This is a genomic window from Pseudomonas sp. ZT5P21, from assembly GCF_054897785.1.
On the sequence record NZ_CM142705.1, the window covers coordinates 1 to 230,686 of the forward strand.

209 protein-coding genes and 5 pseudogenes (1 of these 214 cut by a window edge) are annotated in these 230,686 nt (G+C 58.5%); 84 read left to right on the forward strand and 130 right to left on the reverse strand.

Annotation, left to right across the window (positions count from 1 at the left end):
• Positions 1–2,010 carry a DNA helicase Rep gene (gene rep / locus ACYZT9_RS00005; RefSeq protein ID WP_462008010.1) on the forward strand — a complete coding sequence of 670 codons (2,010 nt, stop codon included), beginning with the start codon at positions 1–3 and terminating at the stop codon, positions 2,008–2,010.
• A 70-nt stretch (positions 2,011–2,080) separates the two neighbouring features.
• Positions 2,081–2,653: a xanthine phosphoribosyltransferase gene (locus ACYZT9_RS00010; protein WP_109626693.1), complete on the forward strand. Its 573-nt coding sequence runs from the start codon at positions 2,081–2,083 to the stop codon at positions 2,651–2,653.
• 130 nt (positions 2,654–2,783) lie between these two features.
• Here ACYZT9_RS00010 and ACYZT9_RS00015 read toward each other — a convergent pair.
• From ACYZT9_RS00015 to dadA, 10 genes and pseudogenes are all read right to left on the reverse strand, one after another.
• Positions 2,784–3,110 (reverse strand): annotated as a pseudogene (locus ACYZT9_RS00015) (acetyl-CoA hydrolase); the annotation flags it as partial.
• A gap of 90 nt (positions 3,111–3,200) precedes the next feature.
• A complete protein-coding gene (locus ACYZT9_RS00020; protein ID WP_462008011.1) occupies positions 3,201–3,584 on the reverse strand; it encodes a DUF6124 family protein in 384 nt (127 codons plus the stop codon).
• Positions 3,585–3,963: 379 nt separating this feature from the next.
• Positions 3,964–4,650, reverse strand: a complete 687-nt coding sequence (locus tag ACYZT9_RS00025; RefSeq protein ID WP_462008012.1) for a DUF2931 family protein — start codon at positions 4,648–4,650, stop codon at positions 3,964–3,966.
• A complete protein-coding gene (gene tssI / locus ACYZT9_RS00030; RefSeq protein ID WP_462008013.1) occupies positions 4,643–8,068 on the reverse strand; it encodes a type VI secretion system tip protein TssI/VgrG in 3,426 nt (1,141 codons plus the stop codon). The genes ACYZT9_RS00025 and tssI overlap by 8 nt, the downstream gene beginning before the upstream one ends.
• 289 nt (positions 8,069–8,357) lie before the next feature.
• Positions 8,358–10,280 (reverse strand): acetyl-CoA hydrolase/transferase C-terminal domain-containing protein, encoded by a 1,923-nt coding sequence (locus tag ACYZT9_RS00035; protein ID WP_462008014.1) that lies wholly within the window; start codon positions 10,278–10,280, stop codon positions 8,358–8,360.
• 221 nt (positions 10,281–10,501) lie between these two features.
• On the reverse strand, positions 10,502–10,915 hold the full coding sequence (locus ACYZT9_RS00040; protein WP_462010288.1) for a c-type cytochrome: 414 nt from the start codon (positions 10,913–10,915) through the stop codon (positions 10,502–10,504).
• 182 nt (positions 10,916–11,097) lie between these two features.
• Positions 11,098–11,646, reverse strand: coding sequence for a cupin domain-containing protein (locus tag ACYZT9_RS00045; RefSeq protein WP_007947433.1), 549 nt, complete (start codon positions 11,644–11,646; stop codon positions 11,098–11,100).
• 126 nt (positions 11,647–11,772) lie between these two features.
• Entirely contained in the window at positions 11,773–12,846 is a 1,074-nt protein-coding gene (gene alr, locus ACYZT9_RS00050) for an alanine racemase (RefSeq protein ID WP_462008015.1), read from the reverse strand.
• 96 nt (positions 12,847–12,942) lie between these two features.
• Positions 12,943–13,296, reverse strand: a complete 354-nt coding sequence (locus ACYZT9_RS00055; RefSeq protein WP_462008016.1) for a RidA family protein — start codon at positions 13,294–13,296, stop codon at positions 12,943–12,945.
• The gene (dadA, locus tag ACYZT9_RS00060; RefSeq protein ID WP_462008017.1) at positions 13,268–14,572 is read right to left on the reverse strand and encodes a D-amino acid dehydrogenase; all 1,305 of its coding nucleotides are present in this window, start codon (positions 14,570–14,572) and stop codon (positions 13,268–13,270) included. Before dadA ends, ACYZT9_RS00055 begins: the two co-directional genes overlap by 29 nt.
• Positions 14,573–14,727: 155 nt before the next feature.
• Here dadA and ACYZT9_RS00065 point away from each other — a divergent pair, with 155 nt between their 5' ends.
• Positions 14,728–15,216 (forward strand): Lrp/AsnC ligand binding domain-containing protein, encoded by a 489-nt coding sequence (locus ACYZT9_RS00065; protein WP_003177284.1) that lies wholly within the window; start codon positions 14,728–14,730, stop codon positions 15,214–15,216.
• A 118-nt stretch (positions 15,217–15,334) separates the two neighbouring features.
• Here the strand turns inward: ACYZT9_RS00065 and ACYZT9_RS00070 are convergent, their stop codons facing one another.
• Entirely contained in the window at positions 15,335–15,688 is a 354-nt protein-coding gene (locus ACYZT9_RS00070; protein ID WP_007894729.1) for a YkgJ family cysteine cluster protein, read from the reverse strand.
• Between the two features lie 147 nt (positions 15,689–15,835).
• Between ACYZT9_RS00070 and ACYZT9_RS00075 the strand changes: the two genes are divergently transcribed.
• Positions 15,836–17,128: an NAD(P)/FAD-dependent oxidoreductase gene (locus tag ACYZT9_RS00075; protein ID WP_462008018.1), complete on the forward strand. Its 1,293-nt coding sequence runs from the start codon at positions 15,836–15,838 to the stop codon at positions 17,126–17,128.
• A gap of 115 nt (positions 17,129–17,243) precedes the next feature.
• On the opposite strand, the gene ACYZT9_RS00080 is transcribed toward ACYZT9_RS00075, so the two are convergent.
• Positions 17,244–17,489: a DUF1127 domain-containing protein gene (locus tag ACYZT9_RS00080; RefSeq protein ID WP_462008019.1), complete on the reverse strand. Its 246-nt coding sequence runs from the start codon at positions 17,487–17,489 to the stop codon at positions 17,244–17,246.
• A 179-nt stretch (positions 17,490–17,668) separates the two neighbouring features.
• Between ACYZT9_RS00080 and ACYZT9_RS00085 the strand changes: the two genes are divergently transcribed.
• Together ACYZT9_RS00085 and ACYZT9_RS00090 are read left to right on the forward strand one after the other, a co-directional pair.
• Positions 17,669–19,102, forward strand: coding sequence for an aminotransferase-like domain-containing protein (locus ACYZT9_RS00085; RefSeq protein WP_462008020.1), 1,434 nt, complete (start codon positions 17,669–17,671; stop codon positions 19,100–19,102).
• Positions 19,103–19,160: 58 nt separating this feature from the next.
• Positions 19,161–20,723, forward strand: coding sequence for a phospholipase D family protein (locus tag ACYZT9_RS00090; RefSeq protein WP_462008021.1), 1,563 nt, complete (start codon positions 19,161–19,163; stop codon positions 20,721–20,723).
• A 55-nt stretch (positions 20,724–20,778) separates the two neighbouring features.
• Here the strand turns inward: ACYZT9_RS00090 and ACYZT9_RS00095 are convergent, their stop codons facing one another.
• Positions 20,779–21,924: an MFS transporter gene (locus ACYZT9_RS00095; RefSeq protein WP_462008022.1), complete on the reverse strand. Its 1,146-nt coding sequence runs from the start codon at positions 21,922–21,924 to the stop codon at positions 20,779–20,781.
• Positions 21,925–22,082: 158 nt separating this feature from the next.
• A complete protein-coding gene (locus ACYZT9_RS00100) occupies positions 22,083–23,576 on the reverse strand; it encodes an aldehyde dehydrogenase (protein ID WP_462008023.1) in 1,494 nt (497 codons plus the stop codon).
• 248 nt (positions 23,577–23,824) lie between these two features.
• On the opposite strand from ACYZT9_RS00100, the gene ACYZT9_RS00105 reads away from it, so the two are divergent.
• The gene (locus ACYZT9_RS00105) at positions 23,825–24,187 is read left to right on the forward strand and encodes a cupin domain-containing protein (protein ID WP_462008024.1); all 363 of its coding nucleotides are present in this window, start codon (positions 23,825–23,827) and stop codon (positions 24,185–24,187) included.
• Between the two features lie 182 nt (positions 24,188–24,369).
• Here ACYZT9_RS00105 and rpmG read toward each other — a convergent pair whose 3' ends face one another.
• Both rpmG and rpmB read right to left on the reverse strand, forming a co-directional pair.
• Positions 24,370–24,525 carry a 50S ribosomal protein L33 gene (gene rpmG, locus ACYZT9_RS00110; protein WP_007894709.1) on the reverse strand — a complete coding sequence of 52 codons (156 nt, stop codon included), beginning with the start codon at positions 24,523–24,525 and terminating at the stop codon, positions 24,370–24,372.
• 11 nt (positions 24,526–24,536) lie between these two features.
• Entirely contained in the window at positions 24,537–24,770 is a 234-nt protein-coding gene (gene rpmB / locus ACYZT9_RS00115; RefSeq protein WP_007894701.1) for a 50S ribosomal protein L28, read from the reverse strand.
• A 447-nt stretch (positions 24,771–25,217) separates the two neighbouring features.
• On the opposite strand from rpmB, the gene ACYZT9_RS00120 reads away from it, so the two are divergent.
• Complete coding sequence (locus tag ACYZT9_RS00120) at positions 25,218–26,804, forward strand: ABC transporter substrate-binding protein (protein WP_462008025.1); 1,587 nt, start codon at positions 25,218–25,220, stop codon at positions 26,802–26,804.
• 140 nt (positions 26,805–26,944) lie between these two features.
• Here the strand turns inward: ACYZT9_RS00120 and radC are convergent, their stop codons facing one another.
• Positions 26,945–27,619, reverse strand: a complete 675-nt coding sequence (radC, locus tag ACYZT9_RS00125) for a RadC family protein (protein WP_462008026.1) — start codon at positions 27,617–27,619, stop codon at positions 26,945–26,947.
• Positions 27,620–27,755: 136 nt separating this feature from the next.
• Between radC and coaBC the strand changes: the two genes are divergently transcribed.
• From coaBC to argB, 4 genes and pseudogenes are all read left to right on the forward strand, one after another.
• Positions 27,756–28,964, forward strand: a complete 1,209-nt coding sequence (gene coaBC / locus ACYZT9_RS00130) for a bifunctional phosphopantothenoylcysteine decarboxylase/phosphopantothenate--cysteine ligase CoaBC (protein ID WP_462008027.1) — start codon at positions 27,756–27,758, stop codon at positions 28,962–28,964.
• A gap of 5 nt (positions 28,965–28,969) precedes the next feature.
• The gene (gene dut / locus ACYZT9_RS00135) at positions 28,970–29,425 is read left to right on the forward strand and encodes a dUTP diphosphatase (RefSeq protein ID WP_462008028.1); all 456 of its coding nucleotides are present in this window, start codon (positions 28,970–28,972) and stop codon (positions 29,423–29,425) included.
• 253 nt (positions 29,426–29,678) lie between these two features.
• A pseudogene (locus ACYZT9_RS00140) lies at positions 29,679–31,082 on the forward strand (phosphomannomutase/phosphoglucomutase); the annotation flags it as partial.
• Positions 31,083–31,107: 25 nt separating this feature from the next.
• On the forward strand, positions 31,108–32,013 hold the full coding sequence (gene argB, locus ACYZT9_RS00145; protein ID WP_008007602.1) for an acetylglutamate kinase: 906 nt from the start codon (positions 31,108–31,110) through the stop codon (positions 32,011–32,013).
• 178 nt (positions 32,014–32,191) lie between these two features.
• Here argB and pyrE read toward each other — a convergent pair whose 3' ends face one another.
• Positions 32,192–32,836: an orotate phosphoribosyltransferase gene (gene pyrE / locus ACYZT9_RS00150; RefSeq protein WP_150638147.1), complete on the reverse strand. Its 645-nt coding sequence runs from the start codon at positions 32,834–32,836 to the stop codon at positions 32,192–32,194.
• 82 nt (positions 32,837–32,918) lie between these two features.
• Here pyrE and ACYZT9_RS00155 point away from each other — a divergent pair, with 82 nt between their 5' ends.
• Entirely contained in the window at positions 32,919–33,698 is a 780-nt protein-coding gene (locus ACYZT9_RS00155) for an exodeoxyribonuclease III (protein ID WP_008030595.1), read from the forward strand.
• A 105-nt stretch (positions 33,699–33,803) separates the two neighbouring features.
• Here the strand turns inward: ACYZT9_RS00155 and gltS are convergent, their stop codons facing one another.
• From gltS to rph, 3 genes are all read right to left on the reverse strand, one after another.
• A complete protein-coding gene (gene gltS, locus ACYZT9_RS00160) occupies positions 33,804–35,009 on the reverse strand; it encodes a sodium/glutamate symporter (protein ID WP_462008029.1) in 1,206 nt (401 codons plus the stop codon).
• 430 nt (positions 35,010–35,439) lie between these two features.
• Positions 35,440–35,808, reverse strand: a complete 369-nt coding sequence (locus ACYZT9_RS00165) for a DUF4870 domain-containing protein (protein WP_462008030.1) — start codon at positions 35,806–35,808, stop codon at positions 35,440–35,442.
• Between the two features lie 29 nt (positions 35,809–35,837).
• Positions 35,838–36,560 carry a ribonuclease PH gene (rph, locus tag ACYZT9_RS00170; RefSeq protein WP_008030600.1) on the reverse strand — a complete coding sequence of 241 codons (723 nt, stop codon included), beginning with the start codon at positions 36,558–36,560 and terminating at the stop codon, positions 35,838–35,840.
• A gap of 279 nt (positions 36,561–36,839) precedes the next feature.
• On the opposite strand from rph, the gene ACYZT9_RS00175 reads away from it, so the two are divergent.
• From ACYZT9_RS00175 to ACYZT9_RS00200, 6 genes are all read left to right on the forward strand, one after another.
• Positions 36,840–37,703 carry a YicC/YloC family endoribonuclease gene (locus ACYZT9_RS00175; RefSeq protein ID WP_462008031.1) on the forward strand — a complete coding sequence of 288 codons (864 nt, stop codon included), beginning with the start codon at positions 36,840–36,842 and terminating at the stop codon, positions 37,701–37,703.
• Positions 37,704–37,715: 12 nt separating this feature from the next.
• Positions 37,716–38,336 carry a guanylate kinase gene (gene gmk, locus ACYZT9_RS00180; protein ID WP_462008032.1) on the forward strand — a complete coding sequence of 207 codons (621 nt, stop codon included), beginning with the start codon at positions 37,716–37,718 and terminating at the stop codon, positions 38,334–38,336.
• Positions 38,337–38,503: 167 nt separating this feature from the next.
• Complete coding sequence (gene rpoZ, locus ACYZT9_RS00185) at positions 38,504–38,767, forward strand: DNA-directed RNA polymerase subunit omega (protein ID WP_003177259.1); 264 nt, start codon at positions 38,504–38,506, stop codon at positions 38,765–38,767.
• A gap of 57 nt (positions 38,768–38,824) precedes the next feature.
• On the forward strand, positions 38,825–40,930 hold the full coding sequence (gene spoT / locus ACYZT9_RS00190; protein WP_462008033.1) for a bifunctional GTP diphosphokinase/guanosine-3',5'-bis pyrophosphate 3'-pyrophosphohydrolase: 2,106 nt from the start codon (positions 38,825–38,827) through the stop codon (positions 40,928–40,930).
• Positions 40,931–40,954: 24 nt separating this feature from the next.
• Positions 40,955–41,335, forward strand: coding sequence for a RidA family protein (locus tag ACYZT9_RS00195; protein WP_003229509.1), 381 nt, complete (start codon positions 40,955–40,957; stop codon positions 41,333–41,335).
• A 56-nt stretch (positions 41,336–41,391) separates the two neighbouring features.
• Positions 41,392–42,132, forward strand: coding sequence for a hypothetical protein (locus ACYZT9_RS00200; RefSeq protein ID WP_462008034.1), 741 nt, complete (start codon positions 41,392–41,394; stop codon positions 42,130–42,132).
• Positions 42,133–42,273: 141 nt separating this feature from the next.
• Here the strand turns inward: ACYZT9_RS00200 and ACYZT9_RS00205 are convergent, their stop codons facing one another.
• Entirely contained in the window at positions 42,274–43,134 is an 861-nt protein-coding gene (locus ACYZT9_RS00205; RefSeq protein ID WP_462008035.1) for an SDR family oxidoreductase, read from the reverse strand.
• A gap of 188 nt (positions 43,135–43,322) precedes the next feature.
• Here ACYZT9_RS00205 and exbB point away from each other — a divergent pair, with 188 nt between their 5' ends.
• The 6 genes from exbB (at position 43,323) to ACYZT9_RS00235 (ending at position 50,267) form a co-directional block, all read left to right on the forward strand.
• Complete coding sequence (gene exbB, locus ACYZT9_RS00210) at positions 43,323–44,315, forward strand: tonB-system energizer ExbB (protein ID WP_462008036.1); 993 nt, start codon at positions 43,323–43,325, stop codon at positions 44,313–44,315.
• Positions 44,316–44,321: 6 nt separating this feature from the next.
• Positions 44,322–44,750: a TonB system transport protein ExbD gene (gene exbD, locus ACYZT9_RS00215; RefSeq protein ID WP_462008037.1), complete on the forward strand. Its 429-nt coding sequence runs from the start codon at positions 44,322–44,324 to the stop codon at positions 44,748–44,750.
• Complete coding sequence (locus ACYZT9_RS00220; RefSeq protein WP_462008038.1) at positions 44,747–45,496, forward strand: energy transducer TonB family protein; 750 nt, start codon at positions 44,747–44,749, stop codon at positions 45,494–45,496. The genes exbD and ACYZT9_RS00220 overlap by 4 nt, the downstream gene beginning before the upstream one ends.
• Positions 45,497–45,773: 277 nt before the next feature.
• Positions 45,774–46,703 (forward strand): LysR substrate-binding domain-containing protein, encoded by a 930-nt coding sequence (locus tag ACYZT9_RS00225; RefSeq protein WP_462008039.1) that lies wholly within the window; start codon positions 45,774–45,776, stop codon positions 46,701–46,703.
• A 9-nt stretch (positions 46,704–46,712) separates the two neighbouring features.
• Positions 46,713–48,788 carry an ATP-dependent DNA helicase RecG gene (recG, locus tag ACYZT9_RS00230; RefSeq protein ID WP_462008040.1) on the forward strand — a complete coding sequence of 692 codons (2,076 nt, stop codon included), beginning with the start codon at positions 46,713–46,715 and terminating at the stop codon, positions 48,786–48,788.
• A gap of 78 nt (positions 48,789–48,866) precedes the next feature.
• Complete coding sequence (locus tag ACYZT9_RS00235) at positions 48,867–50,267, forward strand: aminoacyl-tRNA deacylase and HDOD domain-containing protein (protein ID WP_462008041.1); 1,401 nt, start codon at positions 48,867–48,869, stop codon at positions 50,265–50,267.
• A gap of 269 nt (positions 50,268–50,536) precedes the next feature.
• Here ACYZT9_RS00235 and ACYZT9_RS00240 read toward each other — a convergent pair whose 3' ends face one another.
• A complete protein-coding gene (locus ACYZT9_RS00240; RefSeq protein ID WP_462010289.1) occupies positions 50,537–50,887 on the reverse strand; it encodes a hypothetical protein in 351 nt (116 codons plus the stop codon).
• On the opposite strand from ACYZT9_RS00240, the gene ACYZT9_RS00245 reads away from it, so the two are divergent.
• Positions 50,783–51,004, forward strand: coding sequence for a hypothetical protein (locus ACYZT9_RS00245; protein ID WP_462010290.1), 222 nt, complete (start codon positions 50,783–50,785; stop codon positions 51,002–51,004). The genes ACYZT9_RS00240 and ACYZT9_RS00245 overlap by 105 nt on opposite strands.
• Before the next feature lie 132 nt (positions 51,005–51,136).
• On the opposite strand, the gene ACYZT9_RS00250 is transcribed toward ACYZT9_RS00245, so the two are convergent.
• The gene (locus tag ACYZT9_RS00250; RefSeq protein ID WP_462008042.1) at positions 51,137–51,520 is read right to left on the reverse strand and encodes a helicase; all 384 of its coding nucleotides are present in this window, start codon (positions 51,518–51,520) and stop codon (positions 51,137–51,139) included.
• A gap of 502 nt (positions 51,521–52,022) precedes the next feature.
• Here ACYZT9_RS00250 and ACYZT9_RS00255 point away from each other — a divergent pair.
• Positions 52,023–52,445, forward strand: a complete 423-nt coding sequence (locus tag ACYZT9_RS00255) for a DUF6124 family protein (protein ID WP_462008043.1) — start codon at positions 52,023–52,025, stop codon at positions 52,443–52,445.
• 60 nt (positions 52,446–52,505) lie between these two features.
• On the opposite strand, the gene ACYZT9_RS00260 is transcribed toward ACYZT9_RS00255, so the two are convergent.
• The 29 genes from ACYZT9_RS00260 to tssA form a co-directional block, all read right to left on the reverse strand.
• The gene (locus ACYZT9_RS00260; protein WP_462008044.1) at positions 52,506–52,946 is read right to left on the reverse strand and encodes a hypothetical protein; all 441 of its coding nucleotides are present in this window, start codon (positions 52,944–52,946) and stop codon (positions 52,506–52,508) included.
• 4 nt (positions 52,947–52,950) lie between these two features.
• A complete protein-coding gene (locus tag ACYZT9_RS00265) occupies positions 52,951–54,189 on the reverse strand; it encodes a lysozyme inhibitor LprI family protein (RefSeq protein WP_462008045.1) in 1,239 nt (412 codons plus the stop codon).
• Positions 54,190–54,377: 188 nt separating this feature from the next.
• On the reverse strand, positions 54,378–54,788 hold the full coding sequence (locus ACYZT9_RS00270) for a hypothetical protein (protein ID WP_462008046.1): 411 nt from the start codon (positions 54,786–54,788) through the stop codon (positions 54,378–54,380).
• Positions 54,789–54,957: 169 nt separating this feature from the next.
• Positions 54,958–55,353, reverse strand: coding sequence for a lysozyme inhibitor LprI family protein (locus ACYZT9_RS00275; RefSeq protein WP_462008047.1), 396 nt, complete (start codon positions 55,351–55,353; stop codon positions 54,958–54,960).
• Positions 55,354–55,362: 9 nt separating this feature from the next.
• A complete protein-coding gene (locus tag ACYZT9_RS00280; RefSeq protein ID WP_462008048.1) occupies positions 55,363–58,056 on the reverse strand; it encodes a peptidoglycan DD-metalloendopeptidase family protein in 2,694 nt (897 codons plus the stop codon).
• A 23-nt stretch (positions 58,057–58,079) separates the two neighbouring features.
• Positions 58,080–58,517 carry a hypothetical protein gene (locus ACYZT9_RS00285; protein ID WP_462008049.1) on the reverse strand — a complete coding sequence of 146 codons (438 nt, stop codon included), beginning with the start codon at positions 58,515–58,517 and terminating at the stop codon, positions 58,080–58,082.
• A 28-nt stretch (positions 58,518–58,545) separates the two neighbouring features.
• Entirely contained in the window at positions 58,546–60,582 is a 2,037-nt protein-coding gene (locus ACYZT9_RS00290; RefSeq protein WP_462008050.1) for a type VI secretion system Vgr family protein, read from the reverse strand.
• A 28-nt stretch (positions 60,583–60,610) separates the two neighbouring features.
• Positions 60,611–61,612 (reverse strand): serine/threonine-protein kinase, encoded by a 1,002-nt coding sequence (locus ACYZT9_RS00295; RefSeq protein ID WP_462008051.1) that lies wholly within the window; start codon positions 61,610–61,612, stop codon positions 60,611–60,613.
• Positions 61,609–62,337, reverse strand: coding sequence for a PP2C family protein-serine/threonine phosphatase (locus ACYZT9_RS00300; RefSeq protein WP_462008052.1), 729 nt, complete (start codon positions 62,335–62,337; stop codon positions 61,609–61,611). The genes ACYZT9_RS00295 and ACYZT9_RS00300 overlap by 4 nt, the downstream gene beginning before the upstream one ends.
• Positions 62,337–65,876 (reverse strand): type VI secretion system membrane subunit TssM, encoded by a 3,540-nt coding sequence (tssM, locus tag ACYZT9_RS00305; RefSeq protein ID WP_462008053.1) that lies wholly within the window; start codon positions 65,874–65,876, stop codon positions 62,337–62,339. Before tssM ends, ACYZT9_RS00300 begins: the two co-directional genes overlap by 1 nt.
• Positions 65,877–65,890: 14 nt before the next feature.
• Positions 65,891–66,766, reverse strand: a complete 876-nt coding sequence (icmH, locus tag ACYZT9_RS00310) for a type IVB secretion system protein IcmH/DotU (RefSeq protein ID WP_462008054.1) — start codon at positions 66,764–66,766, stop codon at positions 65,891–65,893.
• Between the two features lie 5 nt (positions 66,767–66,771).
• A complete protein-coding gene (gene tssK, locus ACYZT9_RS00315) occupies positions 66,772–68,103 on the reverse strand; it encodes a type VI secretion system baseplate subunit TssK (protein ID WP_462008055.1) in 1,332 nt (443 codons plus the stop codon).
• 2 nt (positions 68,104–68,105) lie between these two features.
• Positions 68,106–68,606: a type VI secretion system lipoprotein TssJ gene (gene tssJ, locus ACYZT9_RS00320; RefSeq protein WP_462008056.1), complete on the reverse strand. Its 501-nt coding sequence runs from the start codon at positions 68,604–68,606 to the stop codon at positions 68,106–68,108.
• Positions 68,607–68,611: 5 nt separating this feature from the next.
• Positions 68,612–69,808, reverse strand: coding sequence for a type VI secretion system-associated FHA domain protein TagH (gene tagH, locus ACYZT9_RS00325; RefSeq protein ID WP_462008057.1), 1,197 nt, complete (start codon positions 69,806–69,808; stop codon positions 68,612–68,614).
• Between the two features lie 17 nt (positions 69,809–69,825).
• Positions 69,826–69,966, reverse strand: a complete 141-nt coding sequence (locus ACYZT9_RS00330; protein WP_008150087.1) for a hypothetical protein — start codon at positions 69,964–69,966, stop codon at positions 69,826–69,828.
• 312 nt (positions 69,967–70,278) lie between these two features.
• A complete protein-coding gene (locus ACYZT9_RS00335; RefSeq protein ID WP_462008058.1) occupies positions 70,279–71,796 on the reverse strand; it encodes a sigma-54 interaction domain-containing protein in 1,518 nt (505 codons plus the stop codon).
• Positions 71,797–71,806: 10 nt separating this feature from the next.
• Positions 71,807–74,455: a type VI secretion system ATPase TssH gene (tssH, locus tag ACYZT9_RS00340; RefSeq protein WP_462008059.1), complete on the reverse strand. Its 2,649-nt coding sequence runs from the start codon at positions 74,453–74,455 to the stop codon at positions 71,807–71,809.
• Between the two features lie 13 nt (positions 74,456–74,468).
• Positions 74,469–75,476, reverse strand: coding sequence for a type VI secretion system baseplate subunit TssG (gene tssG, locus ACYZT9_RS00345; RefSeq protein WP_462008060.1), 1,008 nt, complete (start codon positions 75,474–75,476; stop codon positions 74,469–74,471).
• Positions 75,440–77,227 (reverse strand): type VI secretion system baseplate subunit TssF, encoded by a 1,788-nt coding sequence (gene tssF, locus ACYZT9_RS00350; RefSeq protein WP_462008062.1) that lies wholly within the window; start codon positions 77,225–77,227, stop codon positions 75,440–75,442. The genes tssG and tssF overlap by 37 nt, the downstream gene beginning before the upstream one ends.
• A 24-nt stretch (positions 77,228–77,251) precedes the next feature.
• Positions 77,252–77,728 carry a hypothetical protein gene (locus tag ACYZT9_RS00355; RefSeq protein ID WP_462008063.1) on the reverse strand — a complete coding sequence of 159 codons (477 nt, stop codon included), beginning with the start codon at positions 77,726–77,728 and terminating at the stop codon, positions 77,252–77,254.
• On the reverse strand, positions 77,725–78,147 hold the full coding sequence (locus tag ACYZT9_RS00360; protein ID WP_462008064.1) for a hypothetical protein: 423 nt from the start codon (positions 78,145–78,147) through the stop codon (positions 77,725–77,727). The genes ACYZT9_RS00355 and ACYZT9_RS00360 overlap by 4 nt, the downstream gene beginning before the upstream one ends.
• Before the next feature lie 13 nt (positions 78,148–78,160).
• Positions 78,161–78,598: a hypothetical protein gene (locus tag ACYZT9_RS00365; protein ID WP_462008065.1), complete on the reverse strand. Its 438-nt coding sequence runs from the start codon at positions 78,596–78,598 to the stop codon at positions 78,161–78,163.
• On the reverse strand, positions 78,598–79,023 hold the full coding sequence (locus ACYZT9_RS00370; RefSeq protein ID WP_462008066.1) for a hypothetical protein: 426 nt from the start codon (positions 79,021–79,023) through the stop codon (positions 78,598–78,600). The genes ACYZT9_RS00365 and ACYZT9_RS00370 overlap by 1 nt, the downstream gene beginning before the upstream one ends.
• Positions 79,024–79,956 (reverse strand): DUF6402 family protein, encoded by a 933-nt coding sequence (locus tag ACYZT9_RS00375; RefSeq protein WP_462008067.1) that lies wholly within the window; start codon positions 79,954–79,956, stop codon positions 79,024–79,026.
• Positions 79,957–80,022: 66 nt separating this feature from the next.
• Positions 80,023–80,547: a PAAR domain-containing protein gene (locus ACYZT9_RS00380; protein WP_462008068.1), complete on the reverse strand. Its 525-nt coding sequence runs from the start codon at positions 80,545–80,547 to the stop codon at positions 80,023–80,025.
• Positions 80,548–80,557: 10 nt separating this feature from the next.
• Positions 80,558–80,965 (reverse strand): type VI secretion system baseplate subunit TssE, encoded by a 408-nt coding sequence (gene tssE / locus ACYZT9_RS00385; protein WP_462008069.1) that lies wholly within the window; start codon positions 80,963–80,965, stop codon positions 80,558–80,560.
• Between the two features lie 13 nt (positions 80,966–80,978).
• Positions 80,979–82,454 (reverse strand): type VI secretion system contractile sheath large subunit, encoded by a 1,476-nt coding sequence (tssC, locus tag ACYZT9_RS00390; RefSeq protein WP_462008070.1) that lies wholly within the window; start codon positions 82,452–82,454, stop codon positions 80,979–80,981.
• Between the two features lie 25 nt (positions 82,455–82,479).
• The gene (gene tssB, locus ACYZT9_RS00395) at positions 82,480–82,983 is read right to left on the reverse strand and encodes a type VI secretion system contractile sheath small subunit (RefSeq protein WP_169372441.1); all 504 of its coding nucleotides are present in this window, start codon (positions 82,981–82,983) and stop codon (positions 82,480–82,482) included.
• A 32-nt stretch (positions 82,984–83,015) separates the two neighbouring features.
• Positions 83,016–84,572, reverse strand: coding sequence for a type VI secretion system protein TssA (gene tssA / locus ACYZT9_RS00400; RefSeq protein ID WP_462008071.1), 1,557 nt, complete (start codon positions 84,570–84,572; stop codon positions 83,016–83,018).
• Positions 84,573–85,354: 782 nt separating this feature from the next.
• On the opposite strand from tssA, the gene ACYZT9_RS00405 reads away from it, so the two are divergent.
• The 9 genes and pseudogenes from ACYZT9_RS00405 (at position 85,355) to ACYZT9_RS00445 (ending at position 94,617) form a co-directional block, all read left to right on the forward strand.
• Positions 85,355–86,233, forward strand: coding sequence for a hypothetical protein (locus tag ACYZT9_RS00405; protein ID WP_462008072.1), 879 nt, complete (start codon positions 85,355–85,357; stop codon positions 86,231–86,233).
• 178 nt (positions 86,234–86,411) lie between these two features.
• Positions 86,412–88,438 (forward strand): annotated as a pseudogene (locus tag ACYZT9_RS00410) (type VI secretion system Vgr family protein).
• The gene (locus ACYZT9_RS00415; protein WP_462008073.1) at positions 88,435–89,283 is read left to right on the forward strand and encodes a DUF4123 domain-containing protein; all 849 of its coding nucleotides are present in this window, start codon (positions 88,435–88,437) and stop codon (positions 89,281–89,283) included. The pseudogene ACYZT9_RS00410 and the gene ACYZT9_RS00415 overlap by 4 nt, the downstream one beginning before the upstream one ends.
• Entirely contained in the window at positions 89,280–90,077 is a 798-nt protein-coding gene (locus tag ACYZT9_RS00420) for a hypothetical protein (RefSeq protein WP_462008074.1), read from the forward strand. Before ACYZT9_RS00415 ends, ACYZT9_RS00420 begins: the two co-directional genes overlap by 4 nt.
• Positions 90,078–90,118: 41 nt before the next feature.
• A complete protein-coding gene (locus ACYZT9_RS00425; RefSeq protein ID WP_462010291.1) occupies positions 90,119–90,910 on the forward strand; it encodes a hypothetical protein in 792 nt (263 codons plus the stop codon).
• Positions 90,907–92,124 (forward strand): alpha/beta hydrolase family protein, encoded by a 1,218-nt coding sequence (locus ACYZT9_RS00430; RefSeq protein WP_462008075.1) that lies wholly within the window; start codon positions 90,907–90,909, stop codon positions 92,122–92,124. Before ACYZT9_RS00425 ends, ACYZT9_RS00430 begins: the two co-directional genes overlap by 4 nt.
• Positions 92,125–92,139: 15 nt before the next feature.
• Entirely contained in the window at positions 92,140–93,189 is a 1,050-nt protein-coding gene (locus ACYZT9_RS00435; RefSeq protein WP_462008076.1) for a lipase family protein, read from the forward strand.
• A 401-nt stretch (positions 93,190–93,590) separates the two neighbouring features.
• The gene (locus tag ACYZT9_RS00440; RefSeq protein ID WP_462008077.1) at positions 93,591–93,986 is read left to right on the forward strand and encodes a DUF6124 family protein; all 396 of its coding nucleotides are present in this window, start codon (positions 93,591–93,593) and stop codon (positions 93,984–93,986) included.
• A 265-nt stretch (positions 93,987–94,251) separates the two neighbouring features.
• Positions 94,252–94,617: a DUF2388 domain-containing protein gene (locus ACYZT9_RS00445; protein WP_462008078.1), complete on the forward strand. Its 366-nt coding sequence runs from the start codon at positions 94,252–94,254 to the stop codon at positions 94,615–94,617.
• Between the two features lie 330 nt (positions 94,618–94,947).
• Here ACYZT9_RS00445 and ACYZT9_RS00450 read toward each other — a convergent pair whose 3' ends face one another.
• The 3 genes from ACYZT9_RS00450 to ACYZT9_RS00460 form a co-directional block, all read right to left on the reverse strand.
• Positions 94,948–95,223 carry an HU family DNA-binding protein gene (locus ACYZT9_RS00450; RefSeq protein WP_003213368.1) on the reverse strand — a complete coding sequence of 92 codons (276 nt, stop codon included), beginning with the start codon at positions 95,221–95,223 and terminating at the stop codon, positions 94,948–94,950.
• 191 nt (positions 95,224–95,414) lie between these two features.
• A complete protein-coding gene (locus ACYZT9_RS00455) occupies positions 95,415–96,563 on the reverse strand; it encodes an NAD(P)/FAD-dependent oxidoreductase (RefSeq protein WP_462008079.1) in 1,149 nt (382 codons plus the stop codon).
• A gap of 20 nt (positions 96,564–96,583) precedes the next feature.
• Entirely contained in the window at positions 96,584–96,751 is a 168-nt protein-coding gene (locus ACYZT9_RS00460) for a rubredoxin (protein ID WP_347802562.1), read from the reverse strand.
• Between the two features lie 201 nt (positions 96,752–96,952).
• Here ACYZT9_RS00460 and ACYZT9_RS00465 point away from each other — a divergent pair, with 201 nt between their 5' ends.
• Positions 96,953–97,504: a chorismate--pyruvate lyase family protein gene (locus ACYZT9_RS00465; protein WP_462008080.1), complete on the forward strand. Its 552-nt coding sequence runs from the start codon at positions 96,953–96,955 to the stop codon at positions 97,502–97,504.
• A complete protein-coding gene (ubiA, locus tag ACYZT9_RS00470; protein WP_462008081.1) occupies positions 97,504–98,394 on the forward strand; it encodes a 4-hydroxybenzoate octaprenyltransferase in 891 nt (296 codons plus the stop codon). The genes ACYZT9_RS00465 and ubiA overlap by 1 nt, the downstream gene beginning before the upstream one ends.
• 129 nt (positions 98,395–98,523) lie before the next feature.
• On the opposite strand, the gene ACYZT9_RS00475 is transcribed toward ubiA, so the two are convergent.
• Positions 98,524–98,916, reverse strand: coding sequence for a COG4315 family predicted lipoprotein (locus tag ACYZT9_RS00475; protein WP_462008082.1), 393 nt, complete (start codon positions 98,914–98,916; stop codon positions 98,524–98,526).
• A gap of 153 nt (positions 98,917–99,069) precedes the next feature.
• Between ACYZT9_RS00475 and phoB the strand changes: the two genes are divergently transcribed.
• The 3 genes from phoB to ACYZT9_RS00490 all read left to right on the forward strand — a co-directional run bounded on the left by phoB (position 99,070) and on the right by ACYZT9_RS00490 (position 102,591).
• Complete coding sequence (phoB, locus tag ACYZT9_RS00480; RefSeq protein WP_007896474.1) at positions 99,070–99,759, forward strand: phosphate regulon transcriptional regulator PhoB; 690 nt, start codon at positions 99,070–99,072, stop codon at positions 99,757–99,759.
• 81 nt (positions 99,760–99,840) lie between these two features.
• Positions 99,841–101,127 carry a phosphate regulon sensor histidine kinase PhoR gene (gene phoR / locus ACYZT9_RS00485; RefSeq protein ID WP_462010292.1) on the forward strand — a complete coding sequence of 429 codons (1,287 nt, stop codon included), beginning with the start codon at positions 99,841–99,843 and terminating at the stop codon, positions 101,125–101,127.
• Positions 101,128–101,250: 123 nt separating this feature from the next.
• Complete coding sequence (locus ACYZT9_RS00490) at positions 101,251–102,591, forward strand: hemolysin family protein (RefSeq protein WP_462008083.1); 1,341 nt, start codon at positions 101,251–101,253, stop codon at positions 102,589–102,591.
• 197 nt (positions 102,592–102,788) lie between these two features.
• Here ACYZT9_RS00490 and ACYZT9_RS00495 read toward each other — a convergent pair whose 3' ends face one another.
• From ACYZT9_RS00495 to ACYZT9_RS00530, 8 genes are all read right to left on the reverse strand, one after another.
• Positions 102,789–103,685, reverse strand: a complete 897-nt coding sequence (locus tag ACYZT9_RS00495; protein ID WP_462008084.1) for a peptidoglycan DD-metalloendopeptidase family protein — start codon at positions 103,683–103,685, stop codon at positions 102,789–102,791.
• A 209-nt stretch (positions 103,686–103,894) separates the two neighbouring features.
• Entirely contained in the window at positions 103,895–104,851 is a 957-nt protein-coding gene (locus tag ACYZT9_RS00500; RefSeq protein WP_462008085.1) for a response regulator, read from the reverse strand.
• A gap of 167 nt (positions 104,852–105,018) precedes the next feature.
• On the reverse strand, positions 105,019–105,780 hold the full coding sequence (gene phoU, locus ACYZT9_RS00505) for a phosphate signaling complex protein PhoU (protein WP_462008086.1): 762 nt from the start codon (positions 105,778–105,780) through the stop codon (positions 105,019–105,021).
• 71 nt (positions 105,781–105,851) lie between these two features.
• Positions 105,852–106,685: a phosphate ABC transporter ATP-binding protein PstB gene (gene pstB / locus ACYZT9_RS00510; RefSeq protein ID WP_462008087.1), complete on the reverse strand. Its 834-nt coding sequence runs from the start codon at positions 106,683–106,685 to the stop codon at positions 105,852–105,854.
• 190 nt (positions 106,686–106,875) lie between these two features.
• The gene (gene pstA / locus ACYZT9_RS00515) at positions 106,876–108,546 is read right to left on the reverse strand and encodes a phosphate ABC transporter permease PstA (RefSeq protein WP_462008088.1); all 1,671 of its coding nucleotides are present in this window, start codon (positions 108,544–108,546) and stop codon (positions 106,876–106,878) included.
• Positions 108,547–108,561: 15 nt separating this feature from the next.
• Entirely contained in the window at positions 108,562–110,595 is a 2,034-nt protein-coding gene (locus ACYZT9_RS00520) for an ABC transporter permease subunit (protein WP_462010293.1), read from the reverse strand.
• A gap of 409 nt (positions 110,596–111,004) precedes the next feature.
• Positions 111,005–112,003, reverse strand: coding sequence for a phosphate ABC transporter substrate-binding protein PstS family protein (locus ACYZT9_RS00525; protein WP_462008089.1), 999 nt, complete (start codon positions 112,001–112,003; stop codon positions 111,005–111,007).
• A gap of 232 nt (positions 112,004–112,235) precedes the next feature.
• Entirely contained in the window at positions 112,236–113,534 is a 1,299-nt protein-coding gene (locus tag ACYZT9_RS00530; protein WP_462008090.1) for an MFS transporter, read from the reverse strand.
• A gap of 362 nt (positions 113,535–113,896) precedes the next feature.
• Here ACYZT9_RS00530 and ACYZT9_RS00535 point away from each other — a divergent pair, with 362 nt between their 5' ends.
• Positions 113,897–114,301 (forward strand): acyl-CoA thioesterase, encoded by a 405-nt coding sequence (locus ACYZT9_RS00535; protein ID WP_007896491.1) that lies wholly within the window; start codon positions 113,897–113,899, stop codon positions 114,299–114,301.
• A 57-nt stretch (positions 114,302–114,358) separates the two neighbouring features.
• Positions 114,359–115,258, forward strand: a complete 900-nt coding sequence (locus ACYZT9_RS00540) for a D-hexose-6-phosphate mutarotase (RefSeq protein ID WP_462008091.1) — start codon at positions 114,359–114,361, stop codon at positions 115,256–115,258.
• Between the two features lie 115 nt (positions 115,259–115,373).
• Here the strand turns inward: ACYZT9_RS00540 and ACYZT9_RS00545 are convergent, their stop codons facing one another.
• The 5 genes from ACYZT9_RS00545 to ACYZT9_RS00565 form a co-directional block, all read right to left on the reverse strand.
• A complete protein-coding gene (locus ACYZT9_RS00545) occupies positions 115,374–115,910 on the reverse strand; it encodes a DUF3299 domain-containing protein (RefSeq protein WP_462008092.1) in 537 nt (178 codons plus the stop codon).
• An 88-nt stretch (positions 115,911–115,998) separates the two neighbouring features.
• Complete coding sequence (locus ACYZT9_RS00550) at positions 115,999–116,244, reverse strand: GlsB/YeaQ/YmgE family stress response membrane protein (protein ID WP_084317707.1); 246 nt, start codon at positions 116,242–116,244, stop codon at positions 115,999–116,001.
• Between the two features lie 111 nt (positions 116,245–116,355).
• Positions 116,356–117,438 (reverse strand): 5-(carboxyamino)imidazole ribonucleotide synthase, encoded by a 1,083-nt coding sequence (locus ACYZT9_RS00555; RefSeq protein WP_462008093.1) that lies wholly within the window; start codon positions 117,436–117,438, stop codon positions 116,356–116,358.
• Positions 117,439–117,449: 11 nt separating this feature from the next.
• The gene (purE, locus tag ACYZT9_RS00560) at positions 117,450–117,941 is read right to left on the reverse strand and encodes a 5-(carboxyamino)imidazole ribonucleotide mutase (RefSeq protein WP_090326730.1); all 492 of its coding nucleotides are present in this window, start codon (positions 117,939–117,941) and stop codon (positions 117,450–117,452) included.
• A 333-nt stretch (positions 117,942–118,274) separates the two neighbouring features.
• Positions 118,275–119,192, reverse strand: coding sequence for a LysR substrate-binding domain-containing protein (locus ACYZT9_RS00565; protein WP_462008094.1), 918 nt, complete (start codon positions 119,190–119,192; stop codon positions 118,275–118,277).
• 180 nt (positions 119,193–119,372) lie between these two features.
• Between ACYZT9_RS00565 and aspA the strand changes: the two genes are divergently transcribed.
• From aspA to ACYZT9_RS00600, 7 genes are all read left to right on the forward strand, one after another.
• Positions 119,373–120,797 (forward strand): aspartate ammonia-lyase, encoded by a 1,425-nt coding sequence (aspA, locus tag ACYZT9_RS00570; RefSeq protein WP_214379912.1) that lies wholly within the window; start codon positions 119,373–119,375, stop codon positions 120,795–120,797.
• Positions 120,798–121,289: 492 nt separating this feature from the next.
• Positions 121,290–122,741 carry an alanine/glycine:cation symporter family protein gene (locus tag ACYZT9_RS00575; protein WP_462008095.1) on the forward strand — a complete coding sequence of 484 codons (1,452 nt, stop codon included), beginning with the start codon at positions 121,290–121,292 and terminating at the stop codon, positions 122,739–122,741.
• Between the two features lie 164 nt (positions 122,742–122,905).
• Positions 122,906–123,910: an asparaginase gene (locus ACYZT9_RS00580; protein WP_462008096.1), complete on the forward strand. Its 1,005-nt coding sequence runs from the start codon at positions 122,906–122,908 to the stop codon at positions 123,908–123,910.
• Positions 123,911–123,984: 74 nt separating this feature from the next.
• Positions 123,985–124,977, forward strand: a complete 993-nt coding sequence (locus tag ACYZT9_RS00585) for an AraC family transcriptional regulator (RefSeq protein ID WP_462008097.1) — start codon at positions 123,985–123,987, stop codon at positions 124,975–124,977.
• A 206-nt stretch (positions 124,978–125,183) separates the two neighbouring features.
• Positions 125,184–126,215 (forward strand): histone deacetylase family protein, encoded by a 1,032-nt coding sequence (locus tag ACYZT9_RS00590; RefSeq protein ID WP_462008098.1) that lies wholly within the window; start codon positions 125,184–125,186, stop codon positions 126,213–126,215.
• Between the two features lie 129 nt (positions 126,216–126,344).
• Entirely contained in the window at positions 126,345–126,467 is a 123-nt protein-coding gene (locus tag ACYZT9_RS00595; RefSeq protein WP_462008099.1) for a hypothetical protein, read from the forward strand.
• 123 nt (positions 126,468–126,590) lie between these two features.
• Positions 126,591–126,905: a hypothetical protein gene (locus ACYZT9_RS00600; RefSeq protein ID WP_462008100.1), complete on the forward strand. Its 315-nt coding sequence runs from the start codon at positions 126,591–126,593 to the stop codon at positions 126,903–126,905.
• Positions 126,906–126,916: 11 nt separating this feature from the next.
• On the opposite strand, the gene pdxR is transcribed toward ACYZT9_RS00600, so the two are convergent.
• Positions 126,917–128,467, reverse strand: coding sequence for a MocR-like pyridoxine biosynthesis transcription factor PdxR (pdxR, locus tag ACYZT9_RS00605; protein ID WP_462008101.1), 1,551 nt, complete (start codon positions 128,465–128,467; stop codon positions 126,917–126,919).
• Between the two features lie 90 nt (positions 128,468–128,557).
• Between pdxR and ACYZT9_RS00610 the strand changes: the two genes are divergently transcribed.
• From ACYZT9_RS00610 to ACYZT9_RS00620, 3 genes are read left to right on the forward strand one after another with little or no spacing between them, the layout of a single operon-like run.
• Positions 128,558–129,181, forward strand: coding sequence for an FMN-binding negative transcriptional regulator (locus ACYZT9_RS00610; protein WP_462008102.1), 624 nt, complete (start codon positions 128,558–128,560; stop codon positions 129,179–129,181).
• 10 nt (positions 129,182–129,191) lie between these two features.
• Positions 129,192–129,638 carry a GNAT family N-acetyltransferase gene (locus ACYZT9_RS00615; protein WP_462008103.1) on the forward strand — a complete coding sequence of 149 codons (447 nt, stop codon included), beginning with the start codon at positions 129,192–129,194 and terminating at the stop codon, positions 129,636–129,638.
• A gap of 17 nt (positions 129,639–129,655) precedes the next feature.
• Positions 129,656–130,327, forward strand: coding sequence for a GNAT family N-acetyltransferase (locus ACYZT9_RS00620; RefSeq protein WP_462008104.1), 672 nt, complete (start codon positions 129,656–129,658; stop codon positions 130,325–130,327).
• A 105-nt stretch (positions 130,328–130,432) separates the two neighbouring features.
• On the opposite strand, the gene ACYZT9_RS00625 is transcribed toward ACYZT9_RS00620, so the two are convergent.
• Positions 130,433–131,332 (reverse strand): homocysteine S-methyltransferase family protein, encoded by a 900-nt coding sequence (locus tag ACYZT9_RS00625; RefSeq protein ID WP_462008105.1) that lies wholly within the window; start codon positions 131,330–131,332, stop codon positions 130,433–130,435.
• A gap of 112 nt (positions 131,333–131,444) precedes the next feature.
• On the opposite strand from ACYZT9_RS00625, the gene ACYZT9_RS00630 reads away from it, so the two are divergent.
• From ACYZT9_RS00630 to ACYZT9_RS00640, 3 genes are all read left to right on the forward strand, one after another.
• Entirely contained in the window at positions 131,445–132,266 is an 822-nt protein-coding gene (locus tag ACYZT9_RS00630) for an ABC transporter substrate-binding protein (protein ID WP_462008106.1), read from the forward strand.
• Positions 132,263–133,099 (forward strand): amino acid ABC transporter permease, encoded by an 837-nt coding sequence (locus ACYZT9_RS00635; protein ID WP_462008107.1) that lies wholly within the window; start codon positions 132,263–132,265, stop codon positions 133,097–133,099. The genes ACYZT9_RS00630 and ACYZT9_RS00635 overlap by 4 nt, the downstream gene beginning before the upstream one ends.
• A 310-nt stretch (positions 133,100–133,409) precedes the next feature.
• Entirely contained in the window at positions 133,410–135,455 is a 2,046-nt protein-coding gene (locus ACYZT9_RS00640; protein ID WP_462010294.1) for an autotransporter outer membrane beta-barrel domain-containing protein, read from the forward strand.
• Positions 135,456–135,661: 206 nt separating this feature from the next.
• On the opposite strand, the gene oadA is transcribed toward ACYZT9_RS00640, so the two are convergent.
• Positions 135,662–137,485, reverse strand: coding sequence for a sodium-extruding oxaloacetate decarboxylase subunit alpha (gene oadA, locus ACYZT9_RS00645; protein WP_462008108.1), 1,824 nt, complete (start codon positions 137,483–137,485; stop codon positions 135,662–135,664).
• Positions 137,486–137,496: 11 nt separating this feature from the next.
• On the reverse strand, positions 137,497–138,912 hold the full coding sequence (locus tag ACYZT9_RS00650; RefSeq protein ID WP_462008109.1) for an acetyl-CoA carboxylase biotin carboxylase subunit: 1,416 nt from the start codon (positions 138,910–138,912) through the stop codon (positions 137,497–137,499).
• A gap of 190 nt (positions 138,913–139,102) precedes the next feature.
• Between ACYZT9_RS00650 and ACYZT9_RS00655 the strand changes: the two genes are divergently transcribed.
• Positions 139,103–140,065 carry a LysR family transcriptional regulator gene (locus ACYZT9_RS00655; RefSeq protein WP_461982826.1) on the forward strand — a complete coding sequence of 321 codons (963 nt, stop codon included), beginning with the start codon at positions 139,103–139,105 and terminating at the stop codon, positions 140,063–140,065.
• Here ACYZT9_RS00655 and ACYZT9_RS00660 read toward each other — a convergent pair.
• Together ACYZT9_RS00660 and hexR are read right to left on the reverse strand one after the other, a co-directional pair.
• Positions 140,007–140,216, reverse strand: coding sequence for a PA3496 family putative envelope integrity protein (locus ACYZT9_RS00660; RefSeq protein WP_462008110.1), 210 nt, complete (start codon positions 140,214–140,216; stop codon positions 140,007–140,009). The two genes, ACYZT9_RS00655 and ACYZT9_RS00660, sit on opposite strands and share 59 nt — an antisense overlap.
• 254 nt (positions 140,217–140,470) lie before the next feature.
• Positions 140,471–141,337, reverse strand: coding sequence for a transcriptional regulator HexR (hexR, locus tag ACYZT9_RS00665; RefSeq protein WP_008156648.1), 867 nt, complete (start codon positions 141,335–141,337; stop codon positions 140,471–140,473).
• 352 nt (positions 141,338–141,689) lie between these two features.
• On the opposite strand from hexR, the gene ACYZT9_RS00670 reads away from it, so the two are divergent.
• Complete coding sequence (locus ACYZT9_RS00670; RefSeq protein WP_462008111.1) at positions 141,690–142,004, forward strand: hypothetical protein; 315 nt, start codon at positions 141,690–141,692, stop codon at positions 142,002–142,004.
• Positions 142,005–142,074: 70 nt separating this feature from the next.
• On the opposite strand, the gene ACYZT9_RS00675 is transcribed toward ACYZT9_RS00670, so the two are convergent.
• A complete protein-coding gene (locus tag ACYZT9_RS00675) occupies positions 142,075–144,942 on the reverse strand; it encodes an EAL domain-containing protein (protein ID WP_462010295.1) in 2,868 nt (955 codons plus the stop codon).
• 258 nt (positions 144,943–145,200) lie between these two features.
• Here ACYZT9_RS00675 and uvrD point away from each other — a divergent pair, with 258 nt between their 5' ends.
• The 3 genes from uvrD to ACYZT9_RS00690 all read left to right on the forward strand — a co-directional run bounded on the left by uvrD (position 145,201) and on the right by ACYZT9_RS00690 (position 149,089).
• Complete coding sequence (uvrD, locus tag ACYZT9_RS00680; RefSeq protein ID WP_462008112.1) at positions 145,201–147,384, forward strand: DNA helicase II; 2,184 nt, start codon at positions 145,201–145,203, stop codon at positions 147,382–147,384.
• Positions 147,385–147,673: 289 nt separating this feature from the next.
• Complete coding sequence (locus tag ACYZT9_RS00685) at positions 147,674–148,546, forward strand: Tim44 domain-containing protein (protein WP_462008113.1); 873 nt, start codon at positions 147,674–147,676, stop codon at positions 148,544–148,546.
• A 135-nt stretch (positions 148,547–148,681) separates the two neighbouring features.
• Positions 148,682–149,089, forward strand: coding sequence for an SMI1/KNR4 family protein (locus tag ACYZT9_RS00690; RefSeq protein ID WP_077430996.1), 408 nt, complete (start codon positions 148,682–148,684; stop codon positions 149,087–149,089).
• Positions 149,090–149,111: 22 nt separating this feature from the next.
• On the opposite strand, the gene ACYZT9_RS00695 is transcribed toward ACYZT9_RS00690, so the two are convergent.
• Positions 149,112–150,875, reverse strand: coding sequence for a cation:proton antiporter (locus tag ACYZT9_RS00695; protein ID WP_462008114.1), 1,764 nt, complete (start codon positions 150,873–150,875; stop codon positions 149,112–149,114).
• A gap of 283 nt (positions 150,876–151,158) precedes the next feature.
• Here ACYZT9_RS00695 and ACYZT9_RS00700 point away from each other — a divergent pair, with 283 nt between their 5' ends.
• On the forward strand, positions 151,159–151,641 hold the full coding sequence (locus tag ACYZT9_RS00700; protein ID WP_010465381.1) for an acyl-CoA thioesterase: 483 nt from the start codon (positions 151,159–151,161) through the stop codon (positions 151,639–151,641).
• Positions 151,642–151,710: 69 nt separating this feature from the next.
• Here the strand turns inward: ACYZT9_RS00700 and pdxY are convergent, their stop codons facing one another.
• The gene (gene pdxY, locus ACYZT9_RS00705; RefSeq protein WP_462008115.1) at positions 151,711–152,583 is read right to left on the reverse strand and encodes a pyridoxal kinase PdxY; all 873 of its coding nucleotides are present in this window, start codon (positions 152,581–152,583) and stop codon (positions 151,711–151,713) included.
• Between the two features lie 118 nt (positions 152,584–152,701).
• Between pdxY and ACYZT9_RS00710 the strand changes: the two genes are divergently transcribed.
• The gene (locus ACYZT9_RS00710) at positions 152,702–153,115 is read left to right on the forward strand and encodes a DUF3301 domain-containing protein (protein WP_462008116.1); all 414 of its coding nucleotides are present in this window, start codon (positions 152,702–152,704) and stop codon (positions 153,113–153,115) included.
• On the opposite strand, the gene ACYZT9_RS00715 is transcribed toward ACYZT9_RS00710, so the two are convergent.
• Positions 153,112–154,077, reverse strand: coding sequence for a CobW family GTP-binding protein (locus ACYZT9_RS00715; RefSeq protein WP_462008117.1), 966 nt, complete (start codon positions 154,075–154,077; stop codon positions 153,112–153,114). The two genes, ACYZT9_RS00710 and ACYZT9_RS00715, sit on opposite strands and share 4 nt — an antisense overlap.
• A gap of 26 nt (positions 154,078–154,103) precedes the next feature.
• Here ACYZT9_RS00715 and ACYZT9_RS00720 point away from each other — a divergent pair, with 26 nt between their 5' ends.
• Positions 154,104–154,460, forward strand: a complete 357-nt coding sequence (locus ACYZT9_RS00720; protein WP_462008118.1) for an NADH:ubiquinone oxidoreductase — start codon at positions 154,104–154,106, stop codon at positions 154,458–154,460.
• 4 nt (positions 154,461–154,464) lie between these two features.
• Here ACYZT9_RS00720 and ACYZT9_RS00725 read toward each other — a convergent pair whose 3' ends face one another.
• Entirely contained in the window at positions 154,465–155,115 is a 651-nt protein-coding gene (locus tag ACYZT9_RS00725; RefSeq protein WP_462008119.1) for a DUF1826 domain-containing protein, read from the reverse strand.
• Positions 155,115–156,323, reverse strand: coding sequence for a zinc metallochaperone GTPase ZigA (zigA, locus tag ACYZT9_RS00730; protein ID WP_462008120.1), 1,209 nt, complete (start codon positions 156,321–156,323; stop codon positions 155,115–155,117). Before zigA ends, ACYZT9_RS00725 begins: the two co-directional genes overlap by 1 nt.
• Positions 156,324–156,442: 119 nt before the next feature.
• Between zigA and folE2 the strand changes: the two are divergent.
• Together folE2 and ACYZT9_RS00740 are read left to right on the forward strand one after the other, a co-directional pair.
• Positions 156,443–157,340: pseudogene (gene folE2 / locus ACYZT9_RS00735) on the forward strand (GTP cyclohydrolase FolE2).
• Positions 157,341–157,737: 397 nt separating this feature from the next.
• Positions 157,738–158,628 (forward strand): His/Gly/Thr/Pro-type tRNA ligase C-terminal domain-containing protein, encoded by an 891-nt coding sequence (locus tag ACYZT9_RS00740; RefSeq protein ID WP_462008121.1) that lies wholly within the window; start codon positions 157,738–157,740, stop codon positions 158,626–158,628.
• A 92-nt stretch (positions 158,629–158,720) separates the two neighbouring features.
• Here the strand turns inward: ACYZT9_RS00740 and ACYZT9_RS00745 are convergent, their stop codons facing one another.
• Entirely contained in the window at positions 158,721–159,242 is a 522-nt protein-coding gene (locus ACYZT9_RS00745; RefSeq protein ID WP_462008122.1) for a DUF3617 domain-containing protein, read from the reverse strand.
• A 132-nt stretch (positions 159,243–159,374) separates the two neighbouring features.
• Here ACYZT9_RS00745 and cls point away from each other — a divergent pair, with 132 nt between their 5' ends.
• On the forward strand, positions 159,375–160,814 hold the full coding sequence (gene cls / locus ACYZT9_RS00750; RefSeq protein WP_462008123.1) for a cardiolipin synthase: 1,440 nt from the start codon (positions 159,375–159,377) through the stop codon (positions 160,812–160,814).
• Here cls and cfaB read toward each other — a convergent pair.
• The 5 genes from cfaB to hflK (ACYZT9_RS00775) form a co-directional block, all read right to left on the reverse strand.
• Positions 160,811–161,995, reverse strand: a complete 1,185-nt coding sequence (gene cfaB, locus ACYZT9_RS00755) for a C17 cyclopropane fatty acid synthase CfaB (RefSeq protein ID WP_462008124.1) — start codon at positions 161,993–161,995, stop codon at positions 160,811–160,813. The genes cls and cfaB overlap by 4 nt on opposite strands.
• Positions 161,996–162,185: 190 nt before the next feature.
• The gene (locus ACYZT9_RS00760; protein ID WP_462008125.1) at positions 162,186–164,096 is read right to left on the reverse strand and encodes a cation-translocating P-type ATPase; all 1,911 of its coding nucleotides are present in this window, start codon (positions 164,094–164,096) and stop codon (positions 162,186–162,188) included.
• Entirely contained in the window at positions 164,093–165,151 is a 1,059-nt protein-coding gene (hflK, locus tag ACYZT9_RS00765) for a protease modulator HflK (protein ID WP_462008126.1), read from the reverse strand. The genes ACYZT9_RS00760 and hflK (ACYZT9_RS00765) overlap by 4 nt, the downstream gene beginning before the upstream one ends.
• Positions 165,148–166,182: a protease modulator HflC gene (gene hflC, locus ACYZT9_RS00770; RefSeq protein WP_462008127.1), complete on the reverse strand. Its 1,035-nt coding sequence runs from the start codon at positions 166,180–166,182 to the stop codon at positions 165,148–165,150. Before hflC ends, hflK (ACYZT9_RS00765) begins: the two co-directional genes overlap by 4 nt.
• On the reverse strand, positions 166,179–168,137 hold the full coding sequence (hflK, locus tag ACYZT9_RS00775) for a protease modulator HflK (protein WP_462008128.1): 1,959 nt from the start codon (positions 168,135–168,137) through the stop codon (positions 166,179–166,181). Before hflK (ACYZT9_RS00775) ends, hflC begins: the two co-directional genes overlap by 4 nt.
• 209 nt (positions 168,138–168,346) lie before the next feature.
• On the opposite strand from hflK (ACYZT9_RS00775), the gene lpdA reads away from it, so the two are divergent.
• Positions 168,347–169,747 (forward strand): dihydrolipoyl dehydrogenase, encoded by a 1,401-nt coding sequence (gene lpdA, locus ACYZT9_RS00780; RefSeq protein ID WP_462008129.1) that lies wholly within the window; start codon positions 168,347–168,349, stop codon positions 169,745–169,747.
• Positions 169,748–169,899: 152 nt separating this feature from the next.
• Here lpdA and ACYZT9_RS00785 read toward each other — a convergent pair whose 3' ends face one another.
• Positions 169,900–170,373 (reverse strand): Lrp/AsnC family transcriptional regulator, encoded by a 474-nt coding sequence (locus ACYZT9_RS00785; RefSeq protein ID WP_008027506.1) that lies wholly within the window; start codon positions 170,371–170,373, stop codon positions 169,900–169,902.
• Between the two features lie 143 nt (positions 170,374–170,516).
• Between ACYZT9_RS00785 and ACYZT9_RS00790 the strand changes: the two genes are divergently transcribed.
• The gene (locus ACYZT9_RS00790) at positions 170,517–171,146 is read left to right on the forward strand and encodes a LysE family translocator (RefSeq protein WP_462008130.1); all 630 of its coding nucleotides are present in this window, start codon (positions 170,517–170,519) and stop codon (positions 171,144–171,146) included.
• Here ACYZT9_RS00790 and ACYZT9_RS00795 read toward each other — a convergent pair whose 3' ends face one another.
• The 5 genes from ACYZT9_RS00795 to ACYZT9_RS00815 form a co-directional block, all read right to left on the reverse strand.
• Entirely contained in the window at positions 171,147–173,270 is a 2,124-nt protein-coding gene (locus ACYZT9_RS00795) for a hypothetical protein (RefSeq protein ID WP_462008131.1), read from the reverse strand. It abuts the gene before it with no gap.
• Positions 173,257–174,453: a DUF3142 domain-containing protein gene (locus ACYZT9_RS00800; RefSeq protein ID WP_462008132.1), complete on the reverse strand. Its 1,197-nt coding sequence runs from the start codon at positions 174,451–174,453 to the stop codon at positions 173,257–173,259. The genes ACYZT9_RS00795 and ACYZT9_RS00800 overlap by 14 nt, the downstream gene beginning before the upstream one ends.
• A 42-nt stretch (positions 174,454–174,495) precedes the next feature.
• Positions 174,496–176,526: a pyridoxamine 5'-phosphate oxidase family protein gene (locus ACYZT9_RS00805; RefSeq protein WP_462008133.1), complete on the reverse strand. Its 2,031-nt coding sequence runs from the start codon at positions 176,524–176,526 to the stop codon at positions 174,496–174,498.
• A gap of 62 nt (positions 176,527–176,588) precedes the next feature.
• A complete protein-coding gene (locus ACYZT9_RS00810; protein WP_462008134.1) occupies positions 176,589–177,215 on the reverse strand; it encodes a glutathione S-transferase family protein in 627 nt (208 codons plus the stop codon).
• Positions 177,216–177,345: 130 nt separating this feature from the next.
• Positions 177,346–178,248: a LysR family transcriptional regulator gene (locus ACYZT9_RS00815; RefSeq protein ID WP_462008135.1), complete on the reverse strand. Its 903-nt coding sequence runs from the start codon at positions 178,246–178,248 to the stop codon at positions 177,346–177,348.
• Positions 178,249–178,358: 110 nt separating this feature from the next.
• Here ACYZT9_RS00815 and ppk2 point away from each other — a divergent pair, with 110 nt between their 5' ends.
• A complete protein-coding gene (gene ppk2, locus ACYZT9_RS00820; RefSeq protein ID WP_462008136.1) occupies positions 178,359–179,180 on the forward strand; it encodes a polyphosphate kinase 2 in 822 nt (273 codons plus the stop codon).
• Positions 179,181–179,249: 69 nt separating this feature from the next.
• Here the strand turns inward: ppk2 and glmS are convergent, their stop codons facing one another.
• From glmS to rpmH, 21 genes are all read right to left on the reverse strand, one after another.
• Complete coding sequence (gene glmS / locus ACYZT9_RS00825) at positions 179,250–181,082, reverse strand: glutamine--fructose-6-phosphate transaminase (isomerizing) (protein ID WP_462008137.1); 1,833 nt, start codon at positions 181,080–181,082, stop codon at positions 179,250–179,252.
• A gap of 1 nt (position 181,083) precedes the next feature.
• On the reverse strand, positions 181,084–181,863 hold the full coding sequence (locus tag ACYZT9_RS00830) for a DeoR/GlpR family DNA-binding transcription regulator (protein ID WP_462010296.1): 780 nt from the start codon (positions 181,861–181,863) through the stop codon (positions 181,084–181,086).
• A 208-nt stretch (positions 181,864–182,071) separates the two neighbouring features.
• Positions 182,072–183,439 (reverse strand): bifunctional UDP-N-acetylglucosamine diphosphorylase/glucosamine-1-phosphate N-acetyltransferase GlmU, encoded by a 1,368-nt coding sequence (gene glmU, locus ACYZT9_RS00835; RefSeq protein WP_462008138.1) that lies wholly within the window; start codon positions 183,437–183,439, stop codon positions 182,072–182,074.
• Positions 183,440–183,555: 116 nt separating this feature from the next.
• Entirely contained in the window at positions 183,556–183,981 is a 426-nt protein-coding gene (locus tag ACYZT9_RS00840; RefSeq protein WP_007969909.1) for a F0F1 ATP synthase subunit epsilon, read from the reverse strand.
• Between the two features lie 45 nt (positions 183,982–184,026).
• Positions 184,027–185,406 (reverse strand): F0F1 ATP synthase subunit beta, encoded by a 1,380-nt coding sequence (gene atpD, locus ACYZT9_RS00845; RefSeq protein ID WP_007903035.1) that lies wholly within the window; start codon positions 185,404–185,406, stop codon positions 184,027–184,029.
• A gap of 27 nt (positions 185,407–185,433) precedes the next feature.
• Positions 185,434–186,294 (reverse strand): F0F1 ATP synthase subunit gamma, encoded by an 861-nt coding sequence (gene atpG, locus ACYZT9_RS00850; RefSeq protein WP_027926213.1) that lies wholly within the window; start codon positions 186,292–186,294, stop codon positions 185,434–185,436.
• Between the two features lie 50 nt (positions 186,295–186,344).
• Positions 186,345–187,889: a F0F1 ATP synthase subunit alpha gene (atpA, locus tag ACYZT9_RS00855; RefSeq protein ID WP_008007884.1), complete on the reverse strand. Its 1,545-nt coding sequence runs from the start codon at positions 187,887–187,889 to the stop codon at positions 186,345–186,347.
• A gap of 21 nt (positions 187,890–187,910) precedes the next feature.
• Complete coding sequence (locus tag ACYZT9_RS00860; RefSeq protein ID WP_054594854.1) at positions 187,911–188,447, reverse strand: F0F1 ATP synthase subunit delta; 537 nt, start codon at positions 188,445–188,447, stop codon at positions 187,911–187,913.
• A 12-nt stretch (positions 188,448–188,459) separates the two neighbouring features.
• A complete protein-coding gene (locus ACYZT9_RS00865) occupies positions 188,460–188,930 on the reverse strand; it encodes a F0F1 ATP synthase subunit B (protein WP_008027535.1) in 471 nt (156 codons plus the stop codon).
• 56 nt (positions 188,931–188,986) lie between these two features.
• Positions 188,987–189,244, reverse strand: a complete 258-nt coding sequence (gene atpE, locus ACYZT9_RS00870; RefSeq protein WP_002555987.1) for a F0F1 ATP synthase subunit C — start codon at positions 189,242–189,244, stop codon at positions 188,987–188,989.
• A 133-nt stretch (positions 189,245–189,377) separates the two neighbouring features.
• On the reverse strand, positions 189,378–190,247 hold the full coding sequence (gene atpB / locus ACYZT9_RS00875; RefSeq protein WP_010465471.1) for a F0F1 ATP synthase subunit A: 870 nt from the start codon (positions 190,245–190,247) through the stop codon (positions 189,378–189,380).
• Positions 190,248–190,263: 16 nt separating this feature from the next.
• A complete protein-coding gene (locus tag ACYZT9_RS00880; protein WP_010465473.1) occupies positions 190,264–190,671 on the reverse strand; it encodes a F0F1 ATP synthase subunit I in 408 nt (135 codons plus the stop codon).
• Positions 190,672–190,819: 148 nt separating this feature from the next.
• On the reverse strand, positions 190,820–191,692 hold the full coding sequence (locus tag ACYZT9_RS00885; protein ID WP_008027541.1) for a ParB/RepB/Spo0J family partition protein: 873 nt from the start codon (positions 191,690–191,692) through the stop codon (positions 190,820–190,822).
• 9 nt (positions 191,693–191,701) lie between these two features.
• Positions 191,702–192,499 (reverse strand): ParA family protein, encoded by a 798-nt coding sequence (locus ACYZT9_RS00890; protein WP_461952557.1) that lies wholly within the window; start codon positions 192,497–192,499, stop codon positions 191,702–191,704.
• Between the two features lie 18 nt (positions 192,500–192,517).
• Positions 192,518–193,162: a 16S rRNA (guanine(527)-N(7))-methyltransferase RsmG gene (rsmG, locus tag ACYZT9_RS00895; RefSeq protein WP_462008139.1), complete on the reverse strand. Its 645-nt coding sequence runs from the start codon at positions 193,160–193,162 to the stop codon at positions 192,518–192,520.
• Positions 193,159–195,051, reverse strand: a complete 1,893-nt coding sequence (mnmG, locus tag ACYZT9_RS00900; RefSeq protein WP_462008140.1) for a tRNA uridine-5-carboxymethylaminomethyl(34) synthesis enzyme MnmG — start codon at positions 195,049–195,051, stop codon at positions 193,159–193,161. Before mnmG ends, rsmG begins: the two co-directional genes overlap by 4 nt.
• A gap of 551 nt (positions 195,052–195,602) precedes the next feature.
• Positions 195,603–196,973, reverse strand: coding sequence for a tRNA uridine-5-carboxymethylaminomethyl(34) synthesis GTPase MnmE (gene mnmE, locus ACYZT9_RS00905; RefSeq protein WP_462008141.1), 1,371 nt, complete (start codon positions 196,971–196,973; stop codon positions 195,603–195,605).
• 79 nt (positions 196,974–197,052) lie between these two features.
• On the reverse strand, positions 197,053–198,741 hold the full coding sequence (gene yidC, locus ACYZT9_RS00910; protein ID WP_462008142.1) for a membrane protein insertase YidC: 1,689 nt from the start codon (positions 198,739–198,741) through the stop codon (positions 197,053–197,055).
• A gap of 2 nt (positions 198,742–198,743) precedes the next feature.
• Positions 198,744–198,989: a membrane protein insertion efficiency factor YidD gene (gene yidD / locus ACYZT9_RS00915; RefSeq protein WP_010207715.1), complete on the reverse strand. Its 246-nt coding sequence runs from the start codon at positions 198,987–198,989 to the stop codon at positions 198,744–198,746.
• Complete coding sequence (gene rnpA, locus ACYZT9_RS00920) at positions 198,982–199,383, reverse strand: ribonuclease P protein component (RefSeq protein ID WP_462010297.1); 402 nt, start codon at positions 199,381–199,383, stop codon at positions 198,982–198,984. The genes yidD and rnpA overlap by 8 nt, the downstream gene beginning before the upstream one ends.
• Before the next feature lie 16 nt (positions 199,384–199,399).
• Positions 199,400–199,534, reverse strand: a complete 135-nt coding sequence (gene rpmH / locus ACYZT9_RS00925; protein WP_003213577.1) for a 50S ribosomal protein L34 — start codon at positions 199,532–199,534, stop codon at positions 199,400–199,402.
• Positions 199,535–200,100: 566 nt separating this feature from the next.
• Here rpmH and dnaA point away from each other — a divergent pair.
• The 5 genes and pseudogenes from dnaA to ACYZT9_RS00950 all read left to right on the forward strand — a co-directional run bounded on the left by dnaA (position 200,101) and on the right by ACYZT9_RS00950 (position 207,077).
• Positions 200,101–201,621, forward strand: a complete 1,521-nt coding sequence (dnaA, locus tag ACYZT9_RS00930) for a chromosomal replication initiator protein DnaA (RefSeq protein WP_462008143.1) — start codon at positions 200,101–200,103, stop codon at positions 201,619–201,621.
• A gap of 39 nt (positions 201,622–201,660) precedes the next feature.
• Positions 201,661–202,764 (forward strand): DNA polymerase III subunit beta, encoded by a 1,104-nt coding sequence (dnaN, locus tag ACYZT9_RS00935; protein ID WP_461952552.1) that lies wholly within the window; start codon positions 201,661–201,663, stop codon positions 202,762–202,764.
• A gap of 20 nt (positions 202,765–202,784) precedes the next feature.
• On the forward strand, positions 202,785–203,888 hold the full coding sequence (gene recF, locus ACYZT9_RS00940; protein WP_007969883.1) for a DNA replication/repair protein RecF: 1,104 nt from the start codon (positions 202,785–202,787) through the stop codon (positions 203,886–203,888).
• Between the two features lie 5 nt (positions 203,889–203,893).
• Entirely contained in the window at positions 203,894–206,311 is a 2,418-nt protein-coding gene (gyrB, locus tag ACYZT9_RS00945) for a DNA topoisomerase (ATP-hydrolyzing) subunit B (protein WP_462008144.1), read from the forward strand.
• A 242-nt stretch (positions 206,312–206,553) separates the two neighbouring features.
• A pseudogene (locus ACYZT9_RS00950) lies at positions 206,554–207,077 on the forward strand (Hcp family type VI secretion system effector).
• A 184-nt stretch (positions 207,078–207,261) separates the two neighbouring features.
• Here ACYZT9_RS00950 and ACYZT9_RS00955 read toward each other — a convergent pair.
• The 4 genes from ACYZT9_RS00955 to glyQ form a co-directional block, all read right to left on the reverse strand.
• Positions 207,262–208,041, reverse strand: a complete 780-nt coding sequence (locus ACYZT9_RS00955) for a lysophospholipid acyltransferase family protein (RefSeq protein WP_462008145.1) — start codon at positions 208,039–208,041, stop codon at positions 207,262–207,264.
• Between the two features lie 82 nt (positions 208,042–208,123).
• A complete protein-coding gene (gene gmhB, locus ACYZT9_RS00960) occupies positions 208,124–208,657 on the reverse strand; it encodes a D-glycero-beta-D-manno-heptose 1,7-bisphosphate 7-phosphatase (RefSeq protein ID WP_462008146.1) in 534 nt (177 codons plus the stop codon).
• A 6-nt stretch (positions 208,658–208,663) separates the two neighbouring features.
• Entirely contained in the window at positions 208,664–210,718 is a 2,055-nt protein-coding gene (glyS, locus tag ACYZT9_RS00965) for a glycine--tRNA ligase subunit beta (RefSeq protein ID WP_462008147.1), read from the reverse strand.
• Positions 210,715–211,668: a glycine--tRNA ligase subunit alpha gene (gene glyQ / locus ACYZT9_RS00970; RefSeq protein WP_003213601.1), complete on the reverse strand. Its 954-nt coding sequence runs from the start codon at positions 211,666–211,668 to the stop codon at positions 210,715–210,717. Before glyQ ends, glyS begins: the two co-directional genes overlap by 4 nt.
• An 81-nt stretch (positions 211,669–211,749) precedes the next feature.
• On the opposite strand from glyQ, the gene tag reads away from it, so the two are divergent.
• The 3 genes from tag (at position 211,750) to ACYZT9_RS00985 (ending at position 213,635) form a co-directional block, all read left to right on the forward strand.
• Positions 211,750–212,307, forward strand: coding sequence for a DNA-3-methyladenine glycosylase I (tag, locus tag ACYZT9_RS00975; RefSeq protein ID WP_462008148.1), 558 nt, complete (start codon positions 211,750–211,752; stop codon positions 212,305–212,307).
• A gap of 40 nt (positions 212,308–212,347) precedes the next feature.
• On the forward strand, positions 212,348–213,235 hold the full coding sequence (locus tag ACYZT9_RS00980; protein WP_462008149.1) for a lysophospholipid acyltransferase: 888 nt from the start codon (positions 212,348–212,350) through the stop codon (positions 213,233–213,235).
• A gap of 160 nt (positions 213,236–213,395) precedes the next feature.
• Complete coding sequence (locus ACYZT9_RS00985; protein ID WP_462008150.1) at positions 213,396–213,635, forward strand: PilZ domain-containing protein; 240 nt, start codon at positions 213,396–213,398, stop codon at positions 213,633–213,635.
• On the opposite strand, the gene ACYZT9_RS00990 is transcribed toward ACYZT9_RS00985, so the two are convergent.
• The 5 genes from ACYZT9_RS00990 to def form a co-directional block, all read right to left on the reverse strand.
• On the reverse strand, positions 213,636–213,950 hold the full coding sequence (locus ACYZT9_RS00990) for a tetratricopeptide repeat protein (protein WP_462008151.1): 315 nt from the start codon (positions 213,948–213,950) through the stop codon (positions 213,636–213,638). It lies immediately after the preceding gene.
• A 179-nt stretch (positions 213,951–214,129) separates the two neighbouring features.
• Positions 214,130–215,503 (reverse strand): Trk system potassium transporter TrkA, encoded by a 1,374-nt coding sequence (trkA, locus tag ACYZT9_RS00995; RefSeq protein WP_462008152.1) that lies wholly within the window; start codon positions 215,501–215,503, stop codon positions 214,130–214,132.
• A gap of 23 nt (positions 215,504–215,526) precedes the next feature.
• Positions 215,527–216,837, reverse strand: a complete 1,311-nt coding sequence (gene rsmB / locus ACYZT9_RS01000; RefSeq protein ID WP_462008153.1) for a 16S rRNA (cytosine(967)-C(5))-methyltransferase RsmB — start codon at positions 216,835–216,837, stop codon at positions 215,527–215,529.
• Positions 216,834–217,793 (reverse strand): methionyl-tRNA formyltransferase, encoded by a 960-nt coding sequence (fmt, locus tag ACYZT9_RS01005; RefSeq protein ID WP_462008154.1) that lies wholly within the window; start codon positions 217,791–217,793, stop codon positions 216,834–216,836. The genes rsmB and fmt overlap by 4 nt, the downstream gene beginning before the upstream one ends.
• An 87-nt stretch (positions 217,794–217,880) precedes the next feature.
• Positions 217,881–218,387 (reverse strand): peptide deformylase, encoded by a 507-nt coding sequence (gene def / locus ACYZT9_RS01010; protein ID WP_461952516.1) that lies wholly within the window; start codon positions 218,385–218,387, stop codon positions 217,881–217,883.
• 169 nt (positions 218,388–218,556) lie between these two features.
• On the opposite strand from def, the gene ACYZT9_RS01015 reads away from it, so the two are divergent.
• The 3 genes from ACYZT9_RS01015 (at position 218,557) to ACYZT9_RS01025 (ending at position 221,374) form a co-directional block, all read left to right on the forward strand.
• Positions 218,557–219,582, forward strand: a complete 1,026-nt coding sequence (locus ACYZT9_RS01015) for a LysM peptidoglycan-binding domain-containing protein (protein ID WP_462008155.1) — start codon at positions 218,557–218,559, stop codon at positions 219,580–219,582.
• Between the two features lie 79 nt (positions 219,583–219,661).
• Positions 219,662–220,762 carry a DNA-processing protein DprA gene (dprA, locus tag ACYZT9_RS01020; RefSeq protein WP_462008156.1) on the forward strand — a complete coding sequence of 367 codons (1,101 nt, stop codon included), beginning with the start codon at positions 219,662–219,664 and terminating at the stop codon, positions 220,760–220,762.
• Positions 220,763–220,816: 54 nt separating this feature from the next.
• Positions 220,817–221,374: an L-threonylcarbamoyladenylate synthase gene (locus ACYZT9_RS01025; RefSeq protein ID WP_462008157.1), complete on the forward strand. Its 558-nt coding sequence runs from the start codon at positions 220,817–220,819 to the stop codon at positions 221,372–221,374.
• 115 nt (positions 221,375–221,489) lie between these two features.
• Here ACYZT9_RS01025 and ACYZT9_RS01030 read toward each other — a convergent pair whose 3' ends face one another.
• Positions 221,490–222,467 (reverse strand): NADPH:quinone reductase, encoded by a 978-nt coding sequence (locus ACYZT9_RS01030; RefSeq protein ID WP_462008158.1) that lies wholly within the window; start codon positions 222,465–222,467, stop codon positions 221,490–221,492.
• A gap of 179 nt (positions 222,468–222,646) precedes the next feature.
• On the opposite strand from ACYZT9_RS01030, the gene hemF reads away from it, so the two are divergent.
• A complete protein-coding gene (hemF, locus tag ACYZT9_RS01035; protein ID WP_462008159.1) occupies positions 222,647–223,561 on the forward strand; it encodes an oxygen-dependent coproporphyrinogen oxidase in 915 nt (304 codons plus the stop codon).
• 13 nt (positions 223,562–223,574) lie between these two features.
• The gene (aroE, locus tag ACYZT9_RS01040) at positions 223,575–224,396 is read left to right on the forward strand and encodes a shikimate dehydrogenase (protein ID WP_462008160.1); all 822 of its coding nucleotides are present in this window, start codon (positions 223,575–223,577) and stop codon (positions 224,394–224,396) included.
• A gap of 97 nt (positions 224,397–224,493) precedes the next feature.
• On the opposite strand, the gene ACYZT9_RS01045 is transcribed toward aroE, so the two are convergent.
• The 3 genes from ACYZT9_RS01045 to betC form a co-directional block, all read right to left on the reverse strand.
• A complete protein-coding gene (locus ACYZT9_RS01045) occupies positions 224,494–226,062 on the reverse strand; it encodes a SulP family inorganic anion transporter (RefSeq protein ID WP_462008161.1) in 1,569 nt (522 codons plus the stop codon).
• A 170-nt stretch (positions 226,063–226,232) separates the two neighbouring features.
• Positions 226,233–227,153, reverse strand: a complete 921-nt coding sequence (gene choX / locus ACYZT9_RS01050) for a choline ABC transporter substrate-binding protein (RefSeq protein WP_462008162.1) — start codon at positions 227,151–227,153, stop codon at positions 226,233–226,235.
• Between the two features lie 16 nt (positions 227,154–227,169).
• Positions 227,170–228,684, reverse strand: a complete 1,515-nt coding sequence (betC, locus tag ACYZT9_RS01055) for a choline-sulfatase (protein WP_462008163.1) — start codon at positions 228,682–228,684, stop codon at positions 227,170–227,172.
• Between the two features lie 114 nt (positions 228,685–228,798).
• On the opposite strand from betC, the gene ACYZT9_RS01060 reads away from it, so the two are divergent.
• On the forward strand, positions 228,799–229,749 hold the full coding sequence (locus ACYZT9_RS01060) for a choline sulfate utilization transcriptional regulator (protein ID WP_462008164.1): 951 nt from the start codon (positions 228,799–228,801) through the stop codon (positions 229,747–229,749).
• Positions 229,750–229,796: 47 nt separating this feature from the next.
• Here the strand turns inward: ACYZT9_RS01060 and ACYZT9_RS01065 are convergent, their stop codons facing one another.
• Entirely contained in the window at positions 229,797–230,462 is a 666-nt protein-coding gene (locus ACYZT9_RS01065; RefSeq protein WP_462008165.1) for an NAD(P)-dependent oxidoreductase, read from the reverse strand.
• A 112-nt stretch (positions 230,463–230,574) separates the two neighbouring features.
• Positions 230,575–230,686: the end of a GFA family protein gene (locus ACYZT9_RS01070; protein WP_462008166.1), read on the reverse strand. It continues 290 nt past the right edge of the window; 112 of the gene's 402 nt are visible here — the last part of the coding sequence; the start codon falls outside the window, past its right edge; its stop codon occupies positions 230,575–230,577.

Here is a 230,686-nt window from a genome sequence, read left to right on the forward strand (position 1 = left end):
ATGTCCCGACTCAATCCCCGGCAGCAAGAAGCCGTGAGCTACGTCGGCGGCCCTCTTTTGGTGCTCGCCGGCGCAGGCTCCGGCAAGACCAGCGTGATCACGCGCAAAATCGCGCACCTGATCCAGAACTGCGGCATTCGCGCCCAGTACATCGTCGCCATGACCTTTACCAACAAGGCCGCGCGCGAGATGAAGGAGCGGGTCGGCACCCTGCTCAAAGGCGGCGAAGGCCGTGGGCTGACGGTGTGCACCTTCCACAACCTGGGCCTGAATATCATCCGCAAGGAACACGTGCGGCTGGGCTACAAACCGGGCTTCTCGATCTTCGACGAAGCCGACGTCAAAGCCTTGATGACCGACATCATGCAGAAGGAATACTCGGGCGACGACGGCGTCGACGAGATCAAGAACATGATCGGCTCGTGGAAAAACGACCTGATCCTGCCACCCGAAGCCCTGGAAAACGCGCGCAACCCCAAGGAACAGACCGCCGCCGTCGTCTACGCCCACTATCAGCGCACGCTCAAGGCGTTCAACGCGGTGGACTTCGACGACCTGATCCTGCTGCCGGTGAAACTGTTCCAGGAACACGCCGACATCCTGGAAAAGTGGCAGAACAAAGTCCGCTACCTGCTGGTGGACGAATACCAGGACACCAACGCCAGCCAGTATCTGCTGGTGAAACTGCTGATCGGCACGCGCAACCAGTTCACCGTGGTGGGCGACGACGACCAGTCGATCTACGCCTGGCGCGGCGCCCGCCCGGAAAACCTGATGCTGCTCAAGGACGACTATCCGTCCCTGAAAGTGGTCATGCTGGAGCAAAACTACCGCTCCACCAGTCGCATCCTGCGTTGCGCCAACGTGCTGATCTCGAACAACCCCCACGAATTCGAAAAGCAGCTGTGGAGCGAGATGGGCCACGGCGACGAGATCCGCGTGATCCGCTGCCGCAACGAAGACGCCGAAGCCGAGCGCGTGGCCGTCGAGTTGCTGACCCTGCATTTGCGTACCGACCGGCCTTACAGCGATTTCGCGATTCTGTATCGCGGTAACTACCAGGCCAAGTTGATCGAGCTGAAGCTGCAGCACCACCAGATTCCGTATCGGTTGTCTGGCGGCAACAGCTTTTTCGGACGTCAGGAAGTGAAAGATCTGATGGCCTACTTCCGCCTGATCGTGAACCCGGACGACGACAACGCCTTCCTGCGGGTGATCAACGTCCCACGCCGGGAGATCGGTTCGACTACCCTGGAAAAGCTTGGCAACTACGCCACCGAACGCAAGATCTCGATGTACGCCGCTACTGACGAAATCGGCCTGGGCGAGCATCTGGACACGCGCTTCACTGATCGTCTGGCGCGCTTCAAGCGTTTCATGGACAAGGTCCGCGAACAGTGCGCCGGCGAAGACCCGATCTCGGCGCTGCGCAGCATGGTCATGGACATCGATTACGAGAACTGGCTGCGCACCAACAGCTCCAGCGACAAGGCTGCCGACTATCGCATGGGTAACGTCTGGTTCCTGATCGAGGCGTTGAAAAACACCCTGGAGAAAGACGAAGAAGGCGAGATGACCGTCGAAGACGCCATCGGCAAACTCGTCCTTCGCGACATGCTGGAACGTCAGCAGGAAGAGGAAGACGGCGCCGAAGGCGTGCAGATGATGACCTTGCACGCGTCCAAGGGCCTGGAATTTCCTTATGTGTTCATCATGGGCATGGAAGAGGAAATCCTCCCGCACCGCTCCAGCATCGAAGCCGACACCATCGAAGAAGAACGCCGCCTGGCTTACGTCGGAATTACCCGCGCGCGTCAGACACTGGCGTTCACCTTCGCGGCCAAGCGTAAGCAATACGGCGAGATCATCGACTGCGCACCTAGCCGCTTCCTCGATGAATTGCCGCCGGATGACCTGGCCTGGGAAGGCAACGACGACACACCGGTTGAAGTCAAAGCCGTTCGCGGCAACACCGCATTGGCGGATATACGCGCAATGTTAAAGCGCTAGAATCGAGCACTTTTCAACCGAACATTTTTTGACAAGCTCGGCGCATATGGCGCCAGTAGAGGAACGCTTCATGGAAGCACTGCACCAGAAAATTCGCGAACAAGGTATCGTGCTTTCCGATCAGGTCCTGAAGGTCGACGCCTTTTTGAACCACCAGATCGACCCGGCCCTGATGAAGCTGATCGGCGACGAGTTCGCTGCGCTGTTCAAAGACTCGGGCATCACCAAGATCGTCACCATCGAAGCCTCGGGCATCGCCCCGGCGATCATGACCGGTCTGAACCTGGGAGTACCGGTGATTTTCGCACGCAAGCACCAATCCCTGACCCTGACTGAAAACCTGCTGTCGGCGACCGTTTATTCGTTCACCAAGCAGACCGAAAGCACCGTAGCGATATCTCCGCGCCACCTGACCAGCAGTGACCGCGTGCTGATCATCGATGACTTCCTGGCCAACGGCAAAGCGTCACAGGCGCTGATCTCGATCATCAAACAGGCCGGCGCTACCGTCGCGGGTTTGGGGATTGTGATCGAGAAGTCATTCCAGGGCGGGCGCGCGGAACTGGATGCGCAGGGTTATCGGGTTGAGTCGCTGGCTCGCGTGCAGTCGCTGAAAGATGGCGTCGTGACGTTTATCGAATAAACCGCAACGCCTCAAACCAATGTGGGAGCGGGCTTGCTCGCGAAATGCGGTGTGTCAGTCAAAGTTGATGTTGACTGTCACACCGCATTTCGCGAGCAAGCCCGCTCCCACAGTTGTTTTGTGTTGGCTGTTATTGCGCGGTGGCCTTGAGGCCGGTGAGCAGTAACCGCTGAAACAGTTCCTCTTTCAATCCCTCCGGATTAGTCAACTGCATCCGCTCCAGATGCTCAGGAAACTCCGAAGCCTCCGGCGCATCCAGCGCCGCCTTGCCCAACTCCAGAATCTCCGTGAGCTTGAACTTGCTCTTCAGCCAATTAAGCGCCCGCAACAAGTCCCGCTCTTGCGCGGTGAAATCACACCCCAGCGGATACTCCGGAAACAGTTGCGGATGCCGCGATTGGATAGCTTGTAAGCGCTCCGGGCTGTTGTCGGTGAACGCGGATCGAGGTGGAAGTTTTCGGCAGTTTCCTCGCATGTGCATTTTCACCGTTGTCAGGCAAAAACCCCGATGGGGGTGACATCCATCGGGGTTTTTCTGAGTTGCGCGTTAGCTGGTCTGGCTTTGTTGCTTGGCGAAGATTGCCGCCATCTCCGGGTCGTCCAGATGATCCAATGCTCGCTCCACCAACAAATGCACCCCGTCGGCCAAGCGGCTCAGCGCCAAGGCTACGGAGCGGCGTGAGCCGTCCACACCGTCGGCGAGATCGGCCGCGATGGCGCTGATGGATAGCAGGTCTTCCGAGGCGTTGGCGAGGAGTGTTTCAGTGTTGATCTTCGGGCAAACGCTGAAGAGATGACCGGGGAGATTTTGTGGATTATGTTCGGTTGGCAGAGGGGAAGGATCGACGACGTGTTCGGCGTCGTCGTTGGGTTTTGTTGAATCGCGAGATCCCGGATCGCTGTCCGGGGGATTGGGTGTGATCTTAACCATTGGCTCTTACCTCTAAAGGTGAGGCCGCAACCCGTTCGCTACTAAACGAAAGGGAGGCAGCTGTGCACAGGTTAGTAGACCGATGAGCCAAGAAATCGGCGCGCCCGAGGGCGCCCTGCGCACAGCCGCCATCGAGTGCAGGAAGAATCCTGACGGATAGAGGCATAGTGCGACTTGGCAGCAACGGGCTACTAAACCCGATCACTGATGGGCAGTGACGGGAATCAAGTTACCGACCGCACCCAAGGCGCACAAGCCGGCGGATTCTGGCGTAGCCGTAGGCAACGACGCAAGGTGTTGTAGCTTTCACGACGTTACCTACAGGTTTTTTAAACAACCGCTCTCGGGCGATGTTTAACCATTGGGATCTTGGCACTCCTTACCAACTTCCATAGGGGATTCCATACTTTTCGACATAGGCTTTGGACTCTTCTGAAAGCGGCCGATGTTTTCCATTGGACGTGCCCCCGTAGGGGCCTTTGGGACTGATTGTGCCTTGGATTCGGGTGACCTCAGTGGACAATAAGCATTGGCCGCCTAGCCATACCTTGGCGATGCCTCCCGGCGCCAAACCCACTATCAACATGTCCCGGTAATCTGTTATCCATTTACCGTCTGCGCGGCAGAAAGTTTTTTCACCCTGGAGCATGGTGTTTCGCGCCGATTCGGGGATCTCGATGTACGCCTCATAAGTTTGCGGTTCCGCCACGGACTGCCAGCGTACGTAGACCAACCGTGGAAGGTTAGAACCCGTTACGGGTCGACCTTTTCCTCTCGGATTTTTAAACCATCCTTTTGCATCACCCTTAAAACGGATGGGTATGCCTTTACTTAGCCCTCGGGGATAGCCGGTCGAGGGAATCCCGCTACCCGCACCTCGAAAAACACGCTCGTTGATATCAATGACATCCGCCGTTTCGATCCAGACCTCCATGTAGTCGGGAGAAAAAAATCTTAGGCTCCAATCCTCATAGGGTAATGATCTGTTATTGCTAAAAGCACATCCGCCTAGCAGTGGGACCAGCAGTACAAAGCCTGATTTAAGCATCCATGGGCGCTTACTCATGGGGATGCACCACGCGTTTATAGTTTTCGGCGGGGCGATCGATAAACACGATGTTCAGGTCGCTGCTGTTCCAGCCTTTGGCAGCATTCCATTTGGCCGATAGATGAATGTAGCGCTGGTAGAGCAACTCCTCCTCGAACACACTCAAGCCCGTGCGGCGAGTGTCGCCTAGCGCATAAGCCATCAGTTTTTCGGCAATCGGTTTTAGCTCTGTCGGTAATGCGTACTTTTGATCCTCTTCGTCAATAAACTGGAACGGGACGTCGTGCCTGGCCCCCAACTCCCGCATGATGCGCAGGTAAATCAAGGCCAAATCGTTGCGCACAATCCGCTTGCTATGGACTGCCGCATAAACATGCTTCGCTTTGAATCTATCGCCCTTGGCGTTGCTGGTAGTCTCTACCGACCAGGTTTTCACTGCCAGTGGCAGCCCATACAGATTGAGCTGGTCCTGAAGACGACCTAGTTCCTGCTGCGCCAAGCGATAGGCGGTTGACTCTGTAGAAGGCATGGACAGTTCCATGTCGCGGCTACAGCGTGGCTTACTCAGCAAAACTCTTTCAGTGATGTCCGGAAGATATCCGCCACCCAAGTCAGAGTGAACGCCGGGCAGCACGATATCCGCAGTCCCGGCGCTGTTGAGTGAGAAATTGTGGCGGCGTTCGTCCCGCGCCACTAAATGCACGATTTTTTTTGCGATATTTGGTGCCAGATACAAGTTGACGCCGGGGTTTATGGCGTCATGGACGTTCAAATCGCCTTCGGAAATATTTGCCACAGCGGCAGCGGTGTCGAAGATGCCGATAAAGTTGATGGAGACATCAATGTCGGCGCGCCAGGCAAAAGTTTCGATGAACAATGATGAATCGGCTGGTAAGAGCGTTGCCAATGGACTCTGCTCTCCCTTCGATACTTCATTGGCAAAGTGCCGTGCGGCAGCGGCGCCGCGACTGAAGCCGAAGATGTCGAACTCGATTGACTCAACTTTACGGTTGGGGTTTGCCAATTCGAATAGTTGTATTTCAGTAAGAATGCTTGCTGGGCTTTGCTTAACTCTTGCCAATACACCGTGTGCACCCACGCCGGTTGCTAGGGAAAAAGGTGAATCCTCTTCACCACCGCTAGTACCGATGCCAGCCAGATAAACGGAGATGAACCCTATGGTTTCGTCATCAGCCAATCGCCGCTCACTGTCATCGGTGTAGAGGTCATAAAGCTTCGCCACATTACTCGTGTCATTCCCATAACTGCTATCCGGCGTATTTCCCTGACCGTCATACCCATGTGCCTGACAAAACCGCTGAATATCCTCGGCCTCCTCCACCAGATTCACATCCCGCGCATAGCACCCGGCAACCATTTCACTGTTGGACCGATTATTCCCGGTGCCATCAAAAAACACGCCAATCCGCAAAGTAATCCCTTCTTCGGCTTCGACCTCTTCTTCTTCCTCCTCCAGTTCGTCTGAGTCTTGGACTTCCGGGGGCGGAGCCTCTTTGGAAACTAACGTGCCCGTGCCATCGCTTAGCAGTACGAACTGAGCAGGCATTTCCGGATTTGGAAAACTGCGTATCTGAATTCCGCTGCTGCTAAAAATTCCTTCCGAAGTAATTGTGACGCTCTGACCTCCGGCTTTCAGCGTAAGAGTTCCGCCCGCACGCAGCTCAATATTTGTACCTGCCTTGATGTGCGTTGCTTCGCCGACTTCGAGAACGAACGTTTCGCCGACTTGCGTATGAGTGTCGCTAGCAACTTGCCGGTATTCATTCGCGTTGAGTTGAACCTTGCTGTCTGCGCCAATAGTTCGATGCTCCTCACCTTCGACCACCGTGAAGCTGTTACCTCTGACGGTTTCCCGTCGATCATTGCCCACCTCAATCCGGCTGTCGTGTCCAACCTTCTGCTCCATATCCCGCTGAGCACGCAAGTGCACCAACTCATCGCCAGCGCGATCGTCCATCGACAGTTCGTTGTAGCCACCCGTGGTGGGGGAGCTGTGGGTACGCAGTACGGTTTTGGTTTTATTTTCGGGCAATGGGTAGGCCGGCGGTGTGACCCTGTTGATGAAGCAGCCGGTGATCAACGGATTATCGGGATTGCCTTCGAGGTAGGTGACGATCACTTCCATCCCGATACGCGGAATGACCACTGTGCCGAAGTTGTTCCCCGCCCAGCTAGACGCTACCCGTAGCCAGCAACTGCTGTTTTCATTGTTGCGTTCAGACCGGTCCCAGTGAAATTTGACTTTCACGCGCCCGTATTCGTCGCAGTAAATCTCTTCGCCAACCGGTCCGGTGACGCGCGCGGTCTGGCAATTCAGCAGGGGTCTTGGTGCCGGCGTCGGTGGCCGATAAAACACATCCCAGGGAATCGCACTGAAGCTGTTGCGGTAGCCCTGAACAAAGCCGTCCTCAGTTTTGGTCGTGTTGGTGGCGAACTCCTGGAGCACCTGAGGTTGCTTGCCGGTGTGAGTGACGCTCAGCAGCAGCCATAGATCGTTGTACGTTTCGTGTGGGGAGTTAGTCAGGCTGAAAAAGTGGCCGCTACGCAGTGTTGGCTGGTCGCTATTGCCTTCCGCCAACTGATAATCGACTCGGTGTCGTTCCAGTGCCTGCCGGGCAAGTTCTTTGCCGCGCTTTTCACTATTTAATAGCAGTGGGTAGCTATAGTCTTCGAGCTTAGGGTCGAACTCAGCAGTAAAGCGACTTTCCAGCAATGCGTTGGGGCGTTTGAGGTCATAGTCACGGCGGGTAACTACGCTGGGGCGGGTTTTGAAACCCATGGAAAACTGGCTGACGACTGGGTACTCAGCCACCATGCCGGCGTCTTGCTGATACGGGGTTTCGCCCAGTTTGGGGAAGTAGGTCTGGTCATCGGTAAACACCAGCATATGGCCTTGCGAAGAGTGCTGGTGATGCCACGTAATGCCGTCCTCCGCGCAGAGCCGCTGGACAAACTCCAAATCATTTTCCCGGTATTGAGTGCAGTATTCGCGCGGGGGACTTGCTTTGACGTGGAAGGTAAATGCATCGGCGTGAATGCCGTGTGTTTTGAGGACCTGAGCGATGATTTGCGGCACGGTCTGATTCTGAAAAATCCGCTGGTCCTGACTGAATTGCAGGTAATACAGTGCCGGCACCAGGCTCACTCGATAGCGGGTCAGGCGTTTGCCAGGATCACTATCGGACACACCGTCGATGTATCCGTGAATACCTTCGCCGTTATGGCCGAATTGCAGAAATGCAGGTTGGTGAAGCAGGCTCTCCAAATCGATATCCGGGTATTCGCTGACCAGATCGACGCTGATTGAATACAACGCGCTGATGGTTTCAGTGCCTTCAAAAGCCAGGACTTTAAAATCGTTGGGAACGTTGGGGATCGTTAGGGTGAATTGAGGGGCGTTGGCGGGTGCGAGCATGCGCTTATCCTTTTGCTTTTTTAGCTCATCCTTGAGCAGAAAGATAAAAAAGGTTACGACGCGCTTATCACGGCGTGAGCGAGTCGCAAGAATCCGAAAAACTATCAGCGCGCGGGAAAGAATGATGTAGGAAGGGGCCGGAAGCTCTGTGCGAAACTTCCTGCGTCACCAAATGTTGCTGTAGACACGAAGCTTGCTCACGATTTGCGTTGGGACAATCAACATTGATGTTGATTGTGAAGCCCTCTTCGCGAGCAAGCTTGGCTCCTACAGGGTTTTGTGTTGGCTGTTACTGCGCGGTGGCCTTGAGGCCGGTGAGCAGTAACCGCTGAAACAGTTCCTCTTTCAATCCCTCCGGATTAGTCAACTGCATCCGCTCCAGATGCTCAGGAAACTCCGAAGCCTCCGGCGCATCCAGCGCCGACTTGCCCAACTCCAGAATCTCCGTGAGCTTGAACTTGCTCTTCAGCCAGTTAAGCGCCCGCAACAAGTCCCGCTCTTGCGCGGTGAAATCACACCCCAGCGGATACTCTGGAAACAGCTGCGGATGCCGCGATTGAATAGCTTGTAAGCGCTCCGGGCTGTTGTCGGCGAAACGCGGATCAAGACGGAAATTCTTCGGCAACTTGCCCACATTCTGCGCCTGCTCAATCAACCCCGGCTGGAATCGCGAATCGCTGATGTTCAGCAACGCTTCGATCACCGCAGCATCGGTCTTGCCGCGCAAATCGGCGATGCCGTACTCGGTGACCACGATGTCCCGCAGATGCCTTGGGATCGTGCAATGGCCGTATTCCCACACGATATTGGAGCTGACCTCTCCACCCGACTCGCGCCAGCTGCGCAACAGCAAAATCGAACGCGCCCCCTCCAGCGCGTGGCCCTGGGCGACAAAGTTGTATTGGCCGCCGACGCCGCTGAGCACTCGCCCGTCTTCAAGTTGATCGGCCACGCCGGCACCGAGCAGCGTCATGGTGAACACCGTGTTAATAAAACGCGCATCGAGGCGCTGCAAGCGTTTGAGTTCTTCCTGACCGTAGAGCTCGTTGATGTAGCTGATGCGGGTCATGTTGAACTCGAGCCGCTTGCTCTGGGGCAACTCACGAAGGCGCTCGTAGAAACTGCGTGGTCCGAGAAAGAAACCGCCGTGCACCGAAATGCCGTCAGTCTGCGCGGCTTCTTCCAGCGTTCCGGCGTTCGCTTGTTGCTGGGTCGGCACATCGGGATAGACCTTGCGCCGCACGATGCCGGCATCAGCCAGCACCAGCAAACCGTTGACGAACATTTCACTGCAACCGTAGAGGCCTTTGGCGAACGGTTCGACGCCGCCTTCGCGGTCGATCAGTTGCGCCCACTGGCTGAGATTCACGTCCGCCAGCAGCGATTTGTAGCCGCTGCTATCCGCCTGCCGCGCCAGCAATGCAGCAGTCAGCGCATCACCCATGGCGCCGATGCCGATCTGCAAGGTGCCACCGTCGCGCACCAGTGTGCTGGCGTGCAAGCCGATGAAATGATCCTGGAAACCCACCGGCATGTTCGGCGTGGAGAACAGCGTGGTGTTGTCTTTCTCGTCGACCAACAGGTCGAACGTGTCGAAACCGATTTCGGCGTCGCCGGGCATGTAGGGCAAGTCGTTATGCACTTGCCCTACGAGCAGGATCTTCTCCCCCGCCGCCCGGCGCTTGGCGATCATCGGAAACAGGTCGAGGGTGATGTCCGGGTTGCAGCTCAGGCTCAGTCGATCCGGGTGATCGGGATGGCTGGCTACCAGTTGCGCGACCAGGTTCAAACCGGCGGCGTTGATGTCCCGCGCGGCATGGCTGTAGTTGCTGCTCACGTAATCCTGCTGCGCGGGTACGCTATGGAGCAGGCTGCCAGGTTGCATGAAGAATTGCTGAACGTGGATGTTGGGCGGCAGGTTGTCTTTGTGCAGGCCCGCGAGGAAGTCCAGTTCCGGGTAATCCCCGAACACCCGATCGATAAAGGGTTCGAGGAAGCGCTTTTGCAAACCGTCACCCAATGCAGGACGGCCGAGGCACAGCGCGGTATAGATCGTCAGTTGCCGTTCGGGCAGTTGCGCAACACGTTGATACAGCGCGTTGACGAAGTGGTTGGGCTTGCCCAGCCCCAGGGGCAAGCCCATGTGGATATGCGCCGGCAACCTTGCCAGCACGTCATCGACCGCCTGTTCGATAGAACACAGCTGCACCATCTGATCCTCCCTTACATTCCGTGAATTGGGTTGGACCGAGCTTGCCGGGTCTTTGCTGCATTGAACAGCCCTTGAAGGAGCCGGCTTGCTGGCGATGAACGTCACGCGGTTTGGCTGGCGAACCGCGTGATCCTTTATCGTCAGCAAGCCGCCTCCTACAGGACGAGACAACAGACACAAAAAAGCCGCTCGAAAGCGGCTTTTTCGCTGAAGATGAAGACTTATTTCAGGCCGGACATCTTCTGGATGGCGCCCTTTAGATCGGCATCAGAGCAATCGGCGCAGGTGCCTTTAGGCGGCATCGCGTTGACGCCGGAGATTGCTTTCGCCAGCAAGCCATCAAGACCGCCTTCTTTCTTGGCGCGGTCGCCCCAGGCTGCCGCATCACCGACTTTCGGCGCGCCCAACAGGCCAGTGCCGTGGCAAGCGTTGCAATGCTTTGCAATCACTGAGTCTGGGGTTTTGGCATCACCGCCACCCGCAGAAGCAGTGACTTCCATCCCCTTGCACTCTTTACCCTGTACACAAACCTGGCCAACTGGCTCAAGTCGTTTGGCAATATCGTCATTGGTCGCAGCTTGAGCGCTGGCAGCCCATAGGGCCAATACGGTTGCTGGTGCAGCCAGCATTTTCATAATTAGATTCACGCGTTCACCCTCAATGGTGGCTAGTCACGCCTACGGCCACGGTTCGCAGGCGGGCGCAAGTATAGCGGTAAGCCCGCCGCACTGAAACAACCCTAAAGTCGAAGGGGTCTTGTTGCGCAGCGGAAAAACCCTTCGGGTGTCGCTGCCGTGCTGGCAGGACGCCTCTTCTCTTAGAAATTCGCCGGCGTGGCTGCGCTGATTAGTCGCGCAGGCGCATCGAACGGATTACGGAAACGGTGAGGCTTGGTACTTTCAAAGTAGTAGCTGTCGCCCGCTTCAAGCACAAAAGTTTCCAGCCCGACCACCAGTTCCAACCGACCTTCCACCAGAATCCCGGTTTCCTCGCCCTCATGGGTGAGCATCTCGTCACCGGTATCGGCGCCAGGCGGGTAGATTTCATTGAGGAAGGCGATGGCGCGGCTCGGGTGGGCCCGGCCGACCAGTTTCATGGTCACGGCACCATCGGAAATATCGATCAGCTCGTTAGCCTTGTAGACGATCTGAGTCGGTTTTTCCTGCAGGATCTCTTCGGAAAAAAACTCGACCATGGACATGGGTATCCCACCCAGTACCTTGCGCAGCGAACTGATCGAGGGGCTGACGCTGTTCTTCTCGATCATCGAAATGGTGCTGTTGGTGACGCCCGCGCGTTTAGCGAGTTCACGCTGCGAAAGACCTTTGAGCTTACGGATGGATTGCAGTCGTTCACCGACGTCCAAGCTTGCGCCTCCAGGATTCAGGTTGTAGGAATATTGAGCGTTATCATGGCGACAGCGTTCAGTATTTACAACACTTTGACCTGAACCCCGTTCGGCGATGCGACTTCCGGTGTGCAGCGTTTTGGCCTAAGCCCCGGAATAGAGCATCGGCACTCGGCGCAGGTTGCAGAAGATCTGGTAAGGAATCGTGTCCGCGGCCGCTGCAACGTCGCTGGCGAGGATGTTTTTACCCCACAACTCCACTGTCGACCCGAGGCCCGCTTGCGGCAAGTCGGTCAAATCCACACAGAGCATGTCCATCGACACCCGGCCGATCAATTGGCTGCGCTGACCGGCGACCAGCACCGGCGTACCGGTCGGCGCCTGACGTGGGTAACCATCGGCGTAACCCATGGCCACCACACCCACGCGCATCGGTTTTTGGGTGATGAACTTGGCGCCGTAGCCGATCGGCTCGCCGGCCGGCAGTTCACGCACGCAAATCACTTTCGATTCCAGCGTCATCACCGGTTGCAGGCGGGACGCTGCGGCGTTGGCTTCTTCGAACGGCGTGGCGCCGTAGAGCATGATGCCCGGGCGAACCCAGTCGCTTGGAATCTGCGGCCAACCGAGCACCGCCGGCGAGTTGCGAAGGCTGATCTCGGCGGACAAACCCTGACGCGCCGCTTCGAACACCGCCACCTGCTCGGCGCTGGCCTGGCTGTGCAGCTCATCGGCGCGGGCGAAGTGGCTCATCAGCACGATCTTCGCGACCTTGCCGCTGGCCAGCAGCCGTTGATAGCCTGCTTGATAATCCTTTGGATGCAGGCCGACCCGGTGCATGCCCGAATCAAGTTTGAGCCAGACCGTGATGGGCTTGCTCAGCGCGGCTTTCTCAATGGCTTCAAGCTGCCACAGCGAATGCACCACGCACCAGAAATCATGCTCGACGATCAGCGCCAGCTCATCGGCTTCGAAAAAGCCTTCCAGCAGCAACACCGGCGCACGAATGCCCGCAGCGCGCAGCGCCAGCGCTTCCTCAATGCACGCCACGGCAAACCCGTCCGCCTCAGCTTCCAGCGCCTGGGCGCAACGCACCGCGCCATGGCCGTAGGCATCGGCTTTGATTACCGCGAGGGCCTTGGCCCCAGTGATTTCACGGGCGATCCGGTAGTTGTGACGCAGGGCTTGAAGGTCGATCAGGGCACGGGCTGGACGCATGGCGGCAGGCTTCTAGGCGGTCATGGGAATAAAAACCGGCGCTGGCTGACGGCGTGAACCGCCAACAGCACCGGGAGAGGGATCTTTCTGAAAGGCTTAAGGCAAAGCGGCGACAACCGACAGCTCCACCAGGATTTCCGGTTCGCATAGCTTCGACTCAACCGTCGCACGGGCCGGGGCGACGCCTTTTGGCAGCCACTTGTCCCACATCGCGTTCATGCCTTCGAAGTGCGCGTCGATGTCTTTCAGGTAAATCGTCACCGACAGCAAATGGTGCTTGTCGGTCCCGGCCAGATCGAGCAAACGCTCGATGTTGACGAGGGTTTCACGGGTCTGCTGTTCAATCCCGGCACTCATGTCGTCGCCGACTTGCCCTGCCAGATACACGGTGCCGTTATGGCTGACGATCTGGCTCATGCGCTCATTGGTGAGCTGGCGCTGGATTGACATGTTTTTCGGACTCCTGTCGTTTGTTGCCGTAACGAGAAATATCGAGGCCTTCGGCGCTGATCTGCGGCGTTTTCTTCGCCATCAGGTCGGCCAGCAAACGACCGGAACCACAGGCCATGGTCCAGCCGAGCGTACCGTGACCGGTGTTCAGGAACAGATTCTTGAACGGCGTGGCGCCAACAATCGGCGTGCCGTCCGGCGTGGTCGGACGCAGACCGGTCCAGAAGCTTGCCTGGGCCAGGTCGCCGCCCTGAGGATAAAGGTCGTTGACGATCATCTCCAGGGTTTCACGCCGACGCGGGTTAAGCGACAGGTCAAAACCGGCTATTTCAGCCATGCCGCCGACGCGGATGCGGTTGTCGAAACGGGTGATTGCGACCTTGTAGGTCTCGTCGAGAATGGTCGAGGTGGGGGCCATCGCCGGGTTAGTGATCGGCACGGTCAGGGAGTAACCTTTGAGCGGATACACCGGGGCGCGGATACCCAGCGGCTTGAGCAACTGCGGCGAGTAGCTGCCGAGGGCCAATACATAGCGATCGGCGGTTTCCAGCTTGCCGTCGATCCACACACCGTTGATGCGATCACCGGCGTAGTCGAGTTTCTGAATGTCTTGGCCGAAACGGAATTCCACGCCCAGTTTGACAGCCATTTCGGCCAGTCGAACGGTGAACATCTGGCAATCGCCAGTCTGATCGTTCGGCAAGCGCAGCGCGCCAGCGAGGATATCGGTGACGTTGGCCAGCGCCGGTTCAACGCGAGCAATGCCAACGCGGTCGAGCAATTCGAACGGTACGCCGGACTCTTTCAACACCGCAATGTCTTTCGCGGCGCCGTCGAGTTGAGCCTGGGTGCGGAACAGTTGCGTAGTACCCAGGCTGCGGCCTTCGTAGGCAATGCCGGTTTCAGCGCGCAACTCGTCAAGGCAGTCGCGGCTGTACTCGGACAGGCGGACCATGCGCTCCTTGTTCACCGCGTAACGGCTGGCGGTGCAGTTGCGCAGCATCTGCGCCATCCACAGGTATTGGTCGATGTCGGCAGTAGCCTTGATCGCCAGGGGTGCGTGGCGCTGCAGCAGCCATTTGATGGCCTTGAGCGGCACACCCGGCGCGGCCCACGGCGAGGCATAACCCGGCGAGACCTGCCCGGCGTTGGCGAAACTGGTCTCCATGGCAGCAGCCGGCTGACGGTCCACCACCACCACTTCGAACCCGGCACGCGCCAGATAATAAGCACTGGTGGTACCGATGACGCCGCTACCCAAGACCATAACGCGCATTTTCATTCCCTCATCGCGGCGTGCCGCTGACGTTTGTTGTTCAGACCGTAGATGTGGGCAGTTTAAAAAAGATTAGCCAGTGCTTTTCACTATATAAGCACTTATATTTGGCGACAATTCTCGGCAAAAACGCTTTTCACGGAGGCGCATCCCCTATGCGTACCAACACCCAGACCAAACGTGAACTGGACAAGATCGACCGCAACATTCTGCGGATCCTGCAAGCGGACGGGCGTATTTCCTTCACGGAGCTTGGGGAAAAGGTCGGGCTCTCAACCACGCCCTGCACCGAACGGGTTCGGCGCCTGGAACGCGAAGGGATCATCATGGGCTACAACGCCCGGCTGAATCCGCAGCACCTCAAGGGTAGTCTGCTGGTGTTTGTCGAGATCAGCCTCGATTACAAATCCGGCGATACTTTCGAAGAGTTCCGACGTGCGGTGCTGAAATTGCCCCATGTGCTGGAGTGCCATTTGGTGTCAGGGGATTTCGATTACCTGGTGAAGGCGCGGATTTCCGAAATGGCTTCATATCGCAAGTTACTGGGCGACATCCTGCTCAAGCTGCCGCATGTGCGCGAATCCAAGAGCTATATCGTCATGGAAGAGGTGAAGGAGAGTTTGAGTTTGCCGATTCCGGATTGAGACTTTGTGGCGCCTGTTCAGTCCCCATCGCGAGCAAGCTCGCTCCCACAAGGACAACGCTGCACCTGTGGGAGCGAGCTTGCTCGCGATTGAGGCGACTAGGTCTACCTAAAGGAACTCAAACAAGTACCTGCCGGGTAGAAGCCATGTACTCATGAATCTGCTTCTCGACCCGCGGATGAATCAGCTCCACCGGCCGCCGCCCATTCGGGCACGGCAAGGTTTTGGTGGTGCCAAATAACCGGCAAATCAGCGGCCGTTCGTCATACACCGTGCAACCGTTCGGCCCGAGGTGCACACAGTTGAGCTCATCCATCGCCGCATCCTGTTCGGCGCGGGTCTTGCGCGGCAGGCGGGACATTTCTTCAGGCGAGGTCGTCACCGGCCCACAGCAGTCATGGCAACCAGGCACGCACTCGAACGAGGGGATCTGCTGTCGCAGCGTGCGAATTTTCTGACTGTTGCAGCTCATCGAAACGGTGACCCCAAGAGGACTGGAGCGCGATTCTGACGCAAAAGTCCCGATCCAGACAGCCACAACCGACCAGTGTTGCCCGTGCCGGAAGGTCCGGCTTATGCTCCGTAAAATTTTCCAGACACAAGCATCAGGATGTCGCGCATGAACGCCCGTGCCCAGCACACCGCTTCCTATTACGCCGCCAGCAGCCTGCCGCAGCCCGATTATCCGCTGTTGAAAGGTGAGTTGTTGGCCGATGTGTGCGTGGTCGGCGGCGGGTTTTCCGGGCTGAACACAGCGCTCGAACTGGCTGAACGCGGCCTCAGCGTGGTGCTGCTCGAAGCGCACAAGATTGGCTGGGGCGCCAGTGGCCGTAATGGTGGGCAACTGATTCGTGGCGTCGGCCATGGTCTCGATCAGTTCACCAACGTGATCGGAGCGGACGGCGTGCGTCAGATGAAACTCATGGGCCTGGAAGCGGTGGAAATCGTCCGACAGCGCGTCGAGCGTTTTCAGATCCCTTGCGACCTGACGTGGGGTTACTGCGATCTCGCCAATAAACCCCGCGACCTGGAAGGCTTCGCCGAAGACGCCGAAGAACTGCGCAGTCTCGGCTACCGTTACGAAACCCGATTGCTGCAAGCCCATGAAATGCACTCGGTGGTAGGTTCCGACCGCTACGTCGGCGGCCTGATCGACATGGGCTCGGGCCATTTGCATCCACTGAACCTGGCGCTGGGCGAAGCCGCCGCCGCGCAGCAATCGGGCGTAAAGCTGTTCGAACAATCGGCCGTGACCCGCATCGATTACGGCCCGGAGGTGAAGGTCCATACGGCTCACGGTTCGGTGCGCGCCAAGACGCTGGTGCTGGGCTGCAATGCCTACCTCAACCAGCTCAACCCGGAACTCAGCGGCAAAGTATTGCCAGCCGGCAGCTACATCATCGCCACCGAACCCTTGAGCGAAGAACTGGCCCACGCGTTGTTGCCGCAGAACATGGCAGTGTGTGATCAACGGGTGGCGCTGGATTACTACCGACTGTCGGCGGATCGACGGCTGCTGTTCGGTGGCGCCTGCCACTATTCAGGTCGCGACCCGAAGGATATCGCCGCGTACATGCGACCGAAGATGCTCCAGGTTTTCCCGCAATTGGCCGGAGTGAAAATCGATTTTCAGTGGGGAGGGATGATCGGCATTGGCGCCAATCGACTACCACAGATCGGGCGGCTCAAGGACCAGCCGAACGTGTATTACGCCCAGGCTTATTCCGGTCACGGCGTGAATGCCACGCATCTGGCGGGCAAGTTGCTGGCCGAGGCGATCAGTGGGCAGCAGAGTGGTGGGTTTGATCTGTTTGCCAAAGTGCCGCACATGACGTTTCCGGGCGGAAAGCATTTGCGTTCGCCGTTGTTGGCGCTGGGGATGTTGTGGCATCGGTTTAAAGAGTTGGTTTGAGAGATTTGTGGCGTCCGTACCGACGCTTTCGCGAGCAAGCCCGCTCCCACATTTGACCGCGTTCCAATGTGGGAGCGGGCTTGCTCGCGAATGGATCTGAAGACCACCACAAGACTCAAATCCGCCAGAAAGGCTTAAGCCCCTCCTCCCGCGCCTGCTCCCGGCTCAATCCAATATCCCTCAATTGCTCCCCCGTCAGCGCCAGCAATGCCTTGCGCGTGTGCAGACGATGCCAGAACAGACCCCAGCGACTCAGGCCGGACGGTGCGTTGCGCATGTCCGCCTCGCGCGCACCGTTTTTTTGCCCTGCCGCCAGTTCCTGACTGCGTAACGTCAGCCGCACATCGCTCAAGCCGTTCATTTTGATTGCTCCTGTTTACTTGGGTATCCAGAGCTTTCATGATGCGTCGATGGCGAAAAGCATTACAGATTCAACTTGTCAGTATTATTTCCATACAGATTTCGCGTTTTAGCCTCTGAATCACAATTTTTGGCCTGATCTGTACTGGTTAACCGAATCACCCACATCGAGACTGCGCCATGACCCTTTACGTCAACCTCGCCGAATTGCTCGGTACGCGGATCGAACAGGGCTTCTATCGTCCCGGTGACCGGCTGCCGTCGGTGCGGGCATTAAGCGTCGAACACGGCGTCAGTCTGAGCACGGTTCAACAAGCTTATCGGGTGCTGGAAGACAGCGGCCTGGCGATGCCGAAACCCAAGTCCGGCTACTTCGTTCCAGTCAGTCGTGACCTGCCGGAGTTGCCGGCGATTGGTCGCCCGGCCCAGCGTCCAGTGGATATTTCGCAGTGGGATCAAGTACTGGAATTGATCCGCGCGGTGCCGCGCAAGGACGTCGTGCAACTGGGCCGTGGCATGCCGGACATCACTACGCCGACCATGAAACCCTTGCTGCGCAACCTCGCGCGCATCAGCCGGCGGCAAGACATGCCCGGTCTGTATTACGACAACATTCATGGCACCCTGGAACTGCGCGAGCAAATCGCCCGCCTGATGCTCGACTCCGGATGCCAGTTGACGGCCAACGACCTGGTGATCACCACCGGCTGCCACGAAGCGCTGTCCACCAGCATTCGCTCCATCTGTGAGCCGGGCGACATCGTCGCCGTGGATTCGCCAAGCTTTCACGGCGCGATGCAAACGCTCAAGGGCTTGAACATGAAGGCCCTGGAAATCCCCACCGACCCGCTGACCGGGATCAGCCTCGATGCATTGGAACTGGCCTTGGAGCAATGGCCGATCAAGGCCATACAGTTGACCCCCAACTGCAACAATCCGCTGGGCTACATCATGCCGGAATCGCGAAAACGCGCGCTGTTGACGCTTGCGCAGCGCTTTGACGTAGCGATCATCGAGGACGATGTGTATGGCGAGCTGGCCTACAACTATCCCCGTCCCCGCACGATCAAATCCTTCGATGAAGACGGCCGTGTCCTGCTGTGCAGTTCATTTTCCAAAACGCTGGCGCCGGGCTTGCGGATCGGTTGGGTTGCACCGGGCCGCTATCTGGAGCGGGTGCTGCACATGAAATACATCAGCACCGGCTCCACGGCGCCGCAACCCCAGATCGCGATTGCCGAATTCCTCAAGGCCGGTCACTTCGAGCCGCATTTGCGGCGGATGCGCACTCAATACCAACGCAATCGCGATGCAATGATCGACTGGGTCACCCGCTATTTTCCGGCGGGCACCCGGGCCAGTCGTCCACAAGGCAGCTTCATGCTCTGGGTCGAACTGCCGGAGGGTTTCGACACCCTGAAACTGAATCGAGCGCTGCACGATCAAGGCGTCCAGATTGCCGTCGGCAGCATCTTTTCCGCCTCGGGCAAATACCGCAATTGCCTGCGCATGAACTACGCTGCAAAAACGACCCCGCAGATCGAAGAAGCGGTGCGCAAGGTCGGCGCCGCGGCAATCAAACTGCTGGCGGAAACCAACACCTTTCCCGACTGACCATTAGCAGAAATTCAGCGTCCATATGTCAACGACTGCCCCAATCGGACGATCCTAAGTGAGAATCAGACTGCCCCTGCTTGCTCTCCTTCTCACCGCGCTCCTGAGCGGTTGCGCCAGTTTCGATGTACAACGGGAGCCCAGTCAGGCGCTGCCTGCCAGCGACTCTGCATTCGGTCGCTCGATCCAGGCCCAGGCGGCGCCTCATGAGGGCCAATCCGGATTTCGCTTGTTGTCCAATAGCAGCGAGGCGTTTACCGCCCGTGCCGAGCTGATCCGCAACGCCCAAAGCAGTCTCGATTTGCAGTACTACATCGTTCACGACGGCATCAGCACGCGGTTGCTGGTGGACGAGTTGCTCAAGGCGGCCGACCGTGGCGTGCGCGTGAGAATCCTGCTCGACGACACCACCAGCGACGACCTCGACTGGATCATCGCCACGCTTGCCGCTCACCCGCACATCCAGATCCGCCTGTTCAACCCGCTGCACCTGGGCCGCGCCACGGGCGTGACGCGCACCATGGGTCGGTTGTTCAATCTGTCGCTGCAACACCGGCGCATGCACAACAAGCTGTGGCTGGCAGACAACAGCGCGGCCATCGTCGGTGGGCGCAATCTAGGAGACGCATATTTCGACGCTGAGCCCAACCTGAACTTCACCGACATCGACATGCTAGGCGTCGGGCCGGTTGCCGAGCAGCTTGGCCACGGCTTCGACCAATACTGGAACAGTGCGTTGAGCAAGCCGATCGAAGAATTTCTGTCGAGCAAACCGACGCAGAAGGACCTGCAAAATACCCGCACGCGACTGGAAGAGTCGCTGGAAGAGACGCGCAAGCAGAATCAAGCGCTGTATCAACAATTGATGACTTACACCACAAATCCGCGCATGGACATCTGGCGCGGGGAACTGATATGGGCCTGGAACCAGGCCTTGTGGGATGCACCCAGCAAGGTCCTGTCAGACGGCGAACCTGACCCGCATTTGCTACTGACCACACAGTTAGCACCTGAGCTCGCCAAGGTCAGCAAAGAGCTGATCATGATGTCAGCCTACTTTGTTCCGGGTCAGCCGGGGCTGGTCTACCTGACCGGTCGAGCGGATGCCGGGGTGTCGGTGAGCTTGTTGACCAATTCACTGGAGGCCACCGACGTACCGGCCGTGCATGGCGGGTACGCACCCTATCGCAGGGCGCTGCTGGAACATGGCGTGAAGTTGTACGAATTGCGCCGCCAGCCAGGCGAGGGCGGTGGCAGTGGACCTGGGTTTTACAGCAAATCGTCCCACAGTTCCGATTCCAGCCTGCACAGCAAGGCGATGATCTTCGACCAGCAGAAATCCTTCATCGGCTCATTCAACTTCGACCCGCGCTCGGTGCTGTGGAACACCGAAGTCGGGGTGCTGGTGGACAGCCCCGAGCTCGCGGCTCATGTGCGCAAAGCGGCCATGGAAGGTATGGCGCCGCCCTTGAGTTATCAGGTGAAACTGGAAAATGAGCGGATCGTCTGGGTGACTGAGGATGACGGCAAAATGCACACGCTGACCAAGGAACCCGGTAGTCTGTGGCGCCGTTTCAATTCCTGGTTCAGCACGGCCGTGGGACTGGAACGAATGCTCTGACAGGCGATAGTCATCCCTGTGGGAGCGGGCTCGTGGCTGTTTTGGCGATTCGGCGTCAAGCAGGCTCGGCCAACGTGCCGAACGCGCCTTGGCGCGACAGCAGAATCACCAACCCCAACGCCCCTGCCGCCATCAACAATGGCAACGCGTGCCCGCTGATCCACTGGCTACCGGCGCCAGCCGCCAACGGTCCGACCAGGCAACCAATGCCCCACAGTTGCGCAATGTGCGCATTGGCTCGCACCAACGCATCGTCGCGATAACGTTCGCCGATCAGAATCAGTGACAAGGTAAACAATCCCCCGGCACTGGCACCAAACAGCACCCACAATGGCCAGATCAGCAACGTGTCGATGAGCAACGGGATCGCCAGGCTCGAGACCAGTAGCACCACCGCACAGCCGGTGAACAGCGTGCGTCGCGACAGACGATCCGCCAGCGCGCCAATCGGCAGTTGCAGCAAGGCATCACCGACCACCACGGTACTGACCATCGCCAAGGCTATCTCAGTCGTGAAACCCTGACGCAAGCAATAGACCGGCAGTAACGTCAGGATCATTGCTTCGAACGCCGCGAACAGCGACACCGCCCAGGCTATCGCCGGCAAACCTCGGCAGAAGCCCCACAAGTCGCTGAAGGTCACGCTGCAGGCTTCGCTGGTCGGTGCGCCGCTGCGGCCCAGCAACAGTAACGGCGCCAGAATGAGCAAACCGACGCCGACCCAGAATCCGTCATCGCGTTCGGTACCCAGAAACCCCAGCAGCAACGGCCCCGCCAACTGACTCAGCGCGTAACTGCTGCCATACAGCGCCACCAGTCGGCCGCGCCATTGTTCGACCACTAGCTGGTTGATCCAGCTTTCGCCGAGGATGAAGACGAGGGTCAGGATCACCCCGATCATCAGGCGCAAAACCAGCCACACCGGATAGCTCGGCAACAGCGCCAGCAAACCGATGGACACCGCACCGGCCCACAGACACAGACGCATCAAATTGGCCGTGCCGAGTTTCGCCGCCAGATGGCTGGAGATCTTCGCCCCCAGCAATACGCCAATCGCTGGCATCGCCGCCATTACGCCAATGGCGAACGAGCCGTAACCCCAACCTTCCAGGCGAAACGACACCAGCGGCATGCTGACGCCCAAGGCCAAGCCAACACTCAAGACGGATGCCAACACGGCGAAATAAGTCGCCCAACGCATGTTCCACGCTCCTGTGGATTGCTATTTTTTACCGACAATACAAAACAAATGTGGGAGCGGGCTTGCTCGCGAAGAGGCCATCACATCCAACATCATCGTTGACTGTTACGGCGCCTTCGCGAGCAAGCCCGCTCCCACAGGGGATCTGCGTTGTGTGATTACAACTTGATCCAGGTCGCCTTCAGCTCGGTGTACTTGTCGAACGCATGCAGCGACTTGTCGCGACCGTTGCCCGACTGCTTGAAGCCACCGAACGGTGCGGTCATGTCGCCGCCATCGTACTGATTGACCCAAACGCTACCGGCACGCAACGCCCGGGCGGTCAGGTGAGCCTTCGAAATGTCCTTGGTCCATACCGCTGCGGCGAGGCCGTACGGGGTGTCGTTGGCAATCGCGATGGCTTCTTCGGCAGTGTCGAAAGCGATGACCGACAATACTGGGCCAAAGATTTCTTCCTGAGCGATTTTCATCGCGTTGCTGACGCCGTCGAAAATCGTTGGCTCAACGTAGGTCCCGCCGGTTTCCTGAAGCGTGCGCTTGCCGCCAGCGACCAGTTTGGCGCCGTCGGCGTGACCGGATTCGATGTAGGACAGCACGGTGTTCATCTGCTGTGTGTCCACCAGCGCGCCGACGTTGGTCGCCGGGTCCAGCGGGTTGCCCGGCTTCCAGGTTTTCAGGGCCTCGATCACCAGCGGCAGGAATGTGTCCTTGATCGAACGCTCGACCAGCAGACGCGAACCGGCGGTGCAGACCTCGCCCTGGTTGAAGGCGATGGCGCCGGCAGCGGCTTCAGCGGCGGCTTGCAGGTCCGGTGCATCGGCAAACACGATGTTCGGGCTTTTGCCGCCGGCCTCGAGCCAGACACGCTTCATGTTCGACTCGCCGGAGTAGATCAGCAGTTGCTTGGCGATCTTGGTCGAACCGGTGAACACCAGGGTGTCGACATCGTTGTGCAGGGCCAGCGCCTTGCCGACGGTGTGACCGTAACCTGGCAGTACGTTCAGCACGCCTTTCGGAATGCCGGCTTCGACAGCCAGCGCAGCGATGCGGATAGCGGTCAGCGGCGATTTTTCGGAGGGCTTGAGGATCACCGAGTTACCCGTGGACAACGCCGGGCCAAGCTTCCAGCAGGCCATCATCAGCGGGAAGTTCCACGGCACGATGGCGCCAACAACGCCGACTGGCTCGCGGGTTACCAGACCCAGTTGATCATGGGGCGTCGCGGCCACTTCATCGTAGATCTTGTCGATGGCTTCACCGCTCCAGCTCAGGGCTTGGGCCGCGCCTGGAACGTCGATGTATAAGGAATCGCTGATCGGCTTGCCCATGTCCAGGGTCTCAAGCAGCGCCAACTCTTCGGCGTGCTGTTTCAGCAGGCTGGCGAAACGAATCATGGTGGCTTTGCGTTTGGTCGGCGCCAGACGCGACCAGACGCCGGAATTGAACGTGGCGCGGGCGTTTTCAACAGCACGCTGGGCGTCGGCGGCGTCACAGCTGGCAATCTTGCCCAGCAGACGGCCATCGACCGGACTGATGCACTCGAAGGTCTCGCTGGAGACGGCATCGGTGTATTCGCCATTGATGTAGGCGCGGCCTTCGATCTTCAGATCGCGAGCCCGTTGTTCCCAATCGGCACGAGTCAGGGTGGTCATTCGAGTGTCCTCCTCTTATTGAATACGAGCGCCCCGCGTTCTTCGCGGACGTCCCCAGAAATTCTGCCCGGCCATCCTGCATTTCGGCCCGAGGCAATCGCCACCCTAAACCAGTGGCCGGGGTTGTTTCAATATATTTGACATAAGGTCGGCAAACGGCCTTGCGGTGTTCAATTTAATAAACATAGACTTTGGGCTTTCCAGCACCTTTCCAGCCACTCGCGCCGCAATTACGGGGGATTACAACAATGAGCATCCAGAACATCGTCGACTTCAGCCAGGCCACTACCGAGCCCGAGCGCTATAGACCGGACCAGGCGAAAGTTCTCAAGGGTGACCCCGAGCAGGCGGTGTACAACCACTACAACAGCCCCTGTGGCCAGCTGAATGCTGGCGTGTGGGAAGGTGCCGTAGGCCAGTGGCTAGTAAACTTCACCGAACATGAATACTGCGAAATCGTTCAGGGCGTTTCAGTGCTGCGCGACAACGACGGCAACAGCAAAACGGTGCGCGCGGGCGATCGCTTCGTGATCCCGGCCGGGTTCCGGGGTACTTGGGAAGTACTGGAGACTTGCCGCAAGATCTATGTGGCGTTTGAACAGAAGGCCTGAAGATTTGTGTTGTCTGGGCCATCGCGAGCAAGCTCGCTCCCACAGGTTTTGTGCTCGCCACCTATCCCTGTGGGAGCGAACTTGCTCGCGATGAGGCCCTGACAGCCAACACAAAACCCTTAGGCAACAAAAAAGGCCCGTATCTCGCGATACGGGCCTTTTTCGTAAGAGGGAAAAATCAATTACTTGATTTTGCCTTCTTTGTAGATCACGTGCTTGCGAACAACCGGATCAAATTTCTTGATCTCGATTTTGTCCGGAGTAGTGCGCTTGTTCTTGTCGGTAGTGTAGAAGTGACCAGTACCGGCGCTCGAGATCAAACGAATCAATTCACGCATGATTATCTCCCTTAGATCTTGCCAGCTTTGCGGATTTCGGCCAGCACGACAGTGATGCCACGCTTGTCGATGATACGCATGCCTTTGGCAGATACGCGCAGACGCACGAAACGTTTCTCTTCTTCAACCCAGAAGCGGTGATGCTGCAGGTTCGGCAGGAAACGACGACGGGTTTTGTTGTTTGCGTGGGAAATGTTATTCCCAGTCACCGGACCCTTACCGGTAACTTGACATACTCTCGACATGCCTCAGCCCTCTAAAACCACATGCCCAACCCGGCATGGGTTGGCCGCTTAATCTCTCAGTCATTTGGCGCCAGGCGCCGCGTTTCTTTAGAGGTCTTACCGGCTACACCTACAAGTGAAGGAACCGGGCCCCTAGAAAAGAGCGCTGCTTTATACCAGAAAGACTAGAGAGCAACAACATTCCGTGTGCACAGACTAGATAAAAATCCCACTTTTCGGCCTCCGGGCGCCTTGGATAAAGGCTATCGTCGATAACGACCGCTCGTCGCAGAGAATCGGCCAACCGGCCAGTTCAGGGTTTTCCTCAGGCAGCACGCACCGAAAACAATCGCACATAGTCCCCTTAAAATGAAAAAGGGGATAGTCATTTGCAAAAGAGCCCACTAGGGTAAGCCTTTTCCAGACTGCACTTGCAGATGGGCCTTCGATCTGTAAAGGAATCCGACCATGCGCCTCGCTGCCCTATCGCTGTTGCTCGCCCCGCTTCTAATGAGCCCGTTGGCCCATGCCGCCGCCCTGAGCGTCTGTACCGAGGCCAGCCCGGAAGGGTTCGACGTCGTGCAATACAATTCGTTGACCACCACTAACGCTTCGGCCGACGTGTTGATGAACCGCTTGGTGGATTTCGACACGGCCAGCGGCAAAGTGGTCGCAGGGCTCGCGGACAGCTGGGAAGTCACCCCCGACGGCCTGACCTATATCTTCAAACTGCACCCGCAGGTGAAATTTCACCGTACGGAATATTTCACCCCGACACGCGACCTGACCGCCGAAGACGTGAAGTTCAGCTTCGATCGCATGCTCGACCCGGCGAACCCTTGGCACAAAGTGGCGCAGAGCGGCTTCCCGCATGCGCAATCGATGCAGTTGCCGGCACTGATCAAGAAAATCGACGCGCTTGACCCGCTGACCGTGCGCTTTACCCTCGACCATCCGGACTCGACCTTCCTCCCGACCCTGAGCATGGGTTTCGCCTCGATCTACTCCGCTGAATACGCGGATAAACTGATCAAGGCCGGCACCCCTGAGAAGCTCAACAGCCAGCCGATCGGCAGCGGTCCGTTTATCTTCACGCGTTTCCAGAAAGATGCCTCGATCCGCTACAAAGCCAACCCGGATTACTTCCGCGGCAAGCCTTCCGTAGACCCGCTGATCTTCGCCATCACGCCGGACGCCAACGTGCGCTTGCAGAAATTGCGTCGCAACGAGTGCCAGATTGCCCTGTCGCCTAAGCCGCTGGACGTACAATCCGCGCTGAAAGAACCGACCCTGAAAGTGGAAAAGACCGACGCGTTCATGACCGCGTTCGTCGCCATCAACAGCCAGCATCCGCCGCTGGACAAGCCGGAAGTGCGTCAGGCAATCAACCTCGCGTTCGACAAGGCCAGCTACGTCAAAGCCGTTTTCGAAGACACCGCCGAGCCCGCCAACGGCCCGTATCCGCCTAACACCTGGAGTTACGCCAAAGGCTTGCCGGGCTACCCGCACGATGTCGAAAAGGCCAAGGCATTGATGGCAAAGGCCGGGCTCAAGGACGGCTTCCAGACGACCATTTGGACCCGTCCTTCCGGCAGCCTGCTGAACCCGAACCCAAGCCTCGGCGCGCAAATGCTTCAGTCGGACCTGGCGGAAATCGGCATTCAGGCCGAGATTCGCGTGATCGAATGGGGCGAAGTGATCCGTCGCGCCAAGGCCGGTGAACACGATCTGCTGTTCATGGGCTGGGCGGGCGACAACGGTGACCCGGACAACTTCCTGACGCCACAATTTTCCTGCGCGGCGGTCAAGTCCGGTACCAACTTCGCCCGCTACTGCAATCAGGATCTCGACAAGCAGATCAGCGCCGGCAAAACCACCGGCGAGCAAGGTGTGCGCACCAAGCTCTATGAACAGGCTCAGGCGCAGATCCAGCAGCAGGCGCTGTGGTTGCCGCTGGCGCACCCGACTGCGTTCGCGCTGATGCGCAAGGACGTCGAGGGGTATTCGGTCAGCCCGTTTGGTCGTCAGGACTATTCGAAGGTCAACCTCAAATAACCGTCTCACACAACCCTGTAGGAGCGAGCTTGCTCGCGAAGAACGTCAACGATGACGCAGCGTGTCTGGTCGCCCCGCGTTGCCTGTTCGTTTTTCGCGAGCAAGCTCGCTCCTACAGGGGGTTCGCATTCGTCCCCACCTCACATCCACCCATACTCCGCCATCGACAGCGGATCGCCGTCGCCGATGATGAAATGGTCTAGCACCCGCACGTCGATCAACTCCAGTGCGTCTTGAAGGCGCTTGGTCAGCATGCGATCGGCCTGACTGGGATTGGTGTTGCCCGAGGGGTGGTTATGGCAGAGGATCAATGCCGCAGCATTGTGAGCAAGGGCGCGCTTGACCACCTGTCTTGGATGAACGCTCGTGCTGTCGATTGAACCGCGAAACAGCGCTTCGAAGGTCAATACTTGATGCTTCGAATCCAGAAACAGGCAGCCAAATACCTCATGCGGCTCGTGCCGGAGCATCGATTTCAGGTAATCACGAACCGCTTGAGGGTTTTCCAGCGCTGGTTTCTGGCGTGCGCGCTCAGCCAGATGTCGCCGGCCCATTTCCAGTACCGCCTGCAACTGAGCAAATTTCGCGGGCCCCAATCCTAATTGCTTGCTGAATGATTGCTGATCGGCCTCCAGTAGCGAACGGAGGCTGCCAAATTCGCTCAACAAGTGCCGCGCCAGATCCACCGCGCTTTTGCCGGTCACCCCGGTGCGTAGAAAAATGGCCAACAGCTCGGCGTCTGAAAGACTCGCCGCCCCCTGCGCCAATAGTTTCTCCCGCGGCCGTTCCGCCGCCGGCCAATCCCGAATACTCATAACACCTCCCTGGTCTGTGGGCGCCGCTGTTCCGTAGCGGTCGCTGTGATATCGTAGCCCATCTTTTTTGCGAGCGATTTCACTCCTGGGGAGGGGGTATCGCCACGCAGTCATCAACGAAATGAAAGGCAGACCTATGCAGCGGCTGTATCGGAAACGCATCGTTCTGGGCGTCGGCGGCGGCATTGCTGCCTACAAGAGCGCCGATCTGGTTCGCCGCCTGATCGACCAGGGTGCCGAAGTGCGCGTGGTCATGACCCGTGGTGGCAGCGAGTTCATCACCCCGCTGACCATGCAGGCCTTGTCCGGGCACCCGGTCCACCTCGACCTGCTGGACCCGGCAGCCGAAGCCGCGATGGGCCATATCGAGCTGGCGAAATGGGCCGACCTGGTGCTGATCGCCCCCGCCACCGCGGACCTGATCGCCCGTCTGGCCCAAGGCATTGCCAATGACCTGCTGACCACCCTCGTACTGGCCACCGACGCCGTGGTTGCCGTTGCCCCGGCGATGAACCAGGCCATGTGGCGCGATCCGGCGACCCAGGCCAACCTGCAACTGCTCGAAAGCCGCCACCTGAAGGTCTTTGGCCCGGCCTCCGGTAGCCAGGCCTGTGGCGACGTCGGTATGGGCCGCATGCTCGAAGCCACCGATCTCGCCCAATGCGCGGCGGACTGCTTCCAGCGTCAGGCGCTGACTGGCAAACACGTACTTATTACCGCCGGCCCGACCCAGGAAAACATCGACCCGGTGCGCTATATCACCAACCACAGCTCCGGAAAAATGGGCTTTGCCCTGGCCGAAGCCGCGGTAGAAGCCGGCGCCCGTGTGACGCTGATCACCGGCCCGGTGCACCTGCCGACCCCGGATCGCGTCACGCGCATCGACGTGGTCAGCGCCCGCGACATGCTCGCCGCTTGCGAAGCCGCGATCCCCTGCGACCTGTTTATCGCCTCCGCAGCGGTCGCGGACTACCGCCCGGAAGTCGTCGCCCCACAGAAACTCAAGAAAGACCCTACGAACGGCGACGGCTTGTTGCTACAGATGGTGCGTAACCCGGACATTCTGGCCACCATCGCCACGCGCCCCGACCGTCCGTTCAGTGTCGGTTTCGCCGCTGAAACCGAACACCTGCTCGATTACGCTGCACGCAAGTTGAAAGACAAGAACCTCGATCTGATCGTCGCCAACGACGTCGCCAACCCGAGTATTGGCTTCAACAGCGAAGAAAACGCCTGCAGCGTGATCGACCGTGAGCTGCACGCCACACTTTTCGCCCAGACCAGCAAGAGCAAGATTGCTCGCCAGCTGATCACTTTTATCGCCGAACGTCTGAACCAGGTTTAATTTACATGCACGCTTTGCAAGCCAAGATCCTCGATCCACGCATTGGTACTGAATTCCCGCTGCCGCAGTACGCCACGCCTGGCTCCGCCGGCCTGGACCTGCGCGCCATGCTGGAAAAAGACACCGTGATCAAACCGGGTGAAACCCTGCTGATCCCCACCGGCCTGTCCGTCTACATCGGCGACCCAGGCCTGGCCGCGCTGATTCTGCCGCGCTCCGGCCTGGGCCATAAGCACGGCATCGTGCTGGGCAACCTGGTCGGTTTGATCGACTCCGATTATCAGGGCCCGCTCATGGTGTCGTGCTGGAACCGTGGTCAGGCCGATTTCAACATCGTGGTGGGCGAACGTTTGGCTCAACTGGTTCTGGTGCCTGTCGTTCAAGCGCACTTCGAGGTGGTTGAAGAATTTGTTGAAACCGAGCGCGGCGCCGGCGGTTTCGGGCATTCAGGCAGCCATTGATCCCGGATTTCCAGGCTGGGCGCCCGGTCCGGCCTGACGTGTTTTCGGCATTTTCAGGATGAAATAGCACAGACGTCATCTGGAAGGTTTACCACTGAAAATCAAGGCGCTGGCCGGCCAAAAACTGGCTAGCGTTAGACATGGCCTTTTCGCACCACGAACTCTCCGCGGAAAACGCCGTCATACCCTTCAGTTTGAGCCAGTCGACGAGTTCTTCGCGGACAGGTACAGCCACTTTCGAGATGGAGCATTCCCACTGATGAACACCCCAGCCCAAATCGCACCCGCGTTCCCCGACAGCATTTTCCGCGCCTACGACATTCGCGGCACGGTCCCGGAATTCCTGAACGCTGAAACCGCTTACTGGCTCGGTCGCGCCATCGGCGCCCAAAGCCTGGCCCAGAACGAACCAAACGTTTCCGTTGGTCGCGACGGTCGCCTGTCCGGCCCGGAACTGGTGGAGCAATTGATAAAAGGTTTGGCTGAAGCCGGTTGCCACGTCAGCGACGTTGGCCTGGTGCCAACGCCTGCGTTGTATTACGCCGCCAACGTACTGGCCGGTAAATCCGGGGTGATGCTCACCGGCAGTCACAACCCGTCGAATTACAACGGCTTCAAGATCGTTATCGCCGGCGATACGTTGGCCAACGAACAGATTCAGGCCCTGCACGACCGCCTCAAGACCAACAACCTGAGCAGCGGCCAGGGCAGCATTACCAAGGTCGACATCCTTGATCGCTACAACACCGAAATCGTCCAGGACATCAAGCTGGCCCGCCGCCTCAAAGTCGTGGTCGACTGCGGCAACGGCGCAGCTGGCGTGATCGCCCCGCAATTGATCGAAGCGCTGAACTGCGACGTCATCCCGCTGTTCTGCGACGTCGATGGCAATTTCCCGAATCACCACCCGGACCCGGGCAAGCCTGAAAACCTTGTGGACCTGATCGCTAAGGTCAAGGAAACCAACGCTGACATCGGTCTGGCTTTCGACGGCGATGGTGACCGCGTTGGCGTGGTGACCAACACCGGCAGCATCGTCTATCCGGACCGCCTGCTGATGCTGTTCGCCCGCGACGTAGTGGCGCGCAACCCGGACGCGGAAATCATCTTCGACGTCAAATGCACCCGCCGCCTCACCCCGCTGATAAAGGAATACGGCGGTCGTCCACTCATGTGGAAGACCGGTCACTCGTTGATCAAAAAGAAAATGAAACAAACCGGCGCGCTGTTGGCCGGCGAAATGAGCGGGCATATCTTCTTCAAGGAGCGCTGGTTCGGTTTCGACGACGGCATTTACAGCGCCGCGCGTCTGCTGGAGATCCTGAGCAAAGAGAAATCCACCGCGGAAGAGCTGTTTGCGACCTTCCCGAACGATATTTCTACGCCGGAAATCAATATCCATGTGACCGAAGAGAGCAAATTCAGCATCATTGATGCACTGCACGACGCTAAGTGGGGCGAAGGCGCTGACCTGACCACCATTGACGGCGTGCGAGTCGACTACGCCAAAGGCTGGGGTCTGGTGCGCGCGTCCAACACCACACCGGTGCTGGTGCTGCGCTTCGAGGCCGATGACGAGGCTGAATTGCAGCGCATCAAGGACGTCTTCCATGTCCAGTTGAAGCGTGTTGCACCTGATCTCCAACTACCGTTCTGATTTAACGATGCACCCGGAGCCCTGAATGACCCTCGAACGCGAAGCCGCCGCCAACACCGCCAAGGTCCTGTCCGAAGCGCTGCCTTACATTCGCCGCTATGTCGGCAAGACGCTGGTGATCAAATACGGCGGTAACGCGATGGAAAGCGAGGAGCTGAAAACCGGCTTCGCCCGTGACATCGTGTTGATGAAAGCCGTCGGGATCAATCCTGTGGTGGTTCATGGCGGCGGCCCGCAAATCGGCGACCTGCTCAAGCGTCTGTCGATCGAGAGCCATTTCATCGATGGCATGCGCGTCACTGACGCGCAGACCATGGACGTGGTGGAAATGGTCCTCGGCGGCCAGGTCAACAAAGACATCGTCAACCTGATCAACCGCCATGGCGGCAGCGCCATCGGCCTGACCGGTAAAGATGCCGAGTTGATTCGTGCGAAGAAGCTCACCGTGACCCGCCAGACGCCGGAGATGACTCAACCGGAAATCATCGACATCGGCCAGGTGGGCGAAGTGGTCGGGATCAACACCGACTTGCTGAACCTGCTGGTCAAAGGCGACTTCATTCCAGTGATCGCGCCTATCGGCGTCGGCGCCAACGGTGAGTCATACAACATCAACGCTGACCTGGTGGCCGGAAAAGTAGCCGAAGCGCTGAAGGCTGAAAAGCTGATGTTACTGACCAACATCGCTGGCCTGATGGACAAGTCGGGGACGGTCCTGACTGGTTTGACCACCCAACAGGTCGATGACCTGATCGCCGACGGCACCATCTATGGCGGCATGCTGCCGAAGATCCGCTGTGCGCTGGAAGCGGTACAGGGCGGCGTGGGCAGCTCGTTGATCATCGACGGCCGAGTGCCGAATGCGATTCTGCTGGAGATCTTTACCGATACCGGTGTGGGTACTTTGATCAGTAATCGCAAGCGTCACTAAGCGATAGCGCATACAAAAAGACCCCGCTCAGCCTGGCTGAGCGGGGTCTTTTTTTGCCTACGATCCCTTGTAGGAGCGAGCTTGCTCGCGATGAACGCCAGAGCACCGCGGGCTCTCAGACATCCCGCGTTATCGTTAACGTTTTTCGCGAGCAAGCTCGCTCCTACAAGGATCGATGTCAGACGCCGAATTGGGCGCGGTAGGCTTCTACGGCTGGCAGATGCTGCTTGAGCTGCGGATCGTCCGCCAGGAATTCCAGCACCTGGTTCAACGAAACAATGCTGATCACCGGAATACCAAAGTCACGCTCCACTTCCTGAATCGCCGACAACTCGCCATTGCCACGCTCCTGGCGGTTCAAGGCGATCAGCACGCCCGCCGCCTTGGCGCCGTCCTGCGAAGCGATAATCTGCATCACTTCGCGAATCGCGGTGCCAGCAGTTATCACGTCGTCGATGATCAGCACATCGCCGGTCAATGGCGCACCGACCAGGCTGCCGCCTTCGCCGTGGGCCTTGGCCTCCTTGCGGTTGAAGCACCATGGCAGATCACGGTTGTGATGTTCAGCCAGGGCCACCGCAGTGGTTGCCGCCAACGGGATGCCTTTGTACGCCGGGCCAAACAATACGTCGAACGAAATACCGCTCTCGACGATGGCTGCCGCGTAGAAACGACCCAGTTGCGCAAGTGCCGAACCGGAGTTGAACAGGCCGGCATTGAAGAAGTAAGGACTGGTGCGCCCGGACTTCAGGGTGAACTCACCGAAGCGCAAAACGCCGCGATCGATGGCAAAACGAATGAAATCGCGCTGATACGCTTGCATGAAAAAAACCCCAAATACCACGGATTTAGCTAATTAGGATGACGCCGTGTATCATACACGCACGCGATTTTTGGGGCCATTTATGCGGATCATCAGTGTGAACGTCAATGGTATTCAGGCTGCAGTGGAGCGAGGTTTGCTCAGTTGGCTGCAAGCACAGAATGCCGACGTCATCTGCCTGCAGGACACCCGCGCCTCCGCCTTTGAACTGGACGATCCAGCCTTCCAACTGGATGGCTACTTCCTTTATGCCTGCGAAGCCGAAGTTCCCGCCCAGGGTGGCGTGGCTTTGTATTCGCGGTTGCAACCGAAGGCAGTCATCAGCGGTCTCGGTTTCGAGACGGCCGACCGCTACGGGCGCTACCTGCAAGCCGATTTCGACAAGGTCAGCATCGCGACCTTGCTGCTCCCTTCGGGGCAGAACGGCGATGAAGACTTGAACCAGAAGTTCAAGCTAATGGACGACTTCGCCCGTTATCTGGATAAACAGCGACGCAAACGTCGCGAGTACATTTACTGTGGCTCGCTGTACGTAGCGCAACAGAAGCTGGATATCAAGAACTGGCGCGACAGCCAGCAATCTCCGGGCTTCCTGGCACCTGAGCGTGCGTGGATGGACGAGATTGTCGGCAACATGGGTTATGTCGATGCCTTGCGCGAAGTCAGCCGTGAAGGCGATCAGTACAGCTGGTGGCCAGACAACGAACAGGCTGAGATGCTTAACCTGGGCTGGCGCTTCGATTACCAGATACTGACTCCGGGCCTGCGTCGCTTCGTACGCAGTGCGCGCCTGCCACGTCAGCCACGGTTCTCGCAGCACGCACCGCTGATCGTGGACTACGACTGGACGCTGACTATCTAGGTTTTCGCTGAACCTGGCATCAGTTGGCCGAAAAAAATGCCCCTATCGCGAGATACGGGCATTTTTTATGCGCCCCTTTCAAGGCTGTAGCCGTCCCGAGAAACTTCAACCAGCAGCGAAAAGCGGCAGCGCGAGGTACAACTTGATCACGATGACATTAATGATGTCGATGAAGAAAGCCCCCACCATTGGCACCACCAGGAACGCTATTTGCGAAGGCCCGTAACGCTGGGTCACCGCTTGCATGTTCGCAATCGCAGTTGGCGTTGCACCCAGTCCGAAACCGCAGTGCCCCGCCGCCAGTACTGCCGCATCGTAGTTACTCCCCATCATTCTGAATGTCACGAAAATAGCAAACAGTGCCATGACCAACGCTTGCGCAGCCAGAATGATAAAGATGGGCAAAGCCAGTGCTGCCAGATCCCACAGTTTGAGCGACATCAGAGCGATCGCCAGAAACAGCGACAGGCTGACATTCCCCAGTACGGAGACTTCACGCTCAAACACCTGATAGAGGCCAAAAGCGGAAAGTCCGTTGCGTAAAACCACACCCACGAACAAGACGCAAACGAACGCCGGCAGCTCAAATGCGGTTCCTTTGAGCAGAACATTCAGGAGAGAACCAACCAGCAAGCTGACCGCAATCAGAGCGAGTGTCTCGATAAACGAAAATGGCGTGATCGAGCGCTCTTTGTTCGGTTGCTCAAAGCCCTTTGGCAGTCGTGGCTTTTCTTGCGTAATTCCGGGCACCTGAACACGCTTGATGAGCAGACGAGCGACCGGCCCCCCAATCAAGCCGCCCAACACCAGGCCAAATGTCGCGGAGGCCATTGCGAGCTCAGAGGCAGAAGCCAGACCATACTTCTCACTGAACACCGTTCCCCACGCAGCGCCTGTACCGTGACCGCCCGCCAAGGTAATGGAGCCTGTCAGCAGACCCATCAAAGGATCGAGTCCCAACGTTTTTGCGAGCGCGATGCCCATGGCATTCTGGACGACCAATAGCGTGGTGACCGCCATTACAAAGATCCCAACTACGCGCCCACCTTTCTTCAGGCTGGCGAAGTCTGCACTCAAGCCGATGGTGGCAAAAAAAGCCAGCATCAAGGGAGTTTGCAGTGAGGTGTCAAATCTGACTTCAATATCAAGTCCCCGCAAAGCCAGGAGAAGCAGAGCAATCACCAGGCCACCTGCGACAGGCTCAGGGATATTGTAACTGCGTAAAAAACCGACTCGTGTAACTAGCCCGCGCCCCAGTAACAGTACTAAAGAGGCGGCCACAAGTGTTCCATAAAAATCGAGCTGAACCATTGGGATTATTCTTTGATATATATTCAGGGGCGAACTTTTTACCTGGACACGCCTCTTGAACATGCTGATCTTCTCAACACTGACTTGCTTTAAATTCAAGGACCTTCAATGGTCTGAATATATCGAAATATTTCTGAAGGAATATTACTTGGGGCAACTTTATCAACCACGAAGTCTCATTGCCAAGCACATAGGCGGTGTTGAAGCGAAGCAGTTGTGACTAGAAGTGTAAGAGCGATAGTGCGCTGCAATACCTGCGGCAACTGGGTATCGCTAATGGTAACTTTTGGGAATCTTGTTTAAAAAAGCAAATGCCCCGATACGTCAGGGCATTGGCTTAAAAGCGTGGTGAACTGCATTGTTCATAGCTATCGCTTCCCAAAGTAGAAGCAAGCCTGCTCGCTCCTGTAAAGGAAGCCCGCGGTGATCGTTATTTGATTAACCGCCAGGTAAACGGATAGCGATACGGGAAACCTTCGTTCGCCTTTACCCCCGCAATGATCGTCAGCACCAGCGCACCAATCGCCACCAGACCCAACAGGAAAAACCCGACGATCACCACCATCAGCAAGAAGCAGATGGCGGAGGCAATGGCGACGGTGATCTGAAAGTTCAGCGCCTCCTTGCCCTGCGCATCCACAAACGGGTCCATCTCACGCTTCATCTGCCACAGAATCAGTGGGCCGATCAGCGTGCCGAACGGAATCCAGATCCCCAGCAAGGCGGACAGGTGACAAAACATCGCCCATTGCCGAACTTCTTTGCTCGGGGCGGGAAGCAACTCTTGCTCGTCACTCATAACGTCCTCCTTGTCTGGAGCGAGTCTGATCAGTCGGCCAGCGCAGCCTTTTGCAGTTCGAAAATCTCGGTCATGCCTTTCTTTGCCAATTCAAGCATGGCGGTCAACTCTTCAGGCTGGAACGGCGCGCCTTCGGCAGTGCCCTGGACTTCGATGAAGCCGCCGGTGCTGGTCATCACCACGTTAAGGTCAGTCTCGGCGGCCGAATCTTCCAGGTAGTCGAGGTCGAGCACAGGCTCGCCCTGATACATGCCAACCGAAACGGCCGCGATCATTTGCTTGAGCGGGTCGCCGCCTTTCAGGCCGCCGCGCTTCTTGATCACTTTCAAGGCGTCGACCAGCGCAACCATGGCGCCGGTGATGGACGCGGTGCGGGTACCGCCGTCCGCCTGGATCACGTCGCAGTCAACGTACAGGGTGACGTCGCCGAGCTTGGACATGTCCAGCGAAGCACGCAGTGAACGACCGATCAGACGCTGGATTTCCAGAGTGCGACCGCCTTGCTTGCCGCGGCTCGCTTCACGCTGGTTACGCTCGCCGGTGGCGCGCGGCAGCATGCCGTACTCGGCCGTCAACCAGCCCTGGCCCTGACCTTTAAGGAAACGCGGTACACCGTTTTCAACGCTGACGGTGCAGATGACTTTGGTATCACCAAACTCGACCAGTACAGATCCCTCGGCGTGTTTGGTGTAGTTGCGGGTAATGCGGATCGAGCGGAGCTGATCGGCAGCGCGACCACTTGGACGTTTCATAGGGAATACCTGTACGGAGGACGGAAAACTGCCGAGCATTATAGAGCCGCGCGCCGAGCCTGGGCACTTCTAAAAAATCCGCCCGACGATTGAAGGCTCTGGCTTGAGCTTAGAACAGGGCTTTACCGACGGCCTGCCGCCCTTTGTCACACCGTGTGTTTGGGCGCATCCGCCCCACTGCGCTACAATCCTGCGCCTTTGCTGCCTGTCGGCTTTAATTCACAGATATCGGGCTCGCGAAACCTTTGGTAACGCAAACCTGAATTTCGAGGTACCTCCATGGTGCACAGCATGACCGCCTTCGCCCGCGTCGAAAAAGCCGGCGCCCAAGGCACCCTGAGCTGGGAACTGCGCTCGGTCAACAGCCGCTACCTGGAACCGCACTTGCGCCTGCCGGAGTCGTTTCGCGACCTCGAAGGCGCGGTCCGCGAAGTGCTGCGTCAAGGCATCTCCCGAGGCAAACTCGAATGCACTCTGCGCTTCACCGAAGAAAACACTGATAAACCCCTGCAAATGGATCGCGAGCGTGCCGCGCAACTGGTTGCCGCCGCCGAGACCATCGCCAGCCTGATCAAGAATCCGGCGGCGCTGAACCCACTGGAAGTCCTGGCCTGGCCTGGCGTACTGGTAGGCGATGCCACCGACCCGCAAGCCTTGAATGCCGAAGCGCTGGCGCTGTTCAACGAAGGCCTCAAAGAACTCAAGGCGGGCCGCGAACGCGAAGGCGCGGAGCTGGCTCGATTGATCAACGATCGCCTGACCTCCATTGAAGAAGACGTGGTGACCTTGCGTGAACTGGTCCCGCAGATGCTTGCCACCCAGCGCCAGAAAGTCCTCGACCGCTTCGCCGACATGAAAGCCGAGATGGACCCACAGCGTCTGGAACAGGAAATGGTCATGCTCGCTCAAAAGAGCGACGTCGCCGAAGAACTGGATCGCCTGAGCACTCACATCATCGAAGTTCGCCGGGTGCTCAAATCCGGCGGCGCTGCCGGCCGGCGCCTCGACTTCCTGATGCAGGAACTCAACCGCGAAGCCAACACACTGGGCTCCAAAGCCTTCGACCCGCGCAGCACCCAAGCAGCGGTCAACCTCAAGGTGTTGATCGAGCAAATGCGCGAACAAGTGCAGAATATTGAGTAAGGCAAACCCGACATGACCCACAGCACCGGCACCCTGTACATCATTTCCGCACCTTCGGGCGCGGGCAAGAGCAGCCTGGTCAAGGCCCTGACCGACGCTGATCCGGAGATCCGCGTCTCGGTTTCCCACACCACCCGAGCGATGCGCCCCGGTGAAGTGAACGGCGTGAACTATCACTTCGTCGAACGCGGCGATTTCGTGAAGATGATCGAGCACGGCGATTTCCTCGAGCGCGCAGAAGTGTTCGGCAACCTCTACGGCACTTCGCAAAGCCACCTGCAGCAGACCCTGGATGAAGGCCACGACCTGATTCTGGAAATCGACTGGCAGGGAGCCGAGCAGGTGCGCAAGCTGATGCCTCAAGCCCGCTCGATCTTCATCCTGCCGCCGTCCCTGCAGGCCTTGCACCAGCGCCTGACCAATCGCGGCCAGGACAGCGACGAGATCATTGACGGCCGGATGCGCGAAGCCGTCAGCGAGATGAGTCACTACGTCGACTATGACTATCTGATCATCAACGACGATTTCTCCCAGGCACTGCGCGATTTGCAGGCGATTTTCCGCGCCAATCAGCTGCATCAGAAGCGTCAACAGCAGCGCAATGGCAAACTTTTGGCTGAATTACTCGGCTAAACAGCTCTTCCCAAAACCGCTGCAAGGGCTTTACATTGGCACTTGCAGCGCGTTGAAGGGCTTGGTCAAAAAATCAGCGCTTCCCTAATCGCTGGTGATTTTTTAAACTGTCGAGTCCGCTCGCCCAACCGGGCAGCGCGCATTTTGCATTCGCTCCGAGGAATACCATGGCCCGCGTAACCGTTGAAGACTGCCTAGAACACGTGGAAAACCGCTTTGAGCTGGTCATGCTCTCTACCAAGCGTGCCCGTCAACTGGCCACCGGCGGCAAAGAGCCCCTGGTTCAGTGGGAAAACGACAAGCCTACCGTTGTAGCCCTGCGTGAAATTGCCGAAGGCCTGATGAGCTACGAGTTCATCGCCAACGCAGAAATCGTCGAAGACGAACCGCTGTTCGCAGCGTTCGAGGACGAGTCCAACGAGGCCGTCTAAGCCTATGCCTGGTCGACGTAGCACGGCGCGGGGTCACAGCGAACGGCAGGAGTCATCATGCCGAGCATAGACGCCCTCGCCGATCGCTTATCGGCCTACCTTGGCAAGGACCAGGTCAATTTGGTCCGCCGAGCGTACTTCTACGCCGAACAAGCCCACGATGGCCAACGCCGCCGTAGCGGTGAGGCGTACGTCACGCATCCTCTTGCCGTGGCGAACATTCTTGCCGATATGCACATGGACCATCAGAGTTTGATGGCTGCGATGCTGCATGATGTGATCGAAGACACCGGTATTGCCAAGGAAGCGCTGCAAGCGCAGTTCGGCGAAACCGTGGCCGAACTGGTCGATGGCGTCAGCAAGCTGACCCAGATGAACTTCGAAACCAAAGCCGAAGCCCAGGCCGAAAACTTCCAGAAAATGGCCATGGCCATGGCGCGCGACATTCGCGTGATCCTGGTCAAACTCGCCGATCGCCTGCACAACATGCGCACGCTGGAAGTCCTGTCCGGTGAAAAGCGGCGGCGAATCGCCAAGGAAACCCTGGAAATCTATGCGCCCATCGCCAATCGGCTGGGCATGCACGCCATCCGCATAGAATTCGAGGACCTCGGCTTCAAGGCGATGCACCCGATGCGTTCCGCACGGATCAACCAGGCGGTCAAACGCGCCCGGGGCAACCGCAAGGAAATCGTCAACAAGATCGAAGAATCCCTCAGCCACTGCCTGGCGATCGATGGCATTCAGGGTGAGGTCAGCGGTCGCCAGAAACACCTCTACGGCATCTACAAGAAAATGCGCGGCAAACGTCGAGCCTTCAACGAGATCATGGACGTCTACGCGTTCCGGATCATCGTCGACAAGGTCGATACCTGCTACCGCGTGCTCGGTGCTGTGCATAACTTGTACAAACCGTTGCCGGGTCGCTTCAAGGATTACATCGCGATCCCCAAAGCCAACGGCTATCAGTCGCTGCACACCACGCTGTTCGGCATGCACGGTGTTCCGATCGAGATCCAGATCCGCACCCGTGAAATGGAAGAGATGGCCAACAACGGCATCGCCGCCCACTGGCTGTACAAATCCAGTGGCGACGAGCAGCCCAAAGGCACTCACGCCCGCGCCCGCCAATGGGTCAAAGGTGTGCTGGAAATGCAGCAACGCGCCGGCAACTCGCTGGAATTCATCGAGAGCGTGAAGATCGACCTGTTCCCGGACGAAGTCTACGTGTTCACGCCCAAAGGCCGGATCATGGAGCTGCCCAAAGGCTCCACGGCGGTCGACTTCGCTTACGCGGTGCATACCGACGTGGGCAATAGCTGCATTGCCTGTCGGATCAATCGTCGTCTCGCGCCGCTGTCCGAACCGCTGCAAAGCGGCTCCACGGTCGAGATCGTCAGCGCTCCCGGCGCGCGACCGAACCCGGCGTGGCTCAACTTCGTGGTCACCGGCAAGGCGCGGACGCATATCCGCCACGCGCTGAAGCTGCAACGTCGGTCCGAGTCCATAAGCCTGGGCGAACGCCTGCTGAACAAGGTCCTCAACGGTTTCGACAGCGCCCTGGACAAAGTCCCGGCCGAACGCGTCAAGGCGATGCTCGCCGAGTACCGCCTCGAACTGATCGAAGACCTGCTCGAAGACATCGGCTTGGGCAATCGCATGGCTTATGTAGTCGCCCGCCGCCTGCTGGGCGAAGGCGAGCAACTGCCAAGCGCGGAAGGCCCGCTGGCGATTCGCGGCACCGAAGGCCTGGTCTTGAGCTACGCCAAATGCTGCACGCCAATCCCGGGCGACCCGATCGTCGGGCACCTGTCGGCGGGCAAAGGCATGGTCGTGCACCTGGACAACTGCCGCAACATCAGCGAAATCCGCCATAACCCGGAAAAATGCATCCAGCTCTCGTGGGCCAAGGATGTCACCGGCGAATTCAACGTCGAGCTGCGTGTGGAGCTTGAACACCAACGCGGCCTTATCGCGCTGCTGGCCAGCAGCGTCAACGCGGCCGACGGCAATATCGAAAAAATCAGCATGGACGAACGCGATGGTCGCATCAGCGTGGTCCAACTGGTGGTCAGCGTGCACGACCGCGTACACCTGGCCCGCGTGATCAAGAAACTGCGCGCACTGACCGGGGTGATTCGCATCACTCGCATGCGCGCGTAAGCCACCTATTACAAGGAGTCATTCATGACCAAGACTGTTATCACCAGCGACAAGGCCCCGGCCGCCATCGGTACTTACTCCCAGGCGATCAAGGCGGGTAACACCGTTTACATGTCGGGGCAGATTCCTCTGGACCCAAAAACCATGGAACTGGTTGAAGGCTTCGAAGCCCAGACCGTCCAGGTGTTCGAAAACCTGAAAGCCGTGGCCGAAGCGGCTGGCGGTTCGTTCAAGGACATCGTCAAACTGAACATCTTCCTCACCGACCTGAGCCACTTCGCTAAGGTCAACGAGATCATGGGCAAGTACTTTGACCAGCCATACCCTGCACGCGCCGCCATCGGTGTAGCCGCCCTGCCAAAGGGTTCGCAGGTTGAAATGGATGCCATCCTGGTCATCGAGTAATGCGTCCGGCGTAACCCTAACAGGCTACGCCGTCTTGTTTTTGAAAGGATTTCACCATGCGCCAAGCGCTAGCTTTTTCGCTGGTCGCCCTTCTCTTGGGCGGTTGTGCCAGCAACCCTGCCGACCGTGATATCAGCGGCACCTGGATCAATCAGGTGGCGATCGATGCCGCATCCAAAGGCGGCCCTCTGCGTGAAGCGCTCCAGGCCTACGGTCCGAACCTGGAATGGGACATCAACACCAAGGCCGGTCAGGCCCGCTACACCAACGGTTTTGAGAATGTCGAAGGCAAGTTGCTGGGCGAAGAGTCTGGCGCCTGGAAAGTCGACATCTATGGCAGTTCCGCCAGCGAACTGAAGCGTGACGGCAAGCAACTGAGCCAGGCCGTCAGTGAAAACGAACCGGAACAGGTCTTCGACCGCGCGTTGATCCCCGTTCCGGACGGCGCACCGATGGGCGCCAGCTTCGAACGCGCGCTTTATTCGGCCTACATGGGCGGTCGCTGGAAAGTTGTCAGCGGCCCCGGCGAAGGCAGCACGGTGCAATTCCAGGCCGACGGCCAGGTGACCGGCCTGCCGGGTGCGGATCGCTATGCACTTTGCCTGGCTGGCGATTGCGCGTCGATGAGCAGTGGCAACGACAACATGTGGTTGCAACAGAACGGCCAGGGCAACACCTGGATCTTTGCGCGCAAGGGCAAGGAGCTGGAGATTCTGCAGGCCGTGAACACCGCGCAGACGGACGAGATGCCTTCGTTCACGCCGGGTGAGCGCAAGTGGTTGCTGGAGAAGCAGTAACCACGGTCTTAAGGCCACTGTAGAGCCAATGTGGGAGCGAGCTTGCTCGCGATGAGGCCCTAACATTCAACATTTATGCTGACTGTCCGGCCGCCATCGCGAGCAAGCTCGCTCCCACAGTTGTTTTGCGGTGCCTGGGAGTTAGCAGCGGCCTTCGAGAATGGCGGCATAACCTTCACGATAGCTTGGGTACTTCGGCGTCCAGCCCAAGGCCTTCGCCCGTGCATTGCTGCATTGCTTGCTGCCGGTCCGCCGAACGCTCGCATCTTCTGCCCATTCCGTCACGCCCAAATACTCGCGCAACCAGCCCACCACTTCGGCCAGCGGCGCAGGCGCGTCGTCGACGCCGATATAAACGTCATCCAGCGCCACACCACGCCGATCCGCCTCCAACAAAAACGCCATCAACCCCGCCGCGTCGTCCGAGTGAATTCGGTTGCCATATAGCGGCGGATCAATCGCCACGCGATAACCGCGGCGAACCTGCGTCAACAACCATTCGCGACCCGGTCCGTAGATGCCGGTCAAACGCACGATGCTCGCCGGGATGCCGCTGTCGAGGGCCACTTGCTCGGCCTCTAGCATCAATCGCCCTGAATAACCGCTGCCCGGCACCGCGGGCGAGGTTTCGTCGACCCACTCACCGTCCTGCTGACCGTAAACGCTACTACTGGAAACGAACAGCAGGCGATTGGGCACCTGCCCGTAGTCGTCCAGCCACTCAAGCACATGCTGCAGACCCTGGACATACGCAGCACGGTAACCGGCTTCATCGTGATTGGTGGCGGCCGCGCAATACACCAGGTAATCCACCGCACCGACCGGCCAGGTTTGCGGACAGTCTTTGTTGAACAAGTCGCCGGCAACACCGATTACCCCCTTGGGCAAACGTGAAACATCACGGCGCAGGCCATGAACCTCCCACCCGGAAGCAAGCAATTGTGTGGCCAGACGACTGCCGACATCACCACAGCCGGCGATCAAAACAGTAGGCGCGGACATCAAAAAACTCCTATCGGAAAGCCCCAGACTAGCGCCGCCAATGGACGAGCGGCTAGCAATGAAGGAAAAAAAGATACTCTATTACTTCTGTTAACAAGAATTACTTGCAATAATGCCCATCACTTTTGTTCTCGGCCTTCGAGGCCTGGAAGAACATTTACCTTCTTTTTTTCTCAGGTCCGGCCAGCATGACACGCAATCAATTCCTCGCTTCGCCAACCAGACGACCTCGCGCCTGGAGCGCGGTGGCCGCACTGCTGCTTACCCTGATGCTCGCACCGATTGCTGTCTTCGCTGATGAAGCCTCGGCACCCGTCGCCCATGAGCCTTTGGCCCAAGCAACACCTGACGTGCCGAGAAATCCTGACGGCAGTGTCGATACTTCGTCCCTGCCTCCGGAAGTACAAAAAGCATTAGCCGAGTTCGGCGAAGCGGCGAAGAAGATGAACCAGTCGCAAGAAGAGGACAACTCGCTGGGCATGGCCCACGACCTGTCGCCATGGGGCATGTACAAGAACGCCGATATTATCGTGAAAATCGTGATGATCGGTCTGGCCATCGCCTCGATCATCACCTGGACCATCTGGATCGCCAAGGGCTTCGAGCTGATGGGCGCCAAGCGCCGTCTGCGGACCGAAATCGTCCACCTGAAGAAAGCCAAAACCCTTAAGGAAGCCAGCGCCTCGGCGACCAAGCCAGGCACCCTTGCCAACCTGCTGGTGCACGACGCGCTGGAAGAAATGCACCTGTCGACCAACAGCCGTGAGAAAGAGGGTATCAAGGAACGTGTTGCCTTCCGCCTGGAGCGTCTGGTTGCAGCCTGCGGTCGCAACATGAGCAGCGGCACCGGCGTACTCGCTACCATCGGCTCCACCGCGCCGTTCGTCGGCCTGTTCGGTACCGTATGGGGCATCATGAACAGCTTCATCGGCATCGCCAAAACCCAGACCACCAACCTCGCCGTCGTCGCTCCCGGCATCGCCGAAGCCCTGCTCGCCACTGCGCTGGGTCTGGTTGCCGCGATTCCAGCCGTTGTGATCTACAACGTCTTCGCCCGTTCCATTGCCGGTTACAAGGCGCAGGTTTCCGATGCTTCGGCAGAAGTCCTGCTGCTGGTCAGCCGCGACCTGGACCACCAGCCTGAGCGCAGCTCGCATCCGCACATGGTGAAAGTGGGGTAATCGGCCATGGGCCTGCATTTGAGAGAAGGCGCAGACGACGATCTGGCCGAGAACCACGAAATCAACGTCACGCCGTTCATCGACGTGATGCTGGTGCTGTTGATCATCTTCATGGTGGCTGCTCCGTTGGCCACCGTGGACATCAAGGTTGACCTGCCTGCCTCGACTGCCAAACCGGCGCCGCGGCCGGAGAAACCGGTGTTTCTCAGCGTGAAAGCGGACCAGCGCCTGTTCCTCGGCGAAGATGAAGTGAAGCCCGACGCACTGGGCGCCACTCTGGACGCCAGGACACAGGGCAAAAAAGACACGACGATCTTTTTCCAGGCTGATAAAGGCGTGGACTACGGTGACCTGATGAGCGTGATGGATAACCTGCGCTCTGCGGGCTACCTGAAGGTGGGTCTGGTCGGACTCGAGACGGCAGTCAAGAAATGATCACGACGCGCCATAAGCTGACGCGTTACAGCGGGAGCCTGGCCCTGGTGCTGGGTGTCCATGCGCTGGCCATTGCGCTGGCACTGAACTGGAAGTCGCGCCCACCGATCGAGCTGCCGCCGCAGGCAATGATGGTCGAGTTGGCACCGGTTCCGGCCCCTCCACCGCCGGCACCGCCGAAGGTGATAACGCCACCACAGCCACCCGCTCCGAAGGAAGAACTGCCGATCCCGAAACTGGCTGAAGCGCCAAACGCCGAGATTGCCGTGCCGAAACCGGTCAAACCCAAGCCGAAACCTCAGCCGCCCAAGCCAGTGGAGAAAAAGCCGGAGCCGCCGAAGGAAAAACCGTCCGAGGAAAAACCGAGCGACGCGCAACCGACCCAGGCACCGACAGAGAAATCCGCACAACCGGCACCGGGCCCATCGCCCGCGCAGCAAGCGGCCAAGGCCAGCTGGCAAAGTGATTTGCTTGCTCACCTGGCCAAGCATAAAGAGTACCCCGACGCTGCACGGATGCGGGGCAAGGTAGGTGTGAACCGTCTGCGCTTCGTGGTGGATGCTGAAGGTAATGTGTTGTCGTTCGAACTGGTGGGCCGCTCCGGCAACGCCGACCTGGACCGGGCCACGCTGAAAATGATCCGTACGGCTCAACCATTACCCAAGCCACCCGCGGAAATGCTGAACAACGGCTCCATCGAAATCGTTGCACCGTTTGTTTATTCGCTGGAAAAACGCCGGCGTTAAGGGAAACGCAGACCCCTTGTAGGAGCCGAGCTTGCTCGCGATGAGGCCCTGACATTCAGCATCAATGTTGACTGTTACATCGTTATCGCGAGCAAGCTCGGCTCCTACAGGTTATGTGGCAGCCACGAGATCTTTTAAGGGCACCGAAAGGTGCCTTTCGCCTATCCGCCAGCGGCAAACCCGCATTGCCCAGTGTCACTCGACACACTCAGTCTGATAACGTGCGTCTATCGATAGCAGCCGGTATGCTTGGCTCGCAACTTCACGGACGTTCGCCATGACTCTTACAGAATTACGCTACATCGTTACCCTCGCCCAAGAGCAGCACTTCGGCCACGCGGCCGAGCGTTGCCACGTCAGTCAGCCGACCCTGTCGGTCGGCGTGAAAAAGCTTGAAGACGAACTCGGTGTGCTGATTTTCGAGCGCAGCAAGAGCGCCGTGCGCCTGACCCCGGTCGGCGAAGGCATCGTGGCTCAGGCACAGAAAGTCCTGGAACAGGCCCAGGGCATTCGGGAACTGGCCCAGGCCGGCAAGAACCAGCTGACCGCCCCACTGAAAGTCGGCGCGATCTACACCGTTGGCCCGTACCTGTTTCCGCACCTGATTCCGCAACTGCACCGGGTCGCCCCGCAGATGCCGTTGTACATCGAAGAAAACTTCACCCACGTGCTGCGCGACAAACTGCGCAACGGCGAGCTGGACGCGATCATCATCGCCCTGCCGTTCAACGAAGCCGACGTCCTGACCCTGCAGCTCTACGACGAGCCCTTCTACGTCCTGATGCCCGCCCAGCATCCGTGGACGCAAAAAGAATCCATCGACGCCGCCCTGCTCAACGACAAGAGCCTGCTACTGCTCGGCGAAGGCCACTGCTTCCGCGATCAAGTGCTGGAAGCCTGCCCGACCCTGACCAAAGGCAACGACGGCGCCAAGCACACCACAGTGGAGTCCAGCTCGCTGGAAACCATTCGTCACATGGTCGCTTCGGGTCTCGGGATTTCGATCCTGCCGCTGTCGGCCGTGGACAGCCATCACTACGCCCCCGGCGTGATCGAAGTGCGCCCACTGACCGCGCCGGTGCCGTTCCGCACCGTGGCCATCGCCTGGCGCGCGAGCTTCCCGCGTCCGAAGGCGATTGAAATCCTCGCCGACTCCATTCGCCTGTGCTCGGTGGCCAAGCCGCCCGTGCCGGTGGTTGCGGCTTAAGTCGCTGTCATGACCGAATTGTCGCAAGTGTCGGTAACGGCACTCAAAGGTGTCGGTGAAGCCATGGCCGAGAAACTGGCCAAGGTCGGCCTGGAGAATCTCCAGGACGTACTGTTTCATCTGCCGCTGCGTTATCAGGACCGCACCCGCGTGGTCCCGATCGGCCATTTGCGACCCGGGCAAGATGCGGTGATCGAAGGCACCGTCAGCGGCGCTGATGTGGTGATGGGCCGCCGCCGCAGCCTGGTCGTGCGCTTGCAGGACGGCACCGGCGGGCTCAGCCTGCGCTTCTATCACTTCAGCAATGCCCAGAAAGAAGGCCTCAAACGTGGCACGCGGATTCGCTGCTACGGCGAAGCGCGGCCCGGTGCGTCGGGGCTGGAGATCTACCACCCGGAGTACCGCGCCATCACCGGCGACGAGCCGCCGCCGGTGGATGAAACCCTGACGCCGGTGTACCCACTCACCGAAGGTTTGACCCAACAACGCCTGCGCCAGTTGTGCATGCAAACCCTGACGATGCTCGGCCCGACCAGCCTGCCGGATTGGCTGCCGACCGAACTGGCGCGGGACTATCAACTCGCTCCGCTGGCCGATGCGATCCGCTACCTGCATCACCCGCCCGCCGACGCCGATGTCGACGAACTCGCCCTCGGTCATCACTGGGCGCAGCACCGTTTGGCTTTCGAAGAACTGCTGACCCACCAACTGTCCCAGCAGCGCCTGCGCGAAAGCATGCGTTCCCTGCGCGCGCCGGCGATGCCGAAAGCCACCCGATTGCCGGCCCAATACCTGGCCAATCTCGGCTTCAATCCGACCGGCGCCCAACAACGCGTCGGCAATGAAATCGCCTACGACCTCAGCCAGCACGAACCGATGCTGCGCTTGATTCAGGGCGACGTCGGCGCCGGTAAAACCGTGGTCGCTGCCCTCGCCGCGCTTCAGGCTTTGGAAGCGGGTTATCAAGTCGCCTTGATGGCGCCCACCGAGATCCTCGCCGAACAGCACTTCATCACCTTCAAGCGCTGGCTCGAACCGCTGGGCATTGAAGTCGCGTGGTTGGCCGGCAAGCTCAAAGGCAAGAACCGCGTGGCCGCGCTGGAACAGATCGCCAGCGGCACACCGATGGTGGTCGGCACTCACGCGCTGTTCCAGGAAGAAGTGCAGTTCAAGAATCTCGCACTGGCAATCATCGACGAACAGCACCGTTTCGGCGTGCAACAGCGGCTGGCGTTACGCCAGAAAGGCGTCGGCGGGCGGATATGTCCGCATCAGTTGATCATGACCGCCACGCCGATTCCACGGACATTGGCGATGAGCGCCTACGCCGACCTCGACACCTCGATCCTCGACGAACTACCGCCCGGCCGAACCCCGGTGAACACGGTGCTGGTCACCGACACCCGGCGCGTCGAAGTCATCGAACGGGTGCGCGGTGCCTGCGCCGAAGGGCGTCAGGCCTATTGGGTGTGTACGCTGATCGAAGAGTCGGAAGAACTGACCTGCCAAGCGGCGGAAACCACTTACGAAGACCTCACCGCCGCCCTCGGCGAGTTGAAGGTCGGGCTGATCCACGGTCGCATGAAGCCTGTTGAAAAAGCCGCCGTGATGGCCGAGTTCAAGGCCGGCAACCTGCAACTGCTGGTCGCCACCACCGTGATCGAAGTCGGCGTCGACGTCCCGAACGCCAGCCTGATGATCATCGAAAACCCCGAGCGCCTCGGCCTCGCGCAGTTGCACCAGTTGCGCGGCCGCGTCGGTCGAGGCAGCGCCGCCAGCCATTGCGTGCTGCTCTACCATCCGCCGCTGTCACAGATCGGCCGTCAGCGTTTGGGCATCATGCGCGAGACCAACGACGGTTTTGTCATCGCCGAAAAAGACCTCGAACTGCGCGGCCCCGGCGAAATGCTCGGCACGCGCCAGACCGGTCTGCTGCAATTCAAAGTCGCCGACCTGATGCGCGACGCCGATCTTCTACCCGCCGTGCGCGACGCCGCCCAGGCATTGCTGGAGCGCTGGCCGGATCACGTCAGCCCGCTGCTCGACCGCTGGCTGCGCCATGGGCAGCAATACGGCCAAGTGTGAGCACCGCCGCAGTTTCTGGACCATCGTCCCAGGCAAGCTGGTTATACTCCTGCAATTGTTTGAATACGGATACAGACCATGACTGAAGCTGCCCTCGTCCCCGAAACCCCGCACGCTCCGTCTGTTATTCGGGTGCTGCTCACCAAACTGGGCATCGCCTGCGAAGAAGTCCTCGACCACCACGGCCTGAACGCCTCGCGCAAAGTGCAGGCAGTTTTGCTCGAAGACGCCGTCGGCGCGCTGATGGTGCTGTTCCCGCAGAGCCAATTGCTCGACCTCAACCGCCTCGCCGAACTGACGGGCCGACGCCTCACCGCCGTGCCCACCGACCGCCTGGAAAAAATGCTCGGCAAACACAGCCTGAGCCTGCTGCCCGGCCTGCCGGCGCTGCCCAGCTCACCATGCCTGTACGAAGAAAGCCTGCTGTGCGAGCCGAAGTTGCTGATCAACTCGGGCGAGCCGGGCGTGCTGCTGGAAATCACCAGCGAAGCCTTTAAAACCATGCTGACCAAGGCCAGCGCCGCCAACTTCGGTGAGAACCTGACCAGCATCCGCCCGAACCTCGACCGCCCCGACGATGACCGCGAGGAAATCACCCAGGCCGTTCAAGCGTTCACCGCGCGACGCATCCAGCAACGCCTGGAAGCCACCATCGAAATTCCGCCGCTGGCCGAGACCGCGCAGAAAATCATCAAACTGCGCGTCGACCCCAACGCCACCATCGACGACATCACCGGCGTCGTCGAAACCGACCCGGCCCTGGCCGCGCAAGTCGTGAGCTGGGCCGCATCGCCGTACTACGCGTCGCCGGGCAAGATTCGTTCAGTGGAAGACGCCATCGTCCGCGTGCTGGGTTTCGACCTGGTGATCAACCTGGCGCTGGGCCTGGCCCTGGGCAAAACCCTGAGCCTGCCCAAGGACCATCCGCAACACACCACGCCGTACTGGCAGCAATCGATTTACACCGCCGCCGTCATCGAAGGCCTGACCCGCGCCATGCCGCGCGCCCAGCGCCCGGAAGCCGGCCTGACCTACCTCGCCGGCCTGCTGCACAACTTCGGCTACTTGCTGCTGGCCCACGTGTTCCCGCCGCACTTCTCGCTGATCTGCCGCCACCTGGAGGTCAACCCGCACCTGTGCCACAGCTACGTCGAGCAACATTTGCTGGGCATTAGTCGTGAACAGATCGGTTCATGGCTGATGCGCTACTGGGACATGCCGGACGAACTGGCCACCGCACTGCGCTTCCAGCACGACCCGAGCTACGACGGCGCTTACGCTGAATATCCAAACCTCGTGTGCCTGTCCGTACGCCTGCTGCGTAGTCGCGGCATCGGTTCCGGCCCGGATGAAGACATCCCCGACGCCCTGCTGGAACGCGTCGGTCTGACGCGCGAAAAAGCCAACGACGTCGTCAGCAAAGTCCTCGAAGCCGAAGTCCTACTGCGCGAACTCGCCTCGCAATTCACTCAGGCCTAAAAGCTTCGCGGGCAAGCCTCGCTCCTACAGGAATCACGAAACCCTGTAGGAGCGAGGCTTGCCCGCGAAGAATCCACCTCGGTCCAACTGAATCATCACACCCCGTGTGGCGAGGGGATTTATCCCCGTTCGGCTGCGCAGCAGTCGCAAACCCAGCCAACACTGCACGCCTGATCCAACCCCGTCTCAGGTGTCAGGACCGCGTCGCAGCCCAACGGGGCGGTGCGACGTTTCGCTAAATCCCCTCGCCAAAGGGTTAATCATCGACCTCAAGCCTTGGCTTTAGCCTTCGCCTTCCGCGGCTTCAAATACTTGGTCAACCCCTGAAACCAGATCACCAACGCCGGGTTGCCCTTGATCTGAATCGACTTGTCCTGAATCCCCGTCTGCTTGTTCTTCGCCTGATCCTCGGCTATCAGCCAGCGAGGACAACAAGCAAGCGCCCAGCTATGATTCGACTGCAAATAGAGGGCGTTCCGATGACCCAAACAGCTGCTGTCAGTGTTGCAAGTCAAATCCGCAAGCTTGCTAAAGATCACAAGGTTACTGCTGATCCTGACGACATGAGCCGTATGGCCGTGAACATTACCCGTTTGGCTGGCGATGTCGTCGAGCTGGATGGCATCGAACAGTTGCTCGTCAACCTCAAGAAAAAAGGTGTTCTGAGCAAGGCTGAGATCCTGGCGCTCCAAGGGCGCTACCTTCAGGAGAGGCGTGCGCAAAAACGTAGCGCATGACTTTTGATCCGTTCAGTGACTTAGAGGCCCGGCCACTAGACGCCCTCGGGCCTCCTGAGTCGGATGACTGAAGAGGCGAGCTTGCTCCGGGCGGCGATCCGACGAAGAATCCTGGCGAACTACCTGAAGGACCTATGCCTTCGACTTGGCCTTCCTCGGCTTCAAATACTTGGTCAACCCCTGAAACCAGATCACCAGCGCCGGGTTGCCCTTGATCTGAATCGACTTGTCCTGAATCCCCGTCATAAACGCCAACTGCTTGTTCTTCGCCTGCATCGTGGCAAAGCCATACGCCGCATCTTTAAACGCAATCGCAAACGCCGGCTCGGCATACACGCCCGACTTACTGGTAATGCGCTGCTCCTTCACAAGGAAATGCCGCGCCACTTTCCCGTCCAGGGTCTGTAGCTGAAACACCAATTCCTTGTCACCCAACTGCTGCTGAAACGCAGGATTAGTCCGACTGGCCTTACCCATCAACAAACCCAGCATCCACAGAAGAAAACGAAATTTCATGCGCACAGCCTCAAAAGGAAAATGAACGGCCGGCGCAGTGTAGCGGCTTCGAGCGATAACGCCACTATTGTGCAGTGTTAGAAGAAGATGCCGTAGTTTTTGACGCTGATGACTACCAAGTCATTGACGAAGTGTTGCTGTTTAAAAGCCGTGCTCTTTTGATCTTTCTACGCTCGGCGCTATCGGAAATTTCCTTCGATACGTGGTGCTGTTCATGAACTAGGCAGGCATAGGCTTCGCCGATAGTCTTTGTTCGTTACTGCAAAAACGGTGACACGGACGTGCAAGTCCGGTACATATCGCCCCACATTCGCCAACCGAACATCGAGCGTATTTCTTGCTCGCTGTAAATGCTTTATGGCGGCTGTGCGTGGGAGGTCCCTTTGGGGTCTGCCGGGTTCCGATATGCCTGGTCTTGCACACCTGCGCACGGCTGCCACCCTTATTCGAATGCAAGCGAAGAGGAGGCGGCGACATCCAAAACACATATCGGGAAACACCAATGATCAAGCCAACTCCGAATCCCCCAGAACACGAAGCCACATCCCCCTACGAATCCTTCGATTCCAAAAAGCTCCATGAAGCCGCCGAACGCGCACTCGACCATCACCTCGGCACACCGCCGGATAAAAAATCCAAACGTCGCAACGGCGACCTCTTCAGCGTCTGCCCCGACATCAACACTGAAACCCTCCTCGCCAACGCCTCGGAAGACCTCTTGTCCATCAGCGCCATCGCCGCCGACCTGGCTGACGGTGTGGAAGGCTCACGCCGCTCCGTAGCCCTGGCACTCAGCCGCATGGCCGACGGGGTGCATTTGCTGGTTGAACGAGCGCTGGATCATCTGGATGAACCGGAATGGCAGCGATTTTTGCCAAGCAACAAAGCCGAGTCAGCTGACCTGGAGCCAGCTTGCTGGCGATGACGGCGAATCAATCGATGTAAAAAAGGGGACTTGGCGTCCCCTTTCTCGATGATCCCTGATTTACCACTGGCAGCCTGTCTCGGGCGGCGAGTCCATATTGCTATCGTGCTCGAATACGTATTTTTTTCCGGATTTGTAGTTCGTATAAAGCATTGCGTAAATCGAAGCGCCCTGGCTGACCATCGCATAATCGCCCGTCATCAGCCCGCCGGACACTTCAACCCATCTAGTCGTGAATTGAGAGGGCCGGTTCGAATCTAACACCTCTTCTTCCGAGTCCTTGTAAACGAGAGAGATAGCCTTCTTCGACTGACTGTACTTGACGCTCGCGCCGATCCATTTGGCGACCGAGTCGTAATAGGTTCTGAACTCAAAATTGATGCTTTTGCCTTCCTGCGAACGAAAGCAATAGACCTCTATCTCGACTTCGCTGTGAGCTGCCATCGGACAGAGGAAAAGCAGAGCTAGAAAAAACGAAGACAAAGATTTCAAACCGGTCATTCCTTTATCGGTTCATGGGTAACTGAAAGCGCATTCGTACAGCGCAATAGGCGAGGTCTTCACGTAACAGACGGAAACTCATGTCGCACTGCGCGTCGGCGTATTGCTTCCAAACTGGATCGTCGAATTCCTCCCCTCCCAGCAGATTCATCGAAGCCTTCAAGCCGCTTTCGCGATTCGGCCCAGCCATCAGCGATGCAGCTTTGTAAAAGCCATCATTCGGCAGCCCTGTCTGTAGATAAATGAGCTCGCCCAACCGGGCATTGGTTGCACGCGCCAAACACGCAAGCTTCTCGATGGGCGCCTCCGCTCCCGGCAAAGCGGACTGATAGATATCCTCGCAATACGTTTCTTTGAAACGCACCCACTTTCTTTGCACATCGGTCAGTTGCTTCTTGTCTGCGGGAGACAAACTGGCCAGTGCTTTTTTGTATTGCTCATTCAACAAGGCATCCACTTTTTCGAGGCTTTGCTGGCCGCAAATAATCAAATCTGGATTGGTGAAACTGTCGGGGTTGCAGGCTTCCTTGGCGCTAGCGGAAACACTTGAAGCAGATGAAGCATTCGCCGCCGGAGGCCTAGCCTTTTCTGATCTGCCGGAAACGCAATTGGACAGGCAGGACACCGTCGGCAGATTCGGATCGTCATTTCCGGCAAATACGTAAGTCGCAACGCCGACACGGGTTCGTGCTGTATACACGGGAACACTTACGGCCAAGGATTTGGAGGGCACGGAGACGGATGGGACTCTCGGCACAACTACCACGTCACCCTCAACATCTCCACACAATGCCTGCATAGCTGATTCGCTGAAAGGCACACCGCTTGGCGGAGTGAATTGTTTGGAGTCAGGTCGGCAGTCGTAACCGTGCCAGAAAGGCCCCGACTGTTTAGAGGTATCTAAGGAGAAGATGTAAATCCTCTGTAGTTCAATTATTCCACCTTCGTATACAAACACCACCCAGCGGCGGGACCGAGCACTGGAAAAACTTTCATTAGCCAGAATGTACTGACTGCCATCCCGATAGAGCTCAAACGAATTCAAAGCGCCAGTCGGCTCCGCCGTGTCGGATAACCTCTTACCGGAACCGGCATCCAACATATAACCATTGCCATCCAGCACCACCGAGCAATTATTCGTGGCACTCCCTTTCTGCGTGCACGACCGCAGGGATTGAAAGATCGGTTCAGCAGCCACAATCGGTGGACATAAGAACATCACCAACAACAAAAATTTATTCAATACTATTTCTTTGTATTGATGCACTGAAATAAAACAGCGAATGCACTTATATACAGCCCAAAAACAATACAACTAACAAACCCTGTCAACCACCATCACACTACCCACACTCAACCAAGGAGGCGGATTTATTTGATGCCTCCCTTAATCAGAGATGGAGACAGCTAAATTAATCTGACGCCTCGCAGTTATTTCCCTGCTTCGGAACAGCTCAGGTCTTTAATTACCGCTGCCGTAACAGGAATGACGCAGCTTCTGCGCTGCTCACCGGTTGGCTGCAGAGGGGTAAGGCTAAGTGTCGAATGAACCCCGTCAGCTTTCACCGAAATATCCTCGAAACCAGCATCAGCAAAGTCCGAACCGAATTTTTTACCTTCAAAGGTACAGAAGTTCGAAGAAGACAGAACTTTCCAGTTTTTCTCAGGGCTAATCACCTGAACATCAAGACAACTATTACCGAATGTTTTTACATACCTGACGACATTATTGCCAACGCGGCCGGCCCCGACTTCGGAGACAGAGACGATATCTGGAATTTCGGCTGCTGCGTGTCCCAGGTAAAAAACACAAAATAATGGTACCAACTTCGAAAATTTCATAAATCACCTAAGATAATCAACACGTCTATTGAACCGATCTTCAGGCACATTGCCCCATTTCGAACGATCGCCTATTACATCTGAAAATGCAGACAAATTATGAAAAGAAAACGGGGACAGATCACCTTTTCAGATAATTATTAGAACGCGACCTGCCCCCCTATTCGCACTACAAATCGGGTAGCGTTTTATCCAGATAGACAGAACGATCCAAACTCATTCGCGCAACACAGTTATTCACAGTAGTAACATAGGCAGGCTGCCCAACTTCAATCTCAAATGCCTCAAGGGCGCAATTCGTATCACGTAGTTTCAACCAAGCACGCTGAGACTCTTTCAACTTTTTCATGAATTCATCGCGCAGAGTAGCGTCAGCTTGGTATTGAGATCCAGCCCTTTTTATCAGTCTCTGATAGCTAACATTAAGGTTAACATCTGCGGACTCTTTCGCCTGCTTTGCGCAGACATCTACTTGTTGACTGGTAGAAATATTAGTGCAATCCGATTGCGTTGCAGCAACTGACAAAGGGATTAAGAGAGCGGCAAAAAGCAATAAATTTCTCATGTATATCTCCTAGCGATTTTTTCTCAAGTAAGCAGCGCGCTTTCGACCTTCTTCGTACTGTCTAATTGTAGGATTATTTTCGATATAGCTTATTAACTGATCAACGTCATCCTTCATCCCTGCCTTCATTGGATTTGCCCCTTTTGTGAATCCTTGGTATACAAAATCCACCAAGATATCTTTAACAATTTGGCTTAATGCATCCCACTCCAAACGCTCTGAAAAAGGAGATGTCCAGTAATTATAATTTGCGACAGCCTTAACAACGTAGCCTGGATAAATCAAATCAAATAGTGCTTCTTGCTGCTCGATTGTTATCGTGCCTATATCGGCGCGATTCTGAGCCACAAAATCTCTCGCGTTTGTGCCCTTAAACTGCCGACCTTTAGATATCTTCGTAGCCTGAGCATCTTCTACCCCAGCAGCGATCATATGGTTGTATATTTCCGTTTCGGATCTAAACCCCATATCATACCCGCGTCCTAAGGTAACGCCTGACAAATCATTCCCTGGCCAGTGTATATGACGACTGAAAAACGGTGAGCCTGGGATGTCATTACCCTCAGCATCGTAGGTAATTTGTCCAGCCTTTGACGACTCTTTGGCTAAAAAATTTCCAATCAATGCGATTGGATGGAAGTGCCAAATATTTCCATCACCAAGACCCTTTTCTTGAATGACTGGATCGTCCCAAAAAACCAGTTTATCAATCCGATCTTTTTCTAGCTTAAGAATCGCCGGAGACCCTTCAAGCATCTGGTTTAGTCGACTCCATTTTGCAGAGTCTGACTTTTCCTTCCACTCAGTGGGATGATAAGCGACTAATCTAGACCAGTGATCTCGAAACTCTGCGTTTTTTAATGCTTCAGGAAAATCCTCCGGCGTCACCTTGTTATCGTGGTTACCAAGTTTATCCAGATCGTCATATAGTTCTTTGAAAAAAGGCGGCATATCATCCGGATCTAAAAACCCGTCAGAATTAGAATTAATTTCCTTTACGACACGAAACCCTAACTTTTCCCAGTCGTGTTGAGTGACTACCTTTGCTTCTGTCTTTTTTATCAATCCGTTAATATCTTGATTGTTTTCCTTAACAGATACTTCATACCACTCAGTCGGATCTTTGTATATCGGCGACTTGCTCAGATCAACACAATGATCCGCTCCCAGGGTCACACTTCCTGTCTCAGGAGCTTTCTTGACCAAAACAGTACCTGAAGGCAGATGAATATATCGTTTTCCTTTTTTTACGCCAGCCGTATTTTTCAGAAAATCGTCGACTTTTGGATCCAGTGTAAAAATCTCCAAATGAACTTGGTGCTTACGGACTACCCCACCGTTAGGACCCGCCAAGACCTCATTGAGGCCAAGGTATCCAATCGTGTCTCCCGCTTTGATCTTCATATTCATTGGAACGACTGCATCAAAACTCGTTGGCGTTATTTCCTGCCATTCGACAACACGATTGGGGCTCACATCCTCTACACAAGCCCAAAAATTAGAAGGTACAGCTGCACTTTGATTTTTAAGTCCAGTAGGTGGATTCGAGGAGCTCGGAATAAATACACACTCGGCCATTCTAAGCAGCTTACCATTCAGCTTTAGCTTAAGGATTTTCGAACTATCGAATTCGATAATACTATTAGTGCTCAAGACCATAGAGCTACCTTTTTTCGTCCCGGCATTGGCTCCATCAGTCAAAGTAGCAGGCGCATTCCGTAGAACTAGCCCATTGCCAGTGACTTTCGCGCGAACCTTACCTTGCCAATACTCGGGCTTCGACCGAGCAATAGTTCCTCCTCCAGGCTCGAGCGGATAGTGCTGAAATGGCAGCAAATGCATGTACAAACTATAGAATGTTAGAGTGTTATTTGTATTAGGAGTTACCTGAGTATTGGACGGAGATTTGTAATCATGTCGTACCAAACAAAAAGAGTTTGAATACTTCAGTACCTCAGAGCCGCTCTCACCCTCAAATGTGGACTTCTCATAGTCTTTGTTCAGACGGTAGGCGACGACCACACCATCAGCCATACAGCGAACTGGCTCATCACTAATGCATTGAGGGGCGCTTGAATTACTTATATGAATTCCCCCATGCCAAAACTTATGATTGCCTAGAAGATAATTGCCCGAAGTTTCACCTTGTAGTGCAGAAAAAACCTCATCCGCATCTTTATACCGTCCGCTGCCCGACTTCCGTATTGGAAACTGAAAATTAAGAAGGCTAAACGCAGCTGATTCAGGTTTTGCTGTGCTCGGAGCAACAGTCTGTTGACCCCACCAAACCTCTGGACTAATAAGGTTGCCGTTTGGATCCTTCATTTGATAGTGAACATGGCGTGGGTATTGGGTTACACCATTCGGCCCTTTCCCCCCCATAGTGCCAATTTCATTACCTGCAGCAACAGTTTCTCCCTGGCTTACAACGTGACTACTCGTATGCAGAATCTCATGACTATTGCCGTCCGCATCTTTGATTTTTATCGTGCCATAATTGCCGCCGGTAAATGTTACGGTTCCGGCTATTGGCGCATAGACTTTTGGATTCTGTAGATTAATACCATTCTGGCCGCCAATATAGTTAAAATCTGTCCCTCCATGAGGGCCACTCGCACGCTGTTCGCCATAAACTCCTGTGATATGAGGTTGGTGACCATCAACTGGAGGCAGAACACGGAGCATCACTTCATTGAAAGACATATAACTTCCTTCTTAATTTTCCATCAAAGCGAGTAGTCTTGAATTTCATCCAAAAACCAACACTCTTCAAACTTAAACACATAGAAAACTTGATAGTCAGTATCTGGCTTCTCTATCTTTACTTTTGCAATACCGTTGACTTCTTCTAAAATTGTCACTTCAACGCCGTCGACGGCTCGTTTCTTTTCCCCAGGAATTACTGGAAAAGTCACCTTTTGCTTATCCAATAGAACTATTTTTTGCTCTGGTTCAGGCTCAGCGTCTACTGTAATTAATTTTTTCAACGGGATATGAGTAAACTCCTGTTGAATGGAAGGATTTTCCAGATAAGCAGATAGAAACTTTGAAAAGACCGTGGATGGACACGAATTTAAATTCGCTCCGCCTGCCATTGCGCAATTTGAAAATATTCCGAACACTGACATGACCAGTGCAAGAGTGAGGCGCCGTTGATATTTCATATATCAGATCCTTTAATCGGATGAGTGATCACTCAGAAAACACAAAAAAAGCCTTCGGTTTAACCTTCTCAGGCGGCGCATTCACCAACGCCTGATCCATCAAACTCCCCGCCTTATCCTTATCCGCAGCCCCCGGCAGCACCGGCGGCTTAATCCCGATCCCCGTCCCCGAGCCCGCCGCCCCGCCGGCATTGATCTTCACAATCGGCCCAACAACCGTCACACCACCGCCATCCAGCTTGATAAAGCTGCCACCACCCAAGATGGTCAGTTCCGACCCCGCCTCGATGACGATCTTGGCGCCCGCCTTCAGGTGTATCTCTTTCCCAACGCTAGTCAGCTGCGCAGTCCCCAACTTCACATGCTGGTTCTGCCCAATCGTCAGGTGATCATCCACCCGCGTTTCAACCTTGCGGTCGGCAATCGTGGTGCGGTGTTCTTCTGCCTTGAACTCGGTGTAGGTGTTTTTCACCACCGTGTCGTGCCGCTCATTGCCGACGCGAATCTTCTGGTCGTGCTCGATGTTTTCATCCCAGTCACGCTGGGCGTGGATGAAAATTTGCTCGGCGCCTTTCTTGTCCTCAATCCGCAGTTCGTTGAACCCGCCACCGCCCGGCGAGCTGAGGGTTTTGAACACTGTGCGGGTTTTGTTCGCCGGCAGGTCGTAGGGAACCTGGTTTTCCTTGTGGTACAGGCAGCCGGTCACCAATGGCTGATCGGGGTCGCCTTCGAGGAAGGTGACGAGGACTTCCATGCCGATGCGCGGGATGACGATGGCGCCGTAGCGGTCGCCGGCCCAGCTCGACGAGACACGCATCCAACAGCTGGTTTTGTCGTCGGCCTGGCCTTCGCGGTCCCAGTGGAATTGCACTTTGATGCGGCCGTATTGGTCGCAGTGGATTTCTTCGCCGGCGGGGCCGGTGACTTTGGCGGTCTGGCTGCCGAGTACGCGGGGTTTGGGATGTTCCAGCGCCGGGCGGTAGAACACGGCCCATGGGGTGGCGAGGAAGCGGTTGCGGTAGCCCTGGTGGAAGTCGTCCTTGTTGTCGGTGGTGTCGCTGGTCACCGACTCTTCGAGCACTTGTGGTTGTTTGCCTTCGTGAACGATTTCGGTGAGCAGCCAGAGGTCGTTCCACTCGGTGCGCGGGTGGTCGGACATTTCCAGGAAGTGGCCGCTGATCAAGCGGGTTTGATCACCGTGACCTTCGGCTTGCTGGTAGTCGGCGCGGTGGCGTTCGAGGGCGCGCTGGCTGAGGAATTTGCCGCGTGCGCGGTCGAGGAAGCGGCCGGGGTAGTCGTAGTCTTCGAGGTCGGGTTCGTCGCTCTGAACATCCGGCTTGTAGGCCGCTTCGAGTTGCAGGCGTGGTTTTTCGAAATCGTAGTCGCGGCGGGTGGTGCGGCTGGTGCGGGTTTCCAGGCGCAGTTTGAAGCCTTTGATCACCGGTTCGTCGGCGACCATGCCGCTGCCTTGCACGTACGCCGTTGGCTGGCCGAGTTTCGGGAACACGGTCTGATCATCACCGAACACCAGCAGGTGGGCCTTTGCGCTGTGTTGGAAGTGGTAGTGAATGCCTTCCTCTTCGCACAGGCGCTGGACGAAGTGCAGGTCGGTTTCGTCGTACTGCACGCAGTAGTCGCGGTCCGGGCACGGCTGGCTGAGCTGGAAGTTGTAGGCGTTGCCTTTGATGCCGTGTTCTTCGAGGATTAGCGCGATGATTTTCGGCGCGGACATCTGCTGGTAGATGCGCTGGTTGGTGCGGTGATGCAGGTATTGCAGGTGCGGCACCAGGGAGATTTTGTAGCGGGTCAGGCGTTTGCCGGCATCGCCTTGGGCGACGCGGTAGATCTGGCCGTGGATGCCGGAACCCTGCGGATCGAACGCCAGGAACGCCTGCTTGTGCAGGAGTTTTTCCAGGTCCAGATCGGGGTTTTCGCTGACCAGTTCAATGTCGAAGCGATACGGCTGAGTGATGCCTTCGGTGCCGGTGAACGACAGCACTTGCAGGTCGCCTGCGTAGTCTTCGACAGTCAGGCTGAAGTGGGTTTCGTTAGCTGAGTTGAACATTGCTTGCTCCCTGTTCGATAGTCATCCGTTACGCCCGAAGTCGCAGACGTTGCAGCAAAGACGAAGTGGCGCCCATGGCGTCACGCAATTGGGCGGCAGTGATCGTTCGATCGGCTGCGTCGAATGCCAGCGCCGTTCGCAGGGCTGGCCAGCAGTGTTTCGGTAGATTGCGTGGGGCGTGCAATTCGCTGTCGAGCCGGGCGTCGCGGGCCTCGTTCGAAGGCAATCGGCGGAACGGGTGTCTGCCGCCCGCCAGTTCGTAGAGCACGCAAGCCACACCGTAGACGTCGGCGCTGGCTGACAGCGGCTGGCCTTCGAGCAGTTCGGGGGCGGCGTAGCCCGGGGTCCAGGCGTTGAAGCGGTCGCGGCTCAGGTGTGGCAAGCCAGGGAGGATGCCCTCCTCGGCCTGGCCCAGACCGAAGTCGAACAGGCGCACGCCTTCTTCGCTAAGCATTACGTTGCTGGGTTTCATGTCGCCGTGCAGCACGCCGCTAGCGTGGGCGTAGGCCAGCGCGTCGAGCAGGGGCAGCGCGATGTCGCGCAGTTCTTGCCACGGTAGGCCAAGGGGCCGCTCGCAGAGCAGTTTGTCCAGGGTTAGCCCACGCATGAGTTCCATGGTGATGAAGGCGCGCTGGCAATCGGTGTCCACTTCAAAGGTGTGCGGTCGTAGCACGTTGTCGTGGCGCAGGCGTCGGGTCAGGGCGAACTCGCTGTAGAGCAAGGCGCTGGCGTCCGGCGACTCGGCAAATTCTTCGCTGAGGATTTTCAGCGCGATGTAAGGGTCGGGATCGCCGAACTGTTCGCTCAGCAAGTCCCGTGCGCGGTAGACCGCGCCCATGCCGCCGGCACCGAGCAGGCGCTCGATGCGGTAACGGCCTGCCAGCACGTCCGGCATCTCACCGACGCTGGCCTTGGTCGGCGCCAGCGCGGGTTCAGCCTTGTGCGACTTGGCGAACGCAAAGTAAGTCAGGTTATTGGCTTCCTCGTCGGTCACCAGCAGGTCGTCGAGCGATGGCATGAGTTGAGTCATTGGCGGATCACCACGGCAGTCAGGTTGTCCCGGGCCGAGCCACGCAGCGCGCCGTCGAACAGACGCTCCAGCGCGACATGCGGCGCTGTCAGGCTCAGGGCGTTGCCCAAGGCATCGCTACTCAGCCCGTTGTACAAACCATCGCTGCACAACAGAAACGCATCGCCGGGGTAAACCTCGAGTTCGAGCACGTCCAGCGTCAGCTGCTCGGCCGCCCCGACCGCACGGGTCAAGGCGTGGGCAGCCGGATGCGCACGGGCGTCTTCGAGGCTCATGTGTTGCTCGTCGATGAGTTGCTGTTGCAGCGAATGATCCTTGGACAGCTGATACAAACGCTGGCCGCGCCACAGGTAGCAACGGCTGTCGCCGGCCCAGATGCAGGCCGCGCGATTACCGTCCACCAGCAACGCCACGACGGTGCTGCCCATGATGCTGTCGTGACGCCCGGCGGTGACGGTCAACTCCTGACCCAAGCGGCGGTTGAGCCAGTGCAAACACTGGCGAATGCCTTTGAGTCGTTCGTCGAAGTCATCCTGCACCGGCAATTCCGCCAGGCTGGCGACGATCAACTGGCTGGCAACGTCGCCACCCTGATGACCGCCCATGCCGTCCGCGACCACCCACAACCCCTGCTGTGGACAGTCGAGAAAAGCATCTTCGTTGCGCGCCCGCACCTTGCCGGCGTCGGTGCGCGCAGCGCTGCGCCAGGGACTGGCAACCAGCATCAGAGCTGCACCGGCATGCGGAAGGTGCGCAGCACGCCCATGTCGAACGGGTTCGGCGTGCGCTGGCTCGACAGCAAGTAGTTGGCGCGCAGGCCACCCACGTCAGCTTTCAGTACCAGCACATCACGACCGCTCAGGTACTCGGTCTGCATCAGGTCGAACAGACGGAACAGCGACCAGGGGCCGGTGTTCTTCTCGATACCGATCGGGCGGCCGGCCATTTTGTCGAGGACCAGGCTGGTGCGACCGCCTTCAGCGTCGGTCGGCCATTTGAACGACACCGGCACGATCGGGCCGTGGCGGTATTCGATGGTCTTGTCGCCGAACTTGAACTCGGAACGGCTGACCGCCGGGTCGAGGGTGTACGGCTCCAGTTTGAACTGCACTTGCGGTTCTGCCGGGTTGATCGAGAAGAAGCTCTGGCGGATCACTTGTGCCGCGGCCATCTGGTCGAGGTAGACCTTGGAGATCGGCATGCTGTGACCGTCGATGCTGCGCAGGCGGTAGTTGCCCGGATCGCCGCTCACGAACGGACGCATGTAGGTCTCAAAGAACCGATCGGCAATGCCCTGCGCCTTGAAGAACTCGCGGAAATCGCTGATCGCGACATCGCTGGTGCTGTGGGCGCTGAACGGATAACGCTTGTTGATCGCCTTGCCGTAGAAGCTGTACAGCTCGCTTTGATAACGCTGGTTCAGGTACTGGTAGGAATCGTTGAGCACCAGACGCCAGGTGTCTTCGGCCAGCACGTTGAACCACACGCTAACCGGACGCGGCAGACGGTTCGAGGCATTGCGCAGGTTGCTCAGCGCATCACGCTGGCCGCTCATGCGGGTCTTGGCCATTTCGAACGCAGCCTGCTCCGGCGCGCTGGCACGGGCGAGGCTCGCCAGTTGCATTTGCTGGTCATTGAGGGCTGTCAGCGCCGGGGTCAAATCAGCGGCCGGGCCGTTGTTGTCGTCCAGCAGACGGTGCAGCGGTTCGAAGCGGCGTTGCAGGGATTTCTTCGCGGTGTCCGGCAGGTTTTTGATCGCGGCCATGTCCGAGGCTTTGTCCGCTGCGGCAGACGCCAGTTTGCCCAGCTTGCCCAACTTGCCTTTCTGCTCGCCCAGTGCCGCAGCGGCATCAGCCGCGCCATCCACCGGATCGGCTTCTGCCGGGAACCGGGTGTTCTCACGCACTTCCACCAGCAGTTGCAGCACCGGCGAGTTCGCCGAAGTCAGGCCCGCCAGTTGCTCGGCACCCTCACTGAAATCGCTGATCGGAGGCAGTGCAACCTGGCTCACGGCTTCGCTCCAGAAGTTGGCGTAGTCGCGGAAGTACAGTTGCTCCAGTTCGACCATCAGGCGACGCAAGTCCATGCCGCTGATACCCGAGCCTTCGCCCAGCACCCAGTTGTCACGCAGGATATCGGTGACCAGTGCGGAGCCCTGGACCGAGAAATACTGCTGGTAACCCTGTTGGGTGTAGAAGCCCGGAATCACGTAATCGGTGCCGACAAACAGCGCACCCTGTGGGCCCAGGTGTTGGCTGAAGCGATACTCCGGCAGGTTGCGGGCCTGCTCGCGCAGCATCCGGTAAACCACGTTGGCCAGCGATTCGCTGCGCAATACCTGACGCGCCTGAGCCACCAGTTGATCATTCAGAGGGTAGATAAACGGCTGCTTGAGCAGACGCTCGAAGTGGGTGTTCAGACCGTTCTGCACCGCGGTGTTGCCGGTGTAACGCTGGGACCAGTCCGTGGCGACCCAATCCTTGAGCCACGCCGTGTCGCGGCGATCTTTCATGTTCAGCATCAGGTACGCACGCAGGCTGTTGAGCAGGCGTTCGCGGTCCTTCATGTTGGCGCGGATCTGCCCTTCCAACAGGGTCGCGACCTTCGGTAACAATTGCGCTTCAAGCTCACGCTCGTAAGCCGCCCTGACCACCGGATTGACGTCTTCGCCCTGGTACAGGCCGCCGCGCTCGTGGTACGACACGTCACCCTTTTTCGGGAAAACCTGAGTCGCCGCGTAGCTGGTATCGAGGGGTTTGAGTACCGCCATGGAATCATCACGCGCGGTCAGGGCCGAGCGTTGCTGCGTCCAGGTTTGTGCGAGATTACGCAGGTTTTCCAGACGCTCGTAGTTGGCCGAGAAACCGCCCGCCCACAGCATGCCGAACAGCGCCAACGCCGCCAGCGCACCGACGTACAACGCACGCTGGCCCCAATGGATGCGGCTGCGTTCGCGCTTGTCCAGACCGGCCAGATCGGCCTCCGGGAAAATCACCCGGCTGAGTAAGTGGTGAATGAACCGCGAACGGCCACTGCGCAAGGTCGGCAGAACACCCGCTTTGACGCCCAGATTGGCACCGATGGCGGCGGCGTCCGGGTCCATTTCCTCAACCAGATGCGGTGCGCTGGTCAGGTAGAAACCGCGCAACTGGCTCACACGCTGGTAACGGTTGCCGGTGAACGCCATGTCGACGAACAGGCACAGGCGCTCGCCGATCTGCCCCAGTTGATGCGGGAAGTCGAGGATGCGGCCACGGCGCTGGGTGTCGCGCTCCTGGTGCATGCGCATGATCACCTGGCTGTTCAGACGACGCAGCAGCTCTTCGAACTCGGCGCGCAGCACGGTCACGTCGGTGCCGCTCTGCTCTTTACGGAAGCTGGTGCCGAGCACCTGATCGCTTTCTTCGCGGGTCAGTTGATCGAAGAACTCGTCGAAACCGAGCAGCTTGTCCGCCTTACTCAGCACCAGATAAATCGGCACATCGACGTGCAGTTTCTGATGCACGTCTTGCAGACGCGCACGCACCTGGCGAGCCAGCGTATCCAGATCCTGCTCGGTATCGCCCAGCAGCATTTCCACCGGAATGGTCACCAGCACGCCGTTCAACGGACGGTTGCGGCGACGCTTGCGCAGCAGGTCGAGCAAGGTGCTCCAGGCACTGCCGTCGACTTCGGCGTCCGGCTGGGTCAGGTAACGCCCGGCGGTGTCGATCAGCACACCGTGGTCGGCGAAATACCAGTCGCAATGACGGGTGCCGAGGGTGTCGCGGGTCAGTTTGCGGTCGATCTTGTTGATCGGAAACTCAAGGCCCGAGAAGTCCAGCAGGCTGGTCTTGCCACTGCCCTGCGGGCCGATCAGCAAGTACCACGGCAAATCGCTGCGCCAGCGCTCGCTGCGACCGCGATAGAGGCTCGAGGTCTTCAGGGTTTTCAACGCATCCTTGAAGCGCACGCGAAGCTCTTTCTGCTCGTCGTCGATCAGCTCTTCACGGCGGATACGGTCCTGACCGTCTTCAGTCTCTTCGACGGCTTTTTTACGCACACCGGCGCGCCAGCTGACGAAGACCATGGTCAGGCCCCAGATCAGAAACAGCACACTGATGGTCAGCAGACGGGAGGTCGAACCTTCCCAGAACTTGTAGTCATCGACCGCCAGCAGCGGCCCGACGAACCACACCAGCAGCGCGACGAACAGCACCAACAGCAAGGTCCAGACCCAGGTCTGGCGCAGGAATACGCCGACTTTCTTGAAAAACTTTTTCATCACACGTCCCTGTTTTACGGCTGCGACTGCGGCTGAACCGTCGCCGGATCAAGCTGTTGATAAGGTTGCAGAACGGTTTCGCGTTGCTCGCCCAAGACCCAGGCGAACCCCGAATACATCACCACCAGGCAGACCACGGTGAACAACACCACCATCCACGCCGGCACGATGCGCACCAGGCTGCGGCGCTGATCGTTCAAGCCTTCCCAATGCGGCGACAGCTCACGTGGCACGTCGCCGCGCAGCTGACGAATCTGCCGATACAAGGCGTCGCGGATGCCTTCGAGCTCGAGCATGCCGCGGGCTTGCACGCGGTACTTGCCTTCGAAGCCCAGCGACAGGCACAGGTACATCAGCTCCAGCATCGGCAGGTGCTTGACCGGGTTTTTCGACAGGCGATCCAGCAGCTGGAAGAACTTCTCGCCACCGAACGTTTCGTTGTGGAAGCTGCTGAGCAGGCTCATCTGCGACCACTCGCTTTCGTTGCCCCACGGCGTGGTCACGACGGCTTCGTCGACCACGGTGCAGAGCACGTAACGCGCAGCCATCACCTGGCTGCTTTCGGCGCCGTTGTGCAGCGCACGCACTTCAAATAGTTTCAACCCGGCCGTCAGGCGCTCGTTGAGCGCGTACAGGTCTTCACGGGTGTCGCTGTGCTTGAGTCGCACCACTTCCGACAGCAGGTCGGAACCGGCGGCCACCAGCGAATTGAGGCTGATGTTGAACGACTCCGCCGGGCGCAGGCGCGCGGCGTAGATCATCCGTTCTTCGAGCTGTTCGAAACGGGGCGGTGCGGCGAAGTCGGTCAGCGGACTTTGCGCCGGGCCGTGGCCCTGGCGGTCGAGCAAGACGGTTTTATCGTCCTGATGGTGTTCCATGTCCTTGATCATGTCGGTCAGTTCCTGATGGCCCAGAATTTCAGTTCAAGCTCGGCGAATTCGCCGGACACGTGGAACGCGAAGCCGCCGGAGCGCTCGAGTTGCGCCAGGTCTTCGGAACTGAGTTCGAGGATGAAATAGGTTTTGTTGGAGTGGAACGCGATCTGCCGCGGGGCCACCGGCAACGGTTTGACCTTGATGCCCGGCAGGTGCAGGTTGACCAGTTGGCGGATGCGCTCCACCGGGCCGACCTTGAGGTGCGCCGGCAAGCGGTGGCGCAGTTCTTCGGAATCGCAGTTGGCACTGGCCGCGAGCACGAACGAGGCCGAGCCCAGCAGTTTGTGGTCGTGCAACGGCGAAACGATGATCCCGTACTGACGCGCTTGCAGCACCAGTTCGATGGCGTGCTGTTCGAGCACCATCGACAGCACCTGACGGATTGCTTCCATCAGTTTGCGGAAACTCGCGCCCTGGTCGCTGTGCTGGTAACGGCTGTCCAGGCGCGGGCGTTTGCTGTCACTGGAAAACGTCGCCAGATCGCCGAGCATGGTCAGCAGCGTGCGGTACAACTCTTCCGGGTGAACCTGTTCCAGACCGAGGTAGTGACGCAGCAGCAACTCGGTGCGGTTGATCAGTTGCAGCATCATGAAGTCGCCGACTTCCGCGCCACCGACCTTGCCGTTGGAGCGGATGCGCTCGGCGATGGTGTCGCCTCGGTGACCGAGCATGCTGATCACTTCTTTCAGGCACGACAGCAGGTAGCTGGAGGAATGCGCCTGAATGTAGGTCGGCACGAAATCCGGATCGAGGCTGATCACGCCGTCGGGCGTGGTGTCGAGCACGTCGCAGATCTTCAGCTTCACGTAGGCCTGATCGCTCTGCTGCTCGCCAAGCAACAGTTTGAAGTCCGGACGACCACAGCTGACCTGGCTGGCGGAATCGTCGCCGGCGTTGGAGTCGGCCACTTCGGCTTCGTACGCGGTGTAGCGCGCCAGCACGTCGGATTGCTCCGGACGGCGTGACTCGATGTGATTGCCCGTGACCAGCGGCAGCGCCAGGTAAATCGGCGTGTTGCCGGTGTTCGGCGGCACGTCCAGCGCCAGCGGTTCGGTGTTGCCACCGAGTTCGAACAGACTGCCGTCGGGCAGAATCCCCGAGGCCTGGCTGACCACCAGTTTGCCCATGTTGAGGAACTGCAAGTCGATGTCCAGATTCAGGAATCCCCAGGTGTAACTGCCCAGCAACTGGGTGCGGGTTTTCATCTGGTGGTCGTAGTAGCGATCGTTGTGCTGGAAGTGCTGCGGACGCAGCAGCATGCCTTCCTGCCAAATGACTTTATGGGAATTCATGATCAGTCATCCGCCTTGGCGAGCGTTTCGTTGCTGTTGCGAATACCGGCCTGGTCGAGGGTCAGGTCAGCCTCGGTGACTTCCACCGGCGTGACTTGCACCGTGTAGCGCCATTTGGTTTCCGGCAGGTCGCGGTAGGCCGCCAGGATTCCGACGTAACGACTGCCCTCTTCCACGCTGAGCTTGAGCTCGATAGTTTCGCCCGGACGCAGCTCAAGTTCTTCGCTGGCCACCAGGTCCGGGGCCAGGGATTCCTTGGCGCGTTCGTAGAGGCTGAAAAAGTCGGCGTTCTCGAACGTCACCGGATGCTTGAGCTCGAACAGGCGCACGACGATCGGCGACGGACGCCCGTTGAGGTCCGGGTTCAGCTGATCGCTGCCGGTCAGCTTCAGGTTGAGCTTGGTGACGTGGGAATACGGCGACAACGACGAGCAACCGGCCAGCAGCGCCAGGGCCGCGAACGCCGTCAGCATCTTGTAAAAAACGGTCGAGCAGCGAGACATGCGCATCATCCTTGGTGGTCGGTGTGAAGGGTGGAAATCAGGCGAATCTGTTCTTCGTAGGCCTGAGCGAAGTCACGGGCCAACAGGCGTTCGCTCCAGTCATCGTCCTGACGCAGGGCCTGGTGATAACGACCGTAAGCTCTCCAGCGACTGCCGGATGTGGCGAGCAACGGTTTGTTGTCGCGCTCGAAACGCAGGGTCAATTGCTGCGGCGAGAAGTGCTCCAGCGTCCCGCGCACGGCGGCGCGGCTGGCGGTCAACAACGCCACCTGATGCGCCTGCAGATCCCGGAACGCGCGCGAGATCGACTGCTCGGCCGGCAATTGGCCCGGCTTGTTCGGCTGCAACAGAATGCCCAGCGCTTCACCGGCATCGACGGCGAATTTCAGTGGGTTCTTTTGCGTGCCTTGCACCGTGGTCTGGGCCAGACGCAGTTCGTTTTTCAGTTCGCTGCGGGTGCGCAGACTCTGCTGCAAACCGCCGACGCTTTGCTTGAGCAAGCGTGCAGCGTTCAGCGCCAATGCTTCGCGAGCGTCGTGGTCGAGGCCTTTGAGGTCCACGCCGAGCGCGGCACCGAAGTGCTCCCAGAAACCTTCGCTTTGACGCTCACGCGCTTTCGGCGCAGGCGCTGGCGCAGGTTCGACCGGGGCGTCGATCAGCTCCGGCACCATCAGGCTTTCCATGTCGATGCGCGCATAGTCGGCGCGCTGACGGGTGTCTTCGATAGTAGTGCTCGGGGAAATCAGTTCGTCGATTTCCGAATACACACGCTCTTGCTGATCGAGGGCGTTCAGCGGGTCCAGGTCGAGAAATGCGTCATCCGGAATGATGCTACCCGCCGCCTGTGGCCGTCCGACTTCGACGTCGAAGGTGGCCGGGTCGCGCACCAGCCGCGCGCGGATCTCGAAATCACCCAGTACGTAGACGCTGCCGTGCTCGATGCGCATCGCTTCGCCCTTGCGCAGGCGTGCGCCGCTTTCGCTGTCCTGAATACCGTTGCTGCTGGTATCGGTCAGGAAAAACGTGCCCCCGCGGTAGCTGATCATCGCGTGATGGTTGGACAGATGACGCTTGCGGTCCGGGATGATCCAGTCGCAATCCTCGCCCCGCCCGATCACGCCACCGGCCTGCTTGAAGGTCTTCTGGCACAGCTCCGTGGGCACGAACTGCTTGGTGTTCAACATTTCGAAAACCAGTTCCATGGTGATACTCCTTGCGGTCACTTGCCGCGATTGACCGCCTGCGGATCACCCAACGGGCGATAGGTGTTGTCGTTGTATTTGTAATTGCCGCTACAGCCGCCGAGGCCGCATAGAACGACGAGGGTCAACAGGACGGCTTGCCAGTGACGAACAGACATCAGAGGGTCTCCAGGGGTAGACAAAGCACAAAGCGCCGGCCCGTTCGGGCGGCGCTGAAATAAGCGGATAAATCTGATTGGAAGGCTCTAAACCAAGCTCTATAACCAATCACAGGGAAATTGGTGATCCACTGTGGCGAGGGGACTTGTCCCCGCTCGGCTGCGCAGCAGTCGTAATCCGGTAACCGCGATTTACCTGAATGAACGGGCAAGCCGGTTTTGGGGTCGCTTCGCAACCCAACGGGGATAAATCCCCTCGCCACAGGAGTTCCACTCACCACAGAAATTCCGGTTGCAGGAATTGGTTTTGGCTCAACCATCGAAGTCACCCAGATTGATATTCAGACGCCCCAGGCGGTACAGCAGCGTGCGGCGCGGCAGGCCGAGTTCGCGGGCGGCGAGGGTCTGGTTGCCGTCGTTTTTGCGCAGGCAATCGAGTAGCAGACTGCGTTCGACCTGCTCCAGGCGTTCGCGCAGGTTCAGGCTGTTGTCTTCCGGCATGGCTTCCATGCGCAGGGAGAAATGCTCGGCCAGCAATTCGCCGCCCTCACACAGCAACACTGCGCGTTCGACCAAGCCTTTGAGTTCGCGCACGTTGCCGGGGAAGGCATAACCGGACAGGTGATCCAGCGCCGCATCGGACCAGCGCACTACGTCGCGCTGCAAAAACGCGCAGGCCTTGTTGGCGAAATGCCGGGCCAGGTCGAGGATGTCGCCTTCGCGCTGACGCAAGGCCGGCAACTCGATGGGGAATTGCGCGAGGCGGTAGTACAAGTCCTCGCGGAAGTTGCCTTCGCTCACCAGCACCGATAAGTCCCGGTGCGTCGCGGCGATGATGCGCACGTCGATCTTGTGGGTGTCGTTGGAGCCCAGCGGACGGATCTCGCCTTCCTGCAACACGCGCAGCAACTTGGCTTGCAGCGACAACGGCATGTCGCCGATTTCATCGAGCAACAGGGTGCCGCCGTTGGCCGCGTCGAACAGCCCGGCGCGGTCGCGGTCAGCGCCAGTGAAGGCGCCTTTGCGGTAGCCGAACAGTTCGCTTTCCAGCAGATTTTCGGGGAACGCCGCGCAGTTCTGCACGATGAAGGCCTGGGAACGGCGCGGGCCGCAGTCATGAATGGCGCGTGCGACCACTTCCTTGCCGGTGCCGGTTTCGCCACGCAGCAGCAAGGTGTACGGGCTGTGCAGGACTTTGCTGATCAGCGAATAGGTCTCGCGCATGGCCTTGCTCTTGCCGATCAGGCCATAACCGCTGGCGCTCGGGACGCTGGGTTTCAGCGGTCGTGCATCACCGGTCGGCTGACGCAGACGTTGCAGCAAATGCAGCTGGCCGAGCACGAACGAACCCAGTTGTCCGAGGGAATCGGCAAAGCCTTGCAGGTCCAGATGTCGGCGACTGGCGCAGAGCAATAAACCTTCCACAGACTTCTGCTGATTGACCAGCGGCACGCACAACAGCGACTGCCACGGTGTGGCCTGTGGTGGCAGGAAGCTGGTTTCGTGCAGGCTTGCGCTGAGTTCGCCGAGGCTCACCACACGGTTCTGACACAGGGCGAATTGCAGCAGTTGTTCACCGTTGTAATCCGCCGGCAGGCTCGCCGACTCACGCGGTTGCAGGATGCCATTGAGGCACTCGGCGTTCATCCCCAGACACGTGTGGGTCGCGTCGAGCAGGTACAACTGCGTCAGCTCGCATCCACTGAGCTCCGCCACCCCGCGCACGAAGTCACCCAGCAGCGCAGCGCCGTCCGCCGCGCGCGACAGGCTGGCGAACTGCGCCAGCAACGATTCGGCATACACCAGCGGCTGCGGCACTTGAGTGAACATCACACCCACCTCAGGCGAACTCGCAGGTCACGCTGGCGCCGCCGTCGAGCGTTGCGTGGACACGCTTGAGGCTTTCCCCGGTGGCCATCGCGTCGAGCAAGCGGTCGGCCACCAGCGGCAGCACGTGCAGGTCGAGCAAGTGATCGATCAGACGCGCGCCGCTGTCGCTTTGGGTGCAGCGTTCGGCCAGGTGATCGACGAGGTCTTGCGAGTACGTGAAATCCAGTTGGCGACGATTAAGGCGCTCACCCAAACGACCGAGTTTGATTTCGATCAACTCGCGCAGCACGGGGCCGCCGACCGGGTAGTAAGGCACTACGCGCATCCGCGCCAGCAGCGCCGGTTTGAAGTGCTTGCTCAGCACCGGGCGAATGGTTTCTTCGAGCACTTCGGCGGTCGGCCTCGCGCCGTTTTCGCAGAGTTCGCTGATGCGGTCGCTGCCCAGGTTTGAAGTCATCAGGATCAGCGTGTTGCGGAAGTCGATCTCGCGACCTTCGCCGTCGTTGGCCACGCCTTTGTCGAAGATTTGGTAGAACAGGTTGAGCACGTCCGGGTCAGCCTTTTCGACTTCATCGAGCAGCACAACGGAGTACGGCTTCTGGCGCACCGCTTCGGTAAGCATGCCGCCCTCGCCGTAACCGACGTAGCCCGGCGGCGCACCGATCAGGCGCGAGACGGTGTGCTTCTCCTGGAACTCGGACATGTTGATGGTGGTGATGAAACGGTCACCGCCGTACAGCAAGTCGGCGAGGGCCAGCGCGGTTTCGGTCTTGCCGACGCCGCTCGGGCCGACCAGCAGGAACACGCCGACTGGCGCATCGGGTTTGTTCAGGCCGGCAGCGGTGGCGCGCATCGAGCGGTCCAGGGCGTGCACGGCTTGTTCCTGACCACGGATGCGCGTGCGCAGGTCGGTGGCGAAACTGGCGACCTTGGCGTTGTGTTCGCGGGCCAGTTGCGCCAGTGGCACACCGGTCCAGGCGCTGATCACTTCGGCGACCAGGCGCGGGCAGACTTCGAAGCTCACCAGGCGCTCTTTGACTTGCAGCTCGGTCAGGGCTTTGTGAGTTTCGTTGAGCCGGGCTTCCAGGTTCTCAATGCTTTGCACTTCATCTGCCGGCAGCGTTTCGATCACGGTGCCTTCGGCGTCTTCTTCCACCGAGGCGGTCGGTTCGACGGCAGCCGCTTCGCGTGCCTTGGCCAGTTGCTGACGCAGGTCCAGCAGGCGTTCGGCCAGTTCTTTCTGTTCGGTCCAGAGGGTTTCCAGCGCAACCCTTTCTTCTTCAGCGGCGACCAGACGATCTTCCAAAGCGTCCAGCGCTTCGTGATCGATCAGCAAACCGGCTTCAGCATCACGGCGCAGGGCCTGACGCTGGCGGCCACCTTCGGCCAGTTCGCCACGCAGACGCTCAAGGCTTTCCGGGGCGGCGGCGAGGCTGATGCGTACGCGGGCGCAGGCGGTGTCGAGGACGTCGACGGCTTTGTCCGGCAGCTGACGACCCGCGAGGTAACGCGCGGACAATTCGGCCGCCGCCACCACCGCGTCATCGCGCAGGTAGATGCCGTGACTCTTCTCGTACACCTGAGCCAAGCCACGAAGGATGGTCACCGCTTCGCTGACGGTTGGTTCATGCAATTGCACCGGTTGGAAACGACGGGCCAGCGCCGGGTCTTTTTCGAAGTACTTCTTGTACTCGGCCCAGGTAGTCGCAGCGATGGTGCGCAGTTCGCCACGGGCCAGTGCCGGTTTGAGCAAGTTGGCCGCGTCGGAGCCTCCGGCATTGCCGCCCGCGCCGATCAGCGTGTGCGCTTCGTCGATGAACAGGATGATCGGTTTCGGCGACGCTTTGACTTCTTCGATCACGCCTTTGAGACGACGTTCGAATTCACCTTTGACGCTGGCGCCGGCCTGCAACAGGCCCATGTCCAGCGACAGCAGTTCTACGCCTTTCAACGCTTGCGGCACTTCGCCGGCGGCGATGCGCGAAGCCAGGCCTTCGACGATCGCGGTTTTACCGACGCCGGCTTCACCGACCACAATCGGGTTGTTCTTGCGACGACGCGCGAGGATGTCGACCATCTGCCGGATTGCGCCATCGCGGCACAGCACCGGGTCGAGCTTGCCGTCGCGGGCCTGTTGGGTCAGGTTGTGGGTGAAGCGCTGCAGAAGCGATTCGCCCGGCACGGCGGGTTTACCAGTGGCCGGTTGTTCCTTCTGCGACAGGGCGAATTCCTTCAGGCGCTCGATGTTCAGTTTGGCCAGCAAAGACTGGTAGCGGCTGCCCGCGTAACGCATCGGGTTGCGCAGCAGCGCGAGGATCAGCGCGGCTTGCTCGACCTGGCTCTGGCCCAGTTCAAGGTTGGCCACCAGCAACGCGTCTTGCAGCCACTGCACCAGTTCCGGGGCGAACACCGGGTTGCGCGAAGCGCTGTGCTCGACCCGTGATTGCAAGGCGGCGCTCAGTTCGCCGGCATCCACTTCCGCGTCTTGCAGCGCGCGTGCGAGCAAGCCTTGCGGGCGCTCCAGCAGGCCCAGCAGCAAGTCTTCGACGAGGATCTTGCTGCCGCCACGGGCGACGCAGCGCTCGGCAGAACTTTCCAGATCACGGCGGGTTTCGGCGTCCAGCGCCTGGATAAGTTGTTGCAGGTCTACGTTGATCATTGGTCATCTGTCCTTAATGAATTTTGCTGCCCAGGGTCACCACGCCGTCCGCTTTTTCGCGGCCCAGCCAACTGGTCCATCCCAGGCGACAAGCGTTCTGCTCACCGATGCGCAGTTCGCGGATTTCTTCCTGGCGCAACACCAGGCGAATGTCGTAATCGAGCGGGTCACGCAGGGTGAACCGCACCAGCGCGCACAACGGCTGATAGCCGAAACCGATCGGCAGGAATTCGTGAAAGCGTTGCCAGTCGAGCTCGCGGATGTGGATGCGAAATTTGCCGCTGCGGTCGCGCACGTGTTCGCCCAGCACCAGGTCTTCGCCGAGCAGGCTGTTGGCGCGGCCCAGACGATTGCGCTGCTCGTCAAGAATTTCCACGCGGCGTTCGATGCACTGCTCGATGGTCAGTTCGGCGTGCTTGAAGTAGTAACGCAGCACCGCTTCGATCAGCGCCGCCGAGTGCGCCCGCAAGCTGAGCAAACCGAGGTACGGCAGCAGGCGTTTCCAGTTCAGTTCCTGGGCCTTGCGGATCTCTTCGCCGCCGAGGCCGATCAACGCGAATAGTTGCGCGGAGAATGGATCGAGCGCGCCGCTCTGGAAGCTTGCGCGGTAGCGGTACTTGCGCCAGATCGGCAGCATCAGCCTTTGCAGGCGATGGTGAAACAGGTCGAGGAAGTGGCGAGTCGGGTTGCCGTCTTCGCTGTCGCCCAGCGCCTGTTCGCCGTAGAACGCCGGCAGCGGCGAACCGGAACCGACCAGGCCGATCAGGTTGAAGCGCAGGCGCGCGCGCATCTGCCCGTGCTCGTGGAAAAACTCCACGCGATCGACGTCACTGCCAGGGAAACCCAGGCTCGGGTTGGCCTGGAATTCCAGCTGGTCGTACAGGTCGTCTTCGCTCAGGTGCGGGTGTGCATCGCGCAGCCGGTCAACCACCAGCAGCACGGCCTGAAACAGCGAGTACTCGCGTATTACCCGGGTCAGCCCGCTTAAAGCAGGGGCTGCAGGCCCATACGTGGTGTCCATTGGTACACCTCTCCCTGTGTGCTTTTTACTCGCAGCTCGTGGTACGAATTGAGACTGGCGTAAAGCGCGAAAAACTCGTTAAGAACCGAAGCGAAAACGAACAGGTCGCCCTCGCCGATATACCCTTCCGGGTCGATGGTCAGCTCGGTGCGCAAACCGCGCACCGGCAGCCCTCGGTGCAGCCGATCGACGTGTTGATGCTTGATCGACTTGAGCCCGCCAAGCAGGCGCTTGCTGACTTTTTCTGCATGCTGGTCGTAGTAGCGCGGCAGGTCGTAGGTTTCGAGAATCACCTTCAACGCATTAACGTCGGCCAGCGACAGATAGTTAAGCGACATGTTGCTGATCAGCTTCCACAGGAAGTCGCGATTCAGCGGCGGCGCATAACTCGGCGTGGCCGGCGTGATGTTGCGGAAACTCAAGAACTCCGGGGTGTCTTCGCAGGCCATGCAGATGTCGCCGAGCTTGAGCTTGCGCGGCAGGTTCTGGTTGGTGCAAATCAGCTCGATCGACAGGGTTTCATGGGCTTCGGTGTGGCGGATGCCGAAGCTCAGGTAGGTGTCGAGGCCGTCGTGTAGCGAAGATGAACGCTGGCGGATGCTGTAATGCGGACGGCTGTTGGGCACGTCGAAACTCGGATCGTGCTCGAAGGATTCGAACGGCACGTATTCCTGATACCCGAGGCCGCCGGGTTTCCAGCCGGTCACAGTCTCAACCGAGAACACACCGCAGTTTTGCAGATCGAATTCAGCGGGCAGCAACAGGTATTCGTCCTGCTTGCCGTCGAGGCGGATCGGCAAGGCGTCGTGCTTGAACAGGTTGACGATGGGCGTGCAGTAGAGCTTCACGTTTTCCAGGGTCGGGCGCATGCGCATGATGCCGCTCTTGCGAATATCGAAGCGCAATTCGAGACCGCGCATTTGCTTCAGCGTGTCTTCCGGTAGCGCTTTGAGCAGGTCCAGACCGTTGATGTCGACGAAGAGAAATTTGTCCTGGAAGGCGAAATATTCCTGCAAGTAGCGATAGCCGCGGAAGGTGTTCAGCGGATACGGGATCAACGCTTCTTCTTCGGCAAACCCTACCGGTTGCACGCGGTCGCCCGGCAACTTGAACGCCATCGGCTGGCCGCTCACGCCATTGATGGGCTTGCCGGCGCCATCCAGCGGAATCAGCTCGATGCCATCGAGGTTGCGCAACAGGCTGAGGTACAACATCTGGCTGATGTAGCGCTCGCCGGCAAAGTGCAGGCGCAGGCGGCTCAACTCCAGCTCACCGAGATGACCGTCAGCGCTCATCTCCAGACGCAGGCTCAACAGCGAACCATCGCCTTTCACCGAGTAGGTCAGCGCGGCCAGATCCAGCGGCAAGACTTCGGTCGGGTAGCAGGTGCGGAAGCGGCAACGCACGTCATCGATCGGCTTACTCTCGACCGGCGTATCGCGCTCGACCATCAACGCCGGGCCCGAACGCTTCAGCGGGTCGAACTGCAAAATGCTGAACGCCGGCAGCGGCCGCATGTAGTTGGGCCACAGCAGGTGCATCAGGGAATGGCTGAGTTCGGGCAATTCATCGTCGAGCTTCTGACGCAGGCGTCCGGTCAGGAACGCAAAGCCCTCCAGCAACCGCTCCACGTCCGGATCCCGCCCGGCTTGCCCGAGGAAAGGCGCCAACGCCGGGCTACGCTCGGCGAATCGACGACCTAACTGGCGAAGTGCGGTGAGTTCGCTTTGGTAGTAGTGGTTAAAGGACACGGGGTACCTTCCTGGTGGTGGATCTCATGAAAAAAACGTCCTGTAGAGCGCGACCGTTAGACCGGCAACTACGTAACCGGCGATGAGCAGGTACGGTAAAAAAGCCAGCCAGCCAAACATCATCGGAAACCCGGCGAAGCTCCCCAAAAACACATGGCCCAATCCATAAATCACCCAAGGGGCGGCGTAAAAAGGGATGAACGTCAGCGGCGCGCGCCACACACTTTTCAAAATTTGCTGTTCGGTTTTTCCGCTCATTACTCGCGTTGCCCACAGGGCAAAGGCGATGTAGGCCGGGATTCCGAATGAGAGGACGTAGATCAACAGCATTTGTTGCAAGTCCAGAACCACCGCGTGTCCGGTGCCCTGCTCGGCCAGTGTCAAAGCCAACATCACCAAGAGCAGAGACCAGAGCGCTGCTTTGAAAATAATTGGATTGGGAACGGTAGGGACTGTCCCCTTTTCGCATTTTGGATTGCGCTCGATACCCGACCTGATCATTGCGTGGCCCTCCCAGGCTGGATCGGCTGGGTACGGCTAGCCGCGTTTCGCAATGCCCAGCGCAACTCGATGACTTGAGTGGCGAGAATTGCCAGCAACGTGACGCAGCCTTGGGCCACACCGTAAAACAAGGCTCTTAACGGATTCTCTGGCAGCATCCAGAGCAAGATGAACCCCACCATCAGAGCCAGGATCACAAGCTTGGCGATGAGGCTCGGAATCAGCGCGGCGACCAGATTCACACCCAGGAAGATGTAGAGCAGCGCGTAACTGGCCATGCCGATCGCAACACCGTGCGATGTGAAACCGCCATTCAGATTCTTGTAAGCATGCACAACCGCGTCATTCAAAAACGCGTAGGCCACACATCCGAGGGCGTGGACAAACAGACACATCGCGAGACGGGCGTAGTTACTCATGCGGGTCTCGTGTTCAGTCTTCAACGTGGACATAGGGAGTGTTACTGATGAACATATTCAGCCAGTGCGACTCCCAAGCGGGCATGGCTATTTCAAAAGTTTTTTTATCATGATCAAAATATAGCCATACCACTCCAACGGTGGTATCGGTCTCGGTAGTTCTCATATCGAGCAGCTGAGTTGAATATAAAGGCGTACGATAAACCTCTTGAGGATTCTCTCTATCTATTACTCTTAAGTAAGCCATTCCACCAAGCGTGAGAATTTTACCAACGGGTACATTTTCTAGAATATAACGACCGGAAGGACTGACCACTGTGACATCGGCAGGATAATTCCGCATTGTGGTAACAACAAAAAACAATAAAATAGCCATGACAACCAGCACAGCAACTGTGCGGCAGACGCCTTTGCGGTGCTTCAAAAAAAATAAACCACCGTACCAAGCCATTACTTGCCACTCCCGTTTAACGGTTGAACTGAGTATGCTGTGTTACTGATAAGGTGGTTCAATCTATACTCTTCCCAATGCTGAGCATAAAAGATGAATTTTTTCTGATCGGTAATAAAATCAACATTAGGTATCCCTATCTTCCCCTTGCTTTCACTGACGCGTATTTCCAACAGCCTCGTCGGATACAACGGACTCCGGTAAATATACTTAGGCGCGTCTTGATCCGTAACTCGAAGATAGGAAAGACTTTCCCCAAAAAAGGAAAAATCAAAAGGTACTCGCTCCACGATGTATTGCCTGGAAGGACTCAACTCAACCACATCTGGACGGCGCTGAGACAGATTATCGACAATAGAATAGAGCGCCAGCAGTCCAACCATCAGGCACGTCAACAAGAATATAAATGCAATTTTCAAACGCATTTATTCTACGACCTTGATCAGAGTGGGCGTTACGCTCTCATACATCATGTCTGAGAACACTGTAAAATCACCGCCTTTTCCAAATTTTTTTCGATACTCGGCAAAATCACTATTTTGAATAAAGTGATAACGTTTGCCGTCAATATCTTTAAATATGGCCTGCACATCTTCGCCGCGCATTGCAGCGGTTCTGGCCATTTCGGCTTTACCGATCGCTGATAGAAAGTTGGAGCCATTACCCGTCACAGGATCTGCTATACCATCATAGTTCCAGTAACCAAGAGGCTGACTAAACCGAGTACCTTCATCACTAAAATCATAACTGTCCTCTATATAGAACCCTATGCGATTCACCAGGAAACTGATTTTTTTGGCAGCGACAATAACTTCGCCCTCAGCAATCACCCTGACATTGAAATTCGCCAGCGCTCCCCTTAGTTCATCAAGCAGAAAAACATTGCTGTTAGGTGTCTGGACTGGAAGCGTATTGGAATAACCAAATTTTTCGGCAGCCCTGGCGCTTCCCGAGAATGTTAACTGGTAGGCCCCGTCTCCCCTGCCCTTGAAATCGCGGAGAATCAACTCTCGAATACGCGGCTGCGCCTTTGGGCTATTCCAAAGCGCTCTCAATTGTTTAATTACTTCGTTTGCTCGCGTAAATTTTATCAGCCAGCTCATTTTGACAATGGAGTCCTCTACATAAGGACCCACTGATTCTTTCTTATGCAGTTTGGTCAGTGCATCCATACCACCATCTTCCGTCGGCCATGGATCTCCTTTAAACCAGAAGTTCATCAGCTTGGCTGCGGTTAGCCAGTTGATTTTTTCCATCGCTCCAGGGATATCCGAGACTCCAAATTCGCGCACAGTCGCCTTCTGCCCGGTCCGATTATTCGCCGGGGTCAACGTTGCGGTCACTGTTGTATTCGCCATCTCAACATCCCTGTCGTTTCTGATTGCCTACCCTGCTACTGACAGGGTGCGAGCTACCGTACATTTTTATGCAATCGCCACTTTTGTTTGCTGCTCAATGATCAGCTCAACTGGCTCGGCAATGTCTGAATGGATCGTCTTAGTCTTGCCATCGGCTCCAGTAACGCCTGTCACCATTTTTCCAGAGGCCGTCTGCAGCGTGTACTCAATACCGGCCAACGGTTTTCCGGTGTCCTGACAATTGATCACAAAGTGCTCGTTGAATGGCCAACTGAGCTCCACCGGCAACGGCGCCACAAACGGCACCGGAGAATGAGAATTCCCGATAATCACTGTCCCGGACCCGGCCGTAACCTTGTTGCCATGAGTCCCAACGGAATCCACCGTCGCCGCCGGTTTGCCGTTAATCAAAACCGTCGTCGCCAACCCGCCCGACATCGCACCACCACACGCCGAGGCATCGCCTTGGCGGGCGGCCGCGAGGCCGTCGAAGAAGACGTCGCCGGAACCGGCGGCGATCGGGTTGGTGCCGTGGCCGGGGAGCGGGCAAGCGGTGGGGTCGGTGACGCGGGCTGCGGGTTTGCCGGACATGCGAATCTCCTTAGGTGACCTTGACTTGACCGCTGCCATCCAGGCGCGCGGCGAAACTGACCTGACGTTTGAAACCATCAACTTCCAGCAAGCCTTCGATGCTGAAGGACAGGCGAAGCTGATCGTGTTCACGCGGCAAGGAAATGACACGCACGTTGCTCAGGCGCGGTTCGTAGGCTTCGATGAAGCTTTCGATGGCCAGGCGGGCCTGACTCAGGGAGTCGTGCAGGCTCAGGCGCATGTCATTGAGATCGGGTAGCCCGTAATCGGACAGCGTTTGCACGCTGCCCGCACGGGTGCTGAGCATCTTGGCCAGATGGGCAGCCACGGACGCCATGGCGGAAACCTCGCGGCTCCAGCCGACGCGTTTGTCCGCGTCGCCACCCAGGCGTTCGAAAAGGCTGCCGTATCCAGTCATGAGTTAGCTCCGCTTACTCTTTGTCCAGCTTGCCAACCAGCGACAGGGTGAAATCGGCACCCATGTACTTGAAGTGCGGGCGCACGTTCAGGCTGACGCGGTACCAGCCAGGCTCACCTTCGACATCGCTGACGATAATCTGGGCTGCACGCAGTGGACGACGACCACGGACTTCGGCGCTCGGGTTTTCCTGGTCGGCGACGTACTGGCGAATCCACTTGTTGAGTTCCAGCTCGAGGTCAGTACGCTCTTTCCACGAACCGAGTTGCTCGCGCTGCAGCACTTTCAAGTAGTGAGCCAGGCGGTTGACGATCATCATGTATGGGAGTTGGGTGCCGAGCTTGTAGTTCAGCTCTGCCGCTTTGCCTTCTGCGCTAATGCCGAAGAACTTCGCTTTCTGCACCGAGCTCGCGGAGAAGAACGCCGCATTGTCGGAGCCTTTGCGCATGGTCAGGGAGATGAAACCTTCCTCGGCCAGTTCGTATTCACGACGGTCGCTGACCAGTACCTCGGTCGGGATCTTGGTTTCGATTTCGCCCATGCTTTCGAAGTGGTGCAACGGCAGGTCTTCAACCGCGCCACCGCTCTGCGGGCCGATGATGTTCGGGCACCAGCGGAATTTGGCGAAGCTGTCGGTCAGCTTGGTGCCGAACGCGTAGGCGGTGTTGCCCCACAGGTAGTGCTCGTGGCTGTTGGCGACGGTCTCTTTGTAGACGAACGATTTGACCGGGTTTTCTTCCGGGTCGTACGGGTTGCGCAGCAGGAAACGCGGCACGGTCAGGCCAACGTAACGGGAGTCTTCCGACTCGCGGAAGCTCTGCCATTTGGCGAATTGCGGGCCTTCGAAGTGATCCTTCAGATCCTTCAGATCCGGCAGGCCGGTGAAGCTTTCCAGGCCGAAGAATTTCGGGCCGGCCGCCGCAATGAACGGCGCGTGGGACATGCAGGCAACGCTGGACACGTACTGCATCAGTTTCACGTCGGGCGAGCTTGGGGACATGAAGTAGTTGGCGATGATCGCGCCCACCGGCTGACCACCGAACTGACCGTATTCAGCGGTGTAGATGTGCTTGTACAGGCCAGCCTGCATCACTTCCGGCGAATCTTCGAAATCGTCCAGCAGGTCTTCTTTGGAGACGTTGAGGATTTCGATCTTGATGTTTTCGCGGAAGTTGGTGCGGTCGACCAGCAACTGCAGACCACGCCACGACGACTCCAGGGATTGGAAGTCCGGGTGGTGGAGGATTTCGTCCATCTGACGGCTGAGCTTGGCATCGATCTCGGCGATCATGCGGTCAACCATGGCTTTCTTGACCGGCTCACCGTTGTTCTGCGGCTTGAGCAGCTCTTCGATGAAGGCCGACACACCGCGCTTGGCGATGTCGTAGGCTTCGTCGTCCGGCGTCAGGCGGGTTTCGGCGATGATGCTGTCGAGAATGCTGTATTCGCCGTTCTCGTTACTCTTTTGCTGCGCTGCACTCTTGCTCATGTTGGCTTCCTTGGCTGATGGAGACTCAGGCGTCCTGGGCGGCGGCGTTCAGGCCCAGCTCACCCAGTACGCGACCGCGGGATTCGTCGTCGGCGAGAACGCCTTCGATGGCTTTGCGGAACGCAGGCGCGTTACCCAGCGGGCCTTTGAGCGCCACCAGCGCGTCGCGCAGTTCCATCAGTTTTTTCAGCTCCGGCACTTGCTCGACCAGCGAGGCCGGGTTGAAGTCCTTCATCGAGTTGACGCGCAGTTTCACGGCCAGTTCTTCAGTGTCGCTTTCTTCCTGAAGACGGTTCGGTACGCTCAGTGTCAGCTCCAGCTCTTGCTTGGCCAGCACCTCGTCGAAGGTCATCTTGTCGATGCTGATCGGCTTGCGATCTTCGACTTTGCGTTCGTCCTTGCGGTGGGTGTAGTCACCGATTGCCAGTAGTTTCAACGGCAGTTCGATCTCTTCCTGGGCACCACCGGTGGCAGGTTTGAAGGTGACGTTGATGCGTTCCTTGGGGGCTACCGAGCCTTCTTTGGCCATGGCTTTTCTCCTTGCGGTTGTGGCCCTGGGGCCTATTCGAGTACCACTTCGAGATCGAGGTGGCACAGCCTGCGATAAATCTCTTCCTTGCGTTCACGTACGGCATGGTTCTGCGGCAACAACTCGCAGCAGCTATGCAGTAAATGCAGCACTTCCAGCGCAAGATCGGGCTCCCAGGCGTTCAGGCCTGAGTCCTGTAATGTTTGGTCGAGGGTTTCGAGTTGGGTCTTGGCCAGTTCGTATTTCTTGGCCATGAAGCACAGCCGCGCGAGGGCGAACTGCCAGAAAAATCGGACGCGCCCGCCCTGGGCACTTTGCAGGCCCTGCTTGAGGATTTGCACGGCGGCCTTGAGGCCGTCCTTGCGCAGAATCGGCAGGACTTCTTCGAGTGCCAGCTCCCAGGCCGGCTGGGTATCGGCGACTTCGACCTTGCGTGGCGCGCTGGCGCTTTGCAGGTGCGGCATGACATTGGCGCTGATCCAGGCGCGAGTCGCCGGATCGGCGAATGGAGCGCCATCATGGAAACGCAACTCGACGATGCCGGGCAGGCGCTGAACCAAAAGCGCGAAGTGGATTTCCACTTCGCGCATCGCCATGTCAGCGTTCAATGCCTCTAGGCATTCCCAGACCATTCGCTGGCCGTCGAACCAGAAAGGCGCCTTCGCCAGGCTTGCCTCCAGTTCCACCAACAGGTCTGCATATTTGGCCTGGTCGTAACGGTCCTGATAGGCCTTGAGCTTGTCCGCCGGCAAGCCGCGCAGAACGGTGACTTGCTCGGCGTTACGCTCGGGGACGGCATCGATGGGCAACCACAGCAACGTGCGATTGAGGCGCAGGGCGCGCAGGTCGGTGGCTTTCTGCTTGAGCCACCAGGCACACAACGGGCGGGCGTTCTCCTGCTGGGCGCGAAGGGCTTTGTGGGCTTCTTTTTCGTTGTCTATTGGTGCGCCGGGGGTGAACAGCTGCGTGGCCGCTTGCTTGACCTGAGCCACGGCGGCACCGACCACACCGGGCTCCGGCTGATTGTCGGCGGCGCGTTGCACCATGTTTTTCAGGCGGCGGGAAATCGGCAACAGCAGCGGTGCATCATCGCCCAAGTGCTCGGTGCAGGCTGCGTCGAGGCCTTCAAGGTGTTCCACCAGACGGCGGAACATCGGCAACTGCTCTTTGATTGCGATGCTTTCAGTCAACACCTGCTCAAGACGCGGCACCAGCCAACTGATCGCAGCGGCGCGGGTGCGGGCCTTGTTCGGGTGGACTTCGGCCCAGTGGCTTTCGCACAGGTAGTGCAGCAAACCGAGGCCGGCGAGCAGGCCTTGAAAGGATTCGCGCTGGTACAGAGCCCAGGTCAGCCACGCGCCAACCCGCAAATCCTTGGATTGGGTGCGTAGCAGGTTTTCGCTGTTTTCACGGATTTTCAGCCAGTCGATCTGACCGCTTTCGTGCATGGACGAGGCTTTGGCCAGCTCGCTTTCCAGTGCTTCATATTCGCTCGAAAAGCGAACATCCTCGCCCGCGAAATTCTCTTTGGAAACAGAGGCTTTTGCGAGGTCGAGGTAATGAGCAGAAAGTTTGCTTGAGTAGGACATCCCTGGCCTTTAGTTTGGATTACGGTCAAACGTCCATTGGGTTGCCAACGGCGTGGGACAGAATCAAAGAGCTGCGAAGAGTCTCATCCAATTGAGATCGTGCTCTTTCAAAGTGGGCGCATCGTACTCACGATGGTGGCCACTAGCAAGCATCTGATTAAACAATAAGACGAAGCGCGTTTATTTACGCTAGGTGATCACCCTATATGTAGCAGGGGTATCCCCTGATAACCGCTTATCTCGCCAGTTTCAGCGTCGTCGGCCGGAAACCGCTGAGATAGAGCCTTGCCCATCGTCCACCGCACTATTCTCGTATTCACTGCCATGCGCTCCCTGAGGTGAACGTGAAGCATGCCAAAAATTCAATGCCATGCATGTAGGAGCCTTCCGAAATGTTATCAGTATCCAGAAATAAGGCGACGAGTGACAACTGCCGACGAGAAAAGTGCCATCACTATGATGGCGCCGCATATATATAAACGGAAGTTCCAGAATGGAACTTTGCGTATCTGCGAAATTTCATACTTGCCTTCAAGATGCGTCCTACATCAACACTTTAGATGCCTTGTTAACGAGCCCGGCATTTTGTCGACACGTCCGGACGCTCCCGTGCTGATGTTCGTTTTCGTTCAGAAACGCAACATTCGGTAGTGCCGGATATTTCGGACACTGCTTCGGGACCCTTCCTACATCGCTAGTTTTTGCCCGTTGCTAGCATTTGCGCCTCGCACTGCACATTGATCGGCCCACTCACTGCTTTCCTCCATGGAAGAAGAAAACCAATGGCTGAAAACTCCCCCCTGCCTGACTTCCACCGTTGCCTGCCCGTCGAGCTGCACGAACAAGCAGACGCCTTCATTCGCTACTTGCGCGAGCTGCCCGACAAATCGACGGTCGAATGCCCGCATTATGGACATCAACAATTCAGAACGGAGGCGCTGACGAACCCGCGCCTTCCCGCTTGCCGCTGTGGAGCGTGCGGAAAAGGCTTTAACTATCCGTCACAAAACCTCTTTCCGGGTTGTGGACATACACAATTGTGGTCCGACTTCGGTCAGTGCCTCTTGGCGGGCTGGTCTACGCCCGTTGCTGCCAATGCGCTGGGCATTTCCTACGGCACCACCTGGCGCTGGATCAAGCCCTGCCGTGCGGTAATGGCTGAAAAGTTTCCCGCCTTACATCAATGGTGGTCTGCGCGACAGGATCGAACCGACCTCACACCGCCGCCGCACATTGCAGTCCAAGCCCGGACGTTCCTGAGTGTCCTGGAGCATTTAATGACGACGCAACAGGCGGTTTGCTCGCAATGTGGCTCGCTCCATATGCAGCACGTCGAGGCGCCGCGCCCTGGCTTTTATTGCTACGGCTGCTCAAAAACGTTGAGCCCGTCGGATGCTACGGAGTTGTCACGCTCGGGACCTCCGGAACAATGGCTGTGTTTTGCTCAAGGGGTGATCAATGGCGAAAGCCTGGCGGATTTGCAACGCCGTACGGCGTTTCGCGAAACAGCCTGCAAGCGCTGGCACGTGCGGTTTATTCAAATGATGGATCAACAGGGGCACGCTGAGTTGATCCAGTGGATTGCCTGGCTGCGCAGTCGCCGGACTAAAGAGCTGCTGGTCAATGGGCGCGCGCGGATAGCGGCGGCGTATCCCAGCTAACATTCGGTTATGCCGGATGTTTCGCACACTTCTCCGAGACCCTTCCTACATCATTCCTCCCCTCGCGCTGCTAGCGTTTCCAGCGCTTGCAACTGGCTCAAGCCAAACATGGCTTGAGCCTCGGAACTTTTTCTCTCTTGGCTCAAGGACGGGCTAAAAAAAGCAAAAGGATAAGCGTATGTTCGCATCGGCGAATGAAGACCTCTTCACGCTCGTCATCCCGGCGGTTCGCAACGATTTTAAAGTGCTGGCGTTTGAAGGCACTGAAGCCATTAGCGCCTTGTACTCAATTCACGTTGATCTGGTCAGTGAGCACTCGGACTTCGATCTGGAGAGCTTGCTCAGCCAGCCTGCATTTCTGAAATTCGGCCTTAACGGCGAAGGTATTCATGGTCGCATCGAAAATGTGGTCGCGGGGGAATCTGGAAAACGTCTGACCCGCTATCACCTGACACTGGTGCCAGCCCTGTACTACTTGCAATTCAGTCACGATCATCGAATTTTCCAGAACCTGACAGTGCCGCAAATCATCAGTCAGGTTCTCAAGAGACATGGCATCCAGCCGGATGTTTTTAATTTCCATGTCAGCACCAGCGTCGAGCGCGAGTTCTGCACTCAATACGGGGAAAGTGACCTCGAGTTCGTCCAGCGCTTGTGCGCCGAAGACGGCATTGCATGGCATCACCAGCATTCGCCTGAAAGTCATTTGCTGGTGTTTACCGACGACCAGGTTTTTTTCCCGACGCTCGGCGCAACCCCCTATCGGCAAGACGCAGGCATGGTCTCCGAGCATCCGTTCGTCAGCCGGTTCGCCATGGGTTTCAGCACCCGTACCAGCACGGTCACACGTCGCGACTATGACCTGAAACGCCCGAGCCTGTTGCTGGAGAGTCGCTTCACCGCCGAGTTCACCCCGAGCTTGAAGACTACCGCTATCCGCTGCTGATGAAGTCTGAGAAACATGGCAAACAGCTCGTCCGCCAAGCACTGGAGCGACACCGCAGCGACTATCAGTTGGTCGAGGGAGCAAGCAATCAGCCGACGCTGCGTAGCGGTTACTTGTTCGACCTGACCGAACACCCGCGCACAACCTGCAACGGCCTGTGGTTGCTGGTGAGCCTTCATCACGAAGGGAAAGAACCGCAATCTCTGGAAGAAGCATTTGTCAGCGACGACCAACCCGCGGACGGTTTCACTCAAGGCTACCGCAACAGCTTCAGCGCCATTCCGTCTGACGTGCTCTTCCGCCCTCCTCTGCGCCCGCGAAAACCTGTGCTGGTCTGCCAGACCGCGCGTGTCACAGGCCCGCCCGGCGAGGAGGTTTTTTGCGACGAGTACGGCCGAGTTCGCGTCGAGCTGCCGTGGGATCGAGCAGAACTCAACAGTGAAAAAAGCAGCTGCTGGCTACGGGTTGCCTCCAGTTGGGCGGGTGAGGGATTTGGGGCAGTGACGATCCCGCGCGTCGGGATGGAAGTGGTCGTGACGTTTCAGGAGGGCGACCCGGATCAACCGTTGATCACCGGATGCGTGGTCAACAAGGTCACGTCCGTCGCTCATCAACTGTCCGAGAACAAAACCAGAACAGTGCTACGCAGCCAAAGCTCACCGCGCAGTGGCGGCTACAACGAATTGTCGATTGAAGACCGCGCCGGGCGGGAAAAAATCTACCTGCGTGCACAACGCGATATCGAGCAACTGATCCTCAACGACAGCCACAGCCTGATCAACAACGACCGCTTCGAGCAGGTGGACAACCACAGCACCAGCCTGATCAAGGGCAAGGAGTTGCACACCACGCAAGGCATGCGCAGCACGGTGATCGGCGGTGATGAGTTGATCACTATCAGCGGCAACAGCAGCACGACGTCCGCTGGTTCGCTGGTGATTCAGGCCGGTCAACAGGCGCATGTCACCGCCACCAACGTGGTGATCGATGCGGGCATGAGCCTGACGCTCCAGGCGGGCGGTCACCACATCGTCATCAATGCAGGCGGGATTTTCAGCAGCGTGCCCATCGTCGAGGGCGGTGCGCCACTGACGGGTGTTCAGCCGCTGCAGGCGCTCCAGGCTCCGGCTCGCACGGCCAATGCCGTCATCGCCAACCCGATGTCCATCGTTGCCAGCGCCCGACAGCAGGCGGCGGACTACTGCCCGCTTTGCGAGGCTTGTCTCGACGGCCAATGCAACATTGGAGAAGTCGCATGAATACGCTTGAACAATGGTTGTTCGATCATTCCCGGTCCGGACGGGAGCTCTATCTGATGCTCGACTCTGACGGTCAGCTCGAGGAGCGCAATGCGTTAACCAAGGAGCTGGGCGCCGATCAGTACCGCAATCTGTATGTGGGCACGGCGGCTAATTCAATGGCGCAAGCAAGCCCTGTTCTTTTTCGGATAGGTACTGTCAAACATCCGGTCATCCAGGCGCTGCTCTCCACGCCGGAGCGTCATTGGGGCTGGCTGGCCAGTGCCGCGCTCACGGACCTGGATGCATTGGTCACTCACTGGCGCGACCGGCTGGTGGTCGGTGAGCGCCCGAATCTGGCGCTGTATCGCTTCCACGATAATCGAGTACTCGGACGTGCCCTCAGCTATCTACAACCGGAGCAGTACGCCGATTATTTGGGGCCGATCGCCAGCGTTTGTTACTGGCACGCTGAGCAATGGACGATCACTGACAACCCTAACCCCGGCGAACACCCGCTGCCGCTCGAACCGGCGTGGCTGAAAACCCCGACGCCGGAAATTGTCTACGCGAACGTGCTATTCGATAACACCCGCCGCTACCTGGTCCGTGAGCACACAGAAGCGCTGGCTGCCCTCGCCGCAGAACGCGATGTGGATGGCTGGTTGTGGGGCTTGATTGAATTGATCTGTTTGTGGGGCTGGCAGCAGCCGGAGCAGGTGCATTTTTTGCTGACGCAGTGCTTGAAGGCGCCGGGGTACTTGCCGCCCAAATCCTGGGAACCAAAGCCCGATGAGGATTCAGCGGCTCATTTTGAGCGGGTGTATCAGCAAGTGTTGTATTGGCAGGGAGATGCGCCGGTATGAGGGATTTACTTCAAAGACTGATCCTCGGCAGTTGCCTTTCCTTGACCGTGGGTTGTTCCGCGCTCGGCAAGTCTGAGAGCTTCACCTTCATTCCGGACTTCCCGCCTGATTTCACCTACGAACTTAAGGCCGTTTACCTTCCCGCCAAAGGGCAGACATGCACGCTCGCGGGAGGGAGAAACGCCCAACTCGGTTTCAATAAAATTGGGATGAAATACGAAACGACTTCTGAGATAGAACTGTACAGGACAGTTGAAAACTGCCCGGTGGCGTTGAACCTCTTAGAGGTCAAAATCATTGGAGTCATCGGCAAAGATAGCAAGCGCAGCTACACCACCTACGAATTCATCTCAATCGCGGTGCGCGATGAGTTGATCAAGAAATACAAGGGTGACTTTAACTCTGAAGGCGAAGGCAGTTTCTCCGGACAGTGTCAATGGTTGTTCCGCACAGTAGGCCCCAATCGCTACATCACAAAAATCCTCGACTGCAGGAAAACCGATGCACAAGGCAATGTCGTAAGCGGTCGTCCTTTTACGGCTTACACGCTGGACCAGCTGCCGGGGAAAACTGTAAAGCTGAAGATCAAGTTAGCGGATGAAGAACTGCCAGGCTGGGGTGACACTTGGGTCAAAGTCCAGGGAGGCTGGAAGCGCTGTATGGGAAAAGGTATTGAAGACCAGCGTGGCTATTGCAATGGAAATTACAAAGATTTCAGCAACTTCAGAATGGTGGATGAACGGATCTGCACCATTTACCCAGGCTGCACGGAAAACAAGGATGAAACCCAATGACGCATCCAAACGCTTGGTATTCGCGAGAAGCTGTCCCGCCCATAAAACGTGTTATTCAAAGCCTGACTCTCTGCAGTTGCCTTTTCTTGACGTTGGGTTGTTCTGTCATCGGCAAGCGAGAAAGCTTTACCTTCGCCCCGGATTTTCCGCCTGACTTTAAGTACGAACTGACGGCCAACTATGTGCCCGCCAAAGGGCAAACGTGCACCGTACCGGGCGGGAAAGGTACTCAGCTCGGGTTCAACAAGGTCTACATGGAATACGAAACGACTTCTGAGATCCCGCTCTACCGAACCGTTAGCGGCTGTCCGCTGGCGTTAAACCGTGTGGAGGTCGAGGTCATGGGCATCTTTGGCCCTGGACGGGGAAACCGCAGTTACGACGATGCCACTATTGCCGTACGCTCAGAGTTGTCGGATCGGAACAAAGGCACGTTCAATGCTGCCGGCGAAAGTCAGTTCTCTGGCGAATGCCAATGGTTTTTCCGCACAGTCGGCCCCAAACGTTACCTCATAAAAATCCTTTACTGCAAAAAGACTGATGCGCAAGGGAACGTCGCGAAAAGTCGTCCCTTCACGGCTTACACGCTCGATCAGTTACCAGGAAAAACAGTGAAACTAAAAATCACGTTGGCCCATGAGGAGGAGCCTTATATGGGCGACACATGGGTGAAGGTGCCTGACGGCTGGAAGCGCTGTATGGGGAAGGGTTTCGAAGACCAACATGCGTTTTGCTACGGCAATCACAAGGATTTCAGCACCTTCCGAATGGTGGATGAGCGGATCTGCACCATTTACCCAGGCTGCACGGAAAACAAGGAGGAAACCCCATGAGCGTCGTAGCTTTGGCTGCAAGTGATATTCCATTTATGAAGGGCAATATCCATGCTTGCCCGTTGCGCGGACATTCGACAAGTTTTCAGCTAGTAGATGAGTTCGGTGATGGCAAGCCTTTCGCCGGTCTGACTTACGAAGTGACGGACTACGAAGATGCCGTTTACACCGGAAAACTGGATGCCACCGGTTCCGCCAAAGTGGAAAACCACTTCTGCGGCCCGGTGTTACTTAAACTAAGTGAGAAGTATCAAGGAGTTAATGATGATTACAGCGAATTAGTTCGCAGGAAGCATTACCCACTCCCCATCACCGAACTACAAGTACGCGCCGAAAAAACCCGCTTTTCTGACAAATCAGGTATGCGCACTCTGGCAAATCCTGCAAAAGATCTCGCTGATCCCAATGCCTATTACCAGGTTGAAGTGAGCGAATTGGTAAAGCACTTAGCGCATCTGCCGCCCCTGGCCGCGCGTAGCAACCCACCCAATATGGCGGTGCACACGCTGTTCCGTCAGCCTGCCAAAACCAGAACGTTTATAACACCGAATGCCAGCGCCCCGGAGGTTGGCCTGAGCGCGGCCAAGCCAAAGGGCGTCGCCCTTCTACCGAACAAACATCATGTGTTGGAAGTACGCCCGATGAGGGCGCTGCGGCCGATGTTGTCGACCAGCAACGAGTTTTGCGCACTCAACCTCTACCAACTGGCACTGATGTCGACGTTGAGTTACACCGATTTTGGTCAAGAGCCGAACACCCAGCCCGTAACCACCGACAGCGTGTCATTTCCATTACGGCCCAGCAGCGGCAACTGGTTCGGTCACGCCTTGCCGCAATTTGAAGAGCTATGGCAAGTCGATGACTCACAGACTGCGAAGTTCTACCCATTGTATGAAGAGGTGCCTTACTCCAAACGTCTGGAAGTAGTGCCGTTCGATCCGCAGTTGTATCCAGAGGTCAACGACCCAGAGTTGGGTGAGGAGCAGGAACACCCGGCGAAGCTGCACTTTCTTGATGACCGCAAACTAGCGGAAAGCTCGGACACTCAGGCCTTTATCAGCCATCACGACGAGTTAATATTGATCAGTGTCAGGGGAACCAGTGAGACGGGACCCGACGCCTGGCTTGATGCGGATGCCCACCAAGTACCCTTCGAGGAAGGGGATGGCAAGGTGCACAACGGTTTTTATCGGGCCGCGAAAGTGGCCTACTAATTTGCTGTGAAGTATTTGGAAAAATTCTACAGCGGACAAAAGCTGGTGATTTGCGGGCACAGTCTTGGCGGTGCGGTGGCGCTGATACTAGCGGAGATGTTGCGACGCGATACCCAATACTCGCCAAACATCGTGCTTTACACCTACGGCGCCCCCCGTGCCGCCGACTCAACCTTTATCGAAGCTGCACAACCGCTGCACCACCACCGCGTCGTCTTCCACAACGACCCCGTACCGAGCGTTCCTTCCACCTGGATGAACACGCCGTCCAACCGCGTTCCGGTATATGCCACCCATGGAGCGGTACTTGCTCTCCACCCGGTGGGTGGTTTGGCTTTCTTCATCGGCGGGATCATCAACTTCACGGGTGACCCCTATGGGCATCACGGCAAGTTACGACACTTCATGCCGGTGGACTTCGGCGATGGACGTCAATCCTCCATTCTCTGGGAACCGGGTTGCAGCACGATCAACGACCATGGCTACGCCGAGGCGCTGCGACAGACCAATGGCTTGCCCAAGCGTGGTTCATTCGTGCGGCAGATAATAGACGGCGGCCATCACTCGATGGTTGGCAGCTACATTCCCGGCTGCTGGGCCACCCTGCGTCGCTGGCAGGAAGCGCAGGAAAAAAGACGTTCGCGGGTGACGTTGACGGAATTCGAACGGGTCAACGCCAATCTGGAAAACGTCAGAGGGCAACTGAGAGCATTGAGCACGAAAATCGAAAGGCAGTCTCGCGCTTATACGAATCCGCAGCGAGATGCCCAAGACATCAGGGATCTTGAAAAAGAAGTCGAAAATCTCCGGATGACCCAGACTCGCCTGGAGGCGCCGCACAAGCACACAGTCACCGTGGCCGATGTTTATGGCAGCCATGCCGACCAGCCCGAGTGGGTGCAAGAAAGCCTGCTACGTTGGAGAGCCCATCCGAAAAATATTGCCCACGATCCACTGGCGATGATTCCGTCACCCCCCGAAGACAATGACGCGGCTATTGCGGCAATGACGGGCGGGCATGCGGTGGGTGCGCCATTTCATTTGGATATTGATTCGATTGTGTAGCGCTTGCCCGAATCAACAAAAGTGCCAGTGTCGCCGCCACTTCAACACCGCTTGACAGATTTTGTTTAAAAGACTTGTAGGTTACTTCCTGAGAGCTACAACACCTTGCGTCGTTGCCTACGGCTACGCCAGAATCCGCCGGCTTGTACGCCTTGGGGCTGGTCGGTAACTTGATTCGTGTCACTGCTCATCAGTGATCGGGTTTAGTCGCCCGGCTAGTCATCTACGGTTGCACAAATGTCATCTAGTCAGGTGTTCGCCTGCACTTGATGGTGGTTGTGCGCATGGCGCCCTCGGGCGCGCCGGGTTTTGGTGGCTTTACCGGTCGACTAACTTGCGCACAGCCGCCTCCCTTTCGTTTAGTCGCGAGATGGTCACGGCCCTACTATAGGAAAGTTACCATGTTCAAGGTCACACCAAACCTGCCAGACGCCGATCCGATCTCCCCATACGAAAGCCCCGACTCAAACAAACTCAACGAAGCCGCCGAGCGCGCTCTCGATCAACCCTTCCCGCCAGCCGAATCGAAATCACCAAAACGCAACGGCCAACTCTTCTGCGTCTGCCCAGGCATCAACACCGAAACACTCCTCTCCAACGCTTCGGAAGATCTACTGTCCATCAGCGCCATCGCAGCCGACCTCGCCGACGATGTGGACGGCTCACGCCGCTCCAAAGCCCTGGCGCTCAGCCGCATGGCAGACGGGGTGCATTTGTTGGTAGAGCGGGCGTTGGATCATCTGGATGAACCGGAAATGGCGGCGATTTTCGCCAAGCAAGAAAACCAGGTCGGATAACTCATCAAGCAGTAAATAACCCTGATGGTGTGTTCCTCCCCATCGGGGTTTTTCTCGTTAGGGTGCCCAGCACACAGCTGCGAGCACAAAAACCAACACAGTTATCTTCCCTGTTTCCGAAACATATGTAGGACGCGTCCGATTGGGCCTCCTTGGTCTTGAACTGCCTCTCTGCCTCGTTACTTTGCACAGGCACACTCAATGTTGAGTGGGTGCGGCACATCGTTCATGGAAGCGCGCCAATAAACAGGGAGTTCAATCAGTCATGGCTAGTCGACACATTAAAAAATGGACCGTGGCATTTGGGTGCTATTGGGTCGCCATGCTTACACTCGTAGCTAGCGCCTCAGTTCGGGCTGAACCAGATATTGGACCCTTTTCACTAACTGGATTTGCGTTGTTCCTCACAACTGTTGGGCCGTTTTATTCGACGTCGAAAGACATCGAGGATGGCTTCTCCAAACATTTCATCCAGGCGGTGAAGGACGATGCCGCCGCTTATATCGCTACCGACGGCGATCTTGATGGACCCGTGCTTGAATCTGCATGGCGCGCGCACTTGGAGCAGCACGCTGATTTTCGGCCAAGCAAGAAAGAGTTTGCCCACATGATTTTAGCGACCTATGGATGAACAACCAAACACGCGGCTTTTTGTGGGAGCGAGCCGGCTCCGGGCGGCGTTCCGACGATGGTGGTTAACGACAACGCTGGAAATCTGATACCCCGCGGTGTTCTCAGATTCATCGCGAGCAAGCTCGCTCCTACAGGGGTGGGCGTTTAATTAGGAATCCAGCTTTACCGTTTACTTGGATCACACTGGATGACCCGGAGATAGGGGCGATTTTCGCCAGGCAGGAAGCCTCCGCGAGCTGATCCGTCACCCACAAAAAATGGGCACCCAACCCGGTTGGCATGCCCATTCTTTATTCCGCTCCCCGTCTACGCGGGATGGGAATACTGATTACGGATTAACGCTGTCTTTCAACGATTTGCCCGGCTTGAACGCGACGGTATTGCTGGCCTTGATTTTGACGGGCTCACCGGTTTGCGGGTTTTTGCCGGTGCGGGCGCCGCGGTGGCGTTGCAGGAAGGTGCCGAAGCCGACCAGCGTCACGCTGTCCTTGCGGTGCAGGGCGCCGGTGATTTCTTCGAGGACGGCGTTGAGAACGCGGTTGGCCTGCTCTTTGGTGAGATCCGCTTTTTCCGCGATGGCGGCAGCGAGTTCTGGTTTACGCATATGTGAAGCCCCTTAGACGGTTTTTTGTTGTTATGTCCGTGCTGTTCTCGTGGAACAGCGCCCAAAGCGCCGCAGGTGCTCTACTCTGCGGCAGACGGGAGTGAGAATGGCACGCACGGAAGAGCCGCGCCAGTCTCGGCGCGACGTTTACAGGGGCAAAAGCGGGGTGATTCCGACAGAACGACTGCTATTTACGCCAGCAGCGGCGGAAGCTCTTTGTTCAGTGCAAGTTTTTCCATCACGGCTGCGCCTGTCAGGGCATAACCGAGGAGTTTTCCGCTGGCATCGCGGCATAAAACCTTAAGGTCAGCGCCCTGCCCTTCGACCGTCCACACGCCCTCCAAACCCCGTGGCGGCGGCGAAACCACCAACGGGCAAACCGGCGTTTTGACGGTGATGGGCATCGCGCCATAGCTCACCGCTGTCGGGTTTCCGGCGAGGGTTTGTGCCAGCGCTCTCGCACAGCTCATCAGGGGCATGACGTACAGCAGATTCAGCCCGTCAACTTCGGCGCAGTCGCCCAAGGCGTAGATATTGGCGTGGGAGGTTTTCAGGTGACGGTCGACCATCACGCCGCGATTGACCTGAACGCCGGCCGCGGCCGCCAAGTCGATGCGCGGGCGCAGGCCAATGGCTGAAACCACGACATCGCACGCGATGACCTGGCCATCGGAAAGGTGCGCTTCCAATCCGTCTTCGAAGCGCTGCAATCGGTTAAGGACTGGCCCCAGGTGAAACCGCGCACCCAGGCTTTCCAGCCCGGCCTGAACCGCAGCGGCCGCCGCCGGGTGCAGCAGCGTTGGCATGACCTGCTCGCACGGTGCAACCAGTTGCACCTCGTAACCGCCGAGAATCAGGTCGTTGGCGAACTCGCAGCCGATCAGGCCGACGCCGAGCATTAACACCCGACGCTTGCCCGCCGCAAAAGCACGAAAGCGTGCGTAGTCTTCAAGGTCGTTGATCGGGAACACCGCGTCCGCCGCATCACCTTCAATGGGCACACGCACGGTTTCGGCGCCCCACGCCAGGATCAGGTCCCGGTAAATTACCGACTCTTCGCCAATCCACAGACGATTGTGGCCCGGGTCGATGCCGCTGATGCGCGTGTGGGTGCGCACTTCGGCCTTCAGTTGTTCGGCCATGGCGCCGGGTTCGGCCATGCTCAGCCCGTCCGCGTCTTTGTTTTTGCCGAAGCCGGTGGAGAGCATCGGCTTGGAGTAGGAGCGCCCGTCATCGGCGGTAATCAGTAGCAGCGGGGTTTCGCCATCGAGCTTGCGAAACTCTCGGGCCAGGTTGTAGCCCGCAAGGCCAGTGCCGACGATCACGACAGGTGCGTTCATTCCCTACTCCTCTAAATGTCTTAGTTGATTTCGATCATTTCGAAATCCATCTTGCCGACGCCGCAGTCCGGGCACAGCCAATCTTCGGGTACGTCCTGCCACAGGGTGCCCGCTGCAATGCCGTCATCCGGCCAGCCGTCGGCTTCGTTATAGATCAGGCCGCAGACCACACATTGCCACTTTTTCATTCAGGTACTTCCTCAGGATTCAGGCTCATTGCTTGCACGAACGGTCGATGATTGCAGCGCTGCCGTCCGGCTCAGGGCGTTTTGTACTGATCGGGCCCGGCAGATGCAAGCCTGTTCAGCGCAATGGCCGGTCGGGTCAATCAAAATCGCCGACCGACATGGTAAGCTCGCCGCCTCATTTGCTGCCAATAATGACTCACTGTGCCGCACTCAAAACCTCCATTCTGGCTAACCCAAAGCCAACTCGCGCCCCTCCCCGACGCTTCTACCCTCGACTGGTTGTTCGACGAAGGTTCGCTGACCCGACGGTTGAGCCGCCTGTCGAATGACGGCTTCAGCGTCACGCCGCTGTTCGAAGGCTGGCAACCGCTGCGCGCGGATGAGTGCGCAGCGCTGGACCTCGCTGAAGGCAGCGAAGGTTGGGTGCGCGAGGTGTATTTGCGCGGCCACGATGAAGCCTGGGTGTTTGCCCGCAGCGTGGCGGCGCGTAGCGCGTTGCAGGGCGACGGTTTGCACATGGACGAGTTGGGCAGCCGTTCGCTGGGCGAATTGCTGTTCTGTGATCAGGCATTTCAGCGGCGCGCCATCGAGGTTTGTCACTATCCTCAGGAATGGCTGCCGCTGGAGTGCCGAACACCGCAATTGTGGGGTCGTCGATCGCGTTTTGACCGTGGCGCCTTGAGCGTGCTGGTGGCCGAGATTTTCCTGCCGACCCTGTGGCTCGCCACCCGCGCCCATCCGGAGAATTGCTGATGTATCAAAGCCTGCTCAAATCCCTGAACCGCTTGAACCCACGGGCCTGGGATTTTGTTCAGCTGACGCGCATGGACAAGCCGATCGGCATTTACCTGCTGCTGTGGCCGACGCTGTGGGCGCTGTGGATCGCTGGCAAAGGTTCGCCGTCGCTGGCCAACGTGATGATTTTTGTCCTCGGCGTGGTGCTGACCCGCGCCGGGGGCTGCGTGATCAACGACTGGGCGGACCGCAAGGTCGATGGCCATGTGAAACGCACCGAGCAGCGTCCATTGGTGAGCGGCAAGATCAGTTCCAAAGAAGCCCTGGTGTTTTTTGCGCTGCTGATGGGCGTGAGTTTCCTGCTGGTGTTGTGCACCAACGCGACGACAGTCTGGCTGTCGTTCGGCGGCTTGGCGCTGGCCTTCACTTACCCTTTCATGAAGCGCTACACCTATTACCCGCAAGTGGTGCTGGGTGCGGCGTTTTCCTGGGGGATGCCGATGGCGTTCACCGCTGAAACCGGTGAATTGCCGGCGGCGGCGTGGTTGCTGTGGATCGCGAATCTGCTGTGGACGGTCGGCTACGACACGTATTACGCGATGACTGATCGCGACGACGACTTGAAAATCGGCGTGAAATCCACGGCGATTCTATTTGGCGAGGCGGACCGGGTGATCATTCTGACCCTGCAAGGGTTGGCATTGGGTTGCTTGTTGCTGGCCGGGTCGAAATTCGAGCTCGGTGGCTGGTACCACCTGGGGTTACTGGCGGCGGCGGGCTGTTTTGCGTGGGAGTTCTGGTATACCCGTGGCAAGGACCGGATGCGCTGCTTCAAGGCGTTTTTGCACAACCATTGGGCGGGTTTGGCGATTTTTGTGGGGATTGTGCTGGATTACGGGTTGAGGTGAGGCGGCTGCCGCCTCCCCCTGTAGGAGCGAGCTTGCTCGCGATGAACTTGAGAGCGACGCGTTTAACCAGACAGACGCGCGTCATCGTTCACGTTTTTCGCGAGCAAGCTCGCTCCTACAGAGGAAGGGTTACATCTTAGGTCCGCTGTTGGTGATGACGTGCCAGACGTCCTTCATTTTGTCGCCGGTCTTTTCTCCCGGTTTCGCGTCCTTCACGAAGTAGTAAAGCGGCTTGCCCTTAAAGGCCCATTGCTGCGTACCGTCGTCACGCTTGACGATGGTCCAGTCACCTTCGGCCTTGGCACCCGCCTCCGCTTCGAACGGCGGCCAGTTTTCCGCGCATTGGCCGGTGCACACCGACTTGCCGCCCGTGTCCTTGTCGAAGGTGTACAGGGTCATGCCCTTATGGTCCGCCATCACACCGTCTTTCATCATCACAGGCTCAGCCGCGAAGGCCATCGATGGCAATGCTAGGGCTGCGGTCAGCATCAGAGCCTTGAAGGAATGCGAGTATTGCTTCATGGAAACCTTCCTTTTGTGGTTGTCAGGATTCGGACTTAGAGCTTAGTTCAGGATCACGACAACCGCCGGGCGACTAAAATACTGTCACACGACTGCAATAATTCCGTTATCTAATGCGGCGCAAGACAGTTAAATGACAAGAGGATTAATGGCATGGTTGGCAGGAGCATTCTGATCGTCGACGACGAAGCGCCCATTCGCGAAATGATCGCCGTGGCGTTGGAAATGGCCGGCTATGACTGCCTGGAGGCTGAAAACTCGCAGCAGGCCCACGCCATCATCGTCGATCGCAAACCGGACCTGATTCTCCTCGACTGGATGCTGCCCGGCACCTCCGGCATCGAACTGGCCCGCCGCCTCAAGCGCGATGAGCTGACCGGTGACATCCCGATCATCATGCTCACCGCCAAGGGTGAAGAGGACAACAAGATCCAGGGCCTGGAAGTCGGTGCCGACGACTACATCACCAAACCCTTTTCCCCACGTGAACTGGTCGCACGCCTGAAGGCTGTGCTGCGCCGTGCCGGGCCCACCGATGGTGAGGCACCGATCGAAGTCGGCGGCCTGCTGCTGGACCCGATCAGCCACCGCGTGACCATCGACGGCAAACCCGCCGAAATGGGCCCGACCGAATACCGCCTGCTGCAATTTTTCATGACCCACCAGGAACGCGCCTACACCCGTGGCCAGTTGCTGGATCAGGTCTGGGGCGGAAATGTATATGTCGAAGAGCGCACCGTCGACGTGCACATCCGTCGTCTGCGTAAAGCCCTCGGCGATGCCTACGAAAATCTGGTACAAACCGTGCGTGGCACTGGTTATCGGTTTTCAACCAAAGCCTGATCCAGCCCTTTCCCGCCCGACAAGCTGACAAGGACGCGCGTTCAAGTGAACCAAAACTGGCATGGCACCCTGATTCGCCACATGCTGCTGCTGGTCACCACCTGCCTGGTGATCGGCCTGATTACCGGCTACTACGGCTGGAGCCTCGCGGCGGGCCTGGGCCTTTATCTGGCCTGGACGCTCAAGCAACTGCTGCGTCTGCATGAATGGCTGCGCCTGCAAAAACCCGAGGAAGCCCCACCCGATGGCTACGGCTTGTGGGGTGAAGTGTTCGACAGCATCTATCATCTGCAACGCCGCGACCAACGGGTGCGCGGCCGTCTGCAAGCGGTGATCGACCGGGTCCAGGAATCCACCGCCGCGCTGAAAGACGCGGTGATCATGCTCGACACCGACGGCAACCTCGAATGGTGGAACCGCGCGGCGGAAACCCTGCTCGGTCTCAAGACGCCGCAGGACAGCGGTCAGCCGGTGACCAACCTGGTTCGCCATCCGCGCTTCAAGGAATACTTCGAGCAGGACAGCTATGCCGAGCCGCTGGAAATCCCCTCGCCGACCAACGACCGAGTGCGTATTCAGCTGTACATCACCCGCTACGGCAACAACGAACACTTGATGCTGGTGCGCGACGTGACGCGCATCCATCAGCTGGAACAGATGCGCAAGGACTTCATCGCCAACGTATCCCATGAACTGCGCACGCCGCTGACCGTGATCTGTGGCTACCTGGAAACCCTGCTCGACAACGTCGAGGAAGTGAACCCCCGCTGGACCCGTGCCTTGCAGCAAATGCAGCAACAAGGCGGGCGCATGCAGACGTTACTCAACGACTTGCTGCTGCTGGCCAAACTGGAAGCCACCGATTACCCGTCGGACAACCAACCCGTGGCCATCGATGGCTTGCTGCAATCGATCAAGAGCGACGCCCAGCAATTGTCCGGGCAAAAAAATCAGCGCATCACACTGGAAGCCGATCCGACGATCCTGCTCAAGGGCAGCGAAGCCGAATTGCGCAGTGCATTCTCCAATCTGGTGTTCAACGCGGTTAAATACACCCCGGCCGAAGGCAATATCCGCATTCGCTGGTGGGCCGATGAGCAAGGCGCGCACCTGAGCGTGCAGGACTCCGGCATTGGCATCGACAGCAAACACCTGCCGCGTTTGACGGAGCGTTTCTACCGTGTCGACTCCAGCCGCAACTCCAACACCGGCGGAACAGGGCTTGGGCTGGCAATCGTCAAACACGTGCTGTTGCGCCACCGCGCACGGATGGAAATCAGCAGCGTGCCAGGCCACGGCAGTACGTTTATCTGCCATTTTGCACCAGCCCAGGTCACCAAATCCCGGATCATCAGCACCGCCGACTGATACCGGCCAGCACTCGCCACTAGTCATTCGCCCGGTCAGCCGCTACATTGGCTGACTTGTGCCTGCCCTTCAGGCACCGCATTAATCCCCTTTTCGAATACACGGAACCCGCAAAACTCCATCATGGACCCTTCCCCTGGCTTGACCCTCGCGACACTTTTCGCCGATTTCGGCATGATTCTTTTTGCTCTGATCCTGGTTTTGCTCAACGGTTTTTTCGTTGCGGCGGAATTTGCCATGGTCAAACTGCGCTCGACCCGGGTCGAGGCAATCGCTGAGAAAAACGGCTGGCGCGGACACATTCTGCGCACCGTGCACAGTCAGCTCGATGCCTACCTGTCGGCGTGCCAATTGGGTATCACCCTCGCCTCCCTGGGCCTCGGCTGGGTCGGCGAACCGGCGTTTGCGCACATTCTCGAGCCGCTGCTGGAAGCCGTCGGTGTGCAATCGCCCGAGGTCATCAGAGGCGTGTCGTTCTTCGCCGCGTTTTTCGTTATTTCGTACCTGCACATCGTGGTCGGCGAACTGGCGCCGAAATCCTGGGCCATTCGCAAGCCCGAGCTGCTGTCGCTGTGGACCGCCGTGCCGCTGTACCTGTTTTACTGGGCGATGTACCCGGCGATTTACCTGCTTAACGCCAGCGCTAACACCATCCTGCGGATTGCCGGCCAGGGTGAACCCGGCCCCCATCACGAGCACCATTACAGCCGCGACGAGCTCAAGCTGATCCTCCACTCCAGTCGCGCCAGCGACCCCAGCGACCAAGATATGCGCGTGCTGGCCTCGGCCGTGGAAATGGGCGAGCTGGAAGTGGTCGACTGGGCCAACTCGCGCGAAGACCTGGTCTACCTCAACAGCACGGCCAAGCTGGAAGAAGTGTTCAGCCTGTTCCGCCGTCACAAGTACAGCCGCTTCCCGGTGTACGACGAGGAAACTGCCAGCTTTATCGGCCTGCTACACATCAAGGACCTGCTGCTGCATATGTCGGTGCTGGAGATGCTGCCGTCCAAGTTCAATCTGACCGAGCTACTGCACCCGCTGGAGCGGGTGACCAGGCACATGCAGCTGTCCAGTCTGCTGGAACAGTTTCGCCAGGGCGGCGCGCACTTCGCATTGGTCGAAGAGGCCGACGGCAAGGTGATCGGCTTCCTGACCATGGAAGACGTGCTGGAAGCCCTGGTTGGCGATATCCAGGACGAACACCACAAGGCCGAGCGCGGGATTCTCGCGTACCAACCGGGCAAGCTGCTGGTGCGAGGTGATACGCCTCTGTTCAAAGTCGAACGCCTGCTGGGCATTGACCTTGACCACGTCGAAGCCGAAACCCTCGCCGGATTGGTCTACGAAACCCTGAAACGGGTGCCGGAAGAGGAAGAAGTGCTGGAAGTCGAAGGCTTGCGGATCATCATCAAGAAGATGAAAGGGCCGAAGATTATTCTGGCCAAGGTGTTGATGCTGGACTGATTGCATCGCGGGCGATGAGCGAGCTCTTGTGGCGAGGGGATTTATCCCCGTTGGGTTGCGAAGCGGCCCCAGCCCTTGCCATTTGTGGACTATCAGTTACACCGTATTGACAGGCTTTGGGACGGCTTCGCCGTCCAACGGGGATAAATCCCCTCGCCACAGATAAATCCCCTCGCCACAGTTGACCTCCATCACCTTCATTGTTTGCCCATCGCAAAGTTGGGCAACGCCCCCACCGGTTGATTGAACTGGTACGGAATCGACACCAGCCCCAACCCGGTATTGCGCTGCACCACGAAATGCAGGTGCGGCCCGCTGCTGTTGCCGGTGTTGCCTGACAACGCCAACGGACTGCCCACTGACACCCGCTGCCCCTCGCGAACGCTCACCGACCCTCGTTTGAGGTGCAGGTACACGCCCATCGTCCCGTCATCGTGCAGCACCCGCACGAAATTGCCCGACGGATCGTTGCCGCGCCCGGTCTGGTCATTCTCGGTTTTCACCACCACCCCGCCTCGCGCCGCAATGATCGGCGTGCCTTCGGGCATCGCAATGTCCATGGCGTAGCGGTTTTTCGCACCGAAGTGGCTGTACTGACCATTGGCGCCCTGACTCAGACGAAACGGGCCACCGCGCCAGGGGAAAGGGTATCGATAGGCCATGGCGGCGCCTGAGGGATCGCCCAAGGAGTATTCAAATTTGGGCGTGTACACGAGCGGCATCTCGGCTTTCGTAGCCGTGAGCAGCGCCAGACGAATGCTGCTGCGCGCCGGCATGACCCGGCGAATCGGTCGGCTCGGCGCACCGCTGACGTTCCGCAGCCCGGCGAAACTCAACTCTATTTCTACTGGCGCATACAGGTCATTGCGCACATAAACGCTGTCTACGACCTGCTTCTTGGTGATGACGAGGTACACCTGACGCTCGAGGTGTTCGACCATGCGATCGCGAAAAGTGAACACTTGGGAGCCCTTCGTGGGGCGGTCACTGTAGGAGACCACGCCATTGGCGTCGGTGGACTTGTAGATCGTCATGGCCCACGCGGAGGTGGAGGCCATGAAAAGACCGCAGAAAAACAGCAGGCGCGCGAGCATGGTCGAAAATTCTGTCGAGTGAGGCCTGGGGATGAGCCTAGCAGCTGCAATGGACCAGGGTAGTCGGCAGATGTTTCAAATGGGCTGTTCAGCGGATGTATGGTGAATTCGAAGGCCTCATCGCGAGCAAGCTCGCTCACACATTGGAATGCATTTCAAATGTGGGAGCGAGCTTGCTCGCGATGGCGGCTTAACAGACGATGCCGAACCTAAGCGCCTGGAACGAAATGCTTCTGCGCCGTACCACGTGCTATCAAACGGGAGATGTAATCCAGTTTCTGCGCGTCCTGGTCGACAAAGCGGAACGTCAGTTGCAGCCATTCGCTGTCGGGTTTCTGTTCGTGGGCGACGATGGCGTGCAGGTAACCGTTCAGGCGGGCGACTTCAGCGTTGTCGCCCTGCTCCAGATCGAGCACGGCGCTGTCGAGCACTTGCGGCAGGGCTTCGCTGCGTTTGACCACCAGCAGCGCTTCCTTGAGGCTCAAGGCCTTGATCACGCATTGCTGAATGCCGTTCGGCAGGCGCAGTTGGCCTTGGCCACGACCGCTGGTTGGCGCGGCGGAGGCCGCTGGTGCTTTGACCGGCGGGCTGTTGAGCAGGCCACGAGATGGCGCAGGAGCCGGGGCGGGTGCAGCGGCGACGGGTTTGGCGAACGGGTTGACCGGGGCTGGCGCCGCTGCTGGCGCAACAACCGCCGCTTTGCCGCCAGTCAACGCGCTCAAGGAATCGTTACCGAACGCCGAGTTCATTTTGGTCGGCGCGCTGTTCATCAAGGTATCGAGCTTGCCAACCTTGTTCAGCGCCTGCTTGACCTTGGTCAGCAGTTGTTCATTGGTGAACGGCTTGCTGACGTAGCCGGATACGCCAGCCTGGATCGCCTGGACGACGTTCTCTTTGTCGCCACGGCTGGTCACCATGACGAAGGGCATGGTCTTGAGGTTGTCCTGCTCGCGGCACCAGGTCAACAGTTCCAGGCCGGACATTTCCGGCATCTCCCAGTCGCACAGCACCAGGTCGAACGCTTCCCGTGCCAGCAAGGCCTGAGCCTTCTTGCCGTTGATTGCGTCTTCAATGCGGATCCCCGGGAAGTAGTTGCGCAGGCATTTCTTCACCAGGTCACGAATGAACGACGCATCGTCCACGACCAATACACTGACCTTACTCATCCATCACCCCTTTAAAAAATCCCGGCAAGCATACCGCTTTGCTGATGGCACATTGCCAAAAACCTTCAGTCACGCCGGGACTTTTCGTTCGCGGGTGCTGCATTCAACTACGTAACCCACAAACAAAAACGCCCGGCCAAAGGGCCGGGCGCTTTACTTGGGCAATCTTACTTATCGTCAACTTCGCCCGGAACATTAGCGGTTTCACCACTTGCGCCTTCAACTTCTTCTTTCATGCGCTTGAGGCCCAGGTGACGCACGTCGGTACCGCGCACCAGGTAAATCACCAACTCCGCAATATTGCGCGCGTGGTCGCCGATGCGCTCCAGCGAACGCAGCACCCAGATAATGCTCAGAACCCGCGAGATAGAGCGTGGGTCTTCCATCATGTAGGTGGCGAGTTCACGCAGGGCGGTCTTGTATTCGCGGTCGATGATCTTGTCGTACTGCGCCACCGACAACGCCAGGTCGGCGTCGAAGCGGGCAAACGCGTCCAGCGCGTCACGCACCATGTTGCGCACCTGGTCACCGATGTGACGCACCTCGACGTAACCGCGCGGCGCTTCACCTTCCTCGCACAGCTGGATGGCGCGGCGGGCGATCTTGGTCGATTCGTCACCAATACGCTCCAGGTCGATCACCGACTTGGAGATGCTGATGATCAGACGCAAGTCAGACGCCGCAGGCTGACGACGGGCCAGAATGCGCAGGCATTCTTCGTCGATGTTGCGTTCCATCTGGTTGATCTGGTCGTCGATCTCGCGAACCTGCTGGGCCAGGCCAGAGTCGGCCTCGATCAGCGCCGTCACCGCGTCGTTGACCTGCTTCTCTACCAGCCCGCCCATGGCCAGGAGGTGGCTGCGCACTTCCTCGAGCTCAGCATTGAACTGCGCGGAAATGTGGTGGGTAAGGCCTTCTTTACTAATCATGTTGGCGTCCTTGGAGCGTCCGGTAAGGTGCGGTGGACCGCAGCGTCAGTTCAGTGAGCAACCACAGCTTCCTAGCCGTAACGACCGGTGATGTAGTCTTCGGTCTGCTTCTTCGCCGGATTGGTGAACAGGGTATCGGTGTCGCCGAATTCCACCAGTTTGCCCATGTACATGAATGCCGTGTAGTCGGAAACGCGCGCGGCCTGTTGCATGTTGTGGGTCACGATGACGATGGTGAACTTCGATTTCAGTTCGTAGATCAGCTCTTCGACTTTCAGCGTCGAGATCGGGTCGAGTGCCGAGCACGGCTCGTCGAGCAGCAGCACTTCCGGTTCCACGGCGATAGTACGTGCGATCACCAGACGTTGCTGCTGACCACCGGACAGGCCCAGTGCCGACTCGTGCAGACGGTCTTTGACTTCGTCCCACAGCGCCGCGCCTTTCAACGCCCACTCGACGGCTTCATCGAGGATGCGTTTTTTGTTGATGCCCTGGATGCGCAGGCCATACACCACGTTTTCGTAGATGGTCTTCGGGAACGGGTTCGGCTTCTGGAACACCATACCCACGCGACGACGCAGCTCGGCGACGTCCTCGCCCTTGCGGTAGATGTTATTGCCGTACAGGTTGATTTCGCCTTCAACGCGGCAGCCGTCAACCAGGTCGTTCATGCGGTTGAAGGTGCGCAGCAGCGTGGACTTGCCGCAGCCGGACGGGCCGATGAAGGCGGTGACGCGCTGCTTCGGAATGTTCAGGCTGACGTCGTACAGCGCTTGTTTGTCGCCGTAGAACAGGTTCAGGCCCGGCACTTCGATGGCCACTGTTTCCTGGGCCAGGCTCAGGCTCTGTTTATCGCGGCCCAGGGCAGACATGTTGATGCCGTGGGTATGTGCTTCGTGCTGCATGGGAGGCTCCCTGTGCTGACAAATTCGGTTCGGAATACCGCTTCACGGTATGCCCAATAAATGTTCGATTGGACGCGGGCTGATGTGGGAGCGGGCTTGCTCGCGAAGAGGCCATCACATTCAGCATCAATGTTGTCTGACCTACCGCCTTCGCGAGCAAGCTCGCTCCCACAAGGTCCGCGCCGACCTATTAACTATCCAGCGCTTTGTATTTCTCGCGCAGGTGGTTCCGGATGTAGACGGCCGACAGGTTCAATGTCGCGATCACCAGTACCAGCAGCAGCGCCGTGGCGTACACCAGCGGGCGCGCGGCTTCGACGTTCGGGCTCTGGAAGCCGACGTCATAAATATGGAAGCCCAGGTGCATGATCTTCTGGTCGAGGTGAAGGTAGGGGTAGTTGCCATCCAGCGGCAGCGACGGCGCCAGTTTCACCACGCCCACCAGCATCAGCGGCGCCACTTCACCGGCGGCGCGTGCCACGGCGAGGATCATGCCGGTCATCATCGCCGGGCTGGCCATCGGCAGCACGATCTTCCAAAGGGTTTCAGCCTTGGTCGCGCCGAGGGCCAACGAGCCTTCACGCACGGTGCGAGGAATCCGCGCCAGGCCTTCTTCGGTGGCCACGATCACCACCGGCACCGCCAGCAGCGCCAGGGTCAGCGAGGCCCAGAGCAGGCCTGGCGTACCGAAGGTCGGTGCCGGCAGTGCTTCAGGGAAGAACAACCGGTCGACCGAGCCGCCCAGCACATAAACGAAGAAGCCCAGACCGAACACGCCGTACACGATGGCCGGAACGCCCGCCAGGTTGTTCACGGCGATGCGGATAATCCGGGTCAACGCGTTTTGCTTGGCGTATTCACGCAGGTAAACCGCAGCCAGTACGCCGAACGGCGTCACGATCATCGCCATGATCAGGGTCATCATCACGGTGCCGAAAATGGCCGGGAAGATCCCGCCTTCGGTGTTCGCTTCACGCGGATCGTCGCTGAGGAATTCCCAGACCTTGCTGAAGTAGAAACCGATCTTGGTCATCGTGCCCATGGCGTTCGGCTGGTAGGCGTGAACCACTTTGCCGATGTCGATGACGACTTCTTTGCCGTTGGCGTCGCGGGCCGTCAGGCTGTCGCGGTTGAACTGCGTGTGAAGGTCGTTCAGGCGTGCTTCGATGTCCTGATAGCGAGCGTTCAGCTCGGCGCGCTCGGATTCCATGTCCGCTTGTGCGGCGGCGTCGAGGGTGCCGGCCAGTTCCAGCTTGCGACTGTGCAGGCGGATGCGTTCGAGGCCGGCGTTGATCGCGCCGATATCGACTTTTTCCAGGGTCTTGAGCTGTGCAGCAAGCTCGTTGACACGAGCGACACGGGCTTGCAACTCAGGCCACGCGGCTTCGCCTTCAGCAATGACTTTGCCTTCCTGTTTGACGTTGACCAGGTAGCCGTAGAAATTGCCCCACTCGCGGCGCTCGATGGCCATCAGCTCAGGCGGCGTCTTCTGGTTGGTCAGCCACTCGCCGACGATCCAGGTGAAGTCGTTGCCGTTCAGGTCACGGTTGCCGACCTTGATCAGCTCGCGGGTCATGAACTCCGGACCCTCGTCGGGCACCGGCAGACCAGCGCTTTTCAGGCGCTCGCGGGGCACTTCTTCTTTCTGCACGATTTCGCCGATAACCAGGTGATTAGCCTGGCCCGGCACGTCGTAGCTGGCGTGAATCAAATCCGCCGGCCAGAAGTGACCCAGACCGCGCACGGCAATCACCGCCAGCAGACCAATGGTCATGATGACCGAAATGGACACCGCGCCACCGCTGATCCAGACGCCGGGGGCGCCGCTCTTGAACCATCCATTCAGGGAGTTCTGTTTCACAGACTTCTACCTTTCTTAAAGCGACGAGTATTTCTTGCGCAGACGCTGACGAATCAGTTCCGCGAGGGTGTTCATGACGAAGGTGAACAACAGCAGCACCAGCGCCGAGAGGAACAGCACACGGTAGTGGCTGCCGCCGACTTCCGATTCGGGCATTTCCACCGCGACGTTGGCGGCCAGCGTCCGCAGACCTTCGAACAGGTTCATTTCCATGACCGGGGTGTTACCGGTGGCCATCAGCACGATCATGGTTTCACCGACCGCACGGCCCATGCCGATCATCAGCGCCGAGAAGATGCCCGGGCTGGCGGTGAGGATCACCACCCGCGTCATGGTCTGCCACGGCGTAGCACCAAGTGCCAGGGAACCGAGGGTCAGGCCGCGTGGCACGCTGAATACGGCGTCTTCGGCGATGGAGTAGATGTTCGGGATTACCGCGAAGCCCATGGCCAGACCGACCACCAGTGCGTTGCGCTGGTCGTAGGTGATGCCCAGGTCGTGGGAGATCCACATGCGCATGTCACCACCGAAGAACCAGGTTTCCATGTACGGGCTCATGTACAGCGAGAGCCAGCCCACGAACAGAATCACCGGAATCAGAATCGCGCTTTCCCAGCCATCCGGCACTCTCAGGCGGATCGACTCAGGCAGGCGACTGAAGACGAAACCAGCCACCAGAATGCCGATCGGCAAGAGCATCAGCAGGCTGAAGATGCCCGGCAAATGCCCTTCTACATAAGGGGCGAGGAACAGACCGGCGAAGAAACCGAGGATCACCGTCGGCATCGCTTCCATCAGCTCGATCACCGGTTTGACCTTGCGGCGCATGCCGGGGGCCATGAAGTACGCGGTGTAGATTGCAGCGGCAACGGCCAGTGGCGCGGCCAGCAGCATGGCGTAGAACGCGGCTTTCAGGGTGCCGAAGGTCAGCGGAGACAAGCTCAGCTTGGGTTCGAAGTCGGTGTTGGCGGCGGTCGATTGCCAGACGTATTTAGGCTCGTCGTAGTTCTCGTACCAGACCTTGTTCCACAGCGCGCTCCATGAAACTTCCGGGTGCGGGTTGTCGAGCAGCAGTGGCTGAACCTTGCCGCCCTGCTCCACGATGATGCGGTTGGCCCGTGGCGACATACCGAAAGTGCCCTGGCCATCGACCACCTGATCCACCAGCAAGGTGCGGTGTGCGGTGCTATGGAACACGCCGAGCTTGCCGGACGCATCGAGGGCGACGAAGCCTTTGCGACGTTCTTCAGCGGAGATTTCAACGATCGGCGTGGTGCCCATCTGGAAGGTGCGGATCTGCTTAAGGCGCTGCTCGCCATCCGGGTCGCGGGCCATGAACCACTGGGCCAGACCACCTTTTGAATCGCCAAGGATCAGCGAGATACCACCCACCAGTTGGGTGCTGGCAGTAATCTCTGCATCGCCGTTTTCGAGCAACTTGTAGCGACCGTTAAGGCTCTTGTCGCGCAGACTGAATACGTCGGCCTGAGCACGACCGTTAATCACATACAGCCACTGCTGACGCGGGTCGACGAAGATGTTCTTCACCGGCTCGGTCATTTGCGGCAGATCGATACGCGTCTGCTCATTGGTGATCTCGCCCGTCATCATGTTCTCTTCGCTGGTCAGCGACAGAACATTGAGTTGCGAACCGGTGGAGCCGACCAGCATCAGGGTCGTGTCGGTGGCGTTGAGGCTGACATGCTCCAGCGCACCGCCCGCCTCGTTCAACGCAACTGGAGTTTCGCCATACGGATATTCGATGGCTGGCGAGATGGTCTTCTTGCCATCCGGGTAGCTGACTTTATAAGTGTGACGGAACACCAGGGCCTGACCGTTAGACAAACCAACCGCCACCAACGGATGACCGGGCTGGTCTTCACCGATGGAGGTCACGGTGGTGCCGGCCGGGATCGGTAGATCGACGCGCTTGAGCTCAGCGCCACTGTCGATGGCGAAAAACAGCGCCTGCCCTTTGTCGGAAACCCGCATGGCGACCTGGTTCTGCTCTTCCAGGGAGATCATCAGCGGCTTGCCGGCGTCTTGCATCCAGGCGGGCGTGATGGCTTCCTTGGCGGTCAGGTCGGCACCCTGGAACAGGGGCAAGACGACGTAGGCAAGGAAGAAGAAGATCAGTGTGATCGCGCCAAGAACAGCGAGGCCGCCAACGAGAACGTACCAGCGGGTCAGGCGATCTTTAAGCGCGCGAATGCGGCGCTTACGTTGCAACTCAGGCGTATTGAAGTCAATTCGCTTGGGGGGATTTGTAGTCATGGTGGAATTGGCCAGATCAGTCATGCGCACACCCTAGCGATCCTGTATGACAGAAAGATGACAATGCAGTGACGCAACAAATCCGCCGCCAGTGGGAACTGGCAGAGGACAGAGAATTAGAGGCGTGTGGGGGTGGGCGTACCCACCCCCACTGGAGCCCGGAAATGAGTCCGGGCTCAAGGTGTTACTTCTTTACGACAGAGCCGCCTTCCGACAGACCCAGGTCAGCCAGTGCTTTTGCAGCAACCTTGGCTGGCAGTGGGATGTAACCGTCTTTCACTACAACTTCCTGGCCCTGTTTGGACAGAACCAGTTTCACGAACTCGGCTTCCAGCGGGGCCAGAGGCTTGTTCGGGGCTTTGTTGACGTAAACGTAGAGGAAACGCGACAGCGGGTACTTGCCGTTCAGGGCGTTTTCTTCGGTGTCTTCGACAAACTCGGTGCTGCCTTTCTTGGCCAGAGCCACGGTCTTCACGCTAGCGGTTTTGTAACCGATGCCCGAGTAACCAACGCCGTTCAGCGAAGAACTGATCGACTGCACGACCGAAGCCGAACCTGGTTGCTCGTTGACGTTTGGCTTGTAGTCACCTTTGCACAGGGCTTCTTCTTTGAAGTAGCCATAGGTGCCCGATACCGAGTTACGACCGAACAGTTGAACCGGCTTGGTGGCCAGGTCACCGGTCACGCCCAGGTCGCCCCAGGTCTTCACGTCGGTTTTAGCGCCGCACAGACGAGTGGACGAGAAGATCGCGTCAACTTGTTCCATGGTCAGGTGCTGGATCGGGTTGTCTTTGTGTACGAAGACAGCCAGGGCGTCCACGGCAACCGGGATCGCGGTTGGCTTGTAACCGTATTTGGTTTCGAAGGCTTGCAGCTCGGTGTCCTTCATCTTGCGGCTCATCGGGCCCAGGTTAGCGGTGCCTTCAGTCAGCGCAGGTGGCGCGGTAGACGAACCGGCAGCCTGAATCTGGATGTTTACGTTCGGGTATTCTTTTTTGTAGTTCTCGGCCCACAGGGTCATGAGGTTGGCCAGGGTATCGGAGCCGACGCTGGACAGGTTGCCCGACACACCAGTGATCTTGGTGTAGCTCGGGATAGCAGGGTCAACAGCGGCAACCGCGTTGGCAGTCGCAACGCCAGCAGCGACAAAAGTCATTGCCGCCATCAAACGCTTCAGTTTCATGCCTTACTCCTAGCAGATAGAGTGTGTTAAGTCGGGGCCAAGTATCAGCAGGCCGTGTGAACACTCTATGGCTGAAATATGACAATTGGATGAAAGGCCAGCATTCAGTGTTTCGAAGTGATTCCGCGTCATCGTTCTTCGCGAGCAAGCCCGCTCCCACATTTAAACGAGTTCTCCTGAAGGAGGGCGGTCGAAGGTGGGAGCGGGCTTGCTCGCGAAAGCGTCAGTCGGTTTAGCGCCCTTTCTTCCAGAGGTACGCGCCGACCAGAATCCCGACCCCGCAAATGATCGCCACATAATAGGCAGGCCCCATCGGGCTTTCCTTGAGCAGCAACGTCACCACCATCGGGGTCAAACCACCAAAAATCGCATACGCCAGGTTGTAGGAGAACGACAATCCGCTAAAGCGCACCACCGCCGGGAAGGCTTTGACCATCACGTAGGGCACAGCACCGATGGTGCCGACCAGCAAACCGGTCACGGCGTACATCGGGAACAGCCAGTCCGGGTGATTGAACAGGCTGTGATAAAAAGTCCATGAGCTGAGCAACAGTAGGGCGCTGCCGAACACGAACACCCGGCCAGCGCCGAAACGGTCAGCCAGTGCACCGGAGGCCACGCAGCCCAGGCTCAGGAACAAAATCGCCAGGCTGTTAGCCTGCAACGCAGTGGTCGGCGAGAAGTGGTAAACGGTCTGCAGCACGGTCGGCGTCATCAGAATGACCACGATGATGCCGGCAGACAGCAGCCAGGTCAGCAGCATGGAAATCAGGATTGCCCCGCGATGGTCACGCAGTACCGCGCGCAACGGCACTTCTTCGGCCAAGGCCTTGCGCAGTTGCAGCTCGGCAAACACCGGCGTTTCGTGCAGCCAGCGACGCAGGTAAACCGAGAACAGGCCAAACACGCCGCCGAGCAGGAACGGGATCCGCCAGGCGTAATCCGACACTTGCGCCGGGGTATAAATGCTGTTGATCGCGGTGGCGATCAGCGAGCCCAGCAGGATACCCGCCGTCAGACCGCTGGTCAGGGTGCCGCAGGCGTAGCCAATGTGCCGCTGCGGCACGTGTTCGGAAACGAAGACCCACGCGCCGGGAACTTCACCGCCAATCGCCGCGCCCTGAATCACCCGCATCAGCAGCAACAGGATCGGCGCCCACATGCCGATCTGCGCGTACGTCGGCAGCAGGCCCATGATCAGGGTCGGCACCGCCATCATGAAAATGCTCAGGGTGAACATCTTCTTGCGGCCCAACAGGTCACCGAAGTGCGCCATCACAATGCCGCCCAGCGGCCGTGCCAGGTACCCCGCGGCAAAGATGCCGAAAGTCTGCATCAGCCGCAGCCACTCGGGCATGTCGGCCGGGAAGAACAGCTTGCCCACCACCGTGGCGAAGAACACGAAAATGATGAAGTCATAGAACTCCAGCGCGCCGCCCAGGGCAGACAGCGATAAAGTCTTGTAGTCATTACGGGTCAACGGACGTGCGGGCTGGGTCGGCTGCGCGATGCTCGAGGGCGCTGAGGTCATGGCAAGGGCTTCTCTTATAGTCGGATCTGCAACCCCAACAACGCTGGCGGAGGCTTGGGCAGGTCCGGCACGATAACAAATTGTTCGAAAAAGCACATGGAGGTGCGTATTTGCCGGTCAAAATGAGAACCGGACGGTCGTCTCGGGGTCTACCGACCGATATACTCGCGATCTTGCAACAGTTTGAAAGGGTTGCTGTGCGAAGACGCTGCTGGCAGTACCAGTCGATTTCGCAGAGTTTCTCTTTAGGCGCCTTACGAAAAACGTGACGAACGTAGTATGTTCGGGGCTGAATCGTTTTTCCAAGACGGCTATTCACCCGCAATACCTATGAAGAATCACGGGTCAGAGGCACCCCTGGCATGATAGAGCTCGAACAAGAAGATCCAATCCCGCAAGGCGACCTGGCCCTGCAAATCACCGCGCTTCCCCGTGAAACCAACGGTTTCGGCGATATTTTCGGTGGCTGGCTGGTGGCACAGATGGATTTGGCAGGCACCGCAATGGCCAGCAAAGTCGCTGGCGGTCGCGTGGCAACGGTGGCGATTGACCGCATGGCGTTCCTGGTTCCGGTCGCGGTGGGCGCTCAGCTTTCCTTTTATACCCAGGCCCTGGAAATCGGTCGCAGCTCAATCCAGATGATGGTCGAGGTCTGGAGCGACGATCCGCTGTCCAGCGAGTGGCGCAAAGTCACGGAAGCCGTGTTTGTGTTTGTTGCCATCGATGGCAGCGGCCGCACTCGCTCTGTTCCACCGCGCGCGCGTTAAACGTAGCGACAGTTTTGCGGTCCATCACAGCCCTGTACCTGATTCGAGAATTGCCCCATGAGCACGCCCGACGTTGAAGCTGTGAAACTGGATGACCTGAACTGCTGGCGCATCCGCCACGGTCAGGCCGAATTGCTGGTGGCCCAGCAAGGCGCGCACATCCTCAGTTATCAATTGGCCGGCCAACCGCCGCTGATCTGGCTCAATGACGAGGCTGTGTTCAAGACCGGCAAGAGCATCCGCGCCGGTGTGCCGGTGTGCTGGCCTTGGTTCGGCAATTTTTCGCGCAATCCGCAGAGCGTTCAGGCGATGCGCGTGAGCAACGAACCACCGACCGCCCACGGTTTTGTACGGGCGATGGACTGGGAGCTGGGCGGTATCGATACCGAAGGTGAAAGCCTGAAGGTAGAGTTCGTCCTGCCGTACCCCGAAGGCGGCTTCCCCGACTGGCCGCATCAGGTGGATTTGAAGTTGAGCATTCGTCTGAATGAGCAATTACACATCAGCCTGAGCAGCCACAACCGGGGCGCCGACGCAGTCACCATCAGTCAGGCACTGCACAGCTATTTTGCAGTCAGCGATGTGCGCAATGTGCACGTTGAAGGGCTGGATGGCTTGAATTACATCGAGACGCTGGATGACTGGAAAACCGTGTCTCAGACCGGTGACCTGCATTTTACCGGTGAGACTGATCGCATCTACCTTAATACCCCGGCGAAGCTGAGCATCGTCGATCCCGTCTGGGCGCGACGCATAGAGCTGACCAGCAGCGGATCGCGCTCGGCGGTGATCTGGAACCCCTGGATTGATCGCGCGGCGGCGCTCAGTGACATGGCTGATGATGGCTGGCAGCGGATGCTGTGCATCGAGACGGCGAATGTGATGGATGATGTGGTGACGCTGGCGCCGGGCGCCCGTCATACCCTGGGCGTAAGCATCGGCAGCAAATCCCTCTAACACCACAAAACCAATGTGGGAGCGAGCTTGCTCGCGATGGCGGTGTAACAGTCAACATGGATGTTGAATAGTATGGCCTCATCGCGAGCAAGCTCGCTCCCACAGTTTTGAACGCCTACAAATCCGACTCTTTCACCACTCTGACTTTCGCCGCATCCAGCGCATACGCCGCATCGGCCAGATCATTGTTGACCTTCTCGATCTTCAACGTGCCCGTCACCCACAACGGCGTATAGATATCATCGAGCTTCAACCCTTTCGGATAACGCACCAGCACCAATTGGTTAGGCGGCGGTGGCGGCACATGGATGCAGGCGCCCGGATACGGCACGAGGAAGAATAGCGTGCTACGGCCTTTGGCGTCGGATTCCAGCGGCACCGGGTAACCGCCGAGGCGGATGTTCTTGTCGTTCATCGACGGCACGGTTTTGGTCGAGTACATCACCGCCGGCAAACCCTTGCTCTGCTTCATGCCACCCTTTTCGGTAAAGGTGCCATTGGCTTCGGGGGAGTCGTGATCGATTTCGGGCATGGCCTCGAGGGCTTTCTGGTCCGACTTGGGCATCAGTTCGAGCCAGTCGGTTTCCGGCAGTTCGCCGGCATGGGCAAGGCCCGTTCCCAGTAGAAGAAGAGTCAACAGAAGACGGCGCATGGAGGTGCTCGGCAAAGGAGAGGACGTTACGTCGCCGAGCATTCTAGCCCTCCCCGCGCGTTTGGCAGAGAGGGCTTTGTCGATTGAATCAGTTCCTTTTGATCAAGCCGTAGATCACCAGCAAAATCACGGCGCCGACCAGCGCACCCAAGAAGCCTGCGCCTTGGCCGGCTTGATAGAAGCCCAGGGCCTGGCCGCCGTAAGTGGCCGCCAGCGAACCGCCGATACCGAGCAGGATGGTCATGATCCAGCCCATGCTGTCATCACCCGGTTTCAAGAACCGGGCGAGCAGGCCGACGATCAAGCCGATAAAGATGGTTCCGATAATTCCCATGGCATTTCCCTCTGATTTGGACAGTTATGACGAAGCCTAGTCAGACTTTGGCATCCTGCCATGAGAGAACGGCGGTCCCTGAATGGTTCCGCCGCTGCCACATGAAACTATTTATTCAGCGATGAGCGCTTCGACCTTGAGGATCTGCGCCGCCAGCGTCTCGCGGTCCGCACAACGCAGGTTGGCATGGCCGACCTTGCGGCCGACCTTGAACGCTTTGCCGTAGTGATGCAGATGGCAATCGGCGATGGCCAGGATTTTTTCGGTCTCCGGCACTTTACCGATGAAGTTGAGCATCGCGCTCTCACCCACCTTGGCGGTCGAACCCAGCGGCAGGCCGGCAACAGCGCGCAGGTGGTTTTCGAACTGGCTGCACTCGGCACCTTCCGTGGTCCAGTGCCCGGAGTTGTGCACACGCGGGGCGATTTCGTTGGCCTTGAGGCCACCGTCGACTTCAAAGAACTCGAACGCCATCACGCCGACGTAGTTCAGCTGCTTGAGTACGCGGCTGGAGTAGTCTTCGGCCAAGGCTTGCAGCGGGTGGTCGGTGCTGGCCACGGACAGTTTGAGGATGCCACTGTCGTGGGTGTTGTGAACCAGCGGGTAGAACTTCGTTTCGCCATCGCGGGCACGCACGGCGATGAGAGACACTTCGCCGGTGAACGGCACGAAGCCTTCCAGCAGGCAGGCAACGCCGCCCAGTTCAGCGAAGGTGCCAACTACGTCTTCAGCGGTGCGCAGGACTTTCTGGCCTTTGCCGTCGTAACCCAGGGTGCGGGTTTTCAGCACGGCCGGCAGACCGATGGACGCCACGGCGGCGTCCAGATCGGCTTGCGACTGGATGTCGGCGAACGCCGGGGTGGGAATCCCCAGGTCCTTGAACATGCTCTTCTCGAACCAGCGATCGCGGGCGATGCGCAGGGCTTCGGCGCTCGGGTAGACCGGGACGAACTGCGACAGGAATGCCACGGTTTCAGCCGGGACGCTTTCGAACTCGAACGTCACCAGATCCACTTCATCGGCGAGCTGACGCAGGTGATCCTGATCGCCGTAATCGGCCCGCAGGTGTTCGCCCAACGCGGCTGCGCAAGCATCCGGCGCGGGGTCCAGGAAAGCGAAGTTCATGCCGAGCGGAGTACCCGCCAGCGCCAACATGCGACCCAACTGGCCGCCACCGATTACACCGATCTTCATCGTCAACAACCTCAGGCGATGCGTGGGTCTGGATTGTCCAGGACGCTGTCTGTCTGCTCAGCGCGGAAAGTCTTCAGCACTTCGTGAAACTGTGGATGCTTGGCGCCGAGGATACTCGCCGACAACAGCGCGGCGTTGATCGCGCCGGCCTTGCCGATGGCGAGGGTGGCAACCGGAATACCGGCTGGCATCTGCACGATAGACAGCAGCGAATCGACGCCCGAGAGCATCGACGACTGCACCGGCACGCCCAGCACCGGCAGGTGGGTCTTGGCCGCACACATGCCAGGCAAGTGGGCCGCGCCACCGGCACCGGCGATGATCACCTCGATGCCACGCGCCTCGGCCTCTTCGGCGTACTGGAACAGCAGGTCCGGGGTGCGGTGGGCAGAAACCACTTTCACCTCGTAAGGGATGCCGAGCTTTTCCAGCATATCGGCGGTGTGGCTAAGAGTGGACCAATCGGACTTGGAGCCCATGATCACGCCAACCAGTGCACTCATCGTCGTGCCTCTTCTCTCTGGGCGCCCGCAGGCGCGTCAAAAACAACAAGCCACGCAAAATGCGTGGCTTGATTGTACGAAAAATGGCCGGACGAACCGGCCGAAGGCCGCGCAGTATACCTCAAAGAAGCAGATAAACAGCCCCCATTGCGACCATCTGTCATACGGCGCAAAAGCCCGGTTTTATTGACCCGAAGGTCAGCGAAAGGCCAACACAAATCCCCCTATGGGAGCGGGCTTGCTCGCGAAGGCTGTGTATCAGTCGACATACATGTTGCCTGACACGCAGCTTTCGCGAGCAAGCCCGCTCCCACATTTTGATCTTCTGCGGTCTCAGGAACCGGTCGCGCCTTGCGCGGCGCCCCCCTCAAGCTTGCGCCACAACAACCGCACGTTGGCTTTACGCACCAACGCGCAGCGATACAGGCGAATCTCCAGCGGCACATGCCATTGCGGGCCGCCGCAGACCACCAGTTCGCCACGCGCCAGTTCGGCACGCACACTGAGTTGCGGCACCCAGGCAATTCCCAATCCTTCCAGCGCCATGCTTTTCAAACTGTCGGCCATGGCGGTTTCGTAAATGGTGGTAAAGCGCAGCGCCCGCTGACGCAGCAGCATGTTCACCGAACGCCCGAGAAACGCACCGGCGCTGTAGGCGAGCAGCGGCACACTGCCCTCACCCTCCAGATCAAACAGCGGCTTGCCGTCGGCATCCGCCGCGCACACCGGGAGCATTTCGGTGTCGCCCAGGTGCAGGGACGGGAAGATTTCCGGGTCCATCTGCATCGCCGCGTCCGGGTCATAGAACGCCAACATCAAGTCGCAACCGCCTTCGCGCAACGCATGCACCGCGTCGCCAACGTTGGTCGCCACCAGGCGCGTAGCAATGTTCAGACCTTCATTACGCAACTGCGCGATCCAGCGTGGAAAGAAACCCAACGCCAATGAGTGAGCGGCAGCGACTTGCATCACCTCGCCCTGCCCGCCTTCCAGATGATGAAGGTGGCGCAGCACTTCGCCCAGCTGTTCGACCACGGTGCGCGCGGTCACCAGAAACAATTGCCCCGCCGCCGTCAGCTCGACGGGCGTACGCGAGCGGTTGACCAGTTGCAGCCCCAGCGCGGCTTCGAGGCTACGGATCCGCCGACTGAACGCCGGCTGGGTCACGAAGCGCCGTTCGGCAGCCTGGGAGAAGCTGCGGGTGGCGGCCAGAGCACTGAAGTCCTCGAGCCATTTACTTTCCAGATTCATCACGTCCTCCCGGACACGCACCAATTTAGGTCACACGTTCGCCGCGCACGCGGCGTCACATGGGCATTATGCCGAATGTGCATAGCCCAGTGTTTAACAGCATTGGCCGAAAATTCTCCACAAGCCTAGCATTTGCAGTGTTCCGGCACAGACCGGGTCCCTATCGAGATGATTTCTATCATGTCCTCCGCTGCATCTTTCCGCACAGAAAAAGACCTGCTTGGCGTACTCGAAGTACCGGCTCAAGCGTATTACGGCATCCAGACCCTGCGAGCGGTGAATAACTTCCGCCTCTCGGGCGTTCCGATTTCGCATTACCCGAAGCTGGTTGTCGGTCTGGCGATGGTCAAACAGGCCGCCGCTGACGCTAACCGCGAGCTGGGTCACCTGAGCGAAGCCAAGCACGCTGCGATCAGCGAAGCCTGTGCACGATTGATCCGCGGCGATTTCCACGAAGAGTTCGTGGTGGACATGATTCAGGGCGGCGCTGGCACTTCGACCAACATGAATGCCAACGAAGTCATCGCCAACATCGCGCTGGAGGCCATGGGCCACAGCAAGGGCGAATACCAATACCTGCACCCCAACAACGACGTGAACATGGCGCAATCGACCAACGACGCCTACCCGACGGCGATCCGCCTGGGTCTGTTGTTGGGTCACGATGCGCTGCTGGCCAGCCTCGACAGCCTGATCCAGTCGTTCGCCGCCAAAGGTGAAGAATTCAGCCACGTCCTGAAGATGGGCCGTACCCAACTGCAAGACGCCGTGCCGATGACCCTCGGCCAGGAATTCCGCGCCTTCGCCACTACCTTGAGCGAAGACCTGGCACGCCTGAAAACACTGGCACCGGAACTGCTGACCGAAGTGAACCTGGGCGGCACCGCGATCGGTACCGGTATCAACGCCGACCCGCGCTACCAGGCCCTGGCCGTTCAGCGTCTGGCGCTGATCAGCGGTCAACCGCTGGTTCCGGCGGCCGACCTGATCGAAGCCACCTCCGACATGGGCGCCTTTGTGCTGTTCTCCGGCATGCTCAAGCGCACCGCGGTCAAGCTGTCGAAAATCTGCAACGACCTGCGCCTGCTGTCCAGCGGCCCACGCACCGGCATCAATGAAATCAATCTGCCAGCGCGTCAGCCAGGCAGCTCGATCATGCCCGGCAAGGTCAACCCGGTCATCCCGGAAGCCGTGAACCAGGTGGCGTTCCAGATCATCGGCAACGACCTGGCATTGACCATCGCGGCCGAAGGCGGCCAGTTGCAACTGAACGTGATGGAGCCGCTGATCGCCTTCAAGATCTTCGACTCGATCCGTCTGCTGCAACGCGCCATGGACATGCTGCGCGAGCACTGCATCACAGGCATCACCGCCAACGAAGCCCGCTGCCGCGAACTGGTCGAGCATTCGATCGGCCTCGTCACCGCGCTGAACCCGTACATCGGCTATGAAAACGCCACCCGCATCGCCCGTATCGCCCTCGAAAGCGGCCGCGGCGTGCTGGAACTGGTGCGAGAAGAAGGCTTGCTCGACGAAGAAATGCTCGCCGACATCCTGCGCCCGGAAAACATGATTGCTCCGCGTCTGGTTCCGCTTAAAGCCTGAGCCGACGCATAGTTGTAGCACCGCTCACCAGGTCGAGGGACTAGACACCTCTCACCTTTTGAGGGCTTGGGGATTTATTCCCAAGCCCTTTTTTTTAACTCTTTGTAGGAGCGAGCTTGCTCGCGAAGATCGCTAACGATAACGCGCTAAACCAGATGTACCAGCAGTGTCCTTGAGGTTTTCGCGAGCGAGCTCGCTCCTACAGAAGCCCGGCGCTAACAACGCGGGGTGTTTCAAAGGCTTCGTTTCGATACTTGCACCACAATCGTGCAGACGGACGGCACACTCATAGGTATAGTGCCGCCCCTCTTCGCGTGAGCGGTCGTCGGTAACGAGGCCTAAACCCATGCGAAACCCGAACTAATAACAAACCCGCAATATGAAATCGGGACGAACCTTCGCCTCACCCGTTTTGCCGCGCGCAAAGCGGTGTAACGCGATGTTTCCGACCGTCCAGCATTTGCCTACACAAAAAACAGCGAGGAATAATCCATGCTCGAAGTCATTAACGACTTCCTCTCAGGGAAAGTACTGATCGTGCTCATTGTCGGGCTCGGTAGCTACTTCACGATCCGCTCGCGTTTCGTTCAATTTCGTCACTTCTTCCACATGTTCGCGGTGTTCCGCGACAGCCTCAAAAGCAGTGCCGGGCAACTCAGCTCGTTCCAGGCCCTGATGCTCAGCCTCGCGGGCCGCGTCGGTGCAGGCAACATCGCCGGTGTCGGCATCGCCGTGACCCTCGGTGGGCCAGGTGCGGTGTTCTGGATGTGGGTGACCGCGTTGGTCGGCATGTCCAGCAGCTTCTTTGAATGCTCTCTTGGCCAGCTCTACAAACGCGCCGACGCCGACGGCACCTACCGTGGCGGCCCGTCCTATTACATCCAGCACGGTCTGCAGAAACGCTGGTTGGGCATGATCATGGCGTTCCTGCTGTTGATCACCTTCGGCTTCGCCTTCAATGGTCTGCAATCCCACGCCGTGACGCACTCGCTGAATAGCGCGTTCGGCCTCGACACCACCTGGACCGGCCTGGCCCTGGCGGTGTTGCTGGGTCTGGTGTTCATCGGTGGGATCAAGCGTATCGCCAAGGTCGCTGACCTGCTGGTGCCGGTGAAAACCCTGGTGTACATCGGCGTGACCATCTACGTGATCGTGCTGCAATTCGATCACGTACCCGCCATGCTGATGACCATCGTCAAAAGCGCATTCGGTCTCGATCAAGCCTTCGGCGGCCTGATCGGCAGCGCCATCGTCATGGGCGTGAAGCGTGGCGTGTTCGCCAACGAAGCCGGTTTGGGCAGTGCGCCGAACGTGGCCGCCGTGGCGTCGGTCGAGCATCCGGTGTCACAAGGCGTGGTTCAGGCGTTCAGCGTGTTCCTCGATACGTTCGTGATCTGCACCTGCACCGCGTTGCTGATTCTGCTTTCGGGCTTCTACACCCCGGGCTTCGAAGGCGACGGCATTGCCCTGACCCAGAACTCGCTCGCCGCTGTCGTGGGTGACTGGGGCCGGATGTTCATCTCCGTGGCACTGGCGTTGTTCGTCTTCACCTCGATTCTCTACAACTACTACTTGGGCGAGAGCAACCTGCGCTTCCTGATCGGTGAAAACCGCAAGGCGTTGATCGGCTACCGCGCACTGGTACTGGTGTTGATCTTCTGGGGTGCGATCGAGAACCTCGGCACGGTGTTCGCGTTTGCCGACATCACCATGACTCTGTTGGCGTTCGTGAACCTGATTGCGCTGTTCCTGCTGTTCAAAGTCGGCATGCGCATCATGCGTGACTACGATGACCAGCGCGCAGCCGGTATCAAGACGCCTGTGTTCGATTCGAGCAAGTTCCCGGACCTGGACCTGGACCTGAACGCCTGGCCAGCCAACCCGCCGGCCACCGCTGAAAAGGCTGAAGCTGAGCCGCAAGGCGTACCCGCAGCGCAACGCTGATGGGTAAACGACGAGCGCCTCCCCCGCGCCCGTCAGTTAAAGTGCATTACTTGTGGGAGCGAGCTTGCTCGCGATGGCGATATGTCAGACACCATTGTGTTGACTGTCAGTCCGCCATCGCGAGCAAGCTCGCTCCCACAATTATCTCTTGTGGAGACCTGCTCATGATTTCCAATACCTACCCTGCCGCCCAGCACGTCATGGTGCTCTACACCGGTGGCACCATCGGCATGCAAGCCAGTGCAAACGGCCTGGCCCCGGCGTCCGGTTTCGAAGCGCGGATGCGCGAGTATCTGACCAGCAACCCTGAACGGGTTGTACCGCAATGGCGATTTCGCGAGATGTCGCCGCTGATCGACAGCGCCAACATGAGTCCGGCTTACTGGCAGCAACTGCGTGAAGCCGTCGTCGACGCCGTTGATGTGCAAGGCTGCGACAGCGTGCTGATCCTGCACGGCACTGACACTCTCGCCTACAGCGCGGCGGCCATGAGCTTTCAGTTGCTCGGACTCAAGGCTCGCGTGGTGTTTACCGGCTCGATGCTGCCCGCCGGCGTGACCGACAGCGATGCCTGGGAAAACCTCAGTGGCGCCATGGTCGCCTTGGGCCAAGGCCTGGCGCCGGGCGTTCATTTGTACTTCCACGGCGAACTGCTCGACCCGACTCGTTGCGCGAAGGTGCGCAGTTTCGGTCGTCATCCATTCAAGCGACTGGAGCGTCAGGGCGGTGGCGTGAAGGCGACTGCTCTACCGGCACAACTGAACTACAACCAGAGTCAGCAACTTGCGAAAGTCGCCGTGCTGCCGTTGTTTCCCGGTGTCGGCGCCGAGCAACTGGATGGCGTGCTGAACAGCGGCATTCAGGGCCTGGTGCTGGAGTGCTACGGCAGCGGCACCGGGCCGAGCGATAACCCCGATTTCCTCGCCGCGCTTTCACGGGCACGGGACAACGGTGTGGTAGTAGTCGCGGTGACACAGTGCCATGAAGGTGGCGTCGAACTGGATGTTTACGAGGCCGGTAGCCGGCTGCGTGGCGTTGGTGTGCTGTCGGGCGGCGGCATGACCCGTGAAGCGGCGTTCGGCAAGTTGCACGGGTTGCTGGGAGCTGGTCTGAACACTGCTGAAGTGCGACGCCTGATCGAACTCGACCTCTGCGGCGAACTGAGCTGACACAACACATAACCCCTGTAGGAGCGCGGCATGCAACTTGCTGCGTTCCAGCCATCCCCAGGCTGGAAAATCCCATGCTCCACTCCCACCTCACCACCCTCAATGCCGTTTCCCTGGTGCTCGACACCTTCAAGGCTCAAGGCTTGTCCAGTGAGGCATTGTTAGCCAGAAGCGGTATCAGCGCGGCGGACCTGAGCCGGGCCGACACGCGCATCACCACCAATCAGGAGATGCAGGTCTGCGCCAACGCCGTCGCGCTCAAGCGAAACATCGGTCTGGAACTGGGTCGGCGCATGCACGTTTCGTCCTACGGCATGCTCGGTTATGCGCTGCTCACCAGTGCCACCTTCGGTGACGCTTTGCGTCTGGCAATGCGCTATCCGGCGCTGTTGGGAACACTTTTCGAGCTGAGCCTGGAAGAGGACGGCGAGCGCGTCTGGTTCGTCGCCGCCGATTACCGGGAAAACCCGGCGCTGGCGGTGTTCAACGCCGAATTCTGCCTGGTGTCGTTGAAAGTCATTTGCGACGACCTGCTCGGTCACCCGCTGCCGCTGCTGGCGGCTCGTTTCGAACATGTCGCCCCCGACTACGAAGCCTCTTACGCCGAGCCTTTCAATTGCCCGCTGCACTTCGGTGCGCGAGACAACGCCTTTGCCTTCGACAAACGTTGGCTTGACCATTCCTTGCCGCTCGCCGACGTCATCACCCATCAAGCCATGGCCGAACGCTGCCGCAAACAGAACATCGAGTTCACCGGGCGACAGGCGTGGCTGGGGCGGATTCGTCATCTGCTCAACGCTCAACTCAACGCAGCGCCGGGTCTCGAAGGCCTGGCCGAGCAGATGAATTGCTCGGCGCGAACCCTGCGTCGGCATCTCAAGGATCTGGGCTGCAGCTATCAGGAATTGCTGGATGAACTGCGCTTCGAACAGGCCAAGCAGATGCTGTGTGAAGAGCAGATGCCGATCTACCGGATCGCTGAAGCGCTGGGTTTCAGCGAGACCGCAAGCTTCCGCCATGCGTTTGTGCGCTGGAGTGGCGTCGCGCCTAGCCAGTTCAGGCCTTGATATGTGGCGAGGGAGCTTGCTCCCGCTGGTCTGCGCAGCCGAGCGGGACGGTGCGGCGATCCGACAAGCTCCCTCGCCACAGAGGGGCGAATTTCGGTCAGCTATTTTGGCCATATCAATCCCCTTTTGGCCTTTCCTGCCGTTCTACGAATCGCCGTTCGCCGCAAGACTGGAGCTAACCGAATCTGCCCTGCGGAGAACAAGAAATGCTGACGATCTACTCGGACGATCACCATCTGCACCACGGCCGTTGTGAATTGATAGACGGGCATCTCAAACCTTGTTTCGAGATGCCTTCGCGTGCCGATCACGTGCTGGCGCGGGTGCACAACCAGAACCTCGGCCCCGTTGAAGCACCGAAGGATTTCGGCCTCGACCCGATCGCGCGCATCCACAGCCGCGACTACCTCGACTTCTTCAAAGGTGCCTGGGCGCGCTGGACCGAATTCAACACGGACGGCGACTTGCTGCCCTACACCTGGCCGGCGCGAACCTTGCGTCGCATCAAGCCCACAAGCCTGCACGGTGAACTCGGTTATTACAGCTTCGACGGCGGCGCCCCGATCACCGCCGGCACCTGGCAAGCGGCGTACAGCGCGGCGCAAGTGGCGTTGACCGCTCAAGCGGAGATCCAGCGCGGCGCCCGCAGTGCCTTCGCGTTGTGCCGTCCACCGGGACACCACGCCGCCAGTGATTTGATGGGCGGGTATTGCTACCTCAACAACGCCGCCATCGCTGCACAAGCCTTCCTCGACCAGGGCCACAAGAAAGTCGCGATCCTCGACGTCGATTACCACCACGGCAACGGCACCCAATCGATTTTCTACGAGCGCAGCGACGTGCTCTTCACCTCAATCCACGGCCATCCGGAAGCCGAGTTTCCGTTCTTCCTCGGTTATGAAGACGAACTGGGCGAAGGTTCGGGCGAAGGTTTCAACTTTAACTACCCGTTGCCCGCCGGCAGCGGTTGGGATACCTGGAGCGCAGCACTCGAACAAGCCTGCGAGGAGATTGAAAAATACGGCGCCGACATCGTCGTCGTTTCCCTGGGCGTCGATACGTTCAAGGACGATCCGATTTCCCAGTTCAAGCTCGACAGCCCGGATTACCTGGCAATGGGCGAGCGCATCGCCAGGCTCGGCGTGCCGACGCTGTTCGTGATGGAAGGCGGTTACGCGGTTGAAGAAATCGGCATCAACGCCGTGAACGTTCTTGAAGGTTTTGAACGCGCTCAGTGAGGAAACAACCAAGTTCTTTTACCGGTGGTAATTATTTACCACCTTCCCTGCCCCGCCGTTTTCTACCTTCGATGCCACCGCCAGGATCGACTCATTCGTCCTGATCACCCGCACCGAAGGAAGAAAACCATGACAGACCACGCCCTCGACGACGGCGAAAACCATCCGCTGGTGGAGAAAAACCATCTGGTCAGTATCCCGCCGCCAGGCCAATTTCTATTGGGAGCAACTGCACTGGCTGTTACCGCTTAAAGCACTGGAAGGAAAATCAAACAGGAAGCGGGCATCGATGAGCGGGGCTATCAATACATTTGTTTAAACTTCATCACGCGCACCTTGAAAGACGCTCACCGGCCTTCGCGAATCCCCGCGGACATGCAGGAAATATTCGATCAACAAGCCGCCAGGCTTGAACAGAGCGCGGCCAGCGTCGAACAGGATCTTGGCCGAACCCGGGAATTCCCGGTGCACAGCTTGGGCGGGGAGCTACGTGCAGTCGCTGCGCAAATGCGCGAATCCGGCAAAAGCATGCGCGCGAGCCTCTCCAAACTGAGGAAGCCTACCCAGAGCATGCTTCGATGGATGCATGACAATGATCAGATCGACATCCGTCGAGACAATGGTCGGGACAGGACGGTTGAATATCTGCGAAAACTGTTTTTCGACCTGGAGCCGCCAACAGAAAACTGAGGTCGTAACGCTCAGGTTCGCCAAACACGCTCCAAGCGCCCGAGTGCTTCGCGAATGGCGGCTTCAGGCACCGCCGCGAAACCCAGGACCAGTCCGGCGCGCTGGTCCACTGGTTTTTGTGAATCCGGCAACCAGTAGCTACTCAGCGCACTGATCTCGACATCGACGCTGATGGCTTTTTCGATCAGCTCCTGCTCGCGGGCATGAGCGTCGACCGCTACCGTCAGATGCAGCCCCGCCGCGACATCGGGCAGGCTGCCGAGGCCGGCAATCCCTTGAGGCCAACCGGCCAGCAAGGTATTGCGTCGACTCAGCGCAGCTCGGCGCATACGACGGATATGCCGCTGAAAATGCCCGGTGGCCATGAACTCGGCCATCACCGCTTGAGTGCTGACTTCCGAGTGCCGGACGTCCACCGCTCGACGTTGAGAAAACGCCTGCGTCAGCGCCGGCGGCAAGACCAGGTAGCCCAGACGCAATGCCGGGAAGGCAACTTTGCCAAAAGTCCCGACGTACAAAACCCGCCCCTGCCGATCAAGCGCCGCCAACGGGGCCAGTGGCGCGCCGCTGTATCGGTATTCGCCGTCGTAGTCGTCTTCGACGATCCAGCCCTGGGTGCGCTCGGCCCACGCCAGCAATTCCAGACGTCGTGCCAGGCTCATCACCACGCCGGTCGGGTATTGATGCGAGGGGGTGACATAAGCCAGACGACAATCACCGAGCGCTGATAATTCGGCACAGTCGATGCCCTCGCTGTCCACCGCAACGCCATGCAAACGGGCACCCGCCACCGCGAAGGCATGACCCGCCGCCCGATACCCCGGATTCTCGATCGCCACCCCGTCGCCCGGCTCCACCAACAACTGTGCACAAAGGCTAATTCCCTGCTGCGCGCCGCTGGTGATCACAATTTGTTCAGCAGTGCACTGCATGCCACGGGAACTGCGCAAATAGGCAGCGATGAGCCCACGCAACCGCGCATCGCCGGCGGGATCGCCATAGCACAGCTGCTGTAGATCCGGTTTGCGCCAGAAAGCCGCATTCAGCTTGGCCCACACCTCGAAAGGAAACAGATCGAACGCGGGAACGCCCACCCGAAATGCGCGCGGCGGACCGCTCGGCGGCAGGGCCAAATGGTTCTTTTCAACGCGCCCCAACGCCCCGCTGTGGATAACTTTACTGGACGAAACCCCAGGTAAATCCAGCCAATTTGTGGATAAGGCTGTGGGTAAGCCTGTTGACAACCCTGTGGATACTTTTGTGGATAGTTTTTTTCCCGGCAATGCACGTTCCGGCAATTGGGCGACGTAAGTCCCGTCACCCACTCGCCCCTCGATGAACCCTTCGGCGTAAAGCTGATCGTAGGCGCGCACCACGCTATTGCGGGAAATTGCCAGCGCCGCCGCCAGATCCCGACTGGCGGGCAACCGAGTGCCGCTGACCAGTCGCCCATCGAGGACACGCGAGCGCAAGGCCTGGTACAGCTGACGACTCAGGCCCTGACGGCGATCAAGTTCGATACCCGCAGGGTTGAACGACAAGGAAAGCGGCACATCCGTCATGGCAATGGACCTATGAAATTGGTCGTTAATGGCTCTTACAACAGACCAATAGCCTGCCTAGGATGCAGGCATTCGCCAAGGAATTTTTCCATGTACAACCCAAGCAGCTTCGCCATCAAAGATCTGGACGACCTGCAGCAGCAGATCCTCGGAACACGTCTCGCCACGGTCGTTACCCACGGCGAGCAAGGCCTGCAAGCCAGTCATCTGCCGCTGTTGTTCAATCCTGACCAAGGTCCGAATGGCACCCTTTACGGTCACTTCGCCCGCGCCAATCCGCAATGGAAAGAACTGGAGAAAGGCGCGCAAGCGTTGGTGATTTTTGCGGGCGCCGATGCCTACGTGAGCCCCGGGTTTTATCCGAGCAAGGCCGAGCACGGCAAAGTCGTGCCAACCTGGAATTACCTCGCGGTGCATGCCTATGGCAGCGCGGAAATCTTCACTGATGCTGATCGCTTGCTTGATCTGGTAAGCGCGTTGACCGACCGTCATGAAGCCAGCCGCGCCCAGCCATGGAAAGTCGCCGATGCGCCTGCCGATTACATCGATGGCATGCTCAAGGCCATCGTCGGGTTTGCCTTGCCGATCCAGCGTCTGGAGGGCAAACGCAAACTCAGCCAGAACCGCAGCACCCCAGACGTCGCCGGTGTGCGTGAGGGGCTCGCCGCCAGCCCCGACGCGCGCGATCAGGCACTCGCCCACTTGATGCGTTAAGGAAACGGACATGAGTCAGATCGACATCCGCCAGGTCACCGCCGACGATCACGCCGCGTGGCTGCCACTGTGGCAAGGCTATCTGCGCTTCTACAACACCGAATTACCGGAGGCTGTGACCGACAGCACCTGGCAACGCATGCTCGACTCGAACGAACCGACCCACGCAGCCCTCGCCTGGGCCAACGGCAAGGCGGTCGGCCTGGTGCATTTCATCTACCATCGTTCGAACTGGAGCATCGAAAACTCCTGCTACTTGCAAGACCTGCTGGTCGCGCCCGAAACCCGCGGCACCGGCGTCGGTCGCCAGTTGATCGAGTTCGTCTACGCCACCGCCAAGGTTGACGGTTGCTGCAAAGTCCATTGGTTGACCCACGAAACCAATGCTACCGCGATCCAGCTCTACGAGCGCATCGCCGAACGCCCTGGCTTCATCCAGTTTCGCAAAGCCCTTTAAGGTTCAAGGAGAACAGCATGTCGACTTCACTCGCAGACTGGAAAGGCGTCCCTGCTCCCTCGGTGCAAACGATTGAAGGGCGCTTTATCCGTCTGGAAAAACTTGATCCGGCACGTCATGGCGACGGCTTGTGGAAAGCCCTGCAGGGCCCGGGTGCCGATCCGAAGCTCTGGGATTATTTACCGTACGGTCCTTTCCCGGAGCGCAGCGCTTTCAATGATTGGCTAAACAATCACGCTGCCAACAGCGACCCGTATTTCTTCAGCGTGATCGACCGTGCCAGCGGCGATGTGCAAGGCATTCTCAGTTTGATGTCGATCGTCCCGTCTCAGGGTCGTATCGAGATCGGCCACGTGACGTTTGGCGCGCCAATGCAGCGTTCGCCGAAAAGTACTGAGGCGATTTATCTGCTGGCCAGGGAGTCTTTTGCGCTGGGTTATCGGCGCCTAGAGTGGAAATGCAACAACGGCAACGCCCGCTCCAAGTATGCGGCGAAGCGGTTGGGTTTCAGTTTCGAAGGGGTGTTCCGCCAGCACATGGTGGTGAAGGGGCAGAACCGGGATACGGCGTGGTATTCGATTGTGGATTCGGAATGGCCGGTGGTTGGTGCTGGGTTCGAGCGGTGGTTGAGCGATGAGAACCAGGCGGGGACGGGGCAGGTGAAGACATTGGCCGAGTGCCGCGGGTAAGTAAGTGGCGTCTGGACTGACGCTTTCGCGAGCAAGCCCGCTCCCACACTGGATTTGTGTCGTTCACGAATCCCCTGTAGGAGCGAGGCTTGCTCGCGATGGGCTTCACGCCAATTTCTGGGCAAGCACCGCAATGTGCTCCGGCCCGATCCCGCAGCACCCACCCAAATGGCTGGCACCGCGCTCTTTCCAGTCAGCCGCCCATTGCAAGTATCCCGGCGGATCAAGATCCTCGCGCAGCGGGTCCAGACCGTCATTGGCCGTCGCCTCTTTCGGTTGCGGCGGGAAGGCATTGGCGTAGGCGCCGATGTGAATCGTCACCCCCAGACGCTCGAACGTTTCTCGCGCCGCATCAATCGCAGCACCGATCACTTCAGGCTGGCTGCAGTTGAACAACAACACCTCGACACCCAACTCGGCTGCCACCGCAGCGGCTTCAGCCACAGGTTCGCCGGAGCGTAAACGCGGCACTTCGTCCGTATCCTCATCCTTAAGGGTAAATGAGAGCCAGAACGGCTTGCCATCCTTCGGCAACCCGGCCTGAATCGCCCGTGCTTCAATGATCGAGCTTTGGGTTTCCGCCAGCCACAGATCGACATGGGGCGCCAAACCATCAACCAGCGGCGTCAGCAGTTCGGTCACCCGAGCCGCGTCGAACAGGTCCGGGCGATAGGAACCGAACAACGGCGGCAAGGAGCCCGCGACACGGACCAGTTTGCCCGAGGCATCCACCGCACGCCGCGCCAACTCACCGGCCAGCGCCGCCAGTGCTTGCCCTTCCTCAGCAAAACGCGCTTCGCCAATGTGAAACGGCACTACCGCATAGCTGTTGCTGGTGATCACGTTTGCACCGCTGTCGATATACGCCGCGTGCACTGCTTCCACGGCCTGCGGCGCTTCACCCAAGGCCAGCGCTGACCACTCGGGTTGTCGGAACGGCGCACCGCGGCGTTGCAACTCACGACCCATGCCGCCATCCAGAATCACTGTATTCACAACGCCCATATGCTTTTCACTCATATGCTTATGAAAATAACTCACTACCAGAGTCGTTCTTATAACTATTTAATACGCACCATCCGGTTAATCACAACCACTTTTTTATCAGGGCTCGACTGTGAAACTTAAATCGCTACTGGCCTTGGGCCTGACGATGCTGGCTGCCTCCACCCAAGCGTTCGGCGGCGCCACGCTGGACCGCATCGAACAAAAGAAAGAACTGGTGGGCGTGCTGATGGAAAGCTATCCACCCTTCTCGTTCCTCAATGACCAAAACCAGCTCGACGGTTTCGATGTTGACGTGGCCAAAGCCGTGGCGGACAAACTCGGGGTCAAACTGCGCCTCGAAACCCCGTCTTGGGACGTGATCGCCGCTGGCCGCTGGAGCGGGCGCTACGACATCTGCATTTGTTCCATGACCCCGAGCAAGGCTCGCGCCGAAGTCTTTGATTTCCCGGTCGAGTACTACGCCTCGCCGGCGGTGATCGTGGTCAATGCCAAGGACGACAGCATTCACAGCGCCAAGGACCTGAGCGGCAAGAAAGTCGGGCTCACCAGTGCTTCCAGCTACGAAAGCTACCTGAATAAAAACCTGGTGATCGAAGGCGCCGAAGACACGCAGTTGCAGTACCCGTTTGAAAACGTGCAGATCGCGCCTTACGACACCGACAACGTCGCGTTCCAGGACCTCGGTCTCGGCGCAGGCGTTCGACTGGATGCCGTCCTCACCAACCTCGTCACCGCGCAACCACGGCTGACGGAAGACAAGCGCTTCAAGCTTGCCGGCGAACCGCTGTATTCGGAGCCAAACTCGGTGGCCATCGAAAAAGGCGATGCGCAGTGGGACGCCAAGGTGCGTGACGTGTTCGCGCAACTGAAACAGGACGGCACCCTGAGCAAGCTCTCGCAAAAGTGGATCGGCGCCGACATCAGTCAATGACTTCTTTCCCGACACCCCCTCAGCCGCCGCAACCGGTGGCTGAGTCCCGCCTGCAACGGATCTTCGGTTTTCGCACGCGGCTGTACCTGACCTGGGCGGCGATGCTGGTTATGTTCGCCAGTTTCTTCCTGAGCTTCGACCTGAAGTTCTCGATCATCCTCGACAAACTGCCCAACCTGATCGGCCTGCACCTGGCGCCGAACGGCTTTCTGCAAGGCGCAGCGCTGACGCTGTTTTTGTGCCTGTGCTCCATCGTCGTGTCGTCACTGCTGGGCTTCATCACCGCCATCGCGCGACTGTCGAAAAGCGCAGTGGCCTTCGGCATTGCGAGTTTCTATGCGTCGTTCTTTCGCGGTACACCGCTGCTGATCCAGATCCTTCTGATCTACCTCGGCCTGCCGCAACTGGGCATCGTGCCCGGTGCCGTCGCCGCTGGCATCATCGCCTTGTCGCTGAACTACGGCGCCTACCTCAGCGAAATCTTCCGCGCCGGCATCCTCGGCGTCCCCCACGGCCAACGCGAAGCATCGCTGGCGCTGGGCATGCGCGAAACCGTGATCTTCTGGCGCGTCACCCTGCCTCAAGCCATGCGCACCATCATTCCGCCGACCACCAATCAATTCATCTCGATGCTCAAGGACTCATCACTGATCTCGGTGATGGGGGTGTGGGAAGTGATGTTTCTGGCGCAATCGTATGGTCGGTCGAGCTATCGCTACATCGAGATGCTGACGACCGCGGCGGTGATTTACTGGGCGCTGTCGATTGGGCTGGAGCTGATTCAGGCGAGGATGGAGCGGCATTATGGGAAGGCGTATTTGAGTCGTAGTTAGTGGGAAGTTCGCGGCCTCAACTGAAATCACGCCGAATCCGCATGACGCCCATTTTCAAGCCAAACGGTCTGAACACCGCGCGGCACGGTATTGGCGGATAGCCTTTGATTGTAGGAAAAGCGCCCTTTTGCAGATGAGTTGTAGGTAACCGCTACGGTATCGCATCGGCATAAACCGCCATTGCAAGACAGCCAAGACTTTTTCCACAAAACGATCCGACAATACCCGGGCTGCGTGCCGGAACCGACTGACATCCGCAAAATCAGCTGCCTTTTAGAGTTTGGCCTCCTGTCAAAAGAGGCCTGACTCAATGCCCGTTCAACACAAATATCGACCCAAACACCTCGCTCTTTCGATAGCGCTTACCGTTGGCTGCGCTGAATTTGCGGTTGCCCAGCAAACAGGTGCCGATCCATCTGCTGCGCCTTTTGAAACGTCAGAAGACCTGATTGCGAAACTCGATTCGTTCATCGGAGCTGCCGATACCAAACTCACTTCGATCAACAAAATCGCTGAGTGGAAAGCTCTGCAACTGGATGATCGTAACGATCTGATCAGCGTGCTTTCCGGAGGGGGCCTTACCAAACGGCTGGACGGTGGTGGTGGCAACAATGTCATCCAGCTCGATCACGCTAAAGGGGGCACTCTGGGTGAAACCCGAAATTTTGTCGGACTGGATATCAAACAGGGCACGTGGACCCTAAATGGCGCCAAAGACTCCGGAGACTTCCAAATCGGGGCCCTGGTCCACCCCAAAGCGATGGTCACCAACAATGGATATATCGAAGGGGGCGCCGTCGCTCAAGGTGCTTTGGTAAACAACGGCGTCATTGGTGGAGGCGTCGAGGTGTACCCTTCAGGCACCTTCAGTGGCGGGGGGCGGGTTGGAAGGCTGGACGTGCACGGCGGACTTCTCGTCAACCGACAGCTTGGCGCGCCGACAGTGGCCGGTGATTTGAAGATGTCCGCGACTGCCGTTCTGACCTATGAACTCAACCCTGACGGTCCGGGCGAAACGATCAAAGTCGACGGCACTGCGAGCCTCGATAATGCGACCCTGAAAATCGTCGCGGCATCGGGTGAATATCCGCTGACCAGACAGCACACCATCATTTCTGCGGTAAAAATCGTAGGCGAGTTCGGTTCGGTGCTCAACAACCTGGCCTTTATGACGCCCAACCTGAATTACGACGACGAAAAGGCTGTCGTCCTGACTTACGCTCGTAATGGCGTGCCGATCGGAAGCGCCGCAACCACCGATAGCGCTCATGAACTTGCAGACGTTATTGAAGAAATCAGAAGCAATCCAGCCGCCACCCCGAATGCCGCCGTCGCTGCTTTGCTTGGGTCCGACATAGCTACCGCCACCTACGCCCTGGAAATTCTGGCCGGCGATAGCAACGCCAACCTCGCCAAGGCAACCTTGAACAGCGACGGCCCGATCGGCGCCACCCTGCTCTCGGCCATGCGCCAACTCGATAACGCCGATGTTTCTTACAATCAGAACAGCGCGCCTCGTCTGGCGGCGGGAAACGAAGCCAAAGGAAGAGTCTGGCTCCAGGCGCTTGGCCACAGCGGGAAACTGAGTCGCGACTATGACCCACTGCAACACTCCACTGAAGGATTGTTACTGGGCGCCGACTGGCAGGTCAGTGAGCATTGGCGGCTGGGTGTGATGGGCGGCAACTCCCGCACTCGCCAGAAAAGCAGAGAACTCGACGGCGATCTGGACAGCTGGCATCTAGGCGCTTACGCCCTGCGCCAGGAAGGGCCGATGTCGTTGCGCCTGGGCGCGACACACAACCGCCACGACGGAAGCAGTGCGCGCCGGGTCGAATTCTACGGTTTCAAGGATCGCCCCAAGGGGCATTACGAGGCCAATACTCAGCAAGCCTTCGCAGAAGTCGGCTACAACCTGGGCCGCGCGAACGTCAGCATCGAGCCGTTTGCCAGCGTCGGATATCAACGTTATCAACGCGATAGTTTCACGGAAAAAGGTGGCGATGCTGCTCTGAAAGTCCACGGGCAATCCGAGGAAAACGTCAACAGCACATTCGGCCTGCGTCTGGCGAAGCTCAATACGCTGGGAAACGGTATGCAACTGACTCCGCGCTTTAGCGCTGGCTGGAAACACACGTACGGCAAGGTATATACCGAAACCAGGCAACGCCTTGTCACCGGTGGCAACGACTACAGCGTCTACAGTGCGCCGCTGGATCGGGACAAACTGATGGTCGATGCGGGCGTGGACCTGAGACTTTCCGCACGCAATACGCTCGGCGTCGGTCTCACGGGTGAAATGGGCAGCGATAGCCGCAGTCATGGCGTAATGGGTCAGTGGCGGATGGCGTTCTGATCAACCACTGACTCACCACCATCCCTTTGGGAGCGGGCTTGCTCGCGAAGGCGATGTGTCAGTCAACAACCATGTCGACTGATACTCCGCTTTCGCGAGCAAGTCGGATCGCTGCACCGACGCTCCCACAATGGATTTTCTGCGGGCGAAAAAAAGGGGAGCACATGCCCCCCCGAGGTTTAAAGCGGTGTATCGAGGCTGTTAACTCAGCCCTCGATCTCGATCAGGATTTCGCCCGGATTGACCCGGTCGCCCTTGGCCACGTGGATGGCGGTGACCTTGCCGGCGATGGCCGCCTGGACTTCGGTTTCCATCTTCATCGCTTCAGTGATCAGCACAGCCTGGCCGGCTTTCACAACATCGCCTTCCTTGACCAGTACGTCGACGATGTTGCCCGGCATGGTGGTGCTGACGTGACCCGGTGCAGTGGCTTGCTTGCGCTTGCTGCTGCCGCCGCCGACGAATTCGTTGAGCGGTTCGAACACCACTTCTTCCGGCATGCCGTCGATGGACAGGTAGAAGTGACGCTTGCCTTCAGCCTTGACGCCGACACCGGTGATGTCGACGCGGTAGGTTTCACCGTGGACGTCGATCACGAACTCGGTCGGCACACCTTCGCCACCGGCGGAGGCCACGCCGCCCGCTTCAGGAATCGGCAGCAGCACTTCTGGAGTGAGGGTGCCAGCAGCACGCTCTTCGAGGAATTTGCGGCCGATGTCCGGGAACATCGCGTAGGTCAGCACGTCCTCTTCGGACTTGGCCACTGCGCCAATTTCGGCACGCAGCCTGGTCATTTCCGGCTTCAGCAAATCCGCTGGACGGACGTCGATGACTTCTTCGCTGCCGATCGCTTGGCGACGCAGTTTTTCGTTCACGGTGCCCGGCGCTTTGCCGTAGCCGCCTTGCAGGTAAAGCTTCACTTCGTTGGTGATGGTCTTGTAGCGCTCGCCAGCCAGCACGTTGAAGAACGCCTGAGTTCCGACGATTTGCGAAGTCGGGGTCACCAGCGGCGGGAAGCCGAGGTCTTCGCGAACACGCGGGATTTCCGCCAGCACTTCGGCCATGCGGTTCAGCGCGCCCTGCTCTTTCAACTGGTTGGCCAGGTTGGAAATCATCCCGCCCGGCACTTGGTTGACTTGCACGCGGGTGTCGACGGCGGTGAATTCACTTTCGAACTGGTGATACTTTTTGCGCACGGCGTAGAAGTACAGGCCGATCTCTTGCAACAGCTCCAGGTTCAGGCCGGTGTCGAATTCGCTGCCTTTAAGGGCAGCGACCATCGACTCGGTACCCGGGTGGCTGGTGCCCGAGGCGAAGCTGGAGATTGCGGTGTCGATGTGATCGGCGCCGTTTTCGATGGCCTTGAGTTGGCACATGGTGGCCAGGCCAGCCGTGTCGTGCGAGTGGATGAACACCGGCAGCGACTGCTCGGATTTCAATGCTTTGACCAACTCGCCAGTGGCGTATGGAGTCAGCAGGCCAGCCATGTCCTTGATCGCCACCGAGTCGCAACCCATGGCTTCCATCTGCTTGGCTTGCGCGACGAACGCGTCGATGGTGTGCACCGGGCTGGTGGTGTAAGCGATGGTGCCTTGGGCATGTTTGCCGGCGGCTTTCACCGCTTCGATGGCCACGCGCAGGTTACGCACATCGTTCATTGCGTCGAAGATGCGGAACACGTCGATGCCATTGACCGCAGCCTTGGCGACGAAAGCCTTGACCACATCATCGCTGTAATGACGGTAGCCCAGCAGGTTCTGGCCACGCAGCAGCATTTGCAGGCGCGTATTAGGCAACGCCGCGCGCAATTGGCGCAGACGCTCCCATGGGTCTTCTTTCAAAAAGCGTACGCAGGCGTCGAAGGTCGCGCCGCCCCAGCATTCCAGCGACCAGTAACCGACTTTGTCGAGCTTGTCGCAGATCGGCAGCATGTCTTCGGTGCGCATGCGGGTCGCAAGTAGCGATTGGTGGGCGTCGCGCAGGATCGTGTCGGTTACGTGGATACGCTTTGTAGGTAAAGAGTTAGTCATTAGAGTATTCCTCACAGGCCTGCGTGGGCGGCGATGGCGGCGGCGATGGCCAGGGCCAGCTCTTCGGGTTTGCGCTTGATCGAGTAGTTGGTCAGTTCAGGATGGCTTTCAACGAAGCTGGTGTTGAACTGGCCGCTACGGAATTCCGGGTTGCGCAGGATTTCCTGGTAGTACGCGGCGGTGGTCTTGACCCCTTGCAGACGCATGTCATCAAGGGCGCGCAAGCCACGGTCCATCGCTTCTTCCCAGGTCAGCGCCCACACCACCAGTTTCAGACACATGGAGTCGTAGTACGGCGGAATGGTGTAGCCCGTATAGATCGCCGTGTCCGTGCGCACGCCGGGGCCGCCGGGCGCGTAGTAACGGGTGATCTTGCCGAAGCTCGGCAGGAAGTTGTTTTTCGGGTCTTCGGCGTTGATCCGGAACTGCAGCGCAAAACCGCGGTGCTGGATGTCTTCCTGTTTCACCGAAAGCGGCAAGCCGGACGCGATGCGGATCTGTTCACGCACAATGTCGATGCCGGTGATTTCTTCGGTGATGGTGTGTTCCACCTGCACCCGGGTGTTCATCTCCATGAAGTACACCGCGCCCTCGGCGAGCAGGAACTCCACGGTGCCGGCGTTCTCGTATCCCACCGCCTTGGCTGCACGCACCGACAGGTCGCCGATGTAGGCGCGCTGTTCCGGGGTCAGTTGCGGGCTCGGGGCGATTTCGATGAGTTTCTGGTTGCGGCGCTGGATCGAGCAGTCACGCTCGAACAGGTGCACCACGTTGCCGAAGCTGTCGCCGAGGATCTGCGCTTCGATGTGTTTTGGATTGACGATGCATTTTTCAAGAAACACTTCCGCGGAACCGAATGCCTTGGTGGCTTCGGAGATCACGCGGGGGAAAGCCTGTTCGAGTTCTTCGCGGCTGTTGCAGCGACGGATGCCACGACCGCCACCACCAGAGGTGGCCTTGAGCATGACCGGGTAACCGATGCGGTCACCTTCAGTCAGCGCTTCGGCGATGTCCGCGACGTTGCCTTCGGTCCCCGGAGTGACCGGCACGCCGGCCTTGATCATGCTGCGGCGGGCTTCGGTTTTGTCGCCCATGCGGCGAATGACTTCAGCCGATGGACCAATGAATTTTATTCCGCGCTCTGCGCAGATGTCGGCCAGTTCGGCGTTTTCCGAGAGGAAACCGTAGCCGGGGTGCAACGCATCACAACCGGTTTCCACGGCCAGGTTCACCAGCTTGCGCGGGTTCAGGTAACCGGCCAGCGGGTCGGCACCGATGCTGTGGGCCTCGTCCGCACGCTTTACGTGCAAGGCATGACGGTCGGCGTCGGAGTAAACCGCGACCGAGCGGATGCCCATCTCGGCGCAGGCACGCACGATTCGTACGGCAATCTCACCACGGTTGGCGATCAGGATCTTTGTTATCACTTGGAGTTTCCCTTGAGCCGGTGGTACCCACGACCTGCTAGACCAGGTCGACGCGTGACCAAATGTTTCAATTTAGTCGCAGCACCACACTAGCCCCCGCAAGGGATTAACAAAAATGAATAATAATTGGGCTAGCCATAAGCAAAGACTTATAGTTGATACATCAGTTTTCGGCGGGAGCCTCCTGGAAATGCGTAAGTCATTGATGCGTATGACATTGCGTCAACTGCAGATCTTCAATGAGGTTTGTGATTTGCGTTCCTACAGCCGCGCGGCGGAAGAAATGTCGCTGACACAACCTGCCGTGAGTCTGCAGATTCGTCAACTCGAGGAGCTGATTGGTCAGCCGCTGTTTGATTACGTCGGCAAAAAACTCTACATGACGGAAGCCGCCGAGGCCCTTCAGCGTGCGAGTCGAGACATTTTCGGACGCCTGGAAAATCTCGACATGCAGCTGTCGGACATGCAGGGATCGTTGCAGGGCCAGCTGAAACTGGCGGTGGAATCCAGCGCCAAGTATTTCGTGCCGCACCTGTTTGCCGCGTTCAAACGCCAGCATCCGGAGGTGAACCTGCAACTGACCGTGGTCAATCGGGGGCAGGTGATTCGGCGGCTCTCCGACAACCGCGATGACCTGGTGATCATGTCCATGGTGCCGCAAGATATGGGGCTGGAATTTCTGCCATTCCTCAACAACCCGATCGTGGCCGTGGCGCCACCGGATCATCCGCTGTGCCATATGGGGCCGTTGCGGCTGCAGGACCTTGAGCCTTACACGCTGCTGCTCCGCGAACCCGGCTCGGGAACGCGAATGGCGTGTGAAGAGTACTTCAAAGAGAAACGTGTGCACTTCAACCAGACCCAGGAGGTCGCATCGGCCGAAGCGCAGCGTGAATGTGTGCTGGCGGGTCTGGGCGTTGCGCTGTTGACGCGCCACGCCCTGAACCTGGAATTGGCCACCGGCGGCTTGATCGAATTACCGGTCGAAGAGCTGCCGCTGTTTCGCAGTTGGTGCCTGGTGCAGGCGAAGGCCAAACGGCTGTCGCCGGTGGCCCACGCATTCCTTGCGTTTATCCGCAGCGAACGGGTGCAGATCAGCGCCCTGGTTGAGCGGTTCGACGGGAAGTTGCGGGAACTGCCTGCCAGTAGTTGAGTTCCAGCTCGGGAAAGTCACCGATCTCGGCCAGCAGCTGGCGGCGCTCGCAGCGATCTTCGATGGCACGGCGAAATTCCATGCGGCGCTGGTCTTCTTGCTGACGACGGGTTTTGACGGCGCTGTTGCGTTCTTCGTAGGGCAAGGCCATTTCGAGTCTCCCAAGGCGAGTACGGGAGTTATAGGATGGGCGTGCGGGATGACGGTTTGGAGGCTTGCGCGTTACAGAACGATGAAACTCGGAGACTGACCGCATACCTGTGGCGAGGGAGCTTGCTCCCGCTCGGCTGCGCAGCAGCCGTAAATAGCTTGATGCGATAGATCTGGAATACCACTGTGGATGGTTTTTGGGGCCGCTTCGCTGCCCAGCGGGAGCAAGCTCCCTCGCCACAATTTCCGCCAAAATCAATCGTCGAGGGCTTTCACCGATTTGGGCGATAGCCGCAAGCTGCGAAGGCTGCGTTTGACGCTCTTGAGGTGGTTGACCAGGCTCGGCCCGCGCGCCATGGCCACGCCCATCGCCAACACATCGATCACCACCAGGTGGGCGATACGCGAGGTCAGCGGCGTGTAGATTTCGGTGTCTTCGTGAACGTCGATCGCCAGGTTGACGGTCGATAGCTCAGCCAACGGCGTCTGGCTCGGGCACAAGGTTATCAGCGACGCGCCGCTTTCGCGCACAAGATTCGCGGTAATCAACAGATCCTTGGAACGCCCGGACTGGGAAATGCATATCGCCACGTCGGTAGGCTTCAACGTGACCGCCGACATCGCCTGCATGTGCGGGTCGGAATACGCCGCTGCCGTCAGCAGCAAACGGAAGAACTTGTGCTGGGCATCGGCCGCCACTGCACCCGAGGCACCGAAACCATAGAACTCGACACGTTGAGCCTGAGACATGAGCGACACCGCGCGCTGCAATTCCACCGGATCGAGCTTCTCGCGAACCTCCATCAGCGTGTGCAACGTCGTGTCGAAAATTTTTAAACTGTAGTCGGCAACCGAATCATCTTCATGGATCGCAAACTGGCCAAAGCTCGCACCGGCCGCCAGACTCTGCGCCAGCTTCAGTTTCAGATCCTGAAACCCGGAACAACCAATGGCGCGGCAGAACCGCACGATGGTCGGCTCACTGATGCCCACGTTGTGGGCCAGGTCGGCCATGGAACTGTGCATCACCGCCGCTGGATCAAGCAGCACGTGGTCGGCGACCTTGAGCTCCGACTTGCGTAACAGGTGGCGTGACTGGGCGATGTGTTGCAGCAGATTCAAGGGGCTGGACTCTTTGTTATTGGCAGGCGCCGGGGATGTAGCAAGCTTGTAGTTATACTACATGAATTGGCTTTTTGCCTGCTCAATGCGTAACCGAATCCCTCGTTTTCAGGCGTTCGCGCTCCATGTAGCACTCGTTGCCAGAGCTTTCGCGCAACCGGAGCAAACCCTTAGGGCTACAAACTACCCCTGATCGACCTATTCGAAGTTTCGGAGCTTAGTTGCTAGCAACACATAAAGATCAAACACGCAAACTTACAAATACAACTAACACACCTCTTCCCAAAACAACTCCATCTCCTTACATTGATTGTGCAGGACGCAATCAAACTAATTACAGGAGTTACATACTATGAGCATTAAAACCAAGAACTGGGTTGCACAGATCGACCGCATGCCAGGCGCAGCTTCCTTCCGCACCTATGGCACCGTAACCGTTGCAAATGCAGGCATTTCGCCAAAACTGGTAATGACTGCCATTCAAGACAAATCCTTCGATCTGCGACTTGAATTGAAACTTGAAGCTTCCGATGAAGTTGCTCTGCAAGTTGAAACCGACAAGTTTGTTGAATACAAAGCAATGGGTGATTCCAACGTTACCGGCGTCAGTATTTTCTATCAAGGCAAACTGCTGCACCATATTGATGACGTTCTAATTACCAACTAATAAGTCATCAATAACTTCGGAGTTTCCCGTCAGGCACCTCTGTGTCTGGCGGGAGCTCCTCTGCCCTGCTTCAGTCGGTGCTTTGCGCTCGCAGTAGGTCCACCAACCTACCCGCTTCTATCGGGCGACTGATCAGATACCCCTGCACCTCGTCGCAACGCTCAGCCTTCAAAAATTCAAGCTGCTCCGGCCGCTCAACCCCTTCCGCCACAACCTTCAACGACAACCCGTGAGCCATGGCAATGATCGCCCGGGTGATCGCTGCATCCACACTGCCCTCCCCCAGACCGCGGATAAACGCCTGATCGATCTTCACGTAATCCACCGGAATACGCTTGAGGTAGCTCAGGGACGAATAGCCGGTGCCGAAGTCGTCGATGGCCAGTTTCACCCCAAGATCACGCAACTGCTGGAAGGTGGCGATGATGTGTTCGACGCTGTCCAGCAACTGGCTTTCCGTGAGCTCCAGTTCGAGGTGCTGCGGCGCCAGGCCGGTTTCCTCCAATACCTGGCGCACCAGGCTGACCAACTTGCCCTGTCGCAACTGATGCACCGACAAATTGACCGACACCCGAATCGGCTCCAGTCCCTGACGCTGCCATTCGCAGGCCTGCCAGCACGCCTGACGCAACACGAATTCGCCAATGCTGCCGATCAGACCAATTTCCTCGGCCAGACCGATAAAGTCTCCTGGTGGAACGCTGCCCAGGGTCGGGTGATCCCAGCGCACCAACGCCTCGGCGGCATTCAGCCGGCCTGTGGCGAGACAGAGTTTCGGTTGGTAAAACACCTTCAGCTGCTTCTCTTCGATGGCTTTGCGCAACTGGTTTTCCAGCTGCAAGCGCTCAAGCGTGCTGGCTTGCAGGCTGTCGGTGTAAAACTGAAAATTATCACCACCCAGGTGTTTGGCATGTTGCATTGCCATGTTCGACTGGCTCACCAGCGCGGAAATTTCCCGTGCGTTGTCCGGCAACATGCTGATGCCCATGGACGCGCTGACCACCAGCTCATGCCCTTCAACGGTCACTGGCACACGCAATTTGGTCGAAAGCCGCGTCGCTACCCGTGCCAGGCTCGAGAGACTGCCGTAAGCGTCGAACAGCACCGCGAACTCATCGCCGGACAATCGTGCAATGGTGTCCGCCTCCGGCAGCGCATTGACCAGCCGCCGGGCCATCTTCTGCAATAGCTGGTCGGCTATTTCATGGCCAAGGCTGTCGTTGAGTAACTTGAAGCGGTCCAGGTTGATGTGCAACAACGCCAGACTACGCCCGCCCTGACGCACTCGCTGATGGGCCTCACGCAACCGTTCACGGAAGAGCGAACGATTGGCCAGCCCGGTCAGTTCATCGTAGTGCGTCAGGTAACGCATGCGCTCTTCGGATTCGCGCCGCGCCGAGAGATCGGCGAAGAAACCGACGATATGACTGACGTTTCCCCGCGTATCACGCACGGCATTGAGTTGCAGCCATTGCGGATACAGCTCGCCGTTCTTGCGGGTTTCCACCAGTTCGCCCTGCCAACTGCCGTGTTGTTCCAGCGACTGATGAATCGCCCCGTAGTGGCGACGGGCGTCGCGACTGCATGGCAACTCCACAACATTGCGCCCGAGCATGTCGTCGATGTCATAGCCCGTTAAGCGGCTGAACGCCTGGTTGACCGCGATGAGTGCGTAGTTCGGATCGAAAATCATGATGCCTTCGCTGGCCGCCTCGAATACCGTCGCCGCCAGTTGCCGCTGTGCTTCCAGACTCTTGCTGGCCGTGATGTCGCGTCGGGTGCCGACCATGCGGATTACCCGGCCGTTTTCGGCACGCTCAACTGCTCGACCACGGTCTTCGATCCAGACCCAGTGGCCATCGCCGTGGCGTACGCGGTATTCGATCTGATAATCCTCGCTGCGGCCCTTTAAATGTTCGACCAGCGCACGCCTCAGCGACGGCAAGTCCTCGGGATGCAGGCGCGGCTTGAGGTGGCGCAGCATGGCCGTTACGAACTCCGGCTCCAGGCCGAACAACTCCTGGAGTTGCGTGTGGTGGACTTCGTCGGTTTGCAGGTTCCAGTCCCATAATCCCAGCTCACTGGCTTTTAATGCCAGCGCCAGACGCGCTTCACTTTTGCTCAAGGCCTGGTTGGCGGCGTCCAGCTCCAGGCTACGCTGGGCGACGCGGCTTTCGAGTCCGATCTGAATTTCGCGCAACTCGTCTTCGGCACGGCGGCGCTGGTCGATTTCCTTGGCCAGTTCGTGATTCAGCTGGTCGCTACGGCTTTGGGCCTGCTGCAAATGCTCGATCAGTGACTCGTTCTGGAAGCGTCGCAGCAGGCCGCGATCAATCAGTCGATTGACCTGCCAGGCGACCACGCTCAACGCCCCTAGCAAAATCAGCCCGAACCAGCCCCAACCTTGCTCCTGCTGGTCGCCGCCCCAGAACATATACGCGATGGCCGGCAGCAGACACGGCAAGGTAAAGGATAGAAAGGCCGACAGACTGACCGCGTAGGCCACGCTGGCCGAGAGTGCTGCTGCACCGATCAAACCAAACACCCAGGCTTGCTGGATGAAATTGTCGGCGGGCACAAGGGCAATGCCGGCGCCGGCCAAGGTCAGGCCGGTCATCGCTGAGCCGAGCAAAAACATGCGACGCCAGATCGGGTGGGCCTGGCGGTTGGGAATGGCCGAATCGAACGCCGCGACCTGAATCACCCGCAACGCCACCAGCGACAGCAACCACACCAGCCAGACGCTGACCAGGAAGTAGCGCTGCGGACTCCAGAGCAAGCCCGCGCACACCAGGCCATTGATCAGCATGAACAGCGTAGGCAGAAGCGAGCCTTGGTAAAGCAGGCGCGTGCGCTCGACCGCCATTTCCATGGCGTACTGTTTGCGGATAACCCGAGGCTCCACAGTGGGGCCCGACAGGTCGGAGCTGAGGGTTATAGGCAATGTTCTTGTTCTTATAATGATGAGCATGAGCCCGAAACGTGGACCGAGCATACACAAGCCAATGCCCTTACCAAACTGCTCCAGATCATAAATTTTCCAAAAGCCCGAAGGCCCTTTGCCCCCCGAAAACCCTGGAAGCGAGGCCCACCAACGCTCGCAGCCAGTGACCGACCAGTCGTCCTGCGCGTATCTTTCATCGGCTAAAGCAAAGCGGGGTTTGCCCGGTGTGACGCAGCCCCCTAGAATGCCCCGATGCGCGATGATCTCTCCCTTCTGCTGAACTCTCTCAACGATGCCCAACGCCAGGCTGTAGCTGCCTCCGTGGGTCGTCAGTTGGTCCTGGCCGGTGCTGGTTCCGGTAAAACCCGAGTGCTGGTGCACCGTATCGCCTGGTTGATCCAGGTCGAAAACGCCTCGCCCCACTCGATCCTGTCGGTGACATTCACCAACAAGGCCGCTGCCGAGATGCGCCATCGCATCGAGCAGCTGATGGGTATCAACCCGGCCGGCATGTGGGTCGGCACCTTCCACGGCCTGGCGCATCGCTTGCTGCGGGCGCATTGGCAAGAGGCCGGGCTGAGCCAGACCTTTCAGATTCTCGACAGCGACGACCAGCAACGGCTGGTCAAGCGGGTGATCCGCGAGCTAGGCCTTGACGAGCAACGCTGGCCGGCCCGTCAGGCCCAGTGGTTCATCAACGGGCAAAAAGACGAAGGTCTACGCCCGCAGCACATTCAAGCCAGCGGCGATCTTTTCCTGGCGACCATGCGCAGCATTTATGAAGCCTATGAGGCCGCGTGCCTGCGCGCGGGCGTCATCGACTTCTCTGAACTGCTGCTGCGTGCTCTCGATCTGTGGCGCGATCACCCTGGCCTGCTGGCGCACTATCAGAAGCGCTTCCGGCACATTCTGGTGGACGAGTTCCAGGACACCAACGCTGTGCAGTACGCCTGGTTGCGCCTACTGGCCAAGGGCGGCGACAGCCTGATGGTGGTCGGCGACGACGACCAGTCGATCTACGGCTGGCGCGGCGCAAAAATCGAGAACATCTATCAGTATTCTGACGATTTCCCGGATGCCGAAACCATTCGCCTGGAGCAAAACTACCGTTCCACCGCCGGGATCCTCAAGGCCGCCAACGCCCTGATTGCCAACAACTCCGGGCGCATGGGCAAAGAGCTGTGGACCGATGGTGGCGAAGGTGAAGCGATCAATCTGTACGCCGCGTTCAATGAACACGACGAAGCACGCTATGTGGTGGAAACCATTGAAAGCGCGCTGAAAACCGGCTTGGCCCGCAGCGATATCGCCATTTTGTACCGCTCGAACGCCCAATCGCGCGTTTTGGAAGAAGCCTTGCTGCGCGAACGCATTCCGTATCGCATCTATGGCGGCCAGCGCTTCTTCGAGCGGGCAGAAATCAAGAACGCCATGGCCTACCTGCGCTTGCTCGAAGGCCGTGGCAACGATGCAGCGCTGGAGCGGGTGATCAACGTTCCGGCCCGTGGCATCGGCGAGAAAACCGTTGAAGCGATTCGCGACCATGCGCGCCACAGCGATGTGTCGATGTGGGAAGCGATGCGCCTGCTGGTCGCGAATAAAGGGCTGACCGGCCGTGCCGCCGGCGCGCTTGGCGCGTTTATCGAGCTGATCGAGAACCTCGCCGCCAAGTGCATGGAAATGCCGCTGCACTTGATGACCCAGACCGTCATCGAGCAGTCGGGGCTGATCGCCTACCACGAAGCGGAAAAAGGCGAAAAAGGTCAGGCCCGGGTAGAAAACCTTGAGGAACTGGTCAGCGCCGCGCGCAACTTCGAAAACTCGGAGGAGGATGAAGATCTGACGCCACTGGCGGCGTTCCTGGGTCACGCGTCGCTGGAGGCTGGCGATACTCAGGCCGACGAACACGAAGACAGCATTCAGTTGATGACCTTGCACAGCGCCAAAGGCCTGGAGTTCCCTTACGTGTTCCTGGTGGGCATGGAAGAGGGTCTGTTCCCGCACAAGATGAGCCTGGAAGAACCCGGCCGTCTTGAGGAGGAACGGCGGCTGGCCTACGTAGGCATCACCCGGGCAATGCAGAACCTGGTCATGACCTACGCGGAAACCCGACGTCTGTACGGCAGCGAAACCTACAACAAGGTCTCGCGTTTCGTACGTGAAGTGCCGAAAGGCCTGATTCAGGAAGTGCGATTGTCCAACAGCGTCAGCCGTCCGTTTGGCGGTGGTCAGCAGCAAAGTTCCAGCAGTCTGTTTGGTAGTAGCGAGATTCCGGACACCGGGTTCAGTCTCGGCCAGGCCGTTCGGCATTCGGTGTTTGGCGACGGCGTGATCCTGAACTTCGAGGGCGCCGGGGCTCAGGCGCGGGTGCAGGTAAACTTCAGCGAAGGCAGCAAGTGGCTGATGCTCGGTTACGCCAAGCTGGAAGCGATCTAAGGACCACATAGGTCTTGTCTGGGAGCGGGCTTGCTCGCGAAGAGGGTGTATCAGCCGGTATAAGTATCGACTGACACACCCTCCTCGCGAGCAAGCCCGCTCCCACAAGGTTTACCTTCTTACAGAACTTATCCACTCGTCCTACAGACCAAAGTTAACAGGCCTTATTGCGCTGACTGAAGCTGAATGCAACCTGTCAGGCAAAAGCCCGAAACACTCTGCCGCTAGCCAGTAACACTTCAGCTGTGCAACATGGCGCGCGTGCCTTCCACAAATGGGAATTCCCTTTATGAAACGTTTTCTTAGCATCGCCATGGCGTTGTGCATCGGCCTGACGATGAGCCTCGACGCCAACGCCAAGCGCTTTGGTGGCGGCAAGAGCTCCGGCGCTGCGCCGACTCACCAGACCAGCCAAATGGCTCCTTCTTCTGCTGCAGGCGGGGCTGCCGCCACTGCGGGCGCAGCCGGTGCCGCTGGCGCTGCCGCCAAGGCCGGCGGTGCTTCGCGCTGGCTCGGCCCTCTGGCCGGCATTGCTGCCGGTGGCCTGCTGGCCTCCATGTTCATGGGCGGCGGATTCGAGGGCATGCAGATCTTCGACATCCTGATCATGGCGGTCATCGCCTTTCTGGTCTTCCGCTTCATTGCCGCTCGTCGCCGCAAGCAACAGGAACACCTGGCTCCAGCCGGCGCGCCGATGCAGCGTGAAGTGCTTGAGCAGAAGCCTGCCGGCATGGGTTCGATTTTCGGTGGTTCGGCTGCACCGGTCGCCGCTCGTCCGGTTATCAATGCACCAGCCTGGTTCAATGAAAAGAACTTCATTGAAGCCGCCCGCAACCACTTCCAGTCCCTGCAACAACACTGGGACGCTAACGAAATGGACAAGATCGCCGAGTTCGTGACCCCGCAGCTGCTCGAGTTTCTCAAGCGCGAACGTGCCGATCTGGGTGAGGGTTTCCAGTCCACCTACATTGATAACCTCAATGTTCAATTGGACGGCGTCGATGATCGTGCGGACAAGACCATCGCCACCCTGACCTTCAGCGGTGTGTCGAAAGCCTCGCGTTTCGACCAGGGCGAAGTGTTCAGCGAAAGCTGGAACATGGAACGTCCACAGGGCGAAAACCAGCCTTGGCTGGTTGCCGGTATCCGCCAGAACGGCTGAACCGACCCGCGTTAAATGTGTCGCAACAAAACCCCGGCCTCGGCCGGGGTTTTCTATTTCGCGGTTGCATCTATAGCGAGCTACTGTATAAACCGCCCCAACTAAACCGCGCCATCAAGCAAGAGGATCCCGGACGTGGAAGAAATCATCGAACAACTGCGTGAAGCCAACGAACCGGTACCGGTCCCCTTGGAGTTGCCCGACGAAGATCTGCTGGTCGAAATCGAAGAACAACTGTTCATCGACATTCCGTTTGTCTTCAGAGAATTTTTGCTGACCGTCAGCGACGTGGTCTACGGCAGCCTGGAGCCGGTGACCGTCACCGACCCGCAATCCCACACCTACCTGCCGGACGTTGCCGCCAACGCCTGGGATGCCGGCGTTGACCGCAGCATGATTCCGATCTGCCAGGACGGTGACGACTACTACCTCGTTGAAGAGGATGGCACCGTGGTGCTGTGGCAGGCGGAAGAAGAACTGATCGCCGAAGAAACCTGGGAATCGGTGTGGCACTGGGCGCGGGATGTCTGGCTGGAAAGCTGATCCGTCCGACGCACCGTGTACGTCAATGCCCGGACAAATCCTTGTGGTTGTCCAGCGTCTCGAGCAAGGCCAGCTGCATCCGCGTATGCACGCGGATGAACCAACGCCAGAGCAACGCCGCCACGGCGGCCGTGACCACGGCAATCAGCATCAGCAACTTGTTGGTCGGCAGAATACTGGCCGACAAGGCTGCCAGCAGCACGAAGATCACCAGCAGCGACAGGATCGGGATCAATTCGGCGATCACCCTACGCACTCGCTGTGTGTGGCGGCCGGCCATCTCCGGTTTCACGCCCATCTCCGCCAACAGCATCGACAGAGCCTTGAGCTTGCGATAGGCGGCAATCAGGAACGGCAGCGACAACAGCAACGCCCCGCCCCAGACCAACGCTTTCTGCCAGCTCGGGTCGCTGATCCATTCTTGCAGGTAAGTGGACATTCGCTCAGCGAAATAAGCACCCGAGAAGAAGATCGCGATCACCAACGCCAGATTGACGCCCACCTGTAACAGGATCCGCCGGATCATCGACGCCAGCAGCGCACCCTCTCCCTGAGGCTGGATGCTGCGCAGCCATTCGCCGTACATCCCCAACACGCGGCTGAGCCGTTGTGGCATCACGGCAGCCAGTTTGATCGACAGCGGATCGGCGGCGCGGATCAGATAAGGCGTCAGCAGCGTGGTGATCACCGACACCGCCACGGCGACCGGATAGAGGAAGTTGCTGGTGACTTGCAGCGTCATGCCCAACGCCGCGATGATGAAAGAAAATTCGCCAATCTGCGAAAGCCCCATCCCTATGCGCAGCGAGGTGCGTCCGTCATTGCCGGCGATAAAAGCGCCGAGACCGCAGGAGAGCATCTTGCCGAGCACAACGGCTACGGTGATCACTGCGATCGGCCACGCGTATTGCAGCAAAATCATCGGGTCGAGCATCAGCCCAATGGCAACGAAGAAGATTGCACTGAACAGGTCGCGAACCGGCTCGATAAGGCGCTCGATCTTCAGCAACTGGCGGGACTCAGCCATGATCGCGCCGATCAGAAACGCGCCAAGCACCATGCTGTATTCGAGCTTGACCACCAGCAGACAGAAGCCGAAACACAGGCCCAGTACGGTAATCAACAGCATCTCGTTGCTTTCGAATTTGGCCACGTAGGCCAGCAACCGCGGTACCAGCAGAATCCCGATGACCAGCGCGACGATCATGAACAACGACAGCTTGCCGACCGTGGAAAACACTTCGCCGGAACTGACCGTGCCGCTGACCGCGATGCTCGATAGCAAAGCGATGATGCCGATGCCGAGAATGTCTTCGACGATCAACACGCCGAAAATCAGTTGTGCAAAGCGCTCGTTCTTCATCTTCAGGTCATTGAGCGCCTTGACGATGATGGTCGTCGAGGAGATCGCCAGGATCGCGCCCAGGAACAGCGAGTCCATGGTGTTCCAGTCGAACCAGCGTCCAATTTCGTAGCCGATCCAGATCATCAGCACGATTTCCAGGAACGCCGCGATGAACGCCGTGGCGCCGACCTTGAACAGCTTACGCAGGCTGAACTCCAGGCCCAGGCAAAACATCAGGAAAATCACCCCGAGTTCGGCAAGGGTCTTGATGGTTTCTTCATCGTGGATCAGACCGAACGGCGGCGTGTGCGGGCCGATGATGAAACCGGCGACGATGTAGCCCAACACCACAGGCTGTTTGAACCGATGAAAAAGCACGGTCACCACCCCCGCAATTAACATGATCACTGCCAGATCCTGAATAAAACTGAGGGCATGCATGTCTGGGGCTCCTTGGGTGACATCGCTCAGTCGCCAGGCGCCGGAAATGTCTGATCGAGCGGAGTAAAAATCCGCTTTCCGCGTAGGAATTGCCCTTGGGGTGGGCTTTTGAAGGGTAACACCGCGACTTCCGGCAGGAAGGCGGTGCAATATATGGAAACAGATCGATCCGGCGTGACGGCGACTACCCGCCCGGCGTCCCGATAACTGTGGTTTGAAAAAACCGAACAGGCGCCCGCAGAGGTGCACCCCTCCGAAACCTGCCTTGAACCGTGAGAACGCTATGGAACCCGGAAACGCCCAGCTGTCGATGACGGTATTGATGACCCCCGACATGGCCAACTTCTCTGGCAATGTCCACGGCGGCACCTTGCTCAAGTACCTCGACGAAGTCGCCTACGCCTGTGCCAGCCGTTATGCCGGCCGCTACGTGGTGACCCTGTCGGTGGATCAGGTGATTTTCCGCGAGCCGATTCATGTCGGCGAACTGGTGACCTTCCTGGCCTCGGTCAACTACACCGGTAACACCTCCATGGAGGTGGGCATCAAGGTAGTGACCGAAAATATCCGTGAGCGCTCGGTGCGCCACACCAACAGTTGTTTCTTCACCATGGTGGCGGTGGATGATGACCGTAAACCAGCCGCAGTGCCGCCGCTGCAGCCGCAGAACAGCGAAGACAAGCGCCGCTTCATGCAGGCTCAACAGCGCCGTCAGATCCGGCAGGAACTGGAAAAGCGTTATCAGGAGATCAAGGGCGACGCTTGAGCTGGTCAGGCAGTTTGATGGCGTTCTTTAAATAGCTTTCGCGAGCAAGTCGAATGGAGCGACACGACATCAGAGGCTGATCGCAGTCGCTTCAAACCGCACCCGCGGATGCGCAATCCGGTCCTGCGCACGCACCAGCTCCAGTTCATAGCTGGCGCAGGCCTGGGTTTCCAGCAGCACTTCATGCACGGCAGACGCTGCAAACTCAAAAGCCGCCACCAGGCTATCGCCCAGCAGTACACGCGCCAGAAACAGCCCGGACGTCAGATCGCCAACGCCCACAGGCTGACGCGGAAATGCCAGCATTGGACGTCGCAGGTGCCAACTGCCTTCGCTGGTCACCAGCAACATTTCGAAGACATCCGCCGGTTTGCCGGGATAGGCTAGGTGCTTCACCAGCACCGCTTTCGGGCCGCGCGCCAGCAAGGCTCGCGCCATGGCCAGGCAATCGAACAGCGACTGCGGCTTGCGCCCAGAGAAGCTGTCCAGCTCCAGCTGGTTCGGGCACATGAAATCCGCCACGGCAGCCGCTTCTTCCAGCAGGAAATCGCTGACTTCTGCTGGCACGCTGCAGCCCTTCTCAGGATGGCCCATCACCGGGTCGCACAGATACAGCGCCTTGGGGTTCATCGACTTGATCCGTGCCACGCCGGTCAGGATTGCCCGGCCCTGGGCTGCACTGCCAAGGTAACCGGACAACACGGCGTCGCAGTTACCCAACTCACCAATCGCCGCAATGCCTTCGACCAATTCGGGAATGTGGTGTGGCGACAGCACTTCGCCCGCCCACTGCCCGTATTGAGTGTGGTTGGAAAACTGCACGGTGTTGAGCGGCCAGACATTCACCCCGGCCCGCTGCATCGGAAAAACAGCGGCGCTGTTGCCGGCGTGGCCGAACACCACGTGGGACTGAATGGCGAGCAGATGGGGCGTACGTTTCATGCGGTGAGTTCCGTAAAACGATTGAAATTCGAGCCGCGCAGTATGCGACTAAACGCAGCCTGTACGACAGACCGGCGACGCAGTTAAGCTGGCACTATCTTGTTGGAGCACCCTGTTGATGCTGACCCTCGGAAATATCTTCGTGCTGATGCTGCTCGCCACCGCTGGTGCGTGGCTGTGGCACAACCATGGCTTGCGCGAGCGCGCGCTGGAGCGGGTCAAGCAGCATTGCAGCAAGCTCGGGATCGAGTTGCTGGACGGCAACGTAGCGCTGAAAAAAATTGCATTCATCAAGGATGCCAACGGCCAGCGACGTCTGGCCCGTGTGTACAACTTCGAATTCACGGTGACCGGCGAAACACGCCACAACGGCACCATCACCCAATTCGGTGCCCACAGCGCGCAGATCGAACTGGCCCCCTACCCAATGCCCTTCGACGACACACCTCCGGTGGTTGACGTAGTGAAGCCTCGCGCTGAAGTGATTGAGCTTAGTCAGTGGCGGCAGGAACACACGAAGTGGCGGCCTTAATTCGACCGGCAGTCGGCCAAATCTCTTTGCAGTGAATCAATCTCCTGCGGCTCTCTGAAAATCAGCTCGATCCGCGAATCGCGGCGCCATTCGCTGGGTTGCCAATCCAGCGTCGAATTATCCAGTGCATTCGCCGAAACCCAACCCTCGACGCTGTGGATAACCAGCTTCGCCCGCCGCCACGCAAGGCGTTCAAGCCATCGGCCAACGCGCGCGCAGTCGAACGTCTGACTCGGATGCCAGCGCCAGCCGATGCTCCAGCCGTCATCCTGTTCCTGGCTCAGGCAAATCGGCAGCGCGGGATCGGTCCAGATGGCCGGCGTCTGCGTCAGTCCTTTGGCTGCAATGAAGTTATCCAGACCCGCCACAGCCTGCGCTTCAAGACCTGGCAGCTCTTTCAAAGGAAGGAAGGCCTGCTGCGTCCAATACAAAGGACGTGACGGCAACTGCGCGATAACTCGCTTTCGATCAGCCTCCTCAAGATTTTCAGACTTATTCAACAGCAACAACCCTGCGCTGTTCAACGCCTCCCGCTGTGTCACCGGCAGTGGTTTGCCAGCGGCGAGCGCTTGGGCATCCAGCACCAACACGCAAGACTGAACCGCCAGCACGCCGACCCACGGCGCCTCACTTAACTGCTTGAGCAACTGCGCCGGGTGGCCGAGTCCGGACGGTTCGATAAACAACCGATCCGGCCGTGCCTTGCGCAGCAAACGGCCGAGACCGATCTGAAACGGCGCACCATTGACGCAACACAAACAGCCCCCGGCCACCTCGCCCAGTGCGATACCATCGACGTCCCGGGCGAGCAACGCGGCATCAAGGCCTATCTGCCCGAATTCGTTGATCAGCACCGCCCAGCGCTCGTTCGCCGGTCGCTGTGCCAGCAGGTGCTTGATCAAACTGGTCTTGCCTGCGCCCAAGGGGCCGGCAATGACGTGAGTGGGAATATTCTGCAGCATGGTCGGTGTTGTCTGAGGAGGTAAAGATGCGGTTGATTGGCTGGACGTTGCTCTTGGTGCTCGTTTCTGGCGAAGCGATGGCCCAGGCTTGCGTGGTACATAGCACGGCTGAGCGACTCGACGTGAAAATCTGTCAGCAGAACCGAAACATCCCGAAAAAACTCTTCGCCGATGGCTTCTGTCAGCCGAACCTTCCTGGCCAGAAAGTCGAGGTGCGATACGTCGATCATTGCCCCAGCGGCGCATTCGGCGTGTGCAGCAATGCTCAAGTCGCCAATATGCCTTACCGGCAGGATATTCACTATTACGGCGTGGCGACCGACGCGGCTTACCTGAAGCCGTTTTGTGAAAGCCAGAGCCAGGGTAACTGGCTCAAGCCTTGATCCGCTAACTCAGCCAATCGAGAGTCAGAATCAAACGGCGTTCGCCCGCCGCGAGCTGCGGCGAGCGATGAATCAGGCCAAAGCCTTCGTTGCCATGCCATTTCTCGCCCTTGAGCAATGCGACACCGCCGCTGCCGATTTGCTGGATCAGCGAATTGTCCGTGGGTTCGGCTTCGGGTTGGCTCAACTGGCGGCGATCCATCGCCCCTTCTTTCAGCCACTGACTGCCAACACCGGCGTACGTGGTAATCAAGCGCACCGGTACATGATCGACGTGGAAGCGCGGGCACATGGCGTTATCCAGCACCCGTAAACGCACGCCGATGCGCTTGGCACCCAGCAGACAGGCGAAGGCGCTGACCAGCCAGGAAACGTCGGTGATGAAACCCTCATAACCCTCAAGATCGCTGAATCCCGAGGCTAATCCGTGGAGGTTGGGTTCGGTGTCTTCGTTGACGATTTCCAGCGATAACGACTCGGCCAATGGCTCATTCAAGGACAGCAGCAGGCTGCCGAAATCGGCGATGTGTGCCGGGAGTTGGCGCTGCCAGATGGCGAGGTTGACACCGTCATCGAGAATCCGGGCAAGGGCTTGGGGCGTCTCGCCCTGAACCTGAGAAATGACCGGCAGCAGCTTCAAGGTCGGTGCCAACATCACGCAGCATCCTCTTCATGCCAAGGACCAAACGGATCAGGCAGCATTCGCCAGCCCTCGACGCCAGATGCCATTTCATCATTGGTCAGCAGGCAATCGTCCAGCTCTGCGGTGAGTTGGGTGAAGTTGATGTTCTGGCCGATGAACACCAGTTCCTGGCGGCAATCACCGATGGTGGCGGTCCAGTTTTCCATGATTGCGGCGGTGCTTTCTTCGTCCTGCGGCCACTGGGTTTTTGGCACGAAACGCCACCAGCGTCCGGCAAAACCATGGCGCATCAAACCGCCCGCCTGAGACCAGCTGCCCGCATCCATGGGCTTGCTCGCCAGCCAGAAAAACCCTTTGGAGCGCAGCAGTTTGCCGTTCACCCAAGGACGGTCGATGAAGCTGAAAAAGCGCTGCGGGTGAAAGGGTCTGCGTGCTCGATAAGCCGCCGAGGCGATGCCGTACTCTTCGGTTTCCGGCACGTGCTCGCCGCGCAGCTCGTGCAACCATCCGGGTGCCTGCGCAGCTTTTTCGAAGTCGAAACGCCCCGTGTTGAGGATTTTCTTCAGGGGAACTTCACCCATGACCATCGGAATGATGTCGGCTTGCGAGTTCAATCGTTCGAGGATCGCGATCAGCTCCTCACGCTCGCGGCTGCTGATCAGGTCGATCTTGCTGATCAGGATCACGTCGGCGAATTCGATCTGCTCGATCAACAGGTCAGTGATTGAGCGTTCGTCCTCCTCGCCGAGGGTTTCGCCCCGGGAAGCGAGGCTTTCAGCGGCCTGATAGTCGAGCAGGAAGTTCATGCCATCGACCACCGTGACCATGGTGTCGAGCCGTGCGATGTCGGCCAGGCTTTGCCCTTCTTCGTCACGGAAGGTGAAGGTTTCCGCCACAGGCAACGGTTCGGAGATACCTGTGGATTCGATGAGCAAGTAATCGAAACGGCCGTCCCTGGCGAGTTTGCTGACTTCTTCAAGCAGGTCTTCGCGCAAGGTGCAGCAGATGCAGCCGTTGCTCATTTCCACGAGCTTTTCTTCGGCGCGATTCAGGGTGACGTCACGCTGAACTTCGCCGCCATCGATGTTGATCTCGCTCATGTCGTTGACGATCACCGCGACCCGCAGATTCTCACGGTTACGCAGCACGTAGTTGAGCAACGTGCTTTTGCCGGCGCCAAGAAAGCCGGACAGGACGGTCACGGGGAGACGATTGGGCATAAGGATTTCCTCACAGGGATGCCCGGTCGCAGTGTATCGGGCTTGATTTTGAAAAAAGGCGTAGTCGATTTTTATGTAATAACATAACATGTTAATCCGACTTCCACGATGAGCCTGTTATGAATGCGCTGACTCTCCCGGATATCGCCGCGCAGGCCTCACACCAAGCCCTGCCACTTGAATGGGTGGGCATGTGCGGCATTGCACTTCCAATTTTCTTCGATGGCCAGCGCTTGAGTGCGAAAGCTGACGCGGGCGTGAGCCTTGACGATGGAGAAGCGCGGGGCATTCATATGTCGCGGCTGTATCTGGCGCTGGACATGCTCGAGCAGGAGAACCTGACGCAAGCCCTATTGCGACGCGTCTTGCAGCGATTTCTCGAGACTCATGAAGGTCTATCCAACAGTGCTTATCTGGAAATTCACGCTGATTTGTTGCTCAAACGGCCAGCGCTCATCAGTCCATTGTCCGGTTGGAAAACCTATCCAGTTAGCATCGCAGCGCGTCTGAAAAGTGCGATGTTCCACGTGGAACTAAAAATCGACATCCCTTATTCCTCAACCTGCCCCTGTTCGGCCGCACTGTCACGGCAGTTGATTCAACAGCAATTCGTCGATGACTTCGCCAACCGATCACTTGAACACGCGGATGTTTTAGCATGGCTTGGTTCCGCAAAAGGCATCGTTGCGACGCCTCATAGCCAGCGCAGCACCGCGCACTCAAAGCTTCGTCTCGACGACTGTCTGGAAAACCTGCCACTGGTTGCGCTGATCAACGATGCCGAAGCCGCCCTCGCCACCGCCGTGCAAACCGCTGTAAAGCGCGCCGACGAACAAGCCTTCGCCCTGGCCAACGGGCAAAAACCTGATGTTCTGTGAAGACGCCGTTCGACGCTTGAATCTGGCGTTGAAGCGCTCTACCGGCATCAACGCCTTCCATCTGAAAGTCGTCCACGCGGAAAGCCTGCACGCCCATGACGCCGTCGCCGAAAGTCGATGGAATTGGGAGGCGGCATGATTCGCTGCGAGGCTTTGCGCTGGGGAGCGCCCAGACACTGTTACTCGACGAACCGCATGCCGCCTCGATGAACTCGGCCAGTCACTGCTGTGGAGCTGCCCGGCGGCCCGGCCATCGCGTTAGTGGCTGGCGTTTTTTATCTGCTGTCGTGGTGTTCGCGGTGCACGGCCTGCTGCACCGCCCGCCTTTGCTCACATCCCAATGAGGTGTTGCCCGATGCGCGTCGGCACCACTCAGCCTTCGATGGTCACGATTACCCGGTCTCGGTAACCCGATCAAATGCGACCGGCGATCGCACGCTGGTGTCCGGACAAATCGCATGGCGTGACAAAGGTCTTAATGACAATCGTCCGGGTTTACCTCTACGGTTTATGCGCCAGCACTCGAGAGCACCGACATGATTCACATCACCCTGAGCAATGGTTCATCGCGTGAATACGACCAACCGTTGTCGATCTACGAATTTGCCGCGAGCATCGGTCCCGGGCTGGCCAAAGCGGCTGTCGCAGGGCGGGTTGACGGCGTTTTGGTGGATTGTGAATTTTTGCTCGAAGCCGATGCCCGGGTCAGCATCGTCACGCCGCGAGAGCCCGACGGGCTGGAAATTCTTCGCCGGTCCTGCGCGTTGGTGTTGGCGATGGCCGTGAAACAACTTTATCCAAAAGCACATCTGCAGTCCGGATCGGCATTGGGTGATGGCTTCTTCCATGAATTCAAATTCGAGCGTCCATTAAACCTGGTCGACCTTGCCGGCATCGAAGCGCGCATGAGGATACTGGCGGCTACCAACCATTCGATCCGCCGCCGCGCGACGCCTACAGAAAAGATATCGTCCTACCTTCTGGGCGACTTCGAGTGTATTTCCATGGGTCCGCATGTTCCTGCAACCCGAATGTTGCAAGCCTTCGCCCTCGATCACATCAGCGGCACGTCACCACAGCGGATTTACGGCACCTGCTGGTCCTGCCAGGAAGAACTGGACACCTGGCGGGCACCGCCACACGTGATCATCGTCAGCATGGATGATCGTCAGGCGGATTACGCGCAGTCGGTGACTGAAGCGTTGCGTCGAAGCGGCGTGCGTGCTCGCGCAGATCTGCGTGACGAGAAAGTCCGGCACAAGATTCGCGAGTACCGTCAGCAGGTGCCGTATCTGGTGGTGATCGGAGAGAAAGAAAAAGAAGGAGGGTTTGTCAGTGTGCGCAGTGGCACTGGGCAGGACTACGGCAGAATGGCCGTTGATACGGTGTGTGCCTGGCTCAGATCAACAAGCATGGCGGGTGCCTGAGCGGACGCCTTCGCGAGCAAGCCCGCTCTCACAGGGTTTATACCACCCTGTAGGAGCGAGCGGTGCGGCGACCCGACTTGCCCGCGAAGCTTTTAAGCCCTTGGCTTAACCGTCCCGCAATCCTGCCCCAACCACACCGCGCGAGTATCAAGACTACCCTTCTGTTGAATGCCAGTGGCGTTGAAGGTGCCATTTACCTTGGTGGTGAACTCCCGATCACTCAAGAACGTCGCCACGCCCGCACCCTGCGCTTTCGGGCAACTGAAGCGGAATTTCCACTGGTTGCCGGTGCGCTCGGTGATTTCCTGTTTGCAACCTGATTGCGGATCCGTCAGCGGGATGTTGTCGGTTTTCACTTGCTCCGGTGTCAAGCAAGCGCGAATGCCCTTGCCACCCATGGTGATGCCCTGTTTCTCCAGTTGCGCGCGCTGTTCAGGCGTCATCTGACTCTGAATCTGGCCAAGGATCAGCTGCAGATCCGGCAGTTTCTGGTCATCGACCTTCATGTTGCTCGAAGTCAGTTCCCACAAGCCCGGTTGCAGCATCTGCGCCTGAGCGGCCACGGGAAGTGCCAAACCAAAAGCCACGGCCAAACCCAGCAGACGAACGTTCATCGTGTAACTCCTGATCAGTAGTGGCCGTTAGACGTCAGCCACAGGCTTCGGTTCATGGGCCAATTAAATAGCGACATTCTGCACGGAACATGGTCTGTTAAGCATTGAATCTTCAGGAGCAAGGCTGCCCCCATGGATTATTTTGGACCGCATGTCTTCGGTTATCTGATCGCGTTTTTGCACTCGTTAGGGCTGATCGCCGCCATCCATGCCGTATTGACCGTTCGGACCGCTCAGGGCTCGATCGCCTGGGCCCTGTCGTTGCTGTTCATTCCCTACCTCACACTCATTCCCTACCTGGTCTTCGGCCGCAGCACTTTCGATGGTTACATCAAGGCGCGGCGACAGGCCAACGAGGAAATGCGCAAGGCGATTTCCGAATTGAACTGGCGGCCGTGGGTAGAAGAGGCGCTGACGGCACGAGCCTCAAACGCTTACGCCTCATTAAGGGCAATGCCGAAGCTGGGACGCATGCCCTGCCTGGCGAATAACGAAGTCAGCCTGCTGATCAATGGCCCGGCCACCTTCGAGGCAATTTTCGAAGCCATCAGCCAGGCCAAAGAAGCCGTCCTGATCCAGTTTTTCATCATCCACGACGACCGCCTCGGCCAGCGCCTGCAAACCTTGCTGTCGAAAAAGGCCGCCGAGGGCGTGGCCGTTTATCTGCTGTACGACCGCATCGGCAGCCACTCCCTGCCTCACAGTTACGTGCAGCCGTTGCGCGATGCGGGTGTCGAGGTCAACGCTTTCGCGACGCGCAGCGGCTGGCTCAACCGCTTCCAGGTCAACTTTCGTAACCACCGCAAGATCGTTGTGGTCGACGGCGAGTTGGGCTTCGTCGGCGGACACAACGTGGGCGACGAATACATGGGCGAGAAACCACCTCTGGCGCCGTGGCGCGATACCCACGTTCGAGTGCGCGGGCCGGTGGTTGCCTGCATGCAGGAGTCCTTCGCCGAAGACTGGTACTGGGCGGCGCGGTCATTGCCGCCGTTGATACTGCCGGATGTGTATCCGGACGACGGTGTGCTCTGCCAATTGCTAGCCAGCGGCCCGGCAGACTCCTACGAAACCTGTTCACTATTCTTTGTTGAAGCCATCCACGCGGCGACGGAGCGGGTGTGGATCACCAGCCCCTATTTCATCCCGGACGAAGCGGTGTTCGCGGCGTTGCGGCTGGCGGTACTGCGGGACGTCGATGTGCGGATTCTGCTGCCGTCGCGGCCCGACCACCGGATTGTCTACGCCGCCTCCAGCCTGTATGCCTTCGAAGCCGTACGCGCCGGCGTGCGGGTGTTCCGCTACCAACCCGGTTTCCTGCATCAGAAAGTGGTATTGATCGACGGCGAAATCAGCGCGATCGGCAGCGCCAATATGGACAATCGTTCCTTCCGGCTGAATTTTGAAGTGATGTTGCTTACGGTCGACAGCGCGTTTGCCGGCGAGGTTGAACAGATGCTCAACGACGACTTCGCCCAGGCCCATGAAATCGCCAAAGAAGAAAGCCGCGAGACCCGCCGCCTGCAACAGGTCGGCATGCGGATCGCCCGGCTTATTTCTCCGATACTTTAAGGGTTGTAGATGTCGTCCCGAGTCCATGGCAATTCATGGCTGCCATCGGGGTGCGCTTTCACCGCGAGGATCTGGTGCAGGTTGATCCAGCCCTTGGCGAATGCATAAGCGCATCCTGCCAGGTACAGCCGCCAGATGCGCAACGCCTGCTCAGGCACGAGCTTGCCGGCGGCTTCCAGATTGTCTTCCAGACGTTCACTCCAGTGGTCCAGGGTGCGCGCGTAATGCAGGCGCAGGCTTTCGATATCGACGATCTCCAGACCCGCTTCGCTGATCTCGGCAGAAATCATCGACAGGTGCGGTAACTCGCCGTTGGGGAACACATACTTCCCGATGAAGTCACCGGCACCGCGCCCCACCGGACGGCCATCGGTGTGCTTGGCGGTGATCCCGTGGTTCATTACAAGACCGCCCTCTTTCACCGTGCCAAACAAGGTTTGGCAGTACTCGGACAGGTTCGCGTGGCCGACGTGTTCGAACATGCCGACACTGACCACCTTGTCGAAACGACCGTCTTGGGGCAGATCACGATAGTCCAGCAGTTGCAGTTCAACGAGGTCGTCCAGGCCTTCCGCCGTCACTCTTTCACGCGCCAAGGCCAGTTGCTCTTTGCTCAACGTGATCCCAAACACTTTCGCACCGAACTCCCGTGCCGCATACCGGGCCAGTCCGCCCCACCCGCAACCGACATCCAGCAGATACTCGCCGGGTTGCAGGCGCAACTTACGACACAGATGACGGAATTTGGCTTGCTGCGCCTGCTCAAGCGTTTCGCTGCCGGTCTCGAAATACGCGCAGGAATACGCCATGTCGCTGTCGAGCCACAGCTGATAAAACGCGTTGGAAAGGTCGTAGTGATAGGAAATCGCCTCGGCATCGGTTTCCTTGTTGTGGGCGGTGCGCACGGGATGACTGTCCAGGTCACCCAGCAATGCCTGGCTCCATTCATCAACGACGCGGATCACGTCGCTGATGGAACCTTCCAACTCGACTTTGCCCTCGACAAACGCCGCTCCGAGCGCATCCAGGCTTGGATGAGTGAACTGGGTAACCAATTGTGGGTCCTTGACCACAATAGTGACGCTGGGCGTCGGCCCCAGATTGAACTCATGGCCGTCCCAAAGTCGCAGGCGCAACGGTAGTTGCAGATTCTGTAAGGCCGGTGGAAGTTGCGCGAGCATGGAATATCCCCCTTGTTTCAGACGCCTGATGTGAGGTTAGACCATCCTTGAAAAATAGCAGGCTACCGATTTAATAGCCCTGCTCTATGCCCAACGGAGCTCGAACCACCTCGTCGCAAATTCACAAAAGTGATCGCCCTTACACTAAATGACTGCGCATTCGGCGCACAGTTCTGAAAAGTTGAAACCCTCAGATATCGTCCTTCAACTTGAGCAACGGCTCCTGAAAACGCAGCAACCGCCCAGCGTTACCCAGCACCAGCAATGTACTCAGGTTATGCAGCAACGCCGCGACCATCGCCCCCGCTGCGCCGAGCCAGCCGAATGCGGCGAAAACCACTATTGCCAACGTCCAGCCCAGACCGATGATCACGTTGACCTGCAAAGTGTTCCGGCATTGGCGACTCAAACGCACGCAGGTGCCGAGCCGACGCAGATCACTGCCGATCAGTACGATGTCGGCGGACGCCAAAGCAATGTCTGCCCCGCCCGCTCCCATGGCGACCCCGACCACTCCTGCCTTGAGGGCCAGCGAATCGTTGATGCCGTCACCGACCACCATTGGCCGGAAGCCGCTGTCGATTTCCTTGAGTACACGATTGAGTTTGTCTTCGGGCAAGGCCTGGGCTTCGACATCGCGGATGCCGACATCCCGGGCTAACGTATCCGCCACACTTTGGCGATCCCCTGTGAGCAACAACTGCCGGCCCAGTCCGAGTTCACGCAACTCGTTCAAGGCAAACCGCGCTTCCGGCTTGACGCTGTCCGCCAGCAACAGCCAGGCGAGAAATTCACCATTCAGCGCGAGCCCGGCAATCGGGCCATCGTGTTCGGGAATATCTGACGTGGGAATGCCCAGTTGTGAGAACAACTCGGGACGACCCAGTGCCGCTTCGCCCTGTTCCGTCATCGCCACCACTCCCAGCCCCTGCCGTTCGTGAATGTTCGAGAGCAACAGAAAATGTTCCTGAGTGACCAACCCGGCGAGCGCGCGACTGACCGGGTGGCTGCTGGCGGAACCGAGGCTGGCGGCGAGTTTCAAAACGTGACTGCGATCTTCCAACGGGCTGTCGATGGATTGCAGGCGCAAGGTGCCGAAGGTCAGCGTCCCGGTCTTGTCGACCACCAGCGACGTCAAATCCGCCAGCTCTTCGAGAAACGCCGAACTGCGAATCAGAATCCCGTGGCGAGCGGCAACTGCAACCCCGGCAATCGCCGTGGCCGGTGCGGACAACACCAACGCGCACGGGCACGCTGCCACCAACACCGCGAGCATCGCCTGCGCATCGTTGGTGATAAACCAGGTGACTGCGGCCAGTAGCAACACCAACACCATGTAGCTGCCAGCGTAGCGTTCCAGTAATCGAGTGATCGGCGGTTTGGAACGCTCCGCGCTTTGCATCAGCGCGATAACTTTGCCGAGGGTCGATTCGCTGCCCGTACGCGTCACTTCAATACGCAGAAGGCCGTCGAGGTTGACCGCTCCGCCGAACACGGACATCCCAACGCCCGCTTCCACCGGCACCGACTCGCCGGTGATTGAAGCCGTGTCGAGGCTGGCCTGACCGGAGAGCACGAGGCCATCGGCCGGCACTCGGTCGCCGGCGCGAACTTCCACCCGGTCACCGGCCTTGAGGGTGCCGTTGTCGACTTCGAAGATGGAGCCATCGGCCTGAACCTTGCGCGCATGGCTGCGCGTCAATTTACCCAGCGCGGAAATCGCTTCCTGTGAACCGATTACGCTGCGTTCTTCCAGCACATGGCCGAAGATCATGATGATCGGTAGTAACGCAGCGGTCAGCAGATCGCCGGTCGCCCAGGCACCCAGCATGGCCAAGGCGATCAATTGGTCGGTGATCCCGTGCAAGCTCGGATAACGCAAGCTGTACCAGGCCGAACGCATCACCGGCAAGGCCACCAGCAATGAGGCAAAACCCAGCAGCAATTGACTGACACCGGCCTGTTCCGGCGACCACCAGCGCCAGATCAAACCGAGCGCCAGCAAACCCAATGCGAGCATGGCCAGGGTCAGCTGGCGAGCGGCGCTACGTTGTTCGGCCGAGGACAACAGACTCGGGGCGGCGGCGGTTCGGGCAGTCATTGTGCAGCTCCCTGAATGATCAGGCGGGAATCGTCTTTCGGATTGACCGTGGTCACCGAGCCGGCCTGACCGAGAATTTTCGGCAGGCGCTCGCGGTAGATGCGTAGCAACATTTGCGGGTCGGTGCCCTGTTGTTGCGCCTTGGCCAGGCTGAACACGGAGGCCGTGTCGGCGGAGGCTTTGGCCAGTCGTTCGGTCGCTTGAGCGTGGGCAACTTGCAACGCACGGTCGGCTTGCTCGTTGGCGGTTTGGGTGAGTTTCTCGGCGTCAGTGCGTGCGTTTGCAACCGCCTTATCGGCTTGCTGACTTGCCGTCAGAACCGCGTTGAAGGCGTTGATAGCCGACCCCGGCAGACTTGATTGCACATCAACACGCGCCACTTCGATGCCCAGGCCCTGCCCGGTTGCCGTGAGTTCGGCGAGACGTTGATTGATGCCTTGCACCAGATCACCGCGTAGACGCTCACGTCTTTCCGCCGCCTGATTTCCCGCGCCGATCAATTCCGGTCGCGCTACCAGGATAGTGTCGAGATCTCGTGCGGCAGTGAGTGCAACGGCGCTACGGGTCACCAGGCGATCCAGTGCCGGCAGCACATGTTCACCTTGAAGAACGAACGCATAGGGTTCGGTGACTTTGTAAAAAACCCGAACATCCAGTTGCACCACGCCCGCGTCACCGGTCAGCAAATAACCGGACCCCGCAAGCGCGTCACTCAGCGGCGCGGCAAACGTGGCGACGCGATCAGCCTGTAACGCGGCATCGCTGCGCAGCAGATTCTCGACCCGACGCTCGATCACCCGGTCGGCTGCTGGCAGCAACATCACCTGCTCGAACGGGCGCGGCCACGCCAGCAGCAGACCGGCATTTTGAATGCGATCCAAAGCGCCAAAGTGCAAAACCACCGCGCGATTCTGCGGATCGATCTGCCGAACATTGGAAAATGCCCACGCCAACGCGGCCAGCACCGTCACCGCATATAGCGCAAGAAACGTCAGTCGCCCGGCCTGAATCCAGGGGCTGCTCAACTCATTTGTTCCACGTGGAACCAAATTCATGGTTGCGACCCGGACTTGTTTTCGAGGCTTGGCGGACCGTCAACCAACACCCGGAACGGCGCGGCATCGGTGCGCAGAATCAATTTGGTTCCAGGCGTGACGATGGTGCTCAAGGTGTCAAGGGAGCGCAGCAAGTTATAGAGCTGCGGCGAACCGGCGTAGGCGCGACCGTAAATCTGCGCCGCTTCGACGCGGGATTGAGCTTCGATGTCGGCGGCTTTTACCGTGGCATCAGCCTGAACGATTCGCGCATCACGTTCGGCGGCTGAGCGAATCTGGGCCGCTTCACGTTTGCCAATAGCCGTGCGTTCGGTGGCGATTGTTTCACGCTCGGCACGCATCCGGTCGACGGTGGCGGTCAGGGTCACCGACGGTAAGGTCAAACGTTCGATGCCGACTTGCAGCACGCGAACGCCATAAGTGGTCAGCAATTGCTGATCAATTTGCTGACGCAACTGTGCCTCGAAATCGGCGATGTGCACTTCGTTCGCGTCGGTATTCACCAGATTGGCCAGATCAAAACTGCTGGCCGTTGTCTCCAACGCCGAGCCGACGAAGGTGCGAATCTGCCGCGCCGCTTCATCCGGCTGATTCTGCACGGCGCGCATGAAGCGCTGCACATTGTCAGGATCGCCTTGAACCTGCCACGCCACGTAAGCCTGAACGATGATGCGCAAACCGTCCCGCGTGCCCACATCCTGCAAACCACTCGACGTAGTGCGCAGACGTAAATCGACAGGAATCGCCGCTTCAAAAGGTGCGGGCCAACGCCAACGGAGCCCCGGCTCGAGCAACACCCGTGACGGGTTGCCAAAGCGAGTGATTACCGTGGCCTCGCCGGAACGTACTTGCACTAGGCTCGCTGCTGCGATGGCAAACGCAACCAATAACGCCGCCCAACCCATGCGCCGCCACGGGAAAGGGCCGGCTTCTTGTGGATCGCCGTGGTGATGATGCCCGTGGTGATGCCCGCCATGGCCGTGATTGTGGCCGGCGTGGTCAGCATGATCGTGAGTGTGCGACTGGCTCATTTGGCAGCTCCTGGCTGAGCAGTTTTATGCGGCGGCGCAGGGTCAGCCGGCAGCGTGAACGTACGGAGGTCGATGGTCGGCGCGTTGTTGGCGCCGCCTAAACGATGATCGATAACCAGCAGCCTCGCGCTGGCCAGACCTTGGGAAAGCTGGCTGAAATACTGCTCCAGCACAAAAGCCTGGCCCGCACTGTTATAGGCTTTTTGCTCGGCGCTGAATTTCAGATCCGTTGCTTGCGCAACCGCATTGATTTCACGAGCGTTGGCTGTCGCCTGATCGCGAGCGAGGCTGGCCTGCAATTGCGCCTGATTGGTGGCTTCCGCTGCCGCACCGCGTTCACGTGAGATCAATGCCTGCGCACCAATCTGTGCCGCTTGCACGCCGTGATAAGCGTTAGCCGCGCCGGCCGGTGGATGAATCGCCTCGACCACGGTCGCGAGAATTTCCACGCCACTGCCGAGTGTTTGCAGGTCCGCCTGTACCGCGCGGCCAATCTCATCGGCGAGCCCTACCCTGTCCTCGCCAAGCAAACCGTCGAGGGTTCGGGAGGCGAAATCGTGAACCAGAATCCGGCTTGCAGTACTGCGGATCAGCGTCGGCACATCAGCATTATTGTACGTCGCGGCCAGCGCCGCTTGATCCGTCAGGCCGATGCGGTAAACGAACCGCACATCCATGTTGACGATCTGGAAGCTCTGCTTGTCGGCACGGCTGCTGGCGATGACCTGGGATTTGTCATTTACATGGCTGGCGTCCCACAAGCGATTGGCAACTCCCGCGGCCGGACCTTCAGCGGGCTGCGCTGCAATGGGCGCCGTTGCTTCGCCGACACTTGTAGCCAACTCATGGACCACGCCGTTCTCGACGCTCAACACTCGGCCCAGCGGCCACGGCAAACCCGCGTGCAAACCGGGACCGAATACCTCCACCGGTTTGCCGAAGCGCTCGTAGATGCCGCGCCCTTGCAGGGGAATTTCGTGAACGCCAGTCAGCGACCAACCGATAAAGGCGACCACCGCCAACACCGGCACGAACGCGCGACGCATGTAGGTGAACGCCCAGATTTGGCGCAGATCGATGCCGAAGCGGTTATGCAGTTCATGCTGTAACGCCAGTAGTGGTTGGGGTGGCCAGCGCAGCATCTCGGCGACGAAGCTTCGGGCGAGCAAGGCGGGTTCAAGTTGTTCACGGCGGGGACTGAACAATGACAGCGTCGCACGTAGCAGCAGTTCGACCGCGACGAGCCCCGGCAGTAGCCCGATCAGCACAGCCAGTCGCACCGGCCAGACCGACACTTCGCTACCGAACAACAGACACAGCGCGCTCAACACAAGACTAATGATTGCAACGCGTGTCAGCTGGGCCAACTGCCCTGCTTCAGGCCACTGGGCGACGTTTTCCTGGGCAAGCTGGCGTTCCAGCACCAGCAAACCGAAGGCCAGCAGCAACGACAATGCAGCGCCGACATTGGCCCCAAGGCCTAACGCGGCAGATGGTAGCGCAAGGTCCCAGACCTGGTTGATGCTGAGCAGGGCCAACAACGCCCAGCCGCCGAGCCACAGCGTCGGGGCGCCGATGTGCACCAGCATCCGTGTCCATCGTTGGCTGATCCACTCCAGTAGGTGTTCGTACCAGCCGACCGGGGCGTCGGCGACGTCGACCTCCACGGGCAGCGCAGCAGGGTTCATTGCCCGTGCGCGCCATTGCGTCACCCACCACGCCGATTGCAGCCCGGCGATCAGCACCAGTAGACCGGAGCTCTGATTGACCAGCAACGCTGGCCAAAGCGACTGCGGTGCAAACAGCCCGGCAAAAAATCCCAGCACCCAGCCCGTCGCTGCAAGCGCGCCGAGGCCGATCGCCAACTGCCACAATCGTCGCCCCTGAAAGACTGCCTGCTGAAAGCGCGGCAACCCGGCTACCGATGCTCCCTCAACTTCGAGATCAACTTGCATACCACCCCAGTGTTTTTCGTGCTCAGTTCGTTACGATATAACGAAATCCGTGAAATTTTTGTACTAAATCGCTCTATCTGAAGACGCTCGGCCTGTCGCCTGGCTGAAGCCTTGACGGAAAGACTGAGGAATGCACATATTACGCTCGTAATTTTCTCTGCGGACTACGTTTATCCCGCCCGATTCCCATTCAATCCAGGAGCAAATCCATGAGTAGCTATGACGTCGTGATACTGGGCGGAGGCCCCGGCGGTTACAACGCAGCGATCCGCGCCGGCCAGTTGGGCCTGAAAGCCGCTTGCGTCGAAGGCCGCGCTACCCTCGGTGGCACCTGCCTGAACGTCGGTTGCATGCCGTCCAAGGCGCTGTTGCACGCTTCCGAACTGTATGACGCTGCCATGGGCTCGGAATTCGCCAACTTGGGGATCGAGGTCAAACCCACGCTCAACCTCGCGCAAATGATGAAGCAGAAGGATGAGAGCGTGACCGGGCTGACCAAGGGTATCGAGTTTTTGTTTCGCAAAAACAAAGTCGACTGGATCAAGGGTTGGGGGCATATCGACGGCCCGGGCAAAGTCACGGTGACTGATAGCCAGGGCGGCAAGACCGAACTGAACGCCAAGGACATCATCATTGCCACCGGGTCCGAACCCACTCCCCTGCCCGGCGTAGCGATCGATAACAACCGCATCCTCGATTCCACAGGTGCGCTTTCTTTATCCGAAGTGCCCAAGCATCTGGTGGTGATTGGCGCCGGGGTCATCGGCCTGGAATTGGGTTCAGTGTGGCGACGCTTGGGCGCTCAGGTGACGGTGGTCGAATTTCTCGACCGGATCTGCCCCGGCGTGGACGGTGAAGCGGGCAAAACCCTGCAACGCTCGTTGAGCAAGCAAGGCATCAGCTTCAAGTTGAGTTCGAAAGTCACCCGCGCCATCCCCTCGGCAAATAGCGTTCAACTCAGCGTTGAACCGGCGGCCGGTGGCAACGCCGAATTGCTGGAGGCCGATTACGTGCTGGTGGCCATCGGGCGCCGGCCTTACACCCAGGGTTTGGGTCTGGACAACGTCGGACTCGCCACGGATAAACGCGGCATGCTCGCCAACAAGGGTCACCGCACTGAAGCGGCAGGCGTGTGGGTCATTGGCGATGTCACGTCCGGCCCGATGCTCGCACACAAGGCTGAAGATGAAGCCATGGCCTGCGTCGAGCAGATCGTCGGCAAGGCGGGCGAGGTCAATTACGATCTGATCCCCAATGTCATTTACACCAAACCGGAGCTGGCCAGCGTCGGCAAGACCGAAGAGCAACTCAAGGCTGAAGGCCGCGCGTACAAGGTCGGCAAATTCCCCTTCACCGCCAACAGTCGGGCGAAGATCAACCACGAGACCGAAGGCTTCGCCAAAGTGCTGGCCGACGAGCGCACCGACGAGGTTCTCGGCGTGCACCTGGTGGGCCCGAGCGTCAGCGAAATGATTGGCGAATATTGCGTGGCCATGGAGTTCAGCGCCTCCGCTGAAGACATTGCCCTGACTTGTCATCCCCACCCTACTCGGTCCGAGGCCTTGCGCCAGGCGGCGATGAATGTGGAGGGGATGGCGACGCAGATGTAGGCCTCGGAGATTTGCTGCGACAGATCTATCGCCTTCGCGAGCAAGTCGGACTGCCGCACCGCCGCTCCCACATTGGTTTTGTGTACGCCACAGATCAAATGTGGGAGCGGCGGTGCGGCGGTCTGACTTGCTCGCGAAGGGGGCAACTTGGTCTAAAGCGGCAAATGCTCTAATGGCAACGCCCCCGGCGTCTTCACCGTGTGAATCGCAAAGTTGCTGCGGATATCGCTAACCCCCGGCAATTTCAGCAATCGCCCGGTGAGAAACCGGTCGTATGCCCGCAAATCCGGCACCACAACCTGCAACAGAAAATCGGATTCCCCTGACACCAGAAATGCCGAAATAACCTCGGGCAACGCCATCACAGCCACGCGAAAGGCTTCGGCTTGCTCATCGTTATGGCGTTCTACCTTGACCCCGACAAACACCGTCAGCCCCAGCCCGACTTCATCGCGATCCAGATTGGCCTGATAGCCGCGAATCACTCCGGCTTCTTCAAGCATTCGAACCCGACGCAGACAGGGCGACGCGGACAGACCGATCTCGTCAGCCAGTTGCACGTTGCTCAATCGACCATCCCGTTGCAGGGCCGCGAGAATCTTGCGGTCGTAGGCGTCCAGTTTCATTTTTGGCAGATCCTGATGGCATCGATTCATTGATTGGCAGGTTATGCCAACCGATGACGATTTAGAAGCAAACTACGCAACCACCTGCCCTGCGCTACAGCCCTAGACTGGCCCTACCGAATCGATAACGAATGGGGTGCACCGTGGCAGGACTCTGGCTGTTTTTCATGGCACTGGCGGTGGTTTTTCTGTTGCCGGGCCCGGACATGATTCTGCTGTTACAGACCGGCGCACGTCAGGGTAAAGGGGCGGCACTGGCGACGGCGGTGGGTTTGGGCATTGCCCGGGGTTGTCACGTGGCATTGGCGGCATTGGGGCTGGCGGCACTGTTCAAGGCTGCGCCCTGGACCTTCGATGCTGTGCGCCTGGCGGGGGCCGCGTACCTGCTGTGGATCGGCATTCAGTGCCTGCGAACCACGATGCTGCCGAACCTGAATGGCGCAGGTACTGCCTGTGGAAAACCACGTTGGCGCGAAGCGATTCAGCGCGGCTTGCTGACCAACCTGCTGAACCCCAAGGCCCTGCTGTTCTGCTCGGTGCTGCTGCCGCAGTTCATCGATCCACACGCCGGGCCGGTACTTGCACAATTCGCGACCCTGGGTGTGGTGCTGGTCGGTGTCGGTTTGTTGTTCGACAGCGCCTACGCATTGGCCGGCGCCGCACTGGGCCGCTGGCTGCAACGCAGTCCCTCGGCCCAGCGTTTCCAGCAATGGCTGTTTGGCAGTCTGTTGATTGGTTTTGCGCTGAGGCTGACGTTTGTTCAGCAGGCGTGATTATCCACGCGCTTTGCGCTTGTGACGATTGATCAGCAACAGCGCGAGACCCGTAAACGCCATGACACCGCCCATTTCCAGCCATGTTTTGTAAGGGCGCAGCGTCGCGCGGATTGGGCTCAATGCCTGTGTGACGTAACGTTTGTCTGCATTCTGGAAATCCGGATAAGGACATCGCTCGCCGAAGAATAATGCCCAATCCACGTAGGGGCCTTCTTTGACGTAGCGTTGATAGAAGGTACTTTTTTCTTCCTGACCACTGTTCCATCCCGTCGCCGCACACAACACTGCCGCAAAGGCCTGACTGGAATGAGGCAAGTGGTCGGCGGCGCGGCGGGCCAAATCATTCGCGATAGCGCGGTAGTGATAACGCTGATCGGGTTGAGCTGCGCTAGCCTGCTGACGCTTGACCTCGTCTTCAGCCACTAACGAACCGACCTTGAGTGCAGTGCTTTCAAGACTGTAATTTCCATCGAAAGTAGCGTAATCCGGTGACATCTCGTAACCCAACAACTCCATACCTTTGAAACGAGCCAAGGTCGCGGCATGGTAGTAAGCGAATGCACGTTTGCTCGGCCACCACTTCGATTCGGCGTCGTGGCGCAACTCCCCGTACCACTTGGCACTAGCCTGCAATTCAACACTCTCGAAATAGGCTGGCGCTTCGTCGTAACGCTGTTCACGCAGTAATCGCCGCCCGAGCAGATTGCGCAGTTTCGCGGCCACGGGCAACGGCACATAGTTATCGCGCTCCTGCTGAGTCAGCGACGGCGGTGCCGGTACCTGCGTGTCGACGTAATGCTTGAGCTCATCGACAGTCAGCACCCGTTCGGCGACGGTCGCGGCGTCGAACCAGTAAATATCGTTGCTGCGATAGAGCTGATCGAACGCTTGCAGATAATCCCCGCGTTGCAACGCCAGGATCGCGCTCTCGCCTTCGACCCGACACTTGGGCTGCACCGTTTCGAAATCCCAGTCCGGCGTTCGCCGCTCACCCCAGGATTCATTCCGCGGGAACGCCTGGGCTGCCTTGGCATAAGCCGCCGCTGCAGCGGTTTTATCGCCATCGCGCATCGCCAGCTTCGCCCGCAGCCACCACGCCAGCCCACCGTCGCCAGCGTGTGCGAGGAAAGCCTCGGCGCTGGCGTAGTCGCCCTGTTGATAATTCATCGCCGCCAGTCGATCGGCGTTATCCAGACTGCCGCGAGTGCTCGCCTGCAACAGTTTGATCAATTTTTGTTCGGTGGGTGGTTGATCACCGAATGACCAACCCAGCCGGCTGATCAGGGACGCCGTGACCAGTTGCTGCACCGGTTTGCCTTTAAGCAACGCGGCCAGTTGATCGTCAGGCATCGCCGTCAGGTGCCCCACCACCAGTTTCAGCGAGGTGTAACCCACCGCTGAACCGTGGAGGTTTTGCGTGGCATAGAGCTCAACGGCACTGTTCCAGTCACCCGCCGTGCGCGCCACTCGTGCTTCTTCGCCAAGGCTGGCGACGCCCAGTTCCAGCGGGTCGCTAAAGCCGTCGATACTCAGCTGCCGAGCCTGCTCGAAGGCTTTGCGCGATTGCGTCAGCAAGTCGGGCGTTGCGTCCGCTTCGGTGCTAATGGCAAACAGCGCGCGGCCCAGCGAATACGCGGCCCAGGTGCTGCGCAACGCGCGTTGATCCGCCGGTAGCGCCAGCACTTTCTGAAAGTAGTCGGCGGCTAACCCATGGTCACCCGCGCTAAACGCCACGGCACCCGCCAGATAGAGCTTGAGCTCGGTCGGCAGGCTCGCGCCCTGAGCTTCGACCTGATGAGCATCGGTCAGCGTGCGCAGCTGTTTTACCAGCGCCTGTTGCTCCGCGGTCAAACCCGCCTGCTCGGCCTTATCCCGCTGCTCTGCATAGCCAGGCGCATCCATGCTGCTGTACACGACTTCGCTGACGTTCTTCAGACCCGCGATCGCATGCCCGAGACGGTTGATCTCGAACTGGAAATTGCCTTCGGGCAGTTCCGCCAGCGACTGGCCCCGGTTGTCGAGCAGGCGCATGGGGAAATCCGGCCCACAGGCCAATGCCGAACCTAGCGGTAAGCTGAGGCTCAGGCAGAGCAAATGGCGGGACCAGTTACGGGTGAACATTCGAACCTCCTTGATCAATGTTTGTGCAACGCGCCCAACCGATGGCGCGCTGCCCGCCGGCTGGTATTCGCCCGTCGCGCAAGCGGGTGAAGGTAAGCAGATCCGGGCTTTGTTGCAACGCATAACCAGCCAGGGCATCGGCGCCCTCGCAGCCCTGCACTGCGAGTGTCAGACGCTCGGGCCAGGCGTTATCGAGGTTGCCTTGATTGCTGATGCTGACGTCATAGAGGCCATCATGGGCCGAGAGTTTCAGCGCCAAGCGACTATCGAGGACGTCGCCGCGGGCTACGGCACGTAAGGTGGACAGGCTCCAGGCCCGGCGATCATTGGCCAATGGCAGGCGAAACCAGATCAGTCCGGCCAGATGAGCCGGCGGATCGTTGCGTAACTCAGTGGCAAGTGTGCGCAGTTGTTGCGGATCGGCCAGCAGTTCCCGACGCTCGCCGCCGCGTTCAACCGGCACTTCGCTCTCCACCAGCGGTGCGCCGCTGGTCTGCGGCAACAACGCCACGCCATAGGCCGGCAACGCCAGATAAAAAGGTTTCGAAGTGATGCGGCTCCAGGCCCACGCCCATTTTCGGGCCTGATCCGGGTCAAACAAGCCCCTACGCGGATCGCTCACCGCATGCACCTGCAACACGCTGCTGTCGACTGTGGATAACAAAGCCGGCAATTCGGGACTGTCGAGCCAGGCTGGTAAGGCGGTAATACTTAGCGGCATGGATGTCGGCAAGATCGCCCGTAAATCCGTGAGGAATTTCCGATACGTCGGTAGCCGGGCGTTCCCGGCATCGTGGTCGATTTCCACACCGGCGAGGATCAACCCCTGCCCTTGCCAATCACTGAGTACTTGCTGAATCTGAGCGGTGACCTCGTCCTGATCCAGCGCCTTAAGCTGGCCATCGAGACGAATCACCGCGATCAGCGGCCTGCCATCCTGTTTGAGCAGCGCCGCATCAATTCGCGCCCGACTCCAACCCGCCCGGGGGAAGGCCTGCAAGGCCAGTACCCGCAAAGTCGAAAAATCCTCGCGGCTGTCTTCGAGTGCAGCTTCGTGGGCCGGCGTCCATTGCCGTTGCCAGACGTAGAGTTGCTGATCGAGCGGCGGCGCGTCCTGTCGTTCGCAACCGGCAAGCAGCGCCACCATCACCAGCAAGCCCGACAGGCGAGCGAGAAAAACCATAAAGCATCCTTTGGAGCTGCTGACGGCAGCGTCCGTCAGATGCTACAGGTCGAGCACCAAAGGCTGCGAGCCCTGCGCCGGAATCGCACAACAGATCAGGACATGTCCTACCTCCGGCACTTCCGCTGGCGGCTGTGGATAATTCACCTGGCCGCTGATCAAGCGAGTCTTGCAGGTCCCGCAGGAACCCCCACGACAACTGAATTCCGGATGCAAGCCACGACTTTCCGCCAACTCCAGCAAACTGCCGCCATCGGGTTGCCAGCGGGCTTCTTTGGCCGAGCGCTGAAACACCACCGGCACCGAAGTGGTTGCGGCGGGCGGTTGCTCGATGACCACCGCGTCGGGGTCCGGCTGGCGGCGCAAGGTCGACGGACCGAACGCTTCGGCATGAATCCGGGTATCACGGATGCCCAGTTCCCGCAGACTGTCGTACAGCCCTTGGGTAAAACTGCCCGGGCCGCAGAGAACAAAATCCAGCTGATCGTAGTCCTCCTCTTCAAGCAGGTTCTTGAGCAAAGCGATATCGATGCGCCCGGTCAGGTCGAAGTCCTCGCCCTCTCTCGACTCGGACTCCGGCTGGCTGAGCAGACGCAACACCCGCACCGCCTCACCAGCACTCTCGAGCAAGCGATCCAGCTCAGAGCGAAACGGCTGATCGGCCAGCGTGCGCGAACTCTGGATAAACCATGTAGGCCGGATGCGCCGGGTACGCAGGCCTTGATACACCACCTCCCGCACCATCGACAGCAACGGCGTTATTCCTACCCCGGCAGCCAACAACACCAGGGGCCGACGTTCATGGGTTGCTACGGTGAAGTGTCCCTGAGGCGCGCGGGCTTCCAGCAGATCACCGACACGAACCTGCTCATGCAGGTGCGAAGACACCAGACCTCCCCGCTTCACACTGATACGGAAAAAATCATCGGACGGCGCGCTCGACAGGCTGTAAGTGCGGATATGCACCTCACCGCCAATGTTGAATCGCAGCGGCAAATGCTGCCCGGCCTGAAACACCGGCAACCCCGCGCCGTCGGCCGGTTCCAGATAGATCGAACGGATGCTGTGACTTTCCACTTCGATCCGCGCCACCCGCAGCATCCGCCAACGATCACCCAGGGCCTGGGCTTGCAGACGGGCGCTGGCCTGCTCCCACGTGCCGGTCATCAAACTGTTGGGGGATACGCCGTCGAAGCGCCAGCGCAAAGCCAACGCTGCGGGCCGACGCACCACCTGCTCTACCTCGAATGTCCATAGACGCTCAGCGCCTTGAAAGGCCTCGACCTGAGGGCCTTCAAGGATAATGTCGGTGCGCCCGCTGAGGTGCAGCAGCTCGCCCGAGTTGAAATCAACAAACAGCAAACCCGCTCGTGGATTGATCAGCAGGTTGCCCAGGGTATTGAAAAACAGATTGCCGGCGAAGTCCGGGATGGTCAGGCGATTGCCCTCCACCTGTACGAAGCCGGACTGGCCGCCACGGTGTGAAACGTCCACTGAACGTTGCCCATCGACATCCACATAACTGGCGACAAAGAAGGTATCGGCTCCGGCAATCATCGCTGTGGTCGCGTCATCCAGGCCATCCAGGTGTTGCGCGACACGAGTTGCAGGATCCGCCAGCGGCACCGAGCGAAACTGCCGCAACTGAATGTACTGCGGGCAGTTGCCGAAAGACTGTTCGACCGTTACACCGAAGCCTGTCTCCGTCACCGTGCCGACGCGACCATTGAGGCGGTTGCGCCGCCGGGTATGCAGTTCTATCCCCAACAGACCGATCGCCGCGCCATCGACCAATTGCGCCGGATCATCCGCCCCCGGCAGGCTGTTGAACAGCAGCGCACCCGGCTCGGGCGAGTGAGCGAAACCCGGTGCCCCTTCAAGGATGCTCGCCCAAGGGTTGCCGTCGGCGTCCACCGCCCCGTAGAGCATGAACGGGAGTTGCTCATAAAATTGGCGGTGCTGGTCCGGCATCTCGGTGCGAACCACCCTACGACCCAACGCCTCCATTCGCTCGGCAACACCGACGTGTGCCTGCAACTGTTTCTCGCCAGCGTGCCAAGGTGAACGATCCATAACGGTTTCTCCCCTGTGCGATAGATGCAATAAGGACGGCCCGACACTGTCGAGCCGCAACATCAGGCAGTTTTTTGCAGGCCGGCGACCGTGCGCGGCATGCCGACAAAACCAGGCAAGGCTTCGATACGCGCCAACCAGGCTCGTATGTTGGCGTAGTCCTCAAGCGACACATTGCCCTCCGGCGCATGAGCGATGTAGCTGTAGGCCGCAACGTCGGCAATGGTCGGTTCGCTGCCCGTCAGATAAGCCGAATGAGCCAGCTCGTGATCGATCTGTTTCAGCCAGACGTGGGCGTAAGCGATCGTCTCTTCAGCGTTGTAGGGTGCGCCAAACACCGTGATCAGCCTTGCTCTGCCCGGACCAAAGGCAATCGGCCCGGCCGCTACTGACAACCAGCGCTGAACCTTGGCCGCGCCGACCGGATCGGTTGGCAGCCAGCGGCCGTTGCCGTACTTTTGCGCCAGATAAACCAGAATCGCATTGGAATCAGCCAGTACCACACCTTGATCGTCGATGGCGGGAACCTGCCCAAACGGGTTAATCGCCAGATACCCGGGCTGCTTGTGCTCGCCCTTGGCCAGATCGACAAGGATCAGCTCGGTCGGCAGTTGCAGCAGGGACAGCATCAGTTCCACGCGGTGAGCATGGCCGGAGCGTGGGAAGTTATAGAGTTTGATGGCTTGCATGGTCGACTCCGCTGGATAGTGGTGCCGCTCAGGAGGAATCAGCACCGATGGCCGCTATCTTCCACCCGCAACCAAAACAACAGAATAACCAGCAAACGCAATCAATTATTTCAGCCTGTGCAATAAATGGTCAGCTTTGCAAGGCCGGGTGTTCCCGCAAGGCGTTTACGGTGTAATCCACAAAACTGCGGATTCGCACGGGGGCGTTGCGCCCGCCCTGATACACGACATGGATGGGCAGCGGCGTCAGTTCGAAGTCAGCCAATACGATTTCCAGTTCTCCGGACGCCACTTTTCCTGCAACTTGATAAGACAGGACGCGGGTCAATCCCAGCCCCAGGCACGCTGCGCAAATGGCTGCCTTATTCGCCGTGACCACCAGGCGTGGTTCAAGTCGAACATTGATGAGTTCACCTGCATCTTGAAAAGGCCAGCTTCTCAGCTGACCGGTAGCGGCCGTCGCAATCATCGGTGCGCGAGTCAGATCCTGAGGATGTGAAGGCCTGCCATGGACCGTCAGAAATTGCGGAGAAGCACAAACCACTCGCCGCACTTCACCGACACGGATCGCGTGCTGATTACTGTCTGGCAATTCACCGATGCGCACCGCCACATCAATTCCCTCCTCGACCATGCTCACCACTCGATCAACCAGCACCCCGTGGATGCTGACTTCAGGAAACTGAGTCAGATAACTCACCATCACCGGCGTCACAAACAACTCGCCGAACAACACCGGTGCCGTGATCGTCAATTGCCCTCGGGGTTCTGCGTGACTGCCCGCGGCTGAATCCTCCGCTTCCTGCACCTCGGCGAGAATTCTCCGACAATCTTCAAGATAACGCTGACCTGCTTCGCTCAAATGCACGCTGCGGGTGGTGCGCGTCAGCAAGCGCGTGCCAATGCGCTTTTCCAGCGCGGCCACTGCACGGGTCACGCTGGCTGCCGACAGGCCCAAACGCCGAGCGGCGGCCGAAAAGCCCTGCTCCTGTGCGACGGCGCAGAAGACCTGCATTTCCTGGAATCGATCCACTGTGCGTGTCCTCCATTCAAAAAAAAATCGCAACCTTCAGGCTGCAATTTTGAGCGCGGCGTAGAAAACGACCTAGTCTGACATGACCGGGAAATAGTGAGGTCTTGGTCATGACGAAGGACAAGAAGCGGACACAAAAGCAGCCAATGGCTGACAGTTTGAAAATGAATAACAAAGACTACCTGAAAGCGCTACGCGAACTGCACGTCGAAACAGTCAAGCTGCAGGAGTGGGTGCGGCACAAGGGCATCAAGGTGTGTATCGTTTTTGAGGGGCGCGACGGGGCCGGAAAGGGAGGGACAATAAAGGCGCTGACCGAACGGGTAAGTCCGCGTATTTTTCGGGTGATAGCGTTGACCGCGCCAACCGAACGCGAGAAAAGCCAGATGTATGTGCAACGCTACCTGCCGCATCTGCCGGCGGCTGGCGAAGTGGTGATCTTCGATCGCAGTTGGTACAACCGTGCGGGCGTTGAGCGCGTAATGGGGTTTTGCACCAAAGAGCAGGTCGCCCGTTTCCTGAAATCTATCCCCCTGGTGGAACGTGCGATCGTCGATTCGGGGGTCATCCTGATCAAGTACTGGTTGGAGGTCAGCCAGGAGGAGCAGACACGACGGCTCCAGGCTCGCATCAAGGATGGACGTAAAATCTGGAAGCTGACCGGCATGGACCTCAAGTCCTACAGTCGCTGGTATGACTATTCCCGCGCCCGGGATGACATGTTCAAGATGACCGACACCGACCATGCTCCGTGGTTTGTGGCCAACTCGAATGACAAGCGACGTGCTCGACTGAACATCATCACCGACCTGCTCAGTCGCATTCCCTACGAGGATGTTCCGAGGGAAGCCGTGAAGTTGCCCAAGCGCCAGAAGCCGGGCGGCTATCGAGAACCGGATTATCCGTTGCGATTGATCCCGGAAAAATTCTGAGCCAAATGTAAAAGGGGCAGGGTCCTGTGAATAAACAGGACCTCGCCCCTTGGATCAGCTGTGGATAACTTATTCCACCGTCACCGACTTCGCCAGGTTTCGCGGCTGGTCAACGTCGGTGCCTTTCAACACCGCGACGTAGTAGGACAGCAACTGCAGCGGGATGGTGTAGAGGATCGGCGACAGGGTGTTGTGGATGTGCGGCATTTGCACCACATGCGTGCCTTCCCCATTGGTCATGCCCGCTTGTTCGTCGGCGAAGACGATCAGTTGGCCGCCACGGGCGCGGACTTCCTGGAGGTTGGACTTCAACTTCTCCAGCAGCTCGTTATTCGGCGCCACGGTCACCACCGGCATGTCGTTATCCACAAGCGCCAACGGACCATGTTTCAGCTCACCGGCCGGGTAGGCTTCAGCGTGGATGTAGGAGATTTCCTTGAGCTTGAGTGCCCCTTCCATCGCCACCGGGAATTGCGCGCCACGACCGAGGAACAACGTGTGGTTCTTCTCGGCGAACAGCTCGGCGATTTTCTCCACCGTGCTTTCCATGGCCAAGGCTTCACCCAAGCGGGTCGGCAGACGACGAAGTTCTTCAACAAGAGCGGCTTCAACACCTTTCGCCAGCGTGCCGTGGACCTGACCCAGAGACAGGGTCAACAACAGCAGACCGACCAGCTGTGTGGTGAAGGCTTTAGTAGAGGCCACGCCGATTTCGCGACCGGCCTGGGTCAGCAAAGTCAGGTCGGATTCACGCACCAGCGAGCTGATGCCGACGTTGCAAATGGCCAGGCTGGCGAGGAAGCCCAGTTCCTTGGCGTTGCGCAACGCAGCCAGGGTGTCGGCGGTTTCGCCGGACTGGGAAATGGTCACGAACAGGGTGTCGGGCTGCACCACCACTTTGCGGTAGCGGAATTCGCTGGCGACTTCGACCTGGCACGGGATGCCGGCCAGCTCTTCGAGCCAGTAACGGGCAACCATGCCGGCGTGGTAGCTGGTGCCGCAAGCGACGATCTGCACGTTACGCACTTTGGCGAACAACTCGGCGGCCTGTGGACCGAACGCCTGTACCAGCACGCCGTTCGAGCTCAGGCGACCTTCGAGGGTGCGCTGCACAACGGCCGGTTGTTCGTGGATTTCCTTAAGCATGAAGTGGCGGAATTCGCCTTTGTCAGCCGCTTCGGCGCCATCGCGATACTGCACGGTTTCACGTGTAACGGGGTTGCCGCTGACGTCCCAGATTTGCACGCTATCGCGACGAATCTCGGCGATATCGCCTTCTTCCAGGTACATGAAGCGGTCAGTGACCTGACGCAGGGCCAACTGGTCGGAAGCGAGGAAGTTTTCCCCCAGACCCAGACCAATCACCAATGGACTACCACTGCGGGCGGCGACCAGGCGATCCGGTTGATCGGCGCTGATCACGGCCAGACCGTAAGCACCATGCAGCTCTTTAACGGTGGCCTTGAGGGCGACGGTCAGATCGTGCAGATCCTTGAGTTTGTGGTTCAGCAGGTGGGCGATGACTTCGGTGTCGGTGTCCGAGGTAAACACATAACCCAGCGCTGTGAGTTGTTCACGCAGGGCTTCGTGGTTCTCGATGATGCCGTTGTGTACCACTGCCAGATCACCGGAGAAATGCGGGTGCGCATTACGCTCGCACGGCGCACCGTGGGTGGCCCAGCGAGTGTGGGCGATACCGAGGCGACCGAGCAGCGGCTCGGCTTCAAGTGCCAGTTCCAGCTCGCTGACTTTGCCTGGGCGACGCATGCGCTCAATCTTCGCGTCATTGGTAAACACCGCCACACCGGCGCTGTCATAGCCACGGTATTCCAGGCGTTTGAGGCCTTCGAGCAGGATGGCGGTGATGTTACGTTCTGCGACTGCGCCGACAATTCCACACATGCTATTTCTCCTGACTGACAGCCGCGCAAATCAAATTGATTCCGCGGGCCTGAATCTGATCACGTGCTTCAAGCGGCAGGCGATCATCGGTAATGAGGGTATGGACACTGCTCCATGGCAGTTCCAGATTGGGAATCTTGCGGCCGATCTTGTCAGCCTCGACCATCACGATCACTTCACGGGCGACATCGGCCATCACGCGGCTCAGTCCCAGCAATTCATTGAAGGTGGTGGTTCCGCGCACCAAGTCGATGCCATCGGCACCGATGAACAACTGGTCGAAATCGTAGGAACGGAGTACCTGCTCGGCGACCTGCCCCTGAAAGGATTCAGAATGCGGGTCCCAGGTGCCGCCCGTCATCAGCAGCACCGGCTCATGCTCGAGTTCGCTCAAGGCATTGGCGACATGCAGGGAATTGGTCATTACCACCAGACCCGGTTGTTGACCCAGTTCGGGGATCATCGCCGCAGTGGTGCTGCCGCTGTCGATGATGATCCGCGCATGCTCGCGAATCCGCGTGACAGCAGCGCGGGCGATGGCTTGCTTGTATCTGGAAACTGTCTGACCGATGTCGGTAACCAATTCCTGAGGCATCGTGATGGCACCGCCGTAACGGCGCAGCAACAACCCGTTGCTTTCGAGTGCCGCCAGATCCTTGCGAATCGTAACTTCCGAGGTTTCGAAACGCTTGGCCAGCTCATCCACACTGACTTCGCCCTGCTCGTTGAGCAAGGCGAGGATATTGTGGCGGCGTTGCGGTGTATTGCGTTTCGACATGATCTGGTAAGTTTCGATTCGAAAGAAAACGAAAGCAATCAAAACCTATTAGCGAAACTTCGTCAAGCGAGACGCGACAAAAAGATTCTTTGGATTTGTAGGAGCGAGCTTGCTCGCGATGGGCGTGAACGATGACGCGGGGAGACAGACACTCCAGAGCGTTCTCAGGTTCATCGCGAGCAAGCTCGCTCCTAAAAGCATTGTGGATAACTCAGCTCTTCTTGATCTTTTCCGGCCGCTTCCAGCCGTCGATGTTCTTCTGACGGGCACGGCCAACGGCCAGTTGATCTTTATCCACATTCTGCGTGATGGTCGTTCCGGCCGCAGTGGTTGCACCGCTAGAGATATCCACAGGCGCCACCAATGAATTATTGGAACCGATGAAGACATCCTCACCCAAAACGGTCTTCCATTTATTGGCACCGTCGTAATTGCACGTGATGGTACCCGCGCCGATATTGGTACGCGCGCCGATTTCGGCATCGCCCAAGTACGTCAAGTGCCCGGCCTTGGCGCCCTCACCCATATGAGCGTTCTTCAGTTCGACAAAGTTACCCACATGCGCGCGAGCCTCCAGCACAGTACCCGGACGCAAACGTGCGAACGGTCCGGCATCGCTGCCTTCGCCAAGGATCGCGCCTTCGATGTGACTGTTGGCCTTGATCACCACGCCTTTACGCAGGGTGCTGTCCTTGATCACGCAATTCGGGCCGATCACCACGTCGTCCTCGATGACAACTTTGCCTTCGAGAATCACGTTGATATCGATCAGCACATCGCGCCCGACCATAACTTCACCGCGCACGTCGAAACGGGCCGGGTCGCGCAGGGTGACGCCTTGGGCCATCAAACGACGACCCGCGCGCAGTTGATAGTGACGCTCCAGCTCAGCGAGCTGTTTGCGATCATTGGCCCCCTGTACTTCCATGGCATCGTGAGGCTGCTCGGTGGCCACCAGCAGACCATCGCTGACCGCCATGGCAATCACGTCGGTCAGGTAGTACTCGCCCTGTGCGTTGTTGTTGGAGAGACGGCTCATCCACCCGCCCAATTGCGCAAAGGGCAGCGCGAGGATACCGGTGTTGCCTTCGGATATTGCGCGCTCGGCTTCGTTGGCGTCTTTCTGCTCGACGATGGCCGTAACTTTGCCAGCGGCATCACGGACGATGCGGCCGTAGCCGGTAGGGTCGTCCAGTTCGACGGTCAGCAAGCCCAATTGCTGCGGCGCAACCTGCTTGAGCAGGCGCTCAAGGGTCTCGACTTCGATCAACGGCACGTCACCGTAGAGAATCAAAACGGTGTCGGACTCAATGAATGGCACCGCTTGAGCAACCGCGTGGCCAGTACCCAGCTGTTTGTCCTGCAGGACGAAATTCAGATCATCCGCCGCGAGACGCTCACGTACGGCGTCGGCACCATGACCAATCACCACGTGGATGCGCTGCGGATCAAGTTGCCGCGCGCTGTGGATAACATGGCCAAGCATCGAGTTGCCGGCAATCGGATGCAGAACTTTCGGCAACGCCGAGCGCATGCGAGTGCCCTGACCAGCAGCGAGGATTACGATTTCAAGAGACATGACTGGCTACCAATCCTGGGTGGTCAGCGGCTGCGACCAAGTGGTGAACATCGAAAAAGAAAAAAGGGTAGCCGAGGCTACCCTTTTTAATCAACCGCGCAACAAGTGATGGCCTGTTAGTGGCCGAACTTCTTGCGGATCTGCTGGACGGTGCGCAGCTGAGCTGCAGCCTCGGCCAGACGTGCGGCAGCAGAACCGTAATCGAATTCCGCGCCTCGCTCATGCAAGGCCTTCTCGGCAGCCTTAACGGCTTCCTGAGCGGAGGCTTCGTCCAGGTCGGCAGCACGTTGCACGGTGTCGGCAAGAACCTTGACCATGTTCGGCTGAACCTCGAGGAAACCACCGGAGATGTAATACACCTCCTCTTCCCCGCCCTGCTTGACCAGGCGGATCGGGCCAGGCTTGAGATTAGTGATCAGCGGCGCGTGGCCCAGGGCGATACCAAGATCACCCAGTGCACCGTGCGCAATCACCATTTCGACCAGGCCGGAAAAGATTTCTCCTTCCGCACTGACGATATCGCAATGGACTGTCATAGCCATCTGATTGCCTCAACCTAAATTAGCGCCCGTTGCCGGGCGCCGGGATTACAGTTTCTTGGCTTTCTCGATCGCTTCTTCGATGCCGCCGACCATGTAGAACGCTTGTTCTGGCAGGTGGTCGTAGTCACCGTTGAGGATGCCTTTGAAGCCAGCAATGGTGTCTTTCAGGGAAACGTATTTACCCGAAGCACCGGTGAAGACTTCAGCCACGAAGAACGGCTGCGACAAGAAACGCTGGATCTTACGAGCACGGTTTACCAACTGCTTGTCGGCTTCCGACAGCTCGTCCATACCCAGGATCGCAATGATGTCCTTCAGTTCTTTGTAACGCTGCAGAACATACTGTACACCGCGAGCGGTGTCGTAGTGGTCCTGGCCGATCACGTTCGGGTCCAGCTGACGCGAAGTCGAGTCGAGTGGATCGACCGCCGGGTAGATACCCAGGGAAGCGATGTCACGGGACAGAACGACAGTGGCGTCCAAGTGGGCGAAGGTGGTCGCTGGCGACGGGTCAGTCAAGTCATCCGCCGGTACGTATACCGCCTGGATCGAGGTGATCGAACCGTTTTTGGTCGAAGTGATACGCTCTTGCAGAGTACCCATCTCTTCGGCCAGGGTCGGCTGGTAACCTACTGCGGAAGGCATACGGCCCAGCAGTGCGGATACTTCAGTACCGGCCAGGGTGTAACGATAGATGTTGTCGACGAACAGCAGAACGTCGTTACCTTCGTCACGGAACTTCTCGGCCATGGTCAGGCCGGTCAGTGCTACGCGCAGACGGTTACCTGGCGGCTCGTTCATCTGACCGTAAACCAGTGCCACTTTGTCCAGAACGTTGGAATCCTTCATCTCGTGGTAGAAGTCGTTACCCTCACGAGTACGCTCACCCACACCGGCGAACACGGAGTAACCGCTGTGCTCGATGGCGATGTTACGGATCAGTTCCATCATGTTTACGGTTTTGCCCACACCGGCACCACCGAACAGACCAACTTTACCACCCTTGGCGAACGGGCAAACCAAGTCGATAACCTTGATGCCGGTTTCCAGCAGGTCGTTGCCGCCCGCTTGTTCAGCGAAGGTTGGCGCAGGACGGTGAATGCCCCAGCGCTCTTCGGTGTCGATCGGGCCAGCTTCGTCGATCGGGTTGCCCAGTACGTCCATGATCCGGCCCAGAGTCGCTTTACCGACTGGTACGGAAATGGCAGTGCCAGAGTCAGTGACTTCCAGACCGCGCTTCAAGCCCTCGGTGGAACCCATCGCAATGGTACGAACCACGCCGTCGCCCAGCTGTTGCTGAACTTCCAGGGTGGTTTCGGCCGCGCTCACTACTTTCAGCGCGTTGTAGATGCTCGGTACGCTGTCGCGTGGAAATTCCACGTCGATAACGGCGCCGATGATTTGAACGATACGTCCGCTACTCATAGCTGGATCCTCTGAATATTTGAACCGTTAAACCGCGGCAGCGCCGCCGACGATTTCCGAGATCTCTTGGGTGATCGCAGCCTGACGCGCCTTGTTGTAGACCAGCTGCAAATCGCTGATCAAATCACCGGCGTTGTCGGTAGCGTTCTTCATCGCGATCATCCGCGCAGCCTGTTCAGCCGCGTTGTTCTCGACCACCGCCTGGTAGACCTGCGATTCCACGTAGCGGACCATCAAGCCGTCTAGCAGCTCTTTGGCGTCCGGTTCGTACAGATAATCCCAGTGGTGCTTGAGTCCTTGATCCGGGGTTGCCACCAGTGGAATCAACTGCTCCACGGTAGGCGTTTGCGTCATGGTGTTGATGAACTTGTTGGACACCACGGACAGGCGATCAATACGGCCGTCCAGGTAGGCATCCAGCATCACCTTGACGCTGCCGATCAGGTCATTGATCGACGGCTCTTCACCCAGGTGGCTGATAGCTGCTACGACGTTACCGCCGAAGTTGCGGAAGAAAGCCGCACCCTTGCTACCCACAACACACAGATCGATCTCGACGCCGTTTTCGCGGTTTACCGCCATGTCCTTGACCAGAGCCTTGAACAGGTTGGTGTTCAAGCCACCACACAGACCACGGTCACTGCTCACCACAACGTAACCGACGCGCTTGATTTCACGGTCGATCATGAACGGGTGGCGATATTCCGGGTTGGCGTTGGCCAAATGACCAATAACCTGGCGGATGCGCTCCGCGTAAGGACGGCTAGCAGCCATGCGCATTTGTGCCTTGCGCATTTTACTGACCGCCACTTTTTCCATGGCGCTGGTAATCTTTTGCGTGCTTTTGATGCTCGCAATCTTACTGCGAATCTCTTTTGCGCCTGCCATGTAACACCTATCAGGTTAGCAAGCGGGAGCCTTGCGGCCCCCGCTGCGGCTTACCAGGTTTGGGTGGCCTTGAACTTCTCGATACCGGCTTTCATGCCAGCGTCGATTTCGTCATTGAAGTCACCCTTCACGTTGATCTTCGCCATCAAATCGGCGTGATCGCGGTTGAAGAAAGCAATCAGCGCTTGTTCGAAGCTGCCGATCTTGGCGATTTCAACGTCAGTCAGGAACCCACGCTCAGCGGCATACAGCGACAGCGCCATGTCAGCGATCGACATTGGTGCGTATTGCTTCTGCTTCATCAGCTCGGTAACGCGCTGACCATGCTCAAGTTGCTTACGGGTCGCTTCGTCCAGATCAGAAGCGAACTGGGCGAATGCCGCCAGTTCACGGTACTGAGCCAGAGCGGTACGAATACCACCGGAGAGCTTCTTGATGATCTTGGTCTGAGCGGCACCACCCACACGGGATACCGAAACACCGGCGTTCACAGCAGGACGGATCCCGGAGTTGAACATGGCCGATTCCAGGAAGATCTGACCGTCGGTGATGGAAATCACGTTGGTCGGAACGAACGCGGAAACGTCGCCAGCCTGGGTTTCGATGATCGGCAGTGCGGTCAGGGAACCGGTTTTGCCGGTCACTGCGCCGTTGGTGAACTTCTCTACGTACTCTTCCGAAACGCGGGATGCGCGCTCCAGCAGACGGGAGTGGAGATAGAACACGTCGCCTGGGTAAGCTTCACGGCCTGGTGGACGGCGCAGCAGCAGGGAAATCTGGCGGTAAGCCACTGCTTGCTTGGACAGATCGTCATAAACGATCAGCGCGTCTTCACCGCGGTCGCGGAAGAATTCACCCATGGTGCAACCGGAGTACGGCGCGAGGAATTGCAGTGCTGCAGATTCCGAAGCGCTCGCTGCCACGACGATGGTGTTAGCCAGTGCGCCGTTTTCTTCCAGCTTGCGAACCACGTTGGCGATGGTCGATTGTTTCTGACCGATAGCCACGTAGACGCAGAAAATCCCGCTGTCTTTCTGGTTGATGATCGCGTCGATCGCCAGAGCGGTTTTACCGATCTGACGGTCACCGATGATCAGCTCACGCTGGCCACGGCCGACAGGGATCATGGCATCGACAGCCTTATAGCCAGTCTGTACAGGCTGGTCTACCGACTTACGCCAGATCACGCCTGGAGCAACTTTCTCGACCGCATCGGTCTCGGTGTTGTTCAGTGGACCTTTGCCGTCAACAGGGTTACCCAGTGCGTCGACTACGCGACCCAGCAGTTCCTTACCCACCGGAACTTCAAGGATGCGGCCGGTGCACTTGGCGCTCATGCCTTCAGCCAGAGACTGGTAGGAGCCCAATACAACGGCACCTACGGAGTCTTGCTCCAGGTTGAGAGCCATGCCGAAGACGCCGCCCGGAAACTCGATCATCTCGCCGTACATGACGTCGGCCAGACCGTGAATCCGCACGATACCGTCAGATACGCTGACGACAGTGCCTTCGTTACGGGCTTGGGAGGTCACATCGAGCTTGTCGATGCGGCCCTTGATAATTTCACTTATTTCGGAAGGATTGAGTTGCTGCATTGCTCTGCTGCCCCTTCAAACTCAAGATTTCAATGCTTCGGCAAGGTTCGCGAGTTTGCCGCGAACCGAGCCATCGATAACCAGGTCGCCGGCGCGGATGACAATACCCCCGATAAGGGATTTGTCTTCCTCGACTTGCAGGCGCACTTCCCGGTTGAGTCGTGCACTGAGAACCTTGGCGAGTTTGTCTTGCTGTTCTTGGTTCAATGCGAAAGCACTGGTCACTTCAACGTCTACCGACTTCTCTTGTTCAGCCTTGTACAGGTCGAACAGAGCGGAAATCTCCGGCAAAAGCGGGAGACGGTCGTTTTCGGCAACGACGTTGATGAAGTTTTGTGCCTTCGCATCAAACTTGTCGCCGCACACGTCAATAAACGTGGCGGCCTTGTCTGCGCTCGTCAGTCGCGGGGCCTTGAGCACGCGCTGCATGGTGTCGTCTTGCGACACTGCTGCAGCCAGGCCGAGCATGGCTGACCAAGAGGCCAGTTGCTGGTGGGCCTGGGCGTGCTCGAAGGCTGCCTTAGCGTAAGGTCGGGCCAACGTGGTCAATTCTGCCATGATCGCCCTCGCTTAAATTTCAGCAGCCAGTTTGTTTACCAGCTCCGCGTGCGCGTTTTGATCGATTGTGGCACCCAGGATCTTCTCGGCGCCGCCGACGGCCAGTGCACCCAGTTGGGCACGCAGCGCGTCTTTGACACTGTTCAGTTCCTGCTCGATCTCGGCCTGAGCCTGAACCTTCACACGGTCAGCGTCGATACGGGCTTTTTCAACAGCCTCTTCAACGATCTGGTTACCGCGTTTCTTGGCTTGCTCAATGATTTCAGCTGCCTGAGCCTTAGCTTCGCGCAGTTGTTGACCCGCTTTATCTTGGGCCAACTCCAGGTCGCGAGCTGCTCGGGCGGCAGCGTCCAGTCCATCCGCGATCTTCTTCTGACGTTCGTGCAAAGCCGCGATGACCGGAGGCCACACGAACTTCATGCAAAACAGTACAAAAATGAAGAACGCAACGGACTGGCCAATCAGGGTTGCATTAATGTTCACGCCAACACCTCGCTCGTTCGTTGCACATCAAACCAATCACTCGAAGGTTCGAGTGATTAGCCAGCGAGTTGACCAACGAATGGGTTCGCGAAGGTGAAGAACAGAGCGATACCAACACCGATCATGGTTACGGCGTCGAGCAGACCGGCAACGATGAACATTTTGACTTGCAGCATTGGAACCATTTCTGGCTGACGCGCTGCGCCTTCCAGGAACTTGCCGCCCAACAGGCCGAAACCAATTGCGGTACCCAGTGCGCCCAGGCCGATCAACAGTGCAACAGCGATAGCGGTTAGACCAACTACAGTTTCCATCTTTCCTCCCGACTTTTACGTCGTATGGTTTAGGTTTTTTAGATTTTAAAGCGGTAAAACAAATCGTTTCATAGCCCTGTTCGGGCCCCCACTCGTTTGACCGAGTGGGACATCAGACCAGTCGAGACTGGTCTTAATGGTTCTCTTCGTGTGCCATCGACAGGTAAACGATGGTCAGCATCATGAAGATAAACGCCTGCAGGGTGATGATCAGGATGTGGAACACAGCCCACGCCCACTGCAGAACTACGCCCAGGCCGCTAAGCCAGAGCAGACCGCTGCCGAACATCACAGCAATCAGAATGAAGACCAGCTCGCCGGCGTACATGTTGCCGAACAGACGCAGTGCCAGGGAGATAGGTTTGGCAATCAGCGTCACGAACTCCAGCAGGAAGTTCACCGGAATCAGCAAGGCTTGAACGAAGATGTTCTTGCTGCCGAACGGGTGCAGGGTCAGTTCGCCAATGAAGCCGCCGATGCCCTTGACCTTGATGCTGTAGAAAATGATCAGCGCGAACACCGACAGGGCCATGCCCAGGGTAGCGTTCGGGTCAGTGGTCGATACGGCACGGAACGGAATGTGCGCATCGCCAGTGATCAGGATGGCCAGTTGAGGAATCCAGTCGACCGGGATCAGGTCGACGGCGTTCATCAGGAAGACCCAGACGAAGATGGTCAGTGCCAGCGGTGCAATCACCGGGCTACGGCCATGGAAGCTGTCTTTCACGCTGCCATCGACGAATTCGACCAATACTTCAACGAAGTTCTGCAAAGCACCAGGCTGACCGGAAGTCGCTTTCTTTGCCGCCATGCGGAAAAGAAGAACGAAGATCAGACCCAAAGCGACCGACCAGCCGAGAGTATCGACGTGGAAAGCCCAGAAGCCCATTTCTTTGGCTTCTGCTGCGGTGTGGGCAAAACCCCACCCGCCGGTTGGGTGCTGACCGAAGGTCAGGTTCTGCAAGTGGTGCTGGATATAGCCCGAAGCGGTTGTTTCTGCCATGGTTGCCTCAAACGCCCTAAGGTCTCGAAAGTCTTGTTCTCATCAGCAGGGGCGCGAACCAGCTGACCAGTTGGGTCAACACGAAGACGCCGAATACAGCTAGCGGCGCCAATGGCTTCACACCTGCGAACGTCAATGCAAAGAGCACTGCCGTCAAAATCAGTTTGCCCGCCTCGCCGGCATAAAAAGACCGAACGATGGCTTGAGCTGCTCGGGCGCCGGAAAACCGAAATGCCCTGTGAGCGAAATACACATTGGGCAGCAAGGCTATCAGGCCTCCGCAAAGTCCCGAGTACCCGGCAACGACTCCGTGCCATTGCCAAAGCGCCAAAGCGGCGATCAGCAGAACGACAAACTGAGCCATCAACACCGGAAAAACTGCCAGGCGATGGAACGGCAAGCGGTTTGGCGTGCGGCTTTCCATCACAATTGCTCCCCAATGGTCGGCTGCCAGAATTCAATAACTTGGCATAATTTGTGCCGACAAAATGCGCGCAGAGTATAGGGGCGGTTCTGCCCCTATTCAACTGTCAGGTAGTGATTTCCGACTGCTCGCTACATGTGGAAATGTTTCAGCGAATGTGTGCAAGCACACCTTGAAGCTCATCGAGGGAGTTGTAACCGATCACCAACTGCCCCTTCCCCTTCTTTCCGTGTCGGATCTGCACCGCAGAGCCTAGGCGCTCAGCCAGGCGCTGCTCGAGTCGGGCGATATCCGGGTCCGGTTTTACCGGTTCGGCAGGCTCCTGTTTGCCACTCAACCACTGGCGAACCAGTGCCTCAGTCTGGCGCACCGTCAGCCCACGTGCGACAACATGTCGCGCCCCTTCCACCTGTTGATTCTCCGGCAAACCCAGCAAAGCACGTGCATGACCCATTTCCAGGTCGCCGTGGGAGAGCATGGTTTTGATGACTTCCGGCAACGCGATCAAGCGTAGCAGGTTGGCCACGGTCACGCGGGACTTGCCCACCGCTTCGGCCACTTGCTGCTGAGTCAGCTGGAATTCCTGCTGCAAACGCTGCAGAGCGACCGCTTCTTCGATCGGATTGAGGTCTTCGCGCTGAATGTTCTCGATCAGCGCCATGGCGATGGCGGTTTCATCCGGTACATCGCGCACCATCGCCGGTATGGTTTCCTGGCCAGCCTGCTGGCTGGCCCGCCAGCGGCGTTCGCCGGCAATGATTTCGAAGCGGCCGCTACCAATCGGACGGACCACGATCGGCTGCATCACGCCCTGGGCCTTGATCGACTGCGCCAGTTCTTCCAGTGCCTGCGGGTCCATGTCCCGACGCGGTTGGTACTTTCCGCGCTGGATCAGGTCCAGGGGCAAATGCTGCAGCTCACGCTGATCGGCTTGTACCGCCTGCTCTTCCAGCGAGCTGACAGTCGGACCGCTCAGCAGTGCATCCAGTCCACGTCCGAGACCTCGTTTCTTGACGGCCATGGGGATTCCTTAATTTGCCTGAGCAGCGGCGGTGCGTGAGTTTTTGCGCTGACGGCGAACCATCTCGCCCGCCAATGCCAGATAGGCAATGGCGCCCCGTGATGTTTTGTCGTACGCCAGCGCCGGCATGCCATAGCTTGGCGCTTCGGCCAAACGGATGTTGCGCGGAATGACCGTGTCGTAGAGCTGCTCGCCGAAGTGTTCTTTGAGCTGAGCCGATACGTCATTCATCAGGCTCAGGCGCGGGTCGTACATCGTTCGCAACAAGCCTTCGACTTTCAGGTTCGGGTTCAGCAGTTCAGCGATGCGCTTGATGTTATCCACAAGGTCGCTCAAGCCTTCAAGGGCAAAGTACTCGCACTGCATGGGGATAATGACCCCGTCAGCCGCGACCAGAGCGTTCAGTGTCAGCATCGACAGAGACGGCGGGCAGTCGATCAAAATGTAATCGTAGTTTTCACGGATCGGCGCCAACGCGCTGCGCAAGCGGCTTTCCTTCATCTGCATTTCCAGCAGAACCACTTCGGCCGCGGTCAGGTCGCGGTTGGCCGGCAGCAATTGGTAACCACCGTGCTCGGAATAGTGCATGGCCTGGGCCAGGTCGCACTCGCCGATCAGCAGGTCGTAAACCGAATTTTCCAGGCCGTGTTTATCCACACCGCTACCCATGGTGGCGTTGCCCTGTGGATCGAGATCGATCAACAGCACCCGGCGCTTGGTAGCAACCAGTGAAGCTGCGAGGTTGATGCAGGTGGTGGTTTTACCCACACCACCCTTTTGGTTCGCAATCGCGAATACCTTAGCCATTCTTGCTTGTGTTCCCAATCATGCCGTGCGGCGCAGTATCAGCAGATGGCGTTGGCCTTGGCAACCAGGAACGGCCAGGGCGTGTTCGCTATCGAGGTGGAAGTCTGCCGGCAATGCTACCAGCTCATCGGCGGGATGAACGCCCTTCATTGCCAACCATCGTGTATCGGCGTCGCCGAGGTGGCGCGTCCAGTTGCTGAAGTTTTCCATGCTGCTGAACGCTCGGGAAATGATCCCGTTGAACGGCTGGGCAGGCTGAAAGGCTTCGACGCGACTGTGGATAACTTGCAGGTTATCCAGTTTGAGTTCGAGTTTGACCTGGGTCAGGAAGCGGGTTTTCTTGCCGTTGCTGTCCAGGCAGGTCACTTGCGAGTCTGGAAACAGGATTGCCAACGGAATACCCGGCATCCCACCGCCGCTGCCAACGTCGAGCCAGCGACCGTTTTCGATGAACGACATCACGCTCAAACTATCGAGCAAGTGACGCGAGACCATTTCGTCGGGATCGCGCACAGCGGTGAGGTTGTAGGCCTTGTTCCATTTGATCAACAGGGCCAGGTAACCCAGCAACTGCGCGTGCTGGGTTTCTGTCAGTGTGACACCGAGCTGGCGAGCACCTGTGGATAACTCTTCGGCGTGTTGCGAGGTGACCAACGAACTCAAGCGCTTTGCTCCAACTGACGGCCCGCGCCGCGTTTTTTCAAATGAATCATCAACAGCGAAATGGCTGCTGGCGTGACACCCGGTATACGCGACGCCTGGCCCAAGGTTTCCGGCCGGGTCGCACCGAGCTTGCTCTGGATCTCTTTGGAGAGACCGGAAATGTTCGTGTAATCGATATCCACAGGCAGTTTTGTGTCTTCACTGGCCCGCAGACGGGCGATTTCATCCTGCTGACGATCGATGTAACCGGCGTATTTGGTCTTGATTTCAACCTGCTCGGCGACCTGTGGATCTTCTGCGCCCCCACCGGTCACAGCGATCAGACCAGCGTAGTCGATTTCTGGACGGCTCAAGAGGTTGAGCAAGTTGTATTCGTGAGTCAGCGGCGTGCCGAATTTTTCGGCAATGGCATCGCCCTGTTCGGTGCCCGGGCGAACCCAGGTACTTTTCAGCCGTTGTTCTTCCAGATCGATGCTTTCGCGTTTCTTGCAGAAAGCCGCCCATCGCACGTCATCCACCAGACCCAGCTCTCGACCTTTTTCGGTCAAACGCAGATCGGCGTTGTCTTCGCGCAGTATCAGGCGGTACTCGGCACGGGATGTGAACATCCGATACGGTTCCTGAGTACCCAACGTAATCAGGTCGTCGACCAACACTCCGATATACGCCTCGTCACGACGCGGGCACCAGGCATCTTTGCCCTGAGCACGCAATGCGGCGTTGGCTCCGGCCAGCAAACCTTGGGCGCCGGCTTCTTCATAGCCGGTGGTGCCGTTGATTTGTCCGGCGAAGAACAGACCGCCGATGACTTTGGTTTCCAGGCTGTACTTCAGGTCACGCGGGTCGAAGTAGTCGTACTCGATGGCGTAGCCCGGACGAACAATGTGAGCGTTTTCCATGCCGCGGATCGATTGCACGATCTGCAATTGCACATCGAACGGCAAGGATGTGGATATCCCGTTCGGGTACAACTCGTGAGTGGTCAAACCTTCTGGCTCGATGAAGACCTGGTGGCTTTCCTTGTCGGCAAAGCGGTGGATCTTGTCTTCGATCGATGGGCAATAACGCGGGCCAATGCCTTCGATCACACCGGAATACATCGGCGAACGATCAAGGTTCGAGGCAATGATTTCGTGGGTACGAGCGTTAGTGTGGGTAATCCAGCAGCTGACCTGTTTCGGATGCTGCTCTTTGGAACCCATGAACGACATTACCGGTATCGGCGTATCGCCGGCTTGCTCGGTCATGACCGAGAAATCCACGGATCGACCGTCGATGCGCGGCGGCGTACCGGTTTTCAAGCGGCCAACACGCAATGGCAATTCACGCAGACGGTGAGCCAAGGCAATCGATGGCGGATCTCCGGCGCGACCACCGGAATAGTTCTGCATTCCGATGTGGATAAGTCCACCGAGGAAAGTGCCCGTGGTCAATACCACCGAATCCGCGAAGAACCGCAGGCCCATTTGGGTGACGACACCACGTACTTGTTCCTGCTCGACGATCAGGTCATCAGCAGCTTGTTGAAATATCCACAGGTTCGGCTGGTTTTCCAATGCTTCGCGGACAGCGGCCTTGTACAGAATTCGGTCTGCCTGAGCGCGAGTTGCACGCACGGCCGGGCCTTTGCGGCTGTTCAATACGCGGAACTGGATTCCACCTTTATCGGTCGCCATGGCCATCGCGCCGCCGAGGGCATCAATTTCTTTCACCAGATGGCTTTTGCCGATCCCGCCAATGGCAGGGTTGCAACTCATGGCACCGAGGGTTTCCACGTTATGCGTCAGCAACAGGGTTTTCGCCCCCATACGTGCTGAGGCCAGTGCTGCCTCGGTACCGGCATGACCGCCGCCGATGACGATCACTTCAAAACGGGAAGGGAAATCCACCACGCACCTCGTGCCTGCTTCAGTTAGGTAATCAGGAATAGTTTGAGCTCAGGTTTCTGGACCTGGGCGGCAAGTATAGGGACTTCGCCCTTCCTAAAGAACCCTTTGCACAAAATTTAACCAGCTGTGGAGAAATCGGGGTTATAGAAATTAAAAAGAGAGAAATTTATTAAATTTTTGTTTTTATGTTTATTTCTACTGAGACTGTTTTCTGTGGATAGATCTCTATAGGCCTTTATATTCAATATGTACAGAGATTCAAAAGCCTGTGGTCATGTGCCAGGGAGACCTTTGGATAACCGGTTTAAGCCTGTGGATGAAAGGGGTGGTTATCCACAGGGGCGGTTATCTTCAGTTTTGAGGCCCTGTTATCAACTGCCCTTAGTGGCAGTTACTCACAGGGCTTAATCCACAGAAAAGTGATGAACGAACAAATTCCGCACACGGAAAGTCCGCTCAAGCAGAAAGAATATGCTCGGCACTGAAGGAAGTTTTAAGAGAATGGAGGGAACAGACAGGCGCGAATGGCCTGTCTGTGGACAACGGAAAGACTATTTACCGATGCAGAAGCTGGAAAAGATTCGTCCCAGCAGATCATCGGAGCTGAAAGCACCCGTGATTTCACCCAAAGCGTGTTGAGCCTGGCGCAAATCCTCTGCCAGCAATTCACCGGCACCTGCCAGGGTCAGTTGAGCACGGCCGTGCTCGAGGGAAGCGCTGGCATGACGCAATGCTTCAAGGTGACGCCTGCGTGCACTGAAGCTGCTTTCTGAGGTCTGCTCGTAGCCCATGCACGCCTTGAGGTGGTCACGCAGCAATTCCAGTCCCTCGCCTGCAGACTTGGCGCTGAGGCTGATGGTGACGTGGCCATCCTCACTGACTTCCAGGGCGATGGTCTCTCCGGTGAGGTCAGCCTTGTTACGGATCAACGTGACATTGGCCGGATCCGGGCGGGTTTCAAGAAACTCCGGCCATAACGCGAACGGATCAAGCGCTTCAGGAGCGGTGGCATCGACGACCAGCAGCACGCGATCTGCCTCGCCGATGGCTTTCAACGCCCGTTCCACACCTATTTTTTCCACATGGTCATCGGTATCTCGCAGACCAGCGGTATCCACAACGTGAAGCGGCATGCCATCGATGTGGATGTGTTCGCGAAGAATGTCCCGGGTTGTGCCGGCAATCTCGGTCACGATTGCAGCTTCTCGTCCAGCCAGGGCGTTCAGCAAGCTGGATTTACCGGCATTAGGCCGGCCGGCGATGACCACCGTCATGCCGTCACGCAACAGGGCACCTTGCCCGGCTTCGCGCAACACAGTGGATAACTCGTCACGCACTTTGTCGAGCATGCTCAGCACGTGGCCATCGGCAAGGAAGTCGATCTCTTCTTCCGGGAAGTCGATCGCCGCTTCGACATAGATCCGCAGGCCAATCAATTGCTCAGTGAGGTTATGCACACGTTCCGAAAAAGCGCCTTGCAAGGAACGCAGTGCATTTCGCGCCGCTTGTGCAGAACTTGCCTCGATCAAATCGGCGATGGCTTCGGCCTGGGCCAGGTCGAGTTTGTCGTTGAGGAATGCACGTTCGCTGAATTCACCCGGACGGGCCAGACGGCAACCCAGTTCCAGACAACGTTTGAGCAGCATATCGAGAACTATCGGGCCGCCGTGGCCCTGGAGTTCCAGCACATCTTCGCCGGTGAAAGAGTTCGGTCCCGGGAAATACAAGGCGATGCCTTGGTCCAGCACCTCTGCGTTTTCATCGAAAAACGGGCCGTAGTGGGCGAATCGCGGCTTGAGTTCACGACCGCTGAAGGCCTTGGCCGCAATGCTCGCCAACGGCCCGGAAATACGGACGATGCCTACACCGCCGCGACCTTGAGCGGTGGCGACGGCGGCGATGGTTTCACGAGAAACGCTCATAAACCGGTTTCCAGACAAAAGTGACAGATAGCAAAACGCCCCACTAGGGGGCGTTTTGAGTGGTTACCCACAGAGTGAGTTACGCCTCGGCTTTTTTGGTAGCCGCTTCGATCTTACGCGTGATGTACCACTGTTGGGCGATCGACAAAACGTTGTTCACTACCCAATACAGCACCAGACCAGCCGGGAACCACAGGAAGAAGAACGTGAAGATGATTGGCATCATTTTCATGACCTTAGCCTGCATCGGATCCGGAGGCGTCGGGTTCAACTGCTGCTGGATGAACATGGTTGCACCCATGATGATCGGCAGAATGAAGAACGGATCCTTGATCGACAGGTCAGTAATCCACAGCATGAACGGCGCTTGGCGCATTTCAACGCTTTCCAGCAGAACCCAGTACAACGAGAGGAAAACCGGCATCTGCACGAGGATTGGCAAGCAACCACCCAGCGGATTGATCTTCTCTTTCTTGTACAGCTCCATCATGGCTTGCGACATTTTCTGCCGGTCATCACCATGTTGCTCTTTTAGCGCAGCCAGTTTTGGTGCCACTGCGCGCATACGGGCCATGGATTTGTAGCTGGCTGCCGACAACGGGAAGAAGATCCCTTTGATCAGCATGGTCAGGAAGATAATCGACCAGCCCCAGTTACCGACCAGCGCGTGGATGTGTTGCAGCAACCAGAAGATTGGCTGGGCAATGAACCACAGAATGCCGTAGTCGACAGTCAGTTCCAGACCTGGGGACAACTCTTTCAGCACAGCCTGGCTTTTTGGACCGGCGTACAGAACAGCGCTGGTCTCGGCTTTCGCACCTGGTGCAACAGTCATTGCCGGTGCGGTGTAGCCGATAATGTAGTTGCCTTTGCTGTCTTTTCGGGTCTGGACGATATTGTTTTCGCCCTTGACCGGAATCCATGCGGTCACGAAGTAATGCTGCAACCAGGCAACCCAACCACCGGTGACGGTTTCCTTGAGCTGAGCCTTGTCCATGTCGCTCATCGACACTTTCTTGTACGGCTCGTTACTTGTCCACAGGGCGGCGCCCAGGTAAGTCGCGGTGCCGGTGGCCGTGCTGGAAGAAGGATCGGAGCTGGCGTCACGCTTCAATTGCGCGAACATTGCACCGGACCAGGGCTGAGCGCTCTGGTTGTCGATCAGATAGGAAACGGTTACGTCATACAGGCCACGTTTCACAGTGAAACGCTTGATGTAGTTGACGCCGTCCTTGCTGAACTTCAGGTCAACGACCATTTGGTCCTGACCGTCAGCCAGTTGATAAGTCTTCTTCTCCGAGGCGTAAACCGGACGACCGGCAGGACTTGCGTCCGGACCGTTTGTGCCGATCAAACCGCTTTGAGCCAGATACGTCCGCTCGTTGCCGTTATCGAACAGCTGGAAGGGAATTTCCGGATGGTCCTGGCGACGTGGATACAGCGGCAGCGTCAGCTGGGCAACATCACCACCTTGGGGATCGATAGCCAGATTGAGCACATCCGTCTTGATCTGGATGAGGTCTTTGTTTGCAGCCACCGGCGTTTCAGCAGGAGCGGTTGCACTGGTATCGCTTGCGGCGCGTGGAATGTCGTCACTGACAGAAGCATTTTTGCCAGTCGCCGTATCCGGTAGGCCCGGTGCGGTCGTACTGGAAGCAACATTCTGAGTCGGCAGGGCAGCCTGGCCATAGTCCTGGTTCCATTTAAGAACCATAACGTAGGACACGATTGCCAGGGCGACGATCAGGATCGTGCGTTTGATATCCATGATTACTCGGCCATCGAAGAAGAACGGGAGGTAGGGATAGGTGGAACCGGGTCATAACCACCGGGATTCCACGGATGACAGCGACCTAAACGACGAAAGGTCAGCCAGCCACCGCGCAGAAGGCCATGATTTTCTATGGCTTCTAACGCGTAGCAGGAACAACTGGGGTAGAAACGACAGTGACTGGCCATCAGCGGACTGATGGCATAGCGGTAAAACTGGATCGGAACGAGCGCCAGTTTACGCATCGGGACTGTCTACCCCTACAGTTTCGGTTTTGACTACTGGTACCGGCGTGCTGCGTGCCAGACGTTTCCAGAGTTTGCCGAAATGCTGAATCAATTCGGGGTTTTCTACGTCCCCCAAACCTTTGCGCGCGACGATAACGATGTCCCAACCGACCAGTGAATCCTGGTTCAGACGGAACGATTCGCGCATCAGACGTTTGAGGCGATTGCGCTCGACGGAGAGCTTTACGCTCTTTTTCCCGATAACCAGCCCGAGACGGGGGTGATCAAGATCGTTGTTGCGCGCAAGGAGCAGGAGATTTTTCCCCGGAACCTTGCCGGTAGGGGAGTCAAAGACTGCCTTGAAATGCCGGGGAGTAAGCAGACGCTTTTCCCGACTGAAGTCCTGACTCACCTCCAGTGCCGGATTATCAAACTGCCAGACGCGCACGACCTTTGGCGCGACGACGCGACAGGACGGCACGACCGTTCTTGGTAGCCATGCGAGCACGGAAACCGTGGGTACGAGCGCGTTTGATAGTGCTTGGTTGGAAAGTACGTTTCATTGTCGTGTTACCTGGTTCGTCCACAACGGGCCGGAATGGCCCCCGTTTTAAGAGACCGGGGATTCTAGAGAAAGCAAGCCTCTAGGTCAATTTCCAACCAACGTTTCCTTATAAATAGATCTCCAGCGGTTTTGCCCGTCGTCACCTCCTGCCAAATATAAAAATAAAGAAGGAAAGTATTTAAAGCTTTTCTGTAAAGCTTATAAAAGCAAGGGCAGCGATCTGCTGTGGATAACTGGCTCTAACCCTTTAAGGACAAGCTGTACAGAGAATGACAACTACGGTGGAAAACGGTGGTCAGCCTGTGCTGCGCTATCGGATAAGCTGTGTGTGAAAGGGGGAGTTATCCACAAGCAGGTTATCCACCGAGTTTTGCCCCCACTTGTACAACGACCTCAGGGGCGGTTATCCACAGAGCTTATGCACAGACCATTGGTCGTCTTTTTTTCGTATAAATCGTTGATTCTTCTTAGTCAGGGACCCACCTACGTGTGGATAAGTCGGCGTCTGGTCGCTACAATGACCGCTTGTTTTTGCCTCACCGGCTTTCGACTTAGGGGATATCCGTGTCAGTGGAACTTTGGCAGCAGTGCGTGGAGCTTTTGCGCGATGAGCTGCCTGCCCAACAATTCAACACTTGGATCCGTCCACTACAGGTCGAAGCCGAAGGCGACGAATTGCGTGTCTACGCACCGAATCGTTTTGTTCTCGACTGGGTCAATGAAAAGTACTTGGGCCGCGTCCTTGAACTGCTGGATGAGCATGGCAACGGTATGGCGCCTGCGCTCTCCTTATTAATAGGCAGCAAACGCAGTTCGGCGCCGCGTGCTGCTCCGAATGCGCCGCTGGCTGCTGCCGCGTCCCGGGAACAGGCCGCTCAAGCGCCTGTCAGCGCTCCGGCCTCCACCGCCGCGGCTACGCCGACCAAGCGTTCGACACAGAAAGTTGCCGAAGTCAGTGAGGAGCCGTCGCGCGACAGTTTCGATCCGATGGCGGGGGCGAGCTCTCAACAGGCCCCGGTGCGTTCCGAGCAGCGCACGGTGCAGGTCGAAGGCGCGCTCAAGCACACCAGCTACCTGAATCGCACTTTCACCTTCGAGAACTTTGTCGAAGGTAAATCCAACCAACTGGCCCGCGCAGCGGCCTGGCAGGTGGCGGACAATCCCAAGCATGGTTACAACCCGCTCTTCCTTTATGGGGGCGTTGGTTTGGGTAAAACTCACTTGATGCACGCTGTGGGTAACCACCTCTTAAAGAAGAACCCGAATGCCAAAGTTGTTTACCTGCATTCCGAGCGTTTTGTGGCGGACATGGTCAAGGCACTGCAACTGAACGCAATCAACGAGTTCAAGCGCTTCTACCGTTCGGTGGATGCGTTGCTGATCGATGACATTCAGTTCTTCGCCCGCAAGGAACGCTCTCAGGAAGAGTTTTTCCACACCTTCAACGCCCTGCTCGAAGGTGGTCAGCAGGTCATTCTCACCAGTGATCGCTACCCGAAAGAAATCGAAGGCCTTGAAGAACGCCTTAAATCGCGCTTTGGCTGGGGCCTGACGGTTGCCGTCGAGCCGCCGGAGCTGGAAACCCGTGTAGCGATCCTGATGAAAAAGGCCGACCAGGCCAAGGTCGATCTGCCACACGATGCGGCGTTTTTCATTGCACAGCGTATTCGCTCCAACGTCCGTGAGCTGGAAGGCGCGCTCAAGCGCGTGATCGCCCACTCGCACTTCATGGGCCGCGATATCACTATCGAGCTGATCCGCGAATCCTTGAAGGACCTGTTGGCACTCCAGGACAAGCTGGTCTCTGTGGATAACATTCAGCGCACCGTCGCCGAGTACTACAAGATCAAGATTTCCGACCTGCTGTCCAAGCGTCGTTCACGCTCGGTCGCTCGTCCGCGTCAGGTTGCCATGGCGTTATCCAAAGAGTTGACTAACCACAGCCTGCCGGAAATCGGCGACGTGTTTGGCGGCCGCGACCATACGACTGTTTTGCACGCCTGCCGCAAGATCAACGAACTTAAGGAATCCGACGCGGACATCCGCGAGGACTACAAGAACCTGCTGCGTACACTGACCACTTGATGAACACCAGCGCAGCTTATTAAGGCAAGGGACTAGACCATGCATTTCACCATTCAACGCGAAGCCCTGTTGAAACCCCTGCAACTGGTCGCAGGCGTCGTCGAGCGCCGACAGACCTTGCCGGTGCTCTCCAACGTGCTGCTGGTTGTCGAAGGCCAGCAACTGTCGCTGACCGGCACCGACCTGGAAGTCGAGCTGGTCGGCCGTGTCGAGCTCGAAGAGCCTGCGGATCCGGGTTCCATCACTGTACCTGCACGCAAGCTGATGGATATCTGCAAGAGCCTGCCGAACGACGCGCTGATCGACATCAAGGTCGACGAGCAGAAGCTGGTGGTGAAGGCTGGTCGTAGCCGCTTCACTCTGTCGACCCTGCCAGCCAACGATTTCCCGACTGTTGAAGAAGGCCCAGGTTCGCTGACGTGCAGCCTTGAGCAAAGCAAACTGCGTCGTTTGATCGAACGCACCAGTTTCGCCATGGCTCAGCAGGACGTGCGTTATTACCTCAACGGTATGCTGCTGGAAGTCTCGGCCGGTATCATCCGTGCCGTGGCCACTGACGGTCACCGTCTGGCCATGTGCTCGATGCAAGCTGACATCGGTCAGCCAGATCGCCACCAGGTCATCGTGCCGCGCAAGGGTATCCTCGAGTTGGCGCGCCTGCTGACCGAGCCGGACGGCATCGTCAGCATCGTCCTGGGTCAACATCACATCCGCGCCACCACTGGCGAGTTCACCTTCACCTCAAAACTGGTCGACGGTAAATTCCCTGACTACGAGCGCGTGCTGCCCAAGGGCGGTGACAAGCTGGTACTCGGCGACCGTCAGGCGTTGCGTGAAGCATTCAGCCGTACCGCGATTCTATCCAACGAGAAGTACCGCGGCATTCGCCTGCAACTGGCCAACGGTCAGCTGAAAATTCAGGCCAACAACCCGGAGCAGGAAGAGGCGGAAGAAGAAGTCGGCGTCGAATATAACGGCGGCAATCTCGAAATCGGTTTTAACGTCAGCTACCTGCTCGACGTGCTGGGCGTCATGACCACTGAGCAGGTCCGCCTGATCCTGTCCGACTCCAACAGCAGTGCGCTGGTGCAAGAGTCGGACAACGACGACTCGGCCTACGTCGTCATGCCGATGCGTCTGTAATCATGCTCAGCAGAAGCTAGATGTCCTTAAGTCGCGTCTCGGTCACCGCGGTGCGCAATTTGCACCCGGTGACCTTCTCCCCCTCTCCCCGAATCAACATTCTTTACGGCGCCAACGGCAGCGGCAAAACCAGTGTTCTGGAAGCCATTCACCTGCTGGGGCTTGCCCGGTCGTTTCGTAGCACCCGCCTACTGCCGGTCATTCAATACGAGCAGTTGGCGTGCACGGTATTTGGCCAGGTCGAATTGGCGGAGGGCGGGCATAGCGCATTAGGGATATCACGAGACCGCCAGGGTGAGTTCCAGATCCGCATCGACGGACAGAATGCCCGTAGCGCGGCGCAGTTGGCAGAGATCCTCCCGCTGCAGCTGATCAACCCTGACAGTTTCCGCTTACTGGAAGGTGCACCGAAGATTCGTCGACAGTTTCTCGACTGGGGCGTGTTCCACGTGGAACCCCGATTCATGTCCACCTGGCAACGCTTGCAGAAGGCCCTGCGCCAGAGAAACTCTTGGCTGCGGCATGGTACACTTGACGCCGTTTCGCAAGCGGTTTGGGACAGAGAACTGTGCCAGGCCAGCGCTGAAATTGATGAATACCGCCGTGCTTACATCAAAGCCTTGAAACCAGTCTTTGAACAGACCTTGAGCGAACTGGTTGAGCTTGAAGGTTTGACGCTCAGCTATTACCGAGGTTGGGACAAGGACCGTGAGTTAAGTGCTGTACTCGCCGGGTCCCTTCAGCGGGATCAGCAAATGGGTCATACCCAGGCCGGACCACAACGCGCTGATTTGCGTCTCAGATTGGGCGCACATAACGCCGCGGACATCTTGTCCCGCGGACAGCAAAAGTTGGTGGTCTGTGCATTGCGGATTGCTCAAGGGCACTTGGTCAGCCAGGCCCGACGCGGCCAGTGTATTTATCTGGTGGATGACTTGCCGTCCGAACTGGACGAGCACCACCGTCGCGCGCTATGCCGCTTGCTGGAAGACTTACGCTGCCAGGTGTTTATCACCTGTGTAGATCACGAATTATTGAGGGAAGGCTGGCAGACGGAAACGCCAGTCGCCCTGTTCCACGTGGAACAGGGCCGTATCACCCAGACCCACGACCATCGGGAGTGAAGGCATTGAGCGAAGAAAATACGTACGACTCAACGAGCATTAAAGTGCTGAAAGGCCTGGATGCCGTACGCAAACGTCCCGGTATGTACATTGGTGACACCGACGATGGCAGCGGTCTGCACCACATGGTGTTCGAGGTGGTCGATAACTCGATCGACGAAGCTTTGGCAGGCCATTGCGACGACATCAGCATCATCATCCACCCGGATGAATCCATCACCGTTCGCGATAACGGCCGTGGCATTCCGGTAGACGTGCACAAAGAAGAAGGCGTCTCGGCAGCCGAGGTCATCATGACCGTACTGCACGCCGGCGGTAAGTTCGACGACAACTCCTACAAAGTCTCCGGCGGTCTGCACGGTGTAGGTGTGTCGGTGGTGAACGCACTGTCCAAAGAGCTGATCCTGACCGTGCGCCGTAGCGGCAAGATCTGGGAACAGACTTACGTACACGGTGTTCCGCAAGAGCCAATGAAGATCGTTGGTGAGAGCGAGACTACTGGCACCCAGATTCACTTCAAGCCATCGGCTGAAACCTTCAAGAATATCCATTTCAGCTGGGACATCCTGGCCAAGCGGATCCGTGAACTGTCCTTCCTCAACTCCGGTGTTGGCATCGTCCTCAAGGATGAGCGTAGCGGCAAGGAAGAACTGTTCAAGTATGAAGGTGGCCTGCGAGCGTTCGTTGAATACCTGAACACCAACAAGACCCCGGTCAACCAGGTGTTCCACTTCAACATCCAGCGTGAAGATGGCATCGGCGTTGAAATCGCCCTGCAGTGGAACGACAGCTTCAACGAGAACCTGTTGTGCTTCACCAACAACATTCCGCAGCGCGACGGTGGTACTCACCTGGTAGGTTTCCGTTCCGCTCTAACGCGTAACCTGAACACCTACATCGAAGCTGAAGGCCTGGCCAAGAAGCACAAGGTCGCCACCACCGGTGATGACGCCCGTGAAGGCTTGACCGCGATCATCTCGGTGAAGGTGCCGGATCCGAAGTTCAGCTCCCAGACCAAGGACAAGCTTGTGTCTTCCGAAGTGAAGACCGCTGTCGAACAGGAAATGGGCAAGTACTTTTCCGACTTCCTGCTGGAAAACCCGAACGAAGCCAAACTGGTTGTCGGCAAGATGATCGATGCGGCACGTGCGCGTGAAGCGGCACGTAAAGCCCGTGAGATGACCCGCCGTAAAGGTGCGCTGGACATCGCCGGTCTGCCGGGCAAACTGGCTGACTGCCAGGAAAAAGACCCTGCCCTCTCCGAACTGTACCTCGTGGAAGGTGACTCTGCTGGCGGCTCCGCCAAGCAGGGACGCAACCGCCGTACCCAGGCCATCCTGCCGCTGAAAGGCAAAATCCTGAACGTCGAGAAGGCGCGCTTCGACAAGATGATTTCTTCGCAGGAAGTGGGCACCTTGATCACCGCGCTGGGCTGCGGCATCGGCCGCGACGAATACAACATCGACAAGCTGCGTTACCACAACATCATCATCATGACCGATGCTGACGTCGACGGTTCGCACATCCGTACCCTGCTGCTGACCTTCTTCTTCCGTCAGTTGCCGGAGCTGATCGAGCGTGGCTACATCTACATCGCTCAGCCACCGCTGTACAAGGTCAAGAAAGGCAAGCAAGAGCAATACATCAAAGACGACGACGCCATGGAAGAGTACATGACGCAGTCGGCCCTGGAAGATGCGAGCCTGCACCTGAACGAGGAAGCTCCGGGTATCTCCGGCGAAGCCCTTGAGCGTCTGGTGAACGACTTCCGTCTGGTAATGAAGACCCTCAAGCGCCTGTCGCGCCTGTATCCACAGGAGCTTACTGAGCATTTCATCTACCTGCCGGCCGTGAGCATGGAGCAACTGTCCGATCACGCAGCGATGCAGGATTGGCTGGCCCAGTATGAAGTTCGCCTTCGTACCGTCGAGAAGTCTGGTCTGGTCTACAAGGCGAGCCTGCGCGAAGACCGTGAACGTAACGTCTGGCTGCCAGAGGTCGAACTGATCTCCCATGGCTTGTCGAACTACGTCACGTTCAACCGCGACTTCTTTGGCAGCAACGATTACAAAACCGTTGTCTCTCTGGGCGCTCAGCTGAGCAGCTTGCTGGACGACGGCGCGTACATCCAGCGTGGCGAGCGCAAGAAGCCGGTCACCGAGTTCAAGGAAGCCCTTGAATGGCTGATGGCCGAGAGCACCAAGCGTCACACCATCCAGCGATACAAAGGTCTGGGCGAGATGAACCCGGATCAGCTGTGGGAAACCACCATGGACCCAAGCCAGCGCCGGATGCTCAAAGTAACCATCGAAGACGCCATTGGCGCGGACCAGATCTTCAACACCCTGATGGGTGATGCGGTCGAACCTCGTCGTGACTTCATCGAAAGCAATGCTTTGGCGGTTTCCAACCTGGATTTCTGATTCAAGGGAATGCCAAACACAAAGGCCAGCGCATTGCGCTGGCCTTTTTGTTTGCAAAAAATTCTCGTATTCGATCTTCGACAATGTATTTCCCGAACTTTGCCAAAAACGGGATTTGGGCTTTACGCTTCGCAGAAACAGCCTACATACGGTATATCCGGTGCTCTTTATCCTACCGCCTCCCTGGCAGGTGTATTACCTGCACGGGAGCTGTCATTGGGGTATCGAACAAGGAATGCAGTTTGCCAACACCCGCGTATTTAGTTACAAACGGTAACCGCCAAGGGATGATTACTGCCGGCACAATTACTTCGGATTCGGTTGGAAACATATACCAAGAGGGGCACGAAAACCAAATCCTGGTCCAGGGATTCAGCCATCAGATAATTATTCCCAGGGATCCTCAATCGGGCCAGCCAACGGGTCCGCGAGTGCATAAGCCACTGATGATTTCTAAGGTATTTGATAAGTCATCACCTCTAATTTTCAATGCGCTCGCCACTGGAGAAGTTTTAGATAACTGACATATTGCCTGGTATCGACCTAAGTCCAGCGGTGTCGGCGGACAGGAACATTATTTCAGTATCGAGTTAAACGACGCTGTAATTGTTGACATACAGTCGAGAATGCCGAGTTGCCAAGATCCCACATGGCGCACTTTACACATCTCGAAGACGTGTACTTCACGTACCGAAAAATTACATGGACTCACGAAATTTGTGGCACTTCGGGATCTGATGACTGGCGTGCTCCAAATCAAAGCTAAGCGTGCCTCCTGAATCGCAGGCATAAAAAAACCGGCTATATCAGCCGGTTTTTTTACGTCCGAAAAAAACTTATGCACCTTTTTTGGTGTTTTATATTTTTAGGAAATATGTATATAAATCATAAGCCTACAAGCAAACTGCGCCGCTTTTCAGCAAAACGGTACACAGGTTATCCACAGAATCTCAGACAGCCATCTGATCACTGGCAGCCGGCGCTTGCGGAGCGGGTGGAAGCGAGCCCATTTCCCGCTGCATCTGTTCATTCCAGGCCTGAACCCGGTCATTGAGGTTAGCAATAGCGCGAGGCCCGCTACCTTCGGCGTACATCGGCTCGCCGATGATCACGGTGATGACGCCTTGCTTCTTCGCCCAACCGGTTTTAGGCCAGAATTTTCCGGCATTGTGCGCAATCGGCAGCACCGGTAGTTCGGCATTGACGGCCAACGCCGTTCCACCTCGAGAGAATTTTCCGACGGTGCCGTAAGGAACCCGCGTCCCTTCAGGAAAGATCAGTACCCAAACACCATCTTTCAGAAGCTCATCACCCTTCTTCGCCACATGCTTGAGCGCGGCCTTCGGGTTATCACGATCGATGGCGATCGGTCGCAACATGGCCATGGCCCAGCCAAAGAACGGCACATACAGCAATGAGCGCTTCAGTACCTGGCTCAACGGCTCGAAGTAAGCCGAGAGGAAGAACGTCTCCCAGGTGCTCTGATGGTTCGACTGAATCACGCAGGGCTGGGCAGGCACGTTCTTGGCGCCCTTCACTTCATAGCTGATGCCCAGAAAGACTTTGCTCAGCCACAAGGCGCAGCGGCACCAGTACACATTGATAAAACGATAGCGCGCCTTGAACGGCAGAAAAGGCGCGATAAAAAAGCTCAGGCTGCACCAGAGCAAGGAGCTGGTGCCCAGCAGCAGGTAAAAGAGGAAGGTTCTGATGGCCTGCAGTATCGACATGGCGACGTTTACCGTGCGGGCTCTGCCCGTCTATATAAAGCGCACTCCCGATCAATCCTTGGTCAGGAAATCCGAAAGCACTCTAATTGTGGATAAGTTCTGCGGCAATCGCCGCCAGATCGTCAAAAATCAAGGTGCCTGCCGGTAGGGTTTTACCCAAAGTCTTTTCACCTTTCCCGGTCTTTACTAAAACTGGCTGAGAATCGACGGCTTTGGCGGCTTCCAGGTCACCGAGACTGTCGCCAACGAACCATAGATCAGTCAGCGACACGTTGTAATGCGCGGCGATGGTTTTCAACATCCCGGGTTTTGGCTTGCGGCAATCGCAGCCTTCGTCCGGCCCGTGTGGGCAATAGACGATCAGCCCGACCTGACCGCCCTGCTCCGCCACCAACGAGCGCAAGCGCTCGTGCATGGCGTCCAGGGTGACAACGTCGTAATAGCCACGAGCGATGCCCGACTGGTTGGTAGCGACCGCTACCGTCCAGCCGGCCTTGCTCAACTGCGCGATGGCTTCGATCGAACCGGGGAGCGGAATCCACTCATCCACCGATTTGATGTAAGCGTCGGAGTCGTAGTTGATCACCCCGTCCCGATCGAGAATCAGCAGTTTCAAACAGTCTTACCCCAGCAGCGAAATGTCGGCGACGCCGAGGAACAGCCCACGCAGACGCGACAACAGCGCATAACGGTTGGCGCGTACCTTGGCGTCATCCGCGTTGACCATCACGGCTTCGAAGAAAGCATCCACCGGCTCGCGCAAGGCCGCCAGACGCGCCAACGATTCGCTGTACTGACGGGCCGCAGCCATTGGCTGAACAGCCTGATCAGCTTGCTGAATCGCCGAGTACAGGGAGAACTCATTGGCGTTGTCAAAGTACTTGGCTTCGACGACCGACGGAACAGAGCCTTCCACTTTGCTCAGCAAGTTCGAAACGCGCTTGTTCACCGCAGCGAGGGCAGCGGCTTCCGGCAATTTGCGGAACGCTTCTACTGCTTGAACACGCTGATCGAAGTCCAGTGCCGAACCTGGTTTCAGTGCGCGCACCGACAGGTAAGTCCCGACATCGACGCCCTCGTCTTCGTAACGGGCACGCAGACGGTCAAAGATGAACTCCAGCACCGACTCGTTAAGGCCGGCAGATTTTACCTTGGTACCGAATGCATTGACGGCGAACGCCACGGCGTCGTTCAGGTCGAGGTCGAGCTTCTTGTCGATCAGGATGCGCAACACACCCAGCGCCGCACGGCGCAAGGCGTACGGGTCTTTACTACCGGTCGGCAGCATGCCGATACCGAAAATGCCGACCAGCGTGTCGAGTTTGTCGGCGATGGCAACGGCCGCACCGGTCAGGGTGGTCGGCAGCTCAGCGCCAGCGCCTCGCGGCATGTATTGCTCGTTCAGCGCCAGCGCGACTTCTTGCGGCTCGCCGTCGTTGAGCGCGTAGTAGTAGCCGGCGACACCTTGCATCTCCGGGAATTCACCGACCATCTCGGTCGCCAGGTCACACTTGGACAGCAGGCCTGCACGGGAAGCCCAAGCGGCGTTGCCGCCAATGCGCTGTGCGATGAATGCTGCGAGTCTGGAAACGCGCTCGGCCTTGTCGTAGACGCTGCCGAGTTTTTCCTGGAACACCACGTTTTGCAGACGCAGGTTGAAGTCTTCGAGTTTCTGCTTCTTGTCTTGCTTGAAGAAGAACTCGGCGTCGGTCAGGCGTGGGCGAACTACTTTCTCGTTGCCGGCGATGATCTGCTGCGGGTCTTTGCTTTCGATGTTGGCTACGGTAATGAAGCGTGGCAGCAACTTGCCTTCGGCATCCAGCAGGCAGAAATACTTCTGGTTGTCCTGCATGGTGGTGATCAGCGCTTCTTGCGGTACGTCGAGGAAACGCTCTTCGAACGAGCACACCAGCGGAACTGGCCATTCAACCAGCGCGGTCACTTCGTCGAGCAGCGAGGGCGGAACGATCGCCGTGCCTTCCTGCATCGTCGCCAGTTCTTCGGTGCGCTTGCTGATCAGTTCGCGACGCTCGTTGGCGTCGGCGAGGACGTAAGCGGCGCGCAGGTCGGTCAGGTAGTTGGCTGGCGAAGTAATGCGCACGCTTTCCGGGTGATGGAAGCGGTGACCACGGGAATCACGACCGGATTTCTGAGCAAGGATCGTGCAATCGATGACCTGGTCACCCAGCAACATCACCAGCCATTGGGTCGGGCGAACGAATTCTTCTTTGCGAGCACCCCAGCGCATGCGCTTCGGGATCGGCAGGTCGTTCAGGGAATCTTCGACGATGGTTGGCAGCAGGCTCGCAGTCGGCTTGCCGGCGATGTTTTGGCTGTAACGCAGTTTCGGGCCGCTCTGATCGATTTCGCTCAGGTCAACGCCGCATTTCTTGGCAAAACCCAAGGCCGCTTGAGTCGGGTTGCCTTCGGCATCGAACGCGGCCTGACGTGGCGGGCCATCGAGGTTGATGCTGCGATCCGGCTGCTGAGTCGACAGCGCGGTGATCAGCACCGCCAGACGGCGTGGCGCGGCGTAGACGGTTTTGGTCTCGTAGTTCAGCCCGGCAGCTTGCAGGCCCTTGTCGATACCGGCCAGAAACGCGTCGGCCAGGGTGTTCAGGGCTTTGGGTGGCAGTTCTTCGGTGCCCAGTTCAACCAGAAAATCTTGCGCACTCATTGTGCAGCCTCCAGCTTGGCCAGTACTTCATCACGCAGGTCCGGGGTTGCCATCGGGAAGCCCAGCTTGGCGCGAGCCAGCAGGTAGGCTTGCGCAACGGAACGCGCCAGGGTGCGTACACGCAGAATGTATTGCTGACGCGCAGTCACCGAGATTGCCCGGCGCGCATCCAGCAGGTTGAAGGTGTGGGAAGCCTTCAACACCATTTCGTAGCTCGGCAACGGCAGCGGCTGGTCGAGTTCGATCAGGCGCTTTGCCTCGCTTTCGTAGAAGTCGAACAGTTCGAACAGTTTCTCGACGTTGGCATGTTCGAAGTTGTAGGTCGACTGCTCCACTTCGTTCTGGTGGAACACGTCGCCGTAGGTCACTTTACCGAACGGACCGTCAGCCCAGACCAGGTCATAGACCGAATCCACGCCTTGCAGGTACATGGCCAGACGCTCGAGGCCGTAAGTGATCTCGCCGGTCACCGGGTAGCACTCGATGCCGCCCGCTTGCTGGAAGTAAGTGAACTGCGTCACTTCCATCCCGTTCAACCAGACTTCCCAGCCCAGACCCCAGGCGCCCAGTGTTGGCGATTCCCAGTTGTCTTCAACGAAGCGGATATCGTGGACCAGCGGGTCCAGGCCGACATGCTTGAGGGAGCCCAGGTACAGTTCCTGGAAATTGTCCGGGTTCGGCTTCAGGACTACCTGGAACTGGTAGTAGTGCTGCAGGCGGTTCGGGTTTTCGCCGTAGCGGCCGTCAGTCGGGCGGCGACTGGGCTGCACATAAGCGGCGTTCCAGGTTTCCGGGCCGATGGCGCGCAGAAACGTGGCAGTGTGGAAAGTCCCGGCGCCTACTTCCATATCGTAGGGCTGAAGTACCACGCAACCTTGCTCGGCCCAGTATTGCTGGAGGGCGAGGATCAAGTCTTGGAAGGTACGCACGGCTGGCGTAGGCTGGCTCACGAAATTCACCTGTTTCTTGGGCTGCGATTTAAAGAGCGGGAGTATACCCGATTCGTTGCTGCGCACGCCCCCTGGAGCCTTATGCCGCGCTGCTTTTGGTGTTCCGAAGATCCGTTGTACATGGCATATCACGACCAGGAGTGGGGGACGCCGCTACGCGATGCGCAGGGATTGTTCGAGTTGCTTTTGCTTGAAGGGTTCCAGGCCGGCCTCTCCTGGATCACCGTGTTGCGTAAACGTGAGCGATATCGCGAGGTGCTGTTCGGCTTCGACGTACAGCGCGTGGCGCAGATGAGCGACGCCGAAATCGATGAATTGATGCTCGATCCCGGCATTATTCGCAATCGACTCAAACTCAACGCGGCCAGGCGCAATGCCCAGGCCTGGCTGGCGCTGGAAGATCCGGTAGAGTTCCTCTGGTCCTTTGTGGGTGGCCAGCCCGTGATCAATCATTTAAAGGATCGAACAGAAGTGCCGGCGGTCACGCCGGTCGCTGTCGAGATGAGCAAAGGCCTGAAAAAGGCCGGCTTCACCTTCGTCGGTCCGACCATTTGCTACGCGTTGATGCAGGCCTCGGGGATGGTCATGGACCACACCCGGGATTGCGATCGCTACGCGACGTTGGCGAACGGCGGTTAGAATAGCCGCCTCGCGCACAACACAAGATCAGGAGTGACCTGTGGATAAGTTGAAAGGCGCCTTGCTGGTAGGCGCTCTGCGGTTGTTTGCCCTGCTGCCTTGGCGGGCCGTGCAGGCAGTGGGCTCGGCCATCGGCTGGTTCATGTGGAAAACCCCCAATCGTTCCCGCGACGTGGTGCGGATCAACCTGGCCAAGTGCTTCCCGGAGATGGATACGGCTGAGCGTGAACGTCTGGTCGGCCAGAGCCTGAGCGACATCGGCAAATCGCTGACCGAAAGTGCCTGTGCGTGGATCTGGCCGGCACAGCGTTCCATTGATCTGGTACGCGAAGTCGAAGGGCTCGATGTCTTGAAGGACGCCCTCGCCTCCGGTAAAGGCGTCGTCGGCATCACCAGCCACTTGGGGAACTGGGAAGTGTTGAATCACTTCTACTGCAGCCAGTGCAAACCGATCATTTTCTATCGTCCGCCAAAGCTTAAGGCTGTTGATGAATTGCTGCGCAAGCAGCGGGTGCAATTGGGAAACAAGGTCGCCGCTTCCACCAAGGAAGGCATCCTCAGTGTCATCAAGGAAGTGCGCAAAGGTGGTGCAGTGGGTATTCCCGCTGACCCGGAACCGGCCGAATCCGCCGGGATCTTCGTGCCGTTCTTCGCCACCCAGGCGCTGACCAGCAAGTTCGTACCGAACATGTTGGCAGGCGGCAAAGCGGTTGGCGTGTTCCTGCACGCCCTGCGTCTGCCTGACGGTTCGGGCTATAAAGTGATCCTCGAAGCTGCGCCAGAGGCCATGTACAGCACCGATACCGAGACGTCGTGCGCGGCCATGAGCAAAGTGGTCGAGCGCTACGTGCAGGCTTATCCGAGCCAGTACATGTGGAGCATGAAGCGTTTCAAGAAGAGGCCGCCGGGCGAAGAACGCTGGTATTGAGTTGATTGGCATGATCTGTGGATAACTGCAGGAGGGAGCTTGCTCACGATGGACTCAAGAGCGCCGCGTTTAGCCAGTAAACACGCCTTTTCGTTAAAGACCATCGCGAGCAAGCTCGCTCCTACAGTTATCCACACCGGTTCAGAAAAGGGCGCAGCTTATGTCCGAACACCGCAAATCGTTTCGCATCAAGATCAGTCATGAAAGCTTCGGCGAGTGCCTCGGCCAGACCTGCAATCTCTCGACCACGGGCGTCTACGTCAAGCACCCGGACTTGTCGGCGCTGCCCAAAGGCGCGGTGGTTTACGGTCAGGTGCAGGACTTACCCACAGGTGCGCCCCGGGTTCGCATGGAAGTGGTGCTGGTAGACGCCGACGGCATTGGCCTGCGCTATCTCTGATCAGTGCGCATGACGCTCAAGCTTCTTCAGAAATACCGTCATTTCCTTCTCAGCCTGCTTGTCGCCGTGAGCGCGAGCGGCGTCCAGCCCCTGCTCCCACGCCTGATGCGCGGCCGGATAATCCGCCAGCGCCAGATACGCCTTGCCCAGCAGTTTCCACGCCGCTGAATACTTCGGATCGAATTCGACGCAACGCTGGAAATGTTCGGCGGCCTTGGTGTTTTCCCCAAGATCCAGGTAACCCTTGCCCAGGCCGAAGCGTAGCAATGAGTTATCCACACCCTTGGCGAGCATTTTTTCCAGGGATTCGATCATCGGGTGAATTCCTACTAGAGGCTCGTCAGTTAGAAATGTGTGTCTTAAAGAAAGCTATCGCGAGCAAGCTCGCCCCCACATTGGTTGTTCAGAGGACATAGATTTTGTGTACGACAGAAATCCACTGTGGGAGCGAGCTTGCTCGCGATGAGGCCAAATCAGCCACCACAAATTCTGAATCAGAAAAAGCTCAACCCGACATGGAACAGCTTTTCCACATCCCGGATATGCTTTTTATCCACAAGGAACAGAATCACATGGTCACCCGCCGCGATCACCGTATCGTCATGCGCAATGATCACTTCTTCATCACGAATGATCGCCCCAATCGTGGTGCCCGGCGGCAAACCGATATTCTCGATGGACTTGCCAATTACCTTGCTCGATTTCGCATCGCCATGGGCAATGGCCTCGATGGCCTCCGCGGCGCCGCGACGCAACGAGTGCACACTGACGATATCGCCGCGCCTCACGTGGGCCAGCAAGGTGCCGATGGTCGCCAGTTGCGGGCTGATGGCGATGTCGATGTCGCCGCCCTGGATCAGGTCAACATATGCCGGGTTGTTGATGATGGTCATCACCTTCTTCGCGCCCAGGCGCTTGGCCAGCAGCGATGACATGATGTTGGCTTCGTCGTCGTTGGTCAGGGCCAGGAAAATATCGGCGTCGGCGATGTTCTCTTCCATCAGCAAGTCGCGGTCGGAGGCGCTGCCCTGCAGGACTACAGTGCTGTCGAGGGTGTCCGAGAGATGGCGGCAGCGGGCCGGGTTCATCTCGATGATCTTCACCTGATAGCGGCTTTCGATGGCCTCGGCCAATCGCTCACCAATTTGCCCGCCACCGGCGATAACGATGCGCTTGTAGCTCTCGTCCAGGCGGCGCATTTCGCTCATTACTGCGCGAATATTCGCCTTGGCGGCGATGAAAAACACTTCGTCGTCGGCCTCGATCACCGTGTCGCCCTGAGGCAGGATCGGCCGGTCACGTCGGAAAATCGCTGCAACGCGGGTTTCGACATTCGGCATGTGTTCACGCAACTGACGCAGTTGCTGACCCACCAGCGGTCCACCGTAATAAGCCTTCACCGCGACCAATTGCGCTTTGCCTTCGGCGAAATCGATCACCTGCAACGCGCCGGGATGCTGGATCAGGCGCTTGATGTAGTTGGTGACCACTTGTTCCGGGCTGATCAGCACGTCCACCGGAATCGCTTCGTTATCGAACAGCTCGGAGCGCGTCAGGTACGCCGCTTCGCGGACTCGGGCAATTTTCGTCGGGGTGTGGAACAGGGTGTGGGCAACCTGGCAGGCCACCATGTTGGTTTCGTCACTGTTGGTTACCGCTACCAGCATGTCGGCGTCGTCCGCGCCGGCCTGGCGCAATACGGTCGGCAGCGAGCCGCGGCCCTGTACGGTGCGGATGTCCAGCCGATCGCCGAGGTCGCGTAGACGTTCGCTGTCGGTGTCGACCACGGTGATGTCGTTGGCCTCGCTGGCCAAGTGTTCCGCCAGCGAACCGCCGACCTGCCCTGCGCCGAGGATGATGATTTTCATCCAGTCACTCCCTTGAAATCCGGTTAACCGCGCGCGGCGGCGATCTTGATCAGCTTGGCATAGTAGAACCCGTCGTGACCGCCTTCCTGGGCCAGCAACTGGCGACCGTGAGGCTGCTTGATGCCGGCCGTCGTGGCGAGGTCCAGTTCACGAGCGCCGGGCGTGCGAGCGATGAAGGCTTCGATGACTTCAGTGTTTTCGGTCGGTAACGTCGAGCAGGTGGCGTAAAGCAGAATGCCGCCCACCTCCAACGTTATCCACATGGCATCGAGTAACTCGCCTTGCAGCACTGCAAGCGCAGCGATGTCATCCGGCTGGCGAGTCAGCTTGATGTCCGGGTGGCGACGGATCACGCCAGTGGCCGAGCAGGGTGCATCAAGGAGGATGCGCTGGAACGGCTTGCCGTCCCACCAGGTGGCAGTGTCGCGGCCGTCGGCGGCGATCAGTTCGGCGCTCAGGCCCAGGCGTGCGAGGTTTTCCCGCACCCGCACCAGACGTTTGGCTTCCAGATCCACAGCCACGACGCCGGCCAGCGAAGGTTCGGCTTCGAGAATGTGGCAGGTCTTGCCGCCCGGCGCGCAGCAGGCGTCGAGCACCCGTTGGCCTGGCGCCAGGTCGAGCAGGTCGGCGGCCAGTTGCGCCGCTTCGTCCTGCACGCTGATCCAGCCTTCTGCGAAGCCCGGCAAGCTGCGCACGTCGGCGGCGGCGTCGAGAATGATGCCGTCCTGGCTGTAGACACACGGCGTGGCGGCGATGCCAGCGTCGGTCAGCAACCCGAGATAAGCATCGCGGCTGTGATGGCGACGGTTGACCCGCAGAATCATCGGCGGATGCGCGTTGTTCGCCGAGCAAATGGCTTCCCACTGCTCAGGCCAGAACGCCTTCAGGGATTTTTGCAGCCAGCGCGGGTGCGCCGTGCGCACCACTGGGTCGTGTTCCAGCTCGGTCAGCAGTGTTTCGCTTTCACGTTGAGCGCGGCGCAACACGGCGTTGAGCAACGCCTTGGCCCACGGTTTTTTCAGCTTGTCGGCGCATCCGACGGTTTCACCGATGGCGGCGTGGGCCGGGACACGGGTGTAAAGCAATTGGTAGAGGCCGACCAGCAACAGCGCCTCGACATCGGCGTCCGCAGCCTTGAACGGCTTCTGCAGCAATTTCGCCGCCAGCGCCGACAAACGCGGTTGCCAGCGAGCGGTGCCAAACGCCAGGTCTTGGGTGAAACCGCGATCACGGTCTTCAACCTTGTCCATTTGTGTGGGCAGTGAACTGTTGAGTGAGGCTTTTCCGTTAAGAACGGCAGCCAGTGCCTTGGCGGCGGCCAGACGTGGATTCATTGAGTGTCCGCCGTTTGACCGAGGACAGTGCCGACGGCAAATTTCTCACGACGGCTGTTGAACAAATCGCTGAAGTTCAGTGCTTTGCCGCCGGGCAATTGCAGACGGGTCAGACACAGCGCTTGCTCACCGCAGGCGACGATCAGTCCGTCCTTGCTGGTGCTGAGGATTTCCCCCGGCGCGCCCTTCCCTTCAGCGAGGCTCGCGGCCAGCACTTTTAGCGCTTCGCCGTTCAGCGTGCTGTGGGTGATCGGCCATGGATTGAAGGCGCGAACCAGACGTTCCAGCTCAACCGCTGGGCGATTCCAGTCGATGCGCGCCTCATCCTTGTTCAATTTGTGCGCATATGTGGCGAGGCTGTCGTCCTGCACTTCGCCTTCCAGCGTACCGGCGGCGAGGCGGGCGATGGCTTGAATCACGGCGGGTGGACCGATTTCCGCCAGACGGTCATGCAGGCTGCCGCCGGTGTCTTCAGCGCTGATCGGTGTGGTGACTTTGAGCAGCATCGGACCGGTGTCCAGACCCAGTTCCATGCGCATCACGGTGACACCGCTTTCGCTGTCGCCGGCTTCTACGGCACGCTGGATCGGTGCCGCACCGCGCCAGCGTGGCAGCAACGACGCGTGGCTGTTGATGCAACCCAGGCGCGGGATATCCAGCACCACTTGCGGCAGGATCAGGCCATAGGCGACTACCACCAACAAGTCCGGTTTCAGCGCGGCCAGTTCAGCCTGGGCGTCTTCGTTGCGCAGGGTCGGCGGTTGCAGCACCGGGATGTTGTTTTCCAGCGCCAACTGCTTGACCGGGCTCGGCATCAACTTTTGCCCGCGACCCGCCGGACGGTCCGGTTGGGTGTAGACCGCGACGATCTCGTAAGGGCTGTCGAGCAGTGCCTTGAGGTGTTCGGCCGCGAATTCCGGGGTGCCGGCAAAGACGATGCGCAGTGGCTCAGTCATGGAGGGTTCTCATTTTAAAAAGCAGTCATTTACAAAGCAGCCGCAAAAGAAAAAGGCTTGCCGCAGCAAGCCTTTGAAAGGAGGGCATCAAGCGTTCTGGCGATGGAGCTTTTCCAGTTTCTTCTTGATTCGGTCACGTTTGAGACTGGACAGGTAGTCGACGAACAATTTGCCGTTGAGGTGGTCGCATTCGTGCTGGATGCACACGGCGAGCAGGCCTTCGGCGATCAGTTCGTAAGGCTGGCCGTCGCGGTCCAGAGCCTTGACCTTGACCTTCTGCGGGCGATCGACGTTCTCATAGAAACCCGGCACCGAAAGGCAGCCTTCCTGATATTGCTCCATCTCGTCGGTCAGGGGCTCGAACTCGGGGTTGATGAACACCCGCGGTTCGCTGCGGTCTTCGGAGAGGTCCATCACGACGATACGTTTGTGCACGTTGACCTGGGTCGCGGCGAGGCCGATGCCTGGCGCTTCATACATTGTTTCAAACATATCATCGACCAACTGACGCACTTCGTCGTCAACTACGGCCACAGGTTTGGCGATAGTACGCAGACGCGAGTCGGGAAATTCGAGGATGTCTAAAATGGCCATAGGCTTATTGCTGCACGTGTGAGGTAAAGTCGGGTCGATGGCCTGGCGGGTCCGAAGATGCCGGCTACCGTTGTGAAACGTAACTCCCTTCTTTTCAGGAATGAGCCGGGAGCGAGCCACGAAGGCTCAGGCGTTTCACGCGAACGCACATAATAAAGGGATTCACCGCATGAGGAAATCACTACTCGCCCTGCTCCTTCTGGCTTCGGCCGGTTTCGCGCACGGGCAAGTGCAACTCAGGGAAGGTTTTCCGCAGCAGTACACGGTTGTCGCAGGCGACACACTCTGGGACATCTCCGGAAAATTCCTCCGTGAGCCGTGGAAATGGCCCGAGCTCTGGCAGGTCAATCCGCAGATCCAGAACCCCAATCTCATCTACCCAGGCGATTTGCTGTCGCTGGTCTACGTCAACGGTCAGCCGCGTCTGACCCTCAATCGCGGCGCGTCCCGTGGCACCATCAAGCTCTCGCCACGGGTGCGCAGTTCCCCAGTGGCGGATGCCATCCCCAGTATTCCGCTAAACGCGATCAACAGCTTCCTGCTGAGCAACCGCATCGTCGACACGGTGGAGGATTTCGACAAAGCGCCTTACATCGTCGCCGGAGATGCCGAACGTGTGCTCAGCGGTACCGGTGATCGTATCTTCGCCCGTGGCCAGTTCGACCCGAACCAGCCCGTCTACGGCATCTTTCGCCAAGGCAAGGTCTATACCGACCCCGATAGCAAAGAGTTTCTGGGAATCAACGCGGACGACATCGGCGGCGGCGAAATTGTGGCCACTGAAGGCGATGTCGCCACCCTCGCCCTGCAGCGCACGACCCAAGAAGTACGGCTTGGCGACCGTTTGTTCAGTAGCGAAGAGCGATCGATCAACTCGACCTTCATGCCCAGTGCGCCAGGAACCGAGATCAACGGGCTGATCATCGACGTGCCGCGCGGGGTTACCCAGATTGGCGCGATGGATGTCGTCACGCTGAACAGGGGCCAACGCGACGGTCTCGCCGAAGGCAATGTGCTGGTGGTGATGAAAACCGGCGAAACCGTACGTGACCGGATCACCGGCCAACCGCTGAAAATTCCTGATGAACGCGCCGGTTTGCTGATGGTTTTTCGTACCTACGACAAGCTCAGTTATGGCCTGGTACTCAACGCGTCGCGCTCGTTGGCGGTGATGGACAAGGTGCGAAATCCTTAGCCTGCTCCACAAGTTACCAACAGAGTTATCCACAGCTTATTCCCGTTTGAACGGGGCTCATAACGATCAAGGATGATCCATGTCGCTGTCTGCTGTTTCACCGGTTTCCCCTGCTGAACTGGAAGCCCGTTTACGCCTGCATCGTTTACCGGAAATCGGCCCCGCCCGTTTCAAAAAGTTACTTGAGGCCTTTGGCTCGGCGTCCAAAGCCATCAGCGCGCCGGCCAGTGCCTGGCGTTCATTGGGCTTGCCCCTCTCCTGCTCGGAAGCCAGGCGCTCGAGTGAAATTCGCGATGGCGCCAGCCACGCACTGGCCTGGCTAGAGCGCTCGGGCCAGCATTTATTGATGTGGGACCAGCCTGACTACCCGGCATTGCTGGCGGAAATCAGTGATGCACCGCCGCTGTTATTTGCGGCGGGCGATCCCGGCATTCTGGAAAAACCGCAACTGGCGATGGTCGGCAGTCGTCGCGCCTCACGACCCGGTATGGACACCGCCGCTGCGTTCTCCCGGAGTCTGGCCAGTGCCGGTTTTGTCATCACCAGCGGTCTGGCGCTGGGCATCGATGCCGCCGCGCATCAAGCCGCGCTGGATGTTGGCGGGCGAACGGTAGGAGTACTTGGCACGGGACTTGAAAATTTTTATCCACAGCGCAACCGGCGGCTGGCGGACGCCATGATTGCGTCGGGCAGTGTGGTGCTTTCCGAGTTCCCGTTGGATGCGGGGCCCACCGCCAGCAACTTTCCCCGGCGCAACCGGATCATCAGCGGTTTGGCCCTCGGCGTGCTGGTGGTGGAGGCCAGCGTCGCCAGTGGTTCATTGATTACGGCGAGGCTGGCGGCGGAGCAAGGTCGCGAGGTGTATGCGATTCCGGGGTCGATTCATCACCCTGGCGCCAAGGGTTGTCACCAGTTGATTCGCGACGGCGCGATGCTGGTCGAAACCATCGACCACATCCTCGAAGCCTTACGCGGCTGGCAGCAGTTGCCATTGTCCATGGAGACGCCGACCGTCACGCACCCGTTACTCAAGCTGCTGCTTGCGACGCCGCACACCAGTGAGGCATTGGCAGACACCAGCGGCTGGGCCTTGCCGAAAGTCCTGGCGGCATTGACGGAACTGGAAATGGAGGGCCGGGCGGTCTGCGAAAACGGGCGCTGGTTTGCGCGGGTGAGCTAGGTTTTACAAGGAAGATCGGTAAACTGCGCAGAGCCTTATTCCGGAGAATTTTTCATGGTCAACAGTTGGCGTGTGCAACAAGCCGCGCAAGCTATTCGCGCAGGGGCGGTAATTGCCTATCCAACCGAGGCGGTCTGGGGCCTGGGATGCGACCCGTGGGACGAAGAAGCGGTAGAACGTCTGCTGCTGCTCAAGGGCCGGTCGGTGGATAAGGGCCTGATTCTGGTCGCCGACAACATTCGCCAGTTCGATTTTCTGTTCGAAGACTTCCCTGAGCTGTGGATGGATCGCATGGCCAGCACCTGGCCGGGGCCGAACACCTGGCTGGTGCCGCATCAGAATATGCTGCCGCAGTGGATCACGGGTGTGCACGAGACAGTGGCGTTGCGGGTCAGCGATCACCCGTTGGTGCGGGATTTGTGCGCAGTGGTCGGGCCGCTGGTTTCGACGTCGGCTAACCCTCAAGGACGGCCGGCAGCGAGGACACGGATTCGCGTGGAGCAGTATTTCCGGGGCCAGCTTGATTTGATCCTGGGCGGGAATCTGGGCGGGCGCAAGAACCCGAGCGTGATTCGGGATCTGGCGACCGGGCATGTTGTGCGCCCGGATTAACGCCGAAGTGAACCCATCGCGAGCAAGCTCGCTCCCACATTAGATCTTCAGTGGACACAAATTTAGTGTTCGACATCGATCCACTGTGGGAGCGAGCTTGCTCGCGATGGCGTCCTTAAGGCAGCAGAACTGTCGAGCCCGTCGTGCGCCGTGCCGACAACTCGGTCTGCGCCTTCGCCGCTTCAGCCAGTGGATATTTATGGCTGATGTCCACCTTCAGCTTCCCGCTGATGATCATCTCGAACAGCTCATCCGCCATCCACTGCAGGTTTTCGGCGTTGTTGGCATAGGTCGCCAGCGTCGGCCGGGTCACGTACAACGAGCCTTTCGCCGCCAAAATCCCCAGGTTTACCCCGTCCACTGCACCCGACGCATTGCCGAAACTCACCACCAGGCCCCGAGGCGCCACGCTATCGAGCGATGTCAACCAAGTGTCCTTGCCGACGCCGTCGTACACCACCGGGACTTTTTTACCGTCAGTCAACTCCAGTACCCGTTGTGCGACGTTCTCATGGCTGTAGTCGATGGTCGCCCACGCACCGTTGGCCTTCGCCAGCGCGGCTTTCTCCGGCGAGCTGACCGTGCCGATCAACTTCACGCCCAAGGCCTTCGCCCATTGGCAGGCCAGAGAACCGACACCGCCGGCGGCAGCGTGGAACAGAATGGTTTCGCCGCCCTTGAGTTCATACGTCTGACGCAGCAGGTATTGCACGGTCAGGCCCTTGAGCATCACACCGGCCGCTTGTTCGAAGCTGATGGCGTCCGGCAGGTGCACCAGATTGGCCTCGGGCAACACGTGAACTTCGCTGTAAGCGCCCAACGGACCGCTGCCGTAAGCCACGCGGTCGCCGACCTTGAAGCGGGTGACCTCACTGCCCACCGCCTCGACCACGCCCGCGCCTTCCGCACCCACACCCGAGGGCAAGGCGGGCGGCGCATAGAGGCCGCTGCGGAAATAGGTGTCGATGAAGTTCAGGCCAATGGCCTTGTTGGTGACGCGGACTTGCTGCGGGCCGGGCTCGGCGGGCTGGTAATCCACATACTCGAGCACTTCGGGGCCGCCGTGGGCGCGGAACTGGATTCGCTTTGCCATCAGAACTCTCCTTAGGTCTTGGCTACTAAAGTTGTAGCGTCAACTCCCTATCGAACTCCCAAGCTTGATCTTCGTCAACTGCGGTGGGTGCACCTGCGATGTTATGCTACGCGCCCATTTGCGCCGGCCCCCTGCTCCCATGGAGCGCCGCGTAGTTTTGCCCGATTCAAGGTGATGACATGACGACCCGCACCGAGGCCGTAAAAGCCTACCTGCTCGACCTGCAAGACCGCATTTGCGCCGCTCTGGAAGCCGAAGACGGCGGCACGCAGTTCGTCGAAGACGCCTGGACCCGGGCTGCCGGCGGTGGCGGTCGCACGCGAGTGATCGAGAACGGTGCGGTCATCGAAAAGGGCGGCGTCAACTTTTCTCACGTGTTTGGCAGCGGTCTCCCGCCGTCCGCCAGCGCCCACCGACCGGAACTGGCCGGGCGTGGTTTCGAGGCCTTGGGCGTTTCGCTGGTGATTCACCCGCACAACCCGCATGTGCCGACTTCCCACGCCAACGTGCGCTTTTTCATCGCTGAAAAAGAGGGTGAAGAGCCGGTCTGGTGGTTCGGTGGCGGCTTCGACCTGACCCCTTATTACGGCAATGAAGAGGACTGCGTGCACTGGCACCGCGTCGCCGAACAAGCCTGCGCACCCTTCGGTCCGGACGTCTATTCACGCTACAAAGCCTGGTGTGACACCTACTTCCACATCAAACATCGCCACGAGCCGCGCGGCATCGGCGGCCTGTTCTTCGATGATTTGAACGAGTGGGATTTCGACACCAGCTTCGCGTTCATGCGTGCCATCGGTGACGCCTATATCGACGCCTACCTGCCGATCGTGCAACGCCGCAAAAATGATGCGTTCACCGCCAAACAGCGCGAGTTTCAAGAATTCCGCCGTGGCCGTTACGTCGAGTTCAACCTGGTGTACGACCGTGGCACGCTGTTCGGCCTGCAATCGGGCGGGCGTACTGAATCGATCCTCATGTCGCTGCCGCCACAAGTTCGCTGGAGCTATGACTGGAAAGCCGAGCCAGGCAGTGAAGAAGCGCGCCTGACCGAGTATTTCCTGCAAGATCGCGATTGGTTGGCGAAGGCCTGAACGAGGAATCCTCATGGACCGTTACGTCGTATTCGGTAATCCGATAGGCCACAGCAAGTCGCCGCTGATCCATCGTCTGTTTGCCGAGCAGACCGCTCAGCCACTGGACTACAGCACTTCTCTGGCGCCGCTTGACGACTTTTCCGACTTCGCTCGGGCGTTTTTCCTTGAAGGTCGCGGGGCGAATGTGACGGTGCCGTTCAAGGAAGATGCCTTCCGCCTGGCCGACAGCCTGACGGAACGGGCGCAGCGAGCCGGTGCGGTGAACACCCTGAGCAAACTCGCCGATGGCACATTGCTGGGCGACAATACCGACGGTGCCGGGCTGGTGCGGGACCTGACGGTCAACGCAGGTTTCAGCCTCAAGGGCAAACGCATTCTTCTGCTGGGTGCCGGCGGTGCGGTGCGCGGTGCGCTGGAGCCACTGCTGGCCGAGCAGCCCGCCTCGGTAATCATCGCCAATCGCACGGTAGAAAAAGCCGAATTGCTGGCGGAGTTGTTCGCTGATCTGGGGCCAGTGTCTGCCAGTAGTTTCGATTGGCTGCAGGAGCCAGTGGACCTGATTATCAATGCGACGTCGGCGAGTTTGTCAGGCGATGTACCGCCGATCGCCGGCAGCCTGATCGAACCGGGCAAGACCGTGTGCTACGACATGATGTACGGCAAGGAGCCGACTTCGTTCTGCCGTTGGGCTACGGAGCACGGCGCGGCAGTGTCGATGGATGGCCTGGGGATGCTCGCTGAACAGGCGGCTGAAGCCTTCTTCCTGTGGCGCGGTGTGCGCCCGGACACCGCGCCGGTGCTGGCTGAACTTCGCCGCCAGTTAGCCGCATAACTCCTGTAGGAGCGAGCTTGCTCGCGATGAACCTGAGAGCCCCGCTGGGTGTCAGGTTTGCAGCGCGAGCAAGCTCGCTCCTACAGTGGGTCGTGTTTCAATCCTCAAACCGAATCGGACATTTCTCCGCCCCTTCGAGCTTCCTCAATTCCTCCACCACTGGCGGTCGCGCTCCGCGCAAGGTCAGGCTGCGATCCTGCTTGCGCAGCCGCCGCGCTTCCTGGTGCAGCATTTCCACACCCGAATAGTCGATGAAGTTGATCTGCTGCGCCTCGATCACCACGCGTGCGCCGTGCATGCGTTGCAGACGCACTTGCAGGTAATGGCTGGCGCCGAAGAAGATCGAACCGCCGACCCGGAGGATGTCTTCATCGCCGTCGCGCCAGTGCTGTACTCGCGGCTGCGATGTGCGTTTCAAATAGAAGAACAGCGAAGCCAGCACCCCGGCATAGATCGCCGTCTGCAACTCCAGCAGCAGCGTGGCGACGCAGGTCAGCGCCATCACCACGAACTCGGCACGACTGACCCGCAGCAATGCGCGAATGCCGCGATGGTCCACCAATCCCCAGGCGATCAACAGAATGCTGGCGGCCATGGCCGGGATCGGAATGTGTGAGATCAGCACCGCACCGAAAATCGCAAACAGTGCCACCCACAACGCTGAGAACACGCCGGCCAGCGGTGAGCAGGCCCCCGCCTCGTAGCTCAGACCGGAGCGGGTGAAGGAACCTGCTGACAATGAACCGGAAAAAAACGCACCGACAATGTTCGATAAACCCTGAGCGCGGACTTCCTGGTTGGCATCGAGCAATTGCTGCGAGCGAGCCGACAAGGAGCGAGCAATCGACAGACTCGTCACCAGCCCGAGCATCCCCACCGCCACAGCGCTCGGCAGCAATCGCAAAATCATGTCCAGATCCAGTGGCAACGGGCTGAAGGGCGGCAAGCGCCCGACAAACGCGCTAACCAGCTTCACATGGCCGAACATCGATGGCCACAGCCAAACCAGCAATCCGGCCAGGATCAGGGTGATCAACAGCGTCGGCCAGCGAGGCAGCAACAATTTCAGAATGATGCCGACAACGACTGTTGCCAGTCCCAGCACGAGCGAGGGTTTATCCACCTCCCCGAGATGTCGCAGCAACATCAGAAAACTGTCCAGTGCGGTGGCCTGGCTGGGCAAGTCCAGCCCCAGCAGGTTGGGCATTTGACCGATGGCAATCACCACTGCGGCGCCGAGGGTGAACCCCAGCACCACCGAGTGCGAGACGAAATTCACCAAAGCGCCGAAACGCAGGAGTCCCAGCAGCCACTGGAAAATACCGGCGAGGAGCGTCAGCAACAGAATCAGCGTGATGTAGTCCTGTGACGCCGGGACAGCCAGTGGACTGATGCTGGCGAACAGGACAATGGAGATCGCGGCTGTAGGCCCACAGATCAAATGCCACGACGAACCCCAGAGACAGGCGATCAGTACCGGGATGATTGCAGCGTACAAGCCGTACTCCGGTGGGAGACCGGCGATCAGCGCGTAGGCAATGGATTGCGGCAGCGCGAGAATGGCGCCGCTGAGACCGACAATCAGATCACGGCCGACGCTGGCGCGGGTCTGCCGGGGCATCCAACTGAGGAAGGGAAAGAGTGAATGGCGGCTGGGAAGGGCCATGGGTCCTCTCGGGCGGAAATTTTGCGCAAGGGTATCAGGACGGGGTGATCATTGTGGCGAGGGAGCTTGCTCCCGCTGGGCTGCGAAGCAGCCCTGAAAATCTGCGGGCGCTTCGCACTGGAGCGCAGGCCGGGCCGAGCGGGAGCAAGCTCCCTCGCCACAGGTAACCCTTACAACTTGGCTTTTACTGCCGGCAACGCATCCTTCCCGTCCACGGTCTTCACACCGTCCAGCCATTTATCCAGCACCGCCGGATTGGCTTTGATCCACGCCTTGGCTGCGTCCGCATTGCTGACTTTCTTGTTCACCACCTCAGACATGATGCTGTTCTCCATCTCTTGGGTGAAACTCAGGTTGGTCAGCAATTTTCCGACGTTTGGGCAGGCTTCGGCGTAACCCTTGCGGGTCAAGGTATGAACGCTGCCGGTGTCACCGAAGTATTTCTCGCCACCCTTCAGGTAATGCATTTTCAGCTGCACATTCATCGGGTGCGGGGTCCAGCCGAGGAAGGTCACGAACTTCTGTTTCTTCACGGCGCGAGATACTTCGGCCAGCATCGCCTGTTCGCTGGACTCCACCAGTTTCCACTGGCCCATGTCGAAGTCATTCTTCTTGATGATCTCTTGCAGCGAAATGTTCGCCGGGGCGCCAGAACCGATGCCGTAGATTTTCCTGTCGAACTTGTCGGCAAACTTGTTCAGGTCGGCAAAGTTATGCACACCCGCGTCCCAGACGTAGTCCGGAACGGCGAGCGTGAACTCGGTGCCATCGAGGTTCTTCGCCAGTTGAGTAACGTCGCCAGTGGCCACGAATTTGTCGTAGAAGCCCTGCTGCGCCGGCATCCAGTTTCCCAGGAACACGTCGACCTGGCCATCCTTCAAACCGCCGAAGGTAATCGGCACCGCGAGGGTGTCGACTTTGGCCTTGTAGCCCATGCCGTCCAGCAGAAACCCGGTGATGGCGTTGGTCGCGGCGATGTCGCTCCAGCCAGGGTCGGCCATTTTCACCGTCTCGCAGCGCTGATCGGCGTACGCCGACGCACTGCCTAGAGCCAGCAGCCCTACCGTCAGTACTGTGGATAACTTTTGCATGGACTTCCCCTTAACATTATTGGTTTTGGCAGGGTTGTGGATAACGTGCTTTGCGTTCCAGGTCGTCGAGGTCGATATGGTTGCGCATGTATTGCTGACTGGCGTCCACCAGCGGCTGGTGATCCCAGCTCTTCAGCTTGCCGATGGTCAGCGCGTCGGCGACAAATCGCCGACGACGCTGACTCGCGAGCACCTGGCGGTGTATCGCCGGGATGTTCCATTTGGCCCGTGCTTCGGCCAGAAATTCCTCGAACAGTGGCCGATGTTGCGGCGATTGGCTGAGTTCTTCCTGCTCACGCGGGTCGTTGTGTACGTCGAAGAGTAGGCACGGGTCGTCTTCGCTGTAGATGAATTTGTAGGCGCCACGGCGAATCATCATCAATGGGCTGATGGTGCCTTCGGCCATGTATTCGCCGAAGACTTCGTCGTGACCGCCCTGCCCTTGCAGGTGCGATACCAGCGAGCGGCCATCCAGCGGCAGGCCCGGCTCCAGCGAGCCGCCGGCCAGTTCCACAAAGGTCGGCAACAGGTCGGCGGTGGAAACCGCTGCGCTGACCCGTCCTGCGCCGAACTGCCCCGGAGCACTTATCAACAGGGGTACTCGCGCGGCCATTTCGAACCAGTGCATTTTGTACCAGAGCCCGCGCTCTCCAAGCATGTCGCCGTGATCGCCGGAGAAGACGATGATGGTGTCATCAATCAGCCCGGTTTCTTCAAGCGTTTGCAGAAGTTTACCGACGTTGCTGTCGATATAGCTGCATGCACCGAAGTACGCACGGCGTGCATCGCGGATCTTATCCACAGGTAGTGGCTTGTCCCATAGATCGTAGACCCTGAGCAAACGCCGGGAATGCGGATCAAGATCGGTTTGTGGCGGAGTTTCGGGCAACGGGATGTCAGCGTTGTCGTACATATCCCAAAAGGCCTTGGGAATCGTGTACGGATCGTGTGGGTGAGTCATCGACACGGTGAGGCAGAAGGGCTGATCACCCTCTTCGCGGATGTGATCGAACAAGTACTGCTGAGCCTTGAACACTACCTCTTCATCGAAATCCAGCTGATTGGTACGCACGCACGGCCCGGCTTGCAGCACCGACGACATATTGTGATACCAGGTCGGACGCACGTCCGGTTCGTCCCAATTCACCGCCCAGCCGTAATCGGCTGGGTAAATGTCACTGGTCAGGCGTTCTTCGTAACCGTGTAGCTGGTCCGGGCCACAAAAGTGCATCTTGCCGGACAGCGCCGTGCGGTAACCGAGGCGACGCAGGTAGTGGGCGTACGTCGGCACATCGGCAGGGAAATCGGCCGCGTTGTCATAGGCGCCGATCTTGCTCGGCAACTGACCGCTGACCAGGGTAAAACGCGACGGCGCGCAAAGTGGGCTGTTGCAATAAGCGGCGTCGAACACCACGCCTTCGGCGGCGAGGCGGCTGAGATTCGGTAATTTGATGGGCGAAGGGCCGTAAAACGGCAACATTGGCGCGGCCATCTGATCGGCCATGATGAAAAGAATATTCTTGCGCTTCATGTGATCGCGGCATTCCATAGTGAATATTTATGCGAAAGTGCTGCGATCGAGCATGTAGTCCATGCTGTTTGTGGTAAAGCCCATGCCAGGCAATGACTAGGATAAGTACAGCTTATGTATGACGCGCTGGGTGATTTGTCCCTTGATCTGCTCCGTGCTTTTGAAGCGGCGGCGCGCCAGCGCAGCTTCACTGCGGCAGCGGTCGAACTCGGCACCACGCAGCCAGCAATCAGTCAGCAGATCAAACGGCTGGAAGATCAGCTCGCCACACGGCTGTTCGATCGCATCTATCGCGGCATTGAGTTGACTGAGACCGGGACGATTCTTTTCGAACAGGTTCAGCTCGGTTTGCAGAATATCGACGCAGGGTTAAGCGCAATCAGCGCACAGCATCAGCATGAAGTATTGCAAGTCGCCACCGATTTCGCCTTCGCCGCCTATTGGCTGATGCCTCGCCTGCACCGCTTTCATGCCGCCAATCCACAAGTGGATGTCAGCCTGGTCACCAGCGAACGCAGCCTCAATATGCTACGCACCGATATTGATGTGGCGGTGCTGTTCGGCGACGGACGTTTCAAACAGGGCGAAAGCCATTGGCTGTTCAGCGAAGAAGTATTTCCGGTGTGCAGTCCGCTGCTTTTGAAGGATCGTTCCCTGCCCTTGTCTGCACAGTCGCTGCTGGAGTTTCCGTTGCTGCATTTGCGCGGCGAAAACAGCGGTAACTGGTTCGACTGGAGCGGCGTGTTTCGCGAGTTGGGGATCACGTCGGCGCCAGCGCCCGGTCAGTTGCGTTTCGACAATTACACCTTGTTGATTCAAGCGGCGATTGGCGGTCAGGGTGTGGCGATTGGCTGGCGGCACCTTGTGGATAACTTGCTCGCGCAAGGTTTGTTGTGTCGACCGATTGCAGACACCGTCATTTCCCGCTTGGGTTATTACGTGGTCCTGCCTCAGCGCAAACGGCGCGGGGTGTTGATTCAACAGTTTGTGGACTGGCTGATGGAGGAACAGGCCAGCAGTGCGCAGTCGCTCAATGGATTACCTTTGCCCTCGATTGCGGTGTGAAAGCAAAAAGATCGTCCGAACGCGACCCGAGCCTTCGGACGATCTTTTTATTGTTCCGAAGCTGCGACGAAATTCACGTGCTCGCCAACGTGAAGGTTCAGCTGCAGTTCATCGGCAATCCCCGCTGCGACACGGCTCAACCGTTGAAGCGGTTCGGCCAGCCCGGGTTCCAGGCTGCTACTGACCTGACTGAAATGCTCAATCGTCAACCCCGCAACGCCGCGTGGCGCATTGACCAGCGTCCAGTGCAACGCGCTGCTTTGCAGAGCCTCGCGGATTTCTTCGGCGGCGTGGCGTTGCAGTTGATCCTCGATCTGCGCATCGTCCAGCACCTCGAAATCGCCCACCAGAAACAGTCTGGCAATGCCGGCGGCCTGCATGCCATCGATCAGCGCATCGACAGCCAGTACTTGCTCGACCGGGCCCGGCACGATGGTTTTTTCTACGTGCTCGCTGTTGAACGGCAAGCCTGGTGCGTCCAGTAGACAGATGACGGCCGAACAGCCCGCTACGCTTTGCTTGACTCGCTCGGCGTCAAACAGATCACCGGTCTTGGTGCGCAAACCGGGGCGCGGCGCCAGCGCCGTCAGGTCGTCGAGAATCGCGATCACTTCATGTTGGCGCCGCAGCATTTCAGCCATCAGCGCACTGCCCAAGCTGCTCATGGCACCATAAAGCACCACTTTCACCACTGGGGTTTCGGCATTTTTCATGGCTGAGCTCCACACTTTCCTACGTATATATGGTGTGTGACCCGTGGAAAACGGTGAGGGTTCGACCGGGTTTTGGAGCGATTCAGATGACCTGGACCTGTCTGTTTTTTGATCACAGGGTTTCTTCGGCTTCACCCGGCAGGTGCTCGTCCAGGTGCAACCACGGCAGACGGCTGTCCGTCCAGATGTGCCGCTCGGCCGGGGCCTGCTCGGGATGGTCCAGG

Excerpts from the sequence above, each read along its gene's own strand:
- rep (WP_462008010.1), top strand. The coding sequence starts at position 1 with ATGTCCCGACTCAATCCCCGGCAGCAAGAAGCCGTGAGCTACGTCGGC.
- ACYZT9_RS00010 (WP_109626693.1), top strand. The coding sequence starts at position 2,081 with ATGGAAGCACTGCACCAGAAAATTCGCGAACAAGGTATCGTGCTTTCC.
- ACYZT9_RS00020 (WP_462008011.1), bottom strand. The coding sequence starts at position 3,584 with ATGGTTAAGATCACACCCAATCCCCCGGACAGCGATCCGGGATCTCGC.
- ACYZT9_RS00025 (WP_462008012.1), bottom strand. The coding sequence starts at position 4,650 with ATGAGTAAGCGCCCATGGATGCTTAAATCAGGCTTTGTACTGCTGGTC.
- tssI (WP_462008013.1), bottom strand. The coding sequence starts at position 8,068 with ATGCTCGCACCCGCCAACGCCCCTCAATTCACCCTAACGATCCCCAAC.
- ACYZT9_RS00035 (WP_462008014.1), bottom strand. The coding sequence starts at position 10,280 with ATGGTGCAGCTGTGTTCTATCGAACAGGCGGTCGATGACGTGCTGGCA.
- ACYZT9_RS00040 (WP_462010288.1), bottom strand. The coding sequence starts at position 10,915 with ATGAAAATGCTGGCTGCACCAGCAACCGTATTGGCCCTATGGGCTGCC.
- alr (WP_462008015.1), bottom strand. The coding sequence starts at position 12,846 with ATGCGTCCAGCCCGTGCCCTGATCGACCTTCAAGCCCTGCGTCACAAC.
- ACYZT9_RS00055 (WP_462008016.1), bottom strand. The coding sequence starts at position 13,296 with ATGTCAATCCAGCGCCAGCTCACCAATGAGCGCATGAGCCAGATCGTC.
- dadA (WP_462008017.1), bottom strand. The coding sequence starts at position 14,572 with ATGCGCGTTATGGTCTTGGGTAGCGGCGTCATCGGTACCACCAGTGCT.
- ACYZT9_RS00065 (WP_003177284.1), top strand. The coding sequence starts at position 14,728 with ATGCGTACCAACACCCAGACCAAACGTGAACTGGACAAGATCGACCGC.
- ACYZT9_RS00070 (WP_007894729.1), bottom strand. The coding sequence starts at position 15,688 with ATGAGCTGCAACAGTCAGAAAATTCGCACGCTGCGACAGCAGATCCCC.
- ACYZT9_RS00075 (WP_462008018.1), top strand. The coding sequence starts at position 15,836 with ATGAACGCCCGTGCCCAGCACACCGCTTCCTATTACGCCGCCAGCAGC.
- ACYZT9_RS00080 (WP_462008019.1), bottom strand. The coding sequence starts at position 17,489 with ATGAACGGCTTGAGCGATGTGCGGCTGACGTTACGCAGTCAGGAACTG.
- ACYZT9_RS00085 (WP_462008020.1), top strand. The coding sequence starts at position 17,669 with ATGACCCTTTACGTCAACCTCGCCGAATTGCTCGGTACGCGGATCGAA.
- ACYZT9_RS00095 (WP_462008022.1), bottom strand. The coding sequence starts at position 21,924 with ATGCGTTGGGCGACTTATTTCGCCGTGTTGGCATCCGTCTTGAGTGTT.
- ACYZT9_RS00100 (WP_462008023.1), bottom strand. The coding sequence starts at position 23,576 with ATGACCACCCTGACTCGTGCCGATTGGGAACAACGGGCTCGCGATCTG.
- ACYZT9_RS00105 (WP_462008024.1), top strand. The coding sequence starts at position 23,825 with ATGAGCATCCAGAACATCGTCGACTTCAGCCAGGCCACTACCGAGCCC.
- rpmG (WP_007894709.1), bottom strand. The coding sequence starts at position 24,525 with ATGCGTGAATTGATTCGTTTGATCTCGAGCGCCGGTACTGGTCACTTC.
- rpmB (WP_007894701.1), bottom strand. The coding sequence starts at position 24,770 with ATGTCGAGAGTATGTCAAGTTACCGGTAAGGGTCCGGTGACTGGGAAT.
- ACYZT9_RS00120 (WP_462008025.1), top strand. The coding sequence starts at position 25,218 with ATGCGCCTCGCTGCCCTATCGCTGTTGCTCGCCCCGCTTCTAATGAGC.
- radC (WP_462008026.1), bottom strand. The coding sequence starts at position 27,619 with ATGAGTATTCGGGATTGGCCGGCGGCGGAACGGCCGCGGGAGAAACTA.
- coaBC (WP_462008027.1), top strand. The coding sequence starts at position 27,756 with ATGCAGCGGCTGTATCGGAAACGCATCGTTCTGGGCGTCGGCGGCGGC.
- dut (WP_462008028.1), top strand. The coding sequence starts at position 28,970 with ATGCACGCTTTGCAAGCCAAGATCCTCGATCCACGCATTGGTACTGAA.
- argB (WP_008007602.1), top strand. The coding sequence starts at position 31,108 with ATGACCCTCGAACGCGAAGCCGCCGCCAACACCGCCAAGGTCCTGTCC.
- pyrE (WP_150638147.1), bottom strand. The coding sequence starts at position 32,836 with ATGCAAGCGTATCAGCGCGATTTCATTCGTTTTGCCATCGATCGCGGC.
- ACYZT9_RS00155 (WP_008030595.1), top strand. The coding sequence starts at position 32,919 with ATGCGGATCATCAGTGTGAACGTCAATGGTATTCAGGCTGCAGTGGAG.
- gltS (WP_462008029.1), bottom strand. The coding sequence starts at position 35,009 with ATGGTTCAGCTCGATTTTTATGGAACACTTGTGGCCGCCTCTTTAGTA.
- ACYZT9_RS00165 (WP_462008030.1), bottom strand. The coding sequence starts at position 35,808 with ATGAGTGACGAGCAAGAGTTGCTTCCCGCCCCGAGCAAAGAAGTTCGG.
- rph (WP_008030600.1), bottom strand. The coding sequence starts at position 36,560 with ATGAAACGTCCAAGTGGTCGCGCTGCCGATCAGCTCCGCTCGATCCGC.
- ACYZT9_RS00175 (WP_462008031.1), top strand. The coding sequence starts at position 36,840 with ATGGTGCACAGCATGACCGCCTTCGCCCGCGTCGAAAAAGCCGGCGCC.
- gmk (WP_462008032.1), top strand. The coding sequence starts at position 37,716 with ATGACCCACAGCACCGGCACCCTGTACATCATTTCCGCACCTTCGGGC.
- rpoZ (WP_003177259.1), top strand. The coding sequence starts at position 38,504 with ATGGCCCGCGTAACCGTTGAAGACTGCCTAGAACACGTGGAAAACCGC.
- spoT (WP_462008033.1), top strand. The coding sequence starts at position 38,825 with ATGCCGAGCATAGACGCCCTCGCCGATCGCTTATCGGCCTACCTTGGC.
- ACYZT9_RS00195 (WP_003229509.1), top strand. The coding sequence starts at position 40,955 with ATGACCAAGACTGTTATCACCAGCGACAAGGCCCCGGCCGCCATCGGT.
- ACYZT9_RS00200 (WP_462008034.1), top strand. The coding sequence starts at position 41,392 with ATGCGCCAAGCGCTAGCTTTTTCGCTGGTCGCCCTTCTCTTGGGCGGT.
- ACYZT9_RS00205 (WP_462008035.1), bottom strand. The coding sequence starts at position 43,134 with ATGTCCGCGCCTACTGTTTTGATCGCCGGCTGTGGTGATGTCGGCAGT.
- exbB (WP_462008036.1), top strand. The coding sequence starts at position 43,323 with ATGACACGCAATCAATTCCTCGCTTCGCCAACCAGACGACCTCGCGCC.
- exbD (WP_462008037.1), top strand. The coding sequence starts at position 44,322 with ATGGGCCTGCATTTGAGAGAAGGCGCAGACGACGATCTGGCCGAGAAC.
- ACYZT9_RS00220 (WP_462008038.1), top strand. The coding sequence starts at position 44,747 with ATGATCACGACGCGCCATAAGCTGACGCGTTACAGCGGGAGCCTGGCC.
- ACYZT9_RS00225 (WP_462008039.1), top strand. The coding sequence starts at position 45,774 with ATGACTCTTACAGAATTACGCTACATCGTTACCCTCGCCCAAGAGCAG.
- recG (WP_462008040.1), top strand. The coding sequence starts at position 46,713 with ATGACCGAATTGTCGCAAGTGTCGGTAACGGCACTCAAAGGTGTCGGT.
- ACYZT9_RS00235 (WP_462008041.1), top strand. The coding sequence starts at position 48,867 with ATGACTGAAGCTGCCCTCGTCCCCGAAACCCCGCACGCTCCGTCTGTT.
- ACYZT9_RS00250 (WP_462008042.1), bottom strand. The coding sequence starts at position 51,520 with ATGAAATTTCGTTTTCTTCTGTGGATGCTGGGTTTGTTGATGGGTAAG.
- ACYZT9_RS00255 (WP_462008043.1), top strand. The coding sequence starts at position 52,023 with ATGATCAAGCCAACTCCGAATCCCCCAGAACACGAAGCCACATCCCCC.
- ACYZT9_RS00260 (WP_462008044.1), bottom strand. The coding sequence starts at position 52,946 with ATGACCGGTTTGAAATCTTTGTCTTCGTTTTTTCTAGCTCTGCTTTTC.
- ACYZT9_RS00270 (WP_462008046.1), bottom strand. The coding sequence starts at position 54,788 with ATGAAATTTTCGAAGTTGGTACCATTATTTTGTGTTTTTTACCTGGGA.
- ACYZT9_RS00275 (WP_462008047.1), bottom strand. The coding sequence starts at position 55,353 with ATGAGAAATTTATTGCTTTTTGCCGCTCTCTTAATCCCTTTGTCAGTT.
- ACYZT9_RS00280 (WP_462008048.1), bottom strand. The coding sequence starts at position 58,056 with ATGTCTTTCAATGAAGTGATGCTCCGTGTTCTGCCTCCAGTTGATGGT.
- ACYZT9_RS00285 (WP_462008049.1), bottom strand. The coding sequence starts at position 58,517 with ATGAAATATCAACGGCGCCTCACTCTTGCACTGGTCATGTCAGTGTTC.
- ACYZT9_RS00290 (WP_462008050.1), bottom strand. The coding sequence starts at position 60,582 with ATGTTCAACTCAGCTAACGAAACCCACTTCAGCCTGACTGTCGAAGAC.
- ACYZT9_RS00295 (WP_462008051.1), bottom strand. The coding sequence starts at position 61,612 with ATGACTCAACTCATGCCATCGCTCGACGACCTGCTGGTGACCGACGAG.
- ACYZT9_RS00300 (WP_462008052.1), bottom strand. The coding sequence starts at position 62,337 with ATGCTGGTTGCCAGTCCCTGGCGCAGCGCTGCGCGCACCGACGCCGGC.
- tssM (WP_462008053.1), bottom strand. The coding sequence starts at position 65,876 with ATGAAAAAGTTTTTCAAGAAAGTCGGCGTATTCCTGCGCCAGACCTGG.
- icmH (WP_462008054.1), bottom strand. The coding sequence starts at position 66,766 with ATGATCAAGGACATGGAACACCATCAGGACGATAAAACCGTCTTGCTC.
- tssK (WP_462008055.1), bottom strand. The coding sequence starts at position 68,103 with ATGAATTCCCATAAAGTCATTTGGCAGGAAGGCATGCTGCTGCGTCCG.
- tssJ (WP_462008056.1), bottom strand. The coding sequence starts at position 68,606 with ATGTCTCGCTGCTCGACCGTTTTTTACAAGATGCTGACGGCGTTCGCG.
- tagH (WP_462008057.1), bottom strand. The coding sequence starts at position 69,808 with ATGGAACTGGTTTTCGAAATGTTGAACACCAAGCAGTTCGTGCCCACG.
- ACYZT9_RS00330 (WP_008150087.1), bottom strand. The coding sequence starts at position 69,966 with ATGTCTGTTCGTCACTGGCAAGCCGTCCTGTTGACCCTCGTCGTTCTA.
- ACYZT9_RS00335 (WP_462008058.1), bottom strand. The coding sequence starts at position 71,796 with ATGTTCACTCAAGTGCCGCAGCCGCTGGTGTATGCCGAATCGTTGCTG.
- tssH (WP_462008059.1), bottom strand. The coding sequence starts at position 74,455 with ATGATCAACGTAGACCTGCAACAACTTATCCAGGCGCTGGACGCCGAA.
- tssG (WP_462008060.1), bottom strand. The coding sequence starts at position 75,476 with ATGGACACCACGTATGGGCCTGCAGCCCCTGCTTTAAGCGGGCTGACC.
- ACYZT9_RS00355 (WP_462008063.1), bottom strand. The coding sequence starts at position 77,728 with ATGATCAGGTCGGGTATCGAGCGCAATCCAAAATGCGAAAAGGGGACA.
- ACYZT9_RS00360 (WP_462008064.1), bottom strand. The coding sequence starts at position 78,147 with ATGAGTAACTACGCCCGTCTCGCGATGTGTCTGTTTGTCCACGCCCTC.
- ACYZT9_RS00365 (WP_462008065.1), bottom strand. The coding sequence starts at position 78,598 with ATGGCTTGGTACGGTGGTTTATTTTTTTTGAAGCACCGCAAAGGCGTC.
- ACYZT9_RS00370 (WP_462008066.1), bottom strand. The coding sequence starts at position 79,023 with ATGCGTTTGAAAATTGCATTTATATTCTTGTTGACGTGCCTGATGGTT.
- ACYZT9_RS00375 (WP_462008067.1), bottom strand. The coding sequence starts at position 79,956 with ATGGCGAATACAACAGTGACCGCAACGTTGACCCCGGCGAATAATCGG.
- ACYZT9_RS00380 (WP_462008068.1), bottom strand. The coding sequence starts at position 80,547 with ATGTCCGGCAAACCCGCAGCCCGCGTCACCGACCCCACCGCTTGCCCG.
- tssE (WP_462008069.1), bottom strand. The coding sequence starts at position 80,965 with ATGACTGGATACGGCAGCCTTTTCGAACGCCTGGGTGGCGACGCGGAC.
- tssC (WP_462008070.1), bottom strand. The coding sequence starts at position 82,454 with ATGAGCAAGAGTGCAGCGCAGCAAAAGAGTAACGAGAACGGCGAATAC.
- tssB (WP_169372441.1), bottom strand. The coding sequence starts at position 82,983 with ATGGCCAAAGAAGGCTCGGTAGCCCCCAAGGAACGCATCAACGTCACC.
- tssA (WP_462008071.1), bottom strand. The coding sequence starts at position 84,572 with ATGTCCTACTCAAGCAAACTTTCTGCTCATTACCTCGACCTCGCAAAA.
- ACYZT9_RS00405 (WP_462008072.1), top strand. The coding sequence starts at position 85,355 with ATGGCTGAAAACTCCCCCCTGCCTGACTTCCACCGTTGCCTGCCCGTC.
- ACYZT9_RS00415 (WP_462008073.1), top strand. The coding sequence starts at position 88,435 with ATGAATACGCTTGAACAATGGTTGTTCGATCATTCCCGGTCCGGACGG.
- ACYZT9_RS00420 (WP_462008074.1), top strand. The coding sequence starts at position 89,280 with ATGAGGGATTTACTTCAAAGACTGATCCTCGGCAGTTGCCTTTCCTTG.
- ACYZT9_RS00430 (WP_462008075.1), top strand. The coding sequence starts at position 90,907 with ATGAGCGTCGTAGCTTTGGCTGCAAGTGATATTCCATTTATGAAGGGC.
- ACYZT9_RS00440 (WP_462008077.1), top strand. The coding sequence starts at position 93,591 with ATGTTCAAGGTCACACCAAACCTGCCAGACGCCGATCCGATCTCCCCA.
- ACYZT9_RS00445 (WP_462008078.1), top strand. The coding sequence starts at position 94,252 with ATGGCTAGTCGACACATTAAAAAATGGACCGTGGCATTTGGGTGCTAT.
- ACYZT9_RS00450 (WP_003213368.1), bottom strand. The coding sequence starts at position 95,223 with ATGCGTAAACCAGAACTCGCTGCCGCCATCGCGGAAAAAGCGGATCTC.
- ACYZT9_RS00455 (WP_462008079.1), bottom strand. The coding sequence starts at position 96,563 with ATGAACGCACCTGTCGTGATCGTCGGCACTGGCCTTGCGGGCTACAAC.
- ACYZT9_RS00460 (WP_347802562.1), bottom strand. The coding sequence starts at position 96,751 with ATGAAAAAGTGGCAATGTGTGGTCTGCGGCCTGATCTATAACGAAGCC.
- ubiA (WP_462008081.1), top strand. The coding sequence starts at position 97,504 with ATGTATCAAAGCCTGCTCAAATCCCTGAACCGCTTGAACCCACGGGCC.
- ACYZT9_RS00475 (WP_462008082.1), bottom strand. The coding sequence starts at position 98,916 with ATGAAGCAATACTCGCATTCCTTCAAGGCTCTGATGCTGACCGCAGCC.
- phoB (WP_007896474.1), top strand. The coding sequence starts at position 99,070 with ATGGTTGGCAGGAGCATTCTGATCGTCGACGACGAAGCGCCCATTCGC.
- phoR (WP_462010292.1), top strand. The coding sequence starts at position 99,841 with ATGCTGCTGCTGGTCACCACCTGCCTGGTGATCGGCCTGATTACCGGC.
- ACYZT9_RS00490 (WP_462008083.1), top strand. The coding sequence starts at position 101,251 with ATGGACCCTTCCCCTGGCTTGACCCTCGCGACACTTTTCGCCGATTTC.
- ACYZT9_RS00495 (WP_462008084.1), bottom strand. The coding sequence starts at position 103,685 with ATGCTCGCGCGCCTGCTGTTTTTCTGCGGTCTTTTCATGGCCTCCACC.
- ACYZT9_RS00500 (WP_462008085.1), bottom strand. The coding sequence starts at position 104,851 with ATGAGTAAGGTCAGTGTATTGGTCGTGGACGATGCGTCGTTCATTCGT.
- phoU (WP_462008086.1), bottom strand. The coding sequence starts at position 105,780 with ATGATTAGTAAAGAAGGCCTTACCCACCACATTTCCGCGCAGTTCAAT.
- pstB (WP_462008087.1), bottom strand. The coding sequence starts at position 106,685 with ATGCAGCACGAAGCACATACCCACGGCATCAACATGTCTGCCCTGGGC.
- ACYZT9_RS00520 (WP_462010293.1), bottom strand. The coding sequence starts at position 110,595 with ATGCAAGACGCCGGCAAGCCGCTGATGATCTCCCTGGAAGAGCAGAAC.
- ACYZT9_RS00525 (WP_462008089.1), bottom strand. The coding sequence starts at position 112,003 with ATGAAACTGAAGCGTTTGATGGCGGCAATGACTTTTGTCGCTGCTGGC.
- ACYZT9_RS00530 (WP_462008090.1), bottom strand. The coding sequence starts at position 113,534 with ATGACCTCAGCGCCCTCGAGCATCGCGCAGCCGACCCAGCCCGCACGT.
- ACYZT9_RS00535 (WP_007896491.1), top strand. The coding sequence starts at position 113,897 with ATGATAGAGCTCGAACAAGAAGATCCAATCCCGCAAGGCGACCTGGCC.
- ACYZT9_RS00540 (WP_462008091.1), top strand. The coding sequence starts at position 114,359 with ATGAGCACGCCCGACGTTGAAGCTGTGAAACTGGATGACCTGAACTGC.
- ACYZT9_RS00545 (WP_462008092.1), bottom strand. The coding sequence starts at position 115,910 with ATGCGCCGTCTTCTGTTGACTCTTCTTCTACTGGGAACGGGCCTTGCC.
- ACYZT9_RS00550 (WP_084317707.1), bottom strand. The coding sequence starts at position 116,244 with ATGGGAATTATCGGAACCATCTTTATCGGCTTGATCGTCGGCCTGCTC.
- ACYZT9_RS00555 (WP_462008093.1), bottom strand. The coding sequence starts at position 117,438 with ATGAAGATCGGTGTAATCGGTGGCGGCCAGTTGGGTCGCATGTTGGCG.
- purE (WP_090326730.1), bottom strand. The coding sequence starts at position 117,941 with ATGAGTGCACTGGTTGGCGTGATCATGGGCTCCAAGTCCGATTGGTCC.
- ACYZT9_RS00565 (WP_462008094.1), bottom strand. The coding sequence starts at position 119,192 with ATGAATCTGGAAAGTAAATGGCTCGAGGACTTCAGTGCTCTGGCCGCC.
- aspA (WP_214379912.1), top strand. The coding sequence starts at position 119,373 with ATGTCCTCCGCTGCATCTTTCCGCACAGAAAAAGACCTGCTTGGCGTA.
- ACYZT9_RS00575 (WP_462008095.1), top strand. The coding sequence starts at position 121,290 with ATGCTCGAAGTCATTAACGACTTCCTCTCAGGGAAAGTACTGATCGTG.
- ACYZT9_RS00580 (WP_462008096.1), top strand. The coding sequence starts at position 122,906 with ATGATTTCCAATACCTACCCTGCCGCCCAGCACGTCATGGTGCTCTAC.
- ACYZT9_RS00585 (WP_462008097.1), top strand. The coding sequence starts at position 123,985 with ATGCTCCACTCCCACCTCACCACCCTCAATGCCGTTTCCCTGGTGCTC.
- ACYZT9_RS00590 (WP_462008098.1), top strand. The coding sequence starts at position 125,184 with ATGCTGACGATCTACTCGGACGATCACCATCTGCACCACGGCCGTTGT.
- ACYZT9_RS00595 (WP_462008099.1), top strand. The coding sequence starts at position 126,345 with ATGACAGACCACGCCCTCGACGACGGCGAAAACCATCCGCTGGTGGAG.
- ACYZT9_RS00600 (WP_462008100.1), top strand. The coding sequence starts at position 126,591 with ATGCAGGAAATATTCGATCAACAAGCCGCCAGGCTTGAACAGAGCGCG.
- pdxR (WP_462008101.1), bottom strand. The coding sequence starts at position 128,467 with ATGACGGATGTGCCGCTTTCCTTGTCGTTCAACCCTGCGGGTATCGAA.
- ACYZT9_RS00610 (WP_462008102.1), top strand. The coding sequence starts at position 128,558 with ATGTACAACCCAAGCAGCTTCGCCATCAAAGATCTGGACGACCTGCAG.
- ACYZT9_RS00615 (WP_462008103.1), top strand. The coding sequence starts at position 129,192 with ATGAGTCAGATCGACATCCGCCAGGTCACCGCCGACGATCACGCCGCG.
- ACYZT9_RS00620 (WP_462008104.1), top strand. The coding sequence starts at position 129,656 with ATGTCGACTTCACTCGCAGACTGGAAAGGCGTCCCTGCTCCCTCGGTG.
- ACYZT9_RS00625 (WP_462008105.1), bottom strand. The coding sequence starts at position 131,332 with ATGGGCGTTGTGAATACAGTGATTCTGGATGGCGGCATGGGTCGTGAG.
- ACYZT9_RS00635 (WP_462008107.1), top strand. The coding sequence starts at position 132,263 with ATGACTTCTTTCCCGACACCCCCTCAGCCGCCGCAACCGGTGGCTGAG.
- ACYZT9_RS00640 (WP_462010294.1), top strand. The coding sequence starts at position 133,410 with ATGCCCGTTCAACACAAATATCGACCCAAACACCTCGCTCTTTCGATA.
- oadA (WP_462008108.1), bottom strand. The coding sequence starts at position 137,485 with ATGACTAACTCTTTACCTACAAAGCGTATCCACGTAACCGACACGATC.
- ACYZT9_RS00655 (WP_461982826.1), top strand. The coding sequence starts at position 139,103 with ATGCGTAAGTCATTGATGCGTATGACATTGCGTCAACTGCAGATCTTC.
- ACYZT9_RS00660 (WP_462008110.1), bottom strand. The coding sequence starts at position 140,216 with ATGGCCTTGCCCTACGAAGAACGCAACAGCGCCGTCAAAACCCGTCGT.
- ACYZT9_RS00670 (WP_462008111.1), top strand. The coding sequence starts at position 141,690 with ATGAGCATTAAAACCAAGAACTGGGTTGCACAGATCGACCGCATGCCA.
- uvrD (WP_462008112.1), top strand. The coding sequence starts at position 145,201 with ATGCGCGATGATCTCTCCCTTCTGCTGAACTCTCTCAACGATGCCCAA.
- ACYZT9_RS00685 (WP_462008113.1), top strand. The coding sequence starts at position 147,674 with ATGAAACGTTTTCTTAGCATCGCCATGGCGTTGTGCATCGGCCTGACG.
- ACYZT9_RS00695 (WP_462008114.1), bottom strand. The coding sequence starts at position 150,875 with ATGCATGCCCTCAGTTTTATTCAGGATCTGGCAGTGATCATGTTAATT.
- ACYZT9_RS00700 (WP_010465381.1), top strand. The coding sequence starts at position 151,159 with ATGGAACCCGGAAACGCCCAGCTGTCGATGACGGTATTGATGACCCCC.
- pdxY (WP_462008115.1), bottom strand. The coding sequence starts at position 152,583 with ATGAAACGTACGCCCCATCTGCTCGCCATTCAGTCCCACGTGGTGTTC.
- ACYZT9_RS00710 (WP_462008116.1), top strand. The coding sequence starts at position 152,702 with ATGCTGACCCTCGGAAATATCTTCGTGCTGATGCTGCTCGCCACCGCT.
- ACYZT9_RS00715 (WP_462008117.1), bottom strand. The coding sequence starts at position 154,077 with ATGCTGCAGAATATTCCCACTCACGTCATTGCCGGCCCCTTGGGCGCA.
- ACYZT9_RS00720 (WP_462008118.1), top strand. The coding sequence starts at position 154,104 with ATGCGGTTGATTGGCTGGACGTTGCTCTTGGTGCTCGTTTCTGGCGAA.
- ACYZT9_RS00725 (WP_462008119.1), bottom strand. The coding sequence starts at position 155,115 with ATGTTGGCACCGACCTTGAAGCTGCTGCCGGTCATTTCTCAGGTTCAG.
- zigA (WP_462008120.1), bottom strand. The coding sequence starts at position 156,323 with ATGCCCAATCGTCTCCCCGTGACCGTCCTGTCCGGCTTTCTTGGCGCC.
- ACYZT9_RS00740 (WP_462008121.1), top strand. The coding sequence starts at position 157,738 with ATGATTCACATCACCCTGAGCAATGGTTCATCGCGTGAATACGACCAA.
- ACYZT9_RS00745 (WP_462008122.1), bottom strand. The coding sequence starts at position 159,242 with ATGAACGTTCGTCTGCTGGGTTTGGCCGTGGCTTTTGGTTTGGCACTT.
- cls (WP_462008123.1), top strand. The coding sequence starts at position 159,375 with ATGGATTATTTTGGACCGCATGTCTTCGGTTATCTGATCGCGTTTTTG.
- cfaB (WP_462008124.1), bottom strand. The coding sequence starts at position 161,995 with ATGCTCGCGCAACTTCCACCGGCCTTACAGAATCTGCAACTACCGTTG.
- ACYZT9_RS00760 (WP_462008125.1), bottom strand. The coding sequence starts at position 164,096 with ATGACTGCCCGAACCGCCGCCGCCCCGAGTCTGTTGTCCTCGGCCGAA.
- hflK (WP_462008126.1), bottom strand. The coding sequence starts at position 165,151 with ATGAATTTGGTTCCACGTGGAACAAATGAGTTGAGCAGCCCCTGGATT.
- hflC (WP_462008127.1), bottom strand. The coding sequence starts at position 166,182 with ATGAGCCAGTCGCACACTCACGATCATGCTGACCACGCCGGCCACAAT.
- hflK (WP_462008128.1), bottom strand. The coding sequence starts at position 168,137 with ATGCAAGTTGATCTCGAAGTTGAGGGAGCATCGGTAGCCGGGTTGCCG.
- lpdA (WP_462008129.1), top strand. The coding sequence starts at position 168,347 with ATGAGTAGCTATGACGTCGTGATACTGGGCGGAGGCCCCGGCGGTTAC.
- ACYZT9_RS00785 (WP_008027506.1), bottom strand. The coding sequence starts at position 170,373 with ATGAAACTGGACGCCTACGACCGCAAGATTCTCGCGGCCCTGCAACGG.
- ACYZT9_RS00795 (WP_462008131.1), bottom strand. The coding sequence starts at position 173,270 with ATGTTCACCCGTAACTGGTCCCGCCATTTGCTCTGCCTGAGCCTCAGC.
- ACYZT9_RS00800 (WP_462008132.1), bottom strand. The coding sequence starts at position 174,453 with ATGGTTTTTCTCGCTCGCCTGTCGGGCTTGCTGGTGATGGTGGCGCTG.
- ACYZT9_RS00805 (WP_462008133.1), bottom strand. The coding sequence starts at position 176,526 with ATGGATCGTTCACCTTGGCACGCTGGCGAGAAACAGTTGCAGGCACAC.
- ACYZT9_RS00810 (WP_462008134.1), bottom strand. The coding sequence starts at position 177,215 with ATGCAAGCCATCAAACTCTATAACTTCCCACGCTCCGGCCATGCTCAC.
- ppk2 (WP_462008136.1), top strand. The coding sequence starts at position 178,359 with ATGACGAAGGACAAGAAGCGGACACAAAAGCAGCCAATGGCTGACAGT.
- glmS (WP_462008137.1), bottom strand. The coding sequence starts at position 181,082 with ATGTGTGGAATTGTCGGCGCAGTCGCAGAACGTAACATCACCGCCATC.
- glmU (WP_462008138.1), bottom strand. The coding sequence starts at position 183,439 with ATGTCTCTTGAAATCGTAATCCTCGCTGCTGGTCAGGGCACTCGCATG.
- ACYZT9_RS00840 (WP_007969909.1), bottom strand. The coding sequence starts at position 183,981 with ATGGCTATGACAGTCCATTGCGATATCGTCAGTGCGGAAGGAGAAATC.
- atpD (WP_007903035.1), bottom strand. The coding sequence starts at position 185,406 with ATGAGTAGCGGACGTATCGTTCAAATCATCGGCGCCGTTATCGACGTG.
- atpG (WP_027926213.1), bottom strand. The coding sequence starts at position 186,294 with ATGGCAGGCGCAAAAGAGATTCGCAGTAAGATTGCGAGCATCAAAAGC.
- atpA (WP_008007884.1), bottom strand. The coding sequence starts at position 187,889 with ATGCAGCAACTCAATCCTTCCGAAATAAGTGAAATTATCAAGGGCCGC.
- ACYZT9_RS00860 (WP_054594854.1), bottom strand. The coding sequence starts at position 188,447 with ATGGCAGAATTGACCACGTTGGCCCGACCTTACGCTAAGGCAGCCTTC.
- atpE (WP_002555987.1), bottom strand. The coding sequence starts at position 189,244 with ATGGAAACTGTAGTTGGTCTAACCGCTATCGCTGTTGCACTGTTGATC.
- atpB (WP_010465471.1), bottom strand. The coding sequence starts at position 190,247 with ATGGCAGAAACAACCGCTTCGGGCTATATCCAGCACCACTTGCAGAAC.
- ACYZT9_RS00880 (WP_010465473.1), bottom strand. The coding sequence starts at position 190,671 with ATGGAAAGCCGCACGCCAAACCGCTTGCCGTTCCATCGCCTGGCAGTT.
- ACYZT9_RS00885 (WP_008027541.1), bottom strand. The coding sequence starts at position 191,692 with ATGGCCGTCAAGAAACGAGGTCTCGGACGTGGACTGGATGCACTGCTG.
- ACYZT9_RS00890 (WP_461952557.1), bottom strand. The coding sequence starts at position 192,499 with ATGGCTAAGGTATTCGCGATTGCGAACCAAAAGGGTGGTGTGGGTAAA.
- mnmE (WP_462008141.1), bottom strand. The coding sequence starts at position 196,973 with ATGAGCGTTTCTCGTGAAACCATCGCCGCCGTCGCCACCGCTCAAGGT.
- yidC (WP_462008142.1), bottom strand. The coding sequence starts at position 198,741 with ATGGATATCAAACGCACGATCCTGATCGTCGCCCTGGCAATCGTGTCC.
- yidD (WP_010207715.1), bottom strand. The coding sequence starts at position 198,989 with ATGCGTAAACTGGCGCTCGTTCCGATCCAGTTTTACCGCTATGCCATC.
- rpmH (WP_003213577.1), bottom strand. The coding sequence starts at position 199,534 with ATGAAACGTACTTTCCAACCAAGCACTATCAAACGCGCTCGTACCCAC.
- dnaN (WP_461952552.1), top strand. The coding sequence starts at position 201,661 with ATGCATTTCACCATTCAACGCGAAGCCCTGTTGAAACCCCTGCAACTG.
- recF (WP_007969883.1), top strand. The coding sequence starts at position 202,785 with ATGTCCTTAAGTCGCGTCTCGGTCACCGCGGTGCGCAATTTGCACCCG.
- ACYZT9_RS00955 (WP_462008145.1), bottom strand. The coding sequence starts at position 208,041 with ATGTCGATACTGCAGGCCATCAGAACCTTCCTCTTTTACCTGCTGCTG.
- glyS (WP_462008147.1), bottom strand. The coding sequence starts at position 210,718 with ATGAGTGCGCAAGATTTTCTGGTTGAACTGGGCACCGAAGAACTGCCA.
- tag (WP_462008148.1), top strand. The coding sequence starts at position 211,750 with ATGCCGCGCTGCTTTTGGTGTTCCGAAGATCCGTTGTACATGGCATAT.
- ACYZT9_RS00985 (WP_462008150.1), top strand. The coding sequence starts at position 213,396 with ATGTCCGAACACCGCAAATCGTTTCGCATCAAGATCAGTCATGAAAGC.
- ACYZT9_RS00990 (WP_462008151.1), bottom strand. The coding sequence starts at position 213,950 with ATGATCGAATCCCTGGAAAAAATGCTCGCCAAGGGTGTGGATAACTCA.
- trkA (WP_462008152.1), bottom strand. The coding sequence starts at position 215,503 with ATGAAAATCATCATCCTCGGCGCAGGGCAGGTCGGCGGTTCGCTGGCG.
- rsmB (WP_462008153.1), bottom strand. The coding sequence starts at position 216,837 with ATGAATCCACGTCTGGCCGCCGCCAAGGCACTGGCTGCCGTTCTTAAC.
- fmt (WP_462008154.1), bottom strand. The coding sequence starts at position 217,793 with ATGACTGAGCCACTGCGCATCGTCTTTGCCGGCACCCCGGAATTCGCG.
- def (WP_461952516.1), bottom strand. The coding sequence starts at position 218,387 with ATGGCCATTTTAGACATCCTCGAATTTCCCGACTCGCGTCTGCGTACT.
- ACYZT9_RS01015 (WP_462008155.1), top strand. The coding sequence starts at position 218,557 with ATGAGGAAATCACTACTCGCCCTGCTCCTTCTGGCTTCGGCCGGTTTC.
- dprA (WP_462008156.1), top strand. The coding sequence starts at position 219,662 with ATGTCGCTGTCTGCTGTTTCACCGGTTTCCCCTGCTGAACTGGAAGCC.
- ACYZT9_RS01025 (WP_462008157.1), top strand. The coding sequence starts at position 220,817 with ATGGTCAACAGTTGGCGTGTGCAACAAGCCGCGCAAGCTATTCGCGCA.
- ACYZT9_RS01030 (WP_462008158.1), bottom strand. The coding sequence starts at position 222,467 with ATGGCAAAGCGAATCCAGTTCCGCGCCCACGGCGGCCCCGAAGTGCTC.
- hemF (WP_462008159.1), top strand. The coding sequence starts at position 222,647 with ATGACGACCCGCACCGAGGCCGTAAAAGCCTACCTGCTCGACCTGCAA.
- aroE (WP_462008160.1), top strand. The coding sequence starts at position 223,575 with ATGGACCGTTACGTCGTATTCGGTAATCCGATAGGCCACAGCAAGTCG.
- ACYZT9_RS01045 (WP_462008161.1), bottom strand. The coding sequence starts at position 226,062 with ATGGCCCTTCCCAGCCGCCATTCACTCTTTCCCTTCCTCAGTTGGATG.
- choX (WP_462008162.1), bottom strand. The coding sequence starts at position 227,153 with ATGCAAAAGTTATCCACAGTACTGACGGTAGGGCTGCTGGCTCTAGGC.
- betC (WP_462008163.1), bottom strand. The coding sequence starts at position 228,684 with ATGAAGCGCAAGAATATTCTTTTCATCATGGCCGATCAGATGGCCGCG.
- ACYZT9_RS01060 (WP_462008164.1), top strand. The coding sequence starts at position 228,799 with ATGTATGACGCGCTGGGTGATTTGTCCCTTGATCTGCTCCGTGCTTTT.
- ACYZT9_RS01065 (WP_462008165.1), bottom strand. The coding sequence starts at position 230,462 with ATGAAAAATGCCGAAACCCCAGTGGTGAAAGTGGTGCTTTATGGTGCC.